A 201,160-nucleotide genomic window follows, 5' to 3' on the forward strand; every position below is an offset into this window, starting at 1 on the left:
GCGCGGTGGCCCGCTGGGGGAGGGCGGCGACCCCCGGGAAGAGGAGGGGCGAGGCCCGCCCGCGGCCGTCACGGGCAGCCCGTCCTGCTCTACGCCCTGATCGGGATCATGTTCCTGATCTTCACGAGCTTCGAGCTCGTCCAGCAGGTCGCGATCCATCACTAGCGGCCGGCCGGCCGCCGGGACCCGGCATCCCTCCTGCGCGCGGTCCCGGCACGGCGGGCGGTCTCGTTACGGCGTGTGGTCCCGGCACGGCGGGTGGTCTCGTTACGGTGTGCGGTCCCGTTACGGCGGGCGGTTTCGTTACGGCGTGCGAGCGCGGGAGCGGTGTGTCTCCGGGACGGTGGCCCTCCGGGACGCGGTGCTCCACCGGAGTCCGTGAGGGACCGCGCCGCAGCACGCGGTCCCTCACGTGTCCCGGTGGGTCCGGCGACCCTCCAGGCGGATGACGGCCTCGCGCCCGCCGTACCGGAACCCTCCGGATACGACGCGCGAGCCGGCGTACGGGGTGACGGGGCCGGCGCCGCGACCCCGTACGGCCGGAGCCGCTGCCGGGGCCGGTGTGCCCCGGAGGGCGCGCCGATCGCCGGGACGGTCGCCCGTCCTCACCAGGAGGCATCCCGCGATCATGACGGGGAGAACCTCCCTGTAGGGCAAATTCAGAGCCTGAAGTCCATATCCGGGATGATTTCGGTGACGTCCATCTGGGCCTTCTGCAGCCTGCCCGAGTAGTCCCAGTTCATCGCCTGCCAGCGGGTGAACTGGTCGAGCACCCACACTCCCGACTGGCGGCTGCCGTTGCCGGACTTGCCGTTCCCGCCGAAGGGCAGGTGGGCCTCGGCGCCCGAGGTGGAGTTGTTGACGCTGACCATGCCCGCGCCGATGCCCGCGCGGAACCGGAAGGCGGATTTCGGATCGGTCGTGTAGATGGACGAGGACAGCCCGTAGCCGGGCCGGTTGGCCAGCCCGACCGCCTCCTCCAGGGTGGAGAAACCCGTCACGCCCACGATCGGCCCGAAGGTCTCCTCCAGGAACAGCCGGTCGTCGGCGCGTACCCCGTCCACGATCACCGGGTGGTAGTAGAGACCGCCCTCGCCGGTGAAGTCCCCGCGCGGGTTCTCCACGGTGATCCGGCCGGTCGGTCCCGACACGACCGTGTGGTGCGGCCGGATCCAGCCCAGATAATCCTCGTAGCGGGCGGCGAACCTGTGGTCGAGCAGCGGCCCGCACAGCACGTCGCCCGCCGGGTCGCCTATCACCGCCTCCGCCACGGCGCGCGCGTAGCGGCCGAGGAACTCGTCGTGGACGCTCTCGTGCACGATCACCGTGCCGAGCGAGGTGCAGCGCTGGCCCGCCGTGCCGAACCCGGCGAACAGGGCGCCCTCGACCGCCAGGTCCAGATCGGCGTCCGGCATGACCACCATCGGGTTCTTGCCGCCGAGCTCCAGGCAGGGCGACTGCAGATGCCGCCCGCACAGCTCGCCGATCCTGCGGCCCACCTCGGTCGAGCCGGTGAAGCCGACCTTGTGCACCGTGCCCTCGTCCAGCGCCGCCTCCAGCCCCCGGTAGGTGGCCGGGCCGTCGGCGAGGACCAGGTTCAGCACGCCGTCGGGCAGTCCGGCCGCCGCGAACAGCCGGTAGAGCGCGTGCGCGGAGGCCGCGGCGTACTCGGCGGGCTTCCACACCACTGCGTTGCCCGCCAGCAGCGCCGGGACCAGGTACCACGACGGCACCGCGACGGGGAAGTTGCCCGCCGTGATCACCGCGGCCACCCCGACAGGAACCCTGAAGGTGAACAGGTTCTTGTCCGGCATCTCGGAGGGCACCGTCTGCCCGTAGAGCCGCCGTCCCTCGCCCAGGAAGAAGTCGCACGTGTCGACGATCTCGCGGACCTCTCCCAGCGCCTCGGCGTACGGCTTGCCGATCTCCCGGGTGACGAGACGGGCCAGTGTCTCGGCGTTCGCCTCGACCAGCCGCCCGATCGAGGCGATCACCCGGCCCCTGACGGGGGCGGGCACGCGCGCCCATTCGGGCTGCGCGGCGGCGGCCGTACGGCAGGCGGACGAGAACGTCTCCGCGTCCGCCGGCCTGACCCGCGCGACCACCTCGTCCAGACGGGCCGGATTGACCGAGTCGTAGGCGTCGGCGTCGCCGGCCGTGCCGTTGAGCGTCTGCTTCCCTCCGATGACGGAGGTGATCTCATCGGTCACCGTTGACCTCCTCGTGTGGTTGTGACCGCATTCTTCCCGGTGAGGAGAACGCCGTCACGCGGTGAGATTCAGATCATGCGGAAGTCGGCGAAGTCGAAGCCGGGGGAGACGACACAGCTCACGAGCACGCTCTCGTCCCCGGCCGGGCGCGCCGCCTGCCAGGTGCCCGCGGGCACCAGCGCCTGCGGGACCTGGCCGAGTTCGACCAGTGGCCCGAGGGTCACCGCGGTGGACGGCTGCCCCTCGTGGCCGCCCAGCGTCAGGATCAGCGGGCCGCCCCGGTGCCAGAGCCAGACCTCGTCGGAGCGGACCACGTGCGGGCGTGACTCCTGCCCGGGTTCCAGCAGGAAGTAGATGCCGGTGGCCGTGGCCCGCGGGCCGCCGTATCCGGGCGGGGTGAGATCGACGGAGGTTCTCCAGGTCTCCCGGTACCAGCCCCCCTCGGGGTGCGGGAGCAGGTCCAGGGCCTCGGCGAGCGGGGGACGGGCAGATGTCGTCATTGCACCGATCCTAGGGATCACACGACTCTTTGGGGATCATTCCTCGGACGCCCCGCCGAGAGGCCGGGGGCGGACCGCCGACGGGCCGGCGCACCGCTCCGGTGGCACGTCACCGGGCGGCGGGCGTCTTCAGTGGGAGGTCGCAGGGCGGGTGTCTCCGGCGGGGCGTCACCGGGCGATGGGGCGCCCGGTCGCCGCGGCGATCCGCTTCGCGGCCCTGCCGAGCGCGGCCCCGGGGGTCTCGCCGTCCAGCAGCACGCTCGCGACGGCCCGGTTCAGGATCTCCTGGGCCCGGGCGTCGTCCCCCGTCAGCTCGACCGGCGGGATGTTCCGCACCTCGTCGGCGAACAGGCGGTCGACCCGCTGCCCGCCGAAGTACGGCTGCGACCGGTCGAACAGCGGATCGGTCAGCGCGGGCAGATACGAGGGGAACAGGGCCTCGGTCCTCATCATGGAGACCTGGTTGGCCCTGTCGGTCAGCAGCCACTCGATGAACGCCCAGGCCGCCTTACGGTTCCCGGTCTGCGAGGTGATCGCCAGCGCCGAGCCGCCGTTGGCGGAGGTGCGGACGCCGTCGGGGTCGAAGGCGGGCAGCGGGATCACCCCGAACCTGCCCGACAGTTCGGGCATCTCCCCGGTCAGCGTCCCGCTCCACCAGGCCGCGGTCGGCTGGGCGGCGACCTCGCCCCGCCTGGTCGCGGAGATCCGGTCGTCCCAGGTCTTCTCGTCCTGCAACAGGTCCTTGTCCCTGAGGGTCTTGAGCAGGGTGAGCGCCCTGACCGCCGCGGGGCTGCTCACCGCGACCGCGCCGTTCTTGAAGTAGCCCTGCCCGAGCTGCTGGAGCAGGGTGGTGAACATGTGGGCGGCCGCGAGGTCGGAGACGAACAGCCGTTTCCCGGTGACCCGCTTGATCCTCTCGGCCGCCTTGACCGCGTCGTTCCAGGTGACGACGGACGCCGAGTCGACCCCCGCCCGCTCGAAGTAGTCGCGGCGGTAGAACAGCGCCACCGGGGCCGAGTCCCAGGGCAGCGCGAACAGTCCTCCGGCCGACGAGGCCGCGGCCCACTTGGCCGGCTCGAAGTCCGTCCTGTACTTGCCCGCGACGCCGCTCAGGTCCACCAGGCCGCCGGGGAACCTCTCGACGTAGCCGGCGATCCTGGTGTCCTCCAGCGTGATCACGTCGGGCAGTCCGGACCTCGACCTGAAACCGGCGGTGATCTTGTCGTAGGCGTTGTCGTAGCCGATGTCCTCCACCCGGATCCTTACCCCGGGGTGGGCCTTCTCGAACCGGGGGGCCATGCGCCGCAGCGCCTTCGCCGCGACGTCCCACGACCAGATCCTGACCTCCCCGGAGAGCCCGTCCGGACTCTGCGAGCTCTTCGGCGCCTCCCCGGCCGGAGCGCCCCCGGTGGAGCACCCGCCCATCGCGAGTCCTCCGGCGAGCGCTATCGCGGTGATGATGTGGATTTTCCTCACCTTGCCGCTCCTCGGGCGAGCGATGCGAGTTATGTGGTGAATTGTCATACATTAGGCCGATTGTCGGATGTTGTGCCAGGCTGTTTCGCCGGAGCTTTTTTGTCGGCGGGGTTCGTTAGCGTTCGGACCGTGATCGAACGGTGGAACCGGGACCAGGTGCTCGCACTCGCGCCTGACGCCCCCTCCAGGAAGGCGGCGCAGGGGGTTTCCTCGCCCGGCAGGTGGTCGGGCGCCGGCGTCACCTCGGAGGCGGTGTGGGGCGAGTGCGCGGGCAGCGGCTCGAAGCCCTATCGGGCGTGCGTCGACCTGTCCGAGCCCGCTTACCGGTGCAGTTGTCCCAGCAGGAAGTTCCCGTGCAAGCACGCGCTCGGCCTGTTGCTGCTGTGGTCGGCGGACGGGGTGCCCGCGGCCGAGGAGCCCGCCGACTGGGCGGCCGAGTGGCTCGAACAGCGCCGCGCCCGGGCCGCCGGGCCCGCACCGGCCCCCGCCCGCGCGGCGGAGCCCGGCTCCGTCCCCGACCTTCGCAGGGCCGAGCAGCGCGAGCAGCGCGTGACGGCCGGTCTGTCCGAGCTCGAACGCTGGCTCGCCGACCAGGTCAGGCAGGGCATCGCCGGGTCGCGGCGCCACGACCACTGGGACGACCTGGTCAAACGTCTGATCGACGCCCAGGCCCCGGGCGTGGCGGGCGCGGTCTCCCGGCTCGGCTCCGTGCTGGCCCACGAGGACTGGCCCGCCCGTCTCCTGGGCGAATACGCCCTCCTGCACCTGCTGGCGGTGGCCCACCGCCGCCTGCCCGCCACGACGGCCGCGGGCGACGGCCCGGGAGCGGCCCTGGCCCAGACGGTCCGCGAGCGGATCGGGTTTCCCGTCGCCAAGGAGGACGTCCTGGCCGGGCGGACCGTCCGTGACGTGTGGGACGTGCTGGGACGCCGTGACTCCGAGCAGGACCGGCTGATCGCCCGCAGGGTCTGGTTGCGCGGCCGGACCACGGGCCGGGCGGCGCTCGTGCTCTCCTACGCCCCCGTCGGCCAGGCGCTCGACGCCTCGCTCATCACCGGCACGACCCTGGACGCCGACCTGGCCTTCTATCCCGGTTCGGCTCCGCTGCGAGCCCTGGTCGCCACCCGCCACGACGCCCCGGCCGGTACGGCGGGCACCCCCGGCCCCGTGCCGGGCTCGCCCGTGGAACGAGTGCTCGCGGAGGTCGCCGAGGCCCTGGCGGGAGACCCCTGGCTGGACTCCTGGCCCGTCGTGCTCGACGCGGTGACCCCGGCGAAGAGCGGCTCCTGGCTGCTCGCGGGCCCCACGGGAGGCCTGCCGCTGCACCCGTCCGCCGGAACTCCGTGGCGGCTCCTGGCGGTCTCGGGCGGCCGTCCGCTGACCGTCGCCGCCGAATGGACCCCCGACGGACTGCTCCCCCTGACGACCTGGGACGAGGAAGGCCGGGTGATCGTGCTTTGACATCCTCCCGGCCCCGAAGGACCGGGATTCCCGGCCGAAACCGGGTGGTTCGCGGTTCACGGCCCCGCCCAGCGGCCGGCGGGCTCCCCGTGCCGCCCCCCCATGCCCCGGGGCGGTCCTGCGATGCCGGCTTGGTCATCGCCGGCCCGATCACCGTGGCAAGCCCCGCCGAGCACATCCGGAGAACACCATGAGGAACCGTTCCGCACTTCCTCCCCGCCCTGAAGGACGGGGCATCCATGCTGGAGGAACGCGGTGAGCGCTGCGTCGGACACGCCCGCGGATGTCCCGCCGGACGGCTCGCCCGGCTGGGAGGAGCTGGTCTCGGCGGCGCTGGTCGGCACCGACCGCCGTCCCCTTCCCCCTGCCTCCCCTGCCTCCCCGGGCTCTCCGGGCTCTCCGGATTTCGTGGGCTCCGAGGGGTCCACATCCTTCGGCGGCCGGGCGAGCGAGGTCGAGCTGCTCGAACGCGCCGTCCTGCACACCGTCAGGGCACGGGCGGGCCGCAGGCTCCGCGAGGCCGGGGCGCTCGACCTCGCTCCGGCGGAGAGCCGGCCCGAGGTCTCGCGGGCTGCCGGAGACCGGCTCGCCCGGATCCTGGGCGGCGAGCGGCCCAGACTGCTCGCCGAATGGCTGGAGACCGCGGCGGCCCGCGGCCGCCGGGTCCCGCCCCACCTGCTGCCCGAGCTGCTCGACCAGGGCGCGGCGGACCGGTCGATCCGCCGGCACCTCGGCGTCCTGGCGGGCAACAGGGGCCGCTGGCTCGCCGGGCTCAACCCGGCCTGGGGCTTCCTGCTCGAGGAGGCCACCGCGACCGATCCGGCCTCCGGCTCCGCGAGGGAGATCTGGGAGCTGGGCACACCCGGCGACCGGCGGGCCCATCTCGGCGCGCTGCGGGCGGCCGACCCGGCCGAGGCGAGACGGCTGCTGGAGGCGACCTGGGAACGGGAGACCCCCGGCGACCGCGCGGCCTTCCTGGAGGTCCTGGCCGACGGGCTCTCCTTCGATGACGAGCCGTTCCTCGAGGCCGCGCTCGACGACCGCCGCCGCGAGGTCCGCCACCAGGCCGCAGACCTGCTCACCAGGCTCCCCGGCTCCCGCCTCGGCCTGCGGATGGCCGAGCGGGCCGCCCGTTGCCTCGCCGTCGAGGGCGGCAGGATCCAGGCCACCCCGCCCGGGGCCTGCGACGCCGCGATGGAGCGGGACGGCATCCGGGCCAGGCCACCCCGGGGGACCGGGGAGCGGAGCTGGTGGCTTCAGCAGACCGTGGCCCGCACCCCGCTCGGGGTCTGGGCCGACCTGCTCGGCCGCCCGCCCCGAGAGCTGGTCCGGATGAAGGTCGTCGACTGGGGGCGCGAGGTCATGGCCGGGTGGGTCCGTGCCGCGGTGCTCCAGGGCGATCCCGAGTGGGCGCGCGTGCTGTTCGCCTGGGATCCGCTCGCCGACCTGCTGGCGGTCCTGCCCAGGGCCGATCAGGAGCGCGTCGCCGCCGACTTCGTCCGCAGGCACGGCCTCGACGGCCAGCTGATCATGGTTCTCGGCGGCGCCGCCGCCCCCTGGGGGCCCGACCTGACGCGGGCCGTCCTGGAGAAGATCATCGAGGTCTCCGGCAGCCAGCCGTGGAACCTCGGTGAGCTGACCAGGCTCGCGGGCGAGCGCGCCGACCCCGCCCTGTGCCTCACGGCGGAGCGGCTCTCGCCCGAACCATCCGTCCAGGAGGTCGCCTCCCTCCTGCGTTTCCGCGATGACATGTCGAAGGAGCTTCAGTGACAACGGTTCTGCGGGCCCACGCCGAAGACCAGTACGCCGAGGAGCTGGCGTTGCTGGCCAAGGACGACGACCGGGTCCGCCCGCCGGGCTGGAAGCTGTCCCCCTGGGCGGTGACCGTCTACATCCTGGGCGACGGCGAGGGGATCACCCCCAAGTACATCGGCCCGAGACGCATCGTGGAGGTCGCCGTCGCGACCCTCGCCACCGACCGCGCGCTGCTGCTGCTCGGCGTGCCCGGCACCGCCAAGACCTGGCTGTCGGAGCACCTGGCCGCCGCGATCAGCGGTGACTCGACCCTGCTCGTGCAGGGGACGGCGGGCACCGCCGAGGAGGCGGTCCGCTACGGCTGGAACTACGCCAGGCTGCTCGCCGAGGGACCCTCCCGAGAGGCCCTCACCCCCAGCCCGGTGATGCGCGCGATGGCCGAGGGCCGCATCGCCCGGGTGGAGGAGCTGACCCGCATGCCCTCCGACGTCCAGGACGCGCTGATCACCGTGCTGTCCGAGAAGACGCTGCCGATCCCCGAGCTCAACCAGGAGGTCCAGGCCACGCGGGGCTTCAATGTCATCGCCACCGCCAACGACCGCGACCGGGGTGTCAACGACCTGTCCAGCGCGCTGCGCCGCAGGTTCAACACCGTCGTGCTGCCGGTCCCCGCCACCGCGGAGGAGGAGGTCGACATCGTCTCCCGCCGTGTCGGCCAGCTCGGCCGCTCGCTGGAGCTGCCCGAGACGCTGACCGGCCTCGAGGAGATCCGCCGTGTCGTCACGGTCTTCCGCGAGCTGCGCTCCGGCGTGACCGAGGACGGCCGCACCAAGGTCAAGTCTCCCAGCGGCACCCTCAGCACCGCCGAGGCCATCTCGGTCCTCACCAACGGCGTCGCCCTGGCCGCCCACTTCGGCGACGGTGTGCTCCGCCCCTCTGACGTGGCCGCCGGAATCGTCGGCGCGGTGGTTCAGGATCCGGTCTCCGACCGCGTCGTCTGGCGGGAGTACCTCGAGACCGTCGTCCGCGAGCGCCAGGACTGGCGCGACTTCTACCGGGCCTGCCGTGACGCGGGCTGAGGCGCCGGGCGGGCGCGCCGCGGCGGCCGGTGGTCCCAGGGTGAGGGGAGGCGGGGCGATGGGCAGGCCCGCGCCGACGGGGGGCCGAGCGGTGGAGGCCTCGACGGCCGGAGGTCGTCCATGACCGTCTCCGTACTGGGAGTCCGGCACCACGGGCCGGGGTCGGCGCGTTCCCTGAGAGACGAACTGGAGCGCCTCAAACCGGACATCGTGCTCATCGAGGGGCCGCCGGAGGCCGACGAGCTGATCGAGTCGGCCGGAGACCCCGGACTCGAACCCCCGGTCGCGCTGCTGGCCCACGTGCCCGGCGAGCCGTCCAGGGCCGCCTTCTGGCCGTTCGCGGTGTTCTCGCCCGAGTGGCAGGCGATCCGCCACGCCGTGGAGGCGGGCGTCCCGGTCCGCTTCTGCGACCTGCCCGCGGCGCACAGCCTGGCCTCCGGATCCGGCGCCCCCGGGCGGGAGTCCGCCGACGGGCCGAGGCAGCGGGCGGAACCGGACGATCGGCGGTCACACACCGAGATGCCCGAGGACGGCCGGGCGCAATGTGAGCGGGACGGCGAAACGGAAGATGGGCGGACGCGGGACGGAGAGACGCGGGACGGAGAGACGGGGGATCCCGGCGGGGCCGAGGACGGGCGGCCGCGAGGCGGGCGGGGCGGACAGGGGCCGGATGCCGGGGAGCCCGCCGTACGGGCCGATCCGATCGGTGCCCTCGCCCACGCCGCGGGATACGACGATCCGGAGCGCTGGTGGGAGGACGCGGTCGAGCACCGCGGTGACACGCCGTTCCGGGTGATCGCCGAGGCGATGGCGGCGGTCCGCGAGGGACACGTCGCCGACGGGCACGAGGCCAGGCGTGAGGCCTTCATGCGGCGCACGATCCGGAAGGCGGTCAAGGACGGCTTCGAGCGAATCGCCGTCGTCTGCGGCGCCTGGCACGTGCCCGCGCTGGCCGGGCGGCCGGACGCTGTCTGGGGAACCGGGCTGCCCACGGTGAAGGCCGACGACGCGCTGCTTCGGGGACTGCCCAAGGTCAAGGTCGAGATGACCTGGGTGCCGTGGACGTACGGGCGGCTGGCGGCCTGGAGTGGATACGGCGCCGGGGTGACGTCACCGGGCTGGTACCACCATCTGTTCACCGCCCCCGACCGTCCGCTGGAACGGTGGCTGACCTCCGCCGCGGGTGTGCTGCGCGAGGAGGGCCTGTCCGTCTCCTCCGCGCACGTCATCGAGGCGGTACGGCTCGCGCAGAGCCTGGCAGTGCTCAGGGGAAGGCCGCTGGCCGGGCTGGCGGAGGCCACCGAGGCGGTCAGGGCGGTGCTCTGCGAGGGCGACGACCTGCCGGTCGAGCTGATCCAGCGCCGCATGATCGTGGGAGAGCGGCTCGGCCACGTCCCCGACTCGACCCCGATGGTCCCCCTCCAGCGTCACCTCCGCCAGGAGCAGCGGCGGTTGAAACTCAAGCCGGAGGCGCTGGACCGTGCGTACGACCTCGACCTGCGTAAACCCCTCGACCTGGAGCGCAGCAGGCTGCTGCACCGGCTGCGCCTGCTCGGCGTCGGCTGGGGAACCCCCCAGGAGAGCAGGAGCAAGGGCACGTTCCGCGAGTCGTGGACGCTCGCCTGGCGGCCCGAGTTCGACATCGACCTGATCGAGGCGAGCGCCTGGGGGACCACCGTCCCCGCCGCCGCCTCCGCCCGCGTGCGCGACCTGGCCGCCGGAGGCGTGACATCCGCCGCCCGGAGCACACCGGGGGAGGGCGGCACGCCGGGTGCTCCGGGAGCGGCCGGAGGACAAGGGACCGGAGGGGCCGGGGGGCAGCCGGGCAGAGCCGGAGGGCAGGGTGGTGGTTCGGGCGGACCTGGTGGGGCCGGGGGAGTGGTTTCCGCCGGTGTCTCGCTGGCCGCCCTCACCGGGCTGGTCGAGCGGTGCCTGCTGGCGGATCTGCCGGACGCACTGCCGTACGTGCTCGACGCCCTGTCGGAGCGGGCCGCGCTGGACGGCGACGTCACACACCTGATGGCCGCGCTTCCCGCGATGGTCCGCGCCCAGCGCTACGGCGACGTGCGAGGCACCCCTGCGACCGGTCTGGCGGTCATCGTCGACGCCCTGCTCAGCAGGATCTGCGTCGGGCTGGGCGGCGCGGTCACCGGGCTGGACGACGACGCCGCCCGCCACCTGCTCGGGCACCTCGACGCGGTGCACGCCGCCGTGGCCCTGCTCCGGGAGGCTCCCGGCGGCGGCGCGGAGGAGACGCCGCAGGGGCGGTGGCTGACCGCGTTGCGCGGTGTGTCGGGGCGCGCCGACCTGCACGGGGCGATCGAGGGACGGCTCACCAGGATCCTGCTGGACGCCGGAGACCTCGACGCGGACCGGGTGGGCGCGCTGATGACGAAGGCCATGTCCCCGGGCCATCCTCCGGCCCGTGCCGCCGCCTGGATCGAGGGCTTCCTGTCCGGTGGCGGTCTGCTGCTGGTCCACGACGCCCGGCTGCTCGCGCTGGTCGACGAGTGGCTCACCGGGCTCGCCCCCGAGTCGTTCGTCGACGTGCTGCCCCTGCTCCGCCGTACGTTCGGCGCCTTCGCCGCGCCCGAGCGGCGCTCGATCGGTTCGCGGGTCCGGTCACTCGACGCCGGAGACGACCGCACCGCGATCGAGGACGTGGACGACGAGCGCGCGGCGGCGGCCGTGCGCACCGTGCTGGCGATTCTGGGAAGGACGGAGAGCGCATGACGGACGAGAGGCTGCGCCGCTGGCGGCTGGTGCTCGGCGGTGACGCCGACGGCACGGGATGTGCCCTCGGCGGGACCGACGCGGAGATGGACGGGGCCCTGGCCGCGCTCTACAACGGCGGTCAGGGGCGCGGCTCCGACGGCGGTGAGCGGAGCGGAGGCCTCGGCGCCTCCGCGCCCAGGGTGGCCCGCTGGCTGGGCGACATCCGCTCCTACTTTCCCTCGACCGTCGTCCAGGTCATGCAGAAGGACGCCGTCGAACGGCTGAACCTCACCCGGCTGCTCCTGGAACCGGAGATGCTGGAGGCGGTCGAACCCGATGTCCACCTGGTCGGCACGCTTCTGTCACTCAACCGGGTGATGCCCGACAAGGCACGCGAGTCGGCCCGCGCGCTGGTCCGCAAGGTCGTCTCCGATCTCGAACGCCGGCTCGTGCAGAAGACGAAGGCGGCCGTGACCGGGGCACTGGACCGCTCGGCGCGGACCCACCGGCCCAGACGGGTCGCCGACATCGACTGGGACCGTACGATCCGGGCCAACCTGAAGAACTACCTGCCCGAGCGGAACACCGTCGTGCCCTCCAAACTCGTCGGGTACGGCAGACGCCGGCGCGCCGTCCAGCGGGAGGTCGTGCTCTGCATCGACCAGAGCGGGTCGATGGCCGCCTCCGTCGTCTATTCGAGCGTTTTCGGTGCGGTGCTCGCCTCGATGCGCTCGCTCAGGACCTCGCTGGTGGTCTTCGACACCTCGGTCGTCGACCTGACCGACCAGCTCCATGACCCGGTCGAGCTGCTGTTCGGCACCCAGCTCGGCGGCGGCACCGACATCAACCGCGCCATCGCCTACTGCCAGGGCCTCATCACCCGGCCCACCGACTCGATCTTCATCCTGATCAGCGACCTCTACGAGGGAGGCGTCAGGCAGGAGATGCTCCGCAGGGTCGCCCAGATGACCTCGGCCGGGGTCCAGGTGATCGTGCTGCTGGCACTCTCCGACGAGGGCGCGCCCTTCTACGACCACGACAACGCCGCCGCGCTCGCCGCCCTGGGCGTGCCCGCCTTCGCCTGCACCCCCGACGCCTTCCCCGGCCTCATGGCCGCGGCCATCGAACGCCGCGACATCGGCCACTGGGTCGAGCGCGAGCTGGAGCGCACGGCCACCTGAGCTCGCTCTGACGAGGATGGCACGGAGGCCCGTCCTCGTCAGAGCGTCCAGACCGTCCGCGCCGGAGAGAGCTTCGGGAGCGTGCATCCCGGCGGAACCCCAGGCGGTGGGTCTTCGCCGTTCCCGCCGGGGGTTCCAGGGTGTTTTTGTGGCGTGGCGGTTTTCTTTGTGACATCGGGGCGTCACCGGGGGGCGGACGTTGAGTGCGCGTGCCGCGGCTCCAGAAACGGCGGCGTCGTGTCCCGGGGGTGGTCTCCCGTTGTCCGGGCCGTTGTCCGGGCCGCGCCGTACTCGTGGCGGGTTCGAAGCCGTCCATGGCGACGGTCCGGCGAGAGGTGGCGCGGTACGGGCCGGCGCCGGTGGGCGGTGCCCGGCTCGATGAGCGTTACCGGCGGTGACACCGGGCGGGACGTGACTCGGAGGGAGACTTCGGAGAGGCCGGATCGGAGCGAGTCCTCGGAGAGACGGGAGACGGAGACTCAGAGCGAGGCTCCGGAGGGGGCGGAGGTGAGCAGGGGACGGACGGCCTCGCGCAGGGCCGGGCCGATGGGGGCGGGGCGCAGCGTGGCCGGATCCAGCTTGACCTGGACGCGGCGGCCTTCGGCATGCATCGCCTCGTGGTCGGCCGACAGCACGCGGAAGCCGTACACCAGGCTGCTCGTGCCGAGGTGCTCCACCCAGAAGTGCACCGCCGCCCCGCCCACCTTGTTGATCGGCACGTGGTAGGTGACGGAGAACTCGCGCACCACGAAGAAGAGGTCGGCGAAGTGCGGCTCGGAGGGGTCGAAGGGCCAGCCGCGTTCGGCCCAGTAGTCCGCCAGTGCCCGCTCGAGCAGCAGGACATAGCGGGCGTTGTGCACCACGCCCATGGCGTCGAGGTCCTCGAAGTGGATCTGGACGGGCTGGACGTGCCCGGTCCGCAGGGCGGTCGTCATGTCAGGCCTCCGGGAGGATGCTGGGATCGGTCGCCAGGGCGCGCAGCCGGTCGAGCACGGCGCGGCGGGCGTGTGAGTAGCTGTGCTCGCGCTGGAGCAGGTGGGTGTGGACGATCACGGTCGCGCCGAGCGCCTCGATCTCGAAGGCCAGCTGGTGCGGGTCGGTCTGGGGGCGCAGCTGGCCGAGGTCGACGGCTCGCCGGACGAGCTCGGCCAGCAGGTTCATCCAGTCGTCGATCGCCGCGGCGATGGCGTCGTGGACCGGGCCCGGCCGGTCGTCGAACTCGCCGTCAACGGCACGGAAGAAGCACCCGCCGGGCAGCCGCCTCGAGGTGTAGAAGTCCAGGCGGAGTTCGTGCAGGGCCAGCAGCCTGCGCACCCCTTTCGGGGCGTGCAGCGCGGGCTCGACGATGAACTCGACCCACTGCTGCCTGGCGTGCTCCACGATCGCGAGCTGGAGCGACTGTTTGTCTGGCCAGTGCGCGAAAAGTCCGGACTTGCTGACACCGCGCGTCTGGGCGAGGCGGGCGAGTGACAGGCCTTCGAGCCCCTCGACCGAGGCCAGCTCGACGGCGGTGTCGAGCACCGCCCTGCGAGTCCGCTCACCACGCTGGAGACGTCCGTCGATCACCACGTCCTCACCATAGCAAAGAATACGACCGACCGGTCGTACATATTTTTGGTGCCACGGGACCCGGATCCGTGGCGCACGCGACTCCGTCACGAGATCTCTCCGCGGTGCCGTCCGCCGGACGGAGCGCTCGGTGGGTGGCGGCGATCCGCCGGACGCGTCCGGTGAACCTCTCCCGGACGTCGTCAGCCCTCCGCCTCCCGGCCGAACACCGCGGGATTGCCCTCACCCCAGATGTGAACCAGCAGGCGGTGGGTGAACCGCCAGCCGTCAGAGGTCCGGCGGAGCCGGTCCTGGTAGCGGACCCCTCCGAGATACAGCTCGCCCCCGGGCAGGCCGTGCCTGACGTGCTGGGCATGGACGTATCCGGTGTGCTCCGCCTCGTCGCCGCGAACCTTGACGACGTTGTTGCCGTTCAGGTGCTGGGTCGCGTCCAGGGGCTCCAGTGCCGCGCGTGCCCGGGTGACGACGGCATCCCGCCCCGACAGTGTGTATACGGCCGCTCCGCGGTACTCCCAGAGCGCGTCCTCGGTGAACAGCTCGCCCAGCGCCTCCCAGTCCCTGGTGTCCAGGGCCATGGCGTAGGCGTTGACCACGTCCAGTACGGCCGCGCGGTCGGCGAGCTCCTGGATTCGCCGGGTGATCTCCGTGTCCGTCTCGCTCATGACCCTTCTCCCTGTCCTGATGGTGTGCGGACTGATACGGAGAAATCTATTCATAATCGGTAGGAAAAATAGAGAGGATGCCCTCCTTCGCGGAGGCATGTCGATGCGCCGGTGCGGATCGCGGGATCTCCGGGAGACGGCGGCCCGCTTCGCCGGCGGGGAGCGCCCGCGACCGGGACCGCGCCCATGGGGCGGCCGGGACCGCGCCCCATGAGGAATCGCGCCCCACAGGAAGGAGAGCGGGACGTGCGGGGCCGGTCTGCTCGCGTGGGGCCGGTGGTCCGTCTCGCGGGGGCGGGTCCTACGACCAAGGGCTGACCCGCGGGGCCGATGTCCGGTCCGGGGCGGCGGCCGTACCGTCCGGTTCATGACTTCTGTGATGGTTGCTGCACCCGCTGCGGGGATATTCGCCGCGCGCTATCGCGCGCTGACGATCGGCATGGTGGCGCTGATCGTGCTGGTGGCGTTCGAGGCGCTCGCGGTCGCGACGGCCATGCCGGTCGTGGGACGCGAGCTCGACGGGCTCGCGCTGTACGCTCTGGCCTTCAGCGGGGCACTGGCCGCCGGAGTGATCGCCACCGTGCTGGGCGGGCGCTGGGCGGACCTTCGCGGGCCGATCGCCCCGGTCTGGACGGGAGTCGCCGCCTTCGCCACCGGGCTGGTGATCGCGGGAGTGGCGCCGAGCATGGACGTGTTCATCCTGGGCCGGTTCGTGCAGGGCTTCGGCGGCGGGATCTTCCAGGTCGCGCTGTACGTGCTGGTGTCGCGGGTCTATCCGGCGGCGATGCACCCCAGGGTGTTCTCGATCTTCGCCGCGGGCTGGGTGGTGCCGTCCATGGTCGGACCGGCGGTCGCCGGTGTCGTGGTCGAGCAGCTGGGCTGGCGCTGGGTCTTCCTCGGCGTCCCCATGCTCGTCGCCCCCGCCGCGCTGCTGCTCTGGCGCGGCCTCGCCACCACCCCGGAGGCGGACCGGCCCGAGACGGGCGAGCGCGCCTCCATCGTCAGAAGACTCGGCTGGGCGGCGCTGACCGCCATCGGCGCCGCGCTCATGCAGTACGGCGGAGCGGCCCGGGGCGCCGGCCTGGTCCTGCTGGTCGCCGGGCTGGCCCTGCTGGCCCTTTCGCTGCCCAGGCTGCTGCCGCCGGGAACCCTCCGTGCCGCGCGCGGCCTGCCCTCGGTGATCGCACTGCGCGGCATCGCCGCGGGTACCGTTCTCGGCGGTGAGGTGTTCCTGCCGCTCATGCTCACCGGTGAACGCGGCCTGTCGCCGACCGCCGCCGGCATGGTGCTCACCGCGGGTGCGCTGGCCTGGTCGTTCGCCTCGTGGGTCGTCGGGCGCAGGCGTTACGACCGGCGCCTGATCCTGAGGGTGGGGCCCGCCCTGATCGCCGCCGGGACCGTGCTGATGGCCCTGACCGTCTTCCCCGGAGTCCCGATTCCGCTGGCCGTCCTGGGCGAGGCCGTCGTCGGCCTCGGCATCGGGAGCGTCTATCCCACGCTGTCGGTGCTCGTCCTGGAGCTGTCGAACCCCGGAGAGGAAGGCGAGAACAGCGCCTCCATGGGCATCGGCGAATCGGTTTTCACCGTGGTCACGGTCGCCGTCGTCGGCGCGATCGTCGCCGCCTTCGGCGCGGACGGGCCCGTGTATCTCGTGTGCTTCGCGCTGACGGCCCTCACGGCAGGCGTGGGTGTGCTCGTCGGGGGCAGGTTCGGAAACTGACCGTCGTGGCACCATGGGAAGAACGCCGAACGCCTCTGTGTTGGGAAATGAGTCCCGCCCCCGGGCGGGACTCGTTTTTTCCGAGGTGTTCTTTCCGGCCGTAAGGAATCGAGGGGGTTCATGCCGCGCGTACGTGAGCTTGAGGTGTTCCGGTTGATCCTGCCCTACGGCAGGCGGCCCGAGACGATCCTCGTCCGGCTCACCGACTATGGAGGCATGGCCGGGTGGGGGGAGATCGTCGATCCGGGTCCCAAGACCTGGGAGCTCCTGCAGGAGAGACTCGGGCACGCGCTGATCGGCGTCGACTGGGAGCACCCCGACGAGCTGGGCGACGTCCCCGGCGGTGCCGCCGCCGACATGGCCTGCTGGGACCTGTGGGCCAGGATGTCCGGGGTCCCGCTCTCCCACGCGCTGGGCGGCAGCCGTACGTCCCTGATGGCCACCGTCAGGATCGGCGCCGAGCGCAACCTGGAGAGTCTTGTCGCGCGGGTGAACCGTCATGTCTGCGCCGGATACGCCCACGTCACCCTGGACGTCCATCCCGGCTGGGACATCGAGCCGGTGCGCGCGGTGCGCAAGGCCTACCCGGCGCTCGGCATCGGCGTCGACGCCCGCCGCGCCTACACCGACATCGGCGCCCTGGCGGCGCTGGACGCCTACACGCTCTCGTCCATCGAGCGCCCGTTCGTCGACCTCACCCACCACGCCGACCTACAGGAGCGGGTGGCCGCCCCGGTGCTGCTCGACGTGTCCTCCGCCGCCGAACTCGACGAGGCGATCACCCTGAACGCGGGCCGGGCTCTGCTGCTGCGCCCGGCGGCGGTGGGCTCCCTGCGTGAGGTACGGCGGATGCACGACGACGCCGTGGCGGCGGGATGGGAGATCGCCTGCTCGGGGGGTCAGGGCACCGGCCTGGCCAGGGCGGCGACGGTCGCCGCCGCCAGCCTGCCCGGTTGCGGGCTGCCCTGCGACGTGGCCGAGCCGCCGCGCAGCGCCCAGATCGTGACCCCGCCGGTCGGCGCCTCGGACGGCGTCGTGGCCGTGCCGCTCACCCAGCCGGGACTGGGCCACAACGTCGACGTGACCCGTGTCCGCCGTCTCGCCAGGGAGTCCTACGCGTCCTGAGCTCCTCCGCTGACGGCGACGGTGACGGCGACGGTGACGGCGACGGTGACGGTGGCCGCCGGTCGCCGCCGTCGGCACCTCCCGCACCCGGCGACGCACACCGGCGGCCGGTCGGGCGGTCACGCGAACGTCGGCCTTTCCGGCACCCTCCAGAAGGCCGGTGGTCTCCGTTCGGATTGTCGCCCCGGAACGCCCGGCGGATCCGACGGATGCTTTTACGATCGCCGGATTTCCGGGCGAGCTGCCGGATGAAATTCATGCGGTGTCCTCGGCCGAGGATCAGGTCATGAAAGATCAGGGTTCCGTGACCGCGGCCTGGAAGCGCTATGAGGCGATATGACACCGGACCCGTCCCCGGCGCATATTCCTCAAGATGATCGAGAAGGCGAGGCGGGCGCGGATCCGGGTGCTGCGGAGTGGCGGAAGTCGTCGCGTTCCGGAGACGGTGACGGCCGGTGCGCGGAGGTCGCGGAGGTCACGGCCAACCCGCGCGGGGCGGTCGCGGTTCGTGACGGCAAGCGGTTCGTGACGGCGAGGATTCCAGCGGCCCCGAACCGCTTTTCATCCATGCCGAACGGCGATTCCTCATCGGCGGTGTCAGAACCGGTGAGTTCGGCCGCTGCAGTCGCCGCGGCCGGGAGAAAACGTTCGTCGGGACAGGGAAAGTGGTTCGGGCGAGACCGGGACGACGAATTACTCGTTCTCCCGACAGGAAGTTAGTGCGCTGTGTAAAACATCACTCCGTTGTACTGACACGGGTGATCGAATTTCCTATCATGGCGATTCGAGAACGGTGCGACCCGGGCGGTCCCTCCAGCTCTCCGAGCGGAACGGGCGGCGCGGCCCACGGCTTCTCCCCGGGGAGAGGCCCACGGCTCTTCCCCCAAGGAGAAACAGTGTCGACGACCGCCGATCCCCCTCGGCAGGGCACCGCCTCGACGGCGTTGGCGGGCGACCGCCTGGGCGTGCCCTCCGTGATCTTCTTCGTCATGTCGGCCGCGGCGCCGCTGACCGTCGTCGCCGGGGTGCTCTCCACCGGCTACGCGGTCACCGGCGTCACCGGCATTCCGGCGGCCTTTCCGATCATCGCCGTGATCCTGGGGCTCTTCTCCGTGGGATATGTGGCGATGGCCCGCTACGTCGCGAACGCGGGCGCGTTCTACGCCTATGTCGCGCGGGGACTCGGGCGGTCCCTCGGGGTCGGCGCCGCCTGGGTCGCGCTGGTCGCCTACAACGTGCTCCAGATCGGTCTCTACGGCGCGATCGGCCCGGCCGTCTCGCCGCTGCTGAGGCAGTGGACCGGGCTCGACGTTCCCTGGTGGGCCGTCGCGCTGGTCTCCTGGGCGCTGGTCGCGATCCTCGGCCTGCTCCGCGTGGACGTCAACGGCAGGGTGCTGGCCGTGCTGCTGATCGCCGAGATCGCCGTCATCCTGGTCTACGACGCGGCGAACCTCTCGGCCTCGCACGGTCCGGGGCTCGGCCTGGGCGTCCTCAACCCGGCCACCCTGCTCACCGGCGGGGCGGGCGCGGTCCTCGTGATCGCCCTCACCGCGTTCGTGGGCTTCGAGTCCTCGGTGGTCTTCGCCGAGGAGTCCAGGAACCCCCGGCGGACCGTCCCGGCCGCCACCTACCTTTCGGTCACCGTCATCGCGGTGCTGTACACGCTGTCGGCATGGGCGATGACGGTTCCCGTCGGCCCGGCCGCGATCGTGCGGAGGGCACGGGCCGAAGGGCCCGAACTGCTGTTCCACCTGGCCGGTGAGAACCTGGGCGCGGTGGCGGCGGACATCGGTCACGTCCTTTTCGCGACCAGCATCGGGGCCGCGATGATCTCCTTCCACAACACCTCGGCCCGTTATCTGTTCGCGCTCGGCCGCGAGCGCGTGCTGCCCCGTGTCTTCAGCCGGACCTCGGCCCGCACCGGCGCCCCCAGGGTGGCCTCGGCCGCGCAGAGCACCCTGGGGCTGGCGGTCATCGTCTTCTACGCCGTCATGGGCCTGGACCCGCTGGTCCAGCTCTTCTTCTGGGCCGGCGCCATCGGAGGGTTCGGCGTGCTGCTGCTGGTGACGACCACCTCGATCGCGGTCGTCGCCTTCTTCGCCCGAAACCCGTCCGGTGAGAACGCCTGGCGCAGAGTGATCGCCCCGGTGCTGGCCGCGCTCGCCCTGCTGGTGATCGTCGTTCTCGCCGTGATCAACTTCGACGTCCTGCTCGGCGTCCCGGCCGGTGACCCGCTCACCCGGATCATGCCGGGCTCCGTGGTGGTCGTGGCGTTGCTCGGCACGCTGTGGGGCGCGTTCCTGAGGGTGAGACGACCGGAGGTGCACGAGCTCATCGGGCGGGGAGGCGGGAGCCGAGCCGCCACCGGAGAGAGGAGCGGAAGATGATCGAGCGTGTTCTCGTGGGCGGCGCGGACCCGGTCATCGGCGTGATCGCCGAGGCCTTTCTCCCGCTCGACTCCACGGCCTGGCTGATCCCCGATCCGGAGGAGCGCCGCCGGACCCTGGCGGAATACTTCGCGATCCTCGTCGAGCACGCGCTCGAACACGGCGAGGTGTACGGCACGGCCGACCGGTCCGCGGTGGCCGTCTGGCTGCCCCGCGACGGAGAGGCCCCACCAGGGCCGGCCGACTACGACAGCCGGATGGCGGACGCCTGCGGGCCGAACACCGACCGCTTCCGCCTCCTGGATGCGCTGTTCTCCGAGGCGCACCCGCACGGCGCCCACCATCATCTGGCCCTGCTGGCGGTCCATCCGGAACGACAGGGCGCGGGCCTGGGCAGCTCGCTGCTGGAGGACCGCCACCGCGTGCTCGACCGGGACGGCGTCCCCGCCTACCTGGAGGCGAGCAGCCTGCGCAGCCGCGCCCTCTACCTCCGTCACGGCTACGAGCCGTGCGGCGAGCCGTTCGCCCTCCCCGACGGCTCGCTCTTCCATCCGATGTGGCGCACGCCGGCCCCTGGCCGGGGCGTTCCGCGGGAGGAGGTCAGGCGCAGCCCTCGTTGATCCCCTTGGGGGCGGCCGGGTCCGCGGTCCTGGTGCCGGGGCGCTGCGCGGTGGTCGGCGTGGCCCCGGGCGCGGGGCTCCGCCTGGCGGTGGCCGAACCCGTGGGTGAGGCCGTCGGCGAGCCCGTAGGCGAGGCGGTGGGAGAGGTGGTGGGCGAGGCGGTGGGGGAGGCCGAGGCGGTGGGGGAGGAGGCGGACGACGCGCGGATGGCCTTGGCCGTGATGACGCGGATCTTGCTCCAGTCGGGGTAACCGGTCTTGATCAGCGGCGGGACGAACTGGACGCTGGTCACCTTGGCGTTCTTCACCCTCAGGGCCAGCGGGACCAGGTGCTCCAGCATCGGGCGGGGGATGTCGGTCTGGAGCAGTTCCTTGGTGGCCAGCGCGATCCGGTTGAACCGGGAGAGCACGGTCCCCGGATCGGCCTGCTGGAGCATGGCGCTCAGCACGCAACGCTGGCGTCCCATCCGGGTGTAGTCGTCGCTGTAGGTGCGCGAGCGGGCGAACCACATCGTGTCGGCCCCGCCGAGCCTGCGGGTGCCCGCCTTGACCAGGCCCTCGTTGTACTTGCCGAAGACCACGTCCTGCGGCACGGTCAGCCGCAGGCCGCCGATGGCGTCGACCAGCCGGGCGAAGCCCCACATGTTCACCAGGGCGTACCAGTCGACCTTCAGGCCGAGCGTGTAGCCGATCGTCTCCATGAGCGTCTTGGTGCCCTGCCCCTTGCGCCCGCCGAAGATCTCGGGATGGGCGTCGGCGTACTCCCAGACCGCGAACAGCAGGTCCTCGCGCGAGCCGTCGGGGTTGGCGGGCAGCCGGAAGCCGTCGGGGAACCGCTTGGCCATCGGAGAACCCGGTACGAAACGGACGTTCTCCAAGTTGCGCGGCAGTCCCAGCAGCACGGTGTTGCCGGTCTTGACGTCGATGCTGGCCAGGTTGATGCTGTCGGTCCGCACACCGATCCGGTTGGTGTCGGCGTCGCCGCCGAGCAGCAGGATGTTCACCCGGGTCCGGCCCCCCCACGGATCGGCCGTCTGGGAGGCGTCGGCCTGGGGCTGGGGGGCGGGCGTGGTCGGCGGAGCACTGAAGATCTGGTCCAGCGTCGACTGCGAGACCGCGGCGTACTGCCCGACCATGGCGAACGGCAGCATCACCGCCACCGCGAGCACTCCCGCGACGACGCCGGCGACGGCCTGCCCGGCTCCGCGGAGCATGCCCGGCCTCAGCACGGTGAAGGAGTGCACGACCAGCGCGAACCAGGCGACGCCCAGTGTCAGGGAGCCGACCGTGACGCCGGTCAGCCACGACGAGGCGGCCAGCTGCCCGGCCAGGTCGCCGAGGTCGGCGGTGAGCAGTGTCCACAGCGCGCCCAGCAGGAGCACGGCGTAGAGGGATATCAGCGTCAGGCCGGTCCTGCGCCATCCGGCCCGCAGGTGCGCCGATCCCGGCACGAGGGCGGACAGGGCCGTCCATCCGATGACCGCGCCGAGCCCCCGCGGCTTCGATCTGTCTCGCACCTGCTCCCCGATCTCCCACGTGCCTGAGCGCCGCAGGGAGATGCTAGGGCGGACGCCAGGGCATGTGGGCGACGACTGGGTGAACAACTCGGAAAGACAATCATCGTTTATAGCGACATATCCCCCCGAATAAAGTTCTGGATTCGAGTCTTTTACCCAGATCGGATACGCCGCGTCCGACGGCGGGGGCCGAAAACCGCGCCGAACCCCGGCGCCCTCTGGGGAGACGCGCCGCCCGGACGTACCCTGATTCCCATGCCCGACGTTCTCGGCCCCGGTTACGAGCTCACGGTCCTTCCCATGGCCGACGACTACGAGGGACCGGTGGTCGCCTCGCTGGTACGGCGGCGCGCCCCCGAACCCACCGGCAGAGCCGTGCTCTACCTCCACGGGTTCACCGACTACTTCTTCCAGACGCACCTGGCCGACCACTTCGTCGCCCAGGGCGTCGACTTCTACGGCCTCGACCTGCGCAAGTACGGCCGCTCCCTGCTGGCGCACCAGACCAGGGGCCTCGTGCGCAGCGTCACCGAACACTTCCCCGAGATCGACGAGGCGATCAGGATCATCCGGGAGCGGGACGGCCACGACGAGGTGACCCTCAACGGCCACTCGACCGGAGGACTGGTCGCCGCCCTCTGGGCCGACCGGGTCCGGGGCCGCGGCCTGGTCCAGGGCCTGATGCTCAACAGTCCCTTCCTCGACCTCAACGTCCCGACCCCGCTGCGGCTGGCCACCGACCTGCTCAGGGGAACGCTGTCCCGCATGTCCGCGCGCGCCGTCCTGCCCGTCGGGGTGGCCACCGCGTACGGCACCAGCCTGCACCGCGACCACCACGGCGAGTGGGACTTCGACCTGGCCTGGAAGCCGATCGGCGGGTTCCCCGTGCACGCGGTCTGGCTGGCCGCGATCCGCAGGGCACAGCGGCGCCTCCACGCGGGGCTGCGGGTGGACGTCCCGGTCCTGGTGCTCTGCGCGGAGAAGGGGCTGCGGATGCGCGACTTCGCGCCCGACGCCCACGGGGCGGACGTGGTGCTCGACCCTAGGCAGATCGCCCACTGGGCGACCAGGATCGGCCCGCACGTCACGTGCGTGCGGGTGCCGGACGGCATGCACGACCTGGTGCTGTCGTCACGACCGGCCCGCGAGCGGACGTTCGCCGAGATGGACCGCTGGCTCGACTGCTACCAGGGGAAGGCGAAGAGGCTGTAGTAGGCGCCCGCGACCAGCAGCAGGCCGGTGCCGCCCAGCACCCCGCCGATCGCGACCCGCTGCGGGCGGCTGGGCCTCCAGCCCTCCCGCAGCCCGGAGACGACGGCCGCGACGGCCGTGACCTCCTGCAGCAGCATCAGCACCGCCAGGATCCTGATGACCAGCCAGCCCGCGAGCACCGCGGGCCAGGCGCCGGCCTGGTTCACCGAGAACAGCACCAGAAGCGTGATGAAGGCGACCACCGAGACGAGCAGCCCGGCGCCGGTCCACGCCATCCGCCGGAACCGGCGCCGGATCGGCGGCCAGATCCTGGCGTTGGTCTCACCGGGCAGCTGCCTGCCGCGCAGCCGCAGCACCATCTCGGTCACCGGGCCGACCACGTATCCGACAGCGGCCAGGCAGAGCATCAGCCCGAGGACGGTCGCCCCGGCGTACCACGGGGCGGTCGGCACGTCGCTGGCCTCGTAGCGCTGGACGGGGGTGGCGCCCGCGATGTGCACCGCCGGTCTGGCGGTGCCCGGCAGGCCCTTGACCCAGTTGGCCAGCGTCTCCAGGTAACCGCGGGCGAACGGCCCGCCGCGGACGCGCATCCCGTGGTCGGCGCCCTCCAGGTAGCGGATCGTGTAGTCGGCGTTGCCGCCCTCGGCGAGCGCGCCGGTCAGGGCCTTGCTGCTCTCCACGAACGGGATCGACGGGTCGCGCGTGCCGTACAGGGCCAGGACGGGACGGTGCAGCCGGCGCAGTGCGGGCAGGCCGTCGTAGCGCAGGAAGTTCATGTGAACCGCGCTCATCGCCCGGATGAGCAGCTCGCGCACCCCGCTGGGCGCGTGCAGCCGGTCGAGCTGCTCGCTCAGCGCCCAGCTGACCTGCCGCAGCGGTGAGACGTTGGGCGCCGAGACCAGCACGGTGAACCCGACGTCGGCGCTTCTGGCGGCGGCGATCGGGACCACCCAGCTGCCCTCGCTCACCCCCCAGAGGCCGACCCTGTCCGGATCGACGTCGGCACGCAGCCGCAGCCTGGCCAGCACGCGCAGGGCGTCGTCGGCCAGCAGCCCGAAGTCGCGGTTGCGGAAGTCGTAGCGCACGGTCCGCTTGTCGTAGACGAGTGTGACGATCCCGGCCCTGGCCAGCCACTCGGCCTGGGTGGTGAACTCGTCGCGCACGCCGGGCCCCGCCCCCTGGACGAAGATCAGAGCCGGGTGCCGGCCGGGTGCGAGCGGCGCGCGGATCGTCGCCCCCAGGGTCGTGTCCCCGGCGTCGACGGTGACGTCCTCGACGGTGATCTGCCCGTTGGCGGAGACCGGCCTGCTCTCGGCGGCCGGCTGGGCGGGCAGGGTCTGGAAGACCGGGTCCACGTTCAGCGGTGGCGGATCGAAGGGCGGCGGCAGCGCGTACCCCATCGTCGCGAGTGCCAGCAGGACCATGCCCGCCGCCACGCTCAAGACGCCTCGGCCAGCCCGCATGCCGATCCGCTCCCCGATCGTTGCCCGCCTCCGGGATCGAACGTATGCCGGTATCGTTCCCTTCGATCTTCAAGCGTACTCACCGTCGGCCCTCGAGGGCAGAGGGGAAATGAGAGCGGTGTGGCCGGTGCGGCCGCATGTGCGGCTGAGTCCTGTTAGCTTCAAGTGACATGCGAATCCTGCACACCTCGGACTGGCATCTGGGCCGTTCGTTCCATCGCGAGAGCCTCCTGGACGCCCAGGGGATCTTCGTCGACCACCTGGTCGAGACGGTCCGGGCCGAGCGGGTCGACGTGGTCGTCGTCTCCGGCGACGTCTACGATCGGGCGCTGCCCTCGGTCGACGCGGTCGAGCTGTGCAACCAGGCCCTGCAGCGGCTGGTCGCCGAGCGCGTGCGAACCGTGCTGATCAGCGGCAACCACGACTCCGCGCGCAGGCTCGGCTTCGGCGCGAGCCTGATCGACGCCGCGGGCGTTCACCTGCGCACCGACCCGGCACGGGTCGGCGAGCCCGTGGTGGTCGACGACGTGGCCTTCTACGGCATCCCCTACCTCGAACCCGAGCTGGTGCGCGGTCCCTGGGAGCTGCCGGAGCGCACCCACACCGCCGCGATCGAGCACGCCATGTCCCTGGTCCGCGCAGACCTCGCCCACCGCGCCTGCCGCTCCGTCGTCCTCGCCCACGCCTTCGTCACCGGAGGGCAGGCCAGCGAGAGCGAGCGCGACATCGGCGTCGGCGGCGTCGCCAACGTTCCGCTCCAGGCCTTCGACGGCGTCGACTACGTCGCGCTGGGCCACCTGCACGGCCGCCAGCGGATGAGCGAGACCGTGCGTTACTCGGGTTCCCCGATCGCCTACTCCTTCTCCGAGGAGCACCAGCTGAAGGGGTCCTGGCTGGTGGACATCGATCCGGGCGGCCGGGTGAGCGCGGAGTTCGCCGAGGCTCCCGTGCCGCGGCCGATCGCCAGGATCGGCGGCCGTCTCGACGACCTGCTGGCCTCGGCCGAGCACGCCCGCCACGAGGACCACTGGCTCCACGTGACGCTCACCGACCCGATCAGGCCGAAGGGCGCCATGGAACGCCTCAGGTCCCGCTTCCCGCACACCCTCAGCCTCTCCTTCGAACCCGAGGGCGGCGTCCGGGAGAGCGGCGCGCGGCCGAGACTGGCCGGAAGACCCGAGATCGAGGTGGCGCTCGACTTCGTCCGCGAGGTGCGCGGCGAGGAGGCCGATCCCGATGAGACCCGCCTGCTCCACGAGGCCGTCGAGGCCTGCCGCGTCAAGGAGGCGATGGCGTAGATGCGCCCGCACCGTCTGTGGATCACCGCGTTCGGCTCCTTTCCCACGCGGGAGGAGGTGGACTTCGACGCCCTCGCCGAGGCCGGGCTGTTCCTGATCCACGGCCCCACCGGCGCGGGCAAGACCACCGTGCTGGACGCGCTCTGCTACGCCCTGTACGGCAGGGTGCCGGGCAAACGCGACAGCGCCAAGAGCCTGCGCTGCGATCACGCGCCGCCCGGCGCGGGGCCCGAGGTGACACTTGAGGTCACCATCAGGGGACGGCGGCTGAAGATCACCCGATCCCCCGCCTGGCAGCGCCCCAAGCGCAGAGGGGCGGGCACGACCAAGGAGAACGAGAAGGCAGTCGTCCAGGAGCTCACCTCCTCCGGGGAGTGGATCGGGCTGACCACGCGGATCGACGAGGCGGGCGACCTGATCGGCACCCTGCTGGGCATGAACGCCGAGCAGTTCTTCCAGGTCGCGATGTTGCCTCAGGGAGACTTCGCGAAGTTCCTGCGCGCAGACGGAGAGGATCGCCGCAGGGTCCTGGAACGCCTGTTCTCCGTGAAGGTCTACGCCGCCGCCGAGTCCTGGCTGGCGGACCGGCGGACCGAGGCCCACCGTGAGCAGCAGGCTCTGCGCAAGGAGGTGGACTTCGCCGTCAAACGCCTTGAGGAGGCCGCGGGCCCCGGCCTCCTCGCCACCCTGGCCGGAGACGCCACCTTGACCGGAGACGCCACCTGGGCCGGAGACGCGGTCCTGACCGGAGACGCCGCCCTGGCCGAGGCCGTCACCGCGGCCGGAGACGCTCCTCGGGCGGGGGCCGACGCGCGGGACGGGACCGACGCCCGGAACGGCACACCGGGACTCTTCTCGCTGCCCCCGGGGCCCTCGGGCACCGGGCCGGCGGCGGGGATCGCGCCCCAGGAAGACGGCGGCGACCTCCCCACCCCACCCTCCGCCGAGGACGACCCGCTCGCGTGGGCCGCCGCGCTGGAGGAGGCCGCCGTGGCCGCCGCGGCCGAGCTGCGCCGTGGCTCCACCGGCGGGCAGGAGGCGGTACGGCAGGCGCGGGCCAGACTGGAGTACGGCGTCGCGCTGGCCGACCGGCGCCGCCGCCACGCCGAGGCGCTGGCACGCGGCCGGGCACTTGAGGAGAGCGCCGAGGAACGGGCCGACCTGGAGGCCGTCCTCGCCGAGGCGGCCCGTGCGGACCGGGTGCTGCCCCTGATCCAGGCCGTCGAACAGCGGGCCGAGATCGCGGCCAAGTCCGCCCGGCTGGCCGCGGACGCCCTCGCCCGCGCCCTTCCCCTCATCGGGACCGGTCAGGACGGCGCCCCCGGTCATTCGGGCGGTCAGGATGGTGCCTTCGGTCGTCTGGGCGGTGAGGACGGTGCCCCCGGCCATTCGGGTGGTCAGGGCGGTGCCTCCGGTTGTCTGGGCGGTCGGGATGGTGTCTCTGCCGGTCTCCCGGGCGCGTGGGGCGGCCGAGACGTGCCTCCGGAGAGGCTGGCCGCGCTGGCGCGCGCCCGCAGGGACGAGATCACCAGGCTGGGCGAGCTGCGCGCCGAGGAGTCACGCCTGACGGAGATCATCCGGGAGCGTGAGCTGGCCGTCCGTGAGATCGACGGGCTGGCCACCGCCCAGGCGGAGACCGACGCCCGTCTCGCCGTCCTTCCCGGCCTCAGGCAGGAGGCGGAGGACAGCCTGGCCGCCGCCCGGCTGGCCGCCGCCCGGATCCCGGCCGCCGAATCGGTGGCCGAGGCCGCGGCGGCCCGCCTGCGAGCGGCGGAGCGGCGTGACGACCTGGCCGCCCGGCTGGCCGCCGCGCGGCGGGAGCTGGCGGCCGCCCTGTTCGCGATGCCCGCCCTGTCCGCGCGCCTGGACCAGGAGGTCCCCTCCGCGCTCCCCGGCGTTTCCCTTTCCCCGGGCGCGGCGATCCCGTCCGCGATTCCCGGCGGGGTCCGGAAGGTCGACGGGGCGGTGCTGCGCGAGCTGCTCGTCTCCCTGGAACGGGAGTGCGGGCGAGAGCTCGACGGGCTCGAAGGACTGCGGAGCGACGAGGCCAGAGTCGCGGAGCTGACGGGATCGCTCGCCGCGCTCGACACCGAGCTCGTGGAGGCGGCGGAGCGGGATGCCGCGCTCCGCGAACGGCAGCGGGAGCTTCCCGCCCGGCTCACCGAGGTGTCGGCCCGGCTCGCCGAGACCAGGACCGGGGCGGCGGAGATTCCCGCCGCACGGGCACGGGCGGACACCGCCGCGGCCCGGCTCGAGGCGGCCAGGCGGCGTGACGCCCTGCGCGCCGAACTGGAGGGCGCGCGGGCGGTCCAGGCCGAGGCCGTCGACTCCGCCCAGCGGGCCCGTGATCTTCACCAGGACGTCCGCCAGGCGAGGATCGACGGCATGGCCGCCGAGCTGGCGGTCAAGCTCGCCCCCGGGGAGCCCTGCGCGGTCTGTGGCTCGCCCGAGCATCCCGCCCCGGCCACGGCGGCGCGGGAGGCTCCCACCGCCGAGGACGAACGCGCGGCCCAGGGCGCCTACGACGCCGCCGCGGAGCGGCGCCGGGCCGCGGAGAACGTGGTCACCGCCCTGGCCTCGCGCCTCGACGAGGCCCTCGCCGTCGCGGGCGACCTGGCCGTGGGGCAGGCGGAGGAGATCCTTGAGGCGGCCGGGCGGGAACTGGCCGGGCTGACCGCCGTGGCGGGCGCCGAGGCGGCGCTCGCCGCCGAGGCGGACCGTGTCGCGGCCGAGCTGGAGGACGTCAGGACCCAGGCGGCGGAGATCGCACGGCTGCTGACCGAGAGACGCACCCGGCAGGCGGGGTGGCGGGCCGAGCACGAGCGGCTGGCCTCGCGCCTCGACGAGGCCCGGGGCGCCGACCCCACGGTCCAGGTCCGCCGCGACCGTCTCGCACGGGAGGCCGCACTCCTGGCCGCGGCCGTCGCCGCGGCCACAGGTGTCGTCGAGCTGGCGGCCGCCCACCGCGAGGCGTCCGCCGGGATCGATCTCACGGCGGAGCTCGCGGCCCTCGCGCTGCGGGAGGCCGACGGGGAGCTGACGGTGCTGCGTGAGTCGGCGGGAGCCGAGCCCCGGCTGGCGGCCGAGGCCGTTCGGATCGGGGCCGAGCTGGACGGGCTGGGGGAGCGTTCGCGCGGGCTCGCGGTCACGCTGGCCGCCCGCCGTACGGACGAGGAGAGGCTGGCGGCCGAGGCCGGGCGGCTGAGCGCGCGCCTCGACGAGGCCAGGGGCGGGGATCCGACCCTCGCCACCCGGCTGGACCGGCTGGCCGATGAGGCCGAGCTGCTCACGGAGGCGGTGGAGGCCACCCGGCAGGAGCTGTCCGCCACGGCCGAGCTGGTGGCGGCCCGGGACGCGGCCCAGGCCGCCGCCGTCGAGGCGGGTTTCCTCGGCGCCGGTGACGCCCACGCGGCGGCCCGCCCGCTCGCCGAGCGACAGGAGAAGACCGAGCGGCTCCGCGAGCTCGACAGGGAACGCGCCGCCGTGGCCGCCGTGCTGGCCGATCCCGAACTGGTCGCCGCCGCGGCCGAGCCCGAGCCCGACCTCGGCGAGCTGCAGGCCGCGCGCGACGCCGCCGACGCCGCCCAGGCCGGGCTGCTGTCCGCCGGGCACCAGGCGGAGACCCGCCTCGCCAGACTGACCGCGCTCCGCGCCGAGCTGGCCGGATGCCTGGAACTCTGGCGTCCCGCCGAGCGGCGGCACCACCTCGCCGACGGTCTCGCGGCCCTGACCGGCGGGACCTCCGGCGACAACCGCTGGAGGATGCGGCTGTCGGCCTACGTGCTCGGCGAACGCCTGCGCCAGGTGGTCGAGTCGGCCAACGAACGGCTCGACCGCATGTCCGGCGGACGCTACCTCCTCGAACACGACCTCGGCCGTACGGCGGGCGACCGGAGCAGGTCGGGCGGCGGGCTCGGCCTGCGGATCCTGGACGGCTGGACCGGGATCGACCGTGACCCGGCGACGCTTTCCGGCGGTGAGAGCTTCATCACCTCGCTGGCGCTCGCCCTCGGACTGGCCGACGTGGTCACCGCCGAGGCCGGGGGAGTGGAGCTCGGCACGCTCTTCATCGACGAGGGCTTCGGCACCCTGGACGAGGACACCCTCGACGCGGTGCTGGACATCCTCGACGGCCTGCGCGACGGCGGCCGGGCCGTCGGCATCGTCAGCCACGTCACCGAGCTGCGCACCCGGATCCCGGCACAGCTGCGGGTCCGCAAGGAACGCCGGGGATCCACCCTTTCGGTGTTCGTCTCCTGACCCCGAAGCACCTGTGCCGCGGGTGTGCGGGGAGTGTCGGGCTTCGGTTCTTCCGGTGTCCGTCCGGTGCTGTGACCGCGAACGTTCATCGGGCCGGACGCCGTTCACCGGCGCCGGGCCGCCCCGCTTCACCGCCCGCCGTACCGGCGCTCGGACGGTCGCGGACACGGTCACGGTCACGGTCACGGACATGGTCACGGACACGGTCACGGACATGGTCACGGACACGGACACGGACACGGACACGGACACGGACATGGACACGGTGAGGGTAAGCGGTCACCGCACCGGTGGTTTCGGAGTGCCCGCGTTCCGGTGCGTCGCGGGTGTGAGGGGTGTTGGGGCCGGCCCTTCCGGGGTCCGCCTCGTGACTTCGGGATGACTCTGGGATGATCCCGGAGTGACCTCCGGAGGGCCACGGGGCCATGGGTTCGAGCCGATCCCGGTTCCACGTGGCGCGGTAGCCTATTCGGAGGCGGACTCCGTTGGATGGACGGAGAGTTCCCCGGGACGGCAAGGAGTCATGATGGCGACCACCCGGCGCCCCATGCGCGCCGACGCGCGCCGTAACTACGAACGGCTGCTCGCCGTCGCCCGGACCGCCTTCGCCGAGCAGGGCACCGAGGCGTCCCTGGAGGACATCGCGCGCACGGCCGACGTCGGCATCGGCACCCTCTACCGGCACTTTCCCACCCGCAGGGCGCTACTGGAGGCGGTGCTGCAGGACGGCATCGGCACCCTCGACGCGCGAGGCCGTGAGCTACTGGAGTCCTCCTCCCCGCAGGAGGCGCTGGTGACGTGGCTGCGTCACCTGATGGTCCACACGAACACCTACCGGGGGCTGGCCGCGACGCTGATGAGCAGCATCGGCGACCCGGGCTCCGAGCTGTACGTCTCGTGCGAGACGCTGGGCACCCACAGCGCCCGGCTGCTCGCCGCCGCCCAGCGGGCCGGGGCGATCCGCCCGGACGTGACGGCCGCGGACCTGGTCAAGCTCGTCAACGCGATCGCCTGGGCCGGCGAGCACTGCGAGGGCGACGCCGACCGCCTCCTCGGCCTGGTGCTGGACGGCCTGCGGACGCGCGACGGGCGGCGGTGAACCCGGAAGAACCCCGGAGGACCCGGGAGAACCGCGGCGCCGGTCGCGCGCCGTCCACGGAGGCCGTCGGAGCCGTCGGAGTCGCCGAGACCGCAGGGGCGCGGAGGGGGGCCGGACCTCGAAGACCAGGTGGACCGGACAGTACCCGCGGTGCCGGGGGGCTTGTCAGTAACCCCGGGTACGGCGGGCCGCCGGACGGCTGATGAACGCCTCGCGGACACGGCGCGCGCCCCGCCGCCCGACCCGCCTGGTCAGGTCGGAACCGGTGACCGCGCGCAGGATCTCCGCGCCCAGCATGACCCCGGCGCCCAGGGCGAGCGCGGTCGACAGAGCCTGGAGCAGGCTCTCCTGACCGGCGGCCCCGTGGCCGAGGCTGACCTCCAGCATGCCGCGGTACAGCGCGGTGCCGGGCAGCAGCGAGCCGATGGCCGGGATCGTGATCACCATCGAGGGCACCCGGGCGCGCCGGGCGTACACGCTGCCGAACAGTCCGACGACCGCGGCGGAGATGGCCGTGGCCAGGACGACGGGCACCTGCCAGACGTGCAGCTGCACGAAGACCACCCAGATCATCGCCCCGCCGATCGCCGCCGGGATCAGATGACGGGGCGGCACGAGCAGCGCGACGGCGAACGACAGCGTCACCCCCACGGCGCCCAGCAGCTGCTCCGGCCTGATCAGCAGCGGTGCCGCCGGCACGTCCTCCACGGTCAGCGGCACGCCGAGGCGGACGGCGGCGTACAGCGTGATGCCGATGCCCGAGACGACCGCCGTCAGGATGAAGAACACCTCGAACAGCCGGCCGGTCGCCGTGACGTACTCGCCCGCGATGCCGTCCTGCACGCAGGCCACCATCGGGCGCCCCGGCAGCAGCGCGATGACCGCGCCGACCACCACGGCCTCGGCCCGCACCGGGACGCCGATCGCGACCATCAGCACCGCCACCAGCGAGCCGAACACCGCCGCGACCGTGAGCTGGAAGAACTCCGCCACACCCCGCCGGGCCAGCCAGGCGCCGGCCCGGTCGCCCAGCACGGTCGCGACGAACGCGGCCACCGCGACCAGCGGGCCGCCGCCGACCAGGATGCTCGCCGAGGAGGAGATCAGCGCCAGCGCAGTGATCATGAACCAGTCGGGGTAGACCCGCACCCGCCGGGTGACCTTCCGAAGCCGGGCCTCGGCCTCGTCGAGCGGCACCGACCCGCCAGCGGTCTCCCTGATCATCTCGTGGACCGCGATCAGCCGGTCGTAGTCGGGCAGGCGGCGCCGTACCCGGCGCTCCGCGGTGACCGGCACGCTCCCGTCGGAGGGGACGTGCGACAGCGTGATGGCCGACAGGTTGACGTCGGCCTCACAGTGCGGCACGCCGTAGGCGTTGGTGATCCTGCGCATGGCACCCGAGACCGTCTCGGTGGCCTCGCCGCTGCCCAGCAGCAGCTCGCCCACGCGCAGAGCCAGCGCGATGGCCCGGTAGAGGTCGTGCTTGGCGGGTGCCCGCTCCAGCGATGACGCCGACACCGATCTCTCCCGCCCACTTCGACCCGACCTCCACCGGCGTGTCGCCCGCCGGATCCGGTTTCCTGCAGAGGTTATCTGCTCACCGCAGAGGCGAGAGCACGCACGCGTTCGGCATGCCCGTCATGACCGACGATCACCGGGGGCTCGTTGTACGGCATGGCGTCCGAGGAGCGGCGCAACTTGATGTACTGGCCGCAGGCGTCGACCGCGTAGGGCTCCATGTCGTCCTGGAGCGCGCCGATCACCGTGATCCCGTAGGTCTCGCCGATCCGGCGGAAGAGCGCCACGGCCTCCCTGCGGTGCTCCTTGCCCAGGTTGCGGCCCAGCTCGTCCAGGACCAGGCACAGGTGACCGCCGCCCGAGGACGCGATCGCCGCCGCGCAGACCAGTTTGACCGCCTTCTCGTCCATCAGCGCCGTGTTGGCCCGCCGGTTGTACGGCACGAAGCCCTGCCCCTCGCCCCTGCGCCACTTGGGGGTGACCCGCCACGCCCAGCGCTGCTCCGGGTCGGCGGGCGCGGGCGGCACCGGGAACTCCAGCGTCGCGCCGTAGCCGCCGTACGAGGTGTCCAGCTTCTCGAACTCCTCGGCCACCCGGGCCAGCCGCGCCCTGATCGCCGCGGTCAGCGCGGCCCGGTGCACGGCGGTCGACTGCGCGGCCTCCTCGGCGCCCTTCGCGGCGGCGGTCAGGTCCCGCTGCCTGGTGGCGAGCTGGGTCTCGATCTGGCGGCGCTGGTGGCGTTCGTACTCCTCCTGGCCGCGCAGGTAGGAGGCCAGCGCCGCGCAGACGCCGGGGAACGTCGCCTGCTCGCGCGCGGTGCGCCCCGCGCCGGGCTCGGCCCGCTGCCGGACCAGGAACCCCAGCTCCTCGGGCATCTCGTCGTCCTCGCCGGGGAAGGTGTCGCGCAGCGCCTCGTCGAAGCGGCGCTCGGCGGTCCGCCACCACTCCTCGGCCGTCAGCGGCAGCTCCTGCTCGCCCAGCGTCTCCAGCCACTCACGGGCCCCTTCGGCCGTGCCGCCCCAGTCGGCGGCGAGTGCCTCCGTCCCGAGTGCCCGCCGCTCGGCGACGACCCTGGCCGCCTGCTCGGCGGCCTGGTCGCGGTCGGCCTCGTGCTTGGCCCGGCGCCCCTCCAGCCGCTCGATCTCCATATTCCTGGTCCGGGCACGGAAGTCGAGCGTGCTCGCCCGGCGCTCCGCCTCCGCCACCTTCGGCCCGGCCTCGGCCAGCGCCTCGATCAGCTCGGTGAGCGCCCCGCGCCGTTCGGCCAGGCGCCGTTCGATGTCGGCCAGTTGCACGGCCGCCCTGGCCCCCTCCAGCCGCCGCCCGGCCTCGGCGACCCCGTCCTCCGCGGCCCGTACCGCCGCCGCGGCCGTCTCCTGCGCGTCGCGTGCCCGGTGCAGCCGCAGCTCGGCGGCCTTGATCCGGGCCTCCCTGCCGGTCGCGACCGCCTCGAACGCCCCGACGACGGTGACGCCCGCCGCGCTGACCAGCACCGACCCCGGCAGCGCGGCCAGCGCCCGCGCCGCGGACGTCAGGTCGGCCGCGTCCACGATCACGGCGTGCTCCCCGGGCCACCCGCGTGCGCCCAGGACTCCGGCCGCCGCCTGCCCCGCGCGGCCGGGTGCCGTCTCGTCGCCGCGCGCCTGCTCGGCCACGTCGAGCGCGTCGAGCAGGCCGGTCGCCCCGACCCCCGCCGAGGCGAGCGCGTTGAGCTGGGCCGCCGCCGGGCCGCCCTCCGCGTCGTCCAGCGCCGCTCTGGCACCCTCGGCCTCGCGGTCGGCCACGCCCAGCGCCTTCAGCGCCTCGTTGAGCCGCGACCTGGCCTGCGCCAGCTCCGTCTCGGCGGCCCGCACGTCACGGCCGTCGGCCAGCCGCCGCTGCTCCTCGAGCCCGGGGATCCAGCCGCGCAGCTCGTCCACCGAGTTCTCCGCGACAGCGCGGTCGGCGTCCAGCTTGGCCGCGCGTGCCTGCAGGGTCGTCAGCTCCCTGCGGGCCTCGGCCAGGCCGCGCTCCAGGGAGTCGTCCTTCAGCGTGGCGATCTCCGCCTTGACCTCGGCGATGGCCTCGGCGGCCCGCTCACCGGCCGTGCGGAACCGCTCCAGCTCCCCGGCGAGCGCCTCGTCCCGCCGGGTCGCGTCGGCGAGCCTGCGCGCCAGGCGCCCCCGCCAGCAGCGCAGCGCCTCCGCCAGCCGTACCCGCGCCCGGTCACGCCGGTCGAAGGTCTCGAGCAGCGCCCGCGACTCGCCTTCGAACTCCTTGAGCAGCTCGACGGCCCGCGCCGCCCGCACCCGTTTGGCGTGCTCGTCGCGCCTGGCCTCCCGCTCCTGGTCCAGCTCGGTGTCCAGTCCGGTCAGCGCGGCGATCGCCTCGAAGACCCGTTCGGGGGAGATCTCGTTGAGCGGCTGGGACAGCAGGTTCGTGGCCACCTTGCTCCGTACCGAGGTGGACAGGAACGACACGCACCTGATCCGGTCGCCGTACAGGAACCTGGTCAGGTCGCGCGCCACCACGTCCCTGCGGCCCGCCGAGCGCGGCAGCGTCGCCCACAGCTCGTCCGCCCGCGTCACCCGCTCGGCCTCGGAGGCGGCCGAGGCCACGCACACCCCGTGGGTCCAGCGGATCTCCAGGTGGGGGGCCTCCTGGTTGACCCGCAGCCACACGGTCACCGCGTCGCCCATCACGCCGCCCGCCGTGCCCGAGGCGGCCCCGGTCGCGGCGCCGTCGGGTGCGGTGCCGTCGGGTGCGGTGCCGTCCTGCGCGGCGCCCGCCTCGGCGAAGACGCCGACGATGTAGCCGTGGTCGGCGCTCGCCCACGTCCTGCCGCCGCCGCCCGCGGCGAGCTCGGCGTTGAACAGCAGCTCCGAGACCGCCTTGGCGCCGGAGGCGAAGCGCCACTGCTCGTCGCCGAGCAGCGCGGTGATCATCGCGATGAACGAGGACTTGCCCGCGCCGTTAGAGTCCTTCGGCCCCGCGCCCGCGACCACGATCAGCGTGCCCGGCACGGTCGGCACCGGATGGGTCGAAAGGCGGGAGATGTTGACCGCCTGCACGGCGATCAGCACGCGGTCGCCGACCACGTTCTCGCTCGGCGCGGTGGCCCGGACCTCGACCGGCACCAGGCTCGCCTGGCTTCCGTGCGTCCGCTTCGACGCCTCGGCGTCCTCTGCCGCGTCCGTCCCGCCGGACCGTCCCGTCCGGGGCGTTCCGCCGCCCCCTTCCGCCCGGCGCGTCGTGTCCGCCGCGTCCGTCCTGCTCACCCGGCTCGTCCCGCTCCTGCGCGGAGTCTGCGCGGACTGGTCCGGCTGCTCGGTCACCCCTGTCGTTCCCTTCATCGGCGATTGGCTCTCACGGCCGCCGCCAGCGGGGTGTGCGGCCCCGCGGCGAGGATCAGCTCTTCCTGCAGGCGCCGCCTGGCCTGCGGGGTGAGCCGGTGGAACTGCGGGCCGGGGATGTAACCTCCGGCGTCCTCACCGGCCTTGACCTGGGCGAGCAGGCCGGCGTGGCGCAGCGTCCGCAGCGCCGCGTCCAGCTCGCCGACCGGCAGCCTGGTGTGCCTGCGCAGTTCCTCCGCCTGGGCGGGGAACGGCGACAGCCAGCTGTCGGCGGGCAGCAGGCCCTCGGCGCGGGGGATCGCGACCGAGTGGATCAGCACCAGCACCAGCACCGCCCGCTCGGCCTCCCCCAGCGAGGTGCCCGTCTGCGCGGCCGTCTCGTCGGCGTAGCCCGAGGTCCACGTCTCACGGTCCTGGACCAGGACCCGGCCGCGCCGCCGGAGCATCTCCGCGAGCGTACGGCGCGGCGCCGGGTCGCGCAGCGCGGGAAAACGCCCCTCGTGCACCGGCTCGGCCGCGTGCTCGACCGCCATGAAGGCGGCCACGATCTCGGCCCTGCGGCGTTCGTCGAACGGGGCGAGCAGGTCCTCGTCCACACCGTCGGGGACGGTGACGCTCGAGGCCCCCTCCGCGGGAAGGCCGTCGTGCTCCTCGCGGCGCCCGCCGCCCGGGGGGACGGCGGTGTCCACTGTGCCCACGGTGCCCGCGGTGTCCACGGTGCCCGCGGTGTCCACGGTGCCCGCGGTGTCCACGGTGCCCGCGGTGTCCACGGTGCCCGCGGTGTCCACGGTGCCCGCGCCGTGCCCGCCGTCGGCGCCCTCCGCTCCGTCCGTCTCGTCCGTGCGCTCCCCGTCGGCCTCCGTCTCCTCGACCACGGGCAGAACGGCCACGCCGGAGGAGGAGTCGTCCCCCGAGGGCAGGCGCCGCACCAGCTCCCTGAGCTGGGCGTGGGAGTCGGGGGGCCAGCAGGCGCAGCGGGGGCCGAGCCGTACGGTCCCGGAGTCCATCTCGAGCCAGGCCGAGTCGTGCAGGCGGCGCAGCGCGCCGATCGCCCAGTTGCGCATGAGGTCGTCGCCCCGCCCGATCAGCGCCCGGTAGGCCGTCAGCACCTCCTCGACCGGCGCGGGGACACCCGGCCACGGGTCGGCCGTCAGATCCGTCCAGCAGCACTTCAACGCCGCGGCCAGCACCCGCCTGGTCTCCCCGGACCGTTCGACGTTCACCGGCGCGACCTGGTACTCCTCCAGCAGGGACGGGGTCGCCCCGTCCGGCCACGCGGGCAGCGCCACGCTGGTCCCGTCGCCGTGGCCGAGGCGGGTCATCCCCGGGGGAGCGGGCTCGCCCGGGGCGAGCGGGAGGGGGCCGGTCGCCCTGGCCCGCGCGTGCGCCGGCTCAGGCGTCATGCCCCGTCCTTTCCAGGTGACCGTGGGACAGCCAGGCCGGCTCCGCGTCCGGGTCGGCGGTGAGCGCGTCGGACCAGCGCAGCCGGTAGGGGGACTCGGGGCGGAGGTCGGCCGAGACGAGATCGGCCAGCAGGCGGCGGGCGGAGACCCACTCGCCGTCCGCGGTGAGCAGCTCCTCCAGACGGGCGGAGTCGCGCCCGGCGAGCGCGGCCTCGGCGACCGAGGCGAGGTGGTCGAGGCCACCGCCGCCGGGTTCGTAGGAGTCGGCGGGGCCGGGATCGGGCAGCGCGGAGCGCGGTGGCGTCGGCTGGGCGGGGGCGGGCCGGGGACTCTCGTCGACGGCCCTGACGATCGCCGCCGGGTCGTGCCACGGCGCGGGGGCGTCGAAGACGAACCCGTCGAGCACGGCGGCCAGACGCTCCCTGGACGCGGTCTGGGCGAAGGTCCGCCAGGTCTCCGCGGGCAGCAGGGTCAGGTTCCTGGTGGTGCCCGCGGAGTCGGCCAGACGCCCCGCGGCACGCCGGGAGGCGTCGCTGTAGGAGTAAATCGCCGCGCGCAGCTCGGTGCAGGTGCGGTCGAGGTCCGGCCAGCGGGTGAGGATCGTGGCGTGCAGGCTCTGCGCCCTGCGGGCGATCTCCTCGGTGCCCCACAGCTTGGGGGCCTGCTCGCGCAGCTCCTCGATGGTGCCGCTGGTCAGCGTGATCAGTTCGAGCGCCCACAGCCGGAAGGCGCGCGACAGGTTCTGCGCGCTGAGACGCGCCTCCTCCATGGTCGTGCGGGGGTCGGCGACGTTGAGGTCCTCGAGGGCGAGCAGCCGGTGCATCTCCGACTGGCCGCCGTCGTCCATCATCCGCCGGATGAACATCAGCCCGACCACACTGGTGAACGACGCCCGGTAGCGGAGCTGGTTGGGCTTGGGGAACACCTCACGGATCGCGCCGAGCCCCTTGAGCACCCGCAGCCGGTTCTCGAACCGGTCCAGCGGATAGGCCCGGCAGACGTGACGCATCTGCTCGTGCGTCAGCCACTCCTCACCCGCCTCGGCGAAGGCCGCGAACAGCGTCTCGGCGATGTCGACCAGCGCGGGCTCGTCCACCACCGCACCGCTGTCGCGCGCGAGCGCGGCGAACATCCGGCGGTAGGTGGCGAGCACGGCCTCCTCGGAGAGGGCCGAGTCGAGCGTGATCTCGTGGTTCGTCTCTGGCACGCGCCCTACCGTAAGGCTTGCGCCCGACAATCACGGACCTGACGCCGCACGGCGGCGCGCTCGCGGGGGGACGTCACCGGCGTGTCTCGACGGACCCGGGAAACCGATCGTACGGCCCGCCGCGGGCCCTGCCGGTGAAGATCAGGCGATCACCGGGTTCAGGGCGGTTGCGCCCGTGACGGCGCCTTTGACGGTCCGTCTCCGCGGCGGCCGTGAGCAGGGCGAGCGCCACTAGAATGCGATGACTTCGGGATAAAATGGTCATTCTTTGTCTATTCCCCCACTGTGACATATTTCCGATACTGGTTGCATTTAGTGACTCCCCAAAGATTTCCGGGATGTCGGCGAGAGTGAAATGGTCGCCGAAGTCCGGCGCCTTGAGCTCGTTCCACGCCCTGGACGCTGTCCGGTGTCCGGGTTTCGGACTCGGCGGGGCGGCTCCCACCTGCTTTGTCCGAAACCGTCTGGGCCGTTCTTCCGGCCGTTCGTATTCGTGATACGCGGGAGGCTTAATCCGCTCCTGGGGGGTACTCGTCTGGGTTATCCGGGTAGCGAATGATTTCTTTGGGTAGCACAATGATTCCCGCGGGTAGCAGCCGGAGCTATTGGAGAACACGAGTACGCCGCCGAAAAGGGGACACGACCCGTGATAAGCGTCCTGATCGCTGAGGACATGCACCTCGTTCGTGGAGCGATGGTCGCCCTGCTCTCCGCCGAGCACGACATCAAGGTCATAGAGGAGGTCGGCCACGGAGACGACGTGGTGCCCTGTTGCCTGCGGGCCAGGCCCGACGTGGCACTCATCGACATCGGTCTGCCGGGCACCGACGGCCTGGCCGCGGCCTCCGAGCTCAAGCGGAGCCTGCCCACCTGCAAGACGGTGATGCTGACCGGCCTGGCGACGCCCACCGCGCTGCGGCGGGCCCTGGACGCCGGGGCGCGGGGGTTCGTCGTCAAGGACGCGCCCGCGGGGGAGCTCGCCGACTGCGTGCGCCGGGTGGCCGGCGGCGAGCGGGTCATCGACGCCGAGCTCGCCGTCGCCGCGCTCCACGCCAGGGAGAACCCCCTCACCGCGCGCGAGCTGGAGGTGCTCAAGGTCGCGGCCGAGGGGGAACCGGTCAACGAGATCGCCAAGCGGCTCTTCCTGTCGGGCGGCACGGTCCGCAACTACCTGTCGCGGATCCTCGCCAAGATGGGCGCCCGCACCAGGGTCGAGGCGGTCGCGATCGCCCAGGAGGCGGGCTGGCTCTGGCCGGAGGACGTCAGGAAGATCGGGCTGATCCGTTACCGCACACGTGCCTGATCGCCCTCCGCCGGGGCCGGTCCGCCCCTCGAACCGGCACGCCTCTCAGCGCCGGTCCGCCGGGGCCGTGCCCCGAGGCCCCCCGAGGCCGGTGTGCCGGGCGAAGAAGGCCAGCATGTCGGCCGCCAGGCCGACCGAACGGCTGACCGCCCTGGAGCCGTGCCCGACGTCCGCCTCGTGGCGCAGCAGGATCGGCCGGGAACCCGAGGTCGCCCACTGCAGCGCCGCGCACATCTTGCGGGCGTGCAGGGGATCGACGCGGGAGTCGCCGCCGAACGTGGTCAGCAGCGTCGCCGGATAGTCCACCCCCTTCCCGACCCGGTGATATGGGGAGTAGCCGAGCAGCCAGCCCAGCTGTTCGGGGTCGTCGGCCGAGCCGTACTCCGAACGCCAGGAGGGGCCGAGCCCGGAGCGTTCGTAGCGGACCATGTCGAGCAGCGGGGCCGAGCAGACCGCGGCGGCGAACAGCTCGGGGCGCTGCGTCAGCGCGGCGCCGACCAGCAGGCCGCCGTTCGACTCGCCGCAGGCGCCCAGTTGCCCGGCGGTGGTCCAGCCGTCCGCGATGAGCCGTTCCGCCGCCGCGGCGAAGTCGTCGAAGACGTTCTGCTTGCGGTCGAGCATGCCCGCCCTGTGCCACTCGGCGCCCTCCTCCCCGCCGCCCCGCACCTGGGCGAGCGCGAAGACCCCGCCCGCCTCGACCCAGGGCAGCACGTAACCGGAGTAGGAGGGGGCCAGCGGGCGGCCGAACCCGCCGTAGCCGTACAGGATCGTCGGCCGGGGGCCCGTACCGGGGCGGGCGAGCACGACCATCCGCACGGGGGTGCCGTCCGCCGAGGTGTAGACGATCCGGTGGGTCTCGAGCTCGGGCACCTCGACGGCGCCGGGCACGGCGGCCCAGAGCGAGGTGCGCCCGGTGCGCGCGTCGTAGCGGTGCACACCGCCCGGGGTCACGCTGTCGGTGTAGGTGAACCAGACCTCGTGCCCTCCCCCGGGACGGGTGGACATCCGCCCCGCCGAGCCGAGTCCGGGCAGCGGCACCCGGCCGAGCCGCTCGCCGGTGGCCAGGTCGTGGACGCTGATCTCGCTGGTCGCGTGCCGGGTCCAGCCGATCAGCAGGACCGAGCCGTCGACGACCGCGAAGTCGCCGATCACCGCCTCGGGGTCGGAGGCGACCAGGTCGCTCCAGTCGCCGGGCTCCGGCCGCGCCGGGTCGGCGACGCACAGGCGTCCCCTGGGCGCGCCCAGGGTGGTCAGGAGGTACAGCCGGCCGTCGGGGCCGACGGCGGGCACCGTCACCGTCCCCGACCCCTCCTGGATCACCCGCAGCCCGGGACTCTCGGGGGGCGAGACGGACAGGTCGGCCAGCCAGAGATCGTTGCCGCCGGGGGCCGCCGCCGAGACCGTCAGCCAGCGGCCGTCGTGGCTGATCCCCAGACCGTAGGACCGCTCCCCGGCGAGGATCACGACGTCGTCCTCGGCCGGCGTGCCGAGCCGGTGCAGGCAGACCCTGCGGGCGCGAACGTAGTAGAACGCCTTCCCGTCCGGCAGCCACGCCACCGGCGCGTAGCGGCAGCGGTCGATCGGCCCGTCGACGATCCGCCCGGTGCCGACGTCCATGACGTACAGCCGCGCCTGCTCGTCGCCGCTCCTGGACAGCTGGTAGGCCAGCAGGCGGCCCTCCAGATCCGGCTGCCAGTGGTCGAGCGTGGTCAGGCCGTCCGGGTCGGCCGCCCCCGGGTCGATCAGCACCCTGTCCGCCCGGCCGGGATCGGAGAGGTGGAGGACGGGGTGCTCCTGCGCGGCCGTACGGCGCAGGAAGAACCGGCGTTCTCCCCGCCAGAGCGGCGGGCCGATCATCCCGGCGCCGCTGAGCCCAGCCACCCGGGCACGCCACTCCTCGCGTCCGGGCAGCGTGTCCGCGTGGCCGCGCCACAGCTCGTCCTGGGCGGCCAGCCAGCCGAGGGTCCTCGGGTCGCCGGAATCCTCCAGCCACCGGTAGGGGTCGGATACGGCGCGGCCGCCCAGGTGGTCGACGACCGGTTCCCGTTCGGCGGGGGGATAGATCATGACACCGGCTCCTGTATGTCCGAGGGGTTCCAGTGGCCGGCCAGCTCCGCGTACGGCGGGCACGAGGCGAGCAGTTCCTCGTGCGTTCCCAGCCGGACGCTCGTGCCGTCCATGACGAGGATCCGCCGCGCCCGCAGCGCCGAGGTCAGCCGGTGGGCGACGACCAGCAGCGTGCCGCCCCTGCGGGCGAACGCCTCCTCGGCCGCGGCCTCGGCGACCGGGTCCAGGTGGCAGGTCGCCTCGTCGAGGATCACCAGGCGGGCGGGGGACAGGTAGGCGCGGGCCAGGGCGACCAGCTGCCGTTCGGCCGGCGACAGCAGTCCCGGGTGGATCTCGGCGGAGTGGCCGCCGAGACGCTCGACCAGCGCGGTCAGGCCGACCGCCGCCACCGCCTCCCGCACCGAGGCCTCCAAAGCCTCCACAGCCTCCGGGGTCTCCGGGGAAGCCCCGGCCAGGTAGGTCAGGTTCTCCGTCAGCGAGCCCCGGAAGACGTAGGCCTCCTGGGGGATCAGCACCCGGCTCGCCGGGTCCAGCCGGTCGGCGGGGACGCCGCCGACCAGGACCTCTCCCGCGCCGGGACACAGGACGCCGGTGACCAGCGCGGTCAGCGTCGACTTGCCGATGCCGCTGGGGCCGACCACGGCGACGTGGTCGCCCTCGGGAACGGACAGATCGAGATCGGAGATCACCGGCTCGGCGTGCGGCCCGTAGGCGAACGTCACGCCGCGCAGCTCGATCCCGGCGTCCGCCGGCGGCCGGCGCGGGGGAGCGGGGCGGGCGGGCTCGCCGGACCGGAGGAGGCGATCCAGCGCGACCCGCAACCGCACTCCGCTCATGCCCAGTCCCTGCACGAGGTTGCCCAGGGCCGGGGCCAGGGACTGCGTGACGTAGACCAGGGATCCGAGGATCACCCCGGCCCCCGCCCCGTGGCGCAGCAGCCAGGGCGTGCCGGCCAGGATCAGCAGCACCGGCAGCCAGCCGCCGACCGCCAGCGACGCCGTGCGCAGCGCGGTCACCCGGGCGAGGGCGCGCCCCGCCTCCGCCTGCCGCGTCACCTGGCGGCCCACGGTGGCGGCCACCCGCTCGGTGGCCCGGCACGCGGTGATGTCGCGGAGTCCCTCCGCCATGGCGGCGAGCGACTCGGCGGTGTGCTCGTCGGTGACGATGAAGTCCCGCTGCCGCCGGGCCAGCGCGGGCAGCGACAGCAGGAAGAGGCCGAGCCCGGCGGCGAACGGCGGCAGGACCAGCACGAGCACCTGGGGAACGAGGGTGCCCAGGCCCAGCACGACGCTCACCACGGTGAAGGCGAAGGACCTGACCACCGTGATGACCGAGGCGAGGGCGTCACGGGCGAGCTCGACCTGGAGGTTCGACCGCGCGACCGCCGCCGCCCCCGGCCCGTGCCCCTCCGCGGCCGAGCGGCGCAGCGCGCTGCCCACGACGTGGTCGAGCAGCTCCTCGCGGAACGGCTCGACGATCGAGCCGACGGTGAGCACGACCTGGCGCGCGCCGGCCGCGGCCAGCAGCCAGGCGCCGCCGAGGACGGCCAGCCAGGCGAAGCCGGTGGCGATCCGGCCGGCGGCGAAGCCCTCGTCGATCGCCCGCGCGACGGCCAGGCCGACCACGAGGGCGGGCGCGGTCTCCGCGACGGACCACAGGCCGAGCCTGAACAGCAGGCGGGGGTCCCGCAGCAGTGCCCGGCGGATCGGCCGGTCGGAATGGGGCCGGTCCGGCCGGGCGGCGTGGTGGCGCGTCACGACTTACCCGCCCGGACCGCGGCTTCCGCCCGGGAGGCGGCGTCGGCCTGAGACGCCTCGCCGTCTCCCCGGGACGCGGCGTTCCCGGCGGCGCCTTCAACGGTGCCGTCCCCAACGGTGTCCTCATCGGGCGGGGCGGCCTGGAAGACGGCCCGGTAGGCGGGATCCCGCCACAGCGCCGTATGGCTGTCGTAGGCGCGTACCCGGCCGCCGTCCAGCCAGATCACCCGGTCGGCCGCCGCCGCGGTCGCGGCCCGGTGCGCCACGATCAGGCGCGTACGGCCGCGCAGCTCGCCCGCCAGCGCCCGGCCGACCTGCCGTTCGGTGACGGTGTCCAGGCTGGAGGTGGCGTCGTCCAGGACGAGCAGGCGTTCCCCGTGCGCGAAGGCCCTGGCCAGGCCGATCCGCTGCCGCTCCCCGCCGGACATCGGGGCCCGCCGGAGCGGGGTGCCGTATCCCAGCGGGAGCCTGCGGACGAAGGCGTCGGCGCACGCGGCGCGGGCGGCCTCACGCACCGCCGCCGGGGCCGGATCGCCGAGGCCGAGGCCGACGGCGTCGGCGACGGTCTCGCCGACCAGGACGGGGCGTTCGAAGGCGTGGCCGACGGCCTCGCCCAGCGCCCGTGACGACAGGTCGGGCAACGGCACGCCGTCGAGGAGGACCTGGCCGCGCTCGGGGTCGACCAGGCGCCCCGCGAGCGCGGCGAGCAGGGACTTGCCCGTGCCGGACCGGCCCACCACGGCGACCGACGATCCGCCGGGAACGACCAGGTCGAGCCCGGCGAGGACGCCCGAGGTGACGCCGCGCAGCTCCAGCGTGCCCGGCCCCGGAGGCAGCGGCAGGTCACCGTAGGCCACCGGCGGCTCGGCGGCCACCTCGACGAGGCGACCGGCGGCGGCGCGCGCCCTGGCCAGACGGCTGACGTATCCCAGAGCCGAGCCCAGACCGGCGCCGAGCACGACGTAGCGGGCGGCGGCGTACAGCTCGCCCGCGGTGAGGTCGCCGGCCGCCAGCCGCAGCCCGCCCACGCCCAGCACGGCGACCTCAAGCAGCGGCACCACGGCGCCCGCCCGCACGCCGGCCCGCGCGTTGGCCCGCCACATCTCCATGGCGTGCAGGCGCAGCCGGGGCAGGGGGGCCAGCACCCGTTCCCGCTCCCGCTCCTCGGTGCCGGCCGCCGCGATCGTGCGCGCCCCCGCGAGGGCGTCGACCAGGCGGGCCGCGATGTCGCCCTGCGTGCGCTGGTAGTCACCGGCGAGAGAGGTGGTCGTGTGGAGGAAGGCGCGCAGTACGAGCGCGATGAGCGCGAGGCCGGCGAGCAGTGTCAGGGCCAGCCAGGGGTCGATGAGGACAAGCGCCACGACGCCGCCCGCCGTGGGGACGACCAGCGTCGCCCCGGTGACGACGGACTCGGGGGCGCGTCCGATCTCCTCGGCGTTGACGCCCAGCCGGGTGACCAGGTCCCCTTCGGGAAAGCGGCGGGTCATCGCGGGGCCCGCCCCGAGCACGTGCCGCAGGATCCGGACGCGGAGCCACCGGGTGGCCCGCGCGCCGCTCTCCCCCGAGGCCCGGACCCCGACGACGTCGCAGACCGCGATCAGTGTCACGACGGCCGCGCAGACCCCGAGCCAGGTACGGCCCGCGGGCCCGGCCGCCACGAGACCGTCGACCGTCCTGCCCAGGACAAACGGGAGGGCCAGCTCCGCCAGGGCGCCGGTGACGGAGGTGAGCACCAGCACGCCCAGCCAGGGGCCGCTGTGCCGTACGGTCCGCGCCACCAGCTGATCCGCCGTCCGCACCGCTCCTCCTTCGCAGCCGCTCCTTCGCGGAGAGCCTGTCGCCGTGAAACGGACGATGCCCGGGACGGCTGCCGTCGCCGGCCGTCCCGGGCATCGGGTTCACCTAGTGGCAGAGCACCAGGCTGAGGTTGCTCGGCGTGTGGGACTCGCAGCCGAGGACGGTCAGGGTGCTGCCGCCGCCACCGCCGCCGGGGCCGCCGCCGCCGGGGGTCTCCAGGGTCTGCAGGTCGAGAAGAACCATTTCCTTACCTCACTTCTTGTCTTGGAACGGGAATCGTCAGTGGCAGAGCACGAGGCTGAGGTTGCTCGGCGTGTGGGACTCGCAGCCGAGGACGGTCAGCGTGCTGCCGCCGCCACCGCCGCCGTGGCCGCCGCCGGGGGTCTCCAGGGTCTGCAGGTCGAGAAGAACCATGGTGTTACTCCGCTTCTGGTGAGCTGGAAGGAAAGGAGGGAGGGACTAGTGGCACAGCACCAGGCTGAGGTTGCTCGGCGTGTGGGACTCGCACCCGAGGACGGTCAGCGTGCTGCCGCCGCCGCCACCGCCGTGGCCGCCGCCGGGGGCTTCCAGGCTCTGGAGATCGAGAAGTACCATGTTGTTCACACCTCCTTCGAAGGCTCGTGGGAGTGAAGCCGCTCGGCGGGTTCACACACAGGCGGTGCCGTGGACAGCGCGCCTGTGCCGCCGGGCGGTCCGGTAAAGGGGAGGAACACCGGCCGCTCGTCCAGCGCGGTGCTCATCGCGAACAGGACTCCGGCCGTGCCGGTCGCGAAGTCCATGGAGAGCCGCAGCAGCTGGTCACCGGGGAAGGCCAGGCCACCGCCGTACGGCAGTGCGTGCCACCCCAGTCCGTGAAGCTGCTCGGCCAGGCCGGTGCCGGCACCGGAGGCGCCGGGGGTCCATCGTCCGGAACCGAGGAGCGCGATCATGCCGCTCCGTCCCGTGAAGAGGCCGGGCTGGACGTAGAACCCGCTCCGGGTGACGAGCCCGCAGCCGTCCAGCGCCCTGCGGAAGCCCTCGTCCTCGCGGTGGGCCAGGTAGCGGGCCAGCACCAGGGCGATGCCGGCGGAGCCCTCGTCGAGGTAGGGCAGGATGCGCCAGCCCTGGGTGACCTGCAGGGAGCCGTCCTCGTTCCAGGTGCACCGCCGCAGGTCCTGCCGGAGCGCGACGGCCGCGCCGTCGAGCAGCGCGGTGTCGCCGGTCCGTTCGTAGGCGTGCAGGAAGAGCAGGGCGGGCCCCGAGGAGCCGTACATCAGCCCGGCGCGGGGGTTGGTCCCGCCGCTGATCTCCGGCACGTCGTCGGGGCCGCCGAGCCTGTCGGCGCAGATGCCCGTGATCCGGTGCGCCAGCTCGGTGAGCGCGGTCTCGCGGGCCGTTTCGCCGAGGTGGAACAGGGTGAGCCCGAGGCCGGACAGGCCGCCGAACAGGCCCTGGTCCAGCGCCTCCCACCTCTCCCGCAGGCACCGCTCGACGATGTCGAGCGCGTCCTGGCGGTGCCCGAGCTCCGCCAGCACGTAGGCCACGCCGCCGAGCCCGTCGTAGAGGCCGACGCCCGTCCCCCGCGCGGGATCCAGCGCCCTGCGGCGCAGCCACTCCTCGTGCTCGGGGAAGCGGCCGGCCCCGGCGCGCTCCAGCGCGTAGAGCACGCCCGCCGCGCCGTAGGCGAAGGTGAGGCCTCCGCCGGGGCGGAACTGGGCCACGTCGCCGGGGAAGAGGCGGTCCTCGCGATCGGGGGTGGCGCTCGCCAGGATCGCCCTGGTCATCGCCTCCCGGATCTCCGGCCAGCCGTCGCGTCCTGGCCGGGGAATCCGGGGAGCCGTCACCGGCTGCGCGCCCACGATGGTCCGGACCGCCTCCTCGATCACCTCCGTCGGCACGGGGAAGGTCTCCGTGACGAGCTCGGCCAGCTGGAGGATCTTGGACCGGTCGAGCGGAAGCATGATCGTGAGCTGGGGGGCGAAGAGCCCGAGGCACAGGCACGCCAGGGCGTAGGCGTCGATGTCGACGCCCTGCCGTCCGGGCGGCGCGCCGAAGGCCGGGTGGCCGAGGGCGGCGCGGCCGCGGTCCTCGGCGAGGGTGGCCACCTCGTAGTCGATCAGGACGAGGCGCTCGTCCTCGGTGACGAGGATGTTGTTCGGGTGCAGGTCGCCGAAGACCACGCCGCGCTCGTGCAGCGACTCCACCGCCCGCCTGACCTTCGGGAGCACGCCGAGCACCCACGAGGTGTAGCCGGCGAGGGTCTCGTCGTCGTGATCCGCCCTGGTCAGGGGATACTTCCTCACCAGGAGCCGTTGCAGCGGGTTGCCGTCGACGAACTCCTGCACCAGGAAGTGGTGGTCGCCGAGCGTGAAGTAGTCGATCAGCGCGGGCACCGCGTCGAGCCCGGCCAGCCGCTTCAGCATGTCGCGCTCGTGCGCCAGCCGCGCCACGGCGTCGCGTCCCGCGGCGTCGAGGCCGGCGTGCGGACGGCCCTCCTTCAGGACCACCCGCTCGCCGGTGCGCAGGTCGCGCCCGAGATACACGCCCCCGCCGTTGGAGAACTGGATGACGCTCTCGATCCGGTACGGCAGGTCGTTCGTCGTGACCGTGTTGCGGGCCGCGAGGTGGGGTTCGAGGAACTCCGGCAGCGTCACCCACGAGGGCACGCTGAAGGCGGGTTCCCGGACGTCGGGGACGAGACGCCCGTCGCCGTCCTCGACCGCCAGCACCAGCTCGCCGTTGTCGCCCACGCAGTGCCGGGGGACGAAGCCGCCGTACCTGACGAACAGCGGGCCCTCGCCGTAGCGCAGGTCGCTGAGCACGTAGGGGCCCTCGACGCCGCGCAGCAGCTCGTCGAGCTCCTTCAGCGTGAGTTCGAGCTGGGCGTCGTCCACGGGGTAGATCGTCACGAGCTTGCCGCTGGAGCCCCGGGCGGCGGCCTTGGAGTTCAGCATGGTCATGACCGGCAGGCTGCGCAGGAACTTGAACGCGATGCCCCGCGGCACGCAGTAGTCCCAGACGACGTCGAGAGCGCGCTCGGCGTCGCCGGCGCACGCCGACACGTGGATCTTCCACCCCTGGGCGGGCGTCCGCCCGCCGAGGGGCGCGTAGTGCATCCAGGTGTCGCTCGCCTGGTGACCCCAGCCGTCCGGGACGTCCCGGACGGCCTGTGGGAAATCGGGGTGTTCGCCCCGGCGGCCGTCGAGGGTGTCGTAAAAGAGCCGATCCGCGAGGCAATAAAGCTCATAGTGGGCATTCACGGCAATCTCCCTGCTGTCTTCCAGAAGAGAGAATTCCGGATAACCCGAGAAATGACTAGTTACAAACTCCACGAGTCGCGTATGTAAAACTCACAGGTTTAACCGTGAGAGTATGCGTCACCTGGGCATTCACAGCATAAGTGAAAGTTATTCAGAAAAGCGGTGTGGCACTTCGGCGATCAGCCGGAACCAGCCGTCCTCGCCGGTCGTGGCCCGCACCGTGCCGCCGAGCCCGGCCACGCGGTGGCGCAGGTTGTCCAGGCCGTCGCCCGGCCGGCCCGGCGTCTCCGGGCCGGGCGCGCCGTCGTTGGCGACCGTCAGCCGCAGCCGGCCGTCCCGCTCGGTCAGCTCGATCACACACCTGCCGGCCGTGCTGTGCCGCAGCATGTTCGTGACACCCTCGCGGACCACGGTGCCCAGCACCGCGCTCACGGTCCTGGGCAGCCCCGCGGGCTCGATCCGGACCGAGCAGTCGATCCCGAAGCTCGCCAGGAGGGCCTCGGCCCGTGCGCTCTCCCCCTGCAGCGACAGCTGACGGTTGCCCTTCGAGACGTGACGTACGGCGTGCGCGGCGTGCCGTACGGCCTGGAGGGCCTCGCCCAGTTCGCCGCGAAGGTGGGCGTCGCCGGCCGCGCGTCGGTAGGCCAGCTCGCTCTTGATCGACGCCAGCCACAGCCAGTGCCCCACGAGATCGTGCACGTCGCGGGCGAGCTCCTCCTGGGCCAGGGTGACGGCCCTGTCACGTTCGGCGCGGAGCCGCCGGATCCGGAGCGCCAGGACGATCGTGATGCCCAGCGAGACCACCAGGACTCCGGCCGTGATCGCCACCATGGCGTACAGCTGGTGCGGCATCGGCCCACTCTCACTGGATGGGGCGTATACATGGCAGTAAAGTCAAAAAAACGTTTAATTGTCAATGAATAAGGACGATACGCCGCGGCGGTCGGCGGCCGAAAGAATGACGTCGGGTCGTTACGTGTTATGGCTCCCATAACACGGCCCAATATCATGCTTAATCGCCGGGGATCAGGGAGATTGCCGGAACGCCGGTCCCCGCGGTGTGAGGGCCGGAGCCCGGGGTCAGCGCAGCAGCGAGGGCAGCGGGTTCAGCAGGTAGGCGCCGTAGACCAGCGCGGCACCGGCGACCAGCAGGAAGAAGAAGATCCAGAAGCCGGCGGGCAGGAAGGTCAGCCTGGCGAGCTGGTCGGCGTCGGAGTCGGGGGTGCGGCTGTGGCGGCGCTTGCGCCGAAGCTCCAGGATCGGCCTGATCCCGCCGAACAGCAGGAACCACACGGCCAGGTAGGCGAGGACCGCGTCCATGTCGGGCGCGGAGTACCAGGTGAAGGCGAAGATCGCGCCGCCGGTGGCCAGCAGGCTCACCACGCCGAACAGGTTGCGGATCAGCAGCAGCATGCAGAAGAGCAGCCCGATCATGATGGTGATCAGCACCGTCACGTAGCCCGCCGAGGTCAGCCACGCGCCGCCGAGCCCCAGCAGGGACGGGGCGACGTATCCCGCGGCGGCGGTCAGCACCATGCCCGGCCCCGTGGGCCTGCCCCGGGTCAGCGTGACGCCCGAGGTGTCGGAGTGCAGCCGGATGCCCTGGAGCTTGCGCCGGGTCAGCAGCGCCATCAGCGCGTGCCCGCCCTCGTGCGCGATCGTGATCAGCCCCCGGGAGAGCTGCCACGAGGTGGACCACACCACCACGGCCAGGGCGGCGAGCGCGGACAGCAGCACGACCCACGCGGGCGGCCCCGCCTGGCTCTTGGTCAGAGTCACCCAGACCTCGGACAACGATTGTCTCTCCTTCGCGGTGTCGGAGCAAAGCGTCCCATGACATCCGGTGTGCTGGCGATAAAGTCGCGACGCGCGGACCCGGTTGCGGGGGCGGCGGGGCGGGAGTCCATCCGGTACGGGCGTCCCGGCGTGCCGGCCGGCCTCGGCGAACGGCCGCCGAACTTCGCGCGCCGTACCCCCGGGCGTCTTCCCCCGGCCACCTTCTGCCCCGAACCTGGAGCTCCCGGTTATGCGCGGGGCGCACCGGATCGGAGCGCGCCCGTCCGGGGCCGTCCACGGGCGGGTGACTCGGACCCTGCCGAAGGAGATCGACGACGTGTGGGGCATTTCCAGCCGCTCTCGACCCTCCCGTCCGATCCCGCCGCCGCTTACACTCGGTCATCGGAAATATCCGGGATCGGGGGATTCGTGTGAACGATCGGAACGCCGCGCTCATCAGGGCCTTCTACGGTGCCTTCGCCCGCCGCGACGTCGACACCATGGAACACTGCTACCACCCCGAGGTCACCTTCGGAGACCCGGTCTTCCAGGAACTGGAGGGCCGCGACAGGGTCATGGGCATGTGGCGGATGCTCCTGGGCCGCAACGGGGACATCGGGGTGAACCTCCGGGACGTCACCGCGCGGGAGCACGACGGCGCGGCGCACTGCACCGCCCGTTACACCTTCGGCGGTACGGGCAGACCGGTGGTCAACGAGATCGACACCCTGTTCAGGTTCGAGGACGACCTGATCGTCCGGCACCATGACGAATTCGACTTCAAGCGCTGGTCCAGGATGGCGCTGGGCAGGCCGGTCGGCCTGCTGTTCGGCTGGACGCCCATGTTCCGGGCGACGATCCGGGGCAGGGCGATGCAGTCGCTGGAGGACTTCATGAAGGCCGGATGAGGAGACGGATGTGGCTGATCGGCGAGTGCGGGGCGTGCGGAGCCTGATGCGCGGACGTTCCGGTGGTGTCCCCGACTCCCCGGAACGGTCGATGGATCCCCGCTCGGCGGACGAGAAGCAGGCGCCGCCCCGCTCACACGTCATCGACAGCGCGATCTACGTGAACGGATACAGGGACGTCACCCCGGGCTCGCTGCCCGAGGCCTTCGAGTTCCTGAAGAAGACGCCGGACAGCATGGCCTGGATCGGCTTCTACCGCCCCGAGGAGGCGGTGATCCTCAACGTCGCCGAGGAGTTCGACCTGCACGAGCTCGCCGTCGAGGACGCCATCGTCGCCCACCAGCGGCCCAAGGCCGACCGCTACGGCGACACGCTGTTCGTGGTGCTGCGCCCCGCCCGGTATGTCGACGAGGCCGAGGAGGTCGACTTCGGCGAGCTGCACGTCTTCGTCGGCCGGAACTTCGTGATCACCGTACGGCACAGCGAAACGCCCGACCTGTCGCAGGTCCGCAGGTGGATGGAGAGCGACCCCGACCTGCTCGCCCAGGGCCCGCAGGCGGTCTTCTACGCCATCCTGGACGCGGTCGTCGACGGATACGCGCCGGTGGTCGCCGGCCTGCAGAACGACATCGACGAGATCGAGGTCGAGGTCTTCGGCAACCGGCCGGGCGTCTCCCGGCGCATCTACGAGCTGTCGCGCGAGGTGATCGAGTTCCAGCGGGCCACCCAGCCGCTGCTCGCCATGATCGAGGGATTCATCGCGGGGGCGGCCAAGTACGGGGGCGACGAGGAGGTGCAGAGACGCCTGCGCGACGTCGCCGACCACGCGATCACCGTGGCCGAGCGGGTCAGCGGCTTCCGCCAGATGCTCCACGACATCCTCGTGGTCAACTCGACCATGGTCGCCCAGGCGCAGAACGAGCACATGACCGACCTCACCGAGGCCAGCAACGCCCAGAACGAGGAGGTCAAGAAGATCTCCGCCTGGGCCGCGATCCTTTTCGCCCCCACCCTCGTCGGCACCATCTACGGGATGAACTTCGACGTCATGCCGGAGATCCACTGGACCTTCGGCTATCCGTTCGCGGTCTTCCTGATGGCGGCCGTCTGCGTGACCCTCTATGTGGTCTTCAAACGCCGCGACTGGCTGTAGGGCTGTTCCCCGCCGCCTTGACTGGGCGTCCGCCACGCCGCGCGTCCCAGGCGGTCTTTCAGAGCGTCTGAAAATAGAAGCGGTAGGCGCTGCCGTCGTGCAGCATCGCCGCCCGGCCGACGTCGCTGGAGGCCGGGTAATCCTCCAGCTTCAGCTGGGGAATCGAGTTGTGGCCGTACTGGTACTCGTGCGCGGCGGCGTTCCACGCCCCCTGCGAGATCCTGTCGTTGCTCCCGTAGTGGAAGGCGTAGATGCGGTACGTCGTGCCGTCGTGCAGCATCGTCCAGCGTGACCAGTCCGTGTCCGGCGGGAAGCCGGTGACCCGGAGGACGGGGATGTGGTCGCCGTACGCCCAGCGATAGGTCGACGTTCCCGGAACGTGGACGAACTGGTAGAGGGTGGTGGGGTCGCCGATCCTGCGCAGGTAGGCGTGGGAGGCCTCGCCGCTGTGCAGCAGCGAGATGCTGCCGCTGTCGGCGTCCGCGGGGGCGTTCGTCAGCGTGAGCACGGGGATCGAGTCGTGGCCGTAGGCGTAGGACGTGCCGTTCCAGGCGAACTGGTAGAGGGTGTCGCGGCTGCTGCCCCGGAAGGCGTAGAGACGGTAGGCGCTGCCGTCGTGCAGCATCGACCAGCGCCGGAAGTTGGTGTCCGACGGCGCGCCGGTGATCGGAATGTTGGGGATCGAGTCGTAGCCGTACCGGCAGGTGTCGCTGCCGGGTGCCCAGGCGCCCTGATTGATGGAAACCATCGACCGGCCCTTCGTGCGTGGAGCGAAACGATTGACGTGACGCGTGCTTTGCCATGAGACGGTAAGGCAATCCCGTGGTTTCCGGCGGCCAAATCGTGTCGCACTTTATGACGAATTTCGCCCGCCTTTTTGGTGGCGGAGTGCGCGAAACTTAAATGAAGGTCCTCTGGGCGCCTTTAAGGGTATTGTCGGATTTATCAAGACAATTACCGCTAGATAGGGCGATAGCGGGATATGCCGAATATGCGATCGATGTACGGCGGATGGCCGGGTGTCCGTCCTCGGTCGCCCGGTAGGCCGTGCCGCATCCGGTCACGGGCCCGTGCCGTACCCGCCCTCGTGCTCTGCCCGCCCATGGGAAAGCCCCGGGCGCGCGGCCCGAGGCTCCGCCGCCGAAGCTCAGCCGAGCTTGGCCAGGATCAGATCGAGCTTGCCGTCCATGGAGTCCATCCGCACCTCCATCGAGCCCATGCGGCCCTCCAAGGAGTCCATGCGCCCTTCCACGGAGTCCATCCGGCCCGCCAGACTGTCCACCTTGGTCTCCAGCCCGTCCACCTTGGTGGCGAGCGCGGAGAGGTCCTCCTTGGTGGCCATCCTGTTCATGATCTCTTCGAACATGGGGGCGGTGTGCGTCATGACCTCCTCCCGGATGATCGCGGGGAGATCGGCCAGCGTCTCCTTGATGTCGGCCAGATCCGAGCCGGTCCTGAAGGCCCAGGACTCCAGATCCGTCACACGCTGACCGATGCTCTTCGTCGCCACGCCGGGCGTCGAGATCGCCCTGTTCCCGATCTTCCGCAAAGCTATCGACGACGACCGGTGCGCCGACAACTCGGCACAAGGTACTCAAGATCGAGGATGCTCTCCACGCCGACAACGGCTCAGCGGCCGTCGTGGCCTACGCGACCAAGTTCATTGGTGACCCGAATTTCGGCGACTACGAACACCTTCGCCGGTTCGGCGACGTAGCCCGCAAGCTCACCGCCAACGTCGCCGAAGGGATCACCTGCTCCGGCTGTGGCCGCGATCCGCGGTACCCGTTCTGTGCTGCTGACATCGAGGGCCTCTGATGAGGGCCGCAGGGAACGAGCTGCCCCCGATGCGCACCCACCTTGTGGGCCACGACCTGTGGCTTTACCTTGGGGTCCTCATCACCCCTATGAGGGGTCGCAACATGGAGTGCGCGAACACCTCATACGTGTCGGTTTCGTCCTCATCATCCCTGTGAGGAATCGCAGCAACAAACCGAACAGTTGGCTCAGGGCGTAGCTGAGCGAACCAAACGTCATGCCGAATTTCGGCAGGAGGTATACGGAGACCTCAACGCGGATTCCACCTCAGCCCTGGTCCATTGCCTCATCCGGGGACGTCAACTGGTCGGCCTGCCCCGCCGGTCACCGACCAGTGGGACGTCGTCATGTCCGGCTCAGGCAGACATCGGAAGCGCATCCTCAAGATCCCGCGCACCCGGCGCACGCATACGGTCGAGCAGCTTGACCACCTTGCGGAGATCCCGGACGGCATAGGCGTTCACGGCCACGGCGTCGGGCACGATGCCGAGCGCCACCTCTGCCGCGGCCTCGGCCTCGCCCGCCGTCGCGTGGGCATGGGCCAGGCATGCCCCGTACCAGGCGCGGTCACGTCGGTAGGACTCCGGAAGCTCCGACAACCCCCGTTCAAGGAACGGCACCGCCCGTCGGCCGTCGCCGAGTTCCAGCTCGGCCATGCCTCGCTGCATGAGGAACCAGCCCTCCCCGTAGAAGTACATCCACGGCGGTTCGTCGTCTGGACGCTCAGCCGCGCTCTTGATGAGGTTCTCGGCCTCCCCAAGCAGGGACCTCGCGGCCTGCCCCTCGCCCAGCTGTGCGTGTCCCCGGGCGGCCATCTGGGTGGCCATGCCCTGGACACCGAGGGTCGTACGGCCGTCATGCCAGCGGGACGCCTCGGCCAGCCGTACGCAGCGTTGAGGGTCTCCGACGCTCCATGCCAGATGCGCCCGCATGTTCAGCGTCGTGGCGGCCAAGGCGGCGTCTCCGGCCTCCAGTGCCCAACTATGGGAACGGTCGTACCACGCGAGTGCGGCGGCCAGATCACGGGAGTCTTGGCACATCCATGCAAGGAACTGGGCGTACTGGGCGACCATGCTCACCATTCGGTCACCCAAGGGGCCGGAAGTGCCCCGGGCGAGATCGGTGACGGTGGCGAGCTGTGCTCGGACCACGGGCATGAGGGGGCGGCTGCCCAGGGTGTCCTCGGCCCGGCGGTGCTCGGCGAGGCACCGCTCCAGCCACTCGATCGTTTCCAGGTCCACGCGCTGCGGCTCGCCGATCACCTTCGTGATCCGCTCGTACATCTCAGGGGTGGGCACCAGGGACGGGAGCGTGAGAGCCGGAAGCGGCATGTCCGGCGAGTCGAACAACTCCGCCTCGCTCAGCCCGAACACGCGACACAGCAATGTCCGGTACGGCTCGTCCGGCTGGTTGCGCCCGGCCTCGTATGCCTTGATCCGGCGAACGATGGACTCTGCGGACGGCAGATGGGGGTGTTCGCCGGCCACCCCGGTGAGTTCGCGAGCTAGTTCGCGTTGGCTCCACAGCCGATTGCGTCGTTCGATGCGCAGCCGTAAAGCCCAGCCGGGCAAGTCGTCAGCGGCCACGAGCGCACCTCCGCATGGTGGGGACATCCGCCTGTCCCCCAGTGTCTCCTGTGTGCACCTGTGCCGGGCAGGTTACGCAGAGATTGGATGCAGGGAGGAACGAAACAAGCGGGACCCGCAGGCGCTGACACGCCGTACGGGTCCCTTGATCGCATGGAGGTGCGATCCGTGGAAGATGTTAGGACCACCCTGCCCTCATCGAGCATCCCGGGATGGCGGCTGATCATCAGCGACAGAGGCCGGTTCTGGGCTCTCCGGCAGAAGCCCTTCCCCATCGCGGCGATACGTGCCGGAGCCGATTCGGCTGTGGACGCCGACACCTTCGACGAGGTGCGGGCCATGATTGCCCGGCAGGAGGAGATCGCGGAACGGACGGCTTCGTGATCGGGTGCTCCCGCCCGCAGGAGCGGCACCGTGACGGCCAGGCCCACGTCACCGTTCACCGTCGCGTCTGGGACGGTCCCGCCCGCGCCACAGCGGAACAACTGGATCAGGCGTGGCCGGACTGGCTCGTGTTCTACAGCCTTGGCGAGCGCCGTTTCTACGCCATCGCCACCTGGCCGGTTCCCGAACCGCTGACCATCGCCGACGAGTCCGCGGAGAGCTTGCAGGAGCGGATGCGTGAGGCGGAGATGGACTCCGTACGGCGGGCACTCCCCGCACCCCCGCCCCCGGACAGTCGCGGCGGCCTCCGATCCCAGAGGCCCGTCGCCACACCGCATCCCCCGCGCCACCCGTACCGGAGGGTCGCGTGATCACCCCGCGAAGACTGCCCCCCATCGATCCGGGCCTGCTCGCTGAGCAACTGCTCGCGCTGACACAGGCCCATCCCGGCTGGCGTATCTCCTACGACTCCGGCATCCGGGTCTGGAACGCCCTCCGCAGCCCTCTCCCCAACGCGTGGGAAGCGAAGGCGGGCGTCAAGTACATGATCCAGGCGGCCTCTCCCGAGCGGATGGGAGAGAAGCTGACCGAGCAGGCCGAAATTCTGAAGAACCTGCCCGCGCCACCTCCACCTCCCCAGTTTCCCCGCGGCCTCCTGCTGCCCTGAAGCCGGTACGGCGGTGCACCGCCGTACTACTCCGCGTGCGGCCCAGGAGAAGGGGGCCTGGGTCGCACACCCGCGCGGTTCCCGCACGTCCGGGGAAGGGGAACCGCTCACACGCCGGTATCTCACCACCGGCGCCCGTGCCCGCCACAACTCCCACCCATCAATAGGAGACCCGTGCTCCAGATTCCGCTGGCCGTGCTCTACCTCTACGGCGCGCTCAGCTGGCTCACCCTGTTCCTGTGGATCACCGTGAAGGAGCCCCGCTTCACCGAGCGGTTTTTCGTCTCCCAGGCGCGCATTCTCGGAGTCCGGCCCCGTACGGTGTTCGCCACCGCTGTCCTCGGATGCAGCTTCCTATGGCCGCTGACCACCCTGCTGCTCTACATCGACCTCGTCCGGCGCCCGAAGTGACCACTGTGCTCGACCCGCTGCTCAACCTGCTGTGCCTGTACGGCGCTGGCGCCTTCACATGCCTGACCACGGGCGCGCTGTACATCGTCACCACACCGCGCTTCACCCAGCACGTGTTCACCCCGCAGGCCCGGCGCCTCGGCATCCACCCCCGCGTCCTGGTCATGCTGACCGTGATCGGATGCGCCGTCCTCTGGCCGGTGACCGCGATTGTGGTGGGTATCGGCCGGTTGTGGTGGCGGCCGTGAACGACCATGACCTCAAAGTCATCGCCTTACTGGGCATCCTCTACCCGGACTGGCGCTTTGGCGTGGCCGACGCCCCGGGTCTCCCGCGATGGTGGGCGCACCGGGACAGGCCGGTGACCACCGCCCAGCAGGCGGCCGGGGCGCGAACCTCCATCGGCCGCGCCACCCCGCAACGGCTGGCCACCGCACTTGGCCACTACGGCGAGATCATCGGCCGCGTCCGCCAGCGGTAGACCTCGGACGGTTTGCGTCGATCCGCTTCGCGAACCGTCCGGACGCTTCCTCGCCCACACTCACCGGGAGAACCATGAACGCTTTCAAGAGCATCGGCCAGGCACGTAAAGCGGCCGAGACCCACTCGCTGGCTGGTCAGTTGTCCACGAACATGATCGATTCCACTCTGTGCCGGTGTGAAAAGTTCAGTGTGCCTCTCGGATACACGACCTCCACGGCCGCTCCAGTGCAGTCGCCGTTGATGTACAGCCCTGCAATGAACCGCGTGGAGTTGTTATGAGCTGAGAGGCTGCTGATGACATCGAGCACCTGTACGCACTCCTCGTTTGCGGGGGGCTGCACGTGCTCGACGTCACCTGTCTGGTTGTGCTCGGCGTAGAGGTCCAGGGTGGCGACGGCGCCGGCTTCTGAAGCGGCGGCGGTACCACCAGACATGGCAGCCGCCAGTGTCATCGAGGCCAGCAGCGCGATCGTTCTTCTCATGGCGGGTTTCCTTCCTTGGGGATTCACTGCTCGCATGGCCTTCGGGTCATGAGAACCGATCGAATGCTTCAGGTAGGGAAAACGGCGATAAAGGTTGCCTGCGACCCTCCGACGGTGCTTCGTCAGCTGGATCATCCGGCCGATGCAGGGAGCGGCCCTGTCCGTGGTGGGTGACGTCAGCCGGCCCAGCGGGCAGACATGGTGCAGCCTCCGGGAGTTGAGGACCTCCCGGAGGCTGTTCGGTACGGAATCACACGGCTACCGACAGAAGTCATAAGTCCGGGATTGCGGGCGCCGTGGAATCGACGTCGAACTTGTCACTCTACGAAGTTGATCGATTCCACTTCGTGTCGCTTTGAAAAGTTCGCCTTCTTGAACTTCCCTACGACCTCCACGGGCTCACCGCTGCAGTCGCCGTTGCTGTACAGCGCGGCGATGAACCGGCCGGAGTGGTTGTGGGCGGAGTAGGTCTTGAACGCCGAGTCCAGTGTCACGCAGTTCTCTCCCGAAGGCACCTGCACGTGCTCGACGTCGCCCGTCTGGTTGTGCTCGGCATAGAGGTCCAGGGTGACAGGGGCGGAACTGCTCGCGGTGTCGGCGATGGCGGGGGCGGTGGCGGCACTGCCGAGCAGGGTGGCGGCCAGCGCCACCGGGGCTAGGAGTGTGATCGTTCTTCTCATGGGCGGGTTTCCTTCGGTTCGGGGTGCTGCCCACGCAGCCTTTCGCAACAGAGAGTAGTTGTATAAGCACACTCAGCAAGGAAGCGGTAATGTCGCCAGTTGGCCCGCAATTGTGGCCTGCCGGCAACAGCGATTTCTGGACGCGATCCGGTAAGGCGGCCAAGTCGTGGCGACGCCGGCCCTACGGGAACCCTCCTCGGCCGCAAGTCCCTGGGTGCCCGGCCCGCGTTTCCGGCACCTTGCGAACCCGTGGGCTCGCGGCCAGGTGACCTCCAGGCGGGTTCGCCTCGGAAGATCCAGGGTGCATCGCGAGATCTCTGTCACCCCATCCGTCACCTCACCCGCAAGCCACACTCACGAACCTGTAGGTAACGCCACCACTCTCTTGCAGACTGCAGGCGACTAATTACTCTGAGTGATCGATGGATGTGTGCAGTTACTACCGAAGGAACCCTCCCATGAGAAGAACGATCACACTCCTGGCCCCGGTAACAGCGGCGGCCATCTTGCTCACAGGTGCCATCGCCGGCCCTGCGACCGCTGACAGCACCGTCACCCTGAACCTCTACACCGAGCATCACCAGATCGGCGATGTCCAGGAAGTGCCGGTGCCCGCAGACGAGAGCTGTGTGGAGCTGGAGACGACCATCGGCAGTCTCTCGGCCCACAACGAGTCCGAGACCCTGACCGCCGAACTGTATTCCAACAGCTCCTGCACCGGAACTCCCGTAGAAGTCGTAGACCCGCAGGGGAAGGTGGACTTCTCACACCGGCACAAAGTGGGATCTGTCCAGTTTATCCGCAACTGACCTTTCGCCCAAGATCTGGAAACCGGAAAGCCGCCCCCTCCATAAACCCCTCCACCCGATTACCGTTCTGCGCGCCACGGTTCCCCCTGCTCCAACAAAGCACACTTCCCCCTGGTTTTACGTGCCCATAGACACATCCCGGCCATCGAGGCTACATGGCAACCTCCACGGAAGGACATCATTGTGAAAAGATTGATCGGGCTCCTGGGCGTCTTTTCCCTGGCAGTGCTGTCAGCTTTTACGCCCGCCGATGCCGGCGGGAAGGAATCAGGTGGAGCCGACACCGTCCACGCCCTCGGCCTGTCGAGCAAGTCGTCGGGGAACAGTGAGCGCCGGGACCCAGAATTCGTAGAAGACGCCTACGTGGTCAGTATGGGCGACTCCTATATCTCCGGAGAAGGAGGGCGATGGAGAGGGAATGCGTATGGGACGAATAACTTCGATGACAGAGACGCCGTACCGCAAGACGTCGATTTGCAGCAAACCGATCGCACTCGAAGAGGGACAACCCTGAAGAAGATATACGGTAATACTTGGATGTACAAGGATTCTTCTGGAAGGAATCAGCCTGGTTGCCATAGATCCGACGTAGCTGAAGTGTACGGAGCAAAGGACACGACAATAAAAAACCGTCATGGCGCATCCGTGGTTCCTGTGGCGGTGAACCTCGCCTGCTCGGGCGCGACAACTTCGGATATGCGAACTTCATTCAAAGGTGAAGAAACGTCGCAGGTGGGCCAGCTTGAGGGCGTGGCGTCAACCGGTAAAAAGATCAGATACGTCGTACTGTCTATCGGGGGAAACGATCTCAACCTGTCCGACGTTATCAAGTTCTGCGTCGCGGAATACTGGTTGATACACGTTGGCGAGTGCGAGAAAAGGGCCAGCGATTCGGTCAAGCAAGAAAACCTCAACGCCTTGAAGTCGAACCTGAAGAGCCTGCTCAGGAAGATCGATGCCGATCTGAAATTTTATGAGCTAACGCCGGGGTTCGCAAAGTTCATCATACAGGGATACCCGAGGCCATTCGTCACAACGGCACTACTGGGACGGGCCGACGGCCGTGTGCAAAGGATCCATAAGCAAGGGTGCCCATTCACGGATCTGAACTTCAGCGAACTCGATGCTCTCAATCTGAGGATAAATGAGAGCCTGGAGGGCTGGACGAAGGAGTCTGACTTCTGGCCGGCAGGTAGAAAAGGTATCTTCATGAATCTCAGGTTTGCATTCGACAGCCACGAAGTCTGCAACAAGCATACTGTCATCAGCAAGGGGACGGCCACATACGACGGCGTCACAACTGGCGAACCAAACTCGTTTGCCAAAGCGCAGAGTCGCTACGAGTGGGTTCGCTACATCAACCACGCAAACGCAACATCAGAAGAGGGCAACAGCCTAATGCAAGAATCAGCTCACCCCAACTACGAAGGCCAGCTGGTGCTGCAAAAATGCCTCAAGAACGTGATCGGAAAATTCGAGCTGTCCGATGCGTACAAGGTGTACACATGCCACCATGGAGATATCACCTGAAGATCCGGAAAGAACAGCCATCAGCGAGTAAAGCCGAAAAGTGAACCCCGTCCTCACCTTGCTCAACGCACCGCTATCCACCACGGACCGCTCGGCCCGGACGGGAACTGAAGCACAGCGACCGCGGCAGAAGGGCTACTGAGCTCTCCGAGAGACTGGCCTGATCCGCACCGAGCTGGGCATAGACAGCCGAGTCACGAAAGACGAAAAAGAGCCGCCTACCCCCACGGGAGGGTAGGCGGTCTGCGTTGATGTGCTTACTTTGCCTTGCCGTGGCCAGTAGAAAAATGGGCTACGAGACGATTCGCGGCATCTCGCAGTGACGAGCCGCGCGCCTCCGCCGGGCCGCGCGGCTCAGCCGAGCAGTTTGCGGGCGGCGTCCTCTATCTCGGCCTCCGACAGCAGCACGTGCCTGGACGCGTCGCCCAGCGGGATGAAGCTGTCGGCCGAGGTCACCCGGGCGATGCGGCCGGTGAAGCCGCCGTCGATCAGCTCGGCGACGACGCTCTCCGAGACGCCGCCGGCGCGGCGGGTCTCGTCGGCGATCAGCACCTTGCCGGTCAGCTCCGCCGCGTGCAGCAGGTCGTCGACCGGCAGGGGGGAGAGCCAGCGCAGGTCCAGGACCCGGCAGCCGTAGCCCTCGGCGGTGAGCCTGACCGCCGCCCGCAGGCTCATCCGCACCCCGTTTCCGAAGGTCACGATGGTCAGGTCGCGGCCGTCGCCGTAACTGCGCGCCCGGCCGACCGGGACGTGCGTCTCCGCCCAGCGGGCCGGCGGCACGTACGGCGCCAGCCAGCCGCCGTCGCCCTCCTCGAACAGGTCCCGGGTGTTGTAGAGGGCGATCGGCTCCAGGAAGACGCACACGCTGCCGTCGACGCGGGCGGCGGCCAGGCAGGTGCGCAGCATCGAGGCCGCGTCGTCGGGCCGCGCGGGGGAGGCCACGATCAGGCCCGGGATGTCGCGCAGCGCGGCGACGGAGTTGTCGTTGTGGAAGTGGCCGCCGAAGCCCTTCTGGTAGGCGTAGGAGGCGACGCGGACGACCATCGGGTTGCGGAAGGCGCCACGGGAGAAGAACGACAGCGTCGCGGCCTCGCCCCGGATCTGATCGAGCGCGTTGTGCAGGTAGGCGAGATACTGGATCTCGGGCACCGGCAGCAGGCCGGACAGCCCCGCCCCGAGCGCCAGGCCGAGCACGGACTGCTCGTCCAGGAGCGTGTCGAACACCCGGCCGCCGCCGAAGCGCTTCTGCAGCCCTCGGGTGACACCGTAGACGCCGCCCTTGCGGGCCACGTCCTCGCCGAAGACCAGCAGGCCGGGGTGGGCGGCCAGCTCGTCGGCCAGGGTCCGGTTGATCGCCTGGGAGAGGGTCAGCGGCCCCTCCTGCTCCGGAAGCCTGCCGGCGAAGGCCTTCTCCCTGGAGGGGGCCGCGACCGTGCTGGCCTCGGCGACGGCGCGCGGGGTGCGGGGGGCCAGCGGCTCCATGACGTCGGCGGCCGAGCCGAGGCGGGGCCGCCGCGAGCTCTCCAGGGCCATCTTGAACAGGTGCTCCCGCGTCGCCTCGTAGCGCCGCAGCAGCTCGTCCGGGGTGGTCAGGCCCGCCTCGACGAGCAGTCTGGCGGTGGCGACGAGCGGATCGCGTTCCAGGTCGGCGGTCATCTCCCGCTTGGTCCGGTACGACAGCTCGACGTCGGAGCCCGCGTGGCCCATCAGCCTGACGGTCTCGATGTGCAGCAGAGCGGGGGAGCGGTGCGCGCGGACGTGCTCGACGGCCGACCGGGCCGCGTCGTGGACGTCGGCCAGGTCGCAGCCGTCGGCCGCGAAGTAGGTCAGCAGCGGGTGGCGCGCCGCCTCGACCCAGCCCTTCGGCGTCCGCACGCTGATGCCCAGGCCGTTGTCCTCGCAGACGAACAGCAGCGGCAGCGCCATCCCCTGGTAGGAGCCGTAGCCCGCGGTGTTGAGCGCGGACAGCGCGCTGGCGTGGTTGGCCGAGGCGTCGCCGAAGCTGCACACCGCGACCGCGTCGTCCGGCCACGCCCCCCGCAGGCCGAGCTGCCGGGCGCGCTCGATGGCGAAGGCGACGCCGACGGCGCGCGGCAGGTGACTGGCGATCGTGGAGGTCTGCGGGATCACCGCCAGGCGCGGATGGCCGAAGACCTTGTGGCGGCCGCCGGCGATCGGCTCCTCGGCCGCGGCGGTGAGGCCGAGCAGTACGTCGCGCAGGCCCTCCTCGGGCAGCCGTCCGGCCATCGCCGACCTGGTCAGGTAGAAGGCCCCCGAACGGTAGTGCAGGAGCGCGGGGTCGGTGACGCGCAGCGCGGCGGCGACCGCGGCGTTGCCCTCGTGCCCGGCCGAGCCGATGGTGTAGAAACCCTCGTCCTGCTCGCGGAGCCAGCGCGCGGCGATGTCCAGGAGCCTGCTGCCCAGCTGGAACTCGAACAGCTCGCGGCAGCGGGCCCCGGTCAGGGTCGTCCCCTCCCGCACGGGCAGGCGGGGGTCACGCGGGGCCCCGGGAGACAGGGCGGCCACCGCCTCGGTGAAATGGGTCTCGACTGTGTCACGCGCCACAGCCCGATTATGTCCCCATCGACGGCTCCCGCACCGGACCTTGACGGCTTTGGAATCGCACGGACGGTATATGGGGTCGTCACCGAGGGTGAACAAAGGCCTCGTCGAGCGTGTCGCGGAGGCTCCCGGACCCGGAGCACGGGCCGACCGGCGGTGCCGGGGACGAGCGGGCGCCGGGGCGGCCCCTCGCGCGGCGGGCGGCGATGTCTGACGGTTCTCATGACAGATCGTCGGATCCATCAACCCGTGGCCTGGCTCACGCGTCTCCTTGGAGGAACGACGTGGCACCCTCACGCCACGCGCGACCGACGGAAAGGACGGAAGACCCGGATGGCGAAACGCGTTCGTGTCGTCGTGGCGGCGACGCTGGGCGTCGCGACTCTGGCAGTGGCTCCGGCAGTGATCCCGGTCACGGTCCCGGCCGCGGCGGCGTCCACGGCGGCGTCCACGGCGGCGTCCGCGGGGACCGGCGGGGCGGGCCGCGCGGCCGCCCGGGTCGCCGGGGTCGCCGGGGTCGCCGGGACCGCCGGGGCCACTTCCCGGCACAGCCGGATCGTCGGCTTCGGCGCCCGGCCCGACCCGGTCGTCCGGGGCGCCCGGATCGGCGTCCGAGGTCTCCTGCAGCTCGAGACCGGGCACGGGTGGAAGGCCTACCGGGGCCGTAAGGTCTTCGTCGTCTTCCGCGCTGACGACGGCTCCCGGTGGAACGACGTGACCACCGTCCGGACCGACGGGCACGGCCGTTTCGACGTGAAGGTGACCGCCACGCGATCGGGCGACTGGCGCGCCGAGTTCGACGGGGCCGACGGCGTCGACGGCGCCAGCAGCGTCGCCGGCCACGTGACGGTCCGCGGGGCCGGGACCCGATGACCACATGATGGCTTTACGTTAACGATCCCTAACTTTGAACCGCGGCGAACGCCGTACGGGCCATGCTCCGCAGCAACTCGGCCATCGTCTCCCTCGGCAGCTCGCCCGCGCTGTGCGGGGTGGAGTTGAGCAGGCCGAAGACGGCGTGGGTCGCGGCGCGCAGGCGGGGCGGCGGGCACGAGGGGTACAGCTCGCTCAGCACCGTGACCCACTCCTCGACGTAGAGGCGCTGGAGTCTGCGGATCTGGCGGCGGGCCGGCTCCGGGACGTTGCCCAGCTCGCGGTCGTGCACGGTGATCAGCGACGGGTGGCTGAGCGCGAACTCGATCTGGCCGGTGAGCAGGGCGTCCAGGGCCCGCTCCGCGTCGGGGGCCTCGGTCACCCGGCTCGCGCCCGAGGTGTACAGGCGCTCGCTGACGTTCAGCAGCATCTCCGACAGCAGCGCCTCCTTGCCGCTGAAGTGCCGGTAGAGTGCGGGACCCGTCGTGCCGACCGCGCCGCCGATGTCCTCGATGGAGACGCCGTGGAATCCCCGCGCCGCGAACAGGCCGGCCGCGGCGTCCAGGATCTCCATGCGGCGTGCCCCACGAGCGCGGGAAGGGGTCTGAGCAGTCGTCACATCTCGCATGGTAGACGCTGACGTTAATGATGACTAACATCACCAGTGGCGTTAGCGACCGTTAACCCACGGCGACGGAGTCGGACGAGTGCCGGACAAGGGGGCTCGCATGAGTGGCTGGCCGGTGCTGCGAAGCGCCTGCGACCCGGGTGGCGAGAGTTTCAAGGACAACGCGGAGACCAACGAGCGGCTCGTCGCCGACCTCCGGGAGCGGACCGCCGCCGCCGGGCTCGGCGGCCCGGAGAGGTCGCGCGCCAGGCATGTCGCCCGGGGCAAGCTGCTGCCCCGCGACCGCGTCGACGCCCTGCTCGACCCCGGCTCGCGCTTCCTGGAGCTGTCCCAGCTGGCCGCCACCGGGATGTACGGCGACGAGGCCCCCGCGGCCGGGATCATCACCGGCGTCGGCCGGGTCTCGGGCCGCGAGTGCGTGGTCGTCGCCAACGACGCCACCGTCAAGGGCGGCACCTACTATCCGATCACCGTCAAAAAGCACCTGCGGGCCCAGGAGATCGCCCTCCACAACAACCTGCCGTGCCTGTACCTCGTCGACTCGGGCGGCGCCTTCCTCCCCAAACAGGACGAGGTCTTCCCCGATCGCGAGCACTTCGGCCGCATCTTCTACAACCAGGCCACCATGTCGGCGCGCGGCATCCCCCAGATCGCCGCGGTCCTCGGCTCCTGCACGGCGGGCGGCGCCTACGTCCCCGCGATGAGCGACGAGGCGGTGATCGTCCGCAACCAGGGCACGATCTTCCTGGGCGGCCCGCCGCTGGTGAAGGCCGCGACGGGTGAGGAGGTCACCGCCGAGGAACTGGGCGGCGGCGACCTGCACGCCCGGGTCAGCGGCGTCACCGACCACCTCGCCGAGGACGACGCCCACGCGCTGCGGATCGTCCGCGACATCGTGGCCACCCTGGGGCCGCGGACCCCGTCCCCCTGGGACCGGGTTCCCGCCGAGGAACCCGTGCACGACCCCCGCGACCTGTACGGCATCGTCCCCGCCGACACCCGCACGCCGTACGACGTGCGGGAGATCGTCGCCCGCGTCGTGGACGGCAGCCGCTTCCTGGAGTTCAAGGCCGAGTACGGAAGCACGCTCGTCACCGGCTTCGCCCACATCCACGGGCACCCCGTCGGGATCGTCGCCAACAACGGCATCCTGTTCGCCGAGTCCGCGCTCAAGGGCGCGCACTTCATCGAGCTGTGCGACCGCAGGGGCATCCCCCTGGTCTTCCTGCAGAACATCAGCGGGTTCATGGTCGGCAAGGCCTACGAGGCCGGGGGCATCGCCAAGCACGGCGCCAAGATGGTCACCGCCGTGGCCTGCGCCAGGGTGCCCAAGTTCACCGTGGTCGTCGGCGGCTCGTTCGGCGCGGGCAACTACGCGATGGCGGGCCGGGCCTACTCGCCCCGCTTCATGTGGATGTGGCCGAACGCCCGCATCTCGGTGATGGGCGGGGAGCAGGCCGCCAACGTGCTCTCCACGGTCGGCGACGCCGACCCCGACGCCATCCGCAGGCAGTACGAGGACCAGGGCAACCCCTACTACTCGACCGCCCGCCTCTGGGACGACGGCGTCATCGACCCCCTCGACACCCGAACAGTCCTGGGCCTGGCCCTGTCCGCCTCGGCCAACGCCCCCCTCGACCCCGTCGGCTACGGCGTCTTCCGGATGTGATCACCTCATGACACCTGTGACCCCGGCACCCGCCCCGCGCGGTATGTTCGGCACCGTCCTCGTCGCGAACCGGGGCGAGATCGCCCTGCGCGTCATCCGCACGCTCGCCAGGCTCGGCATCCGCTCCGTCGCCGTCCACAGCGACGCCGACGCCGGCGCCCGCCACGTCCGCGAGGCCGACGTCGCGGTCCGGCTCGGCGGCGGCTACCTCGACATCGACCGGATCCTGGCCGCCGCGGCGGCGACCGGGGCCCAGGCCGTGCACCCCGGATACGGCTTCCTGGCGGAGAACCCCGTCTTCGCCCGGCGGTGCGCCGAGGCGGGGCTGGTGTTCGTCGGCCCGCCGCCCGAGGCCATCGAGGCGATGGGCGACAAGATCCGCGCCAAGGCGACCGTCTCCGCGGCCGGGGTACCCGTCGTCCCCGGCGGAGCCGAACCCGGCGACGACCTCATCGAGGCCGCCGAGCGGATCGGCTTCCCCGTGCTGATCAAGCCCTCGGCGGGCGGCGGCGGCAAGGGCATGGTGCTGGTGCGCTCCGCCGCGGAGCTGCCCGAGGCGCTGGAGTCGGCCCGCCGTACGGCCGCCGCCGCCTTCGGCGACGCGACCCTGCTGATCGAGCGCTTCGTCGAGGACCCCAGGCACATCGAGATCCAGGTGATGGCCGACACCCACGGCAACGTCGTCCACCTGGGCGAGCGCGAGTGCAGCCTCCAGCGCCGCCACCAGAAGATCGTCGAGGAGGCGCCGTCCCCGCTGCTCGACGCCGGGACGCGGGCGAGCATGGGCGCGGCCGCCGTCGAGGCGGCCAGGTCCGTCGGCTACACCGGCGCCGGGACGGTCGAGTTCATCGTCCAGGGCACGACCGGCGACTACTACTTCATGGAGATGAACACCCGGCTCCAGGTCGAGCACCCCGTCACCGAGCTGGTCACCGGCCTGGACCTGGTCGAGCTCCAGCTCAGGGTCGCCGCGGGCGAGCCCCTGCCGCTCACCCAGGACGAGGTACGGCTGCGCGGCCACGCCGTCGAGGCCCGCGTCTACGCCGAGGACCCCTCCCGCGGCTTCCTGCCCACCGGGGGCAGGGTGCTCGCGCTGCGCGAGCCCGACGGAGTCCGGGTCGACTCCAGCCTGGCCGAGGGCGGGGTCGTCGGCAGCGACTACGACCCGATGCTGTCGAAGGTCGTCGCCTGGGGGCCGGACCGGGCGAGCGCGCTGCGGCGGCTCGACGGGGCACTCGCCGCCACGACCGTGCTGGGTGTGCCGACCAACGTCGCCTTCCTGCGGGCGCTGGTCACCCACCCCGAGGTGGTCGCCGGGAACCTCGACACCGGCCTGGTCGAACGCCACCTCGCCGAGCTGGTCCCGCACGAGGGCGTCCCCGGTGACGTGCTGGCCGCGGCGGCCCTGCTGCTGCACCACGACCGGGTGCCCGCCGTACCGGCCGACCCCTGGGAGGTGCCCGACGGCTGGCGTCTCGGCGAGGCCGCGTGGACCACCTGGCGGCTGGAGGGGCGTGACGGCGTGGCCGAGGTCCGGGTGCGAGGGCTGCCCGCGGCCGGGGCCGAGGTCCGCCTGCCGGACCGCGACGGCCAGGCGCCCTCCGGCGACGGCGCGGGGCCGGCCGAGCAGGGCGGGATCGCGCACGCGACCCTGGCCCTGGACGGCGACGACCTGCTGGTCACCCTCGACGGGATCCGCAGGCGCTACGTCGTCGCCAGGGACGGCGGGGGCGGCGGGGGCGCGACCGGCGACACGGTCTGGCTCGGACGCGACGGGCACACCTGGGCGCTCACCCGCCACCACCTGGGCGACCCCGGCGACCGGGCGGGCGCGGGCGGCACCGGGGACGGGGTGGTCCGCAGCCCGATGCCCGGCACCGTCCTCGTGGTCAAGGTCACGGCGGGGGAGCAGGTCGTGGAGGGGCAGCCGCTGCTCGTCGTCGAGGCCATGAAGATGGAGCACACCGTGACCGCGCCGCTCGGCGGGACGGTCGCCGAACTGCCGGTCAGGGCGGGGCAGGCGGTCGACATGGACGCCGTGCTGGCGGTCGTGCGGAGGGACGAGAGGCCATGATGCGGGAGCCGTACCGGGTGACGGCGGCGGGGCTGCCGGAAAGGGTGACGATCTACGAGGTCGGCCCGCGAGACGGGCTGCAGAACGAGTCGGCCGTGGTGCCGGTCGAGGTCAAGGCGGAGTTCATCGCCAGGCTCGCCGCCGCGGGGCACCGGGTGATCGAGGCGACCAGCTTCGTGCACCCCAAGTGGGTGCCCCAGCTGGCCGACGCCTCGGAGCTGCTGGCCCGGATGGAACGGGTCCCCGGCGTGCGCTACCCGGTGCTCGTGCCCAATGAGAGGGGTCTGGACCGGGCACTGGAACACGGCGTCCAGGAGATCGCGATCTTCGCCAGCGCCACCGAGACGTTCGCGGGCAGGAACCTGAACCGGACGCTGGAGTCGCAGTTCGAGATGTTCGAGCCGGTGGTCGCCAGGGCACTGGACCACGGCCTGCGTGTCAGGGCGTACGTGTCGATGTGCTTCGGTGACCCGTGGGAGGGGCCGACACCCGTCGAGCAGGTGGTCTCCGTCGGCCGCAGACTCCTCGACCTGGGGTGTTACGAACTGTCGCTCGGCGACACCGTCGGCGTCGGCACCCCGGGGCACGTGGCCGCCCTGATCGAGGCCTTCGGCGGCCCGGAACGGCTCGCCGTGCACTTCCACGACACCTACGGCCAGGCACTGGCCAACACCCTCGCCGCCCTCCGTGCGGGCGTCACCGTGGTCGACGCCTCGACCGGCGGCATCGGGGGCTGCCCCTACGCCGAGAGCGCCACCGGCAACCTCGCCACCGAGGACCTGGTGTGGATGCTGCACGGTCTCGGCGTCGAGACCGGGCTGGACCTGCGCTCACTGGTGGAGACGAGCACCTGGCTGGCGGGCGGGCTCGGCCGCCCCAGCCCCTCCCGGGTCGTGCAGGCACTGGGACCCGCCCTGACGACCGACCGAAACGTCAAGGAGTGACGATGCCCAAGCTCAACGAGGAATACGAAGACCTCCGTAAGACCGTCGAGGCGTTCGCCCGCGACGTGGTGGCCCCGGTGATCGGGGACCTCTACGAGCGCGAGGAGTTCCCCTACGACATCGTGCGGCAGATGGGCGCGATGGGCCTGTTCGGGCTGCCGATCCCGGAGGAGTACGGCGGCATGGGCGGCGACTACTTCGCGCTCTGCCTGGCCCTGGAGGAACTGGCCAGGGTCGACTCCAGCGTCTCCATCACCCTGGAGGCCGCGGTCTCGCTGGGCGCCATGCCGATCTACCGGTTCGGTACGGCCGAGCAGCGCGCCGAGTGGCTTCCCCGCCTGGCGTCCGGCGAGACGCTGGGCGCGTTCGGCCTGACCGAGCCGGGCGGTGGCTCCGACGTCCCGGGCGGCATGCGGACCACGGCCGTGCTGGACGGCGACGAGTGGGTGATCAACGGCTCGAAGGCGTTCATCACCAACTCCGGCACCGACATCACCGGAGTGGTCGGTGTGGCCGCCATCACGGGTGAGCGCGAAGGTGGCAAAAAGGAAATCTCCACCATTCTGGTGCCTTCGGGAACGCCCGGCTTCACCGTCTCGAAGAAGTACTCCAAGGTCGGCTGGAACTGCTCCGACACCCGCGAGCTCTCCTTCACCGACTGCCGGGTCCCGGCGGCCAACCTGCTCGGCGAGCGCGGGCGGGGCTACGCGCAGTTCCTGCAGACCCTCGACGAGGGCCGCATCGCGATCGCCGCGCTCTCCACCGGCCTGGCCCAGGGCTGCGTGGACGAGTCCCTGCGCTACGTCCGCGAGCGCCGGGCCTTCGGCCACCCGATCGGCCACTACCAGGCCATCCAGTTCAAGATCGCCGACATGGAGATCCGTACCCACACCGCCCGCCTGGCCTACCACCACGCCGCAGAGAAGATGCTGGCGGGCGAGCCGTTCAAGAGGGAGGCGGCCATCGCCAAACTCGTCGCGAGCGACGCCGCCATGGACAACGCCCGCGACGCCACGCAGATCTTCGGCGGCTACGGGTTCATGAACGAGTACCCCGTCGGCCGTTTCTACCGCGACGCCAAGATCCTGGAGATCGGCGAGGGCACCAGCGAGGTCCAGCGCATGCTCATCGCCAGGGAGCTGGGCCTGTCCGGCCTCTGAACAGGGGACACGCGCGGCGGACGAAGGCCGGGACGGCCGGTCGTCCACGACGACCGCCCCGGGACCCGGGGCCCGGCCGGCAGGCGTGGCCGGGCCGTGTGCCGGGTCAGGGGCGGCGGGCCAGCACGCGGAAGCAGACGCCGCGGGCCGAGCGCGTGACCTCCTCGATGTGGAAGCCCGCCTGCTCCAGATACGGCCGGGGGTCGCGGGTGAGGTGGTCCGCGTCCCAGCGCACGCTCAGCGGCTCGACCAGCCGCATGGCCGCCCGCAGGAGGGGGTTGCTGGAGGGGCCGTGCTCGGCCAGCACGAACCGCCCGCCCGGCCGCAGCACCCGGTGAGCCTCCCGGGCCGCCGCGGCGGGGTCCGGGATCGTGCACATCGTGAAGGTGGACAGCACCGTGTCGGCGACGCCGGAGGGAAGGTCCAGGCGCTGGGCGTCGCCCTGGAGCAGCCGCACCCTGCCGTCGAGACCGGTCCGTACGGCCCGCAGCCGGGCCAGGCCCAGCATGCGCTCGGACAGGTCGACCCCGACCACCGTGACGTCCGGGGGATAGAGCGGGAGGTTCAGTCCGCTGCCGACGCCGATCTCGACGACGTCCCCTCTGACCTGGCCGACCGCCCACTCACGAGCACCCCGCAGCAGCCTGCGCTCCCAAACGCCCATCTGACGGTCGTATCCGTCGGCGAGCCGGTCGAACACGCGGCGGACATGGTCGTCTGTGGATGCTCGCATACCCTGTGATCTCCTACTCGTGGACGCGGTCACTTCATCATGCGTCACTGAACGGGAGGGCGCGGGTGCTGTCGCGGATCCCCACCTCTCCGCCGAAGATCCCGGAGGCCGCCGAGGTCCGGCGTGTCCGGGAGGGGGCGCGGGGAAGGCGGGGGCGTGGAGGTGCCCCCCGAGGGCGGAGCCGCGCCGCTCGCCCTCGGGGGAGATCGTGAGATCGGGCCGATCTAGGCGGGGCCCTTCGGGGAGGTCGGTCCGCCGGGGGGCCGTCGGCCGTCCTGAATCATCGCCGCCGCCGCCTTCGACATGATCCGGGTCATGGCGCGGAGCTCCTCGGGGGTGAGCTGGTCGATCAGGAAGGCGCGGACGACGGCCACGTGACCCGGCGCGGTCTTCTCCAGGCAGCGCATGCCCTCGTCGGTGAGAACCGCCAGCACGCCACGCTCGTCGGAGGGGCAGGTCGTCCGTTCGACGAGTCCCCGCTTCTCCAGCTGCCCTATCTGGTAGGTGAGCCCGCTCTTCGAGACGACCAGCTTGCGGGCCAGATCACTCATGCGCAGCTGCCGCTCGGGGGCGATCGAGAGCTTCGCGAGGATCTCGTAGTGGGCGTGGGTGAGTCCGGAGTCGGTTTTCAGCTGTTCCTCGATGCGCCGCTCCAGCAGGTGCGTCGCCTTGAGATAGGCCATCCAGGCGTCCAGCTCGCTCTCGGTCAACCATCTCGTATCCGCCACTTTTCCAGTGTATGGGTTGTTCGAATTTGAACCAGCAACTATGGTGATGGTTCAAATTCGAACAATAGTGAGGAGCCCTCATGCTTCCGCTTGAGCGCATACGTCCCATAGCCCTGCTGCTGGCGCGGATCGGCGTCGGTGTGATCTTCGTCGTCCACGGCTGGCAGAAGTTCTTCACGATGGGCCTGAGCGGAACCTCGGGGTTCTTCCAGCAGATCGGGATCCCGCTGCCGAGCCTGGCGGCGCCGGTGGTGGCCGTGGTCGAGCTGGTCGGCGGCATCGCGCTCATCCTGGGCGTCGCCCTGCCGATCGCCGGAGTCCTGCTCGTCCTGGACATGCTCGGCGCGATCCTCTTCGTCCACGTCGCCAACGGGTTCGACGTGGCCCAGGGGGGCTACGAGTTCGCCCTCGCCCTCATCGCGGCGCTGCTGGCCGTCGCCTTCGGCGGCGGCGGGATGCTCGCCCTCGACGACCTGCGGCAGCGGCGGCAGACGACCACCGTGGGATAGACGGATGACGCGGGGACGGGACGAGACAGGTCCCGTCCCTCATCGCCGGGCCGCCTCCGAGAAGAGATCGGGAGCGGCCCGGCCGGCGGCGTGCACGCCGGTGGCGGTGCGCCCGTGCCGCCGGAACCGGCCGAAGCCGGGCCCCTGGATCAGCCGGGCCCCTGGATCAGCCGGGCCCCTGGATCAGCTGGGCAGCTGGGCGTCCAGGCGGTAGCCGTCCACCGTGACGTACACCTGGTCACCGGGACGCGCGTTCAGGCGCATCAGCACCGGCTGCAGGGAGTCGAAGACCGGGTGGTCCCGCCACACCAGCACCACCGCGTTGTCGCCGGGGCCGGTGACCGACAGCAGCGTGCCGGGGCGCATGCCGAGCTGGGTGGCGTACCCCTCCGGCACCGCCACCGGGGCGCCCCGGAGGTGTTCGCTGGTCACCTCGATCCGCTGCCAGCGGCTCGGGTCGGTGGTCGGGTTGGTCGGCGGGTGGAGCGGGGCGCGCTGGCTGGTGATCAGGTGAGGCCTGGTGTTGCCGGACAGGGCCGACAGCGTGGCCAGGGCCGCGCGGGGGTCGATGGAGCTGGCGTTCACCTGCGGGATCGGCTGGCCGCCGCGGTGGTGGCCGTTGGCCCCGGGGGTACGGCGGGGCAACTGCCTGCCGGTCTCCGAGGGGACGTCCTGGGCCGCCTGGGAGTCGCCGCTCGCGGCCAGGGCGTCCAGCCAGGCCTGCGCCGAGTGGGTGCGGATGCCGAGCTGCTGTTCCATCAGCACGATCATGTCGGCGTCGGCCTGTTTGCCGGCCAGCAGCCGCCGTGTGCGGTCCCGCAGGCCGCCCAGGTCGCCGACGACGAGCCAGCCGTCCTGCAGCCGCCGGTCCGGCATGAGCGTGACCAGCACCCGCCAGAGCGGGGTGCGCAGGGTGGGAACCTCGACGGGGTGCGCCGGGTCGGCGCCGATGAGCTGCTCCTGGGTCGCGGCGGCGCCCAGCCACTCGGTGAGCCCGAACATGTGGCCGGTGAGCGGGGCGGACTCCGAGGAGCGCAGCCAGAGCAGGATGCGTTCCTCGGCGGCCCGCTGGGCGGCGGAGAGCGCGCCGAGGTCGGCGTTGAGCTTGTGCGCGAGGGCGCGCAGGCTGATCGGGTCGACGGCGAACAGCCGGTCGACGGCGACCGCGCGCTCCAGCGGGTTCCAGTCGCGGAACATGTTGTCCACCAGGCCGACCAGCGGATAGTCGCTGAGACGGACCTGCTGCGGCTCGGGGACCGGTGCCTGCTGCGGGACGGCCGGTGCCTGCTGTGCCTCCGGCGCCTGTTTGTCGGGCTGCGGCTGCTGCGCGGGGGCCTCGGCGGCGGGGGAGGCGCCCTGCACGGTCTGCACGGTCTGCGCGACCTGCACGGTCTGCGAGGCCTGCGCGGCCTGTTCGGCGACCCCCGGGATCTGGCTGAGCACCTCGCGGAACACGGCGGTCATCACGACCTCCGAGCCGATGGGCATGGAGGAGCCGCCCAGGTCCCCGGCGGTCAGGCGGCGCAGCCTGGACCAGCCGCCCAGGCCGGTGATGGCGGCGCGGGCGGGCTCGGGCCAGCCGGGCAGGGTGGGATCGACGGTGTGCACGTGCAGTGCGGGCAGTACGTCGCTCAGCGGAAGGTGGTCCCAGCGGGACACCGAGAGCCGGGCCAGCCGGTCGCAGACCCAGTCGAGTCCGGCCGTGCCGAGGGCCTTGGGCAGGCTGACCGACGACCACCACCCTGCGGGCAGGCGAGTATCGGCCAGGGCTTCGGCGATCTGCTGGGGTCTGCTCCAGCGCAGGGCCGGAACCAGATCGCTCAGGCAGATCGATGACTCGGCATCCATCGGCGGACCGCAACCTCCCCAAAGTGACGCATGTGGCTAATGGTGCAGCCTACGCCGCAAGCTATCAATTGGTGTTAAGAGGGTAAAGCCGGTTGGTACCCAAATTGGACGCGAGAATGCGAGGACGGCCGCCGACCGCTGTCACGGCCTCGGCTCCGGCCCGGCGCCCCGTGTCCAGCGCGGCCTCGTCGTCGGCCCCTCTCAGCAGGGCGGTCAGCAGACCGGCGGCGAACGCGTCACCCGCTCCCGTTGAGTCAATCACCTCGGTGGCGAGTCCGGGAAGTCGTGCGGTCAACTTTCCTTCCCTGGCCATCAGGGCGCCGCGGGAACCGAGTTTCACGGCCGCCGCGCCGTACCGGAGGCTCAGCCGCCGGGCGGCCTCCTCGGCGCAGGACTCGCCGGTCAGGAGCAGGGCCTCGTCCCGGTTCGGGATGATCAGCTGGGCGGCCAGGGTCTCCTGGACGAACCGCTCGGGACCGAAGGAGCGCAGGAAGCCGGTCGAGGCCGGATCGACGCTGATCGTGACGCCGCGCCTGCCGGCCTCCGCCAGGGCCAGCCGGGACAGCTGCAGTCCCGGCTCGGCGAACAGCGTGTATCCGGACAGGTGCAGGTGGCCCACCCCGTCGAGCAGGCTCTCGTCCCAGTCGTCGGTGCCGATGTATCCGCCCGCGCCCCGGTTGGTGAGCATGGAACGCTCTCCGGTCGGATCGACCATCGCGATGACCACGGCGGTCGGCCGCTCCGGATCCACCCGCAAGTGCGCCCTGACCCCGCCGCGGCGCAGCTCGGCGGCGTGCCACTCCCCGGTGTCGAAACCGACCCGGGTCAGGATCCGCGCGTCGGCGCCCAGGTGGGCGGCCCAGGAGGCGGTGTTGGCCCCCGAGCCGCCGGGACGCAGCACGATGTCGGCGGCGGTGTCCGTGCCGACGGCCAGACCGGTCAGGGCCGGCCCCTCGTGAAGCGCGACGACGTCGGTGACGACGTCGCCGATGACCAGCAGGCCCGTTCCGGTCACGACGGCCTCAGTTTCCCCGGCTCCACGCCGCCGCGATCTGCCCGGCCAGGCGGACGTTGCCGCGCACGGCGGCCAGGTTCGCCTCGAGCGAGGCACCGCCGGTGCCTCGGACCAGGTAGCCCAGCAGGAACGGTGTGATGGCCTGGCCGGTGATCTTCTCCCGCTCCGCCGCGGCGAGGGCCTCGGCGAGGACCCGGTCGTGCAGGGCGGGGTCGAGCTGCTCGTCGACCGGCACCGGGTTGGCCACGATCAGCGCGCTCTCGGGGCCGCCGAGGGCGTCCTGGGCCCGCATGATCCGCGCGGCCTCCTCCGCGCTCTCGATCCGCCAGTCGATCGGCTCACCGGAGGTGTGCAGGTAGAAGCCGGGGAACTCGCCGGTGCGGAAGCCCGCGACGCTGACACCGCGGGTCTCGAGGCGCTGCAGCGTGGCCGGGACGTCCAGGATCGACTTCACCCCCGCGCAGACGACGGTGATGCGGGTACGGCTCAGCATGTCGAGATCGGCCGACTCGTCCTGGGTGACGGCCCACTCGCGGTGCACGCCCCCCAGGCCGCCGGTGGCGAAGATCCGGATGCCCGCCCTGGCGGCGAGGAAGGAGGTGGCCGAGACCGTGGTCGCCCCGCTGGCCCCGAGCGCGGCGGCGGCCGGCAGGTCGCGGAACCCGAGCTTGCGCAGGCCGGACTCGGTGGCGATCCGCTTGAGCCCCTCCCCGTCCAGGCCGATGCGTGCCACACCGTCCAGCACCGCGATCGTCGCGGGCACGGCCCCCGCCTCACGGACGATCTCCTCGAGTTCCGCCGCGACCTCGAGGTTGCGGGGCTGGGGGAGGCCGTGCGAGATGATCGTGGATTCCAGCGCCACGACGGGGGCGCCCTGCGCCAGTGCTTCGGCCACCTCGTCGGAGGGGCGGAGCACGGTGTCGATGGCCTGGCGGGTGGTACGCATGAGCGGGTTCTGTCTCCTGGTCCGGGCTGGATGAACGCCCTGTGAAACGGCGTAAACAAGCTGCTTGTTCCGGAAAGAGCACGTTACGGAAGTTACCGGACCACGTCTACCTGGAGATCAGCCGAGGGTGGCGACGCCGATCAGTGAGATCGCGCCGATGACAGCGGTGGCCACCCCGCCGAGCGCCAGTGAACGCCCGCCGCGGAGCAGTTCCCTGAGATTGACGCCTGTCCCCAGCCCGAAGAGTGCGGCGGCGAGCAACATTCCCGTCACCTGGGGGAGTACCTGGGTGACTCCGGCGGGTACCAGGCCCAGGCTGCGGACCGCCACCGTCCCGAGGAACCCCAGCACGAACAGCGGGACCAGCGGCGGGCGCCTCCCGGCCCCCGTCGTCCGCGCTGTCCCCTCCTCCGTCCCCTCCTCCGGCCTCTCCGTCGTCGCCGGGGCGCCCGCGGCCTCCGCCCTCGCGGCACGGGCGGCCGTACGGCGCAGTGCGACGGAGGTGAGGGCGACCATCGGGGCGAGCAGCACGACCCGGGCCAGTTTGACCACCACCGCGCTCGCCAGCACCCCCGCACCGGCCGCCGCGCCGATGGCCGCCACCTGGGCGACCTCGTGGACCGAGGCGCCCGTCCAGAGGCCGAGCTGGTGCGGGGTCAGGTCCAGGAGCCGTGCCAGCGACGGCACCACCACGATCGCGGCGCTGCCGTACAGGACCACCACGCTGACCGCGCTCGCCACGTCGTCGTCGTCACTGCCGGCCACCTCGTGCATGGCCGCCACCGCGGCGGCCCCGCAGACCGAGACCCCGGTTGCGATGAGCAGGGATCTGCGGGGGCTCACCCCGATCCGGGGACCGATCCACCGGGTGGCCAGGAACGTGCAGGAGGTCGAGACGGCGATCAGCGCCAGGGCCTGCCAGCCCAGCGCCAGCACCTCGGGCAGCGCGATCTGCAGTCCGAGCATCACGATCGCCAGGCGGAGCACCCTGCGGCTGGCGAAGCGCAGCCCGGGGAGGAACGCGGGGCGCAGGCCGCCGAGGTTGGTCAGCGCGACCCCGAGGACCACCGAGACCACGGCCGCGCTCACCCCGGGGAGCACGGTGCTCGCCCGCAGGGACACCACGACCGCGACCGCGGTCAGGGCGAGCCCGGGGGCGAGGGCGCGGAGCCCGGCCGCCGCCGCCCACCGGGTCCTTCGCCCGGCCTCCGGCCCCGTCCCCCGCCGTGCCCCTCGAGGCGCCGGTCTCCGCGTACGACGGGCGGGCACCTCCCGATCGGGGAGCACGGGGGCCGGGGTGGCCGCCGCGGGATCCGCGTCGTGAAGTCGGCCGTTGCCGGAGTCGTCCGCACCTGTGGAAGGAGAGCCGGGAGGCGAGGAGATGGTCATATCTCGAGTTTCGGATTGACCGAATGTGGGCGGTAGACATCGTCTTCTTGTAAGGTCATAGCCTAGGGCTATGAGTGATCTGCCCGATCTGGAGTCCCTGCGCCTGCTCGTCGATGTGGACCGCCTGGGGAGCCTCGGCCAGGCGGCCAGAGCGGCGGGCATCGCCCAGCCGTCGGCGAGCAAACGGATCGTGCTGCTGGAGCGGCGGCTGGGGCTGCCCCTGCTCGAGCGCACCCCGCGCGGCTCCACGCTCACCCCCCAGGGGGTGATGGTCTCGGCCTGGGCCACGCAGGTGCTGGCGGCGGCCGAGGAGCTCATGCGCGGGGCGGAGGCGGTACGGCGCGGCAGGGAGGCCCACCTGCACATCGCCGCCAGCATGACCGTGGCCGAGTACCTCCTGCCGCGCTGGCTGGGGGAGCTGCAGAACCGTGAGCCCCAGGTGCAGGTCGGGCTGGACGTGCAGAACTCGGCCGAGGTCGCCAGGCTGGTCGGCGGCGGCATCGAGCTGGGTTTCGTGGAGGGGCCCTGGGTCCCGCCGGGGCTGGCCTCGCGGGTGGTGGCCACCGACCGCCTGGTCGTCGTGGTCGCGCCGGGGCATCCGTGGGCGCGCCGCCGTACGGTGCTGCTGGCCGCCGAGCTGGCCGCGACCCCGCTGGTCGTGCGCGAGCGGGGGTCGGGCACCCGCGAGACCCTGGAGCGCGCGCTGGCGGACCACGAGGTCGCCGCCCCCCGGCTCGAACTCGGCTCGAACACCGCGGTCAAGGGGGCGGCCCGCGAGGGCGCGGCCCCGGCCGTGCTCAGCGGGTACGCGGTCGAGGGGGAGCTGGCCACGGGCCGCCTGATCGAGGTGCCGACCAAGGGCATCGACCTCGAACGCCGCCTGCGCGCGGTCTGGCGGCGGGGCCGGACCCCCACGGGACCCGCCGCCACCCTGCTGAGGATCACCCTCTCCGCGGCGCGGGAGTGAGTCCGCGGCACCTGTGGACCGTTTTGTCTTCTTCGCTATATGGTGCGTGACATGGTGGTGATTGAGGTGTTGAGCATTCTCCGTCCTGAGCCGCACTGGCAGACCGGCCTCTAAAGCGAGCGGAGCCCTCGCCCGTCAGCTTTCCTTCGACCCGGGATGTCCACCGTGTTCCGTTCCTGTTATGACGTTGTGATCGCCGGAGGCGGCCACAACGGCCTGGTCGCCGCCGCCTACCTCGCCCGCGCGGGCCGCCGGGTCCTCGTGCTGGAGCGCCTGGACCACGTGGGTGGCCTGGCGGTCTCGGCGCGGGCCTTCCCCGGCGTCGACGCCCGGCTCTCGCGCTACTCCTACCTGGTCAGCCTGCTGCCCGCCAGGATCGTGGCCGACCTCGGGCTCGGCGTCGAGCTGCGTCGCCGCCGCTACGCCTCCTACACGCCCACCGGGGACACCGGCCTGCTGGTGGACAACGGCGACGCGGGCCGCACCGAGGACTCCTTCGCCCGGGTCACCGGAGGCTCCGCCGACCTGGAGGCGTGGCGGAGGTTCTACGCGATGACCGCCGAGGTTGCCCGGAGGGTCGCGCCGACCCTGCTGGAGCCCCTCGTGGACCGCGCCGAGATGCGGGACCTCGTCGGCGCGGAGGCCTGGCGGGAACTGTTCGAGCGGCCGATCGGCGAGGTCGTCGACGAGTGGTTCGCCGACGACACCGTCCGCGGAGTGGTGCTCACCGACGCCCTGATCGGCACCTTCGCCGACCCTCACGACCACGGCCTGCTGGCCAACCGCTGCCTGCTCTACCACGTGATCGGCGACGGCACCGGCGACTGGAACGTCCCGGTCGGCGGCATGGGCGCGGTCTCCGGGAGCCTCGCGGACGCCGCCCGCGCGGCCGGGGCCGAGATCCTGACCGGGGCCGAGGTCCTGGCCGTCGACCCGTCCGGCGAGGTCACCTTCCGCGACGCGGCGGGAGAGCACGCGGTCCGCGGCGACCGGATCCTGGCCAACGTGCCGCCGGCCGTGCTCGCCCGCCTGCTGGGGGTGGACGGGGGGGAGCCGGAGGGCGCCCAGCTCAAGATCAACATGGTGCTGTCGCGGCTGCCCCGGCTCAGGGACGCACGGGTCACCCCCGAGGCGGCCTTCAGCGGGACCTTCCACATCAACGAGAGCCGCGACCAGCTCGCCCGCGCGTACGCGGAGGCCGCCGCGGGGCGCATCCCCGCGCTGCCCCCCGCCGAGGTCTACTGCCACTCGCTGACGGACCCCTCCATCCTCGGCCCGGAGCTGCGCGCCTCAGGGGCCCAGACGATGACGCTGTTCGGCCTGCACATGCCCGCGCGGCTGTTCCGCGACGACCCGGAGGGGGCCCGCGAGGCCGCGCTGCGGGCCACGCTGGCCTCGATGAACCGGGTGCTGGCCGAACCGATCGAGGACTGCCTGCTGCGCGCCCCGGACGGCCGCCTGTGCCTGGAGGTCAAGACCCCGGTCGACCTGGAGCGGGAGGCGGGCCTGCCCGGCGGTCACATCTTCCACCGCGACCTGTCCTGGCCGTACGGCGAGCCGGGGCGATGGGGCGTCGAGACCGCCTTCGAGCGCGTCCTGCTCTGTGGCGCGGGGGCCCGGCGCGGCGGCGGGGTCAGCGGCATCCCCGGCCACAACGCCGCGATGGCGCTGCTGACCTGAGGCGGACCCGGACCCGGGCCCGGTGGTGCGGCGATTCCACCGGCCCGGGACGAACGTCCACCGGCCCGGGACGAACGCCGCGTGACGGTTCCGGCCGAATCCGTTCCCCGGTACCGCCGCGCCGGGCGTTCGTCGCCGTTCCGCCACTTCCCGTCTGACGCCGTTCCCGTGTCACGTTTGACGGCCGGATGGTGCTTTCCTTACTTTCCTGTAAGTAAGGAAAGTGTCCTGACCTGCGAAGATTGCCCCTATGGCGCAGAGATTTCCCTTTCCTCGCGATTGTCCGTTTTCACCCCCGGCCGAGTACGGACGCCTCCGCGAACAGGCTCCACTGGTCAGGGCGCGGCTGCCCGGAGGGGAGATCTGGCTGGTGACCCGGCACGCCGAGGCGCAGCAGGTGCTCGGCGACCCCCGGATCAGCACCGACCCCGCCACCCCCGGCCACCCGATGGCCGCCTTCCACGAGCGGCCGCTCACGGAGGAGGAACGGCGGGTCCAGGCGAGATTCCACGTCGGCCAGTTCATCGACATGGATCCGCCCGAACACGACGTCTACCGGCGGATGCTGATCCCCGAGTTCACCGTCCGGCGGGTCAGGGAGATGCGTCCCGGCATCCAGGAGGTGACCGGCCTGCTCATCGACGACATGCTCAAGCAGGGCTCCCCGGCCGATCTCGTCGAGGCGTTCGGGCTGGCCGTGCCGTCGCTGGTGATCTGCAGACTGCTCGGGGTCCCCTACGCCGACCACGACTTCTTCCAGTCCAGGACCCGCGAGATGATCTCGTCGAGCCCGGCCGCCGACGGTTCCCCCGACGCGGTGGCGGAGATCTGGGAGTATCTCGACGGCCTGATCGCCGAGACCGAGCGGCGGCCGGGGGACAACCTGGTCGGGCGGCTCGTGACCGCGCGCCGGGAGACCGGCGAGCTCTCCCACGACGAACTGGTCGGCATGACGTTCCTGCTGCTCGTCGCGGGTCACGAGACCACCGCGAACATGATCCCGCTGGGCGTCCACACGCTGCTGCGCGATCCCGCCCAGCTCGCCGCGCTGCGCGCCGACCCCGAGGGCTGGCCGGACGCCGTCGAGGAACTGCTGAGATACCACTCGATCGTCGACTGGATCGTCTTCGACCGGGTCGCCACCGAGGACATGGAGATCGGCGGTCAGACGGTACGGGCCGGGGAGGGCATGTTCGTGCTCGGTGCCTCGGCCAACCGGGACCCCCGTGTCTTCGAGCGCCCCGACGAGCTCGACCTGCGGCGCGGCGCCCGCAACCACGTCGCCTTCGGATACGGCGTGCACCAGTGTCTCGGCCAGAACCTCGCCCGCGCCGAACTGGAGATCGCCTACCGGACGCTTTTCGAGCGGATCCCCACCCTGCGCATCGTGGGCGAGGACGACGAACTGCCGTTCAAGTACGACGGCGTGGTCTTCGGCCTGGGAGCGCTTCCGGTGGCGTGGTGACGGACACGGGCGAGAACGGGGACGAGCACGGGGACGAGCACGGGGACGGGGACCGGGCGGGGCGCCGCTGAGCCCCTCATGGGGTTCTCATGATGAGCCTCTACCTTGGGGGACATGGGCGACGGTGAGACCGCGCGGGTGCTGGTCGTTGACGACGAGCCCGCGCTCAGGGAGGCGCTGCAGAGCAGCCTGGAGTTCGAGGGATACCGGGTCGGTCTGGCCGAGGACGGCCAGGCCGCGCTGGAGGTCCTGCGGCGGGAGCCGTACGAGCTGGTGCTGCTCGACGTGATGATGCCCAGGCTGGACGGGCTGACCGCCTGCCGCAGGCTCAGGGCCGCGGGCAACCACGTGCCGGTGCTGATGCTCACCGCCCGCGACGCGGTGGGCGACCGGGTCTCGGGGCTGGACGCGGGGGCCGACGACTACCTGGTCAAACCGTTCGAGCTCGACGAGCTCCTGGCCCGGGTCAGGGCGCTGCTGCGGCGCGGCGCCCTGACCGCGCCGGCCGCGGGTGACGGCACGCTCGTCTACGGCGACCTGCGGATGGACACCGCCAGCCGCGAGGTGACCCGGGGCGGGGAGCCGCTGGAGCTGACCCGGACCGAGTACCTCCTGCTGGAGCTGTTCATGGTGCACCCGCGCCAGGTGCTCACCCGCGAGCAGATCCTCAGCCAGGTCTGGGGGTTCGACTTCGAGCCGTCCTCCAACTCCCTCGACGTCTACGTCATGTATCTGCGCCGCAAGACCGAGAGCGCGGGCCGCCCCCGCCTGATCCACACCGTCCGCGGCGTCGGCTACGTGCTGCGGACCTCCTGACGGGTTCGCCATGAGAAAACGCCGCTCCCTGCGTTCCCGGCTCACCCTGCTGGTCGCGACCGCCGTCGCGCTGGCGATCGCGGTGTGCGCGGCCGTCTGCTGGTTCATCGTCAGGTCCGAGCTGCTCAACCAGGTCGAGCGCTCGCTGGCCGGGCCGAAGGGCCCGCAGGGCACCGAGTGGATCGATCAGTACTGCTCGGGAAACGGCCTCAACCGGCCGCCGCCTCCCCGGTTCCAGCTCCTGCAGGCGATCGACGTCGACGGCCGCATATGCGTCATCGGCTCGGTCGGGGTGCGGGTCGTGCCCGGTGACCGCGCGCTGGCGGCCGCGCCCGCGGGACGGCAGGAGTTCCGGGACGGCACGACGGACGACGGGGCGTCGGTGCGCGTGCTCGTCAGGAGCGCCGGGTTCGGCCGGGTAGTGATGGAGGCCCGGCCGCTGGCCGAGTTCGAGTCCACCCTCACCACGCTCGCCTGGATCCTGGCCGGGGTCGCCGCGCTCGGCGTGGTCGGCGCGGCCTCGGCCGGGCTGCTCATCTCCCGTACGGCGCTGCGCCCGGTCGGACGCCTGGCCGAGGCGGTGGAACACGTCGCCAGGACCGAGGACCTCGACACCCGCATCCCGGTCGAGGGCACCGACGAGATCGCCAGGCTCGGCACCTCCTTCAACGCGATGACCACCGCGCTGGCCGCCTCCCGCGAACGCCAGCGGAGGCTGATCGCCGACGCGGGACACGAGCTGCGCACCCCGCTCACCAGCCTGCGTACCAACATCGACCTGCTGCTGCGCAGTGAGAACACCGGCCGCCCGCTGGACCCGGCTCCGAAACGCAGGCTGCTGGCCAATCTCAAGGCCCAGTTCGAGGAGATGTCCACGCTGGTCGGGGGCCTGCTCCAGCTCTCGCGCTCGGAGAGCGAGCACGAGCCGCACGTCGAGGTCGCCCTTCACGAGGTGGTCGAGTCGGCGGTGCGCCGGGCCGCGCTCCGCGCGCCCGAGACCCCGATGGAGGTCGAACTGGAACCGTGGTACCTCCGCGGGGACCAGGCCGCCCTGGAGCGGGCCGTGGTGAACCTGCTCGACAACGCGGTGAAGTTCTCCTCGGGCTCGGTCGTCGTACGGCTGGGCGGCGGCGAGCTGACCGTCAGGGACCACGGTCCGGGCATCGCGAGGGACGAGCTGCCCTACGTGTTCGACCGCTTCTGGCGGTCCTCGTCGGCCCGGAGCATGCCGGGCTCCGGGCTGGGGCTGGCCATCGTGGCGCAGGCCGTACGGGAGGCGGGGGGAGAGGTCTCCCTGGAGAACGCCGCGGGCGGCGGTGCGCTGGCCAGGGTGCGGCTGCCCGGCTCTCCCACCCGGGCCGGCGGCCCCGCCGCCGAAGCCTGACACTCCCTCCGGCCCGGAGGCTCCCCGGCCCGGGACCGGTGGGCCTCCGGCCCCGGGGCGGTGGGGCTCCGCCCGGGGGCGGCGGCTCTTCCGGCCCGGCCGTGCCTCCGAGCGGTCGTCTCCTATGTGGTGATTTTTCGGTTGTCCCAATCTCTTTGCCGCCATTCTGGGATCCGTCGGTTTTCTCACCAGCTGTTAATGGTCGGCTCAGGAACGCCCAAGATCACTTGATGAGCCTGGGGACATGAGAGATCCGAGTCGTCACCCCTGGGAGGCAGCGTGAAGCAGATGACCGCGCCCGCCCGCACCAGGCTGGTCGAGATCGTCGTCCCGGTGTACAACGAGCAGCGCGTGCTCGCCGAGAGCGTCCGCCGCCTGCACGCCTACCTCACGGGCACCTTCCCCTACGGCTTCCGCATCACGATCGCCGACAACGCCAGCACCGACGCCACCTGGCGGATCGCCACGGAGCTGGGCCGGGAGCTGCCCCACGTGAACGCCGTCCACCTGGACGCAAAGGGACGCGGGCGGGCGCTGCGCAGGGTGTGGTCGGCCAGCGACGCCGACGTGGTCGCCTACATGGACGTCGATCTCTCCACCGACCTGGACGCCTTCCTGCCGCTGGTCGCCCCGCTGCTGTCGGGTCACAGCGACCTGGCCATCGGCACCCGCCTGTCCAGGGGCGCCAACGTCGTCCGGGGCCCGAAGCGGGAGCTCATCTCGCGGACCTACAACCTGCTGCTGCGCTCGGCCATGGGCGCACGCTTCTCCGACGCCCAGTGCGGGTTCAAGGCGGCCCGCACCGAGATCGTCCAGGCGCTGCTGCCCGCCGTCGAGGACGAGGAGTGGTTCTTCGACACCGAGCTGCTGCTGCTCGCCGAGCGCCACGGCCTGCGCATCCACGAGGTGCCCGTCGACTGGGTCGACGACCCCGACAGCCGGGTGGACATCGTCAGGACCGCCGTGGACGACCTGCGGGGGATGGCCAGGGTCGCGCGCAAGACCCTGTCGGGTGCGGCCAGGATCCCGGTGCCGCCCCGTGTCCAGCGGGCCCGGCTGCCCGTCGGCATGGCCCGCCAGCTGCCCAGCTTCGCGGTGATCGGCGTGCTGTGCACCCTGGCCCACCTGGGGCTGTTCATGCTCCTGCGGCCGGTGATGCCCGCCGTGGCCGCCAACGCGGTGGCCCTGTTCGTCACCGCCGTGGCCAACACCGCGGCCAACCGCCGCTTCACCTTCGGCGTCACCGGCCGTACCGGAGCCCTGCGCCACCAGCTCGAAGGCGGCATGGCCTTCCTCATCGGCCTGCTGCTGAGCACCGGCGGCCTGACCCTGCTCGGCCACCTCCTGCCCGGGGCGTCGGCGACCGCCCAGGCCGCCGCGGTCATCGTCGCCAACGCGCTGGCGACCCTGGTCCGCTTCCTGCTGATGCGCACCTGGGTCTTCAACCCGCGCCGCGTGAAGGAGGCGGGCCGATGACCACGCTGCGGCACGAACCTCCCCTGACCGGGGAGACCGGTACGGCGACCGGGGAGACCGGTACGGCGCGGCGGGGGAGCGGGGGACCGCGCGCCGCCGTGCGCCGGGCCCTCCTCGGCGCCCCCGGCGACCCCCGGTGGGCGCGTCCCGCCCTGTGGGCGGTCCTCGCACTGGCCGCGCTCCTCCACCTGTGGGCGCTCGGCCGCAACGGCGACGCCAACTCCTACTACGCCGCGGCGATCCTGTCGGGCACCCACAGCTGGAAGGCGTTCTTCTTCGGCGCCCTGGACGCCGGGTCGTTCATCACCGTCGACAAGCCGCCGTTCGCGCTGTGGGTGATGGGGCTCTCCGCGCGGATCTTCGGGTTCGGGACGTGGAGCATGCTCCTGCCCCAGGCCGCCGCGGGTGTCGCCGCCGTCGGCGTGGTCCACTCGGCCGTACGGCGCGTCCTCCCCGGTACGGCGGGACACGCGGCCGGGCTGGTCGCGGCCCTGGTGATGACGCTGACCCCGATCACGGTGGCGATCAACCGGGACAACAACCCCGACACGGTCCTCGTGCTGCTGCTGGTCCTGGCCGCCTGGTGCTGCCAGGAGGCGATCCGCACCGGCCGGACGCGCACCCTCGTGCTGTGCGCCGTCCTGGTGGGCCTCGCCTTCAACACCAAGATGCTCCAGGCCTACCTGGTGCTGCCCGCGTTCGCCCTCGTCTACCTGGCCGCGGCACCCGGCACCGTGCCGCGCCGCCTGGGGCGCCTGCTCGCGGCGGGGGCCGCGCTGGTGGTCTCCAGCGCCTGGTGGATGGTGATCGTCGACCTGTGGCCCGCCGAGAGCCGCCCCTACGTCGGCGGCAGCACCGACAACTCCGTCTGGGACCTGGTCATCGGCTACAACGGCCTCGGCCGCGTCCTCGGCCAGAACTTCACCGCCTCCGGCGGCGGGCGCGGTGACTTCGGCGGCTTCGGCGGCTTCGGCGGGGGAGCGGGGTTCGGCGGCGAGTCCGGCGCCGGGCGGCTGTTCAACGACATCATGGCCGGGCAGATCTCCTGGCTGCTGCCGTTCGCGGTGATCGCCCTGGTGGCGGGCCTGGCCCTGGTCGCCGGCCGTCCGCTCCGCGACGCCCGCGTGGCGCTGCTGCTGTGGGGCGGCTGGCTGGCGGTCCACTACGTGGTGTTCAGCTTCTCCAGCGGGACGTTCCACCCGTACTACTCGACCGCCATGGCCCCGGCCGTCGCGGCCCTGACCGGGCTCGGCGGGGTGCTGACGTGGCGGGCGCACCGGGTCTCCTCCGCCTGGGGGTGGGCGCTGCCCCTGGGGATCGCCGTCACCGGTGCGTGGTCCTTCACGGTGCTCCGCCGTACCCCGGACTTCGTGCCCTGGCTGGCCTGGGCGGTCGCGGGGGCCGCACTGGCCGGTACGGCCGGGCTGGTCCTGGCCGGTCTCGGGCGCCGTCTCGGGCGCCGTCTCGGGCGGCGGGTCGCGACGGTCGCCCTGGCCGCCGGGCTGCTGGCGGGACTCGCGGGTCCCGCGGCCTACGCGCTGACCCCGCTCGGCTCGGCGGTCAACGGCACCAACCCCACCGCGGGCCCCGAGGGGAGCGGCGGCTTCGGCGGCATGCGGGGACCGGGGAGGATGCCGGCAGGCTTTCCCGGGGGGACGCCGGGCGACCTTCCCGGGGGCGGCTTCCCCGAGGGCGGTCCCGGAGACGGTTTCCCCGAAGGTGGTTCCGGCGGTGGTCTCCCCGAGGGCGGGTCCGGCGGGCGGTACGCGCGGGAGGACGGGACGGACGGCGGAGACCGGGCCTCCGGGGGCCTCCCCGGCGGCGTGCGCGGCGGTCCCGGGGGAGACCTGAACCAGCAGATGATCGCCTACCTGCGCAAGAACATGGGCGGCGCGACCTGGCTGGTGGCGGTGAGCAGCGCGCAGGGCGCCTCGTCGGCGATCCTGTCCACCGGCCTGCCGGTCATCGCGATGGGCGGCTTCACCGGCGGCGACCCGGCCATGACGGTCGACCGGTTCAAGGAACTCGTCGCCTCCGGCCGGCTGCGCTACGTGATCCCGGGCGGCGGCCGGGGCGGTCCCGACGCGGGCGGCTCCGAGGTGACCGCGTGGGTGCGGGCGAACTGCGCCGCCGTCGCCCCCGCCGAGTACGGCGGCACCCAGGACGGTCAGTCTCTCTACCGCTGTGACCGAGCCGGGGACGCGAACACGGCCGAAAGCTATTGACTGAACAGCTAGTCAGTAGTATGGAGATCTCGGAGCCGCGCTGCTGTAGTCTTGCGCAGTGCAGAGCGAAGGAGGGGCGCGCGGCAGCCGCGCGGACCAGGCCGACCAGCGCCGGGCTGAGCTGCTCGAAGCCGCCCGGCGGGTCGTTCTCGAACGCGGGCTGGCCAGCACCCGCGTCGCGGACATCGCCAAGGCGACCAATGTGAGCGGTGGTCTCATCCACTATCACTTCGCCACCAAGGACGATCTCATCACCGAGATGCTCCGCAGCACCAGCGAGTCGGAGATCCAGCGGCTCAGGGAGATCGCCGCCGAGCCGGGGACCGCGGTCGAGCGCCTGGACCGCGTCCTGCGCTTCTACATCCCGGCCTCCCGGTCGGACCAGAGCTGGATCCTCTGGCTCGACGCCTGGGCCGTCGGGGTGCGCGAGGCGCACGTCCGGTCCATCCTGCTGGAGCTGGAGGGGGCCTGGATCGAGATCCTGGCGGAGGTGATCAAGCAGGGCGTGGCGGACGACGAGTTCGCCTGCGACGACCCCCAGGGGGCGGCCGAGCGGATCGACGGGATGCTCGACGGCCTGGTGGTCCGCTACACCCTGCACGCGGGCAACATGTCCCGCGGCAGGCTGCTGCACCACGCCAGGGTCGCCGCCGCCCGGGAGATCGGCCTGGACCCCGCCACCTTCGAGGGCTGATCCCCGGCGGGCCCGCCGGAGATCAGCCGAGGACGGGGTAGTTGCTGCGGAAGACCCCGCGGGGGTCCCGGGCGCGCTTGATGTCGCGCAGGCGCGCCAGGACGTCTCCGGGGAAGACCGCCGCGGCCCGCTCCCCGAGGCCCAGGAAGGTGTACGGCTTGTGCCCGCTGGTGTACGGCACGAGCGTGCGGGCGATCTCCTTCTGCCTGGCGTCGACACCCGCGGCGAGCTCCGGGACGGGGGTCATGCCGAGCATGTAGAGCACGTACGGCTCCGCCAGGTGGCCGCAGGCCCCGCCGCCGGGCACGGGACGGGCCAGCGCCCCGCCCAGGTGCCGGATCTGCAGGCTGAGCAGCGGGGCGATCGGTCCGGACAGCGTCGAGGCCACCGTGTCGTCGAGGTCGGTCAGCAGCTCCGCGTGCCCCAGGGCGGGGCTCGGGTCGGTCGGTTCGGCGCAGATGTCGCCCAGCTCGGCCACCGGCATCGGGCGGCGGGTGTCGGCGACCAACCCGTCGATCTTGTCGAAGCGGCGCATCAGGGCCTGCCCCTCGCCCGCCTCGCCCAGGAAGGTGACGTCCATCGCGACCAGGGACCTGCCGCGCAGGAGGTCGGGCAGGAACGGCAGCGGCGGGAAGTCCAGCAGGGTGAACCAGAGGGACAGCTCCTCGGGGGCCTCGGCGGTGACCTCGCGGAAGGCGGCCAGCACCTCGGGGGCCCGGTCCGCGGGCCACAGCATGCGTCCGCCGTACAGCAGGGGGGCGGGGTGCAGGTCGAACTCCATCGCCGTCACCAGCGCGAAGTCGCCGCCGCCGCCGCGCAGCGCCCAGAACAGCTCGGCGTCGGAGTCGGCGCTCACCCGGGTCCGGTCGCCCTCGGCGTCGACGACCTCGAAGGCGCGGACGCTGTTGGCGGCCAGTCCGTGACGGCGGCCGAACCAGCTCAGCCCGCCGCCGAGGGTGTAGCCGACCACGCTGGGCGCGGGCGAGCTGCCCGCCAGCCCGGTCAGGCCGTACGGGCTCGAGGCGGCCAGCGCCTCGCCCCACTTCACGCCCGCGCCGACCCGCGCGGTGCGCGCCTGCGGCCGGACCTCCACGCCGCCGAGCCGGCCGGTCCGCAGCAGGATCACACCCTCCGTGTCACCGGTCGCGCCGTGCCCGTTGGGCTGGGCGGAGACGGTCAGCCCGGCCAGGCGGGCGTGGCGGACCAGCGCGGCCACGTCGTCGGCGTCCTCGGCCTCGACCACGGCCAGGACCGGCTGCTCGACCATGAGGTTCCAGGGCCGTCCGGCCTGCTCGAAACCCTCGTCACCCGCGACCAGCACCCGTCCTCTGACCGCGCGCCGCAGGTCGTTTCCCATCGTCATGATCTCTCCTCGTGATTGGCTCCCTCACTCTGGCGCGTCCGGCTTGGAAGTCGGCTGGCGTTGGGTTGAGGCCGTTCTCAAGTCAGAGACAAGTGAGCCGACAGAGGACAGGTGACGTGCCGCGGACCGGCGGGCACCCAGGGTGCTCGTGAATGCCATGGCTGTGAGCGGTGAAGGCTGGCGTTTACCCATCTAACCGGCTGGACAGCTGGATTTTGCTGGAAAACCCTTGTTGAATGGATATGCCCTGGCTTGGTGATGGCACCGCCGGGTGTCGCGGGGAATGGGGAGGCCGGAATGCAGCCCTCGCCGATCGAGACCTCCGGTGGACGGGGCGGCTGGATGCGCCTTGGGGGAGACGTGCGCTCGGCGGGAGCGATCGGGCCCGGCGACCTGCGGGCGCTGCCCTGGTACGAGGCCGACGCCGTTTTCCGCTGCCGCACCTCGGGAACGCGCAGGCATCGGTTCGCCGGCCCGCTGCTGGTGGACGTGATCGGCGCGGCCGGGCCGATCTTCGATCCGGCCGAGCGCAAGGACCGGGTGCGCTTCCTGATCTGGGTCCTGGGCCGCGACGGTCATCGCGCGGTGCTGTCGTGGGGCGAGATCGACCCGGAGTTCGGCGACGCCCGGGTGCTGCTCGGCATGCGGATGGACGGCAGGCCGCTGGACGAGCAGGGGCCGCACCTGGTGGTGCCGGGCGACCGGTGCGGCGGCAGGTACGTCAGCCGGATCGCCGAGATCCGCGTCTGCGCCGACGACCGGCTGTGGGGAGTGCCGGGTCAGCCGTCGCAGGCGCAGGTGTAGGCGGGCGGATCGGCCCAGTGCAGGGCGGTGAACGGCTCCGTGCAGCAGGGATGGTGGACGCGCTCGCGGGTGATCCGGTAGCGGGCGTCGGCCCGCGGCTCGTCGGGGGACCGGCGGGGGACGGGCACGATGACGGTCCCGATGTCCTGCTCGATGTGGGTGAGCATGCCGTGGCACGGGCCGCCCAGGCAGATCGCGTTGGGCACCGGGTTGGGCACTGGGTTGGGTGCTGGGCGGTTCATGCGGGGTAGGCGTGGGTCTCGGTGGCCTTGACCGACGCCCAGATCCGCTGTCCCGGGGTCAGGTCGAGGTCGGCGACGGCGGCGGGGGTGATGTCGGCGAAGGCGCTGATCGGCCCGTCGAGATGGACGCGGACGTTGTCGCCGTGCCGCTCGATGCCGTCGATCCCGGCCTGCCAGATGTTGCGCGGGCTGCCGTCGGGGCGGTTGCGGTACAGGGCGACCGCGCTGGGCGCGAAGGCGACGAACACGGGGCCTTCGAGATGCTCTGAGACGCTGAAGAGCACCCCGGACACCTCGGCCTGCCTGCCGGTGGCGGTGGCCCGGTAGAGGTTGAGGCCGACCAGGCGGGCGACGTAGTCGGTGCGCGGACGGCGCGCGACCTCCAGGGGCCTGCCGTCCTGCACGACCGCGCCGTCCTCCACGACCACCAGCCGGTCGGCGAGCACCATGGCGTCCAGCGGGTCGTGGGTGACCAGGACGGTGGCGCCGTCGAAGTCGGCCAGATGGCGGCGGAGCTGGGAGCGGATCTCCAGGCGGATGTGGGCGTCCAGCGCGGCCAGCGGCTCGTCCAGCAGCAGCAGGCGGGGCCGTACGGCCAGCGCGCGGGCCAGCGCGACCCGCTGCGCCTGACCGCCGGACAGCTGCCGGGGCCTGGACCGGGCCTGCCCGGCCAGGCCGACGCGCTCCAGCCAGGCGGCGGCCGTACGGCGTGCCTCGGCCGTCGACGCGCCCTGGCAGCGGGGACCGAAGGCGACGTTGTCCAGGGCGGACAGGTGCGGGAAGAGCAGGTAGTCCTGGAAGACCATGCCGATCGGGCGGCGCTCGGACGGCAGGGGGTGCAGCGCGCGGCCGTCCAGGGTGATGTGGCCGTCCGAGAGGGCGGTGAGACCGGCCAGGGCGCGCAGGGCGGTGGTCTTGCCCGCGCCGTTGGGGCCGAGCAGGGCGACGACCTGGCCCGCCGCCACCTCCAGGGTGATGTCGAGGGTGAAACGGGGCCGGGCGACGACGAGGTGGGCGTGCAGGGTCACGGGCCGCTCACCCACCTGTCCCGCAGTCCGGCCAGGATGATCACGGAGACGGCGAGCAGGACGAGGCTGAGCACGATCGCGGCCTCGGGCTCGGTCTCCAGGGCGAGGTAGACCGCCAGCGGCATGGTCTGGGTCCGTCCGGGGAAGTTGCCGGCGAAGGTGATGGTGGCGCCGAACTCGCCCAGCGCCCGTGCCCAGCACAGCACGGCCCCGGCCACGACGCCCGGGGCGATCAGGGGCAGGGTGACCCGGCGGAAGACCGTCCAGCGGGAGGCGCCCAGTGTGGCGGCGGCCTCCTCGAAGCGCAGGTCGGCCGCGCGCAGCGCCCCTTCGACGCTGATCACCAGGAACGGCATCGCGACGAACGCCTCGGCGACCACGACCCCGGCCGTGGTGAACGGCAGCGAGATCCCGAAGGCGGCGTCCAGCCACTGGCCGACCAGGCCGCGCCTGCCCAGCACGAGCAGCAGGGCGACGCCGCCGACCACGGGGGGCAGGACGAGGGGGACGGTGATCAGCGCCCGCACCACCCGCCGCCCCGGGAAGTCGGCCCGTGCCAGCAGCCAGGCCAGCGGCACCCCGAACAGCAGGCACACCAGCGTGGCGACGGTCGAGGTGACCAGGGACAGCCGCAGCGCCTCCAGGACCTGCGGCTCGGCCAGCCGTCCGGCCAGCGTGGACCAGGGGGCGCGCACCAGCAGCCCGGCCAGTGGCAGGACCAGGAAAGTCATGCCGGCCACCGCGGGCAGCAGCAGCGCCCACGGCGGCCGGCCCGCCGGCCCGCTCTCACGCGGGCGGCGGGGGCGTGCCGTCGTCATCGATCCGTTCCGGTGCGTGCCACGGTGGTCAGGGGGCCTCGAAACCGGCCTTGGTCAGCACGTCCTTACCCTGCTGCGACAGCACCAGGTCGACGAACTTCTGGGCCGACGCGCCTGCGGGGGCCTTGGTGAGGGCGGCGATCGGGTAGTCGTTGATCGCCTTGTCGGCCTCGGGGAAGTCGACGCCCTTCACCTTGCCCGCGGAGGCGAGCACGTCGGTCCTGTAGACCAGGGCGGCGTCGACCTCGCCCAGCTCGACCTTGGTCAGCGTGGCCTTGACGTCCTGCTCCAGGGTGACCGGGGTGACCTTGAGCCCGGCGGCCTCCAGGGCCTTGGCCGCCGCCGCGCCGCACGGCACCTGCTCGGCGCACAGGGCGACCTTCACCTTGGGGTCGGTCAGGTCCTTCAGGTCGTCCACCCCGGCGGGATTGGCGGCGGGGACGGCGATCTGGAGCCTGTTGCGCACGAACGTGACCGGGGCCGCGGCCAGGGAGGCGTCGGTGACGGTCTTCATCGTGGCGGGGCTGGCCGCGGCGAACACGTCCGCCGGGGCGCCCTGGGTGATCTGCTGGGCCAGCGTGGCGCTGGAACCGAAGTTGAACGTGACCTTCGTGCCCGGGTTGGCGGCTTCGAACTCCTTGCCCAGCTCGGTGAACGTGCCGGTCAGCGAGGCCGCCGCGAACACCGTCACGGACGTCGCGCCGCCGGAGGAACCCGAGGCCGCGGCGGGCGCGGCGGGGGTGGCGGGGGTGCCGGATCCGCAGGCCGTGAGGCCGCAGACCAGTGCGAGAGCGGCGGGGGCCGCGAGAGCCCATCGGGAAAGACGCCTGAGCACCTCGAACTCCTTAATGACTGACCATGTGTGTGTGGTCGGTGATCTCTACGACGACGTTGGTGGACTTGACCACGGCGACTGCCACGACCCCCACCTCCAGGCCCAGTTCGTCGGCGGCCTGACGGCTCATCAGCGACACCACCCGGAACGGGCCGGCGGCGATCTCCACCTGGGCCATCACCGCGTCCTTGACCACCTCGGTCACGATCCCGCGGAAGCGGTTGCGCGCGGAGGAGCGCTCCGAGCCGCTCTCCGAGGAGATCTGCGAGCGGGCGAAGGCGGCGAGGTCGGCGCCGTCCACCATCCGGTGACCGTGGCCGTCGCGCTGCGCGGGCAGCCGGCCGGTGTCCACCCAGCGCCGGACGGTATCCGCGCTGACCCCCAGCAGCGCGGCGGCCTCGCTGATCCGAAACGTCGTCACATCAATCACCATACATTCGTAGATGCGGGCTTTAAACCCTCTATGTCCTTGCAGAAGCGGGATGTTCCCCTGCTCGGCTGTCGTATCTGAGACCTGCGAACCGTCGGCTCCCCGGGGGCGCCACGACCGTCGCGACGCCGGTTCACCCGGTCTTCCTCGTTTTGGCGATGATCATGCCATCCGGCCTCGGCCCCCCGGAGACCGCCGGGCCCGTGGCAACGGCGTCGGCGTCGCCGGAAGGGCGGTGTCACGGGGAGAACGGTCGCAGGGGAGAACGGGCTCGCGAGGAGCGATGAGGGGACACGGGCGGACGCCGGGAGAGCGGTGCCGCGGGAAGAGGGGGCTCACGAGGAGAAGGCCCCGGAGAGGCCGTCAGGGGATCCGGAGCAGCCGAGGGGGTGCCGTGACCGAGGGGGCGTCAGGAGGCGTCAGGGGGCATCAGGGGGCGGAGCCGAGGGGGACTCCCGGTGAGGGGGACAGCCGGGGGACGCGGGTTTCCGCGGGAGGGGCCGTCAGAGGGGTGGAACCGGGGGCGGCCGGGTCTCGTCCGTCCGGGCCGGACCGGTCGCCCGCGCCGGGGGTCAGGCGGGCAGTGCGGCGAGCAGGAAGGCCAGGCGCGCCGCGGCGCCCTCGACGTTGTCCGCGCTGCCGAGGCGGTATCCCCACGAGGTGATGAATCCGCCGTCCTGGGAGCACGTCACGGTCTCGGTCAGGGTGCTGCTGAAGCGGTTGCGGACGGACACATAGGCGGGGTCGTCGAACGAGACCCTCTGCACGGCCAGATCGGCGTGCTTCCGCGCCGCCGCGGCGAACCTTTCCAGACAAGACAGCGTGTCCAGCATTGTGCGTCACCTCCGTCTCGACAGAGAATTGCACGATCTTGGGAGGTTAATCAAGCAATTGCGGAACTAATCCGAGGATTGTTTTGTGAAATCCTCGAGGACCCGGACGATCACCGCCCTGGCGTCCTCCCGGAAGGCCGCGGCCTCGTGGAACTCCTCGAAGGCCCGTTCGTAGAACGTGACGTCCTCCGGGTCGCGCAGGATCAGGTCACGGGTCCTCGTGGGCACCGCGACCTGGCTCTCGTCGTAGATCCAGAAGCCGTTGATCGGCGCGGACGGCAGCGGTGTCTCGAAGGGGAGCACCCCGAACTCCACGTTCGGCAGCGTCGTGACCGCGAGCAGCCGGTCGAGCTGGCCGCACATCACGTCCGGCGGGGCCAGGCGGTAGCGCAGCGCGGCCTCGGACATGATGAACCGGAACCTCCTGCTTTGGTCGTAGAGGATCTCCTGGCGTCGCATCCGGACCCGGATGGCGGCGTCGATCTCGTCGGGCGCGTTGTAGAGACGTTTGATCCGGGTGAAGATGCTCCGGGCGTACTCGGTGGTCTGCAGCAGGCCGATGATCACGCCGGGTTCGACCACCCGGAACATCGTGGTCCGCGACTCCAGCTCCCGGATGTCCTCCTGCAGCGCGGCCAGGCCGCTGCGGTGCCGCTGCCGCCAGGAGTCCTGCCGCTCCAGCAGGGCGGAGGCCTGTTCGAGGAGCTCCTCGACGACCTCGGGGGCGGCCTCGACGGCCTGCCCCCAGAGGGTGATGTCGTCCTCGGTCGCCGTCTGGCGCGCGTTCTCGATCCGGGAGACCTTGGAGGGCTGCCATCTCAGCCGCTCGGCCAGCTCCTTGCCGGACAGCTGCGCCGCCTCGCGCAACTGCCGGAGCTGGATTCCCAGCTCCGCGCGGACCTGCTGGAACTCGCTCACCCGATCTCCTCCGCCGACCGCCGGGGGCGCGGTGCGCCCCCGTGCCCGCCGGTTCGCCTGTCCCGTGCGTTCATCCAATCATCCGCACGGTGCGCAAGAGGGTAGACCCGGGTGGGCGATCATGCCATAGATGCCCCCTCAATCGTGATCAATATTTACGTGGACGTCCGGCGTCTACGGAAGAACCCGGCGGGCGATGTCGGAGAGCAGCTCCCGGGGAACCTCGATCGCCGTCTCACCCTCCAGGACGTGACGGAGATCCGACAGCGCCTCGGTGTCGACGACCTGGAGCCCCTGGACCACGATGGTGCCGCGATCGGTCTCATAGAGGGAGGGACAGGCGCCCGCCTCCGAGGTGGAGCCGAGAAAACGCAAACGCATGACTGTTTCCTTCCCCGATCCAGCATCTTCGTGCAATTGCACGCAATCCTAGAGTTTGGAAGGTTGCGGAAGGGTTTCGATCACTAGATCACTAGATTACGGATATTTCCCCCATGGGAGTGCGAAGGGGATGTCCGATCAGGTCTCCTCCACACGGGGAACCCAGGCGGGGGGACGCTTCTGCATGAAGGCGGCGATGCCCTCCTGGCCTTCGGCCGAGGTGAAACGCTGGGCCGACAGCTCGGCCATGCGGCGCATGCCCTCCTCGACGGGCAGCGTGGGCACGGTCCGCACCAGCTGCTTGGTGAGCGCCAGCGCCTCGGGACCGCCGCGCAGCAGCATGCCGGTGTAGTGGGCGACCGTGTCGTCCAGCTCCTTCTCGGGCACGGCCCGGGTGAGCAGGCCGATCTCCTGCGCGCGGGCGGCGTCGAAGGTCTCGCCGGTGAGGAGGTACTCGGCGGCGGCACGGGGGTCGAGCCGCCGCAGCACGGTCACCGCGATCATCGCGGGGACCACGCCGAGCCGTACCTCGGTGAAGGCGAACGACGCCGAGTCGGGCGCGATCGCGAAGTCGCAGGCCGCGACCAGGCCGAGGCCCCCGGCCCGCGCGGTGCCGTTCAACCGGCAGACGACCGGCTTCGGGCTCTCCCAGATCAGGCTCATGATCTCCGGGAACGAGGCGGTCACCGGGGCCTCGTGGGCGTTGCCGGGGTCGATCCGCTGCTCCTTGAGGTCGGCGCCCGCGCAGAACACCGGCCCCGTCCCGGTGAGCACGATCACCCGTACGCTCTCGTCGGCGAGCGCCTGATTGAGCCGCTCCTCCAGGTCGCCGAGGAGCCGCACGGACAGCGCGTTGCGGTTGCGCGGGGAGTCCAGCGTGATCGTGGCGATCCCGCCGGACACCTCCTTGCGCACCAGGCGCTCCACGGGCCATCCAGCGTCGGTGTTCATGCACACTCCTTGATCACGGCCGGTACGGCTCCCGCCTCGGCCCGCGGGCCGGCCGTCACGTTCGCGCGGATGACCGTGCCCGTCACGGAGGCGGTGACACGATGTTCCATTCTCACGTCCTCCGGCGGCGCGACGGCCCGGACGGTGACGACGGTGCCGCCGGGTTCGACCTCGACGCGCAGCACGGTACCCGGCGCGGGAAAGGGGCGGGGAGCCCGGGGCCCGTTCCCGCACGCGGGCTCCGCCGGCCACGGGGACGGCTGAGGGAGGGGCGGCCCCGGGTCAGCCGCAGTGGCTCCAGCCGCTCTTCCAGGTGGCCGAGCCGTACGTGCCGCCCCACATGACGCACTTCTTGACGGCGGCGAGCCGTACCGGGCCCGCGTAGGCCGTGAAGCTGCCCGGATTGGCCCCGGACGCGCCACCCTGGACCTGCAGCGTCGCGTTCATCTTGATCTTCCCGGGAACCACGTACTTGGACATGGTGACGACGCAGTTCCTGCCCGCGGCCGAGCTGTAGAGCAGGTAGACGGTCGCGGAACCGAGCCCCCTGGAGTCGATCACCTTGTAGCCCGAGCCGCACACGCCGGCCGCGGTGTAGGGGTTCGGCTTCGGCGAGGGCGACGGCTTCGCGGTCGGTTTCGCCGTGGGTTTGGGGGTGGGTTTGGGGGTCGGCTTCGCCGTGGGCTTGGCGGTCGGTTTCGCGGTCGGTTTCGCGGGGGAGGTCGCCGTGGGCTTCACGGTGGGCTTCACGGTGGGCGGCGGGGTCGGCACGTCGGTGTCCTGGACCTCCTCACCCGGCTTCAGGCCGCCTCCGGAGTCGTCGTCCGCGTTCCCGGTCGGTTCCCGGCTGGGCTTCGGCGACGCCTTGGCCGTCTGCGCGGGCGCCGGGGTGACGCGGGCGACGGGCGCGACGGTCTTCTTCCCGGTGGGGCTCGGCGTGGGGGACTCCCACGCCGCGGGCGGCTCGTCGGGGGTGAGCGCGGGATCGGGGTCCTCGGCCGCCTGAGACGGGGGCGTCGAGACGGCGGCCTGCGCGCTGGAGACCTTCCCGTCGCCCTGGAGGGCCACGACGGCCCCCACCGTCGTGGCGACCGCGACCGCCCCGGCCACTCCGGCGAGCAGCAGCCCGGCCGGCCGCCGTGCCTTCCTCCTGCCCGGGGACGGGGCGGCGGCGGGGGCGGGGGACCGTACGGTGCCCTGGGCGACCGGCGGGCCCGGGAGAGGAACGGGGGCCGGCCGCCGGACCGGGGAGGGAACCGTCGCCCCCATCAGATGGCCGACGAGCTCCTCGGCGGTGGGGCGCAGCGACGGGTCCTTGGACAGGGACGCGGCGACCAGCGCGCGCAACTGCCCCTCCAGCCCGCTCAGGTCGGGCTCGACGGTCAGGATCCGGTTCATCACCACGGCGATGGAGTCGGCGCCGAACGCCGGGGTCCCGGTCGCGGCGAAGACCATCGTGACGCCCCAGGCGAACACGTCGGCCGCGGCCGTCACCTCGCCGCCGCCGAGCTGCTCGGGAGCGAGGTAGGACGGCGTCCCCATCGCCGTTCCGGTCGCGGTCGTCCCGGGGGAGTCCAGCGCCTTGGCGATGCCGAAGTCGATCACCACGGGTCCCTCGGGACCCATCAGCACGTTGGCGGGCTTGAAGTCCCGGTGCAGGATCCCGGCCCGGTGGATCGCCGCCAGCGCGGTGGCCGTGCTGACGGCGAGGCGGTCCAGCGCGGCGCCCCGCCGCGGGCCCTCGCGGTCGACGAGCTGCCGCAGGGACGGGCCGGGCACGTACTCGCTCACGATGTACGGCTGGCTGCCCGCGAGGTCCGCGTGGAGCACGGGGGCGGTGCAGAACCGGGCCACCCGCTGGGCGACCGAGACCTCCCGCAGGAACCGCGTCCTGGCGTCCGGATCGCTCGCCAGCCCGTGGTGGAGGAGTTTGACGGCCACCTGTTCGCCACCCGGCCCCCTGCCGAGGTAGACGACCCCCTGGCCTCCCTCGCCGAGCCGGCCGGTCAGCTCGAACTGCCCGAGCCGCGGAGGATCCTCCGCCGCGAGCGGCTGTACCACGATGACCCCCCGACAAAACCTACGAATTGGGTTATGTGGTGCAGAACGCTACCAGCGTGAGCGATGACACGGACGATGTCACCGGATGGCCGCCGCCGAGGGGAATCCGTCCGAGCCGTCTCCCGCCGCCCGCCCCCGTCACCGCCGGGGGCACTCCCGCGACCCGCCGCCGGGGCCGCCCGTCCGGACGGCCCAGGCGGACTCCTCAGATGGCCTTGCCGGGGTTGAGGATGCCGAGCGGATCGAAGACCCGCTTGATCCCGTGATGGATCTCCTCGGTGACCGGCCCGGCCTCCAGCGAGAGCCAGCGCCGCTTCAGCAGCCCCACGCCGTGCTCGCCGGTCAGCGTGCCGCCCATCGCCAGGGCCTCCTTGAAGACCTCGTCGGCCGCCGCCCACACGTTCGGCGGCGGCTCGGTCAGGCCGTGGTCGAAGATGAAGACCGGGTGCAGGTTGCCGTCACCCGCGTGCGCGACGGTGGCGATCAGCACGTCGTGCCTCGCCGCGATGGCCTCGATCTTCTCGATCATGTACGGCAGCGCCGAACGCGGCACGCACACGTCCTCGACGAGGCACTTGCCGAGCCGCTCCTTGGCCTGGTAGGCCATCCTCCGCACCCCGATCAGCTCCTCGGCCTCCTGCGCCGAGGAGGAGACCGCCACGAAGGGCGAGCCGGCCGCCGTGCACAGCTCCGCCATCCGCCCGGCGACCGAGGGGCCGTCCGCCGCGTCCGACTGCGCGATCAGCATCGCCTGGGTGGACGCCTCCAGCCCGATGTTCCGCCAGTCGTCGATCGCCTTCAGCGTGGTCCGGTCGAGCATCTCCAGCAGTGACGGCTGGCACCCGGCCGCGATGATCGCCGCCACCGCGGCCGCGGCGTCCCTGAGGGAGCTGAACTCCGCCGCGATCGTCGCCGGGTAGACCGCGGGGGCCCTGCGCAGCCGTACGGTGGCCTCGGTGATCACCCCGAGCGTTCCCTCGGAACCGGTGAACAGGCCGGTCAGGTCGTACCCCGTCACGCCCTTCACCGTGCGGCGGCCGGTGTTCAGGACCCGTCCGTCGGCGAGCACGACCTCCAGGCCGAGCACCGAGTCGCGGGTCACGCCGTACTTCACGCACCGCAGCCCGCCCGCGTTCGTCGCCAGGTTGCCGCCGATCGTGGAGATCTCGTAGGAGGAGGGGTCGGGGGCGTACATCAGCCCGTGCCGGCGGGCGGCCCGGTCCAGGTCCGCGGTGATCACGCCGGGCTCGACCACGGCGATCTCGTCGGCGGGGGAGAGCTCCCTGATCGCCGCCATCTTGTGCAGCGCCAGGACCACGCCGCCGTCGACCGACGTCGCTCCGCCGGCCAGCCCGGTTCCCGCGCCTCTCGGCACCACGGGCACCCGGTGCGCGGTGGCCCACCCGAGGGTGGCGATCACGTCCTCCCGGGTCTCGGCCAGCACGACGGCGAGGGGCTTGCCCGGGGCGAGGAAGGTCCGGTCCCGCGCGTAGGAGTCGGTGACGTCGGGGTCCGTCAGCACCTTCTCCGGGGAGAGGGTGGCGACGAGTTCGGAAATAGCGCTCACACAAGGACTGTACGGCCCGCCTCCAAGCCCGTGTCAGGGCGCCTCGGGGACCGCCTCGGAAAGGGCGGCGTCACCGGAGGCCGAGACCCGCGCTACCCCGGTGAAGAGGGCGGATAACGGGGTGCCTCGCGAAGAAATCCCAGGTATTTGGGGACAAAAGGTGAAAGTTACTGCAAGGAAATTCCATGGCGTGCTTATGCGGGCGAGGGAAGGTGAGGGTTCTCCCAAAGGTGTTGAAGCGGCCGGACCGCGGGAGAAGTTTCGGCTCATACAGCTGTCGCCCAAGCGGAGGGAGCGGCCCGTGACGACTGTGCACCAGCGGCCTGCGGGCATGACCGGCCGTAGGGGGCGGATGATCGTCTCGTGGCTGTCGTCGACGGACCACAAGATCATCGGCTACCTCTACATGATCACGTCGTTCGTGTACTTCCTGATCGGCGGGGTCATGGCGCTGATCATCCGGGCCGAACTCGCCCAGCCGGGACTCCAGTTCGTCACCACGGTCCACTACAACGCGCTGTTCACCATGCACGGCACCCTGATGCTGCTGTTGTTCGCCACGCCGCTGTTCGCGGGGTTCGCCAACGTCGTCATGCCGCTGCAGATCGGCTCGCCGGACGTGGCCTTCCCGCGCCTGAACATGGTGAGCTACTGGCTGTTCGCCTTCGGCGGTCTCATCGCGCTCAGCGGGTTCGCGACCAACGGGGGCGCGGCCGACTTCGGCTGGACGGGATACACCCCGCTGTCGACGGCGACCTTCTCCCCCCAGACGGGCGGCGACCTGTGGATCATGGGCCTGGTGATGTCGGGCCTGGGGACGATCCTCGGCTCGGTCAACTTCATCACCACGATCATCTGCATGCGGGCGCCCGGCATGACGATGTTCCGCATGCCGCTGTTCACCTGGAACGTGCTGCTGACCGGCGTGCTCGTGCTGATCGCCTTCCCGGTGCTGGCCGCCGCGCTGCTGGTCCTGGAGGCCGACCGCAAGCTCGGCGCGCACGTCTACGACCCGGCCACCGGCGGTGCGCTGATCTGGCAGCACCTGTTCTGGTTCTTCGGCCATCCCGAGGTGTACATCATCGCGCTGCCGTTCTTCGGCATCGTCACCGAGGTGATCCCCGTCTTCAGCCGCAAGCCGCTGTTCGGCTACATCGGCCTGGTCGGCGCCACCATCGCCATCGCCGGTCTGTCGGTCACCGTGTGGGCGCACCACATGTTCGCGACGGGGCACGTGCTGCTGCCGTTCTTCTCGTTCATGACGTTCCTCATCGCGGTCCCGACCGGTGTGAAGTTCTTCAACTGGGTCGGCACGATGTGGCGGGGCCATCTGACCTTCGAGTCGCCGATGCTGTTCTCGATCGGCTTCCTGGTCACCTTCCTGCTGGGCGGCCTGACCGGCGTCATCCTCGCCTCCCCGCCGCTGGACTTCCAGGTGACCGACTCCTACTTCGTGGTGGCCCACTTCCACTACGTCGTCTTCGGCACCGTGGTGTTCGCGATGTTCGCGGGCTTCTACTTCTGGTGGCCCAAGATGACGGGGAAGATGCTCAACGACACCCTGGGCAAGGTGCACTTCTGGTTGCTGTTCATCGGCTTCCACACCACCTTCCTGGTGCAGCACTGGCTCGGCGCCGAGGGTATGCCGCGCCGCTACGCCGACTACAGCGCCGTCGACGGCTTCACCGGCCTGAACGTGGTCTCCTCGGTCGGCGCCCTCATCCTCGGCGTCTCCACGCTGCCGTTCCTGTACAACGTCTGGTGGACCGCCCGGTACGCGCCGCGGGTGACCGTGGACGATCCGTGGGGGTTCAGCAACTCCCTGGAGTGGGCGACGACCTGCCCGCCGCCGCGGCACAACTTCACCTCGCTGCCGCGCATCAGGTCCGAACGCCCGGCCTTCGACCTGCACTACCCCCGGATCGACACGGAGCCGCGCCGGCTCGATCCGGCCGCCCCGTCCGAGGAGATCTGACCGGCCGGGCCGTACCGCCCGCCGCGCGCCGCCTCCCGCCCGCCGTCACCCGTCACCGCCCGGCCTCCGCCGGGCGGTTCCGTCTGTCACGGGGAGCCTGTCGCGGGGAGCGTCACGGGAGCGCAGTGAGACGCGTCGCGGCGGGCGCCGCTGTGCTCTCCGGCGTTCTCCGGCGTCCTCCGGTGCTCGCCGGTTTCCGGCGTTCCGGAGGCGCCGACGGCCTTCGGAGAGCGGTTCCCGGATCCCGTCCCGCGACTTTCACCGCGCTGACCTGCTGTGAAACCAGCATTGTCACGAAAGCGTTGGGAAACATCACCATTTCATGACAATGGGCGATTCATTACGGTTTTACAACATCATTCATCGCCTTTACTCCTGCTTTACCTTCTCGTCTAACGTCCCGCTCGGTGCGTACATAAGGCGCGCCGGGGACGTCCGCGCCCGGCGAACCCGGGCAGGGAGGGTAAGCGTTGTCCAGCAAAGGCAGGGGTGCTCCAAGGCGCCTGCTCGCGATAGTGCCCGTTATCGGCCTTGCTGCCGCGGGGCTGGCGATGGGCGGTGCGTCGGCGAGCGCCGACACCTCGATCGCGCGGTATCAGCCGACCACGGCCGACTACTACATCAACTACGCCCCGCCCAGGGACGAGCCCGAGGTCCAGGACCCGGCCGTCCCCAACGCCGGGGCACGGCGGATCAGCCCGTCGACGAAGATCGCCCGGAAGTATTCCGAGGGTAACCCCGCCGCGGCCCGAGTGCTCGCCGCCCGTGAGGCGGAGGCGATCAGGACCGGTCTCAACCCGGCCGACCTGTTGTTCAAGAAGTCGAAGACCGTCAAGGAAGCCAAGCTCCTCACGCTGCTGGTGGAGTTCAACGACAAGGCCAACGACGACTTCTCCGGTTTCAAGCGTCCCAAGGACACCGACAGCGAGGACCCGGCCGAGTGCGTGACCGAACCGCCGGGCACCCTGCTCAACGGTCCGCTGCACAACAAGATTCCCAACCCGGCGTCCTTGGCACGCAAGGACAACAACAGCTTCTGGGTGCCTGACTTCAGCCCCGACCACTTCAACAAGATGCTTTACAGCAAGGACGGCATCACCCAGCGCGTCCGCACCGATCTGACCGACCCCCGGGACGGTCGCAAGGGCATCGACATCTCCAAGTACACGATGCGGAACATGTACGAGGAGCTGTCCAAGGGCGCCTACACGGTCGCCGGCCAGGCCAGCCCGTGGATCAAGGTCCCGCACTCGGAGGCCTACTACGGCGCCCGCGCCTGCGGCAAGGAAGTGCAGGACATGACCGGCCACCCGAGCAACCCGCTCGGCCCCGGCCAGCTCGCCATCGACGCGGTCAACTCCCTGGCCGCAGCCAACCCGAACTTCCCCTGGGAGGACTACGACAAGGAGGACGTCGCCGACGCCGACGGTGACGGCAACTACGCCGAGCCCGACGGCGTGATCGACCACCTCGTGCTGGTCCACGCCGGCAAGGACAAGTCCGGCGACGGCGGCGCCGAGGGCACCTACGCGATCTGGGCGCACTCCAGCGCGGTCGCCGGCGGCTACAAGGTCCCCGGCAAGAACGTGAAGATCTCCAACTACATCGTCCAGCCGGAGGACTCCGGCGTCGGCGTCTTCGCCCACGAGTACGGTCACGACCTCGGTCTGCCCGACCTCTACGACACCACGGGCGCGGCCTCCTCGGCCGTCGACTTCTGGGACCTGATGTCCGCCGGCTCCCACAGCGGCCCGATCTTCCAGTCGATGCCGACCCACATGGGCCTGTGGGACAAGTGGATCCTCGGCTGGGCCAACCCCAAGGTCTTCAACCCCGGTGACGCGGCCCGCCCGGTCACGATCGGCCAGACCTCGCGCACGCCCAAGCTCACCGAGGACGGCGTCCGGGTGAACCTGGCCAGCGCGCCGCTGAAGATGGTCGAGCCGCACAGCGGCACCAAGATGTGGTGGTCCAACCTCGACCAGGAGTGGGCCGACGTCAAGCTCACCCGCGAGGTGCAGGTGCCCGCCGGCACCGACGTGAAGTTCTGGCTCTGGAACAACTACGAGATCGAGCAGGACTGGGACTTCGGCTTCATCGAGGTCTCCACCGACGGCGGCACCACCTGGGCCCCGCAGAAGGTCTACACCGAGGGCGGCACCCTCGTCTCGACCGACGACAGCTACCCCGACCCGAACAAGAACCTCGCCAAGTTCAACAACCGGAAGTACGGCCTCACCGGCAACACCGACGGCTGGCGGCACGACTACGTCGACCTGGCCCCGTTCGCCGGCAAGACCGTCAAGCTCAGGCTGGTCTACAACACCGACGCCGCCTTCACCCCGCGCAGCTGGCACGCCGACGACTTCGCGCTCACCAACGGCACCCAGACCGTCTGGAGCGACGACGTCGAGGGCGGCAACAAGGGCTGGACGGCCAGCGGCGGCACCTTCACCAACACCCACGGCCAGGGCTGGAACATCAACGACGGCTCCCGCGAGCTCTCCCGGTTCTACCTCGCCGAGTGGCGTAACTTCGACGGCTTCGACAAGGGCCTGCAGTACACCTACACCACCGACTACTCGCGCGACGGCGCCTGGAAGGTGGAGAAGGTCAAGTACAACGCCCCCGGTCTGCTCGTCTGGTACCGCGACTCGACCTACACCAACAACAACCTGTCCAACAACATCGAGCTGCCGCCCAGCCTCGGCTCCAAGGGCAGCCTGATCCTGGTCGACTCCCACTACGACCCGCTGCGGCGGACCGGTACGGCCGCCGAGAAGGACCCCACCCGCCTGAAGAACATGCAGGGACGCGTGCAGACCTCGAACGCGGCCTTCTCCTTCGGCAAGACGTACCCCTTCAAGGAGTGCATCGAGGGACCGAACGAGCCCTTCAGCGAGTACTGCACCAACACCGGCCAGCTGCCCGCCGTGCCGGAGTTCACCGACGCCAAGACCTGGTACCCGGGCCTCGAGTACCGTGACGGCGGCCTGTACTACCGGGACTTCGACGCCTCCGTGGTCGTCCCGTCCAAGGGCGACCAGCCCTACAGCACCCGCGTCGTCAACGCCGACGGCACCCCGGCGCGCGATCTGTACGGCACCGACCTGGGCAACGGCAACGTCCTGGGCAGCGGCAACCCCGGCGACGAGGGCAAGGCGCTGGGCGTGAAGTTCAAGCTCCTCGCCCCGCTTCCCGGCAACCTCGGCGCGATCGTCTACGTGACCCCGCCCAAGAAGTGATCCGCGGGGAGGGTGACCGCCCCGGGGCGGTCACCCTCCCCGGAAAGTAGTCCGGTCCGCCGGATGTAGGGCCCCGCCGTCATCGACGGCGGGGCCCTACGATCTGACGGGGAAGTATCCGATCGAAAAGGGGCAGCGTGGGAGAGCTTCGCAGCAAGGCCGAGCACACCGAGGCGATCCGGACCGAGCGCCGGATCTGCGTGGTGGTCAACACGCACTCGCGCCGCGGACGCCGCCTCTACCCCCGGGTGATCGACACGCTCGCCGCCGAGGGCTTCGAACCGATCCGCACCTTCGCCGTGGTCGAGCCCCGGCGGCTGCGCGCCACGCTGGACGCGGCTCTGGAGGCCGGTCCCGACCTGCTCGTCGTCGGCGGCGGCGACGGCACGCTCAGCGCCGCCGTCAAGCACGTCGCCCACCGCGACGTCGCCCTCGGCGTGCTGCCCCTGGGCACGACCAACAACTTCGCCCGCAGCCTCGGCCTCCCGCTGGACCTCACCGGCGCGATCCGGCTGTTCCGCACCGGCAAGGTCGCCGACATCGACCTGGGGATCGCGGGTGACCGGGAGTTCGCCAACCTGGCCAGCTTCGGCGTCTCCGTCGAGGTGGCGGGCACGGTCCGCCCCTGGCTGAAGCGCCTGCTGGGGCGCGCGGCCTACCCGCTCACCGCCCTGACGATCCTGCCCGGCCACCGCCCCTTCCGCGCCTTCATCACCGCCGACGGCCGCCGCCACGAGCTGCTCACCCACCAGCTCAACATCGCCAACGGCCGCTTCCACGGCGGCTGGCAGGTGGCCAAGGACATCAGCATCGACAACGGCAGGCTCGTCGCCTACCAGCTCGGCTCGGGCAAGCGCCTGAGGCTCCTGCTGGAGACCCTGGTCCGCGCCACCACGGGACGCTGGCGCAGCCTCGCGGGCGGCCCCTTCGTCGTCGGCCAGGAGATGTACCTGGAGACCGACCCGCCGATGGCGGCCGACGTCGACGGCGAGGTCCGCCTGATGACCCCCATCACGATCCGGACCGTGCCCAACGGCCTGCGCGTTATGGTCCCCGGCCACTTCGTCGACTCCTGAGCCGCCCCCGGCCGGTTAGGGGCGCACCACGGAGGGCAGAGGTCCTTCCCGAACGGTTGGAGGACGGCATGGCGTCTCTGATGGACAGGATCAAGCGCTACCTGGACAGCCCGCAGGGGCGCAGGAACGTGGAGAAGGCCAAGGAGATGGCGCGTGACCCGCGTAACCAGCGGAAGCTGCGCGACCTGGTGAACCGCCTCCGCTCCGGCGGCCCTCGCCGCTGAGGCCCGCCCGGCGAACGATCACGCCGGGTGCGGCCCGGTGAGGGCCCGAGACCGTCCCGGACGGGCGGGGGCCGCTACCGCCGGGAGGGGCGCAGGAAGCGGTTGCGGAGCCTGTCGAGCAGCATGGGCTCCCGGGGCCCGGGGGCCGCCAGTCCCTCACGGGCCCGCCGCAGGGTCTCGAGGGCCTCGGCGGCGTTCGGCCTCCTGTCGGGATCCTGGTCGCGCAGGCGCCGCAGCAGTTCCATCACCTCCGCCGGAACGCCGTCGGGGGTGACCGGCTCGGGGCCGGGTACGGGACCCGCGGGGGGAAGCGCGCCGGTCAGCAGCTGGAAGGCGATCACCCCGGCCGCGTACACGTCGGCCGCGGCCGTCATCCTCTCGGGCCTGGCCTGGCACTCGGGGGCGACGTAGTGGGTGTCCAGGATGTTGGGAAGCTCGTTGGCCACCGTGTGCGCGCGGGGCCCCGGCTTGGCGTAGTCGAACCCGGTCAGCATCGCCCTGCCGTCCTCGGTGACCAGGACGCAGGCGGGGTTGAGCGCCCGGTGGATGACGTTGTTGGCGTGGACGTGGGCCAGGCCCAGCAGCATGTCCTCGATCACGTCGAGCTTCGCGTCCGTGGACAGCGTCCGCCGCGAACTGGACAGGTGCAGGTGCAGCGCCTGGCCGTGCACGTCGTCGAGGACCAGCACGAACCGGCTCTCGTCGTCGATCGCGAAGAAGTCACGGGAACGCACGACGCACGGGTGCGGGGGAATCCGGGTGAGCGACTGGTAGGCGTTGGCGATCAGCCGCCGCTCGGCCGCCCGGGGCTCCTCCTCGGCCAGCGGATCGGCCCGGTAGACCCGCAGCAGGACCGTCTCGCTTCCCGGGAGCGTCGCGTTGATCGCCCGGTACTCGGTGATCCGGTTGTCCCCGCCGAGCTGCTCCTCGACCTCCCAGTTGCCGAAGCGCGGCGGCGAGGTCGAGCGCCGCACGCTGCCGTTCAGCGCCTCGATGATCGCGGTGCGGTACGGCGTGGCGTCCGGCGTGTAGCCACGCCTGACCCGGGAGACGTCGCTCAGCGTGCCGACCAGGCCCGGCAGGCTGGTGACGTGCCGGGAGTCACGGCCGGCCGGATCGACGAGCTCGGCGTCCGGGCCGGTGAGCACGACGACGCTGTCGACGTACACCCGTTCCAGCTCGCGGTGGTTCTGGGTGAGCAGGCCCTTGAGGGCGCGCCCGTTGCCGCGCAGCTTGGCCACCGGGGAGCCGAAGGCGTTCCGCCGCGAGGGGAACCAGCGCGTCCCGGCGACCTCGATCCGTCCCCGGGTGCCCTTGACGTCGATGAGACAGAGCGAGTGGCGGGTCATGACGATCACGTCGACCTCGAAGGAGTCGTCGTCGCGCGGCACCTCGATGTTGTGCAGCAGCAGCCAGTCGTCGGGCGCGTTGTCCCGCAGGTGCGCGACGACCCGCCGCTCGGCGTCGTTGACCGGGCGTCCGCCGCCGACGATCTGTGCCATCTCTAGCGTGCCGCCCTTCTTCGCCGTGCCTGAAGTAGGGCAAGGGTCTCATGATCCCGCCTGTCCCTACTTTTCGCCACTCCGTGGTGACCGGGTTGACAGCTTTTGTTCAGCCAAGGAGTCCGTCCGTGCTACCCGTCCGCGCCACCCGCCGGTGGCGCCGACGCCACGACCGGCGCGGTGCCGGGCCACTACGGCCGGTGGCGCGGGCTGACCAGGCCGGCCTCGTAGGCGAGGGCGACGGCCTGCGCGCGGCTGGACAGGCCCAGCTTGGCCATGGCCCGGTTCAGATGGGTCTTGACCGTCGCCTCGCTCACGCACAGGTCGTCGGCGATCTCCCCGTTGGACAGCGCCCTGCCGACCATGCGCAGCACCTCCGTCTCCCGGGCGGTGAGCGCGTCGAGCCCCGCCTGCGGGACGATCGTCGTGTCCCTGTTCCTGGTGTAGGCCTCGACCAGGCGGCGGGTCACGGTCGGCGCGAACAGCATGTCGCCCGAGGCGATCGTGCGGACCGCCGCGATCAGCCGCTCCGGCGGGGTGTCCTTGAGCAGGAACCCCGAGGCCCCGGCCCGCAGCGCGTCGTAGACGTACTCGTCGAGGTCGAAGGTCGTCAGGATCAGCACCCTGGGCGGCACCGGGCCCGCCGCCGCCAGGATGCGCTCGGTCGCGGCGATGCCGTTCAGTCCCGGCATCCGCACGTCCATCAGGATCACGTCGGGACGGGTCGCGGTGACCAGGGCGACCGCCTCCTCCCCGTCGGAGGCCTCACCCGCCACCTTCAGGTCGGGGGTGGCCCGGATCAGCGCGGCGAACCCGGCCCGCACCAGGATCTGGTCGTCCACGACCAGCACCTTGATCATTCGTCTCCTCGCCCGTCCCTCGGGCCCTCCGGCGGCGACAGCGGCACCGTCGCCGAGACCTCGAACCCGCCCCGTGCCAGCGGCCCCGAGACGATCCTGCCTCCGTAGAGCCTGACCCGCTCGCGCATCCCGATCAACCCGAGACCGCCCCCGTTCCCGCTCTCCTGCGACGGAGAGCCGTCGTCGGTGACCGTGATGAGCAGCTCCTCGCCGCCGTAGTGCAGCCGCACCCGCGCGCGGGCCGGGAACGCGTGCTTGATCACGTTGGTCAGGCTCTCCTGCACCACGCGGTACGCGCACAGCTCGACCCCGGGGTTCAGCGACCTGGGGCGTCCCGTCACCTCCAGGTCCACCGGCACCCCGGCGCCGCGGACGCGTTCGACGAGCTGGCCGAGCTGGGTCAGGCCCGGGGTCGGGTCGTAGAGGCCGTCGCCACCGGGCCTGTGGTCCACGCGGAGCACCGCGAGCAGCCGCCGCATCTCCTCCAGCGCCTCGTGGCTGGTGTCGGCGACCGTGGCCAGCGCGCAGCTGGCGGTGTGGGGATCGCTGGCGAACACGTAGCGGGCCAGACCGGCCTGCACCGAGATCACCGACATGTGGTGGGCGACGATGTCGTGCAGTTCCCTGGCGATGCGCACCCGTTCCTCGGCGACCGCCCGGCTGGCCTCGGCCTCCCGCTGCCGCCGCAGCCGCTCGGTGAGCTCGGCCAGCCGCCTGTTCCGGTCGGCGAGTCTGCGCGTGCCCATGCCGAGCACCCAAGCGGTCAGGATCACCAGCGCGCTCTGCAGCATGTTCAGCTCCGCCATGCCCGCGGTGGACATCAGCGAGGCCCACCACCACACCGCGGCCGCCGCCGCGATCCCGGCCACCGCGACCCGCGGTGACCGCAGGACGGTGACGGTGTACAGCGTCAGCAGGATGGAGAAGTTGTTCACGTTGGGCTGGTAGCCCAGCGAGTGGTGCCAGAACGAGGCGGCCGAGCAGACGGCGAGCGCGATGACGGGGGCCCGCCTGCGCACGGCGACGGGAAGATTGGCCACGAGGGTCAGCGCGACCGCGGCCGCGTCGGGGCGCCGCCACGGGCCGCTGTCGTCCTTCACGGCCCACACCAGGGTCATTCCGGTGAGCGCGACGGCCAGCAGCGCGTCCACGATCCTGGGGTCGACCTCGCCGGCCCGCCGTATCAGCGCCGTCACCGTTGCCCGCATGCGCGCATGCTAGCCAGGGAGGAACGGCCGCCTCATCGAGCGGACGGTTGACCGGCCATACCGCGGAAGTTGTACGGCGACGCCCCGCCTACCGCCCCGGTCACCGCCGGATCAGACCGCCGAACGATGTGGCCCGGGCGCCGCGCGTTCTACCGTGATGATCGCTGGTGCTCGCTCCGGGAGGACAGGCTCGTGATTCCCGGAAGTTCGCCTTCGTGGGTCCCGCCGGTGATCTCGGCGCCTGCGGCCGGCGTTCCGGAGCTCTCCACCCGGTGCGCCGGCCGTACGGCCGGACCTCGAAGGTGTGCTTGCGGGGGCGACCTTCGAGTCCGGACGCGGCGCGGGTGGCGGGCGGCACCGGCCGCTCACGGCCGCCCGGCCCGGCGGGGGCCCGGGACGCGGGCCGGGGAGGCCGGGGAAAGGGCGGGCAACGCCCCGATCAATGGTCGGCCGCGGAAGGTTTGCCGTGGTGGCACAGGGTAGACGCCTTCTCCTGGGGGGAGGAGGAACGCCATGATCGGCAATCCCAAGGAAACCCTGTCCACCGCCGAGCTGATCCGGCTGATGTCGGAGGAGGTCTCGCGCCTCGTCAAGGACGAGCTTCGCCTGGCCAGGCTGGAACTGAGCAAAAAGGGCAGGCACGCCGGGATCGGGGCGGGGCTGTTCGGCGGGGCGGGGGTGGTGGCCCTGTACGGGGGCGGGGCACTGGTGGCCGCGGTGATCCTGCTCCTCGCCCTGGTGATGCCCGCGTGGGTCGCCGCCGTGGTGGTGGGCGTGGTGCTCCTGATCGTGGCCGCCCTTCTCGGGCTCATGGGCAGGCAGCAGGTGGTCCAGGCCGCCCCGCCCACGCCCGAGCGGACCATCGAAAGCCTCAAGGAGGACCTCGACATGGTGAAGGAGAGGGCGCACCGATGACCGAGACAGATCCGGAGAGACCCGACGACACCCTGGACGCCGGCACCACCGGGGCCCGCAGGCGGGAGGCGGCCGAGCCCGTACAGCCCGACGAGGAGATGTCGCTGAACCTTCCGCCGAAGGTGCCGGGGGAGGCGCCGTCCCCGGCCCCGGGCGTCCCGCCGCCCGGCCGCGAGGAGACGCCCCGGCCGGCGGAGAGAACGGCCGGCGCCGCCGGAAGGGCCCCGGCCCCGGCGGCCCCTTCCCCGGCGGCTCCGGCGGCGGCCGCTTCCACGGCGACGGGTCCCGCGACGGCCGCTTCCGCGGCGGGTGGGACCGCCGTCGCGGCGGGAACGGCCGGGCACCCCCGCGGGACGAGCCGCGGGGGCGGTGGGACGAGCGAGGAAAGCGTGCGGCGGGACATCGAGAACGACCGCCGCGAACTGGGCGACACAGTGGAGGCTCTGGTGCACAAGACCGACGTCAAAGGCCGCGTTCAGGAGACGGCTGCCCAGATGGGCGACGAGTTGCGCCGGGTGGGGGCGGCGACCGCCACCACCGCGACGGAGATGGCGGACCGGGTCAAGGAGGCCGCCCCCGAAATGGTCGGACGAGTCAGGGAGGCGGCGCCCGAGGTGGTCGGGCGCGTCAAGGAGGCGACCCCCGCCGAGGTCAGGGAAGCGGCGGGAAGAGTCACGACCGAAATAGCCAAACGGCCCGTCGCGGTCGTCGCGGCGGGGGCCGTGCTGGTCCTGGTCGCGGTGCGCCTGCTCAGGCGGGGCAGGAGGAGCACGAAGCGGAGGTGAGCGTGGCCGGGCGGGGCCGCTCCCGCACGCCGGGGGCGGCTCGGCCGGACGCTGAGGCGACGGGGGAGCCGGACGGGGGGTCGCCGGGGTAATCTGGCCGTTTCCGGGCGGGCGGCGGACCCCCTCCTTTCCGCCCGTCCGGAATCTCCCCTACCGCACTTTCTGCCGGAGATCTCCACTCTCGACGTCCCACGGCTTCGCGGATCCGCCCGCTGAACCGTTCCGGCCGCCCGTACGTTGTGGTCGGTGTCGGGATCCGCGAACCCCGCGGAGACGGATGGCTTTCTCAGGAACCCCCAGGAGATCTCATGCGCCGTGTTCTCGGCCTCACCGCAGGTCTGACCCTCATCGCAGTCGCCCTTTCCCCTGTCGCGTCCGCCGAGGCCGCCTGCCTCGGCGCCGCCAGGAAGTGCTCGCGGGATCCTCTGATCACCATCGACGTGGCCGCCAAGGGCACCCCGCGCGTCCCCCAGGGCGGGCGCGTCACCTACACCCTGAAGTACTCCATGACCTGGATGGAATCCTTCGCCCCCTACTGGGGCTCCTTCTGGGTCGGCGGCAGGTTCCCCAAGGGGGCCAGGGGCCCGGCCAAGGCGACGCTCTATGACACCGCGGGCAAGCGGATCGCCACCCTCCCCTGCCGTGAGTACTCCGACGGCGTCTGGTGCGAGGCGGGAAGCGAGATCCCGCACGAGGGCAAGGTCGTTCTCACCGCCCGGCTGGCCCGCCACGGCGGGGGAGCCGCGGTCGCCAAGCTCGGCTTCGACAGCTTCGACGGGCTCAACCAGCAGGAGTTCGAGCGGCACTACAAGCGGGAGAGGGCGCGCGAGAAGTTCTGCAACTACCGCTTCACCAAGACCGTCGTCACGACCGTGCATCCCTGAGCCGCCCCGGAAGGCCGGAGGGGGAGGGCGCCGCCGCCGGGCGGGCGGCGTCTCGCCCGGCGACCGGCCGTCGCGAACCGGCCGCCGGGCCCACGGCCCGGTCCTGGGGTCACGAACCGGCGGCCATGTCGAAGAAGCGCAGCTCCAGCCGTACGGCCCGGCGGAAGAAGTCCAGCACGCGCAGCTGCCCGTCCGCCGGGAGCGCGGGGCCGAGGCGGTCGAGCTCACCGCGCAGGAACCCCACCCAGGCCCGGAACGCCGGTCCCTCGTGCAGCTCGATCCACTCGCGGTGGACGAAGTCGTCCGGCGGCGGTTCCTCCGCCCGGCTCGCCCAGCCGAGGTAGCTCCACTCCGCCACGCACAGCACCGCCAGGACGAGCGGGTAGTCCAGGCTGGTCCTGGCCTCGTCCATCAGGGCGATGAAGTCGGCCGTCACCGGTTCGGGCGCCGCGGCGGCCAGGTCGGCCGCGGTGACGCCGAGGGCGGCCAGCGCCCGGTGGAAGTAGGTCTTCTCCTCCGTCGTGGCGGTCTCGCCCAGGAAACGGCCGAACGGCACCCGGGACTCGAAGCTGTCCGCGCTGGCCACGGCCGCGCCGAGGAGCGCGGTGAACGAGTCGACGAACTGGAAGTCCTGGACCAGGTAACGGCGCATGGCGTCGGCGGGGGTCTCGCCCCGGGTGATGGACGCGGCGAACGGGTGGGTCACCACCGCGCTCCACTCGGGTTCGCACCTGGAGCGCAGCCACTGGCTGAAGGCGGGGTCGGCGGTGCCCGCCCGCCACTCGTCGTAGGGAACGTCACGTGGGGTGCCGTGGGCGCCCTGAGGGGCGCTACGAGGGGCACTCCGGGGGGTGTCGCGGGGGGCGTCGTGAGGGGCGGGACCCATCGGCTTCTCCTCTGCTCTCGCGGGTTCCGGGCTCTCGCGCCGGCTTTTCGGTCTCGCGGCCGCGCGGGGCGGTCGATCGGCATGCTAGCGGTCACCGGAGCGCCCACCGGGCATGACAGGGCGGTGACCTGGGTGATCGTCGTACCGGTGGCGGCCGGCGAGCCTGTCGCGGCGGGGGCCGGAATCCGCGGGAGGCGTGGGCGCCGGCGGCCTCCGGAGGGGGGTTCGACGGCACCGGCGCGCCGGGCGGGGAAGGCGGACGGCCGGGATCGATGCGGAAACCGGGATGATATGGGGAAATTCGGGCACGGATCTGCAGCTGTTGACATCGCCGGAATTGAACTTGTCATGGACATTGACCGAATTTCTCTCGATAATTCTTTGGACCTGTTATTGCTCGCGAGTCCCCCCACCGCGGCCTCGCAACCCTCCGCCACGTCGTCAATGCCCGGTGACTTTCCGTATCCGGGCGACAGAAGGGTTGTCACCCCCCCATGAAGAGCATTCCGCGCCTGGCGGCGCTGGCGGCATCAGTGCTGCTGGCGACCACGGGCGTCCTCATCACGCAGACGTCGGCCCAGGCGGCCAATCTGCTCACGAACTCTGATTTCGAGAGCGGATCCGTCTCGCCCTGGTCCTGTACCGGTGGCCTGGGATCGGTCGTCAGCACCCCGGTCCACTCCGGCAACGGAGCGCTCGCCGGTGCGGCGAGCGGCTCCGACACCGCCCAGTGCACCCAGACGGTGGCCGTCAAGCCGAACAGCTCCTACGTCCTGAGCGCCTGGGTGCGCGGCAGCTACGTCTACCTCGGCGTGAACGGCGGCTCGTCCCGCTGGACCTCGTCGTCGGCGTACACGCAGCTCAGCGTCTCCTTCACCACCTCGGCCACCCAGACCAGCGCCGTGGTCTTCCTGCACGGCTGGTACGGGCAGGGCACCTACTACGCCGACGACGTCAGCCTCGACGGCCCTCCCGTCTCCACGCCCACGCCCACGATCACCCCCACGATCACGCCCACGCCGACGGTGACGCCGACGATCACGCCCACGCCGACGGTCACCCCCACGATCACGCCCACGCCCACGGTGACGCCCACGGTCACGCCGACCGACACCACGTGCGCGGTGAAGTCGCGGCCGGCGGGCAAGGTCATCCAGGGATACTGGGAGAACTGGGACGGCGCGGTCAACGGCGTGCACCCGCCGTTCGGCTGGACGCCGATCAACGACCCCCGCATCAAGCAGCACGGCTACAACGTGATCAACGCCGCGTTCCCGGTCATCCGCTCCGACGGCACAGTGCTGTGGGAGGACGGGATGGACGCCACCGTCAAGGTCTCCACCCCGGCTGAGATGTGCGACGCCAAGGCCGCGGGTGCCACCATCCTGATGTCGATCGGCGGTGCGACCGCCGGCATCGACCTCAGCTCCAGCACCGTCGCCGACAAGTTCGTCGCGACCGTCGTGCCGATCCTGAAGAAGTACAACTTCGACGGCATCGACATCGACATCGAGACCGGCCTGTCCGGCAGCGGCAGCATCAGCCAGCTGTCCGCCTCGCAGTCCAACCTCATCCGCATCATCGACGGCGTGCTCGCCCAGATGCCCTCCAACTTCGGCCTGACCATGGCCCCCGAGACGGCCTACGTCACCGGTGGCAGCGTGACCTACGGCTCGATCTGGGGCGCCTACCTGCCGATCATCAAGAAGTACGCCGACAACGGCCGCCTCTGGTGGCTGAACATGCAGTACTACAACGGAAGCATGTACGGCTGCTCCGGTGACTCCTACTCCGCGGGCACGGTTCAGGGCTTCACCGCCCAGACCACCTGCCTGAACAACGGCCTGGTCATCCAGGGCACCACGATCAAGGTTCCCTACGACAAGCAGGTCCCGGGTCTGCCCGCCCAGGCGGGCGCCGGCGGCGGCTACATGTCGCCGTCCCTGGTCTCCCAGAGCTGGAACGCCTTCGGCGGCCAGCTCAAGGGCCTGATGACCTGGTCCATCAACTGGGACGGGTCGAGGAGCTGGAGCTTCGGCGACAACGTCAAGGCGCTGCAGGGCCGTTGATCGGCTGACCGGCGCGTGAAGGCCGCCCCCGAGTACTCGGGGGCGGCTTTTCGCATTTATGGTCACATGTTCTCTGAGTGTTTATTGTCCTTTTTTATGGAAGGGGTCTCCGCGGGGCGAGGGGATTTCCCCCGGGGTGTCCTCCTCCCGTCCCGGCGTCCGCCGATCCTCCTGTCCCGGTGTGATGTCAGCCGGGGAACGTCTGTTCCGCGCCGTCGCGGCGGGGGGCCGGGCCTTCGGCCGTCCGCCGCCGGAGGCCGGATCCGTGCCGGGAGGGCGGGAATGACGCCGCGATCACCGGCCGTTGCCAGTGGCATGAGTACTTCTCCGCAGATCGGCGGATTCACCGCGCCCGGATTCGAAGGCGTCGCGGCGGCCTTCGAACGCAACTTCACCGAACGGGGCGAGGTCGGGGCGGCCTTCTCGGCCGTGCTGGACGGGGAGGTGGTCGTCGACCTGTGGGGCGGGACGGCCGATCCCGTCACCGGGCGGCCGTGGGAGAGCGACACCCTGCAACTCGTCTTCTCCGGGGCCAAGGGGCTGATCGCCACCTGCGTGCTGATGCTGGCCGAACGGGGGAGGATCGATCTGGAGGCGCCGGTCGCCGACTACTGGCCGGAGTTCGCCGCGCACGGCAAGGGCGGGACCACGGTGGTGGAGATGCTCTCGCACCGGGCCAGGCTGCCCGGAGTGCGCACGCCGCTGGCCCCGGAGGATCTGGCCGACTCCGTACGGCTCGCCGCCCTGCTGGCCGCCCAGGAGCCCGAGGACGACCCGCGAGGGGCCTACATCTACCACCCGCTCACCTACGGCTGGCTGGCCGACGGGCTGGTCCGCCGGGTGGACGGCCGGGGGGTCGGGCGGTTCTTCGCCGAGGAGATCGCCGCGCCGCTGGGACTCGAGGTGTGGATCGGGGTGCCCCCCGAGCACGAGGGCCGGGTCTCCCGGCTCACGCTCGCGGACGGCGTGGGGGCCGAGCCGGGCCGGGAGCGGACCGGTGACCCGCTGGCCGACCGCGTCCAGGCCAACCCGCCGCTGCTGCTGCGCGGCGGGGACCTCTACTGGAACACCCCGCTCGCCCGCCGGTCGCCCCCTCCGGGCGCGGGGGCCGTCGTCACGGCCCGGTCGATGGCCCGCTTCTACGGCGCGCTCGCCAGGGGCGGTGAGCTGGACGGCGTCCGGATCATCGAGCGGGCCACGCTCGACCTCGGCCGCGCCGAGCGTGTCAAGGGGATCGAACCCCTGTGGGGCGCCCCCATGGCCTACGGCGCCGGCTACGAGCTCCAGGCCGGGCTGAACGTCTTCGGCCGGCCCGCCGACGCCTACGGGCACGCGGGCATGGGCGGTTCCCGGCACGCCGCGTGGCCCGGTCACGGGCTGGGCTTCTCCTACGCGATGAACCAGCTGCGCGGCGACGCCCCCGACCTGCGTTCCCAGTCGCTGCTGAACGCGCTGGAGGACGCGCTCGCCTGACCCCGTCCGCCGCCCGGGACAGGGGACGCCCGGCGCCCGGCGCCCGGAGCGTGCGGGAACGGGCGGCGGAGCACGGGAGCCGGGAGCGGACCGGCCGGGCGGGAGCCGGAGCCGGTCGGGGGAGCCCCCGGCCGATGATGATCTACAATGTAAAGGGGTGGGGCGGCCGGTCTGATGTCCGTCAGAGGGGCGTCCGCGAACGTGCGAGGATAGGGTCCGGGACGTGGAACCCCTCGTCGCCGTGCTGCTCGTCTCCGCCCTGGTCGGTGTGCCGGCCCTGGTGCTGTGGCGCGTGCTGCGCGGACGGCGCGAGCTGGGCAGCAGCCCGGCCGAGCGCGCCACCTTCGAGACCCTGCACACCGCCTCGCTCGCCGCGCCGCCGCTGCGGGCCGGGCTGACCGAGGCGGGCACCCAGAAGGCCTCGCGGCATCTGCGCGAGCTGCTCGGTTCCCCGGCGCTGGCGATCACCGACGAGAAGCGGCTGCTGGTCTACGACGGGGAGGGCGAGCACCACGCCCCCGAGGCGTTCGCGCACGCCGCCAAGACCCTCACCGGGGGCCGCACCCAGGTGCTCGGGCCCGAGGTCGTCTCGTGCGACATCCCCGAATGCCCGATCAGATACGCGGTCGTGGTGCCGCTCACCACGGACGGCCGGGTGGTCGGTTCGCTGGCGGCCTACGGCGGGCACGCCTCGGCGGGCCTGGTGCGGGCCACCCACGAGGTGGCCAGCTGGGTCGACTCCCAGCTGGAGCTGGCCGAGCTCGACCGGTCCCGGACGCGGCTGATGGAGGCCGAGGTCCGCGCGCTGCGCGCGCAGATCTCCCCGCACTTCATCTACAACTCGCTGACGACGATCGCGAGCTTCGTCCGCTCCGACCCCAACCGCTCCCGGGAACTGCTGCTGGACTTCGCCGACTTCACCCGCTACTCCTTCCGGCGGCACGGCGAGTTCACCACACTGGCCGAGGAACTGCGCTCCATCGACCGTTACCTGACCCTGGAACGTGCCCGGTTCGGCGACCAGCTCCAGGTCACGCTGCGGATCGCGCCCGAGGTGCTCGCGGTCGCCGTGCCGTTCCTGTGCCTGCAGCCGCTGGTGGAGAACGCGGTCCGGCACGGTCTGGAGAGCAAGCCCGGCGTCGGCCGCATCTCGATCATCGCCGAGGACGCGGGAGCGGAGTGCCGGATCAGCGTGGAGGACGACGGCGTCGGCATGGATCCCGACCGGCTGCGCCGCATCCTGGCCGGTGACGCCGACGAGCGCTCGGGGGCCGGGGGAGTGGGGCTGGCCAACGTCGACGAGCGGCTGCGCCAGGTCTACGGCGACGAGTACGGCCTGGTGGCCGAGACCGGTAAGGGGGCGGGCACCAAGGTCAGCGTCCGGGTGCCGAAGTATCACCCCGGAGTCTCGGCCCACTGATCCGCGCCCGCGCGCGGGCACGGGGTCTTCCCCCCGGATTCGGCTGGTCGGAAGCTGTTGACAGGTGATGTCTGATTCATCACCCTCTAGGGATCCCACCTCGATGATCCGGAGGAGTGACCGTGACCGGCCTTCGTGTCCTGGCGGTGGACGACGAGCTTCCCGCCTTGGAGGATCTGGCCTATCTCCTGCGGGACGACCCCCGCATCGGGGAGGTCTTCCAGGCCAGGGACGGGGCCGCCGCGTTACGCGTGCTGGACCGGGCGATCGCCGACGGCCGGCCGGTCGACGCGGTCTTCCTCGACATCCGGATGCGCGGCCTGGACGGGGTGGTGCTGGGCAGGCTGCTGTCGCAGTTCGCCAACCCGCCCCGGGTGGTGTTCGTGACCGCCTACGAGGAGCACGCGGTGGACGCCTTCGAGATCAAGGCGGAGGACTACCTGCTCAAACCGGTCAGGCCGGAGCGGCTCGCCGAGGCCGTCCGGAGGGTGTGCGTCTCGGCCGAACTGCCGGACAGCGAGGCCGCGGGCCGTACCGATCCCGGAACCATCCCGGTGGAGCTGGGCGGCGTGACCCGGTTCGTCAACAGCACCGAGGTGCGCTACGTCGAGGCGCAGGGCGACTACGCGCGCCTGCACACCGCGGGCGGCAGCCACCTGGTCCGGATCTCGCTGGCGACCCTGGAGGAGCGGTGGTCGTCGGCGGGGTTCGTGCGCGTGCACCGCAGTCATCTCGTCGCCGTCAAGCACATCGACGAACTGCACATCGACTCGGGGCGCTGCGTGGTCCGCATCGGCGAGACGGAGATCCCGGTGAGCCGCCGCCACACCCGGGAACTGCGCGACCTGCTGGTCCGCCGGGCGCGCAAGGGACGGCCGGAGTGAACCGGGGACCGGCGGGAACGAACCGGGGGGCGGCGGCCGAGGGGCCGGAGGCGCGGCGGCGGATGGCCGACCGGCTGGGCAGGGCCGTCGAGCGGCCCCGCGGGGAGCCGGAACGGCCCCGCCGCGAGGTCGTGACCAGCCCCCGCACCACGGCGGCCCGCCTGCCCCGCTATCCGGCGACCCGGGAGATCGACGAGCAGACGAGGCTCGGCGAGGTCTACATGCGCTCGCTGGTGCGCACCCAGTTCCGGCTGGCCCTGTTCGTGTGCACCGTGCTCGGCTGCGTGGTCGGCGGCCTGCCGCTGCTGTTCCTGCTCGTGCCGGAGTTGCGCGAGGTCCTGCTGCTGGGGATCCCCCTGCCGTGGGCGGTGCTGGCCGGTCTGATCTATCCGGCGTTCGTCGCCGGGGCCTGGCTCTACGTACGGCAGGCCGAGCGCAACGAGCGTCACTTCGCCGAACTGGTGGAGCGGGACCGGTGAGCACCGCGTACGGCGTGACCGCGGTCGTGCTGGTGATGCTGGCGGCGGTGCTGATCGGGGCGTTCGGCATTCGCTTCTCCCGCACCACCTCCGACTTCTACGTCGCCTCCCGCACGGTCTCCCCGCTGTGGAACGCCTCCGCCATCGGCGGTGAGTATCTGTCGGCCGCGAGTTTCCTGGGCATCGCCGGGCTGATCCTCGTCTACGGCGCGGACATGCTGTGGCTGCCGGTCGGCTGGACCGGCGGCTACCTGGTGCTGCTGGTCCTGGTCTCCGCGCCGCTGCGCCGTTCGGGCGCCTACACGCTTCCCGATTTCGCCGAGGCCCGGCTGGAGTCGATGGCCGTGCGCCGGATGGCCGGCGTGCTGGTCGTGCTGATCGGCTGGCTGTACCTGATGCCGCAGTTCCAGAGCGCTGGCCTGGTGCTGCGGGCCATCACCGGGGCGCCGGAGTGGGCGGGAGGGGTGATGGTCGCGGCCGTGGTCGCGGTGAACGTGCTGTCCGGCGGCATGCGGTCGATCACGTTCGTGCAGGCCTTCCAGTACTGGCTCAAGCTCACCGCGCTGGCCGTGCCGCTGGTGTTCCTGGTGCTGGCCTGGCGGGCGGCCGGCGCGCCCGGCCTGGTGGCGGGGGACGCGGCCACCTGGGCGCTGCCGCTGTCCAGCGGCAAGGAGTACGGCCTCTATTCGACCTACTCGCTGATCCTGGCCACCTTCCTGGGCACCATGGGGCTGCCGCACGTGCTGGTCCGCTTCTACACCAACCCCGACGGGCGGGCGGCGCGCCGTACGACGCTGGCGGTCCTGTCGCTGCTCGGCCTCTTCTACCTGATGCCGGCCGTCTACGGCGCGCTGGGCCGGATCTACGTCCCCGAGCTGGGGGACAGCGACATGATCGTCCTGACGCTGCCGGGGCGGCTCGTCGGGGGGACGGCGGGGGAGGTGCTGACCGCGCTGGTGACGGCCGGGGCGTTCGCGGCGTTCCTGTCGACCTCCTCCGGGCTGACGGTCTCGGTCGCGGGGGTCATCGGGCAGGACATCCTCAGGGGCGGGGTGCTCTCCTTCCGCGTGGCGGCGGTGGTCGCGGTGGCGGTCCCGCTGGCCCTGGCCTCCCTGGCGCGCTCGCTGCCGGTCGCCGACGTGGTGGGCCTGGCCTTCGCGGTGTCCGCGTCCTCCTTCTGCCCGCTGCTGGTGCTGGGCATCTGGTGGCGGCGGCTGACGTCGGCCGGGGCGCTGGCGGGGCTGGTCGTCGGCGGCGGGCTGGCCTGCGGCGCGGTGCTGGTGACGATCACGAGGGGGCCGCACACCGGCCTGGCCGGAGCCCTGCTGGCCCAGCCGGCCGCCTGGTCGGTGCCGGTCGCCTTCGCCGTCACGATCGTGGTCTCGTTGCTCACTCCGGGCAGCATCCCGCCCGGGGTGGCCAGGACCATGGTCCGCCTGCACACCCCGGAGACGCTGGACCTCGACCGGGGTGACTGGCACCCCCGATCCTCTTGACATGATCCATTACATATGTCGAAATGATCTGTAATGTACAGGTATCTCGGTGTATCTCAGTTAGCCGAGCGAACGAAAGGAGCGCAGATGGGCAACAGCAACTCCAATGGCCAGTCACTTCTCAAGCCGGACGGTTTCCAGCTGGAGGACAACTTCTCGGTGACCTTGGCCGAGAGGGTGCTCCTTGACCAGTTCTTCACCGTGCGGTTCGCGCCCGGAACGCTCTGACGGGATGGCGCGCGCCCAGCGGGAGCGCGGTACCGGCCTCGCCGGCGCGCTCGCCGTCATCGAATCCGTCCTCGCCGACCGGGGCCTCTCGACGGAGCTGGTCTCGACGGGCTCCGCGGAGTTCCCCGTGCACCGCTGCACCGTCCGCGACCCCGAAGGACGCCCCGTCACCGCCTCCCTCGGCAAGGGGGCGGGCACGCAGAGCAGGGTCAGCGCGCTGTTCGAGGCCTGGCAGCACCTTCAGCACGAGGAGGGGCAGGCGGCGCTCGCCCGGGACCGCCGCCGCGTCCGGACGATGTCCGTCACGGCCGTGCTCTCCCAGCCGGAACTGCGCGGTGAGGAGATGATCCAGCGCCTCGCCCGTGACTACCCGGACGCCGACCTCGCGTGCCTGTGCGCCGAGCCGCTGAGCCCGGGGCGGTCCTCGCTGTGGTACCCCGCCTTCTGCCGCTCGCCCTCCTGCCGCAGCCACCCGATCCCCGGCGACGACCTGCGCTACGAGCCGTATCTCCGCTACGCCTACGACAGCGGCACGGCCACCGGCGTCACCGAGTCGGACGCGCTCCTGCACGGCCTGCTGGAGGTCGTGGAGAGGGACGCGCTGTCCCACGCCTTCCTGGAGTGGTACCTCGGCGGGGAGTCGCGGCTGTCCGCGCTCGACCCCGAGCTGCTCCCCGAGGACCTGCGCCGCCTGCACGGTGAGGCCGCGGCCCATTTGGGAGCGCTCCCGCTCATCATCGACATCACCTCCGACCTGGGCATCCCCGCCTACTGCGCGCTGCCCTCGCGCGCCGGGCCGTACCCGGGGGTGGTCGGCTCGGGCGCGTCCCTGGACCCCGAGTACGCGGTCGAACGGGCGCTCACCGAGGTGATCCAGTCGTCGTTCAACCTCTCGCTCGGGGTGGACCTGACCCTGGAACGCAGGCTGGAGAGCCTGCGGCGGTGGCCGTTGCTCGAACGCTGCGCCCGCCTCGACCCCGCTCCGCTGCTCGGCCGCCTCGCGTTCGACGCGCGGCTGCCGGCCGCCGGGCCGGAGGGCGTCGAGGAGCAGATCTCCGTCATCCTGGAGATGCTGGAGCGCGCCGGGTTCGGCGCCTACTCCTTCCGCTGGAACCCCGAACAGGACAGGTGCCCGGTGCTCACGGTGATCGTCCCCGGCCTGGAGACGTTCGCCATGGTCCACAGCGCCGTTCCGGTCCTTCCCACGGGCAGGGCGGTACGGCGGCTGTCGGAACCCCGGTGACGGGGCCGTCCGGCCGCTGAGGCGCCGGGCGGATGACCGTTCGGCGCACAGGAGGGACCTTTCACCGCAAGTCATCCCCAGTTGACCGCGGCGTGGCGGCGGCTGGGCGAAGAGTCCTCCGCGGGGACTCCTCGCGGGGTACCGTCCCCTCCTACGTTATGCGTGATCCAGATCACATCGTGGGAGGTCCGATGACCGCCAGGCAGCATGATTCGTCGGTTTACGAACGGATAGAGGGCGACGACGGCTTCCAGGAACTGAGGCGGCGCTTCCGGTCGTGGGCGTTCCCGATGACCGCCGCCTTCCTCGCGTGGTACCTGCTCTACGTCGTGCTGTCCGGCTGGGCGCGCGACTTCATGGGCATCAAGCTGTTCGGCAACATCAACGTCGCGCTGGTCCTCGGCCTGCTCCAGTTCGTCTCCACCTTCTGGATCGCCCGGGCCTACTCCCGCTACGCCGAGCGCAGGCTCGACCCGCTGGCCGACAAGCTCCGCCACGAGGCCGAGCGCGAGGCCGAGAAGGAGATCGCGTGAACCACCAGACGCTGTCCACGATCCTCTTCCTGGTCTTCGTCGCGGCGACGCTGGGGATCACCTTCTGGGCGAGCCGCAACACCAAGGACGCCACCGACTTCTACGCCGGCGGGCGCTCCTTCAGCGGCGTGCAGAACGGCCTGGCGATCGGCGGCGACTACATGTCGGCCGCGAGCTTCCTGGGCATCGCGGGAATCATCGCCCTGTCGGGGTACGACGGCTTCCTGTACTCGATCGGCTTCCTGGTCGCCTGGCTGGTCGCGCTGCTGCTGGTGGCCGAGCTGATGCGCAACTCCGGCAAGTTCACCATGGCCGACGTGCTGGCCTTCCGGATGAGCCCGCGTCCGGTCCGCACCGCGGCCGGCGTCTCGACCATCACGGTGTCGATCTTCTACCTGCTGGCCCAGATGGTCGGCGCGGGCGCGCTGGTCGGCCTGCTGCTGGGCGTCACCTCACCCACGGGCAAGGCGCTGACGATCGTCGGCGTCGGCCTGCTGATGATCGTCTATGTGGTCGTCGGCGGCATGAAGGGCACCACCTGGGTGCAGATCGTCAAAGCCGTGCTGCTGATGAGCGGCGCGGCCCTGGTGACCCTGCTGGTGCTCGGCAGGTACGGCTTCAACGTCTCGGCGCTGCTCGGCGAGGCCGCCACGCAGAGCGGCAAGGGCGAGCAGTTCCTCATCCCCGGACTGAAGTACGGCACCGCCGCGCAGGGCATCGCCGGCAAGATCGACCTGGTCAGCCTGGGCCTGGCGCTGGTGCTCGGCACCGCGGGCCTGCCCCACATCCTGATCCGGTTCTACACCGTCCCCACCGCCAAGGAGGCCCGCAAGTCGGTGCTGTGGGGCATCGGCATCATCGGCGTCTTCTACCTGCTCACCCTCGTGCTCGGCTTCGGCGCGGCGGCGATGGTCGGCGGCAAGACGATCGTGGCGCAGGACAAGGCCGGCAACACCGCGGCGCCGATGCTCGCCGAGGCCGTCGGCAAGGCCATCTTCGGCGACGTGGGCGGCACGATCCTGCTGGCGGTCATCGCGGCGGTCGCCTTCGCCACGATCCTGGCGGTCGTCGCCGGCCTGACGCTGGCCTCCTCCTCGAGCTTCGCCCACGACCTGTACGCCCACGTGTTCAAGCGCGGCAACGTCACCGACGGCGAGGAGGTCCTGGTCGCCCGGATCTCCGCCTTCGTCATCGGCGCGGTCGCCATCGGGCTCGGCATCCTCGCCCAGGGGCAGAACGTGGCCTTCCTGGTCGCGCTGGCCTTCGCGGTCGCCGCCTCCGGCAACCTGCCCGCCATCCTCTACAGCCTGTTCTGGAGGCGCTTCAACACCGCGGGGGCGGTCTCGGCCATCTACGGCGGCCTGATCTCCGCGCTGGTCCTGGTGATCTTTTCGCCGGTCGTCTCGGGCAGCGCGACCTCGCTGTTCCCCAACGCCCACTTCGCCTGGTTCCCGCTGAGCAACCCCGGCATCGTCTCGATCCCGCTGGGCTTCCTGGCCGGCTACGTCGGCGCGCGGCTCAGCAAGGAGTACAACCCGGCCAAGTACGCCGAGATCGAGGTCCGCTCGCTCACCGGCATCGGCGCCGAGCAGGCCACCCAGCACTGATCCGGGGGAGGGGTACCGAGCGCGGCCGGGTGAACTCGGCCGGGTGAACCCGGCCCAGCCGGTGAGCCGGGCCGGACGAGCCTGAGCGGGGGCCGGGGTCGGCGGGCCGGCTCACGGGGCCCGGCCGCGTCACGCGGCCGGGCCCCACGCCGTACGGCGCCCGCCCGGATCACGGGCCGGCGGTGACAGGCGGGGGCAGTGACAGGCGGGGGCGGTGACAGGCCCGGAGGCGCCCAGGCCCGCGACGCCGTCAGGCGCCGCGAAGCGGCAGCACGCGACGCCGTCCGGCGTCACGAACGAACACGACCTGGTCGGAGGTTTAGCGGGAGGCCTGGTCCAGCAGGGCCAGGTCGTCCTCGCTCAGCTTCAGCTCGGTGATCGCGAGCAGCGGCCTGAGCTGTTCGACGTTGCGGGCGCTGGCGATCGGCGCGATCACCGTCGGCTGGGCGGCCAGCCAGGCGAGGGCGACGGTGGCCGGGGCCACACCGTGCTCGGCCGACACCCTGTCCAGGGCCTCCAGCACCCGGGGGCCGCGCTCGGTCGAGAGATACTCCGACGCCCCGCCCGCCCGGGGGCTGTCCACCGTGGCGCCGGGACGGTACTTGCCGGTCAGGAAACCGTGGGCCAGGCCGTAGTACGGCGTGCTGGCCAGTCCCTCGGCGGCCACCACCTCGCGCAGCGCCCCCTCGTAGCCGCGCTCCATCAGGTTGTACTCCTGCTGCAGCGCCCCGTAGCGGGCCAGGCCCTCCCGGTCGGAGACCGCCAGCGCCTCGGCCAGCCGTTCGGCGTCGTAGTTGGAGGCGCCGATGGCGCGCACCTTGCCCTCGCGGATCAGGGCGTCGAACGCGCCGAGGGTCTCCTCCAGCGGGGTCCCCCTGTCGTCGATGTGCGCCCAGTACAGGTCGATGTGGTCGGTCCGCAGCCGTCGCAGCGAGTCCTCGACGGCCAGGCGGATGTTCGCCGCCGACAGCCCGGAACGGCCGCCCATCGAGCCCACCTTGGTCGCGATCACCATCCGGTCGCGGTTGCCGCGCGCGGCCATCCACTCGCCGAGCAGGATCTCCGACTCCCCGCCCGAGTGGCCGGGAACCCACTGGGAGTACATGTCGGCGGTGTCCACGAAGTTGCCGCCCGCCTCGGCGTAGGCGTCCAGGACGGCGAAGGAGGTGTCGCGGTCCGCGGTCCACCCGAACACGTTGCCGCCCAGGCAGAGCGGAAAAAGGTCCAGTTCATAAATGCTCATATGGATCAGCCTATTTGGCGGGCACCCGCGGACCTCGCCAGGCTCCCCCGTGGACACGCGGCGGCGGGCACACGGCCGCGGACATGCGGGCACGCGGCTCGGGCACGCGGCCGTGCGTACGGTTGCGGGCGTACGGCGCTCTCCCCCCGGCGGCATGGAAATCGGCTCGGCTCCACGGCTATCGTCAGGCTGTGGGCAGCCTCAGACAACGCTCCAGTACGTCCAGGCGCACGCGCGACGCCTCCGACTCCGGCGCGCGCAAGCGCATCCTCGACGCCGCCGAGGAGCTGTTCGCCGGAGGCGGCTACGAGGCGACCCCGACGGCGGAGATAGCCCGTCTGGCCGGCGTGCCCAAGGGACTCGTCTTCCACTACTTCCCGAAGAAGATCGACGTGTTGATCGCGCTGGTCGACGAGCGCACGCTCGTGGAGGAGGCCCCCGAGGTCGAGGCCGTCCCCGGCGACGCGGCCGGGGCGCTGTCGCGACTGGCCCGCCGCGTGCCGCTCAGGGCCTCCCCGGCGATGCGCCGCATCCTGTTCCGCGAGGCGGACACGCACGGCTCGGTCCGCGACCGTCTCGGCCGGCTGAACGGCGAGATCATCAAGCGGGCCAGGTTCGCGCTGGAACTGGCGCTGCCCACGCCGCGCGGCGACGCCGCCCGGCTGGAGGTGGCGGCGGTCACCTTCGCCGCGGTGCTGCTCCACCAGGAGAACCTCTGCCAGCTCACCGGTCACCACATCGACCCCGACGCGGTCGCCGAGCTGATCGCCCACGCTCTGGGCTGACGCGGGTCTCTGGGCTGACGCGGGCTTGCGGGGTGGCGCGGGCCTGCGGGGTGGCGCGGGCCGCCACCGCTCAGGCGTGGAGCAGTGTCCTGGCCGGGACGGGACCGGCCAGCTCGACGAGCTCGTCCATCGCCTCCTGCAGGTGGCCCATCAGCCGCCAGACGTCCTCCACCCGCTCCGGGCAGGCGACCACGCCGAAGTCCAGCGAGCCGTCGTAGGAGAAGCAGGTGATGTTGAGGCCGCCGCTCATGTCGGACAGCACGGACATCGGGTGGTAGGCGAGCAGCCGGGCCCCGCACAGATACAGCGGCAGCTGCGGCCCCGGCACGTTCGAGACGATCAGGTTGATCGGCGGCAGCGCGATCGAGGCCAGCCGGAAGAGGGCGGGGGTCGCGATCGTGTTGAGGGGCGCGGGCAGTACCGAGGACAGTTCGCCCAGCCAGGTGGCGGGGGAGTCGGCGAAGCGGCGCTTGGCCGCGTTCATCGTCCGCCCCATGATCTGCAGGCGCTCCAGGGGGGTGGCCACGTCCGTCGGCATCGGCGTGATCATGACGGAGAGGCGGTTGCCGACCGTGTCCGCCGTCTCCCGCGTGCCCGGCTTGCGGACCGCGACCGGTACCGCGGCGACCAGCGGTCGCTCCGGCAGCGCGTCCTGCTCGCACAGCCAGGCGCGCAGGGCGGAGGCGCACAGCGTCATGACCACGTCGTTGACGCTGATCGAGAAGGTCCGGGCGACGTGTTTGACGTCCGCGAGCGGGATCGACCCGTAGGAGAAGCGCCGTCCGGCGCTGATCGGGCCGTTGAACGGCGTGCGCGGCGCGGCCGCCGAGGGCAGTTCCAGCGGCTCCGCGGAACTGCCCGTGATCGCCCTGGCGGTCTCGGCCACCACCCGCGCCCCCGGCAGCGCCGAGGCCAGCGGGATCGCGTCGAGATCGGCCGCCATCCGTCCCAGTGCGCGCAGCGCCCTGGCCGGGTGGGTCACGGACCTGGCCGCCGCCACGGCGAGCATGGTGAGCGGTCCCGGGGCGGCGGGCGCCGGGGACCCCGGGATTCTCGGGGACCCCGAGGACCCCGAGGACACTTCCTGCCGGGCGGGCGCGGGCGGCTCGGCCGCGCGGGGCTCGGGGGTCAGGTCCAGCAGGGCGGCCAGCGTCTCCGCACCCGTCACCCCGTCGACGGCGCAGTGGTGGACCTTGGCGTAGAGCGCGACCCGGCCTCCGGTCAGCCCCTGGACGAGGTGCATCTCCCACAGCGGGCGGCCGCGGTCCAGACGCCGCTCGTGGAGAAGGGCGACCTGCCGGGCCAGCTGGGCGTCGTCTCCGGGCAGCGGGAGGGTCACCTCGTGGACGTGGTCGGCGACGTCGAGGTCGGGGACCGGCTCCCAGTACGGGTGGTCGAGCCCGAACGGCACCTCGGCCAGACGCAGGCTCAGCGCGGGAGCGAGGTGCAACCGCTCACGGAGCAGGTCGACCAACGCCCCGCGTGTCACGACGCCCGAGGGACAGTGGGCCGGGTCGAGGATCGCCACCCCGGCGACGTGGGTCGCCGTGGTCGCCGATTCGGCGTTGAGGAACTGCGCGTCGAGGGCGGTCAGCTGGCGCATCGGTCGAACCTTCTCATGGAACGCTGGATCTCGTGGAACGCTGGAAATGGAGAGCTGGTACGGCCATCTTCACCCCGCCTGGTTTCCACCTCGTTTCGTCCAGGTGACTCTCAGAGTCTTCTAGACGATGTCCGGTGGTCCGGCCGACGATCTTCTGCCCGGAATCCTGCAGAACCACTCAATACGTGCATCGTTCAGGAAGAACGTCACCGAAGGGTCCGGCGAGGTAAGAGTTATGTATTCGAATGCCATGAACCACTGAGGATCATGAAATGGCCGTCCACGGCGTCAGCCGTTCACGACCGTCACCGGATGGCGTACGACGGCGTCGAAGAGGTAGCCGTACTCGTTGTGCGCGGTCCGCATCGGCTGGACCGCCCCCGTCTCGTCGGTGGCCCGGGCCAGCAGGGTGTACGGGCCCGGCAGCCGAGGGTTCCAGGTGATGTGCCAGCGGGCCCAGGCGGGGACGACGTGCGGGCCGCGCAGCTGGGCTCGCCGCCAGGTGGCCCCGCCGTCGAAGCTCACCTCCACCGCGGTGATCCGGCCGTTCCCCGACCATGACCGCCCGTGCAGCACGTGCGGGCGTCCGGCGGTCAGCCTGGCCTCCCAGGGCAGCTCGAAGGCGCTCCTGATCCCCTGGACCGTCAGCGGGGCGCTGCCCTCCGGCGGGTAGGCGTCGCCGAACAGCCGGTAGAACTCGGTGTTCCAGGGGGATGCCAGCGCGGAGGTGGAGACCTCGATGTCCCCCACCCATTTGATCGAGGCCAGGCCGATCCACGAGGGGACGACCAGCCGGACGGGGTAGCCGTGGTCGGGGGGCAGTGGCAGGCCGTTCATCTCGTAGGCCAGGATCACGTCCTTGAGCGCCTTGGACACCGGGATGGGGCGGCGCACCCGGCCGTAGTCGACCCCGTCGGCCACGTAGGGGGAGTCGAGCCCGCGGGGCATGACGTCGACGGCGTCCGGGGTGAGCCCGGCCCGCTCCAGCACCGTGGCCAGCGGCACCCCGCGCCAGCGGGCCACCCCGATGCCGCCGAGCCGCCACGGGGTGCCCGAGATCTCCTGCCCCTGCTGGGTGGCGAAGAAGCTCCGGCCGTTGCCCGCGCACTCGATCGCCACGTCCACCGTCACGGAGGGCAGCGCGAGCAACTCCTCGTAACCGAAGCTCCTGGGGTTGCTCAGTCCGGAGCCGTGCAGTTCGAGGCGCCAGGTCGCCGCGTCGATGACGGGGGTCGAGGTGTGGCTGCGCACGAAGAAACGGTCGTTGGGCACGTGGAAGCCGACCTCGCGCATCGCCTCCCAGCGCATCTCGGCGTTGGTGTCGTGCCGGACGAACAGCTCCGGCGGCAGCGGTTTGACGATCGTCGAGGTGCCGTCCTCCGCGCCGTTCTCCGTGCCGTCCTTCGCGCCGCTCTCCCCGGGCGTGTCCCCGGGCGCCCCCCGGCGTTCCGTCTCCGCTGCGGCCGTCTCGCCGGAGGTCCCCCCGGTGGCGGCCTCCCCGTTCTCCGTGCCGACCGTCTCGCCGCCGGGGATCCCGCCGCCCACGCTCTCCCCGTCGACCGTGGCCAGCCGGAGCCGCTCACGGTTTCCCCGGGCAGGCCGTTCGGCGGGCGCGGGCCGGTGGACGACCTCGTCGTCCAGGTTCTCGTACGGCATGCGGCACCTCCCGTTCCCCTACACGCATTTCCTACCAGGAAAGCATGTAATCTGCGAAGGAGGGTGACGGTTTTGTGACCCTCAGCGACCTAGGAAGGTTAGCAGTCGCTCCACCGGCCAGGTGTTGATCACGTCATCGGTGGTCAGCCAGGCGCGTTGCGCGATGCCGACGCCGAAACGCTGGTTGGCCAGGTGCGGCACCGCGTGGGCGTCGCTGTCGACGGAGAAGCGCACGCCGTGGTGGCGCGCCAGCCGTACCAGGTCGGAGGGGAGGTCGGAGCGGTCGGGGAAGGAGTCGATCTCCATCGCGGTGCCGGTGCGGGCGGCGGCGCGGAAGACCTCGTCCCAGTCGGCGTCTACCGGCGGGCGCCTGCCGATCCTGCGTGTCGTGGGGTGGCCGATGATGTGGACGTGCGGGTTCTCGCAGGCGGCGACGAACCTGCGGGTCATCTCCTCCCGCGACTGGGTGAAGTGCGAGTGCACGCTGGCCACGCAGACGTCGAAGCCCGCCAGCACCTCGGCGGGCCAGTCGACCGAGCCGTCGGGGGCGATGTTGAGCTCGGTGCCGTGCAGCAACCGCATGTCCGGATAGTTCTCCTGGAGCCGCCGCAGCCGCTCGCGCTGCTCCAGGGCCTTGTCCAGGGTCATCCGCTGCATCGCCAGGTCGGGGGCGTGGTCGGTCACCGCGTAGTAGGAGTGACCGCGCGCGTGGGCGGCGGCGACCATCTCCTCCAGTGAGGCGATGCCGTCGGTCAGATCGGTGTGGGTGTGCAGGTCGCCCCGAAGGTCCTCCTCGGTGACCAGCACGGGCAGCTCGCCCCTGAGCGCGGCGGCGATCTCCCCGCCGTCCTCCCGCAGCGCCGGGGGGATCCACTGCATGCCGAGCGCCCGGTAGATGTCCTCCTCGTGCTCGGCCGCGATCACCCGGTCGCCGTCGAACAGGCCGTACTCGGAGAGTTTCCAGCCCTTCTTCACCACGATCTCGCGCAGGTGCACGTTGTGCTCCTTGGAACCGGTGAAGTACTGCATCGCCGCGCCCCACGACCCGGCGGGGACCACGCGCAGGTCCACCTGGAGACCCTCAGGGGTGCGGATCGAGGTCTTCTTCTCACCGGAGGCGATGACCTCGGCGACGTACGGCCTGGCCTTGAAGTCGTCCATCAGGCTCTCGGGGCCGACGGCGAGGATGTCGACGTCGCCCACGGTGTCCTTCATCCGGCGCAGCGACCCGGCGTAGGCGATCCGCTCGGCGGGCAGTGAGGCGACGATCCGCTCGGCCAGGTCCATGGCCACGCCGACGTGCACCCTGGCACCGGCGTGCTCCAGCTGCTCGATGCCCCTGAGCAGGTTCTCCTCGGTCTTGGGGCCGAAGCCCTTCACCCCGCGCAGCCGCCCCTGCCCGATGGCCTCCGCGAGGCTCTCCGGGGAGTCGATGCCCAGCTCCTGAAAGAGGAAGACCGCCTTCTTCGGGCCGAGAGAGGGGATCCGGGTCAGCCTCCGCACCCCCTCGGGGACCTTTCCCCGCAGGTCGTCGAGCTGCCGGAAGCTGCCCCTTTCGAGGTATTCCTCGACCTTCTTGGCGATGGCCTCGCCGACCCCGGGCACGCTCCGCACGGCCGTGGTCCCGATGTCCTCGGGGAATCCCGCGATCGCCTTGGCGGCCTTCTGGTAGCTGCGCACCCGGAACGCGTCGCCGCCCGTCATCGCGAACAGCTCGGCGTATTCCTCCAGCGCGGCCGCCACCGCGTCGTTAACTCGTGCCATGGGCCCAGCCTAGGAGATCACACCGACGCTTTCCGGTCCCTCTCCGGCGTCCCGGGCCGCGCGGCCCCGGCGGCGGCGCCCGGTCATCGGCGGCGAGTCCGCCGGGATCACCTCAGAGCGTGCCGCCGATGGCGCACGCCCGGCACGGGGGCCGCCCGCAGGTGCACTGCATGATGGCGTTCAGGACGTCGTGGTCGTGGTAAAGGCACTGGTCCCTGCAGGTGTGACGCGGGACGAAGCCGGCCTGGATCTCGTCGGGCCACGGCTCCTCGCCGTCGCGGCAGCGGATGAACTGCTCGGGGTTCGACGAGTGCAGCCCCTCCATGCTCGCCCGGGCCTGGGTCTCCAGCCCCCGCGCCTCCGCCACCATGGCCGTGAGCTGGGCGGCGAGGGTGGAGTATCGGTCGTCGCCGGTCCGCACGTGCGCGGCCCGCATCGCCATCACGGCATTGCCCAGGAAGCGGCCGGCGTCCTGGAGGTCCGTGGTGTGGTGCATCTGGATGCCTGTCACGCCTCGGACCCAGACGGCGTCGTTGTTCATGATCAACCTCTCGAAGTGGCAGGCGCTCGTACCCGTTCTGGAGTTACCTCGGCTCGGCAGACGCGTCAGGCTTTTCGACTACATAGCAGCATAACTGTATTTTTGCGTGTTCTTGAGTATCCGCCGACGCTTCCATCCGGTGGTGCGGAGCCGGCCGCCGGTGGCGTGGCGGCGGCGCGATCGCGAAAATCCCGTCGCGGGACCGGATGTGGCTTTCCCGGCATCGCCGCTGGTACGGCGGGTGCGCCCGGTCGCGTGATTCCAACTCCGGCGAGGCGGGAAAAATTCCGGCGATGTCTTTGCCCAAGAATTAAGCCGCCAATGATCCTTTTGTTCGCGCGGCCCGACCGGCGGTTCTCCGGATGTTCCGCGGTGCTCGATTCTGCGGAGCCGGTCTCCGTGGCGGATGCCTGTCCGGCAGGGGTTTTACCCGTTCTTGGGGGATTCCGGCGGGGCGGGTGACCTCCGACGCCGCTCACGAAGGCGGCCGGCGACGGCGCGCCGCCGGCCGCCCCGGGTCAGCCCCTGGTGTAGCGGTGTTTGGCGCCGGGCGGGAAGTACTCCGGGTCGCCCGTCTCGCGGAGGCGGACGGCCGGGAGCTGCCGCGCCGGGGGCACGTAGGCGGCGAACTCGCTGTTGAGGCGGCGCAATTGGGCCAGGACGGAGTGGCCGACCAGCCGTACGGTCTCGTCGGAGCCGCGCACGCCGGGCGCCAGCTCCACGGTCACCGCCAGCCGCCGGTCCCGCTCCTCGTCCTCGGCCACCTCCAGCACGAACTTGCCGGTCACCAGCGCGTTGACCTCCGGCTGCTCCAGGCCGACCGAGATGTTCTCCGGATAGACGTTGGCGCCGTAGTAGGAGACCGTGAAGTGGCTGCGGCCGAAGACGTAGGCGAACGGCAGGGCGGGGCCGTCCCCGGTGGGGCGGAAACCGTTCTCGCGCAGGAAGGCGAGCATCCGGTCGTGGGGGATCAGGCCGCCCTCGTCGGCGATGTGGTAGCGGACGAGCGGGATGCCGTTGTCGCCGGAGAACAGCAGGGTGCCGTCGTGCTCCTCGAAGAAGCGCACGTGCGGGTCGTACTGGACGAGGGTGGGCAGCCGTGACTCCCCGAACAGCTCCTTGGCGACCTCGGGGTTCTCGGCCAGGAAACGGCGGACGCGGATGGACAGCGGGGTCTCGTTGCCGAGCACTCCGGCGTCGGCGGTGCCGTAGAGGGAGGCGGTGTCGAGCGCCGGGTCGGCCATCCCCGCGCGCTCGGCGACCAGGGTGCGCCACTGCTCGCTGAACACCTCTCCCGCGGTGACCAGTTTGATCGAGTAGTCGGCCCAGGGGACGCCCTCGGCGACTCCGGCGTCGACGACGTCCTTCAGGAACGGCGGGTAACCGAGTAGCACGACCTGGTCGAAGTGCGGGGCCAGTTCGGGGATCACCCGGAGGATCTCGCGCTTGTCGCCGCCGGGGGCGACGCAGGTGATCGGGTATCCCCGGGCGGCGAGGTGGCGGCAGCAGGCGAGGGTGAACAGGCCGCCGACCCAGGTGCCGAGCGCGAAGCAGACGACGGCCAGCGTCCGGCGCTCCGCCGCCCCGAAGGCGTCCCGGAAGATCTGCTCGAACCGCTCGGCGATCACCTGCTCGTCCGCGGCCGAGCGCGCCCAGAACGACGGTGTCCCCGTCGACCCGGACGACACCGCGATCATGTCCCCGACCATGCCGTCCCGGCACAGTTCGGGCAGCGGATAACGGCGGGTGTAGTTGTCCTTGGTGGTGAGCGGCAGCCGTACGAAGTCGTCAAAGGTCCGCACCCGGCCGGCGTCCACGTCCTGGCTCTTGAGGAACGCGCCGTAGGCGGGCACCGAGGCCGCCACCCGGTGGAACAGCTCGACCGCGCGGTCACGAGGGTCCATCAGCCGACTGTACGGCTTCGCGCCCCGATCCGGGACTTCGCCGGGCGATGTTCCGTGCTCAGCGGGACGTGCCCGAGGAGGCGGCCGGGCGGATCGCGGCCAGGCAGGCGTCCACCAGCTCGCCGACGGGCCTGTTCAGATCCACCGCCACGCCGTGCTCGTCCGGCCCCAGCGGTTCGAGGGTCTCCAGCTGCGAGGCGATGAGGGACTCCGGCATGAAGTGCCCGGACCTGCCGGCCACCCGCGCCCTGATGACCTCGGGATCGCCGTGCAGGTGGACGAAGAACACCGTGGGCGCGGCCTCACGCAGGACGTCGCGGTAGGCGCGCCTGAGCGCCGAGCAGCTCATCACCCCGCCGGTGCCGCGGTGCTCGCCGAGCCAGGCGCCGACGGCGCGCAGCCACGGCAGCCGGTCGGCGTCGCCGAGGGCGACGCCCGCCGCCATCTTCTCGAGGTTGGCGCCGCTGTGGAAGTCGTCGGCGTCGGCGAACGGTATCCCGAGCCTGCGCCCGAGGGCGCGTCCGACGGTGCTCTTGCCCGATCCGGCCACGCCCATGACGACGAGGAGAGGTGCGGGGGAGGGAGCGCTCACACTCATGGATTCCGGCCTTTCGGTCGTGTCTTCCGCGGGCGCACGGGGAGGCGCCCCGCGCTCCGGAGGAGAACTACCCCGCGCGGAGGCCGGTAACGTGGCCGGCCCGGACCCCGCGGAGGCCGTCGAGCACGAGGGGCGAAGGTCAGCCAGGGGGTGCCGGGACGGCCGGTCGCGGCGTGTCCCGTTTCCGGCGGGGAGGCCATGGGCGGGTTGCCTTCGGACAGGGGCCGCTCTCCTCTGCGCTCGGTCAAAGGTACGGCTGGACGGGGGAAGGGGGACGGCCCGGCGGATTCGGCGGCGACCTGGGGCGGAACCCGTGGATCGGGCCGCGGGTCCATGCCGGGGCGAACGCTTTCGGCCGCGGGCCGCAACAAGTTCCGCCGCAGGAAGTTGCAACCCGTGCTCCTTGACGCGGATTCGAGTTCTGACATTCGATGTTGACTACGTGAAAATGGTTATTTTCCGGGTGTTCCGGTCATGGAGAACATCTCATTGTGCCGGAGAGACGGGAACCCCTGACCGGATAACGTCCGGGTCGCTCTCCGGAACTGAAACCTCACGCCTCGGAAAGGGCGCCGATGACGGACATCGATGACTTTCTGGACAGAACAGGAAGGCCGGATGATGTCGCACATGTCCGCAAACTGATCGACACCCTCGATATCGAATACATCTATGTGCAGTACGTGACGGTGACGGGCAGGGTGGTCGGCAAGGGCATGCCGGCGGCGCACTGGGAGCGGGTGGCCGAGTCCGGAGTGCAGCTCGTCTACGGTTCGACCGCGAACGTCTCGGCCGGGCGCACCGGACGTTACCTGGGCTACGGCCCGGAGTCCTCCGAGCTGGTCGCCGTCCCCGAACCCGACACCTTCGCGCAGCTCCCCTGGGACGGCCGGGTGGCCAGGGTCTTCGCCAGGCTCTTCCGCAACCGGCAGGAGGAACTCGAACCGGGGGCCTCGCTCACCTCCGACTGCCGGGGCAACCTGGCCCGGATCATGGCCGACTTCGAGGACGCGCACGGACTCGAACTGCGGATCGGAACCGAGCCGGAGATGATGTGGCTGCGCCGCGACGGCGCGGAACTGGTGGGCGCCACCAAGCCCTACTGCTACCACATCGACCAGTTCGAGGAACTGCGCGAGGTGATGCTCAGGGTGATCCGGTACGCGCACGCGATGGGCCTGGACATGATCCAGGGCGACCACGAGGACGCGCCCGGTCAGCTGGAGCTGAACTTCGCCTTCGACCAGCCGCTCCGCAACGCGGACAGACTGATCACCTACCGCCAGATCTGCAGGCAGGTGGCCCGCGAGTTCGATCTGGTCGCGTGCTTCATGACGAAGCCCTTCATGGGCCTGTCGGCCTCCGGCTGTCATCACAACTTCTCCCTCTGGAGGGGCGGTGAGGACGTTCCGCTCGCCGGGTTCCCGGACATCGCCGGGAGGAACGTGGGCGGTCACCGCCGGGGCGGCCGGAACCTCCTACCCCGGGCGGACGGCGGCGGACTGAGCGAGGAGGCGCTGTACGCGCTGGGCGGAGTGCTCGCGCATCTACCGGCCCTGACCGCTCTCGGCTCCTCCACGGTCAACTCCTACCGCCGCATGTGGGACAGCGGGCTCTGGGCGCCTTTCACCCGGGCGTGGGGCTACCAGAACCGGACGTGTGCTCTGCGGGTGTCCGCGCCGGACCGGATCGAGTACCGGGCCGTCGACTCGATGGTGAACCCCTACCTGATGGCGGCCGGGCTGCTGGCCGCGGTCGGCGACGGCCTCCGGAACCGGTTGCCCGCCGGTGAGCCGACCTCGGCCAACACCTACGAGCAGGCCGGTGCCCCGGGAGCCGATCCGCTGCCGATGAACCTCGGCGACGCGCTGGCCGCCCTCCACGACGACGCGCTCGTGCGCTCCGCCCTTCACGGTGATCTCTATTCCGTGTTCCGTGACCACAAGAAAGACGAATGGGAACGCTTCCTGGCGACGACCACCTCGTGGGACTTCGACACCTACCTCGACTATGTGCCGTGACCGGCGAATCCGGATGGGCTTGCTTCCCGTCCGGGCAACGAGACGGACAATGAGGATGGAAGATGACAAAAACCACTAAGCTCTTCGGTCCACTCTCCCCCGAACGTTTCACAGACGACCCGGTCACTCTTCTGCAGGGCCGTACGGCCGAATTCGACGGACGCCTGGAGGCGGGTCTGCGCGAACTCCGCGAGGACTTCGAGGACCTTCCCGACGATCTCTGGCTCAAGACCGACTACATCTTCCGGCAGCGCAGGTTCAGCCTGTTCAAGGCGGACACGGTCACGCGCCGTGCCGAGCCGCTCGAAAGCAGGCCGTTCTACCAGAGCACTGACCTCAACCCCTACGCCGGCGGCGTCGATCGGACCTTCGCCCCGCTCGACGGGCGGACCGTCGCCAACCCGTTTCTCCACCAGCTCATCTGGGACGTCCTCGACGTCCTGCCGCCCGGCCGGACGGCGGCGGCCAGGGACTGGGAGGTCGGCGTCCATCTCATGCGGATCCTGGCCCGCCCCGGCGAGCCGGGCTATCCGGCCCCGGAGGGAATGCACCACGACGGGCACGCCTTCACCTCGATCACGCTCGTCAACCGGGTCTCGGTCGAGGGCGGACGCAGCCTGTTCGCCACCCTCGACGGCACCGTCTACCGGGAACTGGAACTCAGGACGCCTGTCGACACCGTCGTCTTCGAGGATCCCCGCTGCCTTCACGACGTGACGCCGGTGACGGTGTCCGGCGGGGCCGAAAGGGCCAGCCGGGACGTCTGCGGCTTCTCCCTGAACCCCCTCTGACCCGGCGCGACCCCTCTGACCTGACGCTCCCCGGCTCCACCCCCTCGGGGGAAACGACCACGAACTCCTCAAGGAGGATCCTTGATGTCGCACGTCTCGGCGGATCCACGTCCCCCGGACGAAGCAGCCGGCACCCACATCCTGGTCGACCTGATCGGCGCCAGCAGGATCGACGACCCCCGCCATGTCGAAGAGGTGCTCCGTGAGTGCACGGCGGCGGCGGGCGCCTCACTCCTCTACGTCTACGTGCACCATTTCAACCGTGGCGAGGGGGTCTCCGGAGTCGCCGTACTGGCCGAGTCGCACATCAGCATCCACAGCTGGCCCGAGTACCGGTTCGCCGCCATCGACCTGTTCATGTGCGGTTCCGCGCAACCCGGCAAGGCGCTCCCCGTCCTTGAGGCGGGTTTCCGGCCCGCCAGGATGGTCACCTGCGGCTTCGAACGCGGAATGGGCGGCCTGCGACCGGTGGTCCTCGACTCACCCGACCTTTTCTGAACGGCACCGGGAGCCCGTGAGCGTCCCCGGAACGTCCCCGAGAGGAGCAAGGCACGTGACGTACTCTGTGTCCTCGGCGCAGCGCAGCCTGATGCGGCACGTCTACGAGGACATCTGGATCGGCGAGCTCTGGAACCTCGGAGATCCGGCGGGCGGCCGGGTGATCGCCGGGCATTTCGTCGACCACCGGCCGATCGACGCCTTTCCGAACTCCAGGGAGGGCCACATCGCCATGGCCCTGGACTGGCACCAGGCCTTTCCCGACTACCGGTTCGTGATCGAGGACGTGATCGTGGAGGGCGACAGGCTGGTGGCCCGGTACACCTCATCGGGCACCCACCTGGGGACGCTGTCCGGGATCGCCGCGACCGGCCGCAAGGTGTCGCTCACCGGGATCGACATCATGCGGTTCGACGGGGAGCGCCTCGCCGAATGGTGGCACAACGAGGACATGTTCGGCATGATGCAGCAGATCACGGACTGACCGATGCCGGTTCTCGAAAGGTCCTTCTTCGAGGCCCTGGACCGGGCCGACCCGCTCGGCGGGTTCCGGGCCAGGTTCGACCTTCCCGGCGACCGCGTCTTCCTCAACGGGAACTCGCTGGGCGCGCCTCCCGCGAGCACCCTGGAACGGCTCCGCACGGTCGTCGGCCGGAACTGGCGCGACGACATGAACTCCGCCTGGTGGAAACACGGCTGGCTCGACCTGCCGCGCACGGTGGGAGACCGCGTCGGCGGGCTCGTCGGCGCCGCCCCCGGGCAGGTCGTGGTCGGCGAGTCCACCTCGGTCAACCTCTTCAAACTGCTCTGCGGCGCGCTGGGGGGCGGGACCCGGCGAACCGTCCTCACCGATTCCGGCAACTTCCCGAGCGACCTGTACGTCGCCGACGGAGTCGTCTCCCACGTCCGCCCGGACGCCCGGATCCGGCGGGTCGGCGCCTCGGAGATCCTCGACGCCCTCGACGACGACGTGGCCGTGGTCATGCTGAGCCACGTCGACTACCGGACGGCCGAGATCCTTCCGATGCAGGAGATCAACGAGCGGGCGCACGCGGCGGGCGCCCTCACCCTGTGGGATCTGTCGCACAGCGCGGGCGTGGTGCCGCTGGCCCTGGACGCCGACGGTACGGACCTGGCCGTCGGGTGCGGCTACAAGTATCTCAACGGCGGCCCCGGAGCACCCGGGTACATGTACGTCGCCGCGCGCCTGCTCCCGGGCTTCCGGCAGCCGATAACCGGCTGGCTGGGCCACGCCGATCCGTTCGCCTTCGAACCGGAGTACCGCCCCGCCCCGGACGTGACACGCCTGACCACGGGATGTCCGCCGCTGCTCAGTCTCGTCGCGCTCGACGAGGGGGTGGCGCTCACCGCCGAGGCCGACCCGCGCCTGGTGCGGGAGAAGTCGAGCGCGCTCACCGGCCGGCTCGTCGAGCTGGCGGCCGAACGACTGGCCCGGTTCTCGGTCGAGGTGCTGAGCCCGGTCGAGCCGGACCGGCGCGGCGGGCATGTGGCGCTCCGGCACCCGGAGGCGGAGCGGCTCACACGTGACCTGGCCGCCGACGGTTTCGCGGCCGAGTTCCGGTCACCCGAACTCATCCGCATGGGGTTGTCTCCGCTGTTCAACCGCTACGTGGACGTCTGGGACACCGTCACGGCCCTGGAACGGCTGCTGGGCGCCGGCCCCCGGGTTCCGGCGCGCGAAGGCGCCACGGGCGAGCCCGCCCGTGGCGGCGGCGGACGGCGATGAGACAGGATGGTCGGGGCCGGGGCCGAGCGGCCGCCGGTGAGACCGGCTGAGACCGGCGAGACAGGGGGAAAGATGCGACTGGGCGGCCTGGCGGACAGGTTGTACGGATCCGCGGTCCCGCTCCTGTGCCTCGCCGTGCTCGGCTGGTCGGGCAACTTCATCGTCGGGCGGCTCGTCCACGACTCCATCCCGCCCGCGACCCTGGCCTTCCTGCGCTGGCTGACGGCCTTCCTGGTCCTGCTGCCCTTCGGGTGGGCCGGGCTCAGGCAGGATCGGGGGACCCTGCTGCGGCACCGATGGATGGTGCTGCTGTTGTCGATCTCCGGGGTCGCCGCCTACAACACGCTCATCTACACCGGGCTCGGGACCACCACGGCGGTCAACGCCCTGCTCATGCAGTCGGTCATGCCGCTGCTCATCGTCGTGTTCGCGTTCGCGCTGTTCCGTGAACGGCCGAACGCCGGTCAGCTGGCGGGGCTGGCCGTCTCACTGGCCGGAGTCTGGCTCGTGGTCACCCGGGGACATCCGTTCGGCTCCGGCGGCCTGAGACTGGGCCAGGGCGACGCCTGGGTGTTCGTCGCGGTGGTGAGCTACGCCTTCTACACCGCGCTGCTGCGCCGCAGACCCCGGGTCGGCCCGCTGAGCCTGCTGACCGTCACCTTCGGGATCGGCGCGCTCATGCTGCTCCCTCTGGCCGCGGCCGAGGCCGCCACCGGGCACGTCGTCCACGTCACCCCGGGGGCCGTCGTCGCCGTGGCCTACGTCGCGCTGATCCCCTCGATCCTGTCCTACTTCTGCTACAACCGCGGCGTCGAACTCACCGGCGGGGCCCACGCGGGGCAGTTCCTCCACCTGATGCCGGTCTTCGGCGCGGTCCTGGCCTTCTTCACCCTCGGCGAGCGCATCCAGGGCTTCCACCTGGCCGCCGCCGCGGTGATCGCCGCGGGCATCGTGCTGGCGACCGTCCGCCGTACCGGGCGGGCCACCGGTCATCCCGCCGCGTCGCACTCCACCGGGTAGGATCCGGCGGCCCCGGCCGGAGACGCCTGCCCGGCGGAGCGGCGGAGCGGCGGAGCGGCGGAGCGGCGGAGCGGTGGAACGGCGGAGCGGCGGAGCGGACGACGGCCTCATCGGCGCCGGGGGAGGTCTCCGGCCAGGCCCGCCCGGGCCGCGTGGACACCGGCCTGGAAGCGGCTCCTGGCGCTGAGCACCTTCATGATCTGTGCGATGTGCTCCCGGCAGGTGCGGAGGGAGACGCCGAGATTGCGGGAGACCACCTCGTCCTTCTCGCCCTGGGCCAGCAGCCGCACGATGTCACGCGCGAGGTCCCCGTCGATGAACTCGGGCGCCTTGTCGGCCGGGGGCACCGGGGTGCTCGCCGACCAGTGAAAACGGTGCTGCGCCCGGAAGTACTCGACCAGGGCGGGAGCCCGCGTCATGACCATGCCGCCTCCGGTCACCGGGTTCGACGGGAAGAAGACCACGTCGTCGTAGATGGCGAAACGGCTGGGAAACGGGCTGCCGCCGCGGATCTCGGCGCCCAGTTCACGGGCGGCGTCGAGGTACCAGGCCAGGCGCGGGCTGGCGATGAGGGAGTGCTGCCAGACGATCTTCATCTGAGCGCCTCGCGCGAGGGCCTTGAAGTCCCGCTCGGCCGAGACCTTCAGGGTGCGCTGGGAGGGGACACCATGGGTGCAGACCATCAGCACCTCGCCGGTGCACTGCTCGGCGGCGGTGGACAGGTGCACCTCGACGGTCTCGGCGGTGCCCAGCACCTCGAGGTCGGATCCGTTCCGGGCACCGGAGAGCCGCCGGTACTCCGTACGCAGCTCCTTGAGCCGGTGACGGAGCCTGGAGATCTCGGCACCGCGACGGAGCAGGTCCGCCTCGGCGGGATCCAGGACCTCGGCGATCGTGATCGCCGGATCCCTCGGCAGCAGCCTTCCGGGTCGTTCGGGACAGGGGTGCAGGAGACCGAGCCTTCTCAGCCGCCCGAGGAGGCCGGCGGTCCGCACGTCCTTCACCTCGTCGAGGTCGGCGAAGCCTCTGCGGAGGATCGTCCGGTAGAGCTCGAACGAGGATTCGTCGAGATCCGGTGCAGTCACGTGAGGTCGACACCCCCTGGGACAGGAACGCGGACGGGTCACCCGGTCGCCCCTCGTGTCACCGCGACAGGCGGAGCGGCGCGCCCGGCGGGCACGGCCGCACGCGCACAAGAGGCGTGTGTTACGGCGATTTCGCATTCACGGCCGATCGCCTCGCGTGAAATTCACGCGTGACGTCTCATAGGAAAAGCGACAAAGCGCTAGAAAGTTATCCTACTGTGACGGCAATCCGAGTCAAGGGTGCTGTCTGTATGATGAGACGCGATAGCGGGATGCAGCGGGATAAAGTCTCCGAACCTCTTTTGTCTGGATGTGATGTGGCTTTCCCGAAGGCGTCTTCGAGGTGAAATCACAGGTGGCGCTCTGCGTCATGCTCCGCGGAGCGGGAAACGCCCGCGACGGTGATCCTCGTGATTCCTTGTATCGGGCCTGCTTTATAAGGTCCGCGCCCCGGCCGTATGGTCCGAATTCGGCAGTGCGACGGCGGGACGGAGAACGGTCCTCGCATCCGGCGGCCAACGGGCACGGCAGGCGGGAATCCGTCGTTTCCGGGGCGGCGGGTGCCCGCAGGTGGGAGCCGCGACGGCCGCTCCCGCCCGTGGGGGGCGGCGCTCGGCCCGGTCGTCATGACCGGGGAGCGGGCGGGAGGAGGCGTCCCGCGGCGGGCCAGGCGGGCGCCGTCAGTGAACGACGACCCGGGGACGGTACGGCTCGGTGAGGAAGGCGACCTCCTTGTCCGTCAGCGCCAGGTCCAGCGCGGCGACGGCGTCGTCCACGTGCCCGGTCCTGGTCGCGCCGATGATCGGCGCGGACACGCCCGGCTGTCGCAGCACCCACGACAGCGCCACCTGTGCCGGGGGCGCCTCGCGCTCCCCGGCCACCTGGGCGACCCGGTCGAGGATCTGACGGTTGTTGTCGGCGTCGCCGTACAGGGCGTTCATGCGGTCGCTGTCGCTCTCGGCGCGGACGCTCGCCTCGTCCGAGCCCGCGCGGGCGAGCAGACCTCTGGCCAGCGGGCTCCACGGGATCAGGCCGACCCCCTGGTCGGCGCAGAGCGGGATCATCTCCCGCTCCTCCTCGCGGTAGAGCAGGTTGTAATGGGGTTGCATCACCACGAACTTGGTCCAACCGTTGATCTCGGCCACGTGCTGGGCCTTGGCGAACTGCCAGGCGCTCATGCTGGAGGCGCCGATGTAGAGGGCCTTGCCCGCGCGGACCGCGTCGTGCAGGGCCAGCATGGTCTCCTCGATCGGGGTCTCGGGGTCCCAGCGGTGGATCTGGTAGAGGTCCACGTGGTCGACGCCCAGGCGGCGCAGCGAGTTGTCGATGGCGGAGGTGATGTGCTTGCGTGACAGGCCGCGGTCGTTGACCCCCTCGCCCATCGGCAGGAAGACCTTGGTGGCCAGCACGTAGTCGTCCCGGCCGGGGAAGATCGCGCGCAGCAGTCGCCCGGTGATCTCCTCACTCCTGCCGCCCGAGTAGGCGTCCGCGGTGTCGAAGAACGTCACCCCGGCCTCGGCGGCGTGGCGCACGATCGGCTCCGCCCGGGCCTCGTCGAGAACCCACTCGCCCCACCGGCTGGGATCGCCGTAGCTCATCATGCCCAGGCAGATCTTCGACACTTTCATGCCGGTTGATCCAAGGCGCACATATTCCATGATGAAACCTCCAAATAAGGATGACCGAAACCCAGCCTAGGGTGGGAGGTCCGGACCGGGGGCTCCCCCTCCCCGCTCCGGTCCGCGCCGCGGTCACGCCGCGTTCAATAAGCTGTCAGGCATGGCTCAGCTGCTTTCCGTCAACCTCGCCCATCCCCACTCCGCCGACTACACCGCCGCCAGCTTCACCGGCATCGACAAACGTCCCGCACCGGGGAGGGTGGCCGTGTTCGCGCCGGGCTCGATCGGTACGGCGGGCAGCGGCGTCGCCGGGGACGCGATCGGCGACCTGCGCGATCACGGCGGCGACGACCAGGCGGTCTACGCCTTCGCACGTGAGGATCTCGACTTCTGGGAGCGGGAGCTGGGGCGCGCGCTGTCCAACGGGATCTTCGGGGAGAACCTCACCACCTCCGGTCTCGACGTCGGCGGCGCACTGATCGGCGAGCGCTGGCGGATCGGGGAGGGCGTGGTGCTGGAGGTCACCTCGGCGCGCATTCCGTGCCGCACGTTCGCGGGCTGGCTCGGTGAGCAGGGCTGGGTGAAGCGCTTCACCCAGGCCGCGCGGCCCGGCGCCTACCTCAGGGTCGTCGAGCCGGGCGAGATCGGGGCCGGCGACGGTGTCGAGGTCGTCTTCCGTCCCGCCCACGAGGTGACGGTCGAGCTGCTGTTCCGCGCGCTGACGACCGAGGCGGAGCTGCTGCCGCGGGTGCTCGACGCCGGTGACGCGCTCAACCGGGTCTCCGCCGAGAAGGTGCACAGGCGCCTGGAGGCGGGGGCCGGCTCATCCCGGTCGTCGTGACCGGGACCGCGACGAAGATCCCCTCCAGGCCCGACAATTCCAGGTATGAGCTCATCGAAGCATGACCATGCCCTGCCGCCGGGCCGGGTGGAAGAGGTCGCCGACGGCGTCTACGCCTACATCCAGCCGGACGGGAGCTGGTGGATCAACAACACCGGGTTCCTCGTCGGCGGGCGCGGTGTGATCAGTGTGGACTCCTGCTCGACCGAGCGCCGCACCCTGGCCTACCGCGAGGCGATCAGGTCGGTCACCGACCGGCCGATCACGACGCTGATCAACACCCATCACCACGGCGACCACACCTTCGGCAACTTCCTGTTCCCCGAGGCGACGATCGTCGGTCACGAGCGGACCCGCGCGATGGTCCTCGCCGAGGGGATCCCGGACTACCGCACGATGGCCTGGACCGAGGCCGACTGGGGCGACCTGCGGGCGTGCCCGCCGTTCCTCACCTACACCGACGGGGTGACCGTCCACTCCGACGAGCTGCGCTGCGAGGTCCGGCACATCGGCGTCCCGGCGCACACGACCAACGACTCGATCGTCTGGATCCCGGAGCGGTCGCTGCTGTTCGCCGGTGACCTGGTGTTCAACGGCGGCACGCCGTTCGTGATGATGGGCTCGGTGCGGGGCTCGATCGAGGCGCTCGACCGGCTCAGGGAGCTGAACGCCGAGACGATCGTCCCCGGGCACGGCGGGGTCTGCGGGCCCGAGGTCATCGACCACGTGCAGGGCTACCTGCGCTTCGTGCTGGCCACCGCCGAGCGCGGCCGGGCGGCGGGTCTGTCACCGCTGGAGACCGCGCGCGAGACCGACCTCGGCGAGTACGGCGACCTGCTCGACCCCGAGCGCATCGTCGGCAACCTGCACCGGGCCTACGCCGAGCTGGACGGGCTGGCCCCGGGGGAGCCGATCGACCTGGTCACCGCGATACTCGAGATGATCGACTACAACGGGGGCAAGCGGCTGACCTGCCTGGCCTGACCCGTCCGGCCCGCGGCTCACCCGAACCGCGAGCCGTCCGGCCCGTCCGGCTACCAGGGGAGCGGGCCCTCCTCCGAGCTGAACGTGCCGGTCGGGCCCCCGGCGCCGAGGGTCGCCATCCGCACGGCCACCGCCGCGCCCTCGGCGGCCGTGCGGGTGCCGGTGTGACCGGTCAGGTCGGTGGCGCAGTGGCCGGGGTCGACGGCGTTGACCAGGATCCCCGCCCCCTCCAGCTCGTTGGCGTAGAGCACGGTGATCGCGTTGAGCGCGCTCTTGGCCGAGTTGTAGGCCAGCATCGCCCACTCGGTGTTGAGCGGCTCGCGTGCGGCGGTGAGAGAGAGGGAGGCCAGCCGCGTCGTCATGTTGACGACCCTCCCCTCACCGGATGCCCGCAGCAGCGGGATCATCGCGTGGGTGATCGTGACGACCCCGAAGACGCCGACCTCGTAGGTGGCCCGCATGTGCGCCGCGGTCGCCTCGGCCGGCGGTACCCCGAAGTCACCGCAGACCGCGGCGTTGTTGACCAGTACGTCGAGCCGCCCGAACTCCTCCCCGATGAGCTTGGCGGCGTTCGCGGCCGCCACCTGGTCGGTGACGTCGAGCGGCAGCGGACGGCTGCCTTCCGGAGCGTGGCCCTCGTCGCGGACCCCGGCGAAAACGGTCATCCCATGCCCGGCGAGCTGCCGGGCGATCTCCCTGCCGATGCCCCTGCCCGCTCCGGTGACCAGTGCGACCTTCATGTGTTGCCTTTCCTCCGTCTTCCGCTGAGGTCGCACAGTCTGGACGTCGTCTCTTGGAAGTGACCTGCGAACCGGTTGTGCGCCGGTGGACGGGCGATCCGGGATCCTCGCGCGGGGCGCCTTTTGCGCCGCGGGCCGATTAGAACCGTCCAGCCGGGACAGGGGAGGGGCACAGGGATCGACTGATCGGATGGTGCTGATGGGTCAGCAAGTCGACAAGGACCGGTTCTCCGAGGCGGAGTTCGCCCGCTTCGGGGAACGGCTGGCGGAGCAGCTCGACCGGCTGCGCGAGGTGCTCGCCAGGCCGGGCTTCGGTACGGGCCCCGCGACCATCGGGGCCGAGCTGGAGCTGTTCCTCGTCACCCCCGAAGGCAGGCCGCTGCCGCGCAACCACGAGGTGCGCGCGGCGGCGGACGACGACCGGCTCGTGCCGGAACTCGGCCGCTTCAACCTGGAGGTCAACCTGACGCCGCTGCCGATCGCCGGGCGCCCCTTCGGCGGGCTGGTGCGGGAGGTGAACGAGGCGATGGCCATGGTGGACGCGGCGGCGGCCACGCAGGGCGGGCAGGCCGTGGCGATCGGCATCCTGCCCTCCCTGAGCGAGTTCGACTTCACCCACGAGACGCTCAGCGACGAGAGCCGCTACCGCGCGCTGAGCCGGGGTATGCGGAGGCTGCGCGCCGAACCGTTCCGGGTGAGCATCGACGGGGCCGAGCAGCTGGAGCTGGAGGTCGAGGGGGTGATCCTGGAGAGCGCCAACACCTCGTGGCAGGTTCACCTCCGTACGCCCCCCGCCGACTTCGCGCGCGTCTACAACGCCGCCCAGCTGGCCGCCGGTCCGGTCCTGGCGGTGAGCGGCAACTCACCCGGCTTCCTGGGCAGGCGGCTGTGGGAGGAGACCAGGATCGCGCTGTTCGAGGAGGCGGCCGACGACCGCGACGTGGAGCGGCGCGAGCGCAGGGACCGGCGGGTCGCCTTCGGCTCGGGATGGGTGAACGGCCCGGAGGAGATCTTCGAGGCGTGCGTCCGCGACTACGAGCCGGTGCTGCCGATGACCTCGGAGGAGGAGACGTCCGGGGGAGAGAGCCCCGAGCTGGCCGAGCTGCGGCTGCACCAGGGCACGGTGTGGCAGTGGAACCGGCCGGTCTACGACCCGGCGGACGGCGGCCACCTGCGGGTGGAGATGCGGTCGCTGCCCGCGGGGCCGACCGCCGCGGACATGGTGGCCAACAGCGCGTTCCTGCTCGGGCTCACCGCCGCCCTGGCGATCGAGCCGGTGGAGGAGTTCCCCTTCGCCTCGGCCTACCGCAACTTCTACCGCGCCGCGATCCACGGACTGGACGCGCCGCTGGCCTGGCCCGGCCGGGAGGAGGAGGTCCCCGCCGCCCGGCTCGCCCTGGACCTGCTGCCCGTCGCCGCGGCGGGGCTCGAACGGCTCGGCGTGGAGGCGGACGACGCCGGGTGGGCGCTGGAGATCATCCGGGAACGCGTCAGGGCGCGCCGTACCGGGGCCGTCTGGCAGCGGGAGGCCCTCGGCGACCTCGCGGGCGACCCGGCGGCGCGGGCCCGCATGGTGGTCCGCTACCGAGAGCTGGCGCTGACCGGCGAGCCCGTGCACACCTGGCCACGGTGACCGGGCCACTGATCTCCAGGGTGACCGCCCGGTCACGGTGGGGGCCCGGTTGCGACGGCCGGTCAGCGGCCCCCGCCGGCGGTCACGGAGCCGCGATCGCCGGCCGCGGCCACCAAAGTGATCCAACTCCGGGCATACTCATGAACTCCACATCTTGATCCGCCTGCCAGGGCGGTGACCGGAGGAGGAGAATCCCCCATGAGCGCGATGACGGCCACGGCGGTGGAATCGTTCGAGCTGAGGCGCAGCGACGGTGACCTCGCAGCCGGGGTCCAGGCACTGGGGAAACACCTCAAGCGTGTGCCCCTCACCACCGTGCTGGCCCAGGCGAACCGCGTGGCGACCAGGAAGGGCGCGACCGGGGCCGGGGCGTTCGGGACGATGAAGCCGAAGCCGGTCGACTGGTACTGCTTCGACGCCGACGACAACGAGGTCACCGACTGGTACCCCCAGGGCCTGTCCTCCGCCTCGGACGCGGGGATCAGCGGAAACGTGTTCGTGGTCAGCTGGTACTTCAAGCCGACGACCAAACCGGAACGCGGCGTGCGCCTGTCCTTCCTCAACACGGCGACGCTCCGCTACCGGCACGTCCTGCTCGTGACCGCGAGCCCCGGCGGGGACATCTCCCCGATCAACATCCACGCGGGCGGCATCGCCTGGTGCGGCGGCCTGCTGTACGTCGCCGACACCGACCGGGGGCTGCGGGTGTTCGACACCCGTGACATCTTCGAGGTCAACGGGGCGGGCAAGACCACGGTCGGCAGGAGGGGCGGGGTGTACGACGCCTTCGGCTACCGCTACGTGATGCCGCAGAGCGCCGCCTGGACCACGGCCGGAGGCGCCCGCGCCCGGTTCTCCTTCGCGGCCGTCGACCGCGGCCCCGGAACCGGAACCGGAACCGGAACCGGTACCGGTACCGGCGCGCTGATCTCCGGCGAGTACGTGGAGACCCCCGAGGAGTCCGGCCGGGTCGTCCGCTGGCCGATGAACCCCGACGGCTCGCTGCGCGCCGACGCCGCGGGCGTCGCCCGTCCCCTGGACGCCTACCGGCTGCCCGACGTCAGGATCCAGGGGGCGCTCTCCCGCAACGGCACCTGGTACCTCAGCCAGGCGGCGGGCTCGGCCAGGAACGGCACCCTGCTCGTGGTCGGCGACACGGTGGCCAGGCGCCCCTACCCGGTCGGCCCCGAGGACCTCACCTGCCTCCGGGACCGGAACACGCTGTGGAGCGTCACGGAGTTCGCCGGCCGCCGCGTGGTGTACGGCGTCGCCATGTGACCTGACCGCCGCCGGTCAGCGCCCGGGGCAGCGCCCGGGTCAGTGCAGGGAGCCGCCGACCAGGCGCAGGTCGTCTCCCACGGAGGCGGCGGCGGTCACGATGGCGGTCAGCGCCGCGGCCGTCATCGCGACCGGCATGGACGGCCGGCTCCCGTCGAGGACCTGCTCGGGGGCGAACGGCACGTGCACGAGGCCGCCGCGGATCCCGGGCCGCTCGGTGGCGATCAGGTGCATCAGGCCGTAGAAGAGGTGGTTGCAGACGAACGTCCCCGCGCTGTACGACACGCTCGCGGGTACCGACGCCGCCCTGGCCGCCGCCACGCAGGCCTTCACCGGCAGCGTGGCGAAGTAGGCGGCGGGGCCGCCGCGCACCACCGGCTCGTCGATGGGCTGCCGTCCCGCGTTGTCGGGGATGCGGGCGTCGTCGAGGTTGACGGCGACCCGCTCGACCGCCACGCCGTCCCTCCCCCCGGCCTGCCCGACGCAGACGACCACCGCCGGATCGTGTTCGAGCACCGCCGCCCGCAGGTGCTCCAGCGTCTCGCCGAACACGCACGGCAGCTGTACGGCCCGCACCCCCGGCACCAGCCGGGCCGCCTCCCACGACGGGTTGATCGAGGCGCCGTCGAACGGCTCGAAGCCGGTGAGCAGGACGGTCATCGCAGGTTCGCGGGCAGGGAGCAGGCGGGGGTGCCGCCGGGAAGGCGGTGCCGGTTGGCCGAAACGAGCCGGTAGCCCCAGTGGGCGGCCCACCGCAGCGGCGGGGTCCGCAGCAGGAACCCGGCCAGGCTCCACGGCGCTCCGGCGGCGATCAGCAGCCGGGCGATCGCCTGGGCGCCGCCGTACACCCGGCCGCGCTCGATCCACAGGACCTCGTGGTCGGCCCGCTCCCATGTGACGCCGAGCGCCGCCAGGTCGGCGCGCTGCCAGGGGAGCGGGCGGGCCCGCAGGCCGATCCTGCGCTCGGCGAACCGGACGCTGGAGGTGCAGAAACCGCAGTCGCCGTCGTACAGCAGCACTGGTTGTCCCGTCATGGAACAGACACTACCCAGATGGTCCGATCAGGATCCCGGCGCCGCGGATCGCGACCGAGATCAGCCGGGGGAGGGGCCGTCGAGGTGGCGGAAGGCCTCGTGCGCCGAGCGGACGCTGTCGCGCAGCGCCCGCTCCAGCCTGCCCGCGTCCCCGGCCAGCCGTTCCAGCTCCGGCACGGCGAACGCGTCGGCGCCGGTTTCGGCCAGGAGCTCCTCGTAGCGGGGAAGCCGGGCCCGCAGCAGCTCGATCTGCTCGTGAGTGCGCAGGGCGCGCTCGGCCTCGGCCACGTGGCCCGCGTAGCGCTCCAGCGCCTCGACCCGCGCGACGACGGCGGCCTCGCCGGCGGCCAGCGCCCGCTCCAGTGGCGCCATCGCGGCGGCCACCTCGGGCGGCCTCTCGCCGAAGGAGAGGTCGTGGTGCTCGGACCGCAGAGCCGAGAGCTTGGCCAGCAGCCGGGCGATCTCCCACTCCTCGGCCGGGAGCATCACCGCGTTGCGCGCGCCGTCGAGCATGCCCAGGGCGTTGACCCGGGAACCGAGCACGTCGTCGACGGCGCTCTGGGCCCGCTCCAGCAACCGGTCCGCGCCGGGGTCGAAATCCTCCGGTAGCAGGTAGCGGCCCTCGTACCGGTGGGCGTTGTCGTGGAGCCCGTCGTCGGCGGGCTCGGCCTCCAGCGGGTCGCGGACGGCGATCAGGCCGACGAGGACCACGAAGACGAGCAGCGTGAACACGAAGAGGGCCAGCTGGCCGTTTTTCGCCAGGAGCAGCAGCAGGCCCAGCAGCAGGAGCCCCGACAGCCCCGCGCAGGCCTTCAGCAGGAGGCCCGGCAGTCTCGTGGCGATCGGCGGGTGCTCGGGTGTCCAGCCGCCGCGGATCCGCGACAGCAGCGGTCCTCCTCGACGGAGGAGGTCGGCGACCTCCTTGGGCACCTCCGGATCGACCGCCACACGCCGCAACGGGACTGCTCCCTTCGTCACCGCCTAGATCGCATATTTCAGGTCATATGGTCATTTGTCGAGATAGCGGAAGGCCTCGTGGGCGGAGCGGACGCTGTCCCGCAGGGCGCGCTGCAGCTGGTCGGCGTCCTCGCTCAGGTTGCCGATCTCCGGGGCGAAGAAGCGGGCGGCACCCGTCTCGGCGACGAGCTGTTCGTACTCCGGCAGCTGCGCGCGCAGCGCCTCGATCTGCCCATGGGAGACGAGGGCGCGGTCGGCCTGCGTCACGTGGCGCGCGTAACGCTCCAGCGCCTCGACCCGCGCGACGACGGCGGCCTCGCTGGCGGCCAGCGCCCGCTCCATCGGCGCCATCGCGGCGGCCACCTCGGGGGTCCGGCCGCCGAGGGTCATGTGACGGTGCCTGGCGCGCAGCTCGGACAGCTTGGTCAGCAGCCGGGCGATCTCCCACTCCTCGGCCGGGAGCATCACCGCGTTGCGCACGCTGTCAAGCATGCCCATGACGTTGACGCGGGAGCGCAGGATGTGGTCGATCGCCCGCTGGGTCCGCCCGAGCAGTCCCCTGGCCCCGTGGTCGAAGTCCTCCAGGATCAGGTAGTGCCCCTGGTAATGGCGCGTGTGCCGGTACAGCACGCGTTCGACGGAGTCGGCGGGGGCGGGCTTGGCAGCGAAGTAGACGATGGCGAGGATGAACAGGCAGATGATGGCGGCGGTCAGGGAGAAGGCCACCGGCACGCCGACGAGCGCCGTGCCTCCCAGGCCCAGCAGCATCGTGCTTCCGAAGGCGGCCAGGAGCGCGGTCGGGACCTGCGACGAGCCGTTGGGTTCCGGATTCCAGCCGGATCTGAATCTGTGGAGCAACTGCCCGTTCCGGCGCATGAGGTTGGCGACGTCAGCCGGTACCCCCGGATCGACCACCACGCGGTGCACGGGCTCGCCCCCTCCTTCACGCCGCGAAGAGCGTGTGATCAACCGGTTTTACGGTATGCGTCCCTCCATGTTGCCTCCTAGAAGGTAAGAGTCGCGTGCAAAAAACGCGACCGTGATGTTTCGGGCGGACGGATCCCGCCGGCCCGGCCGGAGCACCGACCCCCGGCTCCGGCGGCGGCAGTCGCCGGGCTGTGTCGTCGCGGATCGGTTCAGTGGTTCGGCGCACTTCCGTACAGCTCCTCGTAGGTTCCGAACCGGGTCTCGGAGCCGTCCATCATCATGATGCGATCGGCGCGGAGGGCGGAGGCCTGACTGTGGGCGATGACGACGAGGGTTCGTGACACTCTCCGGAACGCCGCCTCGGCCCGGGCCGCACTCCCGGCGTCAAGGGCGCTGGTGGCCTCGTCGAGTATGACGACCGAAGCGGGCGTCACCAATGCCCGAGCCAGAGCGATGAGCTGTCTCTCGGACGCCGGCAGCTCGACCGCGTTGAGAACACCGTCGAGCCCGTCGCCGTGCGCTTCCAGAACGCTCTCGCCTCCCACTGCGACCATGGCGGCGATGATGTCCTGGTCTGTGGCGTCCGGGTGGAGGTATTTCACGTTGTCTCGCAGCGTGGCCGTGAAGATATACGCCTCCTGGGGGACGAAAACGATATGGCGGCGCGCCTCTTGGTGACTCATGGAGAAATCGCGGTCGATTCCGAAGGCGATGCGCCCGGACCGGGGAGCGGCAAGACCGACCAACAGGTCCGCCAGGGTCGACTTGCCCACGCCACTGGGGCCCACGACCGCCACGTGTTCCCCCGGTGCGATGAGCGCGGACAGATCCTTCACGATCGGGGCCGCGCGTTCCCCGTACGCATAGGTGAGCCGATCCAGTTTCAGGGCCAAGGGCGTGGAAGTTCTTCCGGGTCGGCGCGGGGGAAGATCGGGATTCGTTTCAGACGGCGGGTGCGAATGCGACTCGCTCACAAGGCGAGACAGTGTGACGGACAGCGGTATCCCGATTGATATGACGTTCTGTGACAACGAGCGCAATGTCGGAGCGAGATGTGCCGACAGGTAGGTCACGGCGCCGACCAACCCGCCCAGCTCGATCCGCCCGCTTCGAACGAGGAAGGGGGCGGTGACGAGAAGGACGACAACGGGGAGGTATCCGCCCACGGCGAGGACCATGCCCCGCGCGGCGCCCGCCCGGGCGAGTGAGCGGGTCAAAGCCGCCTGTTCGTCGACCGCGTCGCAGGTCTCCGCTGCGAGCCGCGGGGCGGCTCCACTCGCGAGGGCGTCCCGCGCACCGAGTACCAACGTCTGCAGCCGTTCGGAGATCTCCTCACCGGCCACCACAGCCTTGCGTTGAATCGTGTGAACCGCCTTGGCCTGCCACCAGAGAAGCAGCATCGACACCGCGGCCGCGACGCCCGCGACCAGAGCCACGAACCAGGTGAGCGTACTCAAGCCGATCAACGCCGCGATGACTGTGAGCAGCGAGCCGAGCACGGCGGAAAGGGCCGCCCCGGTGAGCCGGCGGACCTGCTCGGTGTACGCCGTGAGCTGGGTGACCGCCGGATCCCGGTGGCGTGTCACGGTCAGTGACGCACCCGAGCGGCGCAGTGCTCGCCGGACCGCCGCATCCACCACGCGCCGCATGAGAGTTTCCCGTAGCGGTTCGACGATGTCGCCGAGTTTCGCGACCGCGTTGCGGGAGCCGACCGCGCCTGCGAGAAGACCGATGCCGAGGCCGCCGAGCCACTGCCAGGCGCGGTCCGGAGAGCCCCGCAGAGCGGCGTCGATGGCCCTGCCCACGAAAACTCCGCTGATCAAGGGCGGTATGGCGGACAGGAGGGACCATGCGACGAAAGCACCGACGTCCCGGCGGTGATCTGCGAGCCGGCTGAAGAGGAAGGAGAAATGAGCGCGGCTCACCGGCGGTCTCCGGCACGCACGCCACCGGGGACCCCTGTGCCGGGTTCCTGCGAGAGGATCTGCTGATAGGCCGGGAATCTCATCAATCTTTCGTGTGTGTCGATTTCCATGACCTTCCCGTCGCTCAGCCACAGGACGGCGTCGGCGCCGCCGGCCAGCCGAGGTCGATTGGATATGAACAGTCGCGTGCGATGCCGGAGCGAACGTTCCATCGATGTGGCGACGCGCTCCTCCGTCGCGCTGTCCAGACTTGACGTCGCGTCCTCGAACACGATGAACGGCGCCCCGTGGAGGATCGCCCTCGCGATTCCCAGGCGCTGCAGTTCTCCGCCGGACAGGGTCAGATCCTTTGTGGGGCTTTCGTAACCCTCCGGTAGGCGCGCGATCAGACGATCGATGTCCGCCGTCCGGGCGGCCCGGACCACGTCGGCGTGTTCAGCCTCGGGGACTCCGTAGGTCAATGTTTCGCCGATCGTGGCACCCAGCAGGAAGGGCCGTGCGAAAGCCACCGACACGCTTCCCGGGGAAGGGGGAGAGCCGTCGATCCTTACCGAACCGGACTGTATTCGGCGGAGGCCGGACACTGCCTGGACGAGAAAAGAGGCTCCGCTGTCCGGGGAACCCACCACCGCCAGCGACGTTCCCGCCGGAATGACGAAGCTGACTCCGTCGAGCACCTTCTGGTCGTTCCGCATCACAACCAGTTCGTCGACGACGACGGTGGGTGCCTTCCCGGCGACGGCCCCGCCCGCGGATCGCGGCGTCCGCGCGGGGGACACGACCGTCTGCACATCACGCAGTGGCCGTAGTTCGAGAACCTCCGCGACACGGGCCACGGCGGCGCGGCTCGGCGACAGCGACGTCACCTGGCTGGAGAAGCCCGTGGCCAGTGTGGCGTATCCGGCCACGGCGAGCACATCACCGGCGTGCAGGTTTCCCTGGTGAACGTCGACCACGGCGGTCGCGAGGATCGCCAGCACACCGACCGCGGAGAGGCAGGCCGTCCACCACACACTCCGGGCCGCCACGCGCCAACCGGCCTGGCCCGCTCGGAGCAGATCCGGCAGCGGGGAGAGAATCCGTTCCCTCTCCTGCCGTTGCGTACCGCTGGCCCGTACGGTCCTCGCGCCGAGCAGGCTCTCCGTGAGGAAACCCGCGGTTCTGCCCATGTCCTCGCGGTACTCACGGAAGACCTGCCGCCCGGCCTGGGAGGAGCGCCGGGCCACCAGCGACATCGTGGGTATGACCACCACGAAGACCAGGACGAGGCGCCAGTCGAGAAACCCGAGAGCCAGAATCGCGCCGGCGGCCGTCAGGAAGTCGAAAGCAGTGTTCATGACCACATAGGCGGTTTCTGCGGCGACCGCGGCGTCGTCTCCCACCCGGACGGCCAGGTCACCCGCCGGGTAACGTTCTTGAGCCTGCGGGCCGGCCGCCGCGATGCGACCGACCATCGCCCTGCGGAGCCAACGCGAGGAGCAGGCGACCGAGGAGTTTTTCGCCAAACTGGCAAAGGCTGTGGCGAGAACGTTCAACGTGAGAAGTATCACGACATCGCGAACCCGCGTCGAGGCGACGCTCTGTGCGCCGTCTTGACGGAGGAGGGCGTTGATCGCCGCAGCCAGCGCGGACGGCAGGAGGAGCGTTGTGGCGACCGACAGTCCACCGGTCAAAAAATAAAGCCCGTTCCACTGCCATGCGTGGAGTGCGATGTCCAGCAACCGCACCGGACGGGCATGGGACTGTTCTTCCACAGGTGGGCTTTCCAACGTGGCCGCCGTGTCGTCATGGCGATGCATGATGTTCCTCGCGGGGGCTGCCGGACAATGCGGACGCCGGACGGTGGCCGCCGCGAACCGTTCCGGCGGCGGATTCCCGCCGGTCGGTGATGTCCGGTCTTCGGGAAACCCGAGGTGGCGTGGACGAACTGCGGTGGCCCCGGACATCAGGGGCCACCGCAGCGGTCGGTCGCGAGCTTCGGAGGGCTGTCGACAACTCAGGTTGAGATACGAGATCTCACAAGAGAGCGAACTCTCGAACCGACCTCACGCCGGCAAGTCGGCGGTACGGGTCAGATCGTCCACCGATGGCTGCTGAAGCTGGAGGTGGCGAGGCAGGCCCGAACCTCGCGCTTCTCCCGGTCGACCTCGGCCTCGGGGAGACGGATCAGCATTTCGAGCAGCTCGATGTCGTCGAGCACGTCGGCTTCGAAAGTGTTCATGGTGAATCCCTTTCTGCTGAACGGGAAAACTGAATCGACTGATCGAAGAGTTCACATATGGCAAAGCGGTGAATCCCCCGACCCCCGCATCCCGTCGACGTAGACATGGAAATCGGCTGAGGAACTGCAACGAAGCAGATGCTCAACGCCATTCTCGCCGGTCGGCCGGATGCGGAACTTCAACAGATGCTGACAGGGGTCGACAGCGCTGGCAAGTAACGGAATTGAGACAGTCGATGTAACAGAACCAGGACAATCGATGTTGGCCGATCAGACTTGATCACTTTGTGGCATCGTGTTAAAGAGGTGTCACCAAACGCGTCGATCGCCGGCTCGCGGGAAAGCCGACCCGGTTGGGAAGGGGCGTTTTCGAGCCGGCGATGATCACGGAGTCGGTATTGTCTGCCGGGGGGAGCGGACTGTGGGCTCAAGGCTGATGCCCGCAGCCCATGAGCAACCATGGCACCTTTCGAGACGGGGCTCTTTCCATTGCCCGGGGCCGGCGTGGCATCGGCCCGTGGACATCGTCGCGCGCCTGGCCGTGAAGTGCGGCCGGGCTTACGGAGAAAATTGTCGGCCGACGGCCGTGAAATCCGCCCGACAGCAACGGAAATGGAATGGACCATGCAGGAGGAACGGGATGATGCGCGACTCCGCGATATGGCGCGGAACACCCTCGGGAATGGCTGGACCGCCGTGGACGGCGAGTACTGGCATGAGATGCGGCCGCAGGACCTGGTGGGCCGTGTCCAAGGATGGAAGATTCATCTGTCGGCGATCCCGGACACGGCCGAGGAGGTTCTGCGCCGAACCCTGGACGTTCTTGGCTCCGAGCGCTGTGCTTTCAAGTTCGTGCGTTCGGTCGGTGACCTGCGCTCCTCGCTTTCTCGTGCTTTCGAAAAGTCGGCCAGTGGAAAATTTATTACGATATATCCCGCCGACGAGGACAGGTTTCTCGCCCTTGTCGGGTTGCTCGACGATGCGACCAGTCATTTGCCCGGTCCCAGAATCCAGTCCGACCGCAGGCTGTCGCCGTCCAGCCTGGTTCACTATCGCTACGGTGGTTTCACCCCGATTCGTCGGCTGACGGACATGGGCGGTGAACAGGACATGCTCGTGACGCCCAGCGGGGATCTCGTGGTCGATGAACGGGTGCCGTATTTCGCTCCGCCCGCGTGGGCCGTGAATCCTCTTCCGTCGCCGACGAGGAAGGCCGCCACTGATTCCGGATCCACACCGCGCGATCCACGGCTGAACGGACGTTATGTCGTGGTGGAGGCGATCCGTCACACCAACAGGGGCGGAATCTATCGTGCCCTGGACACCGTGGACGACTCAAGAGTGATAATAAAACAGGCGCGGCCGTACATCGATGTCAGCGCCGTCGGCGACGCCCAGGACCTGCTGCGCAACGAGGCCGCCATCCTGACCCGCTTGCATGCGACAGGGCTCACCGCTCTCCTCGTCGACCAGTTCGCCGTTGGCGAGGACCTTTTCGTCGTGCAGCAGGAGCTTCCGGGCAAGAGCGTGGAGGACTGGGTTCTCAGCGGGTCTCTGCGTGGGAGAAGTCTGGACCCGTCGGATGTCCTGGCCTGCTGCCGCAATCTCGTGGATCTGGTGGCGCGCGTCCATGCGGAAGGCATCGTGATTCAGGATTTGACGCCTTCGAACGTGCTCAGGTCCGAGGACGGGGCACTGATGCTGATAGACCTCGAAGCGGCAGGTCCCGTAGGAGAGATCACCAGCGCACTGACGACACCTTCCTACAGGGCTCCCGAGCGGGAAGTGACCGGGGGAGAAATGCCGTCTGCGAGCACCGGGGCCGATCTGTACAGCCTGGGAGCGGTCATCTGCTTCCTGGCTCTCGAGCAGGAACCGTACCTTTTCCCCGACGAGAAATCAGAGCGCGAGAACACCGAGCGACTCGGCGCGTGGCTTTCCGTTGCGGCACGCGATGGGATGGTCCTGGCCGAAGCACTCTCCCCTCTGATCCTCGGGCTCATGGACGCCGACCCCGGTGGGCGATGGAGTCTCGAACGGGCGTCCCGGTTTCTCGCCGATCTCCGCGGCGGCTGTCACCGTGCCCCGGATGCTTCTCCGGCTCCGGAAGGCCTCGACGCCGCGGTACGTGGAACGCTCATGTACCTGATCGATGAACAACGGCCCCACGCCACTGAGATGTGGCCGGTGGGGGCGCCGGGAGGCGGCCTCTATCCGGCTTCCGTCATGTACGGGGCCTCAGGAGTGGCGGCGGCTCTGCTGAGAGCACACTCGCTGGAAGAGAAGGGGTTGATCGCCCTTTCGGGGGACACGAGTCGAAATGAGCTGGCCAAAGCGGTCGAGGCCGCCAACCGCTGGTACGACCTGCGCCTGTCCAGGCGGGGCCGGCGCATCCTGCCCGGCCTGTACGCCGGCCACGCGGGACTGGCGTGGACGGCCTTCGATCTCGCGACCGCCGTGGGAGACGAGGTCAATCAGTGCCGCGCCGTCGAGCTCGCCAAGGCTCTGCCGGTGAGCTGGCACAACCCGGATGTGTACCACGGGCTCGCCGGAGCCGGTCTGGCACTCCTGCACCTGTGGCGGGCCACAGGTGACGAGCAGTTGGGGCAGCGGGCCCGCCTGTGCGCGGACTCGATCGTCGACGCCGCGATCGTGCGCGAGGGACGGACCTACTGGCCGTTGCCCGCCGGGCGCGCGGCCGCACACGGCCCGACGTCGAAGAGCGCGATTTATCAGGGCTTCGCACACGGGACCGCAGGAGTGGGGACCTTCCTGCTGCTGTCCGCACGGGAGTGGGGGGACTCCCGGCATCTGGAGTTCGCGCTGAAAGCGGGGGACAGTCTCACCGGTAATGTGACGAAGGAAACCGACTGGAACGGTCAGCCGCTCGAATCCGCCTGGTGGGACGCGGATCCGACGACACCGGGAGAGCGTCATGCCAGTTGGTGCCATGGATCAGCGGGTATAGGAGGTTTTCTCCTCCGGCTGTGGCAACACTCCGGCGACACCCGCCATCGCGTACTCGCGGAACAGGCGGGCGCGGCGGTCCGTATGTCCGCCCGGCACTCGGGCGGTGGGGCCTGCCACGGACTCACGGGCGCCGGACACTTCCTGCTCGATCTCGCCGATGCCCTGGACGACCCTCGATACCGGGAGTGGTCCGTCGACGTCGCCGAATGGCTGACAGTACGCCATGCCCACATCGAACAGATGCCGGTAGCGGGGATCGAGCCCCTCGACCCGAAGACCAAGAGCCTTGACTTCGCCTCCGGAAGCGCGGGTGATCTCGACTTCCTCCTCCGCCTGAGGTTCGGTGGCCGGGCTCCGTGGATGCCGCCCCTCGAAACACCCGCTGATCGTGCGCTCCGATTCCGCGATTCGCGTCGGCCCTGAATTCCAGAGGAGTTGGAAAGTTGACAGCCTTTGCGGCTTCGACCGCCGGCACACCCGCGACCGCGGAGTCTCCTCCGCCGGCACCCCCCTTCCTCCTGTCCGTCCTCGACCTCGTTCCGGTGGGCAGCGGGCAGTACGTCTCGGACGCCCTTGAGGCCGGCGCGCGTCTGGCCATGCTGGCGGAATCCCGCGGATACCATCGATACTGGGTCGCCGAGCACCACGGCTCAGCCGCGACGGCGAGCTCGTCTCCCGCGATCCTCCTGGCCTATCTGGCCGCGCGCACCTCACGACTGCGTCTCGGGTCGGGCGGTGTCATGCTCCCGAACTACGCGCCGCTCGTCGTCGCCGAACAGTTCGGCATGCTCGAAGCCCTCGCGCCGGGGCGCATAGACCTCGGAATCGGTCGTGCCTTCGGCACTGACAAGAAGAGTGCCGCAGCACTACGGCGGGACGGAAAAGAGCAGCAGGGAAACGACTTTCCGCAGCAGGTCGCGGAACTGACCGCGTTCCTTGACGGTTCGTTTCCCGAGGACCATCCGTACAGTGAGATTCCCGCGATACCGGGTCCGCTGAACAACGCGCCTTCCGCCCTGTCCGGCGGCTCCGGGCGGCCACCCCTCTACATTCTTGGGAGCAGCGTGAACAGCGGCCGTCTCGCCGGCTCGCTGGGCCTCCCGTACTGCTACGCGCACCACATCGATTCAGGTTCGATGGATCCCGCGCTCGCCGCCTATCGTGAGTGCTTCGAACCGTCGGCGGCTCTCTCCGACCCGTATGTCGTCGTCGCGACGACCGCCTTCGCCGCCGACGATCCGCGAGTCGCCATCACCCAGCTGTACACGGGTGAACTCACCCATCTCCTGAAAGGAAAAGGAGTCAATCAAGCCGTCCCGTCCCCCAGGGAGGCGCAGACGCATCGCCTCACCGACGCTGAGAGGCTGTCGTTCGCCCGTGCCCTGCGGGTGTGCGCACAGGGAACTCCGGAAGAGGTGAGAAAGAGCCTCTGGGAACTGGTCCAGCGGACGGGGGCCGACGAGGTCATGATCACTTCCTTCACCCACGACACCGATCTGCGCCTTCGTTCATACGAGCTGATAGCCGACGAGTTCAACATCGCGACCGACGGGCAGGGGTCCAAGTGATCGACTTCACTCATGTCGAGACCACCAGGGGATATCGAGTTCGATCGGCCGGTGTCGGCCTGACCGGTCGAAGCCGTCACACACGAGCGCTCCGTTGTTCTTCGTGGTGACCTGTCGGTCAGATGCGGCCAGGGGTGAGGAAGGCTCTGGTCAGCGGGGCCGACGGATCGGCCGCCAGAGCGAACGGCGACGGTGGCGTGTTCGCGGAGATGAGGAGATCCCCGACGGCCGCGATCATCGCTCCGTTGTCGGTGCACAACTGCGGGCGGGGCACGCGCAGCGTGATGCCGGCGGTGGCGCACCGTTCGGCGGCGACCTGCCGGAGCCTGCTGTTGGCGGCGACCCCACCGGCGATCAGCAGGGTGTCCACGTCGTGGGCGAGGCAGGCCTTGACGGCCTTGTGGGTCAGAACGTCCACGACCGCCTCTTGGAAGGAGGCGGCGATGTCGGCCACGGCCTGCCCGGAACCCCGCTCGACGTGCCGGGCGACGGCGCTTTTGAGCCCGGAGAAGGAGAAGTCGTAGCCGGAGTCGAGCATCGCGCGCGGGAAGGGAATCCTTCCGGGGTTCGCGTCGCGGGCGATCCTGTCGATGACGGGCCCGCCGGGGTAGGGCAGCCCGAGAATCCGCGCGACCTTGTCGAACGCCTCACCGGCGGCGTCGTCGCGGGTGTCGCCGAGGTGCACGATCGGGTCGCGGACCAGGTCGCCGAGCAGGAGCAGCGACGTGTGGCCGCCGGAGACGATGAGCGCGACCGACCTCGGCGGCAGCGGTCCGTGCTCCAGGGTGTCGGCGGCCACGTGTCCGGCCAGATGGTGCACACCGTACAGCGGCTTGCCCAGGGCCAGCGCGTACGCCTTGGCCGCGGCGAGCCCGGTCTGCAGCGCGGTGGCCAGGCCGGGCCCCGAGGTGACCGCGATGGCGTCCACGTCGCCCGGGCCGATTCCGGCCTGCTCGAAGGCGGCCGTCACACACGGCACCATCGCCTCGAGATGCGCCCGGGCGGCGATCTCGGGCACCACGCCGCCGAAGCGGATGTGCTCGTCCATCGAGGAGGACAGCGCGGCCCCCAGGAGCCGGCCGTCGGCGACGATCCCGACGCCGGTCTCGTCGCACGAGGTCTCGATGCCCAAGACGATCGCCATGCCACCCCTCTAATCGCTAGTTATTTGCAACTACGAATGATAGGCAACAATGGTGGACGCTGTCGGCGGTTGCGGATTCCGGAGACGGACGATGCGAACGGCAGAGGTCAAGCGGCGCTTCCTGGCCTGCTTCGAGGCGGCGGGGCACGAGATCGCGCGCAACCGGTCCATGGAGGTGCCGGGCCCGTGTGGGCCGTGCTCGGACCAACGCCGGGGAACATCGGCTCTCACGGACCGGCGCTGTCCCGGGGGCGGAGGATGAGGTGGGGAGTGCCGGTGCCTGGCGTGCGGGTGACGTGGGCGTCGACGCCGAACACCTCCCTGACGAGTGGCGGGGTGAGGATGTCGCACGGGGGGCCGTGCGCGACGACACGTCCCTCGGCGAGGACGTAGAGGTGGTCGCAGTAGGTGGCGGCCAGGTTGAGGTCGTGCAGAGCGGCGACGACGGTGGTGCCGGTCGAGGTGACCAGGTCGAGCAGTTCGAACTGGTGACGGACGTCCAGGTGGTTGGTGGGTTCGTCGAGCACCAGGACGGGTGCTCGCTGGGCGAGGGCACGGGCGAGCAGTACGCGCTGTTTCTCACCGCCGGACAGGGTGGTGTAGCGGCGGTGGGCGAGATGGACGACGCCGGTGTGCATGAGGGCGTCGGCGACGATGGCGGTGTCCTCGGCGGTGTCCGGGGCGAAGGGACGCTTGTGCGGGGTGCGCCCCATCGCGGCCATCTCCCAGGCCGTGACGTCGAAGTCGGAGCGGGTCTCCTGGGGCAGCGCGGCGACCAACTGGGCGGCGCGGCGCGGGGTGAGCCGCCACAGGTCCTCGCCGTCGACGGTGATGCTGCCCCCGGCAAGGGGAAGGTGCCGGTACACGGCCCGCAGGAGGGTGCTCTTGCCGCTGCCGTTCGGACCGATGATCCCGACGCGCCGGCCGGACGGCACGGTGAGGTCGACGCCGGTGACGACCGGGGTTCCGGCGATGGTGACACGCACGTCGTGCAGGTTCAGGTCCGCCATGGTGATCACAGTCCGGTGGTGTCGCGGGCGCGGGTGTGCACGAGCCAGAGGAACAGCGGGGCGCCGATGACGCTGGTGACGATCCCGACCGGCAGTTCCTGCGGGTGCAGGGCGGTGCGGGCCGCGATGTCGACGAGGACGAGGAAGCCGGCACCGGCGAGGGCCGCCACGGGGAGCAGCCGACGGTGGTCACTGCCGACGAGCAGCCGGGCGGCGTGCGGAACGATCAGCCCGATGAAGCCGATGCCCCCGGCGAGGGCGACCATCACACCTGTGAGCAGGGCGATGAGCAGAAACAGGTGGCGGCGTAGCCGAGCGGCGGGGATGCCGAGACTGGCGGCGGTCTCGTCACCGAGCAGGAGGGTGTTGAGGGGTCTGGCCTGCGCGAGCAGGGCGACCGTCGTCGCGCCGAGGGCGGCGGCGGGCAGCCCGAGCGCGGCCCAGTTCGCCTCGGCCAGGCTGCCGAAGAGCCAGAACAGCACCGAGTGGGTGGTACCGGGGTCGTCGGCCTGCAGTACGAAGAAGCTGGTGACCCCGGACAGGGCGTAGGTGACGGCCATGCCGGAGAGGATCAGCCGCAGCGGGGCGAGAGTGCCCCCCGTGCGAGCGAGAGCGTAGACGACGGCGAACGCGCCCAGCGCGCCGAGAAAGGCGGCCACCCCGGTCGAGGCACCGCCGAGCGGGGCGACCCCGCTGACGGTGACCGCCACCGCCCCGACGGCCGCCCCGTAGGTGAGGCCCAGGACGTACGGATCGGCCAGCGGGTTGCGCACGAGTGCCTGGGTGGCGGTGCCGGAGACGGCGAGACCGGCGCCGACCAGCGCGGCGAGCAGTGCCCGGGGCAACCGCAGGTTCCACACCACGGTGTCCTGGCTGACGCTCCACGCGGTGGGATCTCCGTGACCGGTCAGGTGCCAGACGACGATGCGGGCCACGGTGCCGGCGGACACGTCGACCGTGCCGAGCAGGACCGAGGCGGCCAGGCCGGTGATGAGCACACCGGCCAGAACGGCGTAGGCCGCGCGGGTGACGCGGCGGCGAGAGGGCAGGGTGTGGGCAGACACCGTCGGCGGGCCGGGCCGCAGGGTGGTCATCCGGCGGAGGACAGCCGGCCGGCGAGTTCGACCACGGCGTCCGCGTTGCGGACCCCGCCGACCGACGCGGACTCGTAGACCAGCCGGGCGAACCGCTTGCCGGTGACCGCCCGTACCCCGCGCAGCGCCGGGCTGGTGACCAGGAACTTCTCGGCTTCGGCGAAGTGGGCGTCGTTCGCGGCTGGGCTGCCCCGGTCGTAGACGATGACCAGGATGACCTGCGGGTCGCGGGCGACCACCTCCTCCCAGCCGACCTTGGTGTACGCCTCGTCCCGGTCGCCGAAGACGTTACGGCCACCGGCGGTCTCGATGACCGCGTTGACCGCCTGCCGGTTGCCGGGCGCGTAAGGGGTGGTGGTCCCCTCGTCGTACTCGAACGGGAACACGGTGGGACGCGCGGTGTCTTTGAGCCCTCCGGCCTTTGCCCGCACAGAGGCGACCTTCTGCCGCATTCCCTCGATGACCCGCTGGGCCCGGTCGGGCACCCCGAAGATCCGGCCGAGGTTCTCCACATCCCGCCACACCAGGTCGAAGCCGGTCCGCGGGGCGGTCACCGCCGACCTGCACGCGGTGGACAGGGCCAGATAGGACGGTATCCCGTCGGTGGCCAGCTCCTTCTGCGACATGGCGCCGGCGGCGTCGAAGTTGCTGCCGAATCCGCCGAGGACCAGGTCGGGTTCGACGGACAGCAGCTCCTCCCGTGGCACCGGCTTGTATCCGCTGCCCGCGGTGTACTTGCCGGACAGCGACGGGATGGCGGCGACCTGTTCGGCGAAGCGCTGCGGCAGGCTGCCCGGACGAGGCTCCTGCCCGATCGCCGCGACCCGGTCACCGAGATCGAGCCAGAGCAGCATCTCCAGCACACTCGGTGTGAGCACCACCACCCGCTTGGGCGGGGACTTGATGACCGATTCGACCCCGTTGCAGTCGGTGACGGTGATCGGAGTGAAGCCGGATGTCCCATCTGCCCGGCCCTGGCTCCGGGAGGCGTCCGCGCACCCGGCGAGCAGCACCGCCGCCACCGCCGCCACCGCCGCGACGCGGACGGTCCCGTTGTGTCCGGCACGGTCACGGGAGACGTCGGCGGTCCGGGATCGCCGACGGTCGAACCAGCGCGCCAACACGTGCATCAGGAACCTTTCTCGGATGGTTGATCGGTGTCCACCGGCGGTGACTGGGATGGCGGGACGGTTCCGGCGGTGGTGCGGGCCTCGCCGGTGTCACGGCCGGTGAGGGGTCTCGTGCCGGCGGCGGCGATGACGGCGGCCAGCACGGCGAACCCGGCGGCCGCGGCGAACACGACGGCCGCCGGCGTGTCCGCGTCGGCGAGCACGCCGGCGACGAGGTTGCCCAACGCCGATCCGGCGAAGGTGGCCGTGATGCCCCAGGCGAAGGCCTCGGTCAGGGTTCCCTCGGGCGCGCATCGGCCGATGAGCTCGAAGTTGCAGATGACCAGCGGGGCGAGAAGGAAACCGGCGGGCACCGACAGCGCCACCAGCACCGGCAGGTCCGGGGCCGCCGCGAGCAGCCCGACGCCGCAGGCGTAGCCGGCAAGGATCACCCGAATCCGCGCGGCGGCGTCGGAACGCCACGACCGCGCGCCGTAGACCAGCCCGCCGAGCAGGCTTCCCGCGCCGAAGGCCGCCAGTGCCGGCCCGCCCGCGGCCGGATCGGACGTCCTGCCGGCGAACTCCACGAAACCGAGCCGCAGTACCCCCAGCAGTGCCCCGGTGAGCACGGAGACGGCCAGCAGAACGACGATGCCCGGTGACCGCAGGGGTCCGGCCAGGCTGCCTCCGCGACGAGCCGGGGTCCAGGACCGCGACGGCGGCAACGCACTGAACCACAGCGTGCCGCCGAGCAGTACCACCGCGCAGCCGCCCACCGCCCAGCCCGGCCCGGCCGCCGCGCTGACGGCGGTGACCAGCAGCGGCCCGACGATCAATGCGACGTCGAGCACCATGGCGTCCACCGCCAGCGCGGTACGCCGGATCCCGTCGTCGGCGATCACCTTCGACCACAGTGCCCGCGCCGCGGCGGCCACCGGCGGCAGGGAGAGTCCCACCGCGGCGGCCCATCCGGCGAGGGCTCCGGGCGTCGGCCGCAGGTGGGCCGTCACCAGCAGGCCGGTGAACGCGGCACCGTTGACGCCGGCCGCGACCGTCAACGGCCAGGTCTGCCCGAACCGGTCGACGAGCCGGCCGTGCACCGGCACCCCGGCGGCGTAGGCGACGCCGCTCGCGGCGGTCACCACGCCCGCGGCCGTGTAGGAGCCGGTCCGCTCCACCGCCAGCAGCAGCAGCGCGAAGATGTACGCCTGTAACGGCACCCGGGCACATACGCCCACCAGCAGCAGTGACGGCACCCACCGGTGCCGCCACAACCGCCGGTACGCCGACGCCGCCTCACTCACCCGGCAGCGCCACCCGCCGGAGTGCCGGCCGGACGGGCCGCGACGAGCCGGCCCGGATCGGTGAGCCGGGCCCGGCTGATCCCTGCCGGCATCCCGGTCTCGCCCAGCACGGGCACCCCGGCGCCGAACATGTACAGGACCCCTTCCGAGAACCCGTCCACGCCGAGCGCCTCGTCGAGTTCCTCGTCCCGGAACGCCGCGCTCTGCCAGGCGCCCAGCCCGACCGCGGTCGAGGTCAGCACGAAGGTCTGCCCCAGATGCCCGGCCGACAGTAACGTCACCCGCAGTGCCCGCGAATGCCGATACTTGTACATCGTCCGTTCGAACACGACGGTCACGAAGCAGACGAACGCCGACGGCGTGCACATCTCCGACTCGTACGTCAGCCGGTGCAGCCGTGCCCGGTCGAAGCCGGCGTCGACGAGCTCCAGCGCGTGCGCCTCGGCGTTGTAGTGGTACAGCCCCGGCGGCACATCCTGGACGTCGAGCACCGCGACATAGCCCTCCAGCTCGTGCCGGGCGCCTCCGCACGGGCTGGTCCGCAGCATCAGGGTGCCCAGGTCCCCCGCGTCGTAGAGCTGCATCGGCGCGAAGGTGTAGAACAACGCCGTGGACAACTGCGCCGGGCTCACCGGCTCGCCGGTGAACACACGATGCGTCCGCCGCCGCGTCAGCACCTGTCCGAACGGATCCGCCAGCGACAGGAACGTCCGCGGCAGGTAGACACGCGGCGCGTCCGGATAGGACTTGAAGATGGCCGGTGGGGTCCCGCCGGTCTCCCGTACCCAGCGGGCGTCGGCGCGGCGTTGTTCCAGGCTGTCCCCGGTGTAGATCGTGTTGCGGGTGCCGAAGTGGAAGAAGCGGGCCTCCTCCCCCCAGTCGCGCCAGGCCTCCAGGAAGCGCTCCTCGTGCCGCGCGCCGGCCCGGTCGATCAGCAATCCGGCGTCGGCCAGCGCCAGGACCGCCTCGCGCACCGACCCGATGTCGAACTCACCGAGCTCGGCGGCCACCTTCTCGACGGTCGACCAGTCCGTGAAGTGCTCCAGCAACGTCACCGCCTGGGCATCCACGGCCGCCGCGTTGTCGGCCTCCACATCGGTGGAGCGGCTCTCCAGGTAGTTCTCGGCCGTCAGCTCCCCATCGTGCCAGTAGATCATCAGCGTCTGCGCCCGCCGGAACTCCGTCTGCGTCACGCACGTTCCCTCCGCTCGCGCCGTACAACGGCGACCTGACCCGACCGGCCGCCGCCGGCAACCCCCGGCGGCGACCGTCCTTGACTGGCCTGGACCTATCAGCCGTGGTTGTTCAGCAACCGGCTGCGGGTCTTCTTCCTGCGCACCACGATCTTGAGCGGCTTGGTCATGGACGATCCTCCTCTCCCGGAAGCGACTTGGCCGGCTTCCGGCTCTGGGTAACGGACGTTCCAGTAGTCGGCCGCCTGGGCCCGGTGGTTCCCGCCGGTCGGCGAATATTTGTCGACACATGCGGATCCCGTCCAAGCCCGCGGCCACCTGCTCGCGCGCTCGCTCCAGCGGGGTGGTGGTTTCAGGGCCGAGAACGAGGTCGCCGAACCGGGACACCCCAACCGGCGGATCCGGGGGCAGGGCATCTGCGGTCCCGTGCTTCTCGGCGAAGCGTTCGCCTGACAGGATGTCAGATGTGACCTCCGTGGCGTCGGCGTTCCGGGGGCCGCGGGCCATCGTCTTCGCGACGTTGTGCAGCGTGGTCTCCGCGGGCGGTCACGCCCTGGCCGGAGGAGGGCCGATCTCGCCGCTTCTGGGCGTCGTCGGCGCGATGATCTCCTTCTGCGTGGCTTACGCGCTCAACGGGCGCGAGCGAAGCCCGCAGACCGTGCTCGGTGCGACGGTCGCCACCCAGGTCCTGCTGCACGAGCTGTTCGGCCGGGCCGCGTCCGTCCCGGACGCCACACTCGTCGACGGCCACGCCCACCATGCCCCCGGCGCCGGTATGACCGTGATCCATCTCGTGGTGGCGCTGGGCACCGGATGGTGGTTGCATCGCGGCGAAGGCGCGCTGTGGCTGATGATCCGCCTGTACCACGGCCGGATTCCGGCGATCCGGCTGCTCCTGGCGCTCCCCGTGGAGATCGCGCTTCCCGTATGGCGGGCCGCGCCCGCCGTGGAGGATCGGCCGTATGACGGCTGCGAGGCCCTTCCGCTCTCGCGCCGTCGCGGTCCGCCGTCGTTGCGACACGCCGGCTGAGGCACCCACCGGAGGGTCCGGTGGCCTGTGTGCCCGGTGACCCGGCGTTTCTCCCTTCACGTAGAGACGTTTCCCGGTTTCCCGGTCGATGCCGAGCGCACGGCCGGCAGTCGCGCCTCTGGAGTTCACGATGGCATTCCTGCCACGATTCATCCGCCTGTCAGCGGTGACCGCGTTGTGCTGTACCGCCTTCCTTCTACTGGGCGCCCCCGCCGCCCTGGCCCATGACCGTCTGAAGAGCAGCTCGCCCGCCAAGAACGCCACGGTGGCGACCGTCGAGCGGATCAAGCTGGAATTCACCTCCGGCGTTCATTTCCCCACCGTCGTCCTGCGCAGGGCGAGCGGCGCGAGCGTCGACATCGGCAAGGCCAAGACCTCCGGCGACACGGTCACCTCCGAAGTGCCGGAGCCGCTCTCTCCGGGACGGTACGTGATCGCCTGGCGGGTGGTCTCCTCCGACGGTCACCCGATCGACGGGGAGATCCCCTTCACCGTGACCGGATCGGCGACACCGTCCGCCACGCCGGTCGCGGAGAGCACGCCTTCCCCCTCCTTCGAAGGGGCGGCTCCCGCCGCTCCGCCGGTGGCGGCACAACCCCCGTCGCCCGCTCCCGTCTCCGCCGCCGACGACCGTGACGCCCCGTCGGCCGTCCCGGTCTGGATCTGGGGCGCACTCGCCGTCCTCGTGGCGATCGGGGCCGGAGTCTGGCTTCGCACCTCCCGGCAGAACCGGTCCGACACCGAGGAGTAGTCCGCCGATCACGTCAGCGGGAACGCCGAACGCCGCACCCCGAGCCCTTTGGCGCGTCTTTCCGGAGGATTGATCCGCGAGCCGGATCGATCTCTCCGTCGCGCCTTCGGGGCGGGTCCGCGCTGCTCCGCAGCCGGCGTGCCCTCATGCCCGGCCGGAGCGCGTCCATGCCCGGGATCTTCTTCCGTGGTTCGCATGCCCCCTTTCCCGCGTCCCCGCTCGCATCTCCCGAACCGTGTATCCGTTCTGCCCTGCGCGCCGAGGAACGATCACCATGAGTTCTGTCATACGAGAACACCCTTCCTCCGAACACGACGACGTCACCGGGTTCTCCGACGAGCGCGTGACGGTGCTCGCACTGGCCGCCCGCAAAGGAGCGCCCGCGGACGTCGAGGCTTTCACCCGCGCCGTCTATCCCGACGTGTGGAGGTTCATCACCTACCTGGCCGGGGCTCACGTCGCGGAGGACCTGACACAGGAGACGTTCGTACGAGTCCTGGGGAGCCTGCCCCGCTTCGCCGGCCGGTCGTCCGCCCGGACCTGGCTGCTGGCCATCGCCCGGCGGGTCGTCGTCGATCTGCTCCGGTCGAACGCCTGCCGCCCGGTCGTCGCCGATCTGGCCGACTGGCAGTCCGCCGCCGAGGGGCACCAGCCCCGCGGCCTGCCGGGACGCGAGGACGGTGTGGCCCTGGCCGACCTTCTGGCCAGGGTGCCACGTGAACGGCGTGAGGCCTTCGTCCTCACCCAGCTGGCGGGCGTGCCGTACGCCGAGGCCGCCGCGATGATCGGATGCCCGGTCGGAACGGTGCGATCCCGGGTGGCGCGGGCCCGCAGCCAGCTGATCGCCTCTCTCGAGGCCGCCGACCGAGCCGCATAGCCGACGGCGCGTTCCGGACCGGAGGCTCTCCGGTCCGGAACCGATCCGCTGTCTCGGGGTCTCGGTAGCCCCGCCGGGTGGGGGATTCCCAAGAGCATATCTATCGCTACTGCGGGTATTTCGCAGCAGAGTTACCTTGGCAGGGTAGGCGCTCACCTTCGTTGGAGCGGCCATGAACTCATCCGCCGCCGCCTCGACCCCTTCACGTAGACGCCCCCTGTCCGGCGGGGAGTGGACCCGCATCGCCGGAATGGCCGCCGTTATCGGTGCGATCGAATTCCGGCGGACGGCGACAGCACGTCACCGGCGTTCCCGGCGGCGTGATGCGCGGGCCGGCCGTTACCGCGCCGCACCGCTCGGTCGATCGTCACTGTCAGGCACGTCCGTCCGGCTCCTCGCCGTGGATGCGTCCCGTGGTCTCGGTCAGAGGACGACCGGAGCCGCCCCACCTGAGCTGGACAAGCTCGGCGGCGATCGACAACGCCGTCTCCTCCGGCGTACGCGCGCCGAGGTCGAGCCCTATCGGCGAGCGCAGCCGAGCCAGCTCCGCCTCCGTGACGCCCGCCTCGCGCAGTCGCCTGAGACGGTCCTCGTGAGTATGGCGCGACCCCATCGCGCCCACGTACGCCGCGGGAGTACGCAGCGCCACCTCCAGTAACGGGACGTCGAACCTGGGGTCGTGGGTGAGCACGCAGATCGCGGTCCGCTCGTCGACCACGGTCGTGGAGAGGTAGTCGTGCGGCCACCGCACCACGACCTCGTCGGCCTCGGGGAACCGCCTGCGCGTGGCGAAGACCGGGCGGGCGTCGCAGACCACCACGTGGTAGCCGAGGAACTTACCGATCCTTGAGACGGCTACGGCGAAGTCGATGGCCCCGAACACCAGCATGCGCGGGGCCGGCGCGAACGACTGGACGAAGATCTGCAGGTCTTCCAGCCGCCGCTCGCCCTCCGCCCCATAGCGGCGGACACCGGTGACTCCCTGCGCGAGCATGCCGCGGGCGTCGTCGTCCACCGCGTCGTCGAGGCGTGAGGAGCCGAGCGTCCCTGATGCGGGGCCGGCTCGGACGACGCGCCGCGAGCCGATCGAGCCCGAGCCGATCGAGCCCGAGCCGATCGAGCCCGAGCCGATCGAGCCCGAGCCGATCGAGCCCGAGCCGGAGATGATCGTCGCGACCGCCACCGGTTCGCGCCGCTCGATGGAGGCGGCGACCTCCCCCAACTCGGGATACTCCTCGCGTGAGACGGGCTCGACGAAGACGTCGATGACACCGCCGCAGGTCAGGCCGACGGAGAACGCGTCGTCATCGCTGACGCCGTATCGCTGGAGCACGGGCCCGCCGCCGGCGACGACCCGCTGGGCCAGGTCGTACACCGCTCCCTCGACGCAGCCGCCTGAGACGCTGCCGGCGACCTCCTCGCCGAAGACGGCCATGGACGCGCCAGGTGGCCGGGGCGCGCTGCGGAACGTGCCGACCACCGTGGCGAGGCCGAACCGTTCACCCGCCTCCCACCACCGCACGATCTGGGACAACACCTCATGCATCTGACTTCCCTCACCCGGTCCGGATCGCGTCGCCGTCGGCCCGTACCGCGTGGCAGCGGGCGCACCGCGTCGGCTCAGGCGCCGCGCGCCTGGGGGGCCGGCGCGATCCGGTCGTCCTCCCTCACCGGCAGCGACCGCATGTACGCGCCCGCCTCGTCCGCGGAGATCACGTCGCAGTACTTCTGACTCAGATCGAACAAGGTCACCTCGTGCGACGACTCGAATCGATCGAAGACACCCTCTTCGACGATCGCGACATGGAAGTTGTAGGAGAAGGCGTCGAGTACGGTCGCCCGTACGCACCCGCTCGTCGTCGCGCCCACCACCAGTAGCGTGTCCGTGCCGAAGTAGGTCAGGTACGACATGAGATGTGTTCCGAAGAACGCGCTTGGCTTGGACTTCTCGATGACGATCTCGCCCGCTTCCGGCTTGATCTGACCCATGATCTCGTTGCCCTGGCGCTGCTTCTCCTCATCGTGAAGCAAGGCCGCGATTCGTGCGTTCTTGGTCAACCATCGGCCGGGGTACACGCCGAACGGCTGGTACTCGGTTCCGCGGGAGTACAGGACCGGGATGTTCCGGGCGCGCGCCGCTTCGAGCAGACGCGCGATGTGCGGCAGCGCACGCCACGCCGTGCGGCCACAGCTGTTACGCCACCGCCGGATCGAGTCCAGGACGTCCTCGTCGCGATCACCACAGAAGTTCGTCGTCACGTCGACGACCAGAACCGCCGGCCGAGTGCCCAGACCACCCCGCTGCCCGTAGCCGCTGGCGTCCCGCACTTGCCGGTCGTGAGGCGTCAAGAACCGATCGTGTGTCATATGACAAGAAACCCACATACGACAGGTGCCCCACAACCGGCCATCCCAGGCCACGGAACGGCATCTGTCATCTCACACGACATCTGTCCCCAGGCCGTTGCGGCGGGCCCACAGCGCCGCCTGCGTCCGCGACGTGGCGTCGATCTTCGCCAAGATCCTGCTCACATGGGTGCGCGCGGTGCGTTCGCTGATGTGCAGCCGCTCGGCGATCGCGCGGTTGGACAACCCGTCGGCGACCAGGGCGAGCACCTCGCGCTCCCTGTCCGTCAGCGATCCGAGGCCCTGCCCGGTGGCGGCGTCGGACAGCGAACCGGCCACGAGGGGGTCGATGTAGGTGCGGCGTTGCCGGGCCCCGCGGACGGCCGCGACCAACTGCTCCAACTCGGCGTTCTTCAGCAGGTAGCCGGTCGCACCTGCCTTCATCGCGGCGAGAACGCGTTCGGCCTCGCTGAACGTGGTGATCACGATGACGGCCAGCCCGAAACGGGTGGTGATCTCCTTCGTCGCCGCGACGCCGTCCAACCCCGGCATCACCAGGTCCATCAGGACCACGTCCGGCAGTCGTCCCCGCTCGGCGAGGTCCTGAAGGGCGTCGATGGCGCCACGCCCGTCGGCCGCCTCGCCGACCACCTGAATGTCGGCGACCTCGTCGAAGAAGGCGGCCAGCCCTCGCCGGACCATGGCGTGGTCGTCCACAATGAAAACACTGGTCGAATCATGCGGCATGGCGGTCCAGCTTCGTAGAGAGCCGCACCACGGTTCCCCCCGTGGCGAGCGGCTCGATCGTCAGGCGGGCGCCGATCTGGCGCGCCCGTTGGCTCATTATCGGCAGGCCGAATCCGTCGATCGACTCAGCCGGCATACCGAGGCCGTTGTCCTCGATGCGGACCAGCAGCTCCGGCCCGGTCACGCCGGATACGATCGACAGGCGAATTGTGATCTCCGAGGCTCTGGCGTGCTTGACGGCGTTGTTGAGGGCCTCTTGTGCGATGCGGTAGACCTGTTCGGCCACCTCGGTGCGCATCTGGATGTCCTCGGCCGGGGCGAAGACGCGGACGGTCGCGGAAGACCTGATGTGGATGGCGTCGGCCAGCCGCCGCAGTGCGGCGATCAACCCCACCTCCGCGACGGCGCTGGCGCGGGACTCGAAGATCAGAGCGCGCATCTCCGTGAGTGCGTCGTCCACGAGTGCGCGAGAGTGCGCGATGTCGGCGCTCGCCTTCGACAGGCCGCGGCCGTCTCTCCGGTTCACGCCCAGTTCCGCCGCGCCGAGGTGCAGCGAGATGGAGTAGAGCATCTGGCAGACCGAGTCGTGCAGGTCGCTGGCGATGCGGTCTCGCTCCGTCTTGGTCGTCTCACCGTGCAGTTCGGCGAGGACCTGGGCGATGTGCAGCGCGACGGCCACCTGGTCGGTGAGGGCGATGAAAAAGGCGACGTCGTCGAACGTCGGCTGTGCGCCCTGGCGGTAGAACCCGTTGAGCGCCCCGAGCACGGTTCCCTGGTAGATCAACGGCGCGGTGACGAAGGTGTCCCAGTCGAACGAGGCCAGGAAGCTCCAGAGCGGCTCCCACGCCGGGTCGCGCATCAGGCGGTGCTTTTGATGGTGTTCGATGGCGGGGGCCTGGCACTTGATCGCGAAGCTCGCGTGCAGGACTGCGCCGCGCCGCTGGCACTCCGCCAGCCGGTCGGCGTAGTCCTCCGGGATCTGCGGCATGCCGGCGTGTCCGGCGAGCCATCGGGACCCGTCGTGCGGATCCAGCAGGACCACCTGGCACGCGGAGATCCTGGAGGATCGGACCACGTCGTGGGCGATCGAGCTGAACGTATCGGTCAACGAGCCGGAGTACGGAACCAGGCCGATACCCGTCGTGAACGCGGCCAGTCGCCGTTCCCGCTGCCGTTCACTCGTGATGTCCCGGAACAGGATGACCGTGCCCAGTTCGTCGCTCTCTCCGATGCCCTGCTCCAGCACGGCCAACTCGAGCGAGTTGGAGACCACCGTCGTCTCAGGTCCTCCGATCGGCGACGCCGGAAGCGTCCACGGCCGCCCGACGATGTTCTCCCGGCTCACCCGCAAGATCGTCGCCGCGTCGTCGTTCGCCCAGACGCAGACGCGGTCGGTGTCGACGACGACGATCCCGGCGCCGCGCATCCGGCCGAGCGCTGTGACGACGGCGTCGGCGGCAGGAGGCATCCCGCGACCGCCGGCGTGCTGCGCGGCGCGGCCGGTGGCCGGACGGTTCGAATCAGACTTCGGATCAGACAAGGAGCCGCGCTCCCGTCCCCACCAGGACCTCGACGAGCCGCAGGCAGTCGCGCACGTCGACCTCGTTGAGCGGGACCGGATCGTCCCCGGCCCAGGCGCGCTCGGTGGCCACGCGCCTGGGCATGCCGATTCGGGCTGTGGGAACACCGAGGTGGCGCAGTATCGCGGCGTCTGTCACCCCGCTTGCGGGAGGCCGGGCGGCTTCGTCAGCCATGACGCCACCCGCCGCCACCCAGGCCGCCCGTGTCGCTTCGGCGACGGTGCTGCCACTGTCCGTTGTCCCGCCCGGCAGGTACACCGTCACGGTGAGATCCATCTTCTCCCGGGGTGTTCCCGCCGCCGCCAGCGCCTCGGTCAGCGAGTCCACCGCCGCCTGCGGCGTGTGGCCGGGCGGCAGTCGCAGGTCGATCGTCGCCTCCGCGAAATCCGGCACGAACGCGGCCTGCCTGCTTTCTCCGGCGGTCACCGCGCTTACGGCGCCCTGCGGGAAGAGCTCCGCACTGCGGTGTTCCTCGGCGAAGGCGACCAGCCACGCCTCGATCACCGGTATGGCCGCGGCCAGCGTGACGATCGGGTTGTCGTAGGGCGCCAGGTGTTTGGTGCCGACGTAGCTCGCCCGGCCCTGGACTCGCAGGCGCAGCCAGCACAGTCCGGCCTCCGCGGTGGAGACCGACCATCCGGGCTTCGCGACAACGGCTCCGTCGGGTTTGCAGTAGTGCGTGATCAGTTCCCGGACGCCCGTGCCGTGCCCGGGACCGTCGCCGTCGCCGTACGGCATGCCCCCGCTGCCGAGTCCGACCCAGAGATCACCGGTCAGGTCGGTGGCGGCGCGCCCGAAGGCGGCGCCCGCGGTCGCCACCGCCGCGGCGAAGGCCTTGGGGTTCTCCGCGCCGAGCCCGGCCAGCCGGGTCGCCGATCGCCGCGCGGAAGGGAGCAGATTGGGCCCGTCCCCGAAGCGTCGGCGATCTTCGGCGGTGCGGACGTGCGTGTCGATCGGCGCGTAGAGCAGCAGCGAGTATCCCGCTTTGCTCTCACGTCCGCGGCCCAGCCCCAGCACGCTCGCCGCCGGGGTGGTGCGGACGGTCAGGCCCGCGCCGGCGAGGTAGCCCGCCAGGAACCTCGCCAGCTCGTGCTCCTCCCCGGTAGGGCTGTCGATGTCGATCATCTCCGCCAGCAGCCGGCCGAGCTCTTCCGCCGACACGAACGACATGATGTGCCGGGCGAGCTCCTCGGCGCCCGACGGACTAGTCGTGCAACCCTGGAACATCCACCACCGCCATACCTGTCAGCCACTCGGTGACCGGCTCGTACGCGAGCACTTCGGCCGGACGGCCGTCGGCGCAGGCGAGGGCCGCGACCCAGTTGCGGAGTTCGTGCGCTCCGTTGCCGCCCGTGGCGAGCACCTCGTGGTCGTCCCACGCCAGCGCTTCGGCGATCCTGCCGCCGGAGCAGAGCTCCAGAACCCGCCGATCCCACGTGGTGTTGATCTCACCCTGGCGTGACATCGCGACCCAGTGCGACAGACCTCCGCTTCCCACCACGGCGATCCGCGCACCGGTATGGGAGATCGCCTCCAGCAGCCGACGCCCGAAGTGCCAGCATCCCTCCAGTGACGGCAGCGGGGGCGCGACGCAGTTCTGGTAGACGGGTATGACCGGCAGGTCCGGGGGCAGTTCGAGCAGGCTCAGCGGCACGAGCATCGAGTGATCCAGCGCGAGCTCCGCTCCCCGGGACACCGGGAGTCCTGAGCCGAGCAGATGCGTGACGAGTTCGAGGGCGATGTCGGCGCCACCCCGCTGGGTGCGGGCCGGTGCCAGCGCCCGTTCCGCCTCGATCGGGCCGCTGTGCCGCGCGCCCGTGCCGATGCAGACGGCCGGGATGTTGGCCGGACCGAAGTTGTTGGCATGGTCGGTCGCGATCATCACGACGGCGTCGGGTGCGGCCGCGCGAAGCCGCCTGCCCGCCTCGGCCGCGCCGGCAAAGAACCGCTCGGCCTGGTCGGCAGGCGCCTTGTCGCGGTGGGTGTTCACGAACGCGGTGTGCGACAGCGCCTGAACGGCGACGACGGATCCACTCATCGTGAACCTCCGGTTCCAGCGTGGGGCAGAGCCGCGTCCGCCTCTTCGGCCTCGGCCAGCTTGCGTGCGAGCTCGTCCGGTGAGATGCCGTGGAGGCGGGCCACGACGAGGATCAGGTTGGGTATCACGCCCGCCCGAGCGAGCCAGGAGAAATCGGGCTCGCGCACGGCTCGCTGCTGCTCGGCGGTACAGCCGTGCTCCGCGCAGAGATCCACGCCGGGATCTGTGACACGCGCGGCGAACCGCACGTCGTGCTTGGCGCGATAGAGCACCGCGTTCACGGCGTCCACGCTGTTCGGGGCGGACATCAACTCGCCCCCCAGAAAACCACTCGCCGCTGGAACAGCCGGACCGCGCCGTACAGAATCAGCGAGATGGCACTGATCATCAAGATCACCGCGTACGCCTCGGGTACGGCCATCTGGTTGAGGTAGGTCGTCAACCGCAGGCCCAGCCCCTGCTGGGCGGAGATGAACTCCGCGACCACCGCGCCGATCGGGGCCAGGGTGGCCGCCGTGAGCAGACCGGCGGAGACCGCGGGCAGCGCGCTCGGCACCGCGAGGCGGATGAACACCTGTGTCCGCCCGGCCGGCAGGGAACGCAGGAGTTCGATCGCGTCCGGGTCCATGGACGCCAGCCCGAGCATGGTGTTGACGAGCACCGGGAAGAAGACCATCGTGGCGGCGGTGACGACCTTGGGCTCGATGCCGAAGCCGAGCCATGCCACGAACAGCGGGGCGAGAACCACCTTCGGCATGACCTGCAGCACGATGATGTAGGGATTGACCAGGCGCCGCACGAGTGCGGCGTAGTGCATCGCCGCGCCGAGGACGACGCCGGTGAACGCGCCCGCCACGAAGCCGCCGATCGTCTCCTGGGCGGTCGCGAAGACGTCGTCCCAGATGCCTGGCGACTGCACGACGTCGAAGATCGCATTCCAGACTTCGATCGGCCGCGGCAGGAAGGTCGGGTCGACGATCTTGAACTGCGACACGAGCGTCCACAGGCCCACGACGACGGCGAAGGTGGCGACATGGCCGAACACCCGCACCACGCGCGTCCACGCGCCGCGTCCGTACGGCCTTCGGCCCTTGTCCGCGTCCGGCGACGCCGTGGCGACCTCGGTAAGGCTAGCGCTCATCGCTACTGTGCTCCTCCAGTGCGGTACGTACTCGGACGGCCAGTTCGCTGAACGCGCGCGTGGTACGGATGCTGTGCACCCGGGGCCTGGGCAGGTCGATCTCGATACGCTCGACGATGCGTCCGGGGCGGGCCGCCATGACGATGACCTCGTCCGAGAGGAACACCGCCTCCGACAGGCTGTGCGTAACGATCACCAGCGTCTTGTGGTTCTGCTCCCACAGGGATATGAGCACGTCCTGGAGCCGTTCACGGGTCATCTCGTCCACGGCTCCGAACGGCTCGTCCAGGAGCAGTACGTCAGGCTCGGAGACGAGCAGCCGGCACAGCGAGGCCCGTTGCTGCATCCCACCCGACAGCTGCCGGGGATAGGCGTCCTCGAAACCCGACAGTCCCACCTGCCGAAGCAGCTGCCGCGCCTTCTCCCTGCCGGCCTTCTTGTCGAGGCCGAGGACGTCGACCGGCAACATCACGTTCTCGAGTACGGTCCGCCACGGCAGGAGCGTCGCTCGCTGCAGCATCAGCCCCGTGGATCGCTGCGGCGCGCGCACCGCCTCCTCACCGATGAGCACTTCACCGCCGGTCGGCGGGTGCAGGCCCGCGATCGCCCTCAGCAGGGTGGACTTGCCGCACCCTGAAGGCCCGATCAGCGAAACGAGCCTGCCTTCCTCGATCGTGCCGTTGACGTCGTCCAGCACGAGGAGTTCCGATCGGCCGCGACCGAAGGACTTGGACAGGTGGTTGAAGGTGATGGAGCCGGCCGCGGGCTGGGCCTGCGTCGGCCTGGAGGTCGAGTCCGCCCCGGTCGATGGTCTGATCATGGTCACGTCACACCGCCCAGATCGGGGCCACGGCCCCTGTCTCGACAAGGTACTGGCGGAATCGGAGCGAGCTCTCCACGATGTCGAACGGCATCGCCCGGTAGTTGCCGCCCGTCAGGGGGTCGGGCTCACGCAGATCGGCGACGATCAACGACGCTCCGTCGGCGGTCGCCGCCGATTCCATCGCCTTGTCGAACTCGGCCGGCGTGGTCGCCGTGACGCAGTTCGCGATCCCGGAGGCGCGGCCGACCGCGGCCAGGTCGCAGCCTGTCGCGGTGGCGGTGGGTATCGACCCCGTGGACACATAGGCGTGGTTGTCGAGGACGACGATGGTCAGGTTCGCCGGGTTGTAGCGCCCCACCGTGGTGAGACCGCTCAGCCCCATGAGCAGGGAGCCGTCGCCGTCCACGGCGAAGACCTGGGCCGAGGGCAGCGCGAGCGCCAGTCCGAGTCCGATCGGCACCGGATAGCTCATGTCCATCTGGTAGAGCGTCGCCGGTCGATGATCGATCTCGTACAGCATGCGGCCGCTCACCCCGGGCCCCACGACGGTCGGCGCGTCACCCCGGAATCTGGCGAACGACTCGAGGACTTCCCGCCGATTCATTCTTCCTCCTGCTGAACGTGCAACGAGTGGCGAGGGAATACCAGTGCCACCGGCCGGCGGTCCCCCTGGACGGTCATCTGCGCCTCTCGCACGAACATCGGAATGTCTCGCGGGTCGATGACCGGGACGATGGGGATCTGCAGCGCGGCAAGGACCGGCTCGGTCACCAGACGCGTCGCCGCGTGGTAGTCATGGCGCTCGCCGAGAGCGCGGAGATGGCTTGCCAGGATCAGCATCGGCGTGCGCTGTGCGATCGCCCGGGCCAGCGCGAGCGCGCTCAGCCCGATACCCGATCCCTCCATCATCACGCACGGCCAGGCCCCGCCGAGGAAGGCGCCCATCGCCGCGGCGACGGCTTCGTCCTCCCGGGCACAGCTGATGCTGATCACCTCCGGGTCGGCTTCGAACCGCCTCACCAGGGGGTAGTTGAGTGTGTCGGGAACCGACGCGGCGAAGCCGATCCCCGCTCGGCGAAGCGCCGAGTACAGCACCTCGACGACGGCCTCGTCATGCTCGTAGCGGGCTCTGCCGCCGCTGACCGGCGCCGTCACGGCTTGACCTGCCGGGTACCGGCCTTCGACATCATGATCGCTCCATCCTTACTGTCGGACCAACGGCTCCGGCAGGCCTCCAGAGCCGACCTCACCAGGCCCGTGGTCGCATCGACCTTCCAAACGTTGCCGCGCAGCGGGTGCGCGCGACGCTCCCATTCCTGACACGCCTCGCTGCCGGCCGCTTCGTCCAGACGCGTCCCGACGAGACCTCGCTCGACCTCCTCGAGCCGGATCGGCGTGGGCGCGACACCGCCCGCCGCTATCCGGACATCCCTGATCCGCCCGGTCCGGTCGACATCGACCGACGCGCACACCGCGGCCATCGCGAAGTCGCCATGCCACAGATCGAGTTTGCGGAACGCCGTGGTGCGGCTCAGTGCGGCGTTCTCGACGTGGACACCCGTGACGAACTCGCCGGTGCGCAGGCTCGTCTCGCCCGGCCCCCGGTAGAACTCCCGCACGGGCACGTGTCGCTCGTCGGTTCCGCGGCGGCACGCGATCAGCGCGTCGAGGGCCAGCAAGGTGGTCGCCAGGTCCGACGGCGTGACGGCCTGGCATCGGTGCCCGTCCATGCACGCGTGGAAGAACCGATGGTCGCCTTCGAGGGCGTAGCACGGGCAGGCCGCGCCGCCGCGCTTGTAGCAGTCGAACCCGTTGCGGAAGAACCAGCAACGCTTCTCCTGGCAGAGGTTCCCGGCGACGGTCGCCACCTGCCGGATCTGCGGCGTCGCGATGCTGTCGATCGTTTCGGCCAGGGCCTGCCAGCCATGCGACTCGGCCGCGGACGAGAGCTCCGCGAGCGTGACCGCCGCCCCGATGGCGAGCCCGTCGGGGCGCACCTCCATGCGTCGCAGGTCGGTCACATCACACAGATCGATCACGTCGCTGACGGCCGTCACCCCTTGCGAGCGAGCGGGCAGCAGATCGGTGCCGCCGCCGATCGGATGTCTTGTGCCATCACGCAACAGCTGCGCCACCTCTGCCACTTCCGTGCGACCGGTATCCAGCCGCAGCGGCTCGGGTTGCGGCGTCCGGGCCAGCCGCGTCCCGTACCGGTGAAGCGCGGCATGCAGTCCCAGCGGGTAGGCGGCTCGCATCACGGCGATCCACCACCGTGACGGGCGCCGCCACAGAGCCGTCGACCGTCGCCGGCGGTCGGCGGTCAACCCGCCCAGCACCTTGTCGGGGGTGATCGGCAGCTCACGGACCCGGACCCCCGTCGCGTGCGCCACCGCGTTCGCGACCGCGGCCGAGGTGGGCACCAGGACGATCTCACCGATGCTCTTGGCGCCGTAGGGGGCCTTGGGGTCGGGCTCGCCGAGGGAGACCACTTCGATCCGGGGGGCGTCCGGTGCTCGCGTCAGCGCGTAGTTCAGGTAGGAGGCGTTGACGGTCCGCCCGTCCTGGAAGATCATTTCTTCGCCCAGGGCGGCTCCGATGCCCATCACCATCCCACCGATGACCTGGCCTTCGAAACCGATGGGGTTGATCGCGGTACCGGAATCGTGCACCGAGACCGCGCGCACGACGCGGACGCGGCCGGTCCGCTCGTCGACCTCGACCTCGACGGCCTGGACGGCGAAGGAGTAGGCGCCCGAGATGTTGCCCCGGCCGGTCGCGCGGTCGAGCTCCTCGACGTCGATCGTCACCTCCTCGGTGACCTCGACACGTCCGGGGAGTCCTCGGTCGCGAGCATGGGCGAGCAACTCGGCCAGGGTCAGCCTCACTCCGGCCGCGCGCACCTCGCCGTCGTCGAGATCGACCTCCTCCGGTGCCGTGCCGAACAGTTCGGCGGCGATCGCCCGCAGCTCGGCGGCGGCGGCCCGACCGGCGGCGCGTCCGGCGGACGTCGCCATGTAGGTGCCACGGCTGGAGAAGGCCCCCAGGTCCGGTGGGCACAGCTCGGTGTCCATCATGCGGACCTCGACCGCCTCGGCGGGGAGTCCCAGTTCCTCTCCGACCACCACCGCGACGACGGTCCGCTGCCCGGTTCCCGCGTCACCGGAGCCGAATCTGGCGATCACCCGGCCGTCGCCTTCGATGACCACATTCGCCGCGGTGCGATTCGCACCGGCGAAGATGTTGGCGCCCGAGACGTGCACTCCGGCCGCGATCCCGACCCCACGCCCGGTTCCGGCAAGCGCCCGCAGGGCGTCCCAGCCGATCAGCTCCCGGGCCTTCTCCAGGCACTCGACGAGTCGTGCCGACTCCAGTGCCCAGCCGGCGTGCGTCACATCGCCCGGCCGATGCGCGTTCCGGATGCGCAGATCGATGGGATCGATGTCGAGCACGGCCGCCAGCTCGTCCATCTGGGACTCGCCGGCGAAGGTCACCTGGGGATTGCCGTAGCCGCGGAACGCCCCGCCGGGCTGCTTGTTCGTGTAGAGCAGCGAGGCGTCGACGGTCACCGACAACGTGCGGTAGAGCGACGCGAAGGCCGCCGCCCCGGCGATCATCACGGCGGGCCCGTTGTGACTGTAGGCGCCGTTGTCAACGCGGGCGTCCAGACGGCGGTCGAGCAGCGTGCCGTCCGCGCGCGCGGTCGTCGTGACGGTCGTCTCGAACAGGTGCCGGGACTTGACCGCCGTGAACTCCTCCTCCCGGCTGAGCGCGAGGCGTACCGGGCGGCCACAGCGCATCGAGAGCAGCGCCGCGAGGGCCTCGTACTCGCACACCTTCGACCTGAGACCGAAGCCCCCGCCCACACCGATCTCGTGGACGATGACGTTCCGCGTGTCGAGATCGAGAACGTGCGCCAGTTCCTTGCGCACGAAGTACGGCGACTGCGTCGACAGCCAGAGCTCCATCCGGCCGTCCTGCGCCGACCAGGACGCGACGACCGCCGACGGCTCCATGCAGACATGAGCCTGCTGGCCGAACCGGTATCGCTCCTGGAGGGTGACCACGTCCTCCTGCCGGCTCGGCGTCCCGAAGACGCGCTGGAACCGGAGCGCCACGTTGCCGGTCGCGGACTCGTGGAGCAGCGGCGCACCCGGCCGCCCGGCGGCTTCGATGTCGAGGACGGGCCGCAGCCGCTTGTAGCGGACCCGGACCAGACGGGCCGCCGCGTGCGCCTGCTCCTCGGTGTCCGCGGCGACGACGGCCACCTCCTGGCCGATGTACCGGACCACCTTCTCGGCGAGAACCGGCCGATCGGACAGCGGGCCGCCGCTGTGGATGTACTGGTTGACGGGAACGTCGGCATGGGTGATGATCGCTCGCACCCCCGGGAGGGCGGCGGCCCGACGCGTGTCGATACCGATGATCTCGGCGTGCGGGACGGAGCCACGGACGACGGCCGCGTGCAGCGCGTCGTCGGGGGCCAGATCCGTGGTGTAGACCAACGCTCCGCTGGTCTTCTCGTCCCACTCCTGGTCCCAGACCCGGCGGCCGATTCGCGATGTCGACCGGTCGCTGTGAACGGTGGTCACTGCGCACCCGCCTCGAAGCCGTCATCCTGGGTGCTCTGGCTTCGCACCGCCTGGATAGCGTCGATGATCTGCTGGTAGCCGGTGCAACGGCAGATGTTGCCGGCGAGTTCGTGGCGCAGCGCCGCCTCGTCACGAGGTGTCCCGTCGCGAAGCAGCGCCGTGGCGGTCACGATCATGCCCGGCGTGCAGAATCCGCATTGGAACGCCCCGTGCTGTGCGAACGCCCGGCGCAGCCGTACGGACTGATCGGCCAGCCCTTCGGCGGTTTCGACCTGACCACGGACCCTCGCGGTCAGGGTCAGGCACGACACGACGGGCCGGCTGTTCACCAGGACGGTGCAGGCGCCGCACTCGCCCCGATTGCATCCGCGTTTGACGCTGCGCAGGCCGAGCCGGTCGCGCAGGGTGTCGAGGAGACGTTCGTCACCGGGAATGTCACGTCGATCGATGACCTGGTCCGCGTTCACCCTGACGAGCGCGGACCGGTCGGTTTCACGGAGCACGGCTTACCCCCTGACCGTCAGCGAGGCGGACTCGATGTCCCCCTCCTCAAGGAAGGCAGCGGTGATACGGGTGAACTCCTCCGGCCGCTCGACATGAGCCCAATGCCCGCATCTGGGCAGCATGATGAGGCGGGACTGCGGCAGAAGCCGTGCGAACAGCAGCCCGTACTCAAGGGAGGAGAACTGATCGTTCATCGCCCACAGCAGGAGAACGGGCTTCTCGATGGACGGCATGAGGCCGGACAGGTCCTCGTTGACCGTCCCGTTGGCCTTCGCGTCCCGGAGGGCCTCGAGGTGGCCCGGCTCGATGCTCGCGTCGTAACGACGCTTGATCAGATCCGGAGACAGGTTCGAGGGGTCGTAGAAGAACATCTGAAGCAGTTCGGTCATGGCGTCGAGGCTGGGGTCGCGGTAGTAGCCGTGCATGGCGCGCAGACCGGCCGGCGGCCACAGCTCCTTGGTTGGCGGCATACTATAACCGCAGGTAGAGCCCATGGCAACCACTCGGCGCACCAGCTCCGGGCGATCATGGGCGAGCCGGATCGCCGTGGATCCCCCCATCGAGTTGCCGATGATGTCGGCATCGCGCATACCGAGGTGATCGAGCAACTCGCCGAAGACGCGGGCGTTGTGCTCGAAACGGTTACCCCGGATCGGGCGCTTGTCGCTGTTCCCCCACTGCGGCATGTCCGGCACCACGACCCGGTATCGGTCGATGAAATGGGGCAGGACGTCACGGTAGTTCGACATTCCCTCGGCTCCTGGCCCCCCGCCGTGGATCATGACCATGGAACGAGGTCCGTCGCCGGCGATCCGGTAGTGGATCGTCCCGCCGGAGGACTCGAACCACTGCGATTCCGGCTCACTCATGGGTGCTCTCCTTGTCGGCCAAGAACTGTTCGGTGTACACGCGGGTGGCGGTCGCACCGTGATCGAGCAGGGCCTCGGCCACCGCCCCGACCATTGCGGGCGGACCTGAAACGTAGCAACGGTCGTCCGGGGTGACGTGAAGGTCGGGCAACGCCACCAGCGGCGACCCCGTCCGCCCCTGGAAGCCGCTCGCCGGCCGATCGGCGCACAGCGTGATCGAGATGTCCTTCATCCACAGCCGGCGCAGCTCCAACTCTTCGGCGAAGAACAACTGCGCCGCGTCGGAGACTCCGAAAACGAGATGGATCGGCGGCGGTTTCGCGGTCCCGAGCCGGAAACCGTCGATGATCGACAACAGTGGCGCCAACCCGGTTCCGCCGGCGATCAGGATGTGCCGTTCGCCCTCGTGGCCCCGCGCGGTGAACGAGCCGAACGGTCCTTCGAGGTCCACACGATCGCCGATCTCACATCGGGAGACCAGGTAGTCGGACATCGCGCCGCCCGGTAGCAGGCGAACCACGAAGCCCACGCGTGGCAGGTCGTCCGGGACCGTGAACATCGAGTACGACCGCCACTGGTCGTCGGTGCCCGGCACGCGCACCCTCGCGAACTGCCCGGGCGTGAAGGCGAAGTCCTCACCGTCGTCCACCCAGTCGTCCAGCTCGACCTCAAGACGGACCACGTCGTCGGCCTCGGCGACGACCGCCGTGACCGTCGCGGACTTCAGCCCCGGCCGGCCGCCGCCGGACGTCCAGGTGGACGTGTAGGGCAGTTCGATACGAACATCGGCATCGGCGTAGGCACGGCACATCAGTGCCATGCCGGCGTTGCGCTCAGCCGTGGTGAGTGCGCTCGCCCCCGTGAACCGCTGCTCTATCGATCCCGCGCCGATCCGCACGATGCAGGTGCCACACGTGCCGCCGCGGCACTGGTATCCGACCTCCAGGCCGGCCGCGAGCGCGCAGTCCAGCAGCGTCTTGTCGGGGTCGATGCCGACCTGCCGGCTGACGCCGTCCTCGTAGACGAACGTGGCCGCGGTGCTCGTCGCGGCGGCCGGCGCGGGCGGGGTCATGGCTTCTTGTTCTGGAAGCCGCGGGCGTGCTGGGCGACCAGTTTGCGCCACGCCACGACGATGCCGTCGAAGCTGCACATGTTCTCTTTCGCCCAGCCGGTGCCGTCGGCGTAGAACGGCTGCATCGCTTCACGGGCGAACACGTCGTCGTCGTTGAATCCGAGAACCGCCAGCGGCTCGTACACCCGCGCGTAGCGATACTCGAACTCCTTCCGCTCCTCCTCGGTCGAGCACTTCTTGCCGATGACCTCCCAGTACTCGTGGTGATCGGCATCAAGCGGTACGTACCACTCGTACTGAACCGTGCCGTAGTCCGGGAAGTTCTCCACCATGAGCACACCCGGCAGATAGATGGACGTGCGCAGGCCGGGAGATCGGGTGTTTCCGACGGCCTTGATGTTGAGCGCGGGGTTCTCTCGCACGAGTTCGTAGTGCTCGGTGCCGTACATGTTCATCAGGCCCTTCGGGCCGGGGTCCTCGTCGATCGTCCGCACCGCTTTCTCGGAGAGCGGCCGGTATCCGAGCGGCACGTACTGGTCCCGGACCACGACGACCGTGGCGTCGCGGTGGATCAGGACGTGCCCCGGGTCGAAACCGTTCTCCGCGGCCAGGCGCCAGTTCGCCTTCACCGTGCGATGGAGGCCCAGCAGCACCGTGTCGTCGTCGAGGACTCCCGCCACCGGGTGCTCGGACTCGCCCTGTGTCGAGATCGGCAGGTCGGCCGCCAGCGGAGGAATCACATCCGGCCGCTGGTTGTAGACGAAGACGAAGATGATCCCGTTGCGCTCCTCGACAGGGAAGGTCCGAAGTCCCACCTTGCCGATCAGGCTGTCGTCCGGTGCCGCGGCGATCGAGTGCAGCACGCCGTCCTCAAGCCGATACGTGAACCCGTGGTACCAGCAGGAGATCGTGTCCGCGGTCAGGCAGGTCGGCTTCGCCGACATCTTCACGCCGCGGTGCAGGCAGGTGTCATCGATCGCGTACAGCTTGCCGTTCTTGCGACGCAGCAGAATGGCGATACCGGAGACGGTGATGCCCTTCACCGAGTCCTCGGGCAACTCGGCGGAGAACAGTGCTGGGTACCAATGGTTGACCAATCCCCAGTTCGCCCTGACGTAGGGCTCGTACATGCGGGAGTTGGTAGCGCCTGGCGCGGTGGTCATCTGTCCTCTCCTAGGAGATGAAGGGGGGAGTCGAGCGGCTCGCGAATCGGATTACGCCGTGTGCTGCTTGTCCGGCACGTGCCGGCTTTCAGGGGAGTGGTAACGCTGGGTGATTCTGCGCGACACGGCCACGAGTGCCGGTAGCCATTCCGTCGGTGCCCACCTGGGGTTGCGGAACGAGACCGACACGGCCGCCGCGCGCTCCGAATCGCCGAGATCGAGCGGCACCGCGACGCAGTGCAGGTCGCTGACGATCTCGCCCTGGTCGACCGCGTAGATGCGTTCGCGGATCACTGCCAGCTGTCTCCGCAGGTGTGCCGGTGACTGGCAGGTATTGGCGGTGTAGCGGGGCAGCGGGGCGCAGAGAACGCGCCTCGCCATCGCCGGAGGTGACTGGGCCAGAAGCATCTTGCCCAGCGCGCTGGCGTGGAGCGGTACCGACATGCCGACCTGCGAGGGCAGATCGATGCCGGAGTTCCCCATGATGCGTTCGAGGACCATCGCCTGATCGCCGTGCAGGATCGCGCACTGCACCATGCCGCCCGTCTCAAGTGCCAGGCGGCGCATCTGCGGCAGCGCGAACCGGCGCAGCAGATGCTGGCCACGGGCTTTCTCGCCGTAGGCCCACAGTTCCAGGCCCAGGTGGTACGACTCGGTCGCGGTCCGCTCCACGAAGCCGGCCGACTGCAGGTCGCGCAGCAGCCGATGGACCGTCGACTTCGGCAGGCCCGTCGTCGCCGCGAGTTGTCCGAGAGAGACCGGCTGACCAGCGCGGTTGAGTGCCGCGAGGACCGTGAAGAGTCGCTGCGACAGCTTGGTCCCCGCGCTCGGCAGCGCGCTGGGTTCTTTGACCGCAAGCATTTCCACGTCCCATCTGATTCGACGGCCGGACTGGTACCGGACCATCGAGTGACTCCAGTGAGCCAGGTCAGGCCACCGTCTGGAATCGGGAAGCCGACCTGTCTTGCGTACGTCAAATGTCGTACGCCGGCACATGGCGGTACGTGACATCCCCTGCGCCATCGACAAATGAGCATTACGTCCCATGACACGAAACGGACGGTTGCTGGCCGGTGACCGGCCCTTGACACTCGCTTAGGCGGCGCACCGCGTCGCATTCGATGTGTCACGGCGCCATCTTGAAGACACCGCCGCGCCGAAGGGCAGCTGTTACGACACGACCTGCCCATCCCTCCCGGAGGACCGATAAGAATCATGGAAGACGTCGAAGTCGCAATCGTCGGCGCTGGAATCGGGGGGCTGACCCTGGCCCTCAGCCTCCAGCAGATCGGGATCACCGCTCGTGTGTTCGAAGCCGTTCCCGAGATCCGGCCACTCGGAGCCGGCATCAATCTGCTGCCCCACGCCGTGCGGGAACTGGACGAGCTCGGCCTCGTCCCCGCCCTGGACGCGGCCGGCATTCGTACCAAGGACGCGAGCTACTTCAACCAGCACGGCCAGCTGATCTACACCGAGCCGGCCGGCGAGGCGGCGGGATACGCGTGGCCCCAGTTCTCGATCCACCGCGGCGACGTCCAGTTGCTCCTGCTGGACGAGGTACGGCGGCGGCTCGGGGCCGACGCGGTCGTCACCGGTCGGCGCTGCACCGCCGTCACCGTCGAGGACGGCGGCGCGAGCGCGCATTTCGTCGATGCCGACGGTTCGCCGGCCGAATCCGTCCGGGCGCGCGTCGTCGTGGGCTGCGACGGCATCAGCTCGGCCATCCGCAAGCAGTTCTACCCCGACGAGGGGCGGCCGGTCTACTCAGGGCTGACCATCTGGCGCGGCGTGACGCCGTTCAAGCCGTTCCTCAGCGGAGCGGACACGATCCGCGCGGGCTGGATGACCTGCGGCAAGCTGATGGCCTACCCCATCCGGGACGCGATCAACGACCAGGGCGACCAGCTGGTGAACTGGGTGGCCACGCTCGAACGGCCCCGCCCGGATCACTACAACTGGAATCGCGAGGGCTCCTTGTCGGAGTTCTTCGAACCGTACGCCGACTGGCACTTCGACTGGCTGGACGTACCGGCACTCCTGCGGCAGACCGACCCCGTCCTGGTGTTTCCCATGGTCGATCGTGACCCGGTCGCGACGTGGACCTTCGGCTCGGTGACGCTGCTCGGAGACGCGGCGCATCCGATGTACCCGCGTGGATCCAACGGCGCCGGGCAGGCGATCCTCGACGCCCGCTACTTGACCGGCTGCTTCAAGCGGCACGGAGTGGGCCTCGACGCGCTCGCGGAGTACGACCGTGTGCGAGTCGAGCAGACCGGGGACGTCGTCCTCATGAACCGCGCCAACCCGCCGGACGCCATCCTGCGGGAGGTGTACGAGCGGACCGGAGGCCGCCCGTTCGACTCGATCGACGACGTCATCTCCCGGAGTGAGCTGGCGAAGATCGCGGACGACTACCGCGCGGTGGCCGGCTTCGACGCCGAGCAGCTGCGTAAGCGCCCGTCGTTGGTGTGAGGACGTCATGACCGACTTGTTCCTGCCCGGCTCGGAGCCGGGCCTGCTCGTCGCACCGTTGACCCCGTTCACGGACGACAACCGCGTCGACGTCACGGCGCTTGGCCGGCAGATCGACGACATCGTGCGCTGGTCCCGTCCGCAGCTCATCATCGCGGCCGGTGTGGAGGCACAGGAATACCAGTACCTGGACGCCACAGACCGGCGCGGGCTTGCCGAACGGACGATCGAACTGGTCGACGGGAGGTGCCCGGTCGCCGTCGGCATTTCCCACCCCGGGGCCGACGCGGCGGCACGGCACGCTGACCTCGCGGCTCAGACGGGTGCCTCGGCCGTACAGCTCCTTGCCCCGCAGCGCCCCTTCGGAGGCCAGCCGACCACCGGAGAGCTGGTGGCGTACTTCAGCTTCGTGGCGGAGCGCAGCCCGCTTCCGATCGTGCTGTATCTCAACCCCGGACCGGGGGCCGACGTGTCGGTCGAGGCGACGATCGAACTGGCACGCATCCCGGGCATCGCGGCCGTGAAGGAGAGTTCGCGCAACCTCAGCCGTGTCGGACTGCTGATCACGGAGATCGACCTCTCCGGACTGGCGCGCTACTACACGACGATGCAGATGCTGCTCGCGACGCTCGAACTCGGCGGTTCCGGGGCCACGATGCCGGCGCCCGTCTCGGAGATCGCGATCCAGATCATCGAGGCGTACCAGAAGGGCGACCACCCGGAGGCGGCCCGGCTGCAGAGGCAGTTCCGCAGGTTCCCCGCACGGTGGATGGGCTACGGACTCGCGCCGGTCATGAAGGCGACCATGCAGTGCCTCGGACGCGACATGGGTGCGCCCTACCCGCCGTTCACGCCGATCACGGGCGCGGACCTCGAGGCGCTGCGCGCGGAGGTCACCGCTCTCGGATTCTCGAAGGGAGAGCACTGATGCTGCGGATCTCGCGGCTTGACCTGGCAGAGGCCCACATGCTGATCGAGGCGGCCGCCGCCAAGGCGGAGGAGATAGCGGTGCCGATGTGCATCGCGGTGGCCGACGAGTCCGGCAACCTGATCGCCTTCACCCGCATGGACGGCGCCAAGATCAGCAGCATCGCCATCGCGATCGACAAGGCCTTCACGGCCGCGGCCGCGCGCGGGACGACCGAGCGGTACAACGGCCTGTGCGTTCCCGGGCAGCCGACCTTCGGGATCCACAACACCAACGGGGGCCGGTTCTGCATCATCGGCGGAGGAGTTCCGATCATCGTCGAAGGAACGGTCATCGGAGCCGTCGGGCTAAGTGCGGGTACGGCGGAACAGGATGTCGTCTGCGCCGAGGCGGCAGCGGCACACTTCTACGAGCAGAAAGGGGTACGGCAGCCGTGACGGCGACCTTCGGACCGACGGTCCTTTATTCGGAGATGGTGCCGGAAACCGCCTGGGAGGACGATTTCAACCGCTGGTACGACGACGAGCACGTTCCGGTCAGGATGGAGGCCCCCGGGTTTCTCAGCGCGCAGCGCTACAGGCGGGACGACGGAACGTACCTGGTCATGTACGACATGGCCGGCCCGGCGACGCTGACCACCGAACAGTACCTGACGATCAAGGACGAGCCGAGCGAGCGCACCTCCTGGATGCTGGCCAACGTCGGCGGGTTCACCCGGCACCTCGCCCGGGAACTGGGCACCTCCGGCAGCTTGGAGGCGGCCGAACACCGAACGACCACGGTGTTCACCATCCTCATGTCCGTTCCGGACGATGAGCTGGCCGAGCTCGACGCCTGGTACGTGGCGGAGCACGCCCCGATGCTGCTGGAGTGCGAGGACTGGCTGGCGGTGCGGCGATTCGCACTCAGCGGCGAGCCCGCGCGGTACAACCGCCTTGCCGTCCACTACCTGGCTTCGCCCGAGGCGCTCAACTCGCCGGAGCGGGCGGCGGCACGGGACACCGAGTGGCGCAAGCGGCTTGGCGAACGCGACTGGTTCAGCAGCCCGCAGACCGCCGTGTGGAGACCGCACGGTCCGCGTAGCCACGGCACGATGCCCCTCCTCTAGCAGGCGGGAGGGTGATCCGGCGGCGTACTCCCACTTGATCCGGCCGTTCCGCGGCCGGCGACGGGAGGTTTGATCGACGTCGGGGATGTGAGCTGGGTGGTGCCCGGGTGTCGTCGTCGATTCACTCGGGACGGCCGTGCGCTCGTGGCCGTTCGCCACGCGGGGCAAGCCGTGCACCGCCCAGCTCCTTTCCGTGTGCCCGGGTGGAGAACGAATCCGGGCGGCGGACCAGGAAGCGGCACTGGGCCGTGATCGTAGGACAGACCGGTCCGGGGCCGTCGCGTGAATCGGCCGAACACTCCCATTCCACGCCGCGGGACGTTTGCTTCAGTCACCGACACGCCGTCAATAGGGTCCGGGGCATGGACCCCCAGACTGCTTTCAAGTACAGAAGAGTCTCCCGTCGCTCGGGAGGCGCCCAGCGAGGGCGCAAGCGATGAGCGGGATGCGAGCCCGCCTGGGCCTGATCCTGATGTCGACCAACCCGGTCGTCGAGCCGGAACTCAACCGTGTGCTCCCCGCCGACGTGAGCCTGCACGTCACACGGATCCGATTCACCGACTCCACGCCTGAGCAGTACGAGGCGCTGCTTCCCGAGGTGCCGGCCGCGGCGTCGCTGCTCGGTGACGTCCGGCCGGACGCGATCGCGTTCGGCTGCACCAGCGGGAGCATGTACGGCGGGCGCGGGTACGACCGGAAGATCGTCGACCTGATCCGGTCCGCCGTGGACGTGCCGGCGACGACGACCACGACGGCCCTGCTGCGGCAGTTCCAGCGCATCGGCGCGTCGTCCGTCAGCGTCGCGACCCCCTATCTGGATTGGGTCAACGACTTCGAGGAGAGATACCTCGTCGACGCCGGCATCACGGTCAGCGCCATCGCCGGCCTCAACCTCTCCGGTGACGATGTGCATCGAGTCACCCCGGAGCAGTTGTACCGCTTCGCGCGCGACACGTACGTCCCCGGCAGCGACTGCCTGTTCATATCCTGTATGGGGCTGCGAACCCTCGATATCATCGCGCATCTTGAGCACGATCTCGGTGTGCCGGTGATCACGAGCCCGATGGCGACCCTGCTCCACCTTCTTGAGCTCGCCCGCGTCCGCGTCGAACCGAGCGACGGCTCGTTGTACCGGGGACTGCTCGCCGCCGGCGGAAGGTGACCGGACCGTCCGCTTTTCTCCGTTGAGCGAGGCAAAAGCCTGTCCCGCCTCCATTCCGAAGGCGGGACAGGCGCCGATGCCCGCAGCTCCTGGTTCGCGGCAGGGCACGTCGTTCACCACGTCAGCCGTGGCACTTGCCGCCTTGGTACTGTGCCTTGTCGAACGCGTTCGCGTCGCTCACGAACTTGTTCGCGACGAACTTGCTGACATCGACATCCTTCGAGATGCCCGACCCCGCCGGATCCAGGAGGGACCGGCTCAGCATCTTCTTCCACGCCGTCAGGCTCTGTGTCCCGTACTGGTATCCGGTGGCGTCACCGGACGGCGCGCGGCTGTAGTCGATGATGGCCTTGAACTGTGCCTTGGCGACGGCCTCGTTGGCGAAGACCGCCGGGGCGTACTTGCGCATGGCCTCCAGCGCGGCCTCGGGGTCGCACTGGGCGTCGATGATCGCCTCGGTGACGGACCGCAGCATCCCCGCCACCACCTCCGGCCGCTTCTCGATCATGTCGTCGGTCGCGACGATGACGACGTTCGGGTCGGGCTCCGACGCCGACTCGGCGGGCATGACGTCCCGATACTTGGTGGCCGGGTCGAGACCGTTCTGGATCGCCAGGTCCGTTAGCGTCAGGCTGATCGCGTCGATGTCACCCTTCTCGAATGCCGTGGCGATGGCCTGGGGAGCCATCGAGGGAAGCGTGACCCACTTGTAGTCTCGACCGGAGATGAGGCCGTGCTCGGCCATATACCCGATGATCTGCGTCTGGCCGCCTCGTCTGGACGACATGCCGATGGTCTTGCCCTTGAGGTCGGTGAGCGACTTGACGCCGCTGCCATCCGGAACCTGCAACTGCATCCAGCGCTTGGTGAACGTCTCGTACACGGATTTGACGGGTGCGTTGTCCGCGAACAGCGGGAACAGCCCCGGAACGCTGACCCACGTCATATCCGCCTTCCCCGCCACGAGGGTCTGCAGGCCGGCGGCGCCGAGGACGTTCCGGAACTCGACGTTGATGCCGTTCTTGGCGTAGATGCCCAGGGCCTGGGGTAGAACGACGTCCAGCAGCGACATGTTGATGTCGGGGGTCGGCAGGACGAAGGTCACCTTGGCGGCATCCTTCCCGCCCTTCCCAGCGTCCTGGCCGCCGCCCGATGATCCGCCGGAGCCGGAGCCGCATGCCGCACCCAGCACGGCCACGACCGCGCAGCTAAGCGCCATCAGAGTGCGACGCCTCCATTCCCGCTGCGACCCGCGAGTGTGCTCTCTCATCCATTCCGTCCTTTTGCTTGCTCCATGGTGAGCGTGGCATGTCACGCACCAGGTGCGGTTTGCCACACACCGCGATATTTGGTGTGTAAGCAACGCCCGAGCAACTGTTGGTCCCATCTCACGGTACGGTGAGTACACAGCCCATCGACGACGGGCAACACTGTCACGATGCGAGCCCCCCAGAAGGCACCGGTGGAGAGCGGAATCTACCGGCGGCTGCTCCGTCCACTCCTCTTTCGTCTCAGCGCCGAGCGGGCCCACGACCTCACCAAGATCGCCTTGCGGCTGCCCGGGGTCTGGCGAACCGTCCTGCGCCGCGGGGAAGCCGACGATTCCCGTCTGGCGGCAGACCTCGGTGGCCTGCAGATCTCAAACCCGATCGGTCTGAGCGCCGGCCTGGACAAGGACGGCGAGCTCGTGGCCGCGCTCCAGCACTTCGGCTTCGGATACCTCGTCGTGGGCTCCGTGTGCCGGTATCCCAGAGCCGGCAACCCGCGCCCGAGGGTGCGTCGCATCGTACCGAAGCAAGCGCTTGTCAACTGCTTCGGGCTGCCCAGCAAGGGCGCCGAACGCGTGGCCGGCAACCTCGCGCAGGCCCGGCGGCGGCCGCTCAGGGTACCGATCATCGGAAACGTCTGCGCGTTCGACGTCCGCGAGTTCGTCGAGACCGCCGCAATGCTCAGCCCCTACGTCGACGCGATCGAAGTCGCGCTGGTCTGCCCGAACTCCCCGTCGCGTCGCCCGGACTTCACCACGCCTGAAGATCTTGAACTGCTCCTGTCGGAGCTGTCCCAGGAGTTCCACAAGCCGCTGTTCCTCAAGCTGGACCCGTACGAGACGCCGGCGGGCCGTTCCCGCACACTGGAGTGCCTGGACGTGGCGATCGCCGCGGGAGTCCGGGCGGTAACGATGTCCGGCAGCTTCTCCCGGCCTGATTCGCGCCTGTCGATCGGGCGGGGCAGCGTGTCCGGCGATCCGGCCTGGCACCGCAACCTGGACTTCGTCTCCGCCGTTCACCAGCACACCCGGGGCAGGCTCGACATCAAGAGCGTGGGAGGCGTCACAGACGGCCGCCGAGCCTTCCAGGCCATCGCCGCGGGCGCCACCACGTGCGACGTACTGACGGCCTTCGTCTATCACGGCCCCGCCCTCGCCACGCGGATCAGCCGGCAACTCCTCGACCTGATGGACTCCGCCGGAGTCTCGGACATCACCGCGCTACGCGGCAGCGGGCACGCCGTACCGCTTCAGGCCTGACGCGGCCGAGGTTCCGGTCAACGGTCGAATGACGGTAAACGATCAAGAGGCTAGATCCGCGATTTTGGGATCTAGCCTCTGAGCCGGTGAAACCGTGGTGGACGATACAGGGATTGAACCTGTGACCTCTTCCGTGTCAGCGCTTACGGAGCGTGTATTCGCACCCCTGTTCAGAACCCCATGGGCGGGTAAACTTGCAGGTGAAAGGCATGATCGGATGCCCTGAAGTGACCGGCCGTCCCCCGTGCTGACGCCCAGTCTCACGGTCAGATGACGGTCAAATGATCAAGGGGTGATCGACCGGTGGGTTACTCCCGCAAACGGATCGGCCGCAACGGCAAGGCGCGATACACCGCCTACTACTTCGACATCAAGGGGTTGGAGAAGTCCGCGGGCACCTTCTCCAACAAGAAGGACGCCGACGTGGCCTGGCAGAGGGCCGAGGCCAAGGTCGCCGAGGGGCGAGTCGGAGACCCCAAGCGGGGGCGCCAGTCGTTCGAGCGCTACGTCTTGGACGTATGGCTGCCGAACCATGAGATGGAGGCGACCACCCGGCAGAAGTACACCTACTCCATCCACAAGCACCTGATCCCCGAGTTCGGCAGCCTGCGGATGATCGACATCCTGCCCGAGCACGTGCGCCAGTGGGTGGCCACCATGAAGCGCAACGGCGTATCGCCGGTAACCATCAAGAGCAACATGGTCATCCTCAGCGCCATCTTCACGACCGCGCTCCATGACCAGGTGACTTACCTGCACCCCTGCAAGGGCGTGAAGACACCGCCGGTCGTCGCGAAGCCGCTGACGATCATCAACCCCGAGCAGTTCAACACCCTCTACATGGCGCTCCCCGACAGCGACACCCGGCTCCTGGTCGAGACGGCCATCGAGACAGGGCTGCGCTGGGGCGAGCTGACCGAGCTGCGCGTCAGGGACCTCGACGTCCACTCCCGGATCTTGACGGTCAGTCGCGCCGTCGTGGAGGTCAACCCGAAGTTCCACCCCGACGGGGAGCGGTTCCTGGTCAAGCCGTACCCGAAGGACAAGGAGTTCCGGCGCTTCAAGTTGACGGCTCAGATCGTCCTCAAGCTCCAGTCCCACGCCAAGGCCGAAAAGCTCGGTCGTGACGACCTGTTCTTCACCTGGAGACAGGACTCGGCTCCGAAGGCTCGTGTGCGCGCCGTTCCTGATCCCGACAAACTCGGGTTCACCGAGCCGAACGCGGCAGGGCGGTCCTACAAGCACGGGACCTGCACCGCGTACACGACCGGCAAGTGCCGTTGCGAACACTGCCGCGCTGCCTTCGCCATCTACCGAGCCGAACGGCGGGCCGTCGGCAAGGACAACCCGCGGCGGCCACGGCGCCGCGACACCGACGGCCATATCCCCGCCGACTGGTTCCGGCGACATGTGTGGCAGAGGACCCTCGCCGAAGGCGACCTGGAGACCACGGTCCGCATTCACGACCTGCGCCACGCGCACGCCTCATGGCTACTGTCTGGCGGAGCGGACCTTCAGGTCGTGAAAGAACGGCTCGGCCACGCCTCCATCAAGACCACCGAAAAGTACCTTCACACCCTCGACGACGCCGACGAGACAGCCCTCGACGCGTTCACAAAGATCCGGAACCGCAAAGGCCGCCGGTCGTCATGACACTCCCCGCCCCATGCTCTCTCGAACGCGCGAGCAGCCGAGAGAGGCTTGACTCACAACGTTCCCAGAAGGAAGGAGCCATGGCCGGACCCCCGCAAGCCGCTGACCTCGGGAAAGCAGACAGAATCATTCGAGGTACGACCACAGCCAGCGTTGTCGTGCTTGCCCTGATCGCAGGCGCCATCTCCTATCGACACCTTCACACGCTCGCCATACGGCACGGCGAATCACCCTGGTCTGCCGCTCTTCTCCCCCTGAGCGTCGACGGCATGGTGGTCTGTGCGTCGATGGCCCTTCTCACAGAGTCGCGCCGCGGAAAGCGCGGAGGTCTCATGCCATGGACGTTGCTCGTCCTTGGAAGCACAGCGAGCATCGCCGCCAACATCGCCGTCGCGGAACCATCGGTTATCGGCCGCGCCGTCGCCGCCTGGCCGGCGCTGGCTCTGATCGGTGGCATGGAAATGCTCATGCGGATGATCCGCACTCGTGTCTGTCAACTAACCCAGGTGGTCATAGCGAACTCGGCAGAGGAAACATCGTTCGAAAGGCCCCCGGCGGAATCCGAGACTCATCGGACTCGGGGCCAGGCGCTCCAGCGGCAAGCATGGCAGTGGGCACAGTCGCACCGACACGCCGACGGCTCCCTCCCCAGCGGGATAGCCATAGCTCAAGCTTTCGGGCGCAGTCCCCGATGGGGACGGCTGGTCAAGAGTATCGGCCTTGCTGGCGGCCTCGGCTGAGAAGCGCTCCTGCGGTAGACGATCGGCTGAGGCCTCCCCCTGGCCTACACACAGGGGCGCACAAGCTGCTGAGCCGCAACAGATATTCCTAGTGAGTACCCACCTGGCAGCCAGGCGTTGAAGGAACGCACCCATGAACGGTCCAACGACTGATAGCCAAATGAGTCGGTCTAAAGGCCACACTACGTCGTGTTGTGACCCCTCGCAGGGGCGATGAGGACGACCAGTACATCCTCGGCTACCACGACGGCGCGCAGTTGTAACCCCTCGCAGGGGCGATGAGGACCCGCGAGGCCGGAACGAAGATCCTGGAGCGGTGGGAGTTGTGACCCCTCGCAGGAGCGATGAGGACGGTGCGCAGGGCGGGCGCGCCCAGACTGGCCAGCTCGTTGTGACCCCTTGCAGGGGCGATGAGGACCCGATCGACCACGGGCACGCGTACGCGGTCTCACAGTTGTGACCCCCGCAGGGGCGAGGAGGACCGCGCTCGGCTTGCTGACCAGAGTCCACGGCGAATAGTTGTGACCCCTCGCAGGGGCGATGAGAACGCGATGTGGCGGGCATCGATCGCCCACGTCTCCACGTTGTGACTCCTCGCAGGGGCGATGAGGACGAGCCACAGCACCCACTGCGGCCATCCTTGCGCGGGTTGTGACCCCTCGCAGGGGCGATGAGGACGCCGAGCCGCGTTCGCCGAGGGCGGGGAGGGCTACGCGTTGTGACCCCTCGCAGGGGCGATGAGGACGTGATCGAGCAGACCGCCCGCATGATGTCCGCCCTGTTGTAACCCCTCGCAGGGGCGATGAGGACGGGACCGGTACGTCGGACTCGATCCCGGCGTGGCTGTCGTTGTGACCCCTCGCAGGGGCTATGAGGGCGAGAGCAGGGTGGAGCCCTGCTCACGGACAGTGCCGTTGTGACCCCTCGCAGGGGCGATGAGGGCACCTCACCTCAGACTCCGGGTGGAGGATGGCATTCCTGTTGTGACCCCTCGCAGGGGCGATGAGGACGTCCCCGATACCGGTGCGCAGGTACAGGTCGCCATGTTGTGACCCCTCGCAGGGGCGATGAGGACCGCCGGATACGGTCAGCGCTGTCAGCACCAGGCCGTTGTGACCCCTCGCAGGGGCGATGAGGACGAAGACGGCCGAGACCCGGCTGGGCGGGAAGACATAGTTGTGACCCCTCGCAGGGGCGATGAGGACTAGGTGACGGTCGCGGTCGCGCCGACCGCGAGGTCAGTTGTGACCCCTCGCAGGGGCGATGAGGACAGCATGTCGGCCGTTGTGCAGCCGGGGTTGCTTTTGAGTTGTGACCCCTCGCAGGGGCGATGAGGACCGCCGGATACGATCAGCGCTGTCAGCACCAGGCCGTTGTGACCCCTCGCAGGGGCGATGAGGACTAGGTGACGGTCGCGGTCGCGCCGACCGCGAGGTCAGTTGTGTGACCCCTCGCAGGGGCGATGAGGACGCGAGCAGGAACGCCGTCCACGCCGGACGCAGCTCCGGTTGTGACCCCTCGCAGGGGCGATGAGGACGCGAGCAGGAACGCCGTCCACGCCGGACGCAGCTCCGGTTGTGACCCCTCGCAGGGGCGATGAGGACCGT

At 70.8% G+C, this 201,160-nt stretch carries 177 protein-coding genes and 1 CRISPR repeat array (1 of these 178 cut by a window edge); of the genes, 85 read left to right on the forward strand and 92 right to left on the reverse strand.

Features of this window, described 5'->3' with window-relative positions; translation table 11 throughout:
- Positions 1-165: the 3' end of a hypothetical protein gene (locus AB0N02_RS08035; protein WP_363943857.1), read on the forward strand. Its footprint begins 387 nt before the window's first position; 165 of the gene's 552 nt are visible here — the last part of the coding sequence; its start codon lies off the left edge, out of view; it ends in the stop codon at positions 163-165.
- A gap of 494 nt (positions 166-659) precedes the next feature.
- Here AB0N02_RS08035 and AB0N02_RS08040 read toward each other — a convergent pair whose 3' ends face one another.
- From AB0N02_RS08040 to AB0N02_RS08050, 3 genes are all read right to left on the reverse strand, one after another.
- The gene (locus tag AB0N02_RS08040) at positions 660-2,210 is read right to left on the reverse strand and encodes an aldehyde dehydrogenase family protein (protein WP_363943858.1); all 1,551 of its coding nucleotides are present in this window, start codon (positions 2,208-2,210) and stop codon (positions 660-662) included.
- A 68-nt stretch (positions 2,211-2,278) separates the two neighbouring features.
- On the reverse strand, positions 2,279-2,710 hold the full coding sequence (locus AB0N02_RS08045; RefSeq protein ID WP_363943860.1) for a cupin domain-containing protein: 432 nt from the start codon (positions 2,708-2,710) through the stop codon (positions 2,279-2,281).
- A 168-nt stretch (positions 2,711-2,878) separates the two neighbouring features.
- Complete coding sequence (locus tag AB0N02_RS08050; RefSeq protein ID WP_363943861.1) at positions 2,879-4,186, reverse strand: sugar ABC transporter substrate-binding protein; 1,308 nt, start codon at positions 4,184-4,186, stop codon at positions 2,879-2,881.
- Positions 4,187-4,315: 129 nt separating this feature from the next.
- Between AB0N02_RS08050 and AB0N02_RS08055 the strand changes: the two genes are divergently transcribed.
- The 5 genes from AB0N02_RS08055 to AB0N02_RS08075 all read left to right on the forward strand — a co-directional run bounded on the left by AB0N02_RS08055 (position 4,316) and on the right by AB0N02_RS08075 (position 12,377).
- A complete protein-coding gene (locus AB0N02_RS08055; RefSeq protein WP_363943862.1) occupies positions 4,316-5,647 on the forward strand; it encodes an SWIM zinc finger family protein in 1,332 nt (443 codons plus the stop codon).
- 255 nt (positions 5,648-5,902) lie between these two features.
- Positions 5,903-7,417: a DUF5691 domain-containing protein gene (locus tag AB0N02_RS08060; RefSeq protein ID WP_363943864.1), complete on the forward strand. Its 1,515-nt coding sequence runs from the start codon at positions 5,903-5,905 to the stop codon at positions 7,415-7,417.
- Complete coding sequence (locus tag AB0N02_RS08065; RefSeq protein WP_363943866.1) at positions 7,414-8,481, forward strand: AAA family ATPase; 1,068 nt, start codon at positions 7,414-7,416, stop codon at positions 8,479-8,481. Before AB0N02_RS08060 ends, AB0N02_RS08065 begins: the two co-directional genes overlap by 4 nt.
- A gap of 120 nt (positions 8,482-8,601) precedes the next feature.
- On the forward strand, positions 8,602-11,214 hold the full coding sequence (locus AB0N02_RS08070; RefSeq protein ID WP_363943867.1) for a DUF5682 family protein: 2,613 nt from the start codon (positions 8,602-8,604) through the stop codon (positions 11,212-11,214).
- Entirely contained in the window at positions 11,211-12,377 is a 1,167-nt protein-coding gene (locus AB0N02_RS08075) for a VWA domain-containing protein (RefSeq protein ID WP_363943868.1), read from the forward strand. Before AB0N02_RS08070 ends, AB0N02_RS08075 begins: the two co-directional genes overlap by 4 nt.
- A 479-nt stretch (positions 12,378-12,856) precedes the next feature.
- On the opposite strand, the gene AB0N02_RS08080 is transcribed toward AB0N02_RS08075, so the two are convergent.
- From AB0N02_RS08080 to AB0N02_RS08090, 3 genes are all read right to left on the reverse strand, one after another.
- Positions 12,857-13,312 carry a thioesterase family protein gene (locus tag AB0N02_RS08080; protein WP_363943870.1) on the reverse strand — a complete coding sequence of 152 codons (456 nt, stop codon included), beginning with the start codon at positions 13,310-13,312 and terminating at the stop codon, positions 12,857-12,859.
- Position 13,313: 1 nt separating this feature from the next.
- Complete coding sequence (locus AB0N02_RS08085) at positions 13,314-13,946, reverse strand: TetR/AcrR family transcriptional regulator (RefSeq protein WP_363943872.1); 633 nt, start codon at positions 13,944-13,946, stop codon at positions 13,314-13,316.
- Positions 13,947-14,128: 182 nt separating this feature from the next.
- Positions 14,129-14,608: a nuclear transport factor 2 family protein gene (locus AB0N02_RS08090; protein WP_363943874.1), complete on the reverse strand. Its 480-nt coding sequence runs from the start codon at positions 14,606-14,608 to the stop codon at positions 14,129-14,131.
- A gap of 367 nt (positions 14,609-14,975) precedes the next feature.
- Between AB0N02_RS08090 and AB0N02_RS08095 the strand changes: the two genes are divergently transcribed.
- From AB0N02_RS08095 to AB0N02_RS08120, 6 genes are all read left to right on the forward strand, one after another.
- Entirely contained in the window at positions 14,976-16,328 is a 1,353-nt protein-coding gene (locus AB0N02_RS08095; RefSeq protein WP_363943876.1) for an MFS transporter, read from the forward strand.
- Positions 16,329-16,448: 120 nt separating this feature from the next.
- Positions 16,449-17,453: an enolase C-terminal domain-like protein gene (locus tag AB0N02_RS08100; protein ID WP_363943877.1), complete on the forward strand. Its 1,005-nt coding sequence runs from the start codon at positions 16,449-16,451 to the stop codon at positions 17,451-17,453.
- Between the two features lie 160 nt (positions 17,454-17,613).
- Entirely contained in the window at positions 17,614-17,793 is a 180-nt protein-coding gene (locus AB0N02_RS08105) for a hypothetical protein (protein WP_363943879.1), read from the forward strand.
- The gene (locus AB0N02_RS08110; RefSeq protein ID WP_363943881.1) at positions 17,790-18,173 is read left to right on the forward strand and encodes a DUF397 domain-containing protein; all 384 of its coding nucleotides are present in this window, start codon (positions 17,790-17,792) and stop codon (positions 18,171-18,173) included. Before AB0N02_RS08105 ends, AB0N02_RS08110 begins: the two co-directional genes overlap by 4 nt.
- A gap of 176 nt (positions 18,174-18,349) precedes the next feature.
- On the forward strand, positions 18,350-19,840 hold the full coding sequence (locus tag AB0N02_RS08115; RefSeq protein ID WP_363943882.1) for an APC family permease: 1,491 nt from the start codon (positions 18,350-18,352) through the stop codon (positions 19,838-19,840).
- Positions 19,837-20,460 carry a GNAT family N-acetyltransferase gene (locus AB0N02_RS08120; RefSeq protein ID WP_363943883.1) on the forward strand — a complete coding sequence of 208 codons (624 nt, stop codon included), beginning with the start codon at positions 19,837-19,839 and terminating at the stop codon, positions 20,458-20,460. The genes AB0N02_RS08115 and AB0N02_RS08120 overlap by 4 nt, the downstream gene beginning before the upstream one ends.
- On the opposite strand, the gene AB0N02_RS08125 is transcribed toward AB0N02_RS08120, so the two are convergent.
- Positions 20,441-21,976: an LCP family protein gene (locus AB0N02_RS08125; protein ID WP_363943885.1), complete on the reverse strand. Its 1,536-nt coding sequence runs from the start codon at positions 21,974-21,976 to the stop codon at positions 20,441-20,443. The two genes, AB0N02_RS08120 and AB0N02_RS08125, sit on opposite strands and share 20 nt — an antisense overlap.
- Before the next feature lie 255 nt (positions 21,977-22,231).
- Between AB0N02_RS08125 and AB0N02_RS08130 the strand changes: the two genes are divergently transcribed.
- Positions 22,232-23,188, forward strand: a complete 957-nt coding sequence (locus AB0N02_RS08130; RefSeq protein ID WP_363943887.1) for an alpha/beta hydrolase — start codon at positions 22,232-22,234, stop codon at positions 23,186-23,188.
- On the opposite strand, the gene AB0N02_RS08135 is transcribed toward AB0N02_RS08130, so the two are convergent.
- Positions 23,161-24,651 (reverse strand): prolyl oligopeptidase family serine peptidase, encoded by a 1,491-nt coding sequence (locus tag AB0N02_RS08135; protein ID WP_363943889.1) that lies wholly within the window; start codon positions 24,649-24,651, stop codon positions 23,161-23,163. The two genes, AB0N02_RS08130 and AB0N02_RS08135, sit on opposite strands and share 28 nt — an antisense overlap.
- Before the next feature lie 170 nt (positions 24,652-24,821).
- Here AB0N02_RS08135 and AB0N02_RS08140 point away from each other — a divergent pair, with 170 nt between their 5' ends.
- The 3 genes from AB0N02_RS08140 to AB0N02_RS08150 all read left to right on the forward strand — a co-directional run bounded on the left by AB0N02_RS08140 (position 24,822) and on the right by AB0N02_RS08150 (position 31,308).
- The gene (locus tag AB0N02_RS08140; RefSeq protein WP_363943890.1) at positions 24,822-25,949 is read left to right on the forward strand and encodes an exonuclease SbcCD subunit D; all 1,128 of its coding nucleotides are present in this window, start codon (positions 24,822-24,824) and stop codon (positions 25,947-25,949) included.
- Positions 25,950-30,209, forward strand: a complete 4,260-nt coding sequence (locus AB0N02_RS08145; protein WP_363943892.1) for an SMC family ATPase — start codon at positions 25,950-25,952, stop codon at positions 30,207-30,209.
- A gap of 526 nt (positions 30,210-30,735) precedes the next feature.
- Complete coding sequence (locus AB0N02_RS08150) at positions 30,736-31,308, forward strand: helix-turn-helix domain-containing protein (protein ID WP_363943894.1); 573 nt, start codon at positions 30,736-30,738, stop codon at positions 31,306-31,308.
- A 165-nt stretch (positions 31,309-31,473) separates the two neighbouring features.
- Here AB0N02_RS08150 and AB0N02_RS08155 read toward each other — a convergent pair whose 3' ends face one another.
- The 4 genes from AB0N02_RS08155 to AB0N02_RS08170 form a co-directional block, all read right to left on the reverse strand.
- On the reverse strand, positions 31,474-32,826 hold the full coding sequence (locus tag AB0N02_RS08155; protein WP_363943896.1) for a threonine/serine exporter family protein: 1,353 nt from the start codon (positions 32,824-32,826) through the stop codon (positions 31,474-31,476).
- Positions 32,827-32,897: 71 nt separating this feature from the next.
- On the reverse strand, positions 32,898-36,140 hold the full coding sequence (locus tag AB0N02_RS08160) for a chromosome partitioning protein ParA (protein ID WP_363943898.1): 3,243 nt from the start codon (positions 36,138-36,140) through the stop codon (positions 32,898-32,900).
- Between the two features lie 14 nt (positions 36,141-36,154).
- A complete protein-coding gene (locus tag AB0N02_RS08165; RefSeq protein ID WP_363943900.1) occupies positions 36,155-37,561 on the reverse strand; it encodes a hypothetical protein in 1,407 nt (468 codons plus the stop codon).
- Positions 37,551-38,768 carry a hypothetical protein gene (locus AB0N02_RS08170; protein ID WP_363943901.1) on the reverse strand — a complete coding sequence of 406 codons (1,218 nt, stop codon included), beginning with the start codon at positions 38,766-38,768 and terminating at the stop codon, positions 37,551-37,553. Before AB0N02_RS08170 ends, AB0N02_RS08165 begins: the two co-directional genes overlap by 11 nt.
- A 646-nt stretch (positions 38,769-39,414) precedes the next feature.
- Here AB0N02_RS08170 and AB0N02_RS08175 point away from each other — a divergent pair.
- Positions 39,415-40,071, forward strand: a complete 657-nt coding sequence (locus AB0N02_RS08175; RefSeq protein ID WP_363943903.1) for a response regulator transcription factor — start codon at positions 39,415-39,417, stop codon at positions 40,069-40,071.
- A gap of 45 nt (positions 40,072-40,116) precedes the next feature.
- On the opposite strand, the gene AB0N02_RS08180 is transcribed toward AB0N02_RS08175, so the two are convergent.
- From AB0N02_RS08180 to AB0N02_RS08220, 9 genes are all read right to left on the reverse strand, one after another.
- Positions 40,117-42,138: a prolyl oligopeptidase family serine peptidase gene (locus AB0N02_RS08180; protein WP_363943905.1), complete on the reverse strand. Its 2,022-nt coding sequence runs from the start codon at positions 42,136-42,138 to the stop codon at positions 40,117-40,119.
- Positions 42,135-43,895: an ABC transporter ATP-binding protein gene (locus tag AB0N02_RS08185; protein WP_363943907.1), complete on the reverse strand. Its 1,761-nt coding sequence runs from the start codon at positions 43,893-43,895 to the stop codon at positions 42,135-42,137. The genes AB0N02_RS08180 and AB0N02_RS08185 overlap by 4 nt, the downstream gene beginning before the upstream one ends.
- The gene (locus AB0N02_RS08190) at positions 43,892-45,694 is read right to left on the reverse strand and encodes an ABC transporter ATP-binding protein (RefSeq protein WP_363943909.1); all 1,803 of its coding nucleotides are present in this window, start codon (positions 45,692-45,694) and stop codon (positions 43,892-43,894) included. The genes AB0N02_RS08185 and AB0N02_RS08190 overlap by 4 nt, the downstream gene beginning before the upstream one ends.
- Positions 45,695-45,797: 103 nt before the next feature.
- The gene (locus AB0N02_RS08195; RefSeq protein ID WP_363943910.1) at positions 45,798-45,935 is read right to left on the reverse strand and encodes a SapB/AmfS family lanthipeptide; all 138 of its coding nucleotides are present in this window, start codon (positions 45,933-45,935) and stop codon (positions 45,798-45,800) included.
- 36 nt (positions 45,936-45,971) lie between these two features.
- Positions 45,972-46,106 (reverse strand): SapB/AmfS family lanthipeptide, encoded by a 135-nt coding sequence (locus tag AB0N02_RS08200; protein WP_184716188.1) that lies wholly within the window; start codon positions 46,104-46,106, stop codon positions 45,972-45,974.
- 45 nt (positions 46,107-46,151) lie between these two features.
- Positions 46,152-46,286: a SapB/AmfS family lanthipeptide gene (locus tag AB0N02_RS08205; RefSeq protein WP_184716190.1), complete on the reverse strand. Its 135-nt coding sequence runs from the start codon at positions 46,284-46,286 to the stop codon at positions 46,152-46,154.
- Positions 46,287-46,291: 5 nt separating this feature from the next.
- On the reverse strand, positions 46,292-48,931 hold the full coding sequence (lanKC, locus tag AB0N02_RS08210; RefSeq protein ID WP_363943912.1) for a class III lanthionine synthetase LanKC: 2,640 nt from the start codon (positions 48,929-48,931) through the stop codon (positions 46,292-46,294).
- Between the two features lie 147 nt (positions 48,932-49,078).
- Positions 49,079-49,783, reverse strand: coding sequence for a histidine kinase (locus AB0N02_RS08215; RefSeq protein ID WP_363943914.1), 705 nt, complete (start codon positions 49,781-49,783; stop codon positions 49,079-49,081).
- A gap of 228 nt (positions 49,784-50,011) precedes the next feature.
- Positions 50,012-50,725, reverse strand: coding sequence for a M50 family metallopeptidase (locus AB0N02_RS08220; RefSeq protein WP_363943916.1), 714 nt, complete (start codon positions 50,723-50,725; stop codon positions 50,012-50,014).
- Between the two features lie 413 nt (positions 50,726-51,138).
- On the opposite strand from AB0N02_RS08220, the gene AB0N02_RS08225 reads away from it, so the two are divergent.
- Together AB0N02_RS08225 and AB0N02_RS08230 are read left to right on the forward strand one after the other, a co-directional pair.
- Positions 51,139-51,615: a nuclear transport factor 2 family protein gene (locus tag AB0N02_RS08225; protein ID WP_363943918.1), complete on the forward strand. Its 477-nt coding sequence runs from the start codon at positions 51,139-51,141 to the stop codon at positions 51,613-51,615.
- A 10-nt stretch (positions 51,616-51,625) separates the two neighbouring features.
- Complete coding sequence (locus tag AB0N02_RS08230) at positions 51,626-52,768, forward strand: magnesium and cobalt transport protein CorA (RefSeq protein WP_363943919.1); 1,143 nt, start codon at positions 51,626-51,628, stop codon at positions 52,766-52,768.
- A 58-nt stretch (positions 52,769-52,826) separates the two neighbouring features.
- Here AB0N02_RS08230 and AB0N02_RS08235 read toward each other — a convergent pair whose 3' ends face one another.
- Both AB0N02_RS08235 and AB0N02_RS08240 read right to left on the reverse strand, forming a co-directional pair.
- Positions 52,827-53,516 carry a hypothetical protein gene (locus tag AB0N02_RS08235; RefSeq protein ID WP_363943920.1) on the reverse strand — a complete coding sequence of 230 codons (690 nt, stop codon included), beginning with the start codon at positions 53,514-53,516 and terminating at the stop codon, positions 52,827-52,829.
- A gap of 399 nt (positions 53,517-53,915) precedes the next feature.
- The gene (locus tag AB0N02_RS08240; protein WP_363943922.1) at positions 53,916-54,251 is read right to left on the reverse strand and encodes a hypothetical protein; all 336 of its coding nucleotides are present in this window, start codon (positions 54,249-54,251) and stop codon (positions 53,916-53,918) included.
- 158 nt (positions 54,252-54,409) lie between these two features.
- On the opposite strand from AB0N02_RS08240, the gene AB0N02_RS08245 reads away from it, so the two are divergent.
- The gene (locus AB0N02_RS08245) at positions 54,410-54,586 is read left to right on the forward strand and encodes a hypothetical protein (protein ID WP_363943923.1); all 177 of its coding nucleotides are present in this window, start codon (positions 54,410-54,412) and stop codon (positions 54,584-54,586) included.
- Positions 54,587-54,942: 356 nt separating this feature from the next.
- Here AB0N02_RS08245 and AB0N02_RS08250 read toward each other — a convergent pair whose 3' ends face one another.
- Complete coding sequence (locus tag AB0N02_RS08250; RefSeq protein ID WP_363943925.1) at positions 54,943-56,172, reverse strand: helix-turn-helix transcriptional regulator; 1,230 nt, start codon at positions 56,170-56,172, stop codon at positions 54,943-54,945.
- A 168-nt stretch (positions 56,173-56,340) separates the two neighbouring features.
- Here AB0N02_RS08250 and AB0N02_RS08255 point away from each other — a divergent pair, with 168 nt between their 5' ends.
- The 6 genes from AB0N02_RS08255 to AB0N02_RS08280 all read left to right on the forward strand — a co-directional run bounded on the left by AB0N02_RS08255 (position 56,341) and on the right by AB0N02_RS08280 (position 58,115).
- Positions 56,341-56,556 carry a hypothetical protein gene (locus AB0N02_RS08255; protein WP_363943927.1) on the forward strand — a complete coding sequence of 72 codons (216 nt, stop codon included), beginning with the start codon at positions 56,341-56,343 and terminating at the stop codon, positions 56,554-56,556.
- The gene (locus tag AB0N02_RS08260; RefSeq protein ID WP_363943929.1) at positions 56,553-56,927 is read left to right on the forward strand and encodes a hypothetical protein; all 375 of its coding nucleotides are present in this window, start codon (positions 56,553-56,555) and stop codon (positions 56,925-56,927) included. The genes AB0N02_RS08255 and AB0N02_RS08260 overlap by 4 nt, the downstream gene beginning before the upstream one ends.
- Entirely contained in the window at positions 56,924-57,223 is a 300-nt protein-coding gene (locus tag AB0N02_RS08265) for a hypothetical protein (RefSeq protein ID WP_363943931.1), read from the forward strand. The genes AB0N02_RS08260 and AB0N02_RS08265 overlap by 4 nt, the downstream gene beginning before the upstream one ends.
- A gap of 174 nt (positions 57,224-57,397) precedes the next feature.
- Positions 57,398-57,634 carry a hypothetical protein gene (locus tag AB0N02_RS08270; RefSeq protein ID WP_363943932.1) on the forward strand — a complete coding sequence of 79 codons (237 nt, stop codon included), beginning with the start codon at positions 57,398-57,400 and terminating at the stop codon, positions 57,632-57,634.
- Entirely contained in the window at positions 57,631-57,882 is a 252-nt protein-coding gene (locus tag AB0N02_RS08275; RefSeq protein ID WP_363943933.1) for a hypothetical protein, read from the forward strand. Before AB0N02_RS08270 ends, AB0N02_RS08275 begins: the two co-directional genes overlap by 4 nt.
- The gene (locus tag AB0N02_RS08280; protein WP_363943935.1) at positions 57,879-58,115 is read left to right on the forward strand and encodes a hypothetical protein; all 237 of its coding nucleotides are present in this window, start codon (positions 57,879-57,881) and stop codon (positions 58,113-58,115) included. The genes AB0N02_RS08275 and AB0N02_RS08280 overlap by 4 nt, the downstream gene beginning before the upstream one ends.
- A 136-nt stretch (positions 58,116-58,251) precedes the next feature.
- Here AB0N02_RS08280 and AB0N02_RS08285 read toward each other — a convergent pair whose 3' ends face one another.
- Positions 58,252-58,734 (reverse strand): hypothetical protein, encoded by a 483-nt coding sequence (locus AB0N02_RS08285; RefSeq protein WP_363943937.1) that lies wholly within the window; start codon positions 58,732-58,734, stop codon positions 58,252-58,254.
- Between the two features lie 182 nt (positions 58,735-58,916).
- Entirely contained in the window at positions 58,917-59,279 is a 363-nt protein-coding gene (locus AB0N02_RS08290; RefSeq protein WP_363943939.1) for a hypothetical protein, read from the reverse strand.
- 458 nt (positions 59,280-59,737) lie between these two features.
- Here AB0N02_RS08290 and AB0N02_RS08295 point away from each other — a divergent pair, with 458 nt between their 5' ends.
- Both AB0N02_RS08295 and AB0N02_RS08300 read left to right on the forward strand, forming a co-directional pair.
- Positions 59,738-60,088, forward strand: coding sequence for a hypothetical protein (locus AB0N02_RS08295; protein WP_363943941.1), 351 nt, complete (start codon positions 59,738-59,740; stop codon positions 60,086-60,088).
- Positions 60,089-60,271: 183 nt separating this feature from the next.
- Positions 60,272-61,618, forward strand: coding sequence for a hypothetical protein (locus AB0N02_RS08300; RefSeq protein WP_363943943.1), 1,347 nt, complete (start codon positions 60,272-60,274; stop codon positions 61,616-61,618).
- A 354-nt stretch (positions 61,619-61,972) separates the two neighbouring features.
- Here AB0N02_RS08300 and AB0N02_RS08305 read toward each other — a convergent pair whose 3' ends face one another.
- Positions 61,973-64,183 (reverse strand): thiamine pyrophosphate-dependent enzyme, encoded by a 2,211-nt coding sequence (locus AB0N02_RS08305; RefSeq protein ID WP_363943945.1) that lies wholly within the window; start codon positions 64,181-64,183, stop codon positions 61,973-61,975.
- A gap of 330 nt (positions 64,184-64,513) precedes the next feature.
- On the opposite strand from AB0N02_RS08305, the gene AB0N02_RS08310 reads away from it, so the two are divergent.
- Positions 64,514-65,053 carry a hypothetical protein gene (locus AB0N02_RS08310; protein WP_363943947.1) on the forward strand — a complete coding sequence of 180 codons (540 nt, stop codon included), beginning with the start codon at positions 64,514-64,516 and terminating at the stop codon, positions 65,051-65,053.
- A 28-nt stretch (positions 65,054-65,081) separates the two neighbouring features.
- On the opposite strand, the gene AB0N02_RS08315 is transcribed toward AB0N02_RS08310, so the two are convergent.
- On the reverse strand, positions 65,082-65,681 hold the full coding sequence (locus tag AB0N02_RS08315; RefSeq protein WP_363943948.1) for a TetR/AcrR family transcriptional regulator: 600 nt from the start codon (positions 65,679-65,681) through the stop codon (positions 65,082-65,084).
- 100 nt (positions 65,682-65,781) lie between these two features.
- Here AB0N02_RS08315 and AB0N02_RS08320 point away from each other — a divergent pair, with 100 nt between their 5' ends.
- Genes AB0N02_RS08320 through AB0N02_RS08335 form a run of 4 tightly spaced genes read left to right on the forward strand, consistent with a single transcriptional unit; the run spans position 65,782 to position 71,528 of the window.
- On the forward strand, positions 65,782-67,350 hold the full coding sequence (locus AB0N02_RS08320; RefSeq protein WP_363943950.1) for a carboxyl transferase domain-containing protein: 1,569 nt from the start codon (positions 65,782-65,784) through the stop codon (positions 67,348-67,350).
- 43 nt (positions 67,351-67,393) lie between these two features.
- Complete coding sequence (locus AB0N02_RS08325) at positions 67,394-69,424, forward strand: biotin carboxylase N-terminal domain-containing protein (protein WP_363944227.1); 2,031 nt, start codon at positions 67,394-67,396, stop codon at positions 69,422-69,424.
- On the forward strand, positions 69,421-70,368 hold the full coding sequence (locus tag AB0N02_RS08330; protein WP_363943952.1) for a hydroxymethylglutaryl-CoA lyase: 948 nt from the start codon (positions 69,421-69,423) through the stop codon (positions 70,366-70,368). The genes AB0N02_RS08325 and AB0N02_RS08330 overlap by 4 nt, the downstream gene beginning before the upstream one ends.
- Entirely contained in the window at positions 70,365-71,528 is a 1,164-nt protein-coding gene (locus tag AB0N02_RS08335) for an acyl-CoA dehydrogenase family protein (protein WP_363943954.1), read from the forward strand. Before AB0N02_RS08330 ends, AB0N02_RS08335 begins: the two co-directional genes overlap by 4 nt.
- Before the next feature lie 106 nt (positions 71,529-71,634).
- Here the strand turns inward: AB0N02_RS08335 and AB0N02_RS08340 are convergent, their stop codons facing one another.
- Together AB0N02_RS08340 and AB0N02_RS08345 are read right to left on the reverse strand one after the other, a co-directional pair.
- Complete coding sequence (locus AB0N02_RS08340; protein ID WP_363943956.1) at positions 71,635-72,261, reverse strand: class I SAM-dependent methyltransferase; 627 nt, start codon at positions 72,259-72,261, stop codon at positions 71,635-71,637.
- 224 nt (positions 72,262-72,485) lie between these two features.
- Complete coding sequence (locus tag AB0N02_RS08345; RefSeq protein WP_363943958.1) at positions 72,486-72,989, reverse strand: MarR family transcriptional regulator; 504 nt, start codon at positions 72,987-72,989, stop codon at positions 72,486-72,488.
- 80 nt (positions 72,990-73,069) lie between these two features.
- On the opposite strand from AB0N02_RS08345, the gene AB0N02_RS08350 reads away from it, so the two are divergent.
- Positions 73,070-73,498 (forward strand): DoxX family protein, encoded by a 429-nt coding sequence (locus AB0N02_RS08350; RefSeq protein ID WP_363943960.1) that lies wholly within the window; start codon positions 73,070-73,072, stop codon positions 73,496-73,498.
- A 183-nt stretch (positions 73,499-73,681) separates the two neighbouring features.
- Here the strand turns inward: AB0N02_RS08350 and AB0N02_RS08355 are convergent, their stop codons facing one another.
- The 4 genes from AB0N02_RS08355 to AB0N02_RS08370 all read right to left on the reverse strand — a co-directional run bounded on the left by AB0N02_RS08355 (position 73,682) and on the right by AB0N02_RS08370 (position 78,696).
- Positions 73,682-75,346, reverse strand: coding sequence for a hypothetical protein (locus tag AB0N02_RS08355; RefSeq protein WP_363943962.1), 1,665 nt, complete (start codon positions 75,344-75,346; stop codon positions 73,682-73,684).
- A 64-nt stretch (positions 75,347-75,410) separates the two neighbouring features.
- Positions 75,411-76,361 (reverse strand): sugar kinase, encoded by a 951-nt coding sequence (locus tag AB0N02_RS08360; RefSeq protein ID WP_363943964.1) that lies wholly within the window; start codon positions 76,359-76,361, stop codon positions 75,411-75,413.
- A gap of 7 nt (positions 76,362-76,368) precedes the next feature.
- Positions 76,369-77,307: a pseudouridine-5'-phosphate glycosidase gene (locus AB0N02_RS08365; RefSeq protein ID WP_363943965.1), complete on the reverse strand. Its 939-nt coding sequence runs from the start codon at positions 77,305-77,307 to the stop codon at positions 76,369-76,371.
- Positions 77,308-77,424: 117 nt separating this feature from the next.
- The gene (locus tag AB0N02_RS08370) at positions 77,425-78,696 is read right to left on the reverse strand and encodes a putative sulfate exporter family transporter (protein WP_363943967.1); all 1,272 of its coding nucleotides are present in this window, start codon (positions 78,694-78,696) and stop codon (positions 77,425-77,427) included.
- Between the two features lie 70 nt (positions 78,697-78,766).
- Here AB0N02_RS08370 and AB0N02_RS08375 point away from each other — a divergent pair, with 70 nt between their 5' ends.
- The 8 genes from AB0N02_RS08375 to AB0N02_RS08410 all read left to right on the forward strand — a co-directional run bounded on the left by AB0N02_RS08375 (position 78,767) and on the right by AB0N02_RS08410 (position 89,403).
- Positions 78,767-79,663: a LysR family transcriptional regulator gene (locus AB0N02_RS08375; protein WP_363943969.1), complete on the forward strand. Its 897-nt coding sequence runs from the start codon at positions 78,767-78,769 to the stop codon at positions 79,661-79,663.
- Between the two features lie 156 nt (positions 79,664-79,819).
- Positions 79,820-81,343: an NAD(P)/FAD-dependent oxidoreductase gene (locus AB0N02_RS08380; RefSeq protein ID WP_363943971.1), complete on the forward strand. Its 1,524-nt coding sequence runs from the start codon at positions 79,820-79,822 to the stop codon at positions 81,341-81,343.
- A gap of 370 nt (positions 81,344-81,713) precedes the next feature.
- Positions 81,714-82,808, forward strand: a complete 1,095-nt coding sequence (locus AB0N02_RS08385) for a cytochrome P450 (protein ID WP_363943972.1) — start codon at positions 81,714-81,716, stop codon at positions 82,806-82,808.
- A gap of 114 nt (positions 82,809-82,922) precedes the next feature.
- Entirely contained in the window at positions 82,923-83,624 is a 702-nt protein-coding gene (locus tag AB0N02_RS08390) for a response regulator transcription factor (protein WP_363943974.1), read from the forward strand.
- A 10-nt stretch (positions 83,625-83,634) separates the two neighbouring features.
- Positions 83,635-85,008, forward strand: a complete 1,374-nt coding sequence (locus tag AB0N02_RS08395) for a HAMP domain-containing sensor histidine kinase (RefSeq protein WP_363943976.1) — start codon at positions 83,635-83,637, stop codon at positions 85,006-85,008.
- 288 nt (positions 85,009-85,296) lie between these two features.
- Complete coding sequence (locus AB0N02_RS08400) at positions 85,297-86,484, forward strand: bifunctional glycosyltransferase family 2/GtrA family protein (protein ID WP_363944229.1); 1,188 nt, start codon at positions 85,297-85,299, stop codon at positions 86,482-86,484.
- Positions 86,481-88,709: a glycosyltransferase family 39 protein gene (locus tag AB0N02_RS08405; protein WP_363943977.1), complete on the forward strand. Its 2,229-nt coding sequence runs from the start codon at positions 86,481-86,483 to the stop codon at positions 88,707-88,709. Before AB0N02_RS08400 ends, AB0N02_RS08405 begins: the two co-directional genes overlap by 4 nt.
- Before the next feature lie 58 nt (positions 88,710-88,767).
- Positions 88,768-89,403, forward strand: coding sequence for a TetR family transcriptional regulator C-terminal domain-containing protein (locus AB0N02_RS08410; RefSeq protein WP_363943978.1), 636 nt, complete (start codon positions 88,768-88,770; stop codon positions 89,401-89,403).
- Between the two features lie 22 nt (positions 89,404-89,425).
- Here AB0N02_RS08410 and AB0N02_RS08415 read toward each other — a convergent pair whose 3' ends face one another.
- The gene (locus tag AB0N02_RS08415; RefSeq protein WP_363943980.1) at positions 89,426-90,766 is read right to left on the reverse strand and encodes an FAD-binding oxidoreductase; all 1,341 of its coding nucleotides are present in this window, start codon (positions 90,764-90,766) and stop codon (positions 89,426-89,428) included.
- A 297-nt stretch (positions 90,767-91,063) separates the two neighbouring features.
- Here AB0N02_RS08415 and AB0N02_RS08420 point away from each other — a divergent pair, with 297 nt between their 5' ends.
- Entirely contained in the window at positions 91,064-91,570 is a 507-nt protein-coding gene (locus AB0N02_RS08420) for a hypothetical protein (protein ID WP_363943981.1), read from the forward strand.
- Here the strand turns inward: AB0N02_RS08420 and AB0N02_RS08425 are convergent.
- The 12 genes from AB0N02_RS08425 to AB0N02_RS08480 all read right to left on the reverse strand — a co-directional run bounded on the left by AB0N02_RS08425 (position 91,546) and on the right by AB0N02_RS08480 (position 101,634).
- On the reverse strand, positions 91,546-91,812 hold the full coding sequence (locus tag AB0N02_RS08425) for a hypothetical protein (protein ID WP_363943983.1): 267 nt from the start codon (positions 91,810-91,812) through the stop codon (positions 91,546-91,548). The genes AB0N02_RS08420 and AB0N02_RS08425 overlap by 25 nt on opposite strands.
- On the reverse strand, positions 91,809-92,855 hold the full coding sequence (locus AB0N02_RS08430) for an ABC transporter ATP-binding protein (RefSeq protein ID WP_363943985.1): 1,047 nt from the start codon (positions 92,853-92,855) through the stop codon (positions 91,809-91,811). Before AB0N02_RS08430 ends, AB0N02_RS08425 begins: the two co-directional genes overlap by 4 nt.
- On the reverse strand, positions 92,837-93,658 hold the full coding sequence (locus tag AB0N02_RS08435; RefSeq protein ID WP_363943987.1) for an ABC transporter permease: 822 nt from the start codon (positions 93,656-93,658) through the stop codon (positions 92,837-92,839). The genes AB0N02_RS08430 and AB0N02_RS08435 overlap by 19 nt, the downstream gene beginning before the upstream one ends.
- A gap of 28 nt (positions 93,659-93,686) precedes the next feature.
- Positions 93,687-94,493 carry a molybdate ABC transporter substrate-binding protein gene (gene modA, locus AB0N02_RS08440; protein WP_363943988.1) on the reverse strand — a complete coding sequence of 269 codons (807 nt, stop codon included), beginning with the start codon at positions 94,491-94,493 and terminating at the stop codon, positions 93,687-93,689.
- A gap of 10 nt (positions 94,494-94,503) precedes the next feature.
- Positions 94,504-94,914 carry a helix-turn-helix domain-containing protein gene (locus AB0N02_RS08445; protein WP_363943990.1) on the reverse strand — a complete coding sequence of 137 codons (411 nt, stop codon included), beginning with the start codon at positions 94,912-94,914 and terminating at the stop codon, positions 94,504-94,506.
- A gap of 581 nt (positions 94,915-95,495) precedes the next feature.
- Positions 95,496-95,756 carry a hypothetical protein gene (locus tag AB0N02_RS08450; protein WP_363943991.1) on the reverse strand — a complete coding sequence of 87 codons (261 nt, stop codon included), beginning with the start codon at positions 95,754-95,756 and terminating at the stop codon, positions 95,496-95,498.
- A gap of 66 nt (positions 95,757-95,822) precedes the next feature.
- A complete protein-coding gene (locus AB0N02_RS08455) occupies positions 95,823-96,674 on the reverse strand; it encodes a helix-turn-helix transcriptional regulator (protein ID WP_363943992.1) in 852 nt (283 codons plus the stop codon).
- Between the two features lie 174 nt (positions 96,675-96,848).
- Positions 96,849-97,055 carry a hypothetical protein gene (locus AB0N02_RS08460; RefSeq protein ID WP_363943993.1) on the reverse strand — a complete coding sequence of 69 codons (207 nt, stop codon included), beginning with the start codon at positions 97,053-97,055 and terminating at the stop codon, positions 96,849-96,851.
- A 138-nt stretch (positions 97,056-97,193) separates the two neighbouring features.
- Positions 97,194-98,006: an enoyl-CoA hydratase family protein gene (locus AB0N02_RS08465; RefSeq protein ID WP_363943994.1), complete on the reverse strand. Its 813-nt coding sequence runs from the start codon at positions 98,004-98,006 to the stop codon at positions 97,194-97,196.
- Complete coding sequence (locus tag AB0N02_RS08470) at positions 98,003-98,191, reverse strand: hypothetical protein (RefSeq protein WP_363943995.1); 189 nt, start codon at positions 98,189-98,191, stop codon at positions 98,003-98,005. The genes AB0N02_RS08465 and AB0N02_RS08470 overlap by 4 nt, the downstream gene beginning before the upstream one ends.
- 97 nt (positions 98,192-98,288) lie before the next feature.
- Positions 98,289-100,067: a protein kinase gene (locus AB0N02_RS08475; protein WP_363943996.1), complete on the reverse strand. Its 1,779-nt coding sequence runs from the start codon at positions 100,065-100,067 to the stop codon at positions 98,289-98,291.
- Between the two features lie 205 nt (positions 100,068-100,272).
- Positions 100,273-101,634, reverse strand: a complete 1,362-nt coding sequence (locus AB0N02_RS08480) for an FAD-linked oxidase C-terminal domain-containing protein (protein WP_363943997.1) — start codon at positions 101,632-101,634, stop codon at positions 100,273-100,275.
- A 331-nt stretch (positions 101,635-101,965) separates the two neighbouring features.
- Here AB0N02_RS08480 and ctaD point away from each other — a divergent pair, with 331 nt between their 5' ends.
- The 4 genes from ctaD to AB0N02_RS08500 all read left to right on the forward strand — a co-directional run bounded on the left by ctaD (position 101,966) and on the right by AB0N02_RS08500 (position 108,154).
- Entirely contained in the window at positions 101,966-103,609 is a 1,644-nt protein-coding gene (gene ctaD / locus AB0N02_RS08485) for a cytochrome c oxidase subunit I (RefSeq protein ID WP_363944231.1), read from the forward strand.
- Positions 103,610-104,124: 515 nt separating this feature from the next.
- Positions 104,125-106,854 (forward strand): immune inhibitor A domain-containing protein, encoded by a 2,730-nt coding sequence (locus AB0N02_RS08490; RefSeq protein WP_363943998.1) that lies wholly within the window; start codon positions 104,125-104,127, stop codon positions 106,852-106,854.
- Positions 106,855-106,991: 137 nt separating this feature from the next.
- Positions 106,992-107,930, forward strand: a complete 939-nt coding sequence (locus tag AB0N02_RS08495) for a diacylglycerol kinase family protein (protein WP_363943999.1) — start codon at positions 106,992-106,994, stop codon at positions 107,928-107,930.
- 68 nt (positions 107,931-107,998) lie between these two features.
- A complete protein-coding gene (locus AB0N02_RS08500; RefSeq protein ID WP_363944001.1) occupies positions 107,999-108,154 on the forward strand; it encodes a hypothetical protein in 156 nt (51 codons plus the stop codon).
- A 74-nt stretch (positions 108,155-108,228) separates the two neighbouring features.
- Here AB0N02_RS08500 and AB0N02_RS08505 read toward each other — a convergent pair whose 3' ends face one another.
- The 3 genes from AB0N02_RS08505 to AB0N02_RS08515 form a co-directional block, all read right to left on the reverse strand.
- Positions 108,229-109,656 carry an NERD domain-containing protein kinase family protein gene (locus tag AB0N02_RS08505; RefSeq protein ID WP_363944002.1) on the reverse strand — a complete coding sequence of 476 codons (1,428 nt, stop codon included), beginning with the start codon at positions 109,654-109,656 and terminating at the stop codon, positions 108,229-108,231.
- A gap of 191 nt (positions 109,657-109,847) precedes the next feature.
- The gene (locus AB0N02_RS08510) at positions 109,848-110,516 is read right to left on the reverse strand and encodes a response regulator transcription factor (protein WP_363944004.1); all 669 of its coding nucleotides are present in this window, start codon (positions 110,514-110,516) and stop codon (positions 109,848-109,850) included.
- Positions 110,513-111,724 carry a sensor histidine kinase gene (locus tag AB0N02_RS08515; protein WP_363944005.1) on the reverse strand — a complete coding sequence of 404 codons (1,212 nt, stop codon included), beginning with the start codon at positions 111,722-111,724 and terminating at the stop codon, positions 110,513-110,515. Before AB0N02_RS08515 ends, AB0N02_RS08510 begins: the two co-directional genes overlap by 4 nt.
- A gap of 513 nt (positions 111,725-112,237) precedes the next feature.
- Between AB0N02_RS08515 and AB0N02_RS08520 the strand changes: the two genes are divergently transcribed.
- The 3 genes from AB0N02_RS08520 to AB0N02_RS08530 all read left to right on the forward strand — a co-directional run bounded on the left by AB0N02_RS08520 (position 112,238) and on the right by AB0N02_RS08530 (position 114,308).
- Positions 112,238-112,639 (forward strand): phage holin family protein, encoded by a 402-nt coding sequence (locus tag AB0N02_RS08520; RefSeq protein WP_363944007.1) that lies wholly within the window; start codon positions 112,238-112,240, stop codon positions 112,637-112,639.
- On the forward strand, positions 112,636-113,424 hold the full coding sequence (locus AB0N02_RS08525) for a DUF3618 domain-containing protein (protein ID WP_363944008.1): 789 nt from the start codon (positions 112,636-112,638) through the stop codon (positions 113,422-113,424). Before AB0N02_RS08520 ends, AB0N02_RS08525 begins: the two co-directional genes overlap by 4 nt.
- A gap of 308 nt (positions 113,425-113,732) precedes the next feature.
- On the forward strand, positions 113,733-114,308 hold the full coding sequence (locus AB0N02_RS08530) for a hypothetical protein (RefSeq protein WP_363944010.1): 576 nt from the start codon (positions 113,733-113,735) through the stop codon (positions 114,306-114,308).
- A gap of 109 nt (positions 114,309-114,417) precedes the next feature.
- On the opposite strand, the gene AB0N02_RS08535 is transcribed toward AB0N02_RS08530, so the two are convergent.
- Positions 114,418-115,194: a TenA family protein gene (locus tag AB0N02_RS08535; RefSeq protein WP_363944011.1), complete on the reverse strand. Its 777-nt coding sequence runs from the start codon at positions 115,192-115,194 to the stop codon at positions 114,418-114,420.
- Positions 115,195-115,688: 494 nt separating this feature from the next.
- Between AB0N02_RS08535 and AB0N02_RS08540 the strand changes: the two genes are divergently transcribed.
- The 10 genes from AB0N02_RS08540 (at position 115,689) to AB0N02_RS08585 (ending at position 126,626) form a co-directional block, all read left to right on the forward strand.
- Positions 115,689-117,263: a glycosyl hydrolase family 18 protein gene (locus tag AB0N02_RS08540; RefSeq protein WP_363944012.1), complete on the forward strand. Its 1,575-nt coding sequence runs from the start codon at positions 115,689-115,691 to the stop codon at positions 117,261-117,263.
- Between the two features lie 315 nt (positions 117,264-117,578).
- Positions 117,579-118,736: a serine hydrolase domain-containing protein gene (locus AB0N02_RS08545; RefSeq protein ID WP_363944013.1), complete on the forward strand. Its 1,158-nt coding sequence runs from the start codon at positions 117,579-117,581 to the stop codon at positions 118,734-118,736.
- Positions 118,737-118,959: 223 nt separating this feature from the next.
- Complete coding sequence (locus AB0N02_RS08550; RefSeq protein ID WP_363944014.1) at positions 118,960-120,156, forward strand: histidine kinase; 1,197 nt, start codon at positions 118,960-118,962, stop codon at positions 120,154-120,156.
- Positions 120,157-120,278: 122 nt separating this feature from the next.
- Entirely contained in the window at positions 120,279-121,040 is a 762-nt protein-coding gene (locus tag AB0N02_RS08555; protein WP_363944015.1) for a LytTR family DNA-binding domain-containing protein, read from the forward strand.
- Entirely contained in the window at positions 121,037-121,519 is a 483-nt protein-coding gene (locus AB0N02_RS08560; RefSeq protein WP_363944017.1) for a hypothetical protein, read from the forward strand. Before AB0N02_RS08555 ends, AB0N02_RS08560 begins: the two co-directional genes overlap by 4 nt.
- Positions 121,516-123,015 carry a cation acetate symporter gene (locus tag AB0N02_RS08565; RefSeq protein ID WP_363944018.1) on the forward strand — a complete coding sequence of 500 codons (1,500 nt, stop codon included), beginning with the start codon at positions 121,516-121,518 and terminating at the stop codon, positions 123,013-123,015. The genes AB0N02_RS08560 and AB0N02_RS08565 overlap by 4 nt, the downstream gene beginning before the upstream one ends.
- Before the next feature lie 87 nt (positions 123,016-123,102).
- Positions 123,103-123,243 carry a hypothetical protein gene (locus tag AB0N02_RS08570; protein ID WP_363944020.1) on the forward strand — a complete coding sequence of 47 codons (141 nt, stop codon included), beginning with the start codon at positions 123,103-123,105 and terminating at the stop codon, positions 123,241-123,243.
- Positions 123,244-123,247: 4 nt separating this feature from the next.
- Positions 123,248-124,486: a YcaO-like family protein gene (locus AB0N02_RS08575; RefSeq protein WP_363944021.1), complete on the forward strand. Its 1,239-nt coding sequence runs from the start codon at positions 123,248-123,250 to the stop codon at positions 124,484-124,486.
- Positions 124,487-124,677: 191 nt separating this feature from the next.
- The gene (locus AB0N02_RS08580) at positions 124,678-125,019 is read left to right on the forward strand and encodes a DUF485 domain-containing protein (protein WP_363944023.1); all 342 of its coding nucleotides are present in this window, start codon (positions 124,678-124,680) and stop codon (positions 125,017-125,019) included.
- A complete protein-coding gene (locus AB0N02_RS08585) occupies positions 125,016-126,626 on the forward strand; it encodes a cation acetate symporter (protein ID WP_363944025.1) in 1,611 nt (536 codons plus the stop codon). The genes AB0N02_RS08580 and AB0N02_RS08585 overlap by 4 nt, the downstream gene beginning before the upstream one ends.
- A 319-nt stretch (positions 126,627-126,945) precedes the next feature.
- Here the strand turns inward: AB0N02_RS08585 and AB0N02_RS08590 are convergent, their stop codons facing one another.
- Positions 126,946-127,869: an aldo/keto reductase gene (locus tag AB0N02_RS08590; RefSeq protein WP_363944026.1), complete on the reverse strand. Its 924-nt coding sequence runs from the start codon at positions 127,867-127,869 to the stop codon at positions 126,946-126,948.
- A 191-nt stretch (positions 127,870-128,060) separates the two neighbouring features.
- Here AB0N02_RS08590 and AB0N02_RS08595 point away from each other — a divergent pair, with 191 nt between their 5' ends.
- Positions 128,061-128,654 carry a TetR/AcrR family transcriptional regulator gene (locus tag AB0N02_RS08595; protein ID WP_363944028.1) on the forward strand — a complete coding sequence of 198 codons (594 nt, stop codon included), beginning with the start codon at positions 128,061-128,063 and terminating at the stop codon, positions 128,652-128,654.
- Positions 128,655-128,724: 70 nt separating this feature from the next.
- Here the strand turns inward: AB0N02_RS08595 and AB0N02_RS08600 are convergent, their stop codons facing one another.
- The 6 genes from AB0N02_RS08600 to AB0N02_RS08625 form a co-directional block, all read right to left on the reverse strand.
- Positions 128,725-130,257, reverse strand: coding sequence for a wax ester/triacylglycerol synthase family O-acyltransferase (locus AB0N02_RS08600; protein ID WP_363944030.1), 1,533 nt, complete (start codon positions 130,255-130,257; stop codon positions 128,725-128,727).
- Positions 130,258-130,545: 288 nt separating this feature from the next.
- Entirely contained in the window at positions 130,546-131,913 is a 1,368-nt protein-coding gene (locus tag AB0N02_RS08605) for a sulfite oxidase (protein WP_363944032.1), read from the reverse strand.
- A gap of 81 nt (positions 131,914-131,994) precedes the next feature.
- Positions 131,995-133,677: a DNA polymerase/3'-5' exonuclease PolX gene (gene polX / locus AB0N02_RS08610; protein WP_363944034.1), complete on the reverse strand. Its 1,683-nt coding sequence runs from the start codon at positions 133,675-133,677 to the stop codon at positions 131,995-131,997.
- A gap of 112 nt (positions 133,678-133,789) precedes the next feature.
- Positions 133,790-134,218: a hypothetical protein gene (locus AB0N02_RS08615; protein WP_363944036.1), complete on the reverse strand. Its 429-nt coding sequence runs from the start codon at positions 134,216-134,218 to the stop codon at positions 133,790-133,792.
- 518 nt (positions 134,219-134,736) lie between these two features.
- The gene (locus AB0N02_RS08620) at positions 134,737-136,122 is read right to left on the reverse strand and encodes a phenylacetate--CoA ligase family protein (RefSeq protein WP_363944038.1); all 1,386 of its coding nucleotides are present in this window, start codon (positions 136,120-136,122) and stop codon (positions 134,737-134,739) included.
- 58 nt (positions 136,123-136,180) lie between these two features.
- Positions 136,181-136,720, reverse strand: a complete 540-nt coding sequence (locus AB0N02_RS08625) for a gluconokinase (protein WP_363944039.1) — start codon at positions 136,718-136,720, stop codon at positions 136,181-136,183.
- Between the two features lie 575 nt (positions 136,721-137,295).
- On the opposite strand from AB0N02_RS08625, the gene AB0N02_RS08630 reads away from it, so the two are divergent.
- The 6 genes from AB0N02_RS08630 (at position 137,296) to AB0N02_RS08655 (ending at position 142,797) form a co-directional block, all read left to right on the forward strand.
- Entirely contained in the window at positions 137,296-138,741 is a 1,446-nt protein-coding gene (locus AB0N02_RS08630; RefSeq protein WP_363944041.1) for a glutamine synthetase family protein, read from the forward strand.
- 62 nt (positions 138,742-138,803) lie between these two features.
- The gene (locus AB0N02_RS08635) at positions 138,804-139,532 is read left to right on the forward strand and encodes a 2OG-Fe dioxygenase family protein (RefSeq protein WP_363944043.1); all 729 of its coding nucleotides are present in this window, start codon (positions 138,804-138,806) and stop codon (positions 139,530-139,532) included.
- Positions 139,533-139,616: 84 nt separating this feature from the next.
- Positions 139,617-140,030, forward strand: coding sequence for an adenosylmethionine decarboxylase (gene speD / locus AB0N02_RS08640; protein WP_363944045.1), 414 nt, complete (start codon positions 139,617-139,619; stop codon positions 140,028-140,030).
- A gap of 55 nt (positions 140,031-140,085) precedes the next feature.
- Complete coding sequence (locus AB0N02_RS08645; protein WP_363944047.1) at positions 140,086-140,514, forward strand: ester cyclase; 429 nt, start codon at positions 140,086-140,088, stop codon at positions 140,512-140,514.
- A gap of 3 nt (positions 140,515-140,517) precedes the next feature.
- The gene (locus tag AB0N02_RS08650; RefSeq protein ID WP_363944049.1) at positions 140,518-141,777 is read left to right on the forward strand and encodes an aminotransferase class V-fold PLP-dependent enzyme; all 1,260 of its coding nucleotides are present in this window, start codon (positions 140,518-140,520) and stop codon (positions 141,775-141,777) included.
- Positions 141,778-141,849: 72 nt separating this feature from the next.
- A complete protein-coding gene (locus AB0N02_RS08655) occupies positions 141,850-142,797 on the forward strand; it encodes a DMT family transporter (protein ID WP_363944050.1) in 948 nt (315 codons plus the stop codon).
- 107 nt (positions 142,798-142,904) lie between these two features.
- Here AB0N02_RS08655 and AB0N02_RS08660 read toward each other — a convergent pair whose 3' ends face one another.
- Together AB0N02_RS08660 and AB0N02_RS08665 are read right to left on the reverse strand one after the other, a co-directional pair.
- Positions 142,905-143,882: a helix-turn-helix transcriptional regulator gene (locus AB0N02_RS08660; RefSeq protein ID WP_363944052.1), complete on the reverse strand. Its 978-nt coding sequence runs from the start codon at positions 143,880-143,882 to the stop codon at positions 142,905-142,907.
- 680 nt (positions 143,883-144,562) lie between these two features.
- The gene (locus tag AB0N02_RS08665) at positions 144,563-145,540 is read right to left on the reverse strand and encodes an aldo/keto reductase (protein ID WP_363944054.1); all 978 of its coding nucleotides are present in this window, start codon (positions 145,538-145,540) and stop codon (positions 144,563-144,565) included.
- Between the two features lie 121 nt (positions 145,541-145,661).
- On the opposite strand from AB0N02_RS08665, the gene AB0N02_RS08670 reads away from it, so the two are divergent.
- Both AB0N02_RS08670 and AB0N02_RS08675 read left to right on the forward strand, forming a co-directional pair.
- A complete protein-coding gene (locus tag AB0N02_RS08670; RefSeq protein WP_363944056.1) occupies positions 145,662-146,342 on the forward strand; it encodes an MOSC domain-containing protein in 681 nt (226 codons plus the stop codon).
- A 45-nt stretch (positions 146,343-146,387) separates the two neighbouring features.
- Positions 146,388-147,326, forward strand: a complete 939-nt coding sequence (locus AB0N02_RS08675) for an MBL fold metallo-hydrolase (protein WP_363944058.1) — start codon at positions 146,388-146,390, stop codon at positions 147,324-147,326.
- Positions 147,327-147,376: 50 nt separating this feature from the next.
- Here the strand turns inward: AB0N02_RS08675 and AB0N02_RS08680 are convergent, their stop codons facing one another.
- Positions 147,377-148,066 carry an SDR family NAD(P)-dependent oxidoreductase gene (locus tag AB0N02_RS08680; RefSeq protein WP_363944059.1) on the reverse strand — a complete coding sequence of 230 codons (690 nt, stop codon included), beginning with the start codon at positions 148,064-148,066 and terminating at the stop codon, positions 147,377-147,379.
- Between the two features lie 199 nt (positions 148,067-148,265).
- On the opposite strand from AB0N02_RS08680, the gene AB0N02_RS08685 reads away from it, so the two are divergent.
- Both AB0N02_RS08685 and AB0N02_RS08690 read left to right on the forward strand, forming a co-directional pair.
- Positions 148,266-149,699: a glutamate--cysteine ligase gene (locus AB0N02_RS08685; RefSeq protein WP_363944061.1), complete on the forward strand. Its 1,434-nt coding sequence runs from the start codon at positions 148,266-148,268 to the stop codon at positions 149,697-149,699.
- 198 nt (positions 149,700-149,897) lie between these two features.
- Positions 149,898-150,977 carry a hypothetical protein gene (locus AB0N02_RS08690; protein ID WP_363944063.1) on the forward strand — a complete coding sequence of 360 codons (1,080 nt, stop codon included), beginning with the start codon at positions 149,898-149,900 and terminating at the stop codon, positions 150,975-150,977.
- A gap of 39 nt (positions 150,978-151,016) precedes the next feature.
- On the opposite strand, the gene pcp is transcribed toward AB0N02_RS08690, so the two are convergent.
- From pcp to AB0N02_RS08725, 7 genes are all read right to left on the reverse strand, one after another.
- Positions 151,017-151,637, reverse strand: a complete 621-nt coding sequence (pcp, locus tag AB0N02_RS08695) for a pyroglutamyl-peptidase I (RefSeq protein ID WP_363944065.1) — start codon at positions 151,635-151,637, stop codon at positions 151,017-151,019.
- Positions 151,634-152,011, reverse strand: coding sequence for a DUF393 domain-containing protein (locus AB0N02_RS08700; protein ID WP_363944067.1), 378 nt, complete (start codon positions 152,009-152,011; stop codon positions 151,634-151,636). Before AB0N02_RS08700 ends, pcp begins: the two co-directional genes overlap by 4 nt.
- A 60-nt stretch (positions 152,012-152,071) precedes the next feature.
- On the reverse strand, positions 152,072-152,989 hold the full coding sequence (locus tag AB0N02_RS08705) for a hypothetical protein (protein WP_363944069.1): 918 nt from the start codon (positions 152,987-152,989) through the stop codon (positions 152,072-152,074).
- Between the two features lie 30 nt (positions 152,990-153,019).
- Positions 153,020-153,895: a hypothetical protein gene (locus AB0N02_RS08710; protein ID WP_363944071.1), complete on the reverse strand. Its 876-nt coding sequence runs from the start codon at positions 153,893-153,895 to the stop codon at positions 153,020-153,022.
- Positions 153,896-154,104: 209 nt separating this feature from the next.
- A complete protein-coding gene (locus AB0N02_RS08715) occupies positions 154,105-155,700 on the reverse strand; it encodes an ABC transporter ATP-binding protein (RefSeq protein ID WP_363944073.1) in 1,596 nt (531 codons plus the stop codon).
- A 116-nt stretch (positions 155,701-155,816) separates the two neighbouring features.
- Positions 155,817-157,619, reverse strand: coding sequence for an ABC transporter ATP-binding protein (locus AB0N02_RS08720; protein WP_363944075.1), 1,803 nt, complete (start codon positions 157,617-157,619; stop codon positions 155,817-155,819).
- Positions 157,620-157,891: 272 nt separating this feature from the next.
- Positions 157,892-158,041, reverse strand: a complete 150-nt coding sequence (locus AB0N02_RS08725) for a hypothetical protein (protein WP_363944077.1) — start codon at positions 158,039-158,041, stop codon at positions 157,892-157,894.
- A gap of 570 nt (positions 158,042-158,611) precedes the next feature.
- Between AB0N02_RS08725 and lanL the strand changes: the two genes are divergently transcribed.
- Positions 158,612-161,434: a class IV lanthionine synthetase LanL gene (lanL, locus tag AB0N02_RS08730; RefSeq protein ID WP_363944078.1), complete on the forward strand. Its 2,823-nt coding sequence runs from the start codon at positions 158,612-158,614 to the stop codon at positions 161,432-161,434.
- Between the two features lie 95 nt (positions 161,435-161,529).
- Positions 161,530-162,579, forward strand: a complete 1,050-nt coding sequence (locus AB0N02_RS08735) for an LLM class flavin-dependent oxidoreductase (RefSeq protein WP_363944233.1) — start codon at positions 161,530-161,532, stop codon at positions 162,577-162,579.
- 118 nt (positions 162,580-162,697) lie between these two features.
- On the opposite strand, the gene tsaD is transcribed toward AB0N02_RS08735, so the two are convergent.
- The 6 genes from tsaD to AB0N02_RS08765 all read right to left on the reverse strand — a co-directional run bounded on the left by tsaD (position 162,698) and on the right by AB0N02_RS08765 (position 169,433).
- Positions 162,698-163,723 carry a tRNA (adenosine(37)-N6)-threonylcarbamoyltransferase complex transferase subunit TsaD gene (gene tsaD, locus AB0N02_RS08740; RefSeq protein ID WP_363944080.1) on the reverse strand — a complete coding sequence of 342 codons (1,026 nt, stop codon included), beginning with the start codon at positions 163,721-163,723 and terminating at the stop codon, positions 162,698-162,700.
- 227 nt (positions 163,724-163,950) lie between these two features.
- Positions 163,951-164,733 (reverse strand): ABC transporter ATP-binding protein, encoded by a 783-nt coding sequence (locus AB0N02_RS08745; protein WP_363944082.1) that lies wholly within the window; start codon positions 164,731-164,733, stop codon positions 163,951-163,953.
- A 5-nt stretch (positions 164,734-164,738) separates the two neighbouring features.
- Entirely contained in the window at positions 164,739-165,827 is a 1,089-nt protein-coding gene (locus AB0N02_RS08750; protein WP_363944084.1) for an iron ABC transporter permease, read from the reverse strand.
- Positions 165,824-166,957 carry an ABC transporter substrate-binding protein gene (locus AB0N02_RS08755; protein WP_363944086.1) on the reverse strand — a complete coding sequence of 378 codons (1,134 nt, stop codon included), beginning with the start codon at positions 166,955-166,957 and terminating at the stop codon, positions 165,824-165,826. The genes AB0N02_RS08750 and AB0N02_RS08755 overlap by 4 nt, the downstream gene beginning before the upstream one ends.
- A complete protein-coding gene (locus AB0N02_RS08760; protein ID WP_363944088.1) occupies positions 166,957-168,240 on the reverse strand; it encodes an MFS transporter in 1,284 nt (427 codons plus the stop codon). The genes AB0N02_RS08755 and AB0N02_RS08760 overlap by 1 nt, the downstream gene beginning before the upstream one ends.
- Positions 168,237-169,433, reverse strand: coding sequence for a SagB/ThcOx family dehydrogenase (locus tag AB0N02_RS08765; protein WP_363944089.1), 1,197 nt, complete (start codon positions 169,431-169,433; stop codon positions 168,237-168,239). The genes AB0N02_RS08760 and AB0N02_RS08765 overlap by 4 nt, the downstream gene beginning before the upstream one ends.
- 279 nt (positions 169,434-169,712) lie before the next feature.
- Here AB0N02_RS08765 and AB0N02_RS08770 point away from each other — a divergent pair, with 279 nt between their 5' ends.
- The 4 genes from AB0N02_RS08770 to AB0N02_RS08785 all read left to right on the forward strand — a co-directional run bounded on the left by AB0N02_RS08770 (position 169,713) and on the right by AB0N02_RS08785 (position 172,091).
- A complete protein-coding gene (locus AB0N02_RS08770; RefSeq protein ID WP_363944091.1) occupies positions 169,713-169,886 on the forward strand; it encodes a hypothetical protein in 174 nt (57 codons plus the stop codon).
- Positions 169,887-169,899: 13 nt separating this feature from the next.
- On the forward strand, positions 169,900-170,463 hold the full coding sequence (locus AB0N02_RS08775) for an MFS transporter (RefSeq protein ID WP_363944093.1): 564 nt from the start codon (positions 169,900-169,902) through the stop codon (positions 170,461-170,463).
- A 130-nt stretch (positions 170,464-170,593) separates the two neighbouring features.
- Complete coding sequence (locus AB0N02_RS08780) at positions 170,594-171,214, forward strand: copper resistance CopC family protein (protein WP_363944095.1); 621 nt, start codon at positions 170,594-170,596, stop codon at positions 171,212-171,214.
- A gap of 274 nt (positions 171,215-171,488) precedes the next feature.
- Complete coding sequence (locus AB0N02_RS08785) at positions 171,489-172,091, forward strand: sigma-70 family RNA polymerase sigma factor (protein WP_363944097.1); 603 nt, start codon at positions 171,489-171,491, stop codon at positions 172,089-172,091.
- A 373-nt stretch (positions 172,092-172,464) separates the two neighbouring features.
- On the opposite strand, the gene AB0N02_RS08790 is transcribed toward AB0N02_RS08785, so the two are convergent.
- From AB0N02_RS08790 to AB0N02_RS08870, 17 genes are all read right to left on the reverse strand, one after another.
- Positions 172,465-173,637, reverse strand: coding sequence for an XdhC/CoxI family protein (locus tag AB0N02_RS08790; RefSeq protein ID WP_363944098.1), 1,173 nt, complete (start codon positions 173,635-173,637; stop codon positions 172,465-172,467).
- A 74-nt stretch (positions 173,638-173,711) separates the two neighbouring features.
- Positions 173,712-174,440 carry an isochorismatase family protein gene (locus AB0N02_RS08795; RefSeq protein ID WP_363944099.1) on the reverse strand — a complete coding sequence of 243 codons (729 nt, stop codon included), beginning with the start codon at positions 174,438-174,440 and terminating at the stop codon, positions 173,712-173,714.
- A 90-nt stretch (positions 174,441-174,530) separates the two neighbouring features.
- Positions 174,531-175,154, reverse strand: a complete 624-nt coding sequence (locus AB0N02_RS08800; RefSeq protein WP_363944101.1) for a response regulator transcription factor — start codon at positions 175,152-175,154, stop codon at positions 174,531-174,533.
- 19 nt (positions 175,155-175,173) lie between these two features.
- Complete coding sequence (locus tag AB0N02_RS08805) at positions 175,174-176,652, reverse strand: GAF domain-containing sensor histidine kinase (RefSeq protein ID WP_363944102.1); 1,479 nt, start codon at positions 176,650-176,652, stop codon at positions 175,174-175,176.
- Positions 176,653-176,716: 64 nt separating this feature from the next.
- A complete protein-coding gene (locus tag AB0N02_RS08810; RefSeq protein WP_363944104.1) occupies positions 176,717-177,925 on the reverse strand; it encodes a peptidase dimerization domain-containing protein in 1,209 nt (402 codons plus the stop codon).
- A 43-nt stretch (positions 177,926-177,968) separates the two neighbouring features.
- Entirely contained in the window at positions 177,969-178,802 is an 834-nt protein-coding gene (locus AB0N02_RS08815; RefSeq protein WP_363944106.1) for a hypothetical protein, read from the reverse strand.
- Complete coding sequence (locus tag AB0N02_RS08820) at positions 178,799-179,110, reverse strand: hypothetical protein (protein ID WP_363944107.1); 312 nt, start codon at positions 179,108-179,110, stop codon at positions 178,799-178,801. Before AB0N02_RS08820 ends, AB0N02_RS08815 begins: the two co-directional genes overlap by 4 nt.
- Positions 179,110-179,943, reverse strand: a complete 834-nt coding sequence (locus AB0N02_RS08825; RefSeq protein WP_363944109.1) for an ABC transporter permease — start codon at positions 179,941-179,943, stop codon at positions 179,110-179,112. Before AB0N02_RS08825 ends, AB0N02_RS08820 begins: the two co-directional genes overlap by 1 nt.
- The gene (locus AB0N02_RS08830) at positions 179,933-180,763 is read right to left on the reverse strand and encodes an ABC transporter ATP-binding protein (protein ID WP_363944111.1); all 831 of its coding nucleotides are present in this window, start codon (positions 180,761-180,763) and stop codon (positions 179,933-179,935) included. Before AB0N02_RS08830 ends, AB0N02_RS08825 begins: the two co-directional genes overlap by 11 nt.
- Positions 180,764-180,770: 7 nt before the next feature.
- Entirely contained in the window at positions 180,771-181,370 is a 600-nt protein-coding gene (locus AB0N02_RS08835) for a thiamine pyrophosphate-dependent enzyme (protein ID WP_363944113.1), read from the reverse strand.
- Positions 181,367-181,921: a thiamine pyrophosphate-binding protein gene (locus tag AB0N02_RS08840; RefSeq protein WP_363944115.1), complete on the reverse strand. Its 555-nt coding sequence runs from the start codon at positions 181,919-181,921 to the stop codon at positions 181,367-181,369. Before AB0N02_RS08840 ends, AB0N02_RS08835 begins: the two co-directional genes overlap by 4 nt.
- Positions 181,918-185,355 carry a molybdopterin cofactor-binding domain-containing protein gene (locus AB0N02_RS08845; RefSeq protein WP_363944116.1) on the reverse strand — a complete coding sequence of 1,146 codons (3,438 nt, stop codon included), beginning with the start codon at positions 185,353-185,355 and terminating at the stop codon, positions 181,918-181,920. The genes AB0N02_RS08840 and AB0N02_RS08845 overlap by 4 nt, the downstream gene beginning before the upstream one ends.
- The gene (locus tag AB0N02_RS08850) at positions 185,352-185,858 is read right to left on the reverse strand and encodes a (2Fe-2S)-binding protein (RefSeq protein ID WP_363944118.1); all 507 of its coding nucleotides are present in this window, start codon (positions 185,856-185,858) and stop codon (positions 185,352-185,354) included. The genes AB0N02_RS08845 and AB0N02_RS08850 overlap by 4 nt, the downstream gene beginning before the upstream one ends.
- Before the next feature lie 3 nt (positions 185,859-185,861).
- Complete coding sequence (locus AB0N02_RS08855) at positions 185,862-186,728, reverse strand: alpha/beta hydrolase (protein WP_363944120.1); 867 nt, start codon at positions 186,726-186,728, stop codon at positions 185,862-185,864.
- The gene (locus AB0N02_RS08860) at positions 186,721-187,878 is read right to left on the reverse strand and encodes a 2Fe-2S iron-sulfur cluster binding domain-containing protein (protein WP_363944121.1); all 1,158 of its coding nucleotides are present in this window, start codon (positions 187,876-187,878) and stop codon (positions 186,721-186,723) included. The genes AB0N02_RS08855 and AB0N02_RS08860 overlap by 8 nt, the downstream gene beginning before the upstream one ends.
- Complete coding sequence (locus tag AB0N02_RS08865) at positions 187,797-188,963, reverse strand: Rieske 2Fe-2S domain-containing protein (RefSeq protein ID WP_363944123.1); 1,167 nt, start codon at positions 188,961-188,963, stop codon at positions 187,797-187,799. The genes AB0N02_RS08860 and AB0N02_RS08865 overlap by 82 nt, the downstream gene beginning before the upstream one ends.
- Positions 188,964-189,014: 51 nt before the next feature.
- Positions 189,015-189,824 carry an IclR family transcriptional regulator gene (locus AB0N02_RS08870; protein ID WP_363944125.1) on the reverse strand — a complete coding sequence of 270 codons (810 nt, stop codon included), beginning with the start codon at positions 189,822-189,824 and terminating at the stop codon, positions 189,015-189,017.
- A 354-nt stretch (positions 189,825-190,178) separates the two neighbouring features.
- Between AB0N02_RS08870 and AB0N02_RS08875 the strand changes: the two genes are divergently transcribed.
- The 5 genes from AB0N02_RS08875 to AB0N02_RS08895 all read left to right on the forward strand — a co-directional run bounded on the left by AB0N02_RS08875 (position 190,179) and on the right by AB0N02_RS08895 (position 194,633).
- Positions 190,179-191,435 carry a flavin-dependent oxidoreductase gene (locus tag AB0N02_RS08875; protein ID WP_363944126.1) on the forward strand — a complete coding sequence of 419 codons (1,257 nt, stop codon included), beginning with the start codon at positions 190,179-190,181 and terminating at the stop codon, positions 191,433-191,435.
- Positions 191,436-191,442: 7 nt separating this feature from the next.
- Positions 191,443-192,363 carry a dihydrodipicolinate synthase family protein gene (locus tag AB0N02_RS08880; RefSeq protein WP_363944127.1) on the forward strand — a complete coding sequence of 307 codons (921 nt, stop codon included), beginning with the start codon at positions 191,443-191,445 and terminating at the stop codon, positions 192,361-192,363.
- The gene (locus AB0N02_RS08885; RefSeq protein ID WP_363944128.1) at positions 192,363-192,800 is read left to right on the forward strand and encodes a heme-binding protein; all 438 of its coding nucleotides are present in this window, start codon (positions 192,363-192,365) and stop codon (positions 192,798-192,800) included. Before AB0N02_RS08880 ends, AB0N02_RS08885 begins: the two co-directional genes overlap by 1 nt.
- A 35-nt stretch (positions 192,801-192,835) precedes the next feature.
- Complete coding sequence (locus AB0N02_RS08890) at positions 192,836-193,471, forward strand: hypothetical protein (RefSeq protein ID WP_363944129.1); 636 nt, start codon at positions 192,836-192,838, stop codon at positions 193,469-193,471.
- 436 nt (positions 193,472-193,907) lie between these two features.
- Entirely contained in the window at positions 193,908-194,633 is a 726-nt protein-coding gene (locus AB0N02_RS08895) for a maleate cis-trans isomerase (RefSeq protein ID WP_363944131.1), read from the forward strand.
- A gap of 121 nt (positions 194,634-194,754) precedes the next feature.
- Here the strand turns inward: AB0N02_RS08895 and AB0N02_RS08900 are convergent, their stop codons facing one another.
- Positions 194,755-195,852, reverse strand: coding sequence for an ABC transporter substrate-binding protein (locus tag AB0N02_RS08900; protein WP_363944133.1), 1,098 nt, complete (start codon positions 195,850-195,852; stop codon positions 194,755-194,757).
- Between the two features lie 219 nt (positions 195,853-196,071).
- Here AB0N02_RS08900 and AB0N02_RS08905 point away from each other — a divergent pair, with 219 nt between their 5' ends.
- From AB0N02_RS08905 to AB0N02_RS08915, 3 genes are all read left to right on the forward strand, one after another.
- Positions 196,072-197,160, forward strand: a complete 1,089-nt coding sequence (locus AB0N02_RS08905) for a hypothetical protein (RefSeq protein ID WP_363944134.1) — start codon at positions 196,072-196,074, stop codon at positions 197,158-197,160.
- 303 nt (positions 197,161-197,463) lie between these two features.
- Positions 197,464-198,813 carry a site-specific integrase gene (locus AB0N02_RS08910; protein ID WP_363944136.1) on the forward strand — a complete coding sequence of 450 codons (1,350 nt, stop codon included), beginning with the start codon at positions 197,464-197,466 and terminating at the stop codon, positions 198,811-198,813.
- Between the two features lie 80 nt (positions 198,814-198,893).
- Entirely contained in the window at positions 198,894-199,553 is a 660-nt protein-coding gene (locus AB0N02_RS08915; RefSeq protein ID WP_363944138.1) for a DUF2637 domain-containing protein, read from the forward strand.
- 191 nt (positions 199,554-199,744) lie between these two features.
- A CRISPR array of direct repeats spans positions 199,745-201,157; the repeat unit is 30 nt; unit sequence GTTGTGACCCCTCGCAGGGGCGATGAGGAC.
- Positions 201,158-201,160 lie beyond the last annotated feature (3 nt).

The organism is Streptosporangium sp. NPDC051022 (assembly GCF_040683035.1).
Taxonomy (GTDB): Bacteria; Actinomycetota; Actinomycetes; order Streptosporangiales; family Streptosporangiaceae; genus Streptosporangium.

Excerpts from the sequence above, each read along its gene's own strand:
- AB0N02_RS08390 (WP_363943974.1), top strand. The coding sequence starts at position 82,923 with ATGGGCGACGGTGAGACCGCGCGGGTGCTGGTCGTTGACGACGAGCCC.
- AB0N02_RS08165 (WP_363943900.1), bottom strand. The coding sequence starts at position 37,561 with ATGACGCCTGAGCCGGCGCACGCGCGGGCCAGGGCGACCGGCCCCCTC.
- ctaD (WP_363944231.1), top strand. The coding sequence starts at position 101,966 with ATGACCGGCCGTAGGGGGCGGATGATCGTCTCGTGGCTGTCGTCGACG.
- AB0N02_RS08815 (WP_363944106.1), bottom strand. The coding sequence starts at position 178,802 with ATGAGTGGATCCGTCGTCGCCGTTCAGGCGCTGTCGCACACCGCGTTC.
- AB0N02_RS08375 (WP_363943969.1), top strand. The coding sequence starts at position 78,767 with ATGAGTGATCTGCCCGATCTGGAGTCCCTGCGCCTGCTCGTCGATGTG.
- AB0N02_RS08755 (WP_363944086.1), bottom strand. The coding sequence starts at position 166,957 with ATGCACGTGTTGGCGCGCTGGTTCGACCGTCGGCGATCCCGGACCGCC.
- tsaD (WP_363944080.1), bottom strand. The coding sequence starts at position 163,723 with ATGGCGATCGTCTTGGGCATCGAGACCTCGTGCGACGAGACCGGCGTC.
- AB0N02_RS08520 (WP_363944007.1), top strand. The coding sequence starts at position 112,238 with ATGATCGGCAATCCCAAGGAAACCCTGTCCACCGCCGAGCTGATCCGG.
- AB0N02_RS08145 (WP_363943892.1), top strand. The coding sequence starts at position 25,950 with ATGCGCCCGCACCGTCTGTGGATCACCGCGTTCGGCTCCTTTCCCACG.
- AB0N02_RS08805 (WP_363944102.1), bottom strand. The coding sequence starts at position 176,652 with ATGCCTCCTGCCGCCGACGCCGTCGTCACAGCGCTCGGCCGGATGCGC.
- AB0N02_RS08885 (WP_363944128.1), top strand. The coding sequence starts at position 192,363 with ATGCTGCGGATCTCGCGGCTTGACCTGGCAGAGGCCCACATGCTGATC.
- AB0N02_RS08295 (WP_363943941.1), top strand. The coding sequence starts at position 59,738 with ATGAGAAGAACGATCACACTCCTGGCCCCGGTAACAGCGGCGGCCATC.
- AB0N02_RS08380 (WP_363943971.1), top strand. The coding sequence starts at position 79,820 with ATGTCCACCGTGTTCCGTTCCTGTTATGACGTTGTGATCGCCGGAGGC.
- AB0N02_RS08465 (WP_363943994.1), bottom strand. The coding sequence starts at position 98,006 with ATGAACACCGACGCTGGATGGCCCGTGGAGCGCCTGGTGCGCAAGGAG.
- AB0N02_RS08310 (WP_363943947.1), top strand. The coding sequence starts at position 64,514 with ATGGCGAAACGCGTTCGTGTCGTCGTGGCGGCGACGCTGGGCGTCGCG.
- AB0N02_RS08590 (WP_363944026.1), bottom strand. The coding sequence starts at position 127,869 with ATGAGCATTTATGAACTGGACCTTTTTCCGCTCTGCCTGGGCGGCAAC.
- AB0N02_RS08425 (WP_363943983.1), bottom strand. The coding sequence starts at position 91,812 with ATGAACCGCCCAGCACCCAACCCAGTGCCCAACCCGGTGCCCAACGCG.
- AB0N02_RS08605 (WP_363944032.1), bottom strand. The coding sequence starts at position 131,913 with ATGCCGTACGAGAACCTGGACGACGAGGTCGTCCACCGGCCCGCGCCC.
- AB0N02_RS08675 (WP_363944058.1), top strand. The coding sequence starts at position 146,388 with ATGAGCTCATCGAAGCATGACCATGCCCTGCCGCCGGGCCGGGTGGAA.
- AB0N02_RS08790 (WP_363944098.1), bottom strand. The coding sequence starts at position 173,637 with ATGCATGAGGTGTTGTCCCAGATCGTGCGGTGGTGGGAGGCGGGTGAA.
- AB0N02_RS08355 (WP_363943962.1), bottom strand. The coding sequence starts at position 75,346 with ATGGATGCCGAGTCATCGATCTGCCTGAGCGATCTGGTTCCGGCCCTG.
- speD (WP_363944045.1), top strand. The coding sequence starts at position 139,617 with ATGTCGCACGTCTCGGCGGATCCACGTCCCCCGGACGAAGCAGCCGGC.
- AB0N02_RS08915 (WP_363944138.1), top strand. The coding sequence starts at position 198,894 with ATGGCCGGACCCCCGCAAGCCGCTGACCTCGGGAAAGCAGACAGAATC.
- AB0N02_RS08415 (WP_363943980.1), bottom strand. The coding sequence starts at position 90,766 with ATGACGATGGGAAACGACCTGCGGCGCGCGGTCAGAGGACGGGTGCTG.
- AB0N02_RS08540 (WP_363944012.1), top strand. The coding sequence starts at position 115,689 with ATGAAGAGCATTCCGCGCCTGGCGGCGCTGGCGGCATCAGTGCTGCTG.
- AB0N02_RS08500 (WP_363944001.1), top strand. The coding sequence starts at position 107,999 with ATGGCGTCTCTGATGGACAGGATCAAGCGCTACCTGGACAGCCCGCAG.
- pcp (WP_363944065.1), bottom strand. The coding sequence starts at position 151,637 with ATGACCGTCCTGCTCACCGGCTTCGAGCCGTTCGACGGCGCCTCGATC.
- AB0N02_RS08510 (WP_363944004.1), bottom strand. The coding sequence starts at position 110,516 with ATGATCAAGGTGCTGGTCGTGGACGACCAGATCCTGGTGCGGGCCGGG.
- AB0N02_RS08110 (WP_363943881.1), top strand. The coding sequence starts at position 17,790 with ATGACACCGGACCCGTCCCCGGCGCATATTCCTCAAGATGATCGAGAA.
- AB0N02_RS08630 (WP_363944041.1), top strand. The coding sequence starts at position 137,296 with ATGACGGACATCGATGACTTTCTGGACAGAACAGGAAGGCCGGATGAT.
- AB0N02_RS08285 (WP_363943937.1), bottom strand. The coding sequence starts at position 58,734 with ATGATCCAGCTGACGAAGCACCGTCGGAGGGTCGCAGGCAACCTTTAT.
- AB0N02_RS08420 (WP_363943981.1), top strand. The coding sequence starts at position 91,064 with ATGCAGCCCTCGCCGATCGAGACCTCCGGTGGACGGGGCGGCTGGATG.
- AB0N02_RS08650 (WP_363944049.1), top strand. The coding sequence starts at position 140,518 with ATGCCGGTTCTCGAAAGGTCCTTCTTCGAGGCCCTGGACCGGGCCGAC.
- AB0N02_RS08515 (WP_363944005.1), bottom strand. The coding sequence starts at position 111,724 with ATGCGGGCAACGGTGACGGCGCTGATACGGCGGGCCGGCGAGGTCGAC.
- AB0N02_RS08750 (WP_363944084.1), bottom strand. The coding sequence starts at position 165,827 with ATGACCACCCTGCGGCCCGGCCCGCCGACGGTGTCTGCCCACACCCTG.
- AB0N02_RS08530 (WP_363944010.1), top strand. The coding sequence starts at position 113,733 with ATGCGCCGTGTTCTCGGCCTCACCGCAGGTCTGACCCTCATCGCAGTC.
- AB0N02_RS08665 (WP_363944054.1), bottom strand. The coding sequence starts at position 145,540 with ATGGAATATGTGCGCCTTGGATCAACCGGCATGAAAGTGTCGAAGATC.
- AB0N02_RS08575 (WP_363944021.1), top strand. The coding sequence starts at position 123,248 with ATGGCGCGCGCCCAGCGGGAGCGCGGTACCGGCCTCGCCGGCGCGCTC.
- AB0N02_RS08875 (WP_363944126.1), top strand. The coding sequence starts at position 190,179 with ATGGAAGACGTCGAAGTCGCAATCGTCGGCGCTGGAATCGGGGGGCTG.
- AB0N02_RS08865 (WP_363944123.1), bottom strand. The coding sequence starts at position 188,963 with ATGACCACCGCGCCAGGCGCTACCAACTCCCGCATGTACGAGCCCTAC.
- AB0N02_RS08780 (WP_363944095.1), top strand. The coding sequence starts at position 170,594 with ATGGCATTCCTGCCACGATTCATCCGCCTGTCAGCGGTGACCGCGTTG.
- AB0N02_RS08045 (WP_363943860.1), bottom strand. The coding sequence starts at position 2,710 with ATGACGACATCTGCCCGTCCCCCGCTCGCCGAGGCCCTGGACCTGCTC.
- AB0N02_RS08680 (WP_363944059.1), bottom strand. The coding sequence starts at position 148,066 with ATGAAGGTCGCACTGGTCACCGGAGCGGGCAGGGGCATCGGCAGGGAG.
- AB0N02_RS08350 (WP_363943960.1), top strand. The coding sequence starts at position 73,070 with ATGCTTCCGCTTGAGCGCATACGTCCCATAGCCCTGCTGCTGGCGCGG.
- AB0N02_RS08320 (WP_363943950.1), top strand. The coding sequence starts at position 65,782 with ATGAGTGGCTGGCCGGTGCTGCGAAGCGCCTGCGACCCGGGTGGCGAG.
- AB0N02_RS08120 (WP_363943883.1), top strand. The coding sequence starts at position 19,837 with ATGATCGAGCGTGTTCTCGTGGGCGGCGCGGACCCGGTCATCGGCGTG.
- AB0N02_RS08075 (WP_363943868.1), top strand. The coding sequence starts at position 11,211 with ATGACGGACGAGAGGCTGCGCCGCTGGCGGCTGGTGCTCGGCGGTGAC.
- AB0N02_RS08655 (WP_363944050.1), top strand. The coding sequence starts at position 141,850 with ATGCGACTGGGCGGCCTGGCGGACAGGTTGTACGGATCCGCGGTCCCG.
- AB0N02_RS08130 (WP_363943887.1), top strand. The coding sequence starts at position 22,232 with ATGCCCGACGTTCTCGGCCCCGGTTACGAGCTCACGGTCCTTCCCATG.
- AB0N02_RS08080 (WP_363943870.1), bottom strand. The coding sequence starts at position 13,312 with ATGACGACCGCCCTGCGGACCGGGCACGTCCAGCCCGTCCAGATCCAC.
- AB0N02_RS08825 (WP_363944109.1), bottom strand. The coding sequence starts at position 179,943 with ATGAGCGCTAGCCTTACCGAGGTCGCCACGGCGTCGCCGGACGCGGAC.
- AB0N02_RS08890 (WP_363944129.1), top strand. The coding sequence starts at position 192,836 with ATGGTGCCGGAAACCGCCTGGGAGGACGATTTCAACCGCTGGTACGAC.
- AB0N02_RS08785 (WP_363944097.1), top strand. The coding sequence starts at position 171,489 with ATGAGTTCTGTCATACGAGAACACCCTTCCTCCGAACACGACGACGTC.
- AB0N02_RS08835 (WP_363944113.1), bottom strand. The coding sequence starts at position 181,370 with ATGAATCGGCGGGAAGTCCTCGAGTCGTTCGCCAGATTCCGGGGTGAC.
- AB0N02_RS08625 (WP_363944039.1), bottom strand. The coding sequence starts at position 136,720 with ATGAGTGTGAGCGCTCCCTCCCCCGCACCTCTCCTCGTCGTCATGGGC.
- AB0N02_RS08435 (WP_363943987.1), bottom strand. The coding sequence starts at position 93,658 with ATGACGACGGCACGCCCCCGCCGCCCGCGTGAGAGCGGGCCGGCGGGC.
- AB0N02_RS08685 (WP_363944061.1), top strand. The coding sequence starts at position 148,266 with ATGGGTCAGCAAGTCGACAAGGACCGGTTCTCCGAGGCGGAGTTCGCC.
- AB0N02_RS08340 (WP_363943956.1), bottom strand. The coding sequence starts at position 72,261 with ATGCGAGCATCCACAGACGACCATGTCCGCCGCGTGTTCGACCGGCTC.
- AB0N02_RS08870 (WP_363944125.1), bottom strand. The coding sequence starts at position 189,824 with ATGCTTGCGGTCAAAGAACCCAGCGCGCTGCCGAGCGCGGGGACCAAG.
- AB0N02_RS08135 (WP_363943889.1), bottom strand. The coding sequence starts at position 24,651 with ATGCGGGCTGGCCGAGGCGTCTTGAGCGTGGCGGCGGGCATGGTCCTG.
- AB0N02_RS08140 (WP_363943890.1), top strand. The coding sequence starts at position 24,822 with ATGCGAATCCTGCACACCTCGGACTGGCATCTGGGCCGTTCGTTCCAT.
- AB0N02_RS08545 (WP_363944013.1), top strand. The coding sequence starts at position 117,579 with ATGAGTACTTCTCCGCAGATCGGCGGATTCACCGCGCCCGGATTCGAA.
- AB0N02_RS08600 (WP_363944030.1), bottom strand. The coding sequence starts at position 130,257 with ATGCGCCAGCTGACCGCCCTCGACGCGCAGTTCCTCAACGCCGAATCG.
- AB0N02_RS08690 (WP_363944063.1), top strand. The coding sequence starts at position 149,898 with ATGAGCGCGATGACGGCCACGGCGGTGGAATCGTTCGAGCTGAGGCGC.
- AB0N02_RS08615 (WP_363944036.1), bottom strand. The coding sequence starts at position 134,218 with ATGAACAACGACGCCGTCTGGGTCCGAGGCGTGACAGGCATCCAGATG.
- AB0N02_RS08635 (WP_363944043.1), top strand. The coding sequence starts at position 138,804 with ATGACAAAAACCACTAAGCTCTTCGGTCCACTCTCCCCCGAACGTTTC.
- AB0N02_RS08205 (WP_184716190.1), bottom strand. The coding sequence starts at position 46,286 with ATGGTACTTCTCGATCTCCAGAGCCTGGAAGCCCCCGGCGGCGGCCAC.
- AB0N02_RS08095 (WP_363943876.1), top strand. The coding sequence starts at position 14,976 with ATGACTTCTGTGATGGTTGCTGCACCCGCTGCGGGGATATTCGCCGCG.
- AB0N02_RS08525 (WP_363944008.1), top strand. The coding sequence starts at position 112,636 with ATGACCGAGACAGATCCGGAGAGACCCGACGACACCCTGGACGCCGGC.
- AB0N02_RS08820 (WP_363944107.1), bottom strand. The coding sequence starts at position 179,110 with ATGTCCGCCCCGAACAGCGTGGACGCCGTGAACGCGGTGCTCTATCGC.
- AB0N02_RS08570 (WP_363944020.1), top strand. The coding sequence starts at position 123,103 with ATGGGCAACAGCAACTCCAATGGCCAGTCACTTCTCAAGCCGGACGGT.
- AB0N02_RS08460 (WP_363943993.1), bottom strand. The coding sequence starts at position 97,055 with ATGCGTTTGCGTTTTCTCGGCTCCACCTCGGAGGCGGGCGCCTGTCCC.
- AB0N02_RS08400 (WP_363944229.1), top strand. The coding sequence starts at position 85,297 with ATGACCGCGCCCGCCCGCACCAGGCTGGTCGAGATCGTCGTCCCGGTG.
- AB0N02_RS08725 (WP_363944077.1), bottom strand. The coding sequence starts at position 158,041 with ATGAACACTTTCGAAGCCGACGTGCTCGACGACATCGAGCTGCTCGAA.
- AB0N02_RS08905 (WP_363944134.1), top strand. The coding sequence starts at position 196,072 with ATGCGAGCCCCCCAGAAGGCACCGGTGGAGAGCGGAATCTACCGGCGG.
- AB0N02_RS08150 (WP_363943894.1), top strand. The coding sequence starts at position 30,736 with ATGGCGACCACCCGGCGCCCCATGCGCGCCGACGCGCGCCGTAACTAC.
- AB0N02_RS08900 (WP_363944133.1), bottom strand. The coding sequence starts at position 195,852 with ATGGCGCTTAGCTGCGCGGTCGTGGCCGTGCTGGGTGCGGCATGCGGC.
- AB0N02_RS08200 (WP_184716188.1), bottom strand. The coding sequence starts at position 46,106 with ATGGTTCTTCTCGACCTGCAGACCCTGGAGACCCCCGGCGGCGGCCAC.
- AB0N02_RS08535 (WP_363944011.1), bottom strand. The coding sequence starts at position 115,194 with ATGGGTCCCGCCCCTCACGACGCCCCCCGCGACACCCCCCGGAGTGCC.
- AB0N02_RS08365 (WP_363943965.1), bottom strand. The coding sequence starts at position 77,307 with ATGCGTACCACCCGCCAGGCCATCGACACCGTGCTCCGCCCCTCCGAC.
- AB0N02_RS08235 (WP_363943920.1), bottom strand. The coding sequence starts at position 53,516 with ATGGTTTCCATCAATCAGGGCGCCTGGGCACCCGGCAGCGACACCTGC.
- AB0N02_RS08100 (WP_363943877.1), top strand. The coding sequence starts at position 16,449 with ATGCCGCGCGTACGTGAGCTTGAGGTGTTCCGGTTGATCCTGCCCTAC.
- AB0N02_RS08670 (WP_363944056.1), top strand. The coding sequence starts at position 145,662 with ATGGCTCAGCTGCTTTCCGTCAACCTCGCCCATCCCCACTCCGCCGAC.
- AB0N02_RS08370 (WP_363943967.1), bottom strand. The coding sequence starts at position 78,696 with ATGACCATCTCCTCGCCTCCCGGCTCTCCTTCCACAGGTGCGGACGAC.
- AB0N02_RS08745 (WP_363944082.1), bottom strand. The coding sequence starts at position 164,733 with ATGGCGGACCTGAACCTGCACGACGTGCGTGTCACCATCGCCGGAACC.
- AB0N02_RS08195 (WP_363943910.1), bottom strand. The coding sequence starts at position 45,935 with ATGGTTCTTCTCGACCTGCAGACCCTGGAGACCCCCGGCGGCGGCGGC.
- AB0N02_RS08215 (WP_363943914.1), bottom strand. The coding sequence starts at position 49,783 with ATGCCGCACCAGCTGTACGCCATGGTGGCGATCACGGCCGGAGTCCTG.
- AB0N02_RS08405 (WP_363943977.1), top strand. The coding sequence starts at position 86,481 with ATGACCACGCTGCGGCACGAACCTCCCCTGACCGGGGAGACCGGTACG.
- AB0N02_RS08855 (WP_363944120.1), bottom strand. The coding sequence starts at position 186,728 with ATGAGTGAGCCGGAATCGCAGTGGTTCGAGTCCTCCGGCGGGACGATC.
- AB0N02_RS08330 (WP_363943952.1), top strand. The coding sequence starts at position 69,421 with ATGATGCGGGAGCCGTACCGGGTGACGGCGGCGGGGCTGCCGGAAAGG.
- AB0N02_RS08700 (WP_363944067.1), bottom strand. The coding sequence starts at position 152,011 with ATGACGGGACAACCAGTGCTGCTGTACGACGGCGACTGCGGTTTCTGC.
- AB0N02_RS08895 (WP_363944131.1), top strand. The coding sequence starts at position 193,908 with ATGAGCGGGATGCGAGCCCGCCTGGGCCTGATCCTGATGTCGACCAAC.
- AB0N02_RS08450 (WP_363943991.1), bottom strand. The coding sequence starts at position 95,756 with ATGCTGGACACGCTGTCTTGTCTGGAAAGGTTCGCCGCGGCGGCGCGG.
- AB0N02_RS08880 (WP_363944127.1), top strand. The coding sequence starts at position 191,443 with ATGACCGACTTGTTCCTGCCCGGCTCGGAGCCGGGCCTGCTCGTCGCA.
- AB0N02_RS08720 (WP_363944075.1), bottom strand. The coding sequence starts at position 157,619 with ATGCATCGCCATGACGACACGGCGGCCACGTTGGAAAGCCCACCTGTG.
- polX (WP_363944034.1), bottom strand. The coding sequence starts at position 133,677 with ATGGCACGAGTTAACGACGCGGTGGCGGCCGCGCTGGAGGAATACGCC.
- AB0N02_RS08315 (WP_363943948.1), bottom strand. The coding sequence starts at position 65,681 with ATGCGAGATGTGACGACTGCTCAGACCCCTTCCCGCGCTCGTGGGGCA.
- AB0N02_RS08580 (WP_363944023.1), top strand. The coding sequence starts at position 124,678 with ATGACCGCCAGGCAGCATGATTCGTCGGTTTACGAACGGATAGAGGGC.
- AB0N02_RS08180 (WP_363943905.1), bottom strand. The coding sequence starts at position 42,138 with ATGATCTATCCCCCCGCCGAACGGGAACCGGTCGTCGACCACCTGGGC.
- AB0N02_RS08070 (WP_363943867.1), top strand. The coding sequence starts at position 8,602 with ATGACCGTCTCCGTACTGGGAGTCCGGCACCACGGGCCGGGGTCGGCG.
- AB0N02_RS08090 (WP_363943874.1), bottom strand. The coding sequence starts at position 14,608 with ATGAGCGAGACGGACACGGAGATCACCCGGCGAATCCAGGAGCTCGCC.
- AB0N02_RS08830 (WP_363944111.1), bottom strand. The coding sequence starts at position 180,763 with ATGATCAGACCATCGACCGGGGCGGACTCGACCTCCAGGCCGACGCAG.
- AB0N02_RS08290 (WP_363943939.1), bottom strand. The coding sequence starts at position 59,279 with ATGAGAAGAACGATCACACTCCTAGCCCCGGTGGCGCTGGCCGCCACC.
- AB0N02_RS08325 (WP_363944227.1), top strand. The coding sequence starts at position 67,394 with ATGTTCGGCACCGTCCTCGTCGCGAACCGGGGCGAGATCGCCCTGCGC.
- AB0N02_RS08395 (WP_363943976.1), top strand. The coding sequence starts at position 83,635 with ATGAGAAAACGCCGCTCCCTGCGTTCCCGGCTCACCCTGCTGGTCGCG.
- AB0N02_RS08505 (WP_363944002.1), bottom strand. The coding sequence starts at position 109,656 with ATGGCACAGATCGTCGGCGGCGGACGCCCGGTCAACGACGCCGAGCGG.
- AB0N02_RS08620 (WP_363944038.1), bottom strand. The coding sequence starts at position 136,122 with ATGGACCCTCGTGACCGCGCGGTCGAGCTGTTCCACCGGGTGGCGGCC.